Source organism: Helicobacter cinaedi PAGU611 (genome assembly GCF_000284635.1).
Taxonomy (GTDB): Bacteria; Campylobacterota; Campylobacteria; order Campylobacterales; family Helicobacteraceae; genus Helicobacter_C; species Helicobacter_C cinaedi.
The window spans coordinates 576,714-807,399 of record NC_017761.1; the positions used below are offsets into that span (position 1 = coordinate 576,714).

At 39.3% G+C, this 230,686-nt stretch carries 249 protein-coding genes, 7 tRNA genes and 4 pseudogenes (2 of these 260 only partly in view); 153 read left to right on the forward strand and 107 right to left on the reverse strand.

Translation table 11 applies throughout. The features are described from left to right. The 44 genes and pseudogenes from HCN_RS02820 to HCN_RS03040 form a co-directional block, all read left to right on the forward strand. Positions 1-2,831 carry the 3' portion of an acyl-[ACP]--phospholipid O-acyltransferase gene (locus HCN_RS02820; protein WP_014667528.1) on the forward strand. 658 nt of this gene lie to the left of the window's left edge, so the window shows 2,831 of its 3,489 coding nt (coding positions 659-3,489); its start codon lies off the left edge, out of view; its stop codon occupies positions 2,829-2,831. Between the two features lie 230 nt (positions 2,832-3,061). Further along, on the forward strand, positions 3,062-3,373 hold the full coding sequence (gene rpsJ / locus HCN_RS02825; RefSeq protein WP_002956243.1) for a 30S ribosomal protein S10: 312 nt from the start codon (positions 3,062-3,064) through the stop codon (positions 3,371-3,373). A 23-nt stretch (positions 3,374-3,396) separates the two neighbouring features. Continuing rightward, positions 3,397-3,975 (forward strand): 50S ribosomal protein L3, encoded by a 579-nt coding sequence (gene rplC, locus HCN_RS02830; protein ID WP_014666489.1) that lies wholly within the window; start codon positions 3,397-3,399, stop codon positions 3,973-3,975. A gap of 11 nt (positions 3,976-3,986) precedes the next feature. Then, a complete protein-coding gene (rplD, locus tag HCN_RS02835; protein WP_014666490.1) occupies positions 3,987-4,610 on the forward strand; it encodes a 50S ribosomal protein L4 in 624 nt (207 codons plus the stop codon). Beyond that, complete coding sequence (locus tag HCN_RS02840; RefSeq protein WP_014666491.1) at positions 4,611-4,892, forward strand: 50S ribosomal protein L23; 282 nt, start codon at positions 4,611-4,613, stop codon at positions 4,890-4,892. Positions 4,893-4,902: 10 nt separating this feature from the next. Beyond that, complete coding sequence (gene rplB, locus HCN_RS02845; RefSeq protein ID WP_002956247.1) at positions 4,903-5,730, forward strand: 50S ribosomal protein L2; 828 nt, start codon at positions 4,903-4,905, stop codon at positions 5,728-5,730. Between the two features lie 11 nt (positions 5,731-5,741). Continuing rightward, positions 5,742-6,023 (forward strand): 30S ribosomal protein S19, encoded by a 282-nt coding sequence (gene rpsS, locus HCN_RS02850; RefSeq protein ID WP_002956248.1) that lies wholly within the window; start codon positions 5,742-5,744, stop codon positions 6,021-6,023. Positions 6,024-6,032: 9 nt separating this feature from the next. Then, positions 6,033-6,473: pseudogene (gene rplV / locus HCN_RS02855) on the forward strand (50S ribosomal protein L22); the annotation flags it as partial. A gap of 116 nt (positions 6,474-6,589) precedes the next feature. Continuing rightward, the gene (gene rpsC, locus HCN_RS02860) at positions 6,590-7,297 is read left to right on the forward strand and encodes a 30S ribosomal protein S3 (RefSeq protein ID WP_002956250.1); all 708 of its coding nucleotides are present in this window, start codon (positions 6,590-6,592) and stop codon (positions 7,295-7,297) included. A 2-nt stretch (positions 7,298-7,299) separates the two neighbouring features. Continuing rightward, positions 7,300-7,725, forward strand: coding sequence for a 50S ribosomal protein L16 (gene rplP / locus HCN_RS02865; protein ID WP_002956251.1), 426 nt, complete (start codon positions 7,300-7,302; stop codon positions 7,723-7,725). After that, on the forward strand, positions 7,712-7,900 hold the full coding sequence (rpmC, locus tag HCN_RS02870; RefSeq protein ID WP_002956252.1) for a 50S ribosomal protein L29: 189 nt from the start codon (positions 7,712-7,714) through the stop codon (positions 7,898-7,900). The genes rplP and rpmC overlap by 14 nt, the downstream gene beginning before the upstream one ends. Positions 7,901-7,921: 21 nt before the next feature. Next, entirely contained in the window at positions 7,922-8,188 is a 267-nt protein-coding gene (gene rpsQ / locus HCN_RS02875) for a 30S ribosomal protein S17 (RefSeq protein ID WP_002956253.1), read from the forward strand. Continuing rightward, positions 8,185-8,553 (forward strand): 50S ribosomal protein L14, encoded by a 369-nt coding sequence (rplN, locus tag HCN_RS02880; RefSeq protein WP_002956254.1) that lies wholly within the window; start codon positions 8,185-8,187, stop codon positions 8,551-8,553. Before rpsQ ends, rplN begins: the two co-directional genes overlap by 4 nt. Beyond that, positions 8,553-8,789, forward strand: coding sequence for a 50S ribosomal protein L24 (gene rplX, locus HCN_RS02885; protein ID WP_002956255.1), 237 nt, complete (start codon positions 8,553-8,555; stop codon positions 8,787-8,789). The genes rplN and rplX overlap by 1 nt, the downstream gene beginning before the upstream one ends. Then, a complete protein-coding gene (gene rplE / locus HCN_RS02890; protein WP_014666494.1) occupies positions 8,789-9,334 on the forward strand; it encodes a 50S ribosomal protein L5 in 546 nt (181 codons plus the stop codon). The genes rplX and rplE overlap by 1 nt, the downstream gene beginning before the upstream one ends. A 1-nt stretch (position 9,335) precedes the next feature. Then, the gene (locus HCN_RS02895) at positions 9,336-9,521 is read left to right on the forward strand and encodes a type Z 30S ribosomal protein S14 (protein WP_002956257.1); all 186 of its coding nucleotides are present in this window, start codon (positions 9,336-9,338) and stop codon (positions 9,519-9,521) included. A 10-nt stretch (positions 9,522-9,531) separates the two neighbouring features. After that, on the forward strand, positions 9,532-9,927 hold the full coding sequence (gene rpsH / locus HCN_RS02900) for a 30S ribosomal protein S8 (protein ID WP_002956258.1): 396 nt from the start codon (positions 9,532-9,534) through the stop codon (positions 9,925-9,927). A gap of 9 nt (positions 9,928-9,936) precedes the next feature. Next, positions 9,937-10,473 carry a 50S ribosomal protein L6 gene (rplF, locus tag HCN_RS02905; protein WP_002956259.1) on the forward strand — a complete coding sequence of 179 codons (537 nt, stop codon included), beginning with the start codon at positions 9,937-9,939 and terminating at the stop codon, positions 10,471-10,473. A gap of 14 nt (positions 10,474-10,487) precedes the next feature. After that, on the forward strand, positions 10,488-10,844 hold the full coding sequence (gene rplR, locus HCN_RS02910; RefSeq protein WP_002956260.1) for a 50S ribosomal protein L18: 357 nt from the start codon (positions 10,488-10,490) through the stop codon (positions 10,842-10,844). A 10-nt stretch (positions 10,845-10,854) separates the two neighbouring features. Continuing rightward, the gene (gene rpsE / locus HCN_RS02915) at positions 10,855-11,295 is read left to right on the forward strand and encodes a 30S ribosomal protein S5 (RefSeq protein WP_002956261.1); all 441 of its coding nucleotides are present in this window, start codon (positions 10,855-10,857) and stop codon (positions 11,293-11,295) included. A gap of 10 nt (positions 11,296-11,305) precedes the next feature. Then, the gene (gene rplO, locus HCN_RS02920; RefSeq protein ID WP_002956262.1) at positions 11,306-11,704 is read left to right on the forward strand and encodes a 50S ribosomal protein L15; all 399 of its coding nucleotides are present in this window, start codon (positions 11,306-11,308) and stop codon (positions 11,702-11,704) included. Further along, complete coding sequence (gene secY, locus HCN_RS02925) at positions 11,704-12,954, forward strand: preprotein translocase subunit SecY (RefSeq protein WP_002956263.1); 1,251 nt, start codon at positions 11,704-11,706, stop codon at positions 12,952-12,954. Before rplO ends, secY begins: the two co-directional genes overlap by 1 nt. 3 nt (positions 12,955-12,957) lie before the next feature. Then, positions 12,958-13,716 (forward strand): type I methionyl aminopeptidase, encoded by a 759-nt coding sequence (gene map / locus HCN_RS02930; protein WP_014666495.1) that lies wholly within the window; start codon positions 12,958-12,960, stop codon positions 13,714-13,716. A gap of 1 nt (position 13,717) precedes the next feature. Next, positions 13,718-13,936 carry a translation initiation factor IF-1 gene (gene infA / locus HCN_RS02935; RefSeq protein ID WP_002956265.1) on the forward strand — a complete coding sequence of 73 codons (219 nt, stop codon included), beginning with the start codon at positions 13,718-13,720 and terminating at the stop codon, positions 13,934-13,936. Between the two features lie 83 nt (positions 13,937-14,019). Beyond that, on the forward strand, positions 14,020-14,133 hold the full coding sequence (rpmJ, locus tag HCN_RS02940) for a 50S ribosomal protein L36 (protein ID WP_002956266.1): 114 nt from the start codon (positions 14,020-14,022) through the stop codon (positions 14,131-14,133). 3 nt (positions 14,134-14,136) lie between these two features. Beyond that, on the forward strand, positions 14,137-14,499 hold the full coding sequence (rpsM, locus tag HCN_RS02945) for a 30S ribosomal protein S13 (protein ID WP_002956267.1): 363 nt from the start codon (positions 14,137-14,139) through the stop codon (positions 14,497-14,499). A gap of 11 nt (positions 14,500-14,510) precedes the next feature. Beyond that, on the forward strand, positions 14,511-14,903 hold the full coding sequence (gene rpsK / locus HCN_RS02950; RefSeq protein WP_014666496.1) for a 30S ribosomal protein S11: 393 nt from the start codon (positions 14,511-14,513) through the stop codon (positions 14,901-14,903). Positions 14,904-14,912: 9 nt separating this feature from the next. Then, complete coding sequence (rpsD, locus tag HCN_RS02955; RefSeq protein WP_014666497.1) at positions 14,913-15,539, forward strand: 30S ribosomal protein S4; 627 nt, start codon at positions 14,913-14,915, stop codon at positions 15,537-15,539. 22 nt (positions 15,540-15,561) lie between these two features. Further along, entirely contained in the window at positions 15,562-16,566 is a 1,005-nt protein-coding gene (locus tag HCN_RS02960; RefSeq protein WP_002956270.1) for a DNA-directed RNA polymerase subunit alpha, read from the forward strand. A gap of 11 nt (positions 16,567-16,577) precedes the next feature. After that, positions 16,578-16,928, forward strand: a complete 351-nt coding sequence (gene rplQ, locus HCN_RS02965; protein WP_002956271.1) for a 50S ribosomal protein L17 — start codon at positions 16,578-16,580, stop codon at positions 16,926-16,928. 216 nt (positions 16,929-17,144) lie between these two features. Next, on the forward strand, positions 17,145-19,019 hold the full coding sequence (locus HCN_RS02970) for a chorismate-binding protein (protein WP_014667529.1): 1,875 nt from the start codon (positions 17,145-17,147) through the stop codon (positions 19,017-19,019). Positions 19,020-19,047: 28 nt separating this feature from the next. Continuing rightward, positions 19,048-19,635 (forward strand): anthranilate synthase component II, encoded by a 588-nt coding sequence (locus HCN_RS02975; protein ID WP_002956273.1) that lies wholly within the window; start codon positions 19,048-19,050, stop codon positions 19,633-19,635. A 219-nt stretch (positions 19,636-19,854) separates the two neighbouring features. Further along, positions 19,855-21,375, forward strand: coding sequence for a 4Fe-4S dicluster domain-containing protein (locus tag HCN_RS02980; RefSeq protein ID WP_014667530.1), 1,521 nt, complete (start codon positions 19,855-19,857; stop codon positions 21,373-21,375). Between the two features lie 2 nt (positions 21,376-21,377). Then, on the forward strand, positions 21,378-22,058 hold the full coding sequence (locus tag HCN_RS02985; protein WP_002956275.1) for a molecular chaperone TorD family protein: 681 nt from the start codon (positions 21,378-21,380) through the stop codon (positions 22,056-22,058). 100 nt (positions 22,059-22,158) lie between these two features. Then, entirely contained in the window at positions 22,159-22,374 is a 216-nt protein-coding gene (locus HCN_RS02990; RefSeq protein ID WP_002956276.1) for a twin-arginine translocation signal domain-containing protein, read from the forward strand. Between the two features lie 16 nt (positions 22,375-22,390). After that, positions 22,391-25,210 carry a molybdopterin-dependent oxidoreductase gene (locus HCN_RS03000; protein WP_104717342.1) on the forward strand — a complete coding sequence of 940 codons (2,820 nt, stop codon included), beginning with the start codon at positions 22,391-22,393 and terminating at the stop codon, positions 25,208-25,210. An 11-nt stretch (positions 25,211-25,221) separates the two neighbouring features. Next, the gene (gene fdh3B, locus HCN_RS03005; RefSeq protein WP_014666500.1) at positions 25,222-25,857 is read left to right on the forward strand and encodes a formate dehydrogenase FDH3 subunit beta; all 636 of its coding nucleotides are present in this window, start codon (positions 25,222-25,224) and stop codon (positions 25,855-25,857) included. A 17-nt stretch (positions 25,858-25,874) separates the two neighbouring features. Beyond that, entirely contained in the window at positions 25,875-26,903 is a 1,029-nt protein-coding gene (locus HCN_RS03010; protein ID WP_014666501.1) for a formate dehydrogenase subunit gamma, read from the forward strand. Between the two features lie 44 nt (positions 26,904-26,947). Further along, on the forward strand, positions 26,948-27,727 hold the full coding sequence (fdhD, locus tag HCN_RS03015) for a formate dehydrogenase accessory sulfurtransferase FdhD (RefSeq protein WP_014666502.1): 780 nt from the start codon (positions 26,948-26,950) through the stop codon (positions 27,725-27,727). Positions 27,728-27,837: 110 nt separating this feature from the next. Continuing rightward, positions 27,838-29,256, forward strand: a complete 1,419-nt coding sequence (locus HCN_RS03020; RefSeq protein WP_014667531.1) for a TolC family protein — start codon at positions 27,838-27,840, stop codon at positions 29,254-29,256. Between the two features lie 36 nt (positions 29,257-29,292). Beyond that, the gene (locus HCN_RS03025) at positions 29,293-29,991 is read left to right on the forward strand and encodes an efflux RND transporter periplasmic adaptor subunit (protein ID WP_014667532.1); all 699 of its coding nucleotides are present in this window, start codon (positions 29,293-29,295) and stop codon (positions 29,989-29,991) included. Further along, positions 29,991-33,059, forward strand: coding sequence for an efflux RND transporter permease subunit (locus HCN_RS03030; RefSeq protein ID WP_002956283.1), 3,069 nt, complete (start codon positions 29,991-29,993; stop codon positions 33,057-33,059). The genes HCN_RS03025 and HCN_RS03030 overlap by 1 nt, the downstream gene beginning before the upstream one ends. Before the next feature lie 71 nt (positions 33,060-33,130). Continuing rightward, entirely contained in the window at positions 33,131-33,904 is a 774-nt protein-coding gene (locus tag HCN_RS03035) for a M15 family metallopeptidase (RefSeq protein WP_002956284.1), read from the forward strand. Positions 33,905-34,085: 181 nt separating this feature from the next. After that, the gene (locus HCN_RS03040; RefSeq protein WP_002956285.1) at positions 34,086-34,289 is read left to right on the forward strand and encodes a hypothetical protein; all 204 of its coding nucleotides are present in this window, start codon (positions 34,086-34,088) and stop codon (positions 34,287-34,289) included. 7 nt (positions 34,290-34,296) lie between these two features. On the opposite strand, the gene HCN_RS03045 is transcribed toward HCN_RS03040, so the two are convergent. The 4 genes from HCN_RS03045 to nrfH all read right to left on the reverse strand — a co-directional run bounded on the left by HCN_RS03045 (position 34,297) and on the right by nrfH (position 38,241). Next, positions 34,297-34,692 (reverse strand): diacylglycerol kinase, encoded by a 396-nt coding sequence (locus tag HCN_RS03045; protein WP_002956286.1) that lies wholly within the window; start codon positions 34,690-34,692, stop codon positions 34,297-34,299. 23 nt (positions 34,693-34,715) lie between these two features. Then, the gene (locus HCN_RS03050) at positions 34,716-35,720 is read right to left on the reverse strand and encodes a hypothetical protein (RefSeq protein WP_231998089.1); all 1,005 of its coding nucleotides are present in this window, start codon (positions 35,718-35,720) and stop codon (positions 34,716-34,718) included. Positions 35,721-35,853: 133 nt separating this feature from the next. Continuing rightward, positions 35,854-37,704, reverse strand: coding sequence for an ammonia-forming cytochrome c nitrite reductase subunit c552 (locus HCN_RS03055; RefSeq protein ID WP_014667533.1), 1,851 nt, complete (start codon positions 37,702-37,704; stop codon positions 35,854-35,856). A gap of 24 nt (positions 37,705-37,728) precedes the next feature. Continuing rightward, entirely contained in the window at positions 37,729-38,241 is a 513-nt protein-coding gene (gene nrfH / locus HCN_RS03060; protein WP_014667534.1) for a cytochrome c nitrite reductase small subunit, read from the reverse strand. 126 nt (positions 38,242-38,367) lie between these two features. Between nrfH and HCN_RS03065 the strand changes: the two genes are divergently transcribed. Then, a complete protein-coding gene (locus HCN_RS03065; protein WP_014666505.1) occupies positions 38,368-39,228 on the forward strand; it encodes a polyphenol oxidase family protein in 861 nt (286 codons plus the stop codon). On the opposite strand, the gene HCN_RS03070 is transcribed toward HCN_RS03065, so the two are convergent. The 7 genes from HCN_RS03070 to HCN_RS03105 form a co-directional block, all read right to left on the reverse strand. Further along, entirely contained in the window at positions 39,221-39,607 is a 387-nt protein-coding gene (locus HCN_RS03070) for a hypothetical protein (RefSeq protein WP_041309488.1), read from the reverse strand. The two genes, HCN_RS03065 and HCN_RS03070, sit on opposite strands and share 8 nt — an antisense overlap. Further along, on the reverse strand, positions 39,579-40,172 hold the full coding sequence (locus HCN_RS03075) for a class I SAM-dependent methyltransferase (RefSeq protein ID WP_014666506.1): 594 nt from the start codon (positions 40,170-40,172) through the stop codon (positions 39,579-39,581). The genes HCN_RS03070 and HCN_RS03075 overlap by 29 nt, the downstream gene beginning before the upstream one ends. Positions 40,173-40,217: 45 nt before the next feature. Further along, positions 40,218-41,099: a class I SAM-dependent methyltransferase gene (locus HCN_RS11855; protein WP_014666507.1), complete on the reverse strand. Its 882-nt coding sequence runs from the start codon at positions 41,097-41,099 to the stop codon at positions 40,218-40,220. A gap of 87 nt (positions 41,100-41,186) precedes the next feature. Continuing rightward, entirely contained in the window at positions 41,187-42,068 is an 882-nt protein-coding gene (locus HCN_RS03090) for a glycosyl transferase (protein WP_133246273.1), read from the reverse strand. Between the two features lie 110 nt (positions 42,069-42,178). Beyond that, positions 42,179-42,255, reverse strand: a tRNA-Arg gene (locus tag HCN_RS03095). A gap of 63 nt (positions 42,256-42,318) precedes the next feature. Further along, a tRNA-Met gene (locus HCN_RS03100) sits at positions 42,319-42,395 on the reverse strand. Positions 42,396-42,461: 66 nt separating this feature from the next. After that, a tRNA-Gln gene (locus HCN_RS03105) sits at positions 42,462-42,536 on the reverse strand. 242 nt (positions 42,537-42,778) lie between these two features. Here HCN_RS03105 and HCN_RS03110 point away from each other — a divergent pair. The 7 genes and pseudogenes from HCN_RS03110 to glf all read left to right on the forward strand — a co-directional run bounded on the left by HCN_RS03110 (position 42,779) and on the right by glf (position 49,362). Further along, a complete protein-coding gene (locus HCN_RS03110; protein WP_014666509.1) occupies positions 42,779-43,216 on the forward strand; it encodes a Dps family protein in 438 nt (145 codons plus the stop codon). 146 nt (positions 43,217-43,362) lie between these two features. Continuing rightward, positions 43,363-44,418 carry a bifunctional 3,4-dihydroxy-2-butanone 4-phosphate synthase/GTP cyclohydrolase II gene (locus tag HCN_RS03115; protein WP_014667535.1) on the forward strand — a complete coding sequence of 352 codons (1,056 nt, stop codon included), beginning with the start codon at positions 43,363-43,365 and terminating at the stop codon, positions 44,416-44,418. A gap of 360 nt (positions 44,419-44,778) precedes the next feature. Beyond that, positions 44,779-45,696 (forward strand): DUF4422 domain-containing protein, encoded by a 918-nt coding sequence (locus tag HCN_RS03125; protein ID WP_014666511.1) that lies wholly within the window; start codon positions 44,779-44,781, stop codon positions 45,694-45,696. 12 nt (positions 45,697-45,708) lie between these two features. After that, positions 45,709-46,518: a hypothetical protein gene (locus HCN_RS11860; protein ID WP_014666512.1), complete on the forward strand. Its 810-nt coding sequence runs from the start codon at positions 45,709-45,711 to the stop codon at positions 46,516-46,518. Between the two features lie 69 nt (positions 46,519-46,587). Further along, the gene (locus HCN_RS11865; RefSeq protein WP_014666513.1) at positions 46,588-47,151 is read left to right on the forward strand and encodes a hypothetical protein; all 564 of its coding nucleotides are present in this window, start codon (positions 46,588-46,590) and stop codon (positions 47,149-47,151) included. Then, complete coding sequence (locus tag HCN_RS03135) at positions 47,141-48,247, forward strand: glycosyltransferase family 2 protein (RefSeq protein ID WP_041309489.1); 1,107 nt, start codon at positions 47,141-47,143, stop codon at positions 48,245-48,247. The genes HCN_RS11865 and HCN_RS03135 overlap by 11 nt, the downstream gene beginning before the upstream one ends. A gap of 24 nt (positions 48,248-48,271) precedes the next feature. Continuing rightward, positions 48,272-49,362 (forward strand): annotated as a pseudogene (glf, locus tag HCN_RS03140) (UDP-galactopyranose mutase). An 89-nt stretch (positions 49,363-49,451) separates the two neighbouring features. Here glf and HCN_RS03145 read toward each other — a convergent pair. From HCN_RS03145 to HCN_RS03235, 19 genes and pseudogenes are all read right to left on the reverse strand, one after another. Beyond that, positions 49,452-50,252: a HesA/MoeB/ThiF family protein gene (locus HCN_RS03145; RefSeq protein WP_014666516.1), complete on the reverse strand. Its 801-nt coding sequence runs from the start codon at positions 50,250-50,252 to the stop codon at positions 49,452-49,454. Between the two features lie 3 nt (positions 50,253-50,255). Continuing rightward, entirely contained in the window at positions 50,256-52,616 is a 2,361-nt protein-coding gene (locus HCN_RS03150; protein WP_014666517.1) for a DUF7494 domain-containing protein, read from the reverse strand. A gap of 38 nt (positions 52,617-52,654) precedes the next feature. After that, the gene (gene nuoN / locus HCN_RS03155; RefSeq protein WP_014666518.1) at positions 52,655-54,118 is read right to left on the reverse strand and encodes an NADH-quinone oxidoreductase subunit NuoN; all 1,464 of its coding nucleotides are present in this window, start codon (positions 54,116-54,118) and stop codon (positions 52,655-52,657) included. Between the two features lies 1 nt (position 54,119). Further along, positions 54,120-55,706, reverse strand: coding sequence for an NADH-quinone oxidoreductase subunit M (locus HCN_RS03160; protein ID WP_014666519.1), 1,587 nt, complete (start codon positions 55,704-55,706; stop codon positions 54,120-54,122). A gap of 5 nt (positions 55,707-55,711) precedes the next feature. Then, positions 55,712-57,583: an NADH-quinone oxidoreductase subunit L gene (nuoL, locus tag HCN_RS03165; protein ID WP_014666520.1), complete on the reverse strand. Its 1,872-nt coding sequence runs from the start codon at positions 57,581-57,583 to the stop codon at positions 55,712-55,714. A gap of 3 nt (positions 57,584-57,586) precedes the next feature. Further along, positions 57,587-57,889, reverse strand: coding sequence for an NADH-quinone oxidoreductase subunit NuoK (nuoK, locus tag HCN_RS03170; protein ID WP_002956318.1), 303 nt, complete (start codon positions 57,887-57,889; stop codon positions 57,587-57,589). Continuing rightward, a complete protein-coding gene (locus tag HCN_RS03175; protein ID WP_002956319.1) occupies positions 57,886-58,407 on the reverse strand; it encodes an NADH-quinone oxidoreductase subunit J in 522 nt (173 codons plus the stop codon). Before HCN_RS03175 ends, nuoK begins: the two co-directional genes overlap by 4 nt. After that, a complete protein-coding gene (gene nuoI, locus HCN_RS03180) occupies positions 58,400-59,104 on the reverse strand; it encodes an NADH-quinone oxidoreductase subunit NuoI (protein ID WP_002956320.1) in 705 nt (234 codons plus the stop codon). Before nuoI ends, HCN_RS03175 begins: the two co-directional genes overlap by 8 nt. Positions 59,105-59,113: 9 nt before the next feature. Then, positions 59,114-60,103, reverse strand: coding sequence for an NADH-quinone oxidoreductase subunit NuoH (gene nuoH / locus HCN_RS03185; RefSeq protein WP_041309591.1), 990 nt, complete (start codon positions 60,101-60,103; stop codon positions 59,114-59,116). 5 nt (positions 60,104-60,108) lie between these two features. After that, positions 60,109-62,631: an NADH-quinone oxidoreductase subunit G gene (locus tag HCN_RS03190; protein WP_014666522.1), complete on the reverse strand. Its 2,523-nt coding sequence runs from the start codon at positions 62,629-62,631 to the stop codon at positions 60,109-60,111. Beyond that, a complete protein-coding gene (locus HCN_RS03195) occupies positions 62,628-63,464 on the reverse strand; it encodes a hypothetical protein (protein ID WP_002956323.1) in 837 nt (278 codons plus the stop codon). The genes HCN_RS03190 and HCN_RS03195 overlap by 4 nt, the downstream gene beginning before the upstream one ends. Continuing rightward, a complete protein-coding gene (locus HCN_RS03200; RefSeq protein WP_002956324.1) occupies positions 63,461-63,688 on the reverse strand; it encodes an NADH-ubiquinone oxidoreductase subunit E family protein in 228 nt (75 codons plus the stop codon). Before HCN_RS03200 ends, HCN_RS03195 begins: the two co-directional genes overlap by 4 nt. A 10-nt stretch (positions 63,689-63,698) precedes the next feature. Further along, positions 63,699-64,928: an NADH dehydrogenase (quinone) subunit D gene (gene nuoD, locus HCN_RS03205; RefSeq protein ID WP_014666523.1), complete on the reverse strand. Its 1,230-nt coding sequence runs from the start codon at positions 64,926-64,928 to the stop codon at positions 63,699-63,701. Further along, positions 64,925-65,668 carry an NADH-quinone oxidoreductase subunit C gene (locus HCN_RS03210; RefSeq protein ID WP_014666524.1) on the reverse strand — a complete coding sequence of 248 codons (744 nt, stop codon included), beginning with the start codon at positions 65,666-65,668 and terminating at the stop codon, positions 64,925-64,927. Before HCN_RS03210 ends, nuoD begins: the two co-directional genes overlap by 4 nt. Positions 65,669-65,693: 25 nt before the next feature. After that, on the reverse strand, positions 65,694-66,203 hold the full coding sequence (locus tag HCN_RS03215; RefSeq protein WP_014666525.1) for a NuoB/complex I 20 kDa subunit family protein: 510 nt from the start codon (positions 66,201-66,203) through the stop codon (positions 65,694-65,696). After that, positions 66,185-66,590 (reverse strand): annotated as a pseudogene (locus HCN_RS03220) (NAD(P)H-quinone oxidoreductase subunit 3). The gene HCN_RS03215 and the pseudogene HCN_RS03220 overlap by 19 nt, the downstream one beginning before the upstream one ends. 184 nt (positions 66,591-66,774) lie before the next feature. Continuing rightward, positions 66,775-67,572 carry a sulfite exporter TauE/SafE family protein gene (locus HCN_RS03225; protein WP_014666527.1) on the reverse strand — a complete coding sequence of 266 codons (798 nt, stop codon included), beginning with the start codon at positions 67,570-67,572 and terminating at the stop codon, positions 66,775-66,777. 35 nt (positions 67,573-67,607) lie between these two features. Further along, positions 67,608-68,537, reverse strand: coding sequence for a ribose-phosphate pyrophosphokinase (locus HCN_RS03230; RefSeq protein WP_014666528.1), 930 nt, complete (start codon positions 68,535-68,537; stop codon positions 67,608-67,610). 52 nt (positions 68,538-68,589) lie between these two features. Continuing rightward, positions 68,590-69,516 carry a hypothetical protein gene (locus HCN_RS03235; RefSeq protein ID WP_014666529.1) on the reverse strand — a complete coding sequence of 309 codons (927 nt, stop codon included), beginning with the start codon at positions 69,514-69,516 and terminating at the stop codon, positions 68,590-68,592. 90 nt (positions 69,517-69,606) lie between these two features. On the opposite strand from HCN_RS03235, the gene der reads away from it, so the two are divergent. Together der and HCN_RS03245 are read left to right on the forward strand one after the other, a co-directional pair. Next, positions 69,607-71,190, forward strand: coding sequence for a ribosome biogenesis GTPase Der (gene der, locus HCN_RS03240; RefSeq protein WP_014666530.1), 1,584 nt, complete (start codon positions 69,607-69,609; stop codon positions 71,188-71,190). Between the two features lie 141 nt (positions 71,191-71,331). Then, positions 71,332-72,237 carry a PDC sensor domain-containing protein gene (locus HCN_RS03245; protein ID WP_014666531.1) on the forward strand — a complete coding sequence of 302 codons (906 nt, stop codon included), beginning with the start codon at positions 71,332-71,334 and terminating at the stop codon, positions 72,235-72,237. Between the two features lie 38 nt (positions 72,238-72,275). Here HCN_RS03245 and HCN_RS03250 read toward each other — a convergent pair whose 3' ends face one another. From HCN_RS03250 to HCN_RS03275, 6 genes are all read right to left on the reverse strand, one after another. Next, positions 72,276-72,965, reverse strand: coding sequence for a DUF2393 domain-containing protein (locus HCN_RS03250; RefSeq protein WP_014666532.1), 690 nt, complete (start codon positions 72,963-72,965; stop codon positions 72,276-72,278). Between the two features lie 8 nt (positions 72,966-72,973). Beyond that, positions 72,974-73,717 (reverse strand): bifunctional phosphoribosyl-AMP cyclohydrolase/phosphoribosyl-ATP diphosphatase HisIE, encoded by a 744-nt coding sequence (hisIE, locus tag HCN_RS03255; RefSeq protein WP_014667536.1) that lies wholly within the window; start codon positions 73,715-73,717, stop codon positions 72,974-72,976. Positions 73,718-73,720: 3 nt separating this feature from the next. Continuing rightward, the gene (locus tag HCN_RS03260; RefSeq protein ID WP_002957469.1) at positions 73,721-74,851 is read right to left on the reverse strand and encodes an SPFH domain-containing protein; all 1,131 of its coding nucleotides are present in this window, start codon (positions 74,849-74,851) and stop codon (positions 73,721-73,723) included. Between the two features lie 9 nt (positions 74,852-74,860). After that, a complete protein-coding gene (locus HCN_RS03265) occupies positions 74,861-75,784 on the reverse strand; it encodes a branched-chain amino acid transaminase (RefSeq protein ID WP_014666533.1) in 924 nt (307 codons plus the stop codon). Positions 75,785-75,856: 72 nt separating this feature from the next. After that, positions 75,857-77,857, reverse strand: a complete 2,001-nt coding sequence (locus HCN_RS03270; protein WP_306301779.1) for an ABC-F family ATP-binding cassette domain-containing protein — start codon at positions 77,855-77,857, stop codon at positions 75,857-75,859. Then, positions 77,847-79,319 (reverse strand): hypothetical protein, encoded by a 1,473-nt coding sequence (locus HCN_RS03275; RefSeq protein WP_002957476.1) that lies wholly within the window; start codon positions 79,317-79,319, stop codon positions 77,847-77,849. The genes HCN_RS03270 and HCN_RS03275 overlap by 11 nt, the downstream gene beginning before the upstream one ends. 350 nt (positions 79,320-79,669) lie before the next feature. Here HCN_RS03275 and HCN_RS03280 point away from each other — a divergent pair, with 350 nt between their 5' ends. The 4 genes from HCN_RS03280 (at position 79,670) to HCN_RS03295 (ending at position 85,970) form a co-directional block, all read left to right on the forward strand. After that, positions 79,670-82,900 carry a DNA translocase FtsK gene (locus tag HCN_RS03280; protein ID WP_014666535.1) on the forward strand — a complete coding sequence of 1,077 codons (3,231 nt, stop codon included), beginning with the start codon at positions 79,670-79,672 and terminating at the stop codon, positions 82,898-82,900. Between the two features lie 77 nt (positions 82,901-82,977). Then, the gene (locus tag HCN_RS03285; RefSeq protein ID WP_014666536.1) at positions 82,978-84,423 is read left to right on the forward strand and encodes a Do family serine endopeptidase; all 1,446 of its coding nucleotides are present in this window, start codon (positions 82,978-82,980) and stop codon (positions 84,421-84,423) included. Between the two features lie 21 nt (positions 84,424-84,444). Continuing rightward, complete coding sequence (locus HCN_RS03290) at positions 84,445-85,275, forward strand: CheR family methyltransferase (RefSeq protein WP_230197953.1); 831 nt, start codon at positions 84,445-84,447, stop codon at positions 85,273-85,275. Positions 85,276-85,277: 2 nt separating this feature from the next. After that, positions 85,278-85,970: a CheB methylesterase domain-containing protein gene (locus HCN_RS03295; protein WP_014666537.1), complete on the forward strand. Its 693-nt coding sequence runs from the start codon at positions 85,278-85,280 to the stop codon at positions 85,968-85,970. A 103-nt stretch (positions 85,971-86,073) separates the two neighbouring features. Here the strand turns inward: HCN_RS03295 and HCN_RS03300 are convergent, their stop codons facing one another. Next, the gene (locus HCN_RS03300; RefSeq protein WP_014666538.1) at positions 86,074-87,312 is read right to left on the reverse strand and encodes a GNAT family N-acetyltransferase; all 1,239 of its coding nucleotides are present in this window, start codon (positions 87,310-87,312) and stop codon (positions 86,074-86,076) included. A gap of 167 nt (positions 87,313-87,479) precedes the next feature. Between HCN_RS03300 and HCN_RS03305 the strand changes: the two genes are divergently transcribed. Next, a tRNA-Asn gene (locus HCN_RS03305) sits at positions 87,480-87,554 on the forward strand. Positions 87,555-88,000: 446 nt separating this feature from the next. Here HCN_RS03305 and HCN_RS03310 read toward each other — a convergent pair. From HCN_RS03310 to tatB, 7 genes are all read right to left on the reverse strand, one after another. After that, positions 88,001-88,088: transfer RNA gene (locus HCN_RS03310), tRNA-Ser, on the reverse strand. Between the two features lie 27 nt (positions 88,089-88,115). After that, positions 88,116-88,517, reverse strand: a complete 402-nt coding sequence (locus HCN_RS03315) for a hypothetical protein (protein WP_014666539.1) — start codon at positions 88,515-88,517, stop codon at positions 88,116-88,118. Beyond that, positions 88,514-88,720, reverse strand: a complete 207-nt coding sequence (locus HCN_RS03320) for a PP0621 family protein (RefSeq protein ID WP_002957486.1) — start codon at positions 88,718-88,720, stop codon at positions 88,514-88,516. Before HCN_RS03320 ends, HCN_RS03315 begins: the two co-directional genes overlap by 4 nt. Positions 88,721-88,742: 22 nt before the next feature. Further along, a complete protein-coding gene (rsmG, locus tag HCN_RS03325; protein WP_014666540.1) occupies positions 88,743-89,339 on the reverse strand; it encodes a 16S rRNA (guanine(527)-N(7))-methyltransferase RsmG in 597 nt (198 codons plus the stop codon). Next, positions 89,336-90,457 (reverse strand): tRNA preQ1(34) S-adenosylmethionine ribosyltransferase-isomerase QueA, encoded by a 1,122-nt coding sequence (queA, locus tag HCN_RS03330; protein WP_002957489.1) that lies wholly within the window; start codon positions 90,455-90,457, stop codon positions 89,336-89,338. The genes rsmG and queA overlap by 4 nt, the downstream gene beginning before the upstream one ends. A gap of 2 nt (positions 90,458-90,459) precedes the next feature. Continuing rightward, positions 90,460-91,254: a twin-arginine translocase subunit TatC gene (tatC, locus tag HCN_RS03335; RefSeq protein ID WP_002957491.1), complete on the reverse strand. Its 795-nt coding sequence runs from the start codon at positions 91,252-91,254 to the stop codon at positions 90,460-90,462. 3 nt (positions 91,255-91,257) lie between these two features. Then, positions 91,258-91,824 (reverse strand): Sec-independent protein translocase protein TatB, encoded by a 567-nt coding sequence (gene tatB / locus HCN_RS03340; protein ID WP_014667537.1) that lies wholly within the window; start codon positions 91,822-91,824, stop codon positions 91,258-91,260. Between the two features lie 519 nt (positions 91,825-92,343). On the opposite strand from tatB, the gene serS reads away from it, so the two are divergent. Both serS and HCN_RS03350 read left to right on the forward strand, forming a co-directional pair. Further along, positions 92,344-93,621: a serine--tRNA ligase gene (serS, locus tag HCN_RS03345; protein ID WP_002957493.1), complete on the forward strand. Its 1,278-nt coding sequence runs from the start codon at positions 92,344-92,346 to the stop codon at positions 93,619-93,621. 32 nt (positions 93,622-93,653) lie between these two features. Further along, on the forward strand, positions 93,654-96,137 hold the full coding sequence (locus HCN_RS03350; RefSeq protein ID WP_014666541.1) for a tetratricopeptide repeat protein: 2,484 nt from the start codon (positions 93,654-93,656) through the stop codon (positions 96,135-96,137). A gap of 44 nt (positions 96,138-96,181) precedes the next feature. Here HCN_RS03350 and HCN_RS03355 read toward each other — a convergent pair whose 3' ends face one another. The 7 genes from HCN_RS03355 to secG all read right to left on the reverse strand — a co-directional run bounded on the left by HCN_RS03355 (position 96,182) and on the right by secG (position 101,518). After that, positions 96,182-97,339, reverse strand: a complete 1,158-nt coding sequence (locus HCN_RS03355) for a metallophosphoesterase (RefSeq protein WP_014667538.1) — start codon at positions 97,337-97,339, stop codon at positions 96,182-96,184. Between the two features lie 235 nt (positions 97,340-97,574). Further along, positions 97,575-97,928 (reverse strand): 50S ribosomal protein L20, encoded by a 354-nt coding sequence (rplT, locus tag HCN_RS03360; RefSeq protein ID WP_014666542.1) that lies wholly within the window; start codon positions 97,926-97,928, stop codon positions 97,575-97,577. Between the two features lie 82 nt (positions 97,929-98,010). After that, a complete protein-coding gene (rpmI, locus tag HCN_RS03365) occupies positions 98,011-98,205 on the reverse strand; it encodes a 50S ribosomal protein L35 (RefSeq protein WP_014666543.1) in 195 nt (64 codons plus the stop codon). A gap of 21 nt (positions 98,206-98,226) precedes the next feature. Beyond that, entirely contained in the window at positions 98,227-98,751 is a 525-nt protein-coding gene (gene infC, locus HCN_RS03370) for a translation initiation factor IF-3 (protein ID WP_002957499.1), read from the reverse strand. Then, entirely contained in the window at positions 98,748-100,559 is a 1,812-nt protein-coding gene (gene thrS, locus HCN_RS03375; protein WP_014666544.1) for a threonine--tRNA ligase, read from the reverse strand. The genes infC and thrS overlap by 4 nt, the downstream gene beginning before the upstream one ends. Positions 100,560-100,561: 2 nt before the next feature. Next, positions 100,562-101,119 (reverse strand): ribosome recycling factor, encoded by a 558-nt coding sequence (gene frr / locus HCN_RS03380; protein WP_002957501.1) that lies wholly within the window; start codon positions 101,117-101,119, stop codon positions 100,562-100,564. 3 nt (positions 101,120-101,122) lie between these two features. Further along, complete coding sequence (gene secG / locus HCN_RS03385) at positions 101,123-101,518, reverse strand: preprotein translocase subunit SecG (RefSeq protein ID WP_002957502.1); 396 nt, start codon at positions 101,516-101,518, stop codon at positions 101,123-101,125. A gap of 190 nt (positions 101,519-101,708) precedes the next feature. Between secG and HCN_RS11870 the strand changes: the two genes are divergently transcribed. Genes HCN_RS11870 through HCN_RS03405 form a run of 4 tightly spaced genes read left to right on the forward strand, consistent with a single transcriptional unit; the run spans position 101,709 to position 105,862 of the window. Next, a complete protein-coding gene (locus HCN_RS11870) occupies positions 101,709-101,975 on the forward strand; it encodes a hypothetical protein (RefSeq protein ID WP_014666545.1) in 267 nt (88 codons plus the stop codon). Further along, complete coding sequence (locus tag HCN_RS03395; protein WP_232501881.1) at positions 101,938-103,116, forward strand: glycosyltransferase; 1,179 nt, start codon at positions 101,938-101,940, stop codon at positions 103,114-103,116. Before HCN_RS11870 ends, HCN_RS03395 begins: the two co-directional genes overlap by 38 nt. 26 nt (positions 103,117-103,142) lie before the next feature. Next, a complete protein-coding gene (locus HCN_RS03400) occupies positions 103,143-103,769 on the forward strand; it encodes a GtrA family protein (RefSeq protein WP_230197950.1) in 627 nt (208 codons plus the stop codon). After that, positions 103,766-105,862 (forward strand): hypothetical protein, encoded by a 2,097-nt coding sequence (locus HCN_RS03405; RefSeq protein ID WP_014666548.1) that lies wholly within the window; start codon positions 103,766-103,768, stop codon positions 105,860-105,862. The genes HCN_RS03400 and HCN_RS03405 overlap by 4 nt, the downstream gene beginning before the upstream one ends. A 1-nt stretch (position 105,863) precedes the next feature. On the opposite strand, the gene HCN_RS03410 is transcribed toward HCN_RS03405, so the two are convergent. The 27 genes from HCN_RS03410 to HCN_RS12565 form a co-directional block, all read right to left on the reverse strand. Continuing rightward, a complete protein-coding gene (locus HCN_RS03410) occupies positions 105,864-106,655 on the reverse strand; it encodes a UDP-N-acetylmuramate dehydrogenase (protein WP_014666549.1) in 792 nt (263 codons plus the stop codon). Positions 106,656-106,668: 13 nt separating this feature from the next. Further along, positions 106,669-106,935, reverse strand: a complete 267-nt coding sequence (fliQ, locus tag HCN_RS03415) for a flagellar biosynthesis protein FliQ (protein WP_002957507.1) — start codon at positions 106,933-106,935, stop codon at positions 106,669-106,671. Positions 106,936-106,969: 34 nt separating this feature from the next. Further along, positions 106,970-107,068 (reverse strand) — tRNA-Sec (locus tag HCN_RS11195). Positions 107,069-107,104: 36 nt separating this feature from the next. Next, on the reverse strand, positions 107,105-107,665 hold the full coding sequence (locus HCN_RS03420) for an FKBP-type peptidyl-prolyl cis-trans isomerase (protein WP_002957508.1): 561 nt from the start codon (positions 107,663-107,665) through the stop codon (positions 107,105-107,107). Then, a complete protein-coding gene (locus HCN_RS03425; RefSeq protein WP_014666550.1) occupies positions 107,662-108,507 on the reverse strand; it encodes a tetratricopeptide repeat protein in 846 nt (281 codons plus the stop codon). Before HCN_RS03425 ends, HCN_RS03420 begins: the two co-directional genes overlap by 4 nt. 20 nt (positions 108,508-108,527) lie before the next feature. Beyond that, positions 108,528-109,001, reverse strand: coding sequence for an OmpA family protein (locus HCN_RS03430; RefSeq protein ID WP_014666551.1), 474 nt, complete (start codon positions 108,999-109,001; stop codon positions 108,528-108,530). Positions 109,002-109,062: 61 nt separating this feature from the next. Further along, positions 109,063-110,316 carry a Tol-Pal system protein TolB gene (gene tolB / locus HCN_RS03435; RefSeq protein ID WP_014666552.1) on the reverse strand — a complete coding sequence of 418 codons (1,254 nt, stop codon included), beginning with the start codon at positions 110,314-110,316 and terminating at the stop codon, positions 109,063-109,065. Between the two features lie 9 nt (positions 110,317-110,325). Beyond that, on the reverse strand, positions 110,326-111,018 hold the full coding sequence (locus HCN_RS03440) for an energy transducer TonB (protein WP_014666553.1): 693 nt from the start codon (positions 111,016-111,018) through the stop codon (positions 110,326-110,328). 1 nt (position 111,019) lies between these two features. Then, on the reverse strand, positions 111,020-111,421 hold the full coding sequence (locus tag HCN_RS03445; protein WP_002957513.1) for an ExbD/TolR family protein: 402 nt from the start codon (positions 111,419-111,421) through the stop codon (positions 111,020-111,022). A 5-nt stretch (positions 111,422-111,426) separates the two neighbouring features. Then, entirely contained in the window at positions 111,427-111,990 is a 564-nt protein-coding gene (locus tag HCN_RS03450; protein ID WP_002957514.1) for a MotA/TolQ/ExbB proton channel family protein, read from the reverse strand. A gap of 3 nt (positions 111,991-111,993) precedes the next feature. Then, on the reverse strand, positions 111,994-112,386 hold the full coding sequence (gene atpC / locus HCN_RS03455) for an ATP synthase F1 subunit epsilon (RefSeq protein WP_002957515.1): 393 nt from the start codon (positions 112,384-112,386) through the stop codon (positions 111,994-111,996). A 12-nt stretch (positions 112,387-112,398) separates the two neighbouring features. Further along, entirely contained in the window at positions 112,399-113,799 is a 1,401-nt protein-coding gene (gene atpD, locus HCN_RS03460; RefSeq protein WP_002957516.1) for a F0F1 ATP synthase subunit beta, read from the reverse strand. Positions 113,800-113,819: 20 nt separating this feature from the next. Further along, positions 113,820-114,713 carry an ATP synthase F1 subunit gamma gene (gene atpG, locus HCN_RS03465; protein ID WP_014666554.1) on the reverse strand — a complete coding sequence of 298 codons (894 nt, stop codon included), beginning with the start codon at positions 114,711-114,713 and terminating at the stop codon, positions 113,820-113,822. Between the two features lie 12 nt (positions 114,714-114,725). Continuing rightward, positions 114,726-116,240 (reverse strand): F0F1 ATP synthase subunit alpha, encoded by a 1,515-nt coding sequence (gene atpA / locus HCN_RS03470; RefSeq protein WP_014666555.1) that lies wholly within the window; start codon positions 116,238-116,240, stop codon positions 114,726-114,728. Positions 116,241-116,261: 21 nt separating this feature from the next. Next, a complete protein-coding gene (locus HCN_RS03475) occupies positions 116,262-116,786 on the reverse strand; it encodes a F0F1 ATP synthase subunit delta (RefSeq protein ID WP_002957519.1) in 525 nt (174 codons plus the stop codon). After that, on the reverse strand, positions 116,786-117,304 hold the full coding sequence (locus tag HCN_RS03480) for a F0F1 ATP synthase subunit B (RefSeq protein WP_231900540.1): 519 nt from the start codon (positions 117,302-117,304) through the stop codon (positions 116,786-116,788). The genes HCN_RS03475 and HCN_RS03480 overlap by 1 nt, the downstream gene beginning before the upstream one ends. A 7-nt stretch (positions 117,305-117,311) precedes the next feature. Then, on the reverse strand, positions 117,312-117,737 hold the full coding sequence (locus tag HCN_RS03485; RefSeq protein ID WP_002957521.1) for a FoF1 ATP synthase subunit B': 426 nt from the start codon (positions 117,735-117,737) through the stop codon (positions 117,312-117,314). Between the two features lie 81 nt (positions 117,738-117,818). Further along, complete coding sequence (locus HCN_RS03490) at positions 117,819-118,706, reverse strand: ParB/RepB/Spo0J family partition protein (RefSeq protein WP_002957522.1); 888 nt, start codon at positions 118,704-118,706, stop codon at positions 117,819-117,821. Between the two features lie 5 nt (positions 118,707-118,711). Further along, a complete protein-coding gene (locus HCN_RS03495) occupies positions 118,712-119,497 on the reverse strand; it encodes a ParA family protein (protein ID WP_014666557.1) in 786 nt (261 codons plus the stop codon). A gap of 10 nt (positions 119,498-119,507) precedes the next feature. Beyond that, positions 119,508-120,182: a biotin--[acetyl-CoA-carboxylase] ligase gene (locus HCN_RS03500; RefSeq protein ID WP_014666558.1), complete on the reverse strand. Its 675-nt coding sequence runs from the start codon at positions 120,180-120,182 to the stop codon at positions 119,508-119,510. Further along, positions 120,176-121,099 (reverse strand): methionyl-tRNA formyltransferase, encoded by a 924-nt coding sequence (locus tag HCN_RS03505; protein ID WP_014666559.1) that lies wholly within the window; start codon positions 121,097-121,099, stop codon positions 120,176-120,178. The genes HCN_RS03500 and HCN_RS03505 overlap by 7 nt, the downstream gene beginning before the upstream one ends. 1 nt (position 121,100) lies before the next feature. Next, a complete protein-coding gene (gene proB / locus HCN_RS03510; RefSeq protein WP_014666560.1) occupies positions 121,101-121,922 on the reverse strand; it encodes a glutamate 5-kinase in 822 nt (273 codons plus the stop codon). Positions 121,923-121,935: 13 nt separating this feature from the next. After that, positions 121,936-122,994 carry a GDP-L-fucose synthase family protein gene (locus HCN_RS03515; RefSeq protein WP_014666561.1) on the reverse strand — a complete coding sequence of 353 codons (1,059 nt, stop codon included), beginning with the start codon at positions 122,992-122,994 and terminating at the stop codon, positions 121,936-121,938. 125 nt (positions 122,995-123,119) lie between these two features. Continuing rightward, positions 123,120-124,283 carry a hypothetical protein gene (locus HCN_RS03520; RefSeq protein WP_014666562.1) on the reverse strand — a complete coding sequence of 388 codons (1,164 nt, stop codon included), beginning with the start codon at positions 124,281-124,283 and terminating at the stop codon, positions 123,120-123,122. A gap of 9 nt (positions 124,284-124,292) precedes the next feature. Then, a complete protein-coding gene (locus HCN_RS03525) occupies positions 124,293-125,804 on the reverse strand; it encodes an MBOAT family O-acyltransferase (protein WP_014666563.1) in 1,512 nt (503 codons plus the stop codon). Then, on the reverse strand, positions 125,798-126,166 hold the full coding sequence (locus HCN_RS11725; protein ID WP_041309494.1) for a hypothetical protein: 369 nt from the start codon (positions 126,164-126,166) through the stop codon (positions 125,798-125,800). Before HCN_RS11725 ends, HCN_RS03525 begins: the two co-directional genes overlap by 7 nt. Before the next feature lie 250 nt (positions 126,167-126,416). After that, complete coding sequence (locus tag HCN_RS12565) at positions 126,417-126,926, reverse strand: hypothetical protein (RefSeq protein WP_014666564.1); 510 nt, start codon at positions 126,924-126,926, stop codon at positions 126,417-126,419. Between the two features lie 203 nt (positions 126,927-127,129). On the opposite strand from HCN_RS12565, the gene nikA reads away from it, so the two are divergent. The 4 genes from nikA (at position 127,130) to HCN_RS03555 (ending at position 132,273) form a co-directional block, all read left to right on the forward strand. Continuing rightward, positions 127,130-128,716: a nickel ABC transporter substrate-binding protein gene (gene nikA, locus HCN_RS03540; RefSeq protein WP_014667539.1), complete on the forward strand. Its 1,587-nt coding sequence runs from the start codon at positions 127,130-127,132 to the stop codon at positions 128,714-128,716. A 67-nt stretch (positions 128,717-128,783) separates the two neighbouring features. Further along, a complete protein-coding gene (locus HCN_RS03545) occupies positions 128,784-129,740 on the forward strand; it encodes an ABC transporter permease subunit (protein ID WP_232086488.1) in 957 nt (318 codons plus the stop codon). Next, entirely contained in the window at positions 129,737-131,530 is a 1,794-nt protein-coding gene (gene nikC, locus HCN_RS03550) for a nickel ABC transporter permease subunit NikC (protein WP_014667634.1), read from the forward strand. Before HCN_RS03545 ends, nikC begins: the two co-directional genes overlap by 4 nt. After that, entirely contained in the window at positions 131,524-132,273 is a 750-nt protein-coding gene (locus tag HCN_RS03555; protein ID WP_014666566.1) for an ABC transporter ATP-binding protein, read from the forward strand. The genes nikC and HCN_RS03555 overlap by 7 nt, the downstream gene beginning before the upstream one ends. 54 nt (positions 132,274-132,327) lie before the next feature. Here HCN_RS03555 and gmd read toward each other — a convergent pair whose 3' ends face one another. The 3 genes from gmd to HCN_RS03570 all read right to left on the reverse strand — a co-directional run bounded on the left by gmd (position 132,328) and on the right by HCN_RS03570 (position 135,690). Beyond that, positions 132,328-133,437: a GDP-mannose 4,6-dehydratase gene (gene gmd / locus HCN_RS03560; RefSeq protein ID WP_002956956.1), complete on the reverse strand. Its 1,110-nt coding sequence runs from the start codon at positions 133,435-133,437 to the stop codon at positions 132,328-132,330. 76 nt (positions 133,438-133,513) lie between these two features. Continuing rightward, entirely contained in the window at positions 133,514-135,502 is a 1,989-nt protein-coding gene (locus HCN_RS03565; RefSeq protein ID WP_014666567.1) for an FUSC family protein, read from the reverse strand. Between the two features lie 2 nt (positions 135,503-135,504). Further along, the gene (locus tag HCN_RS03570) at positions 135,505-135,690 is read right to left on the reverse strand and encodes a hypothetical protein (RefSeq protein WP_014666568.1); all 186 of its coding nucleotides are present in this window, start codon (positions 135,688-135,690) and stop codon (positions 135,505-135,507) included. A 125-nt stretch (positions 135,691-135,815) separates the two neighbouring features. Here HCN_RS03570 and HCN_RS03575 point away from each other — a divergent pair, with 125 nt between their 5' ends. The 12 genes from HCN_RS03575 to HCN_RS03620 all read left to right on the forward strand — a co-directional run bounded on the left by HCN_RS03575 (position 135,816) and on the right by HCN_RS03620 (position 145,760). Further along, positions 135,816-137,024 (forward strand): HD domain-containing protein, encoded by a 1,209-nt coding sequence (locus HCN_RS03575; RefSeq protein ID WP_014666569.1) that lies wholly within the window; start codon positions 135,816-135,818, stop codon positions 137,022-137,024. A gap of 242 nt (positions 137,025-137,266) precedes the next feature. Further along, a complete protein-coding gene (locus HCN_RS03580) occupies positions 137,267-138,142 on the forward strand; it encodes a glycosyltransferase family 2 protein (protein ID WP_014666570.1) in 876 nt (291 codons plus the stop codon). Beyond that, positions 138,099-138,245, forward strand: coding sequence for a glycosyl transferase family 2 (locus HCN_RS11880; RefSeq protein ID WP_231997596.1), 147 nt, complete (start codon positions 138,099-138,101; stop codon positions 138,243-138,245). Before HCN_RS03580 ends, HCN_RS11880 begins: the two co-directional genes overlap by 44 nt. 474 nt (positions 138,246-138,719) lie before the next feature. After that, positions 138,720-139,277 carry a glycosyltransferase family 2 protein gene (locus HCN_RS03585; protein ID WP_014666572.1) on the forward strand — a complete coding sequence of 186 codons (558 nt, stop codon included), beginning with the start codon at positions 138,720-138,722 and terminating at the stop codon, positions 139,275-139,277. A gap of 604 nt (positions 139,278-139,881) precedes the next feature. Continuing rightward, positions 139,882-140,508, forward strand: a complete 627-nt coding sequence (locus HCN_RS12570) for a methyl-accepting chemotaxis protein (protein ID WP_372449645.1) — start codon at positions 139,882-139,884, stop codon at positions 140,506-140,508. Continuing rightward, positions 140,509-141,153, forward strand: a complete 645-nt coding sequence (locus HCN_RS03595) for a hypothetical protein (RefSeq protein WP_014666573.1) — start codon at positions 140,509-140,511, stop codon at positions 141,151-141,153. Beyond that, positions 141,146-141,364, forward strand: a complete 219-nt coding sequence (locus tag HCN_RS03600) for a hypothetical protein (protein WP_041309496.1) — start codon at positions 141,146-141,148, stop codon at positions 141,362-141,364. The genes HCN_RS03595 and HCN_RS03600 overlap by 8 nt, the downstream gene beginning before the upstream one ends. A 53-nt stretch (positions 141,365-141,417) precedes the next feature. Continuing rightward, on the forward strand, positions 141,418-141,813 hold the full coding sequence (locus tag HCN_RS11885) for a hypothetical protein (RefSeq protein ID WP_014666575.1): 396 nt from the start codon (positions 141,418-141,420) through the stop codon (positions 141,811-141,813). 76 nt (positions 141,814-141,889) lie between these two features. Beyond that, positions 141,890-143,080 carry a hypothetical protein gene (locus tag HCN_RS03605; RefSeq protein WP_014666576.1) on the forward strand — a complete coding sequence of 397 codons (1,191 nt, stop codon included), beginning with the start codon at positions 141,890-141,892 and terminating at the stop codon, positions 143,078-143,080. 99 nt (positions 143,081-143,179) lie between these two features. Further along, a complete protein-coding gene (locus HCN_RS03610; protein ID WP_014666577.1) occupies positions 143,180-143,581 on the forward strand; it encodes a GtrA family protein in 402 nt (133 codons plus the stop codon). A 1-nt stretch (position 143,582) separates the two neighbouring features. Next, positions 143,583-144,311, forward strand: a complete 729-nt coding sequence (gene kdsB / locus HCN_RS03615; protein ID WP_014666578.1) for a 3-deoxy-manno-octulosonate cytidylyltransferase — start codon at positions 143,583-143,585, stop codon at positions 144,309-144,311. A gap of 15 nt (positions 144,312-144,326) precedes the next feature. Next, complete coding sequence (locus HCN_RS03620; protein WP_014666579.1) at positions 144,327-145,760, forward strand: MATE family efflux transporter; 1,434 nt, start codon at positions 144,327-144,329, stop codon at positions 145,758-145,760. Between the two features lie 72 nt (positions 145,761-145,832). Here the strand turns inward: HCN_RS03620 and HCN_RS03625 are convergent, their stop codons facing one another. Further along, a complete protein-coding gene (locus tag HCN_RS03625; RefSeq protein ID WP_014666580.1) occupies positions 145,833-146,405 on the reverse strand; it encodes a Crp/Fnr family transcriptional regulator in 573 nt (190 codons plus the stop codon). A 107-nt stretch (positions 146,406-146,512) separates the two neighbouring features. Between HCN_RS03625 and HCN_RS03630 the strand changes: the two genes are divergently transcribed. Genes HCN_RS03630 through HCN_RS03640 form a run of 3 tightly spaced genes read left to right on the forward strand, consistent with a single transcriptional unit; the run spans position 146,513 to position 148,329 of the window. Further along, positions 146,513-146,950: a hypothetical protein gene (locus HCN_RS03630; protein ID WP_002956941.1), complete on the forward strand. Its 438-nt coding sequence runs from the start codon at positions 146,513-146,515 to the stop codon at positions 146,948-146,950. Positions 146,951-146,975: 25 nt separating this feature from the next. Then, positions 146,976-147,380, forward strand: a complete 405-nt coding sequence (locus HCN_RS03635) for a group III truncated hemoglobin (protein ID WP_002956940.1) — start codon at positions 146,976-146,978, stop codon at positions 147,378-147,380. Further along, positions 147,325-148,329 carry an alpha/beta hydrolase gene (locus tag HCN_RS03640; protein WP_230197923.1) on the forward strand — a complete coding sequence of 335 codons (1,005 nt, stop codon included), beginning with the start codon at positions 147,325-147,327 and terminating at the stop codon, positions 148,327-148,329. The genes HCN_RS03635 and HCN_RS03640 overlap by 56 nt, the downstream gene beginning before the upstream one ends. Here HCN_RS03640 and HCN_RS03645 read toward each other — a convergent pair. The 7 genes from HCN_RS03645 to napA all read right to left on the reverse strand — a co-directional run bounded on the left by HCN_RS03645 (position 148,326) and on the right by napA (position 155,577). Further along, positions 148,326-148,997, reverse strand: a complete 672-nt coding sequence (locus HCN_RS03645) for a YiiX/YebB-like N1pC/P60 family cysteine hydrolase (RefSeq protein WP_014666582.1) — start codon at positions 148,995-148,997, stop codon at positions 148,326-148,328. The two genes, HCN_RS03640 and HCN_RS03645, sit on opposite strands and share 4 nt — an antisense overlap. A 69-nt stretch (positions 148,998-149,066) precedes the next feature. Then, positions 149,067-149,426 carry a chaperone NapD gene (locus HCN_RS03650; RefSeq protein ID WP_014666583.1) on the reverse strand — a complete coding sequence of 120 codons (360 nt, stop codon included), beginning with the start codon at positions 149,424-149,426 and terminating at the stop codon, positions 149,067-149,069. A 1-nt stretch (position 149,427) separates the two neighbouring features. Further along, positions 149,428-150,453, reverse strand: a complete 1,026-nt coding sequence (locus HCN_RS03655) for a WD40 repeat domain-containing protein (protein WP_232501875.1) — start codon at positions 150,451-150,453, stop codon at positions 149,428-149,430. A 14-nt stretch (positions 150,454-150,467) separates the two neighbouring features. After that, complete coding sequence (locus tag HCN_RS03660) at positions 150,468-151,007, reverse strand: nitrate reductase cytochrome c-type subunit (protein WP_002956934.1); 540 nt, start codon at positions 151,005-151,007, stop codon at positions 150,468-150,470. Next, positions 151,004-151,933: a quinol dehydrogenase ferredoxin subunit NapH gene (gene napH, locus HCN_RS03665; RefSeq protein WP_002956933.1), complete on the reverse strand. Its 930-nt coding sequence runs from the start codon at positions 151,931-151,933 to the stop codon at positions 151,004-151,006. The genes HCN_RS03660 and napH overlap by 4 nt, the downstream gene beginning before the upstream one ends. Then, entirely contained in the window at positions 151,933-152,754 is an 822-nt protein-coding gene (gene napG / locus HCN_RS03670) for a ferredoxin-type protein NapG (protein WP_002956932.1), read from the reverse strand. The genes napH and napG overlap by 1 nt, the downstream gene beginning before the upstream one ends. A 9-nt stretch (positions 152,755-152,763) precedes the next feature. Next, positions 152,764-155,577 (reverse strand): nitrate reductase catalytic subunit NapA, encoded by a 2,814-nt coding sequence (gene napA, locus HCN_RS03675; protein ID WP_014667541.1) that lies wholly within the window; start codon positions 155,575-155,577, stop codon positions 152,764-152,766. Between the two features lie 254 nt (positions 155,578-155,831). Between napA and HCN_RS03680 the strand changes: the two genes are divergently transcribed. From HCN_RS03680 to HCN_RS03715, 8 genes are all read left to right on the forward strand, one after another. Beyond that, a complete protein-coding gene (locus HCN_RS03680) occupies positions 155,832-156,497 on the forward strand; it encodes an HAD family hydrolase (protein ID WP_014666584.1) in 666 nt (221 codons plus the stop codon). A 150-nt stretch (positions 156,498-156,647) separates the two neighbouring features. Beyond that, on the forward strand, positions 156,648-157,136 hold the full coding sequence (greA, locus tag HCN_RS03685; RefSeq protein ID WP_041309500.1) for a transcription elongation factor GreA: 489 nt from the start codon (positions 156,648-156,650) through the stop codon (positions 157,134-157,136). Positions 157,137-157,139: 3 nt separating this feature from the next. Beyond that, positions 157,140-157,583 carry a dUTP diphosphatase gene (dut, locus tag HCN_RS03690; protein ID WP_002956928.1) on the forward strand — a complete coding sequence of 148 codons (444 nt, stop codon included), beginning with the start codon at positions 157,140-157,142 and terminating at the stop codon, positions 157,581-157,583. A gap of 24 nt (positions 157,584-157,607) precedes the next feature. Next, entirely contained in the window at positions 157,608-158,321 is a 714-nt protein-coding gene (locus HCN_RS03695; RefSeq protein ID WP_014666586.1) for a tetratricopeptide repeat protein, read from the forward strand. An 8-nt stretch (positions 158,322-158,329) separates the two neighbouring features. Next, complete coding sequence (locus HCN_RS03700; RefSeq protein ID WP_014666587.1) at positions 158,330-159,331, forward strand: hypothetical protein; 1,002 nt, start codon at positions 158,330-158,332, stop codon at positions 159,329-159,331. Next, entirely contained in the window at positions 159,331-159,951 is a 621-nt protein-coding gene (locus tag HCN_RS03705) for a type III pantothenate kinase (RefSeq protein ID WP_002956925.1), read from the forward strand. Before HCN_RS03700 ends, HCN_RS03705 begins: the two co-directional genes overlap by 1 nt. Positions 159,952-159,981: 30 nt before the next feature. Beyond that, entirely contained in the window at positions 159,982-160,590 is a 609-nt protein-coding gene (gene hisG / locus HCN_RS03710; RefSeq protein WP_014666588.1) for an ATP phosphoribosyltransferase, read from the forward strand. Positions 160,591-160,608: 18 nt separating this feature from the next. After that, positions 160,609-160,944 (forward strand): hypothetical protein, encoded by a 336-nt coding sequence (locus HCN_RS03715; RefSeq protein ID WP_014666589.1) that lies wholly within the window; start codon positions 160,609-160,611, stop codon positions 160,942-160,944. Positions 160,945-161,052: 108 nt separating this feature from the next. Here HCN_RS03715 and HCN_RS03720 read toward each other — a convergent pair whose 3' ends face one another. The 3 genes from HCN_RS03720 to HCN_RS03730 form a co-directional block, all read right to left on the reverse strand. Then, positions 161,053-161,244: a hypothetical protein gene (locus tag HCN_RS03720; RefSeq protein WP_002956922.1), complete on the reverse strand. Its 192-nt coding sequence runs from the start codon at positions 161,242-161,244 to the stop codon at positions 161,053-161,055. A 105-nt stretch (positions 161,245-161,349) separates the two neighbouring features. Then, positions 161,350-161,958, reverse strand: a complete 609-nt coding sequence (locus HCN_RS03725) for a tetratricopeptide repeat protein (protein WP_002956921.1) — start codon at positions 161,956-161,958, stop codon at positions 161,350-161,352. Beyond that, the gene (locus HCN_RS03730) at positions 161,958-162,872 is read right to left on the reverse strand and encodes a tetratricopeptide repeat protein (RefSeq protein WP_231900542.1); all 915 of its coding nucleotides are present in this window, start codon (positions 162,870-162,872) and stop codon (positions 161,958-161,960) included. Before HCN_RS03730 ends, HCN_RS03725 begins: the two co-directional genes overlap by 1 nt. Before the next feature lie 158 nt (positions 162,873-163,030). On the opposite strand from HCN_RS03730, the gene traF reads away from it, so the two are divergent. Together traF and HCN_RS12355 are read left to right on the forward strand one after the other, a co-directional pair. Beyond that, on the forward strand, positions 163,031-164,800 hold the full coding sequence (gene traF, locus HCN_RS03735) for a conjugal transfer protein TraF (protein WP_232501876.1): 1,770 nt from the start codon (positions 163,031-163,033) through the stop codon (positions 164,798-164,800). Positions 164,801-164,837: 37 nt separating this feature from the next. After that, on the forward strand, positions 164,838-164,972 hold the full coding sequence (locus tag HCN_RS12355; RefSeq protein WP_002956916.1) for a hypothetical protein: 135 nt from the start codon (positions 164,838-164,840) through the stop codon (positions 164,970-164,972). Between the two features lie 149 nt (positions 164,973-165,121). Here the strand turns inward: HCN_RS12355 and HCN_RS03740 are convergent, their stop codons facing one another. From HCN_RS03740 to HCN_RS03790, 11 genes are all read right to left on the reverse strand, one after another. Continuing rightward, positions 165,122-165,844 (reverse strand): YebC/PmpR family DNA-binding transcriptional regulator, encoded by a 723-nt coding sequence (locus HCN_RS03740; protein ID WP_014666591.1) that lies wholly within the window; start codon positions 165,842-165,844, stop codon positions 165,122-165,124. 88 nt (positions 165,845-165,932) lie between these two features. After that, the gene (locus HCN_RS03745; protein ID WP_014666592.1) at positions 165,933-166,598 is read right to left on the reverse strand and encodes a hypothetical protein; all 666 of its coding nucleotides are present in this window, start codon (positions 166,596-166,598) and stop codon (positions 165,933-165,935) included. 17 nt (positions 166,599-166,615) lie between these two features. After that, the gene (gene hemB, locus HCN_RS03750; protein WP_014666593.1) at positions 166,616-167,581 is read right to left on the reverse strand and encodes a porphobilinogen synthase; all 966 of its coding nucleotides are present in this window, start codon (positions 167,579-167,581) and stop codon (positions 166,616-166,618) included. Then, entirely contained in the window at positions 167,582-168,844 is a 1,263-nt protein-coding gene (locus HCN_RS03755) for an ArsS family sensor histidine kinase (RefSeq protein ID WP_002956912.1), read from the reverse strand. 8 nt (positions 168,845-168,852) lie between these two features. Beyond that, positions 168,853-169,533 (reverse strand): acid response regulator transcription factor ArsR, encoded by a 681-nt coding sequence (gene arsR / locus HCN_RS03760; protein ID WP_034548291.1) that lies wholly within the window; start codon positions 169,531-169,533, stop codon positions 168,853-168,855. Between the two features lie 347 nt (positions 169,534-169,880). Beyond that, the gene (locus tag HCN_RS03765; RefSeq protein ID WP_014666594.1) at positions 169,881-170,243 is read right to left on the reverse strand and encodes a CiaD-like domain-containing protein; all 363 of its coding nucleotides are present in this window, start codon (positions 170,241-170,243) and stop codon (positions 169,881-169,883) included. Beyond that, positions 170,225-170,485: a hypothetical protein gene (locus HCN_RS03770; protein WP_002956909.1), complete on the reverse strand. Its 261-nt coding sequence runs from the start codon at positions 170,483-170,485 to the stop codon at positions 170,225-170,227. Before HCN_RS03770 ends, HCN_RS03765 begins: the two co-directional genes overlap by 19 nt. A gap of 57 nt (positions 170,486-170,542) precedes the next feature. Beyond that, the gene (locus tag HCN_RS03775; protein WP_014666595.1) at positions 170,543-171,454 is read right to left on the reverse strand and encodes a tRNA 2-thiocytidine biosynthesis TtcA family protein; all 912 of its coding nucleotides are present in this window, start codon (positions 171,452-171,454) and stop codon (positions 170,543-170,545) included. Position 171,455: 1 nt separating this feature from the next. Then, complete coding sequence (locus HCN_RS03780; RefSeq protein WP_014666596.1) at positions 171,456-171,776, reverse strand: hypothetical protein; 321 nt, start codon at positions 171,774-171,776, stop codon at positions 171,456-171,458. After that, positions 171,777-173,105 (reverse strand): MFS transporter, encoded by a 1,329-nt coding sequence (locus tag HCN_RS03785; RefSeq protein WP_002956906.1) that lies wholly within the window; start codon positions 173,103-173,105, stop codon positions 171,777-171,779. Between the two features lie 45 nt (positions 173,106-173,150). Beyond that, positions 173,151-173,669 (reverse strand): peptidylprolyl isomerase, encoded by a 519-nt coding sequence (locus HCN_RS03790; RefSeq protein WP_014666597.1) that lies wholly within the window; start codon positions 173,667-173,669, stop codon positions 173,151-173,153. Between the two features lie 139 nt (positions 173,670-173,808). Between HCN_RS03790 and HCN_RS03795 the strand changes: the two genes are divergently transcribed. The 37 genes and pseudogenes from HCN_RS03795 (at position 173,809) to HCN_RS03970 (ending at position 206,877) form a co-directional block, all read left to right on the forward strand. Next, positions 173,809-174,807, forward strand: coding sequence for a hypothetical protein (locus tag HCN_RS03795; protein WP_231900544.1), 999 nt, complete (start codon positions 173,809-173,811; stop codon positions 174,805-174,807). A 165-nt stretch (positions 174,808-174,972) separates the two neighbouring features. Then, a complete protein-coding gene (locus tag HCN_RS03800; protein WP_014666599.1) occupies positions 174,973-176,325 on the forward strand; it encodes a S41 family peptidase in 1,353 nt (450 codons plus the stop codon). Positions 176,326-176,350: 25 nt separating this feature from the next. Next, a complete protein-coding gene (gene purC / locus HCN_RS03805; protein WP_002956902.1) occupies positions 176,351-177,064 on the forward strand; it encodes a phosphoribosylaminoimidazolesuccinocarboxamide synthase in 714 nt (237 codons plus the stop codon). A gap of 18 nt (positions 177,065-177,082) precedes the next feature. Then, positions 177,083-177,325: a phosphoribosylformylglycinamidine synthase subunit PurS gene (gene purS / locus HCN_RS03810; protein WP_014666600.1), complete on the forward strand. Its 243-nt coding sequence runs from the start codon at positions 177,083-177,085 to the stop codon at positions 177,323-177,325. Beyond that, positions 177,322-177,981 (forward strand): phosphoribosylformylglycinamidine synthase subunit PurQ, encoded by a 660-nt coding sequence (purQ, locus tag HCN_RS03815; protein WP_014667543.1) that lies wholly within the window; start codon positions 177,322-177,324, stop codon positions 177,979-177,981. The genes purS and purQ overlap by 4 nt, the downstream gene beginning before the upstream one ends. 25 nt (positions 177,982-178,006) lie before the next feature. Then, positions 178,007-179,101: an SH3 domain-containing protein gene (locus tag HCN_RS03820; protein ID WP_014666601.1), complete on the forward strand. Its 1,095-nt coding sequence runs from the start codon at positions 178,007-178,009 to the stop codon at positions 179,099-179,101. Continuing rightward, complete coding sequence (locus HCN_RS03825) at positions 179,085-179,813, forward strand: 1-acylglycerol-3-phosphate O-acyltransferase (RefSeq protein ID WP_002956898.1); 729 nt, start codon at positions 179,085-179,087, stop codon at positions 179,811-179,813. Before HCN_RS03820 ends, HCN_RS03825 begins: the two co-directional genes overlap by 17 nt. Positions 179,814-179,896: 83 nt before the next feature. Beyond that, positions 179,897-179,972: transfer RNA gene (locus tag HCN_RS03830), tRNA-Ala, on the forward strand. Between the two features lie 95 nt (positions 179,973-180,067). Further along, positions 180,068-180,976 carry a radical SAM protein gene (locus tag HCN_RS03835; protein WP_014666602.1) on the forward strand — a complete coding sequence of 303 codons (909 nt, stop codon included), beginning with the start codon at positions 180,068-180,070 and terminating at the stop codon, positions 180,974-180,976. Then, positions 180,973-182,064 carry a radical SAM protein gene (locus tag HCN_RS03840; protein WP_002956896.1) on the forward strand — a complete coding sequence of 364 codons (1,092 nt, stop codon included), beginning with the start codon at positions 180,973-180,975 and terminating at the stop codon, positions 182,062-182,064. The genes HCN_RS03835 and HCN_RS03840 overlap by 4 nt, the downstream gene beginning before the upstream one ends. An 11-nt stretch (positions 182,065-182,075) precedes the next feature. After that, positions 182,076-182,558, forward strand: coding sequence for a radical SAM protein (locus tag HCN_RS03845; protein WP_110580756.1), 483 nt, complete (start codon positions 182,076-182,078; stop codon positions 182,556-182,558). Further along, positions 182,551-183,162: an SPASM domain-containing protein gene (locus HCN_RS03850; RefSeq protein WP_002956895.1), complete on the forward strand. Its 612-nt coding sequence runs from the start codon at positions 182,551-182,553 to the stop codon at positions 183,160-183,162. The genes HCN_RS03845 and HCN_RS03850 overlap by 8 nt, the downstream gene beginning before the upstream one ends. 10 nt (positions 183,163-183,172) lie before the next feature. Then, a complete protein-coding gene (locus HCN_RS03855; RefSeq protein ID WP_002956894.1) occupies positions 183,173-183,664 on the forward strand; it encodes a class I SAM-dependent methyltransferase in 492 nt (163 codons plus the stop codon). A gap of 89 nt (positions 183,665-183,753) precedes the next feature. Next, positions 183,754-183,885 (forward strand): hypothetical protein, encoded by a 132-nt coding sequence (locus HCN_RS12360; protein WP_268898872.1) that lies wholly within the window; start codon positions 183,754-183,756, stop codon positions 183,883-183,885. After that, positions 183,882-186,245: a 1-deoxy-D-xylulose-5-phosphate synthase N-terminal domain-containing protein gene (locus HCN_RS10940; protein WP_014666605.1), complete on the forward strand. Its 2,364-nt coding sequence runs from the start codon at positions 183,882-183,884 to the stop codon at positions 186,243-186,245. The genes HCN_RS12360 and HCN_RS10940 overlap by 4 nt, the downstream gene beginning before the upstream one ends. Continuing rightward, complete coding sequence (locus HCN_RS03875; RefSeq protein ID WP_002956891.1) at positions 186,242-187,153, forward strand: transketolase family protein; 912 nt, start codon at positions 186,242-186,244, stop codon at positions 187,151-187,153. Before HCN_RS10940 ends, HCN_RS03875 begins: the two co-directional genes overlap by 4 nt. Positions 187,154-187,170: 17 nt before the next feature. Beyond that, positions 187,171-188,025, forward strand: coding sequence for an SDR family oxidoreductase (locus HCN_RS03880; protein WP_015453546.1), 855 nt, complete (start codon positions 187,171-187,173; stop codon positions 188,023-188,025). A gap of 52 nt (positions 188,026-188,077) precedes the next feature. Beyond that, entirely contained in the window at positions 188,078-189,202 is a 1,125-nt protein-coding gene (locus HCN_RS03885; RefSeq protein ID WP_014666607.1) for a radical SAM protein, read from the forward strand. Between the two features lie 33 nt (positions 189,203-189,235). Next, on the forward strand, positions 189,236-189,895 hold the full coding sequence (locus tag HCN_RS03890) for a class I SAM-dependent methyltransferase (protein ID WP_002956888.1): 660 nt from the start codon (positions 189,236-189,238) through the stop codon (positions 189,893-189,895). A 191-nt stretch (positions 189,896-190,086) separates the two neighbouring features. Then, positions 190,087-190,992, forward strand: a complete 906-nt coding sequence (locus HCN_RS03895) for a radical SAM protein (RefSeq protein ID WP_014666609.1) — start codon at positions 190,087-190,089, stop codon at positions 190,990-190,992. Between the two features lie 12 nt (positions 190,993-191,004). After that, positions 191,005-191,946: a methyltransferase domain-containing protein gene (locus HCN_RS03900; protein ID WP_014666610.1), complete on the forward strand. Its 942-nt coding sequence runs from the start codon at positions 191,005-191,007 to the stop codon at positions 191,944-191,946. Next, positions 191,943-192,245, forward strand: coding sequence for a hypothetical protein (locus HCN_RS03905; RefSeq protein ID WP_014666611.1), 303 nt, complete (start codon positions 191,943-191,945; stop codon positions 192,243-192,245). The genes HCN_RS03900 and HCN_RS03905 overlap by 4 nt, the downstream gene beginning before the upstream one ends. Further along, positions 192,238-193,017, forward strand: a complete 780-nt coding sequence (locus tag HCN_RS11890; protein ID WP_014666612.1) for a class I SAM-dependent methyltransferase — start codon at positions 192,238-192,240, stop codon at positions 193,015-193,017. Before HCN_RS03905 ends, HCN_RS11890 begins: the two co-directional genes overlap by 8 nt. Continuing rightward, positions 192,959-193,459, forward strand: coding sequence for a hypothetical protein (locus tag HCN_RS11895; RefSeq protein ID WP_232086494.1), 501 nt, complete (start codon positions 192,959-192,961; stop codon positions 193,457-193,459). Before HCN_RS11890 ends, HCN_RS11895 begins: the two co-directional genes overlap by 59 nt. Further along, positions 193,456-194,529, forward strand: a complete 1,074-nt coding sequence (locus HCN_RS03915) for a class I SAM-dependent methyltransferase (protein WP_002956884.1) — start codon at positions 193,456-193,458, stop codon at positions 194,527-194,529. Before HCN_RS11895 ends, HCN_RS03915 begins: the two co-directional genes overlap by 4 nt. Continuing rightward, the gene (locus HCN_RS11540) at positions 194,529-194,642 is read left to right on the forward strand and encodes an SDR family oxidoreductase (RefSeq protein ID WP_148271589.1); all 114 of its coding nucleotides are present in this window, start codon (positions 194,529-194,531) and stop codon (positions 194,640-194,642) included. The genes HCN_RS03915 and HCN_RS11540 overlap by 1 nt, the downstream gene beginning before the upstream one ends. Then, on the forward strand, positions 194,614-195,264 hold the full coding sequence (locus HCN_RS03920; RefSeq protein WP_002956883.1) for an SDR family oxidoreductase: 651 nt from the start codon (positions 194,614-194,616) through the stop codon (positions 195,262-195,264). The genes HCN_RS11540 and HCN_RS03920 overlap by 29 nt, the downstream gene beginning before the upstream one ends. A 24-nt stretch (positions 195,265-195,288) precedes the next feature. Next, the gene (locus HCN_RS03925; protein ID WP_014666614.1) at positions 195,289-196,023 is read left to right on the forward strand and encodes an O-methyltransferase; all 735 of its coding nucleotides are present in this window, start codon (positions 195,289-195,291) and stop codon (positions 196,021-196,023) included. Between the two features lie 119 nt (positions 196,024-196,142). Continuing rightward, positions 196,143-197,453: a TIGR04372 family glycosyltransferase gene (locus HCN_RS03930; protein ID WP_231997607.1), complete on the forward strand. Its 1,311-nt coding sequence runs from the start codon at positions 196,143-196,145 to the stop codon at positions 197,451-197,453. Then, positions 197,450-198,376, forward strand: coding sequence for a glycosyltransferase family 9 protein (locus tag HCN_RS03935; RefSeq protein ID WP_014666616.1), 927 nt, complete (start codon positions 197,450-197,452; stop codon positions 198,374-198,376). The genes HCN_RS03930 and HCN_RS03935 overlap by 4 nt, the downstream gene beginning before the upstream one ends. Positions 198,377-198,438: 62 nt before the next feature. Continuing rightward, positions 198,439-199,494: pseudogene (locus HCN_RS03940) on the forward strand (quinone-dependent dihydroorotate dehydrogenase); the annotation flags it as partial. 408 nt (positions 199,495-199,902) lie between these two features. Next, the gene (locus HCN_RS03945; protein WP_014666618.1) at positions 199,903-201,198 is read left to right on the forward strand and encodes a M16 family metallopeptidase; all 1,296 of its coding nucleotides are present in this window, start codon (positions 199,903-199,905) and stop codon (positions 201,196-201,198) included. A 21-nt stretch (positions 201,199-201,219) separates the two neighbouring features. Next, complete coding sequence (gene dapA / locus HCN_RS03950) at positions 201,220-202,101, forward strand: 4-hydroxy-tetrahydrodipicolinate synthase (RefSeq protein ID WP_002956877.1); 882 nt, start codon at positions 201,220-201,222, stop codon at positions 202,099-202,101. 26 nt (positions 202,102-202,127) lie between these two features. Beyond that, positions 202,128-202,898 carry an enoyl-ACP reductase gene (locus HCN_RS03955; RefSeq protein ID WP_372449648.1) on the forward strand — a complete coding sequence of 257 codons (771 nt, stop codon included), beginning with the start codon at positions 202,128-202,130 and terminating at the stop codon, positions 202,896-202,898. Between the two features lie 96 nt (positions 202,899-202,994). After that, entirely contained in the window at positions 202,995-204,281 is a 1,287-nt protein-coding gene (locus HCN_RS03960) for an apolipoprotein N-acyltransferase (RefSeq protein WP_014666619.1), read from the forward strand. Positions 204,282-204,371: 90 nt separating this feature from the next. Then, complete coding sequence (locus HCN_RS03965; protein WP_014666620.1) at positions 204,372-205,130, forward strand: hypothetical protein; 759 nt, start codon at positions 204,372-204,374, stop codon at positions 205,128-205,130. Between the two features lie 112 nt (positions 205,131-205,242). Next, entirely contained in the window at positions 205,243-206,877 is a 1,635-nt protein-coding gene (locus tag HCN_RS03970) for a tetratricopeptide repeat protein (protein WP_014666621.1), read from the forward strand. Positions 206,878-206,913: 36 nt separating this feature from the next. Here the strand turns inward: HCN_RS03970 and HCN_RS03975 are convergent, their stop codons facing one another. Further along, positions 206,914-208,329, reverse strand: a complete 1,416-nt coding sequence (locus HCN_RS03975) for an alanine/glycine:cation symporter family protein (protein ID WP_014666622.1) — start codon at positions 208,327-208,329, stop codon at positions 206,914-206,916. A gap of 52 nt (positions 208,330-208,381) precedes the next feature. Between HCN_RS03975 and HCN_RS12365 the strand changes: the two genes are divergently transcribed. Further along, entirely contained in the window at positions 208,382-208,516 is a 135-nt protein-coding gene (locus HCN_RS12365) for a hypothetical protein (RefSeq protein ID WP_268257956.1), read from the forward strand. 1,561 nt (positions 208,517-210,077) lie between these two features. Here HCN_RS12365 and HCN_RS03980 read toward each other — a convergent pair. Continuing rightward, complete coding sequence (locus HCN_RS03980) at positions 210,078-210,587, reverse strand: PAS domain-containing protein (protein ID WP_002956867.1); 510 nt, start codon at positions 210,585-210,587, stop codon at positions 210,078-210,080. Between the two features lie 135 nt (positions 210,588-210,722). Here HCN_RS03980 and truB point away from each other — a divergent pair, with 135 nt between their 5' ends. The 15 genes from truB to HCN_RS04050 all read left to right on the forward strand — a co-directional run bounded on the left by truB (position 210,723) and on the right by HCN_RS04050 (position 222,737). After that, positions 210,723-211,553: a tRNA pseudouridine(55) synthase TruB gene (gene truB, locus HCN_RS03985; protein ID WP_014666624.1), complete on the forward strand. Its 831-nt coding sequence runs from the start codon at positions 210,723-210,725 to the stop codon at positions 211,551-211,553. After that, entirely contained in the window at positions 211,547-211,792 is a 246-nt protein-coding gene (locus tag HCN_RS03990; RefSeq protein WP_002956865.1) for a carbon storage regulator, read from the forward strand. Before truB ends, HCN_RS03990 begins: the two co-directional genes overlap by 7 nt. Before the next feature lie 10 nt (positions 211,793-211,802). Then, positions 211,803-212,594 (forward strand): 4-(cytidine 5'-diphospho)-2-C-methyl-D-erythritol kinase, encoded by a 792-nt coding sequence (locus HCN_RS03995; protein WP_014667544.1) that lies wholly within the window; start codon positions 211,803-211,805, stop codon positions 212,592-212,594. Then, positions 212,594-213,061, forward strand: coding sequence for an SsrA-binding protein SmpB (gene smpB / locus HCN_RS04000; RefSeq protein WP_014666625.1), 468 nt, complete (start codon positions 212,594-212,596; stop codon positions 213,059-213,061). Before HCN_RS03995 ends, smpB begins: the two co-directional genes overlap by 1 nt. A 41-nt stretch (positions 213,062-213,102) precedes the next feature. Continuing rightward, complete coding sequence (gene exbB / locus HCN_RS04005) at positions 213,103-213,567, forward strand: TonB-system energizer ExbB (RefSeq protein ID WP_002956862.1); 465 nt, start codon at positions 213,103-213,105, stop codon at positions 213,565-213,567. A gap of 54 nt (positions 213,568-213,621) precedes the next feature. Next, positions 213,622-214,002 (forward strand): ExbD/TolR family protein, encoded by a 381-nt coding sequence (locus HCN_RS04010; RefSeq protein WP_002956861.1) that lies wholly within the window; start codon positions 213,622-213,624, stop codon positions 214,000-214,002. 15 nt (positions 214,003-214,017) lie between these two features. Beyond that, positions 214,018-215,952, forward strand: coding sequence for a hypothetical protein (locus HCN_RS04015; protein WP_014666626.1), 1,935 nt, complete (start codon positions 214,018-214,020; stop codon positions 215,950-215,952). Between the two features lie 35 nt (positions 215,953-215,987). Then, on the forward strand, positions 215,988-216,704 hold the full coding sequence (locus tag HCN_RS04020) for an OmpA/MotB family protein (protein WP_002956859.1): 717 nt from the start codon (positions 215,988-215,990) through the stop codon (positions 216,702-216,704). A 62-nt stretch (positions 216,705-216,766) separates the two neighbouring features. After that, entirely contained in the window at positions 216,767-216,901 is a 135-nt protein-coding gene (gene rpmH / locus HCN_RS10945; RefSeq protein ID WP_002956858.1) for a 50S ribosomal protein L34, read from the forward strand. Between the two features lie 9 nt (positions 216,902-216,910). After that, a complete protein-coding gene (rnpA, locus tag HCN_RS04025) occupies positions 216,911-217,354 on the forward strand; it encodes a ribonuclease P protein component (protein WP_002956857.1) in 444 nt (147 codons plus the stop codon). Continuing rightward, entirely contained in the window at positions 217,355-217,753 is a 399-nt protein-coding gene (gene yidD / locus HCN_RS10825; protein ID WP_070097431.1) for a membrane protein insertion efficiency factor YidD, read from the forward strand. A gap of 13 nt (positions 217,754-217,766) precedes the next feature. Further along, complete coding sequence (gene yidC, locus HCN_RS04035; RefSeq protein ID WP_014667545.1) at positions 217,767-219,566, forward strand: membrane protein insertase YidC; 1,800 nt, start codon at positions 217,767-217,769, stop codon at positions 219,564-219,566. Next, positions 219,563-220,477, forward strand: a complete 915-nt coding sequence (locus HCN_RS04040; RefSeq protein WP_014666627.1) for a Jag N-terminal domain-containing protein — start codon at positions 219,563-219,565, stop codon at positions 220,475-220,477. Before yidC ends, HCN_RS04040 begins: the two co-directional genes overlap by 4 nt. Further along, entirely contained in the window at positions 220,440-221,837 is a 1,398-nt protein-coding gene (gene mnmE, locus HCN_RS04045; protein WP_014666628.1) for a tRNA uridine-5-carboxymethylaminomethyl(34) synthesis GTPase MnmE, read from the forward strand. The genes HCN_RS04040 and mnmE overlap by 38 nt, the downstream gene beginning before the upstream one ends. Positions 221,838-221,846: 9 nt before the next feature. Next, positions 221,847-222,737 (forward strand): pyridoxal-phosphate dependent enzyme, encoded by an 891-nt coding sequence (locus tag HCN_RS04050; RefSeq protein ID WP_014667546.1) that lies wholly within the window; start codon positions 221,847-221,849, stop codon positions 222,735-222,737. Between the two features lie 335 nt (positions 222,738-223,072). On the opposite strand, the gene metK is transcribed toward HCN_RS04050, so the two are convergent. Next, positions 223,073-224,233, reverse strand: coding sequence for a methionine adenosyltransferase (metK, locus tag HCN_RS04055; RefSeq protein WP_014666630.1), 1,161 nt, complete (start codon positions 224,231-224,233; stop codon positions 223,073-223,075). Between the two features lie 202 nt (positions 224,234-224,435). Between metK and flgB the strand changes: the two genes are divergently transcribed. From flgB to HCN_RS04080, 5 genes are all read left to right on the forward strand, one after another. Continuing rightward, entirely contained in the window at positions 224,436-224,870 is a 435-nt protein-coding gene (flgB, locus tag HCN_RS04060; RefSeq protein WP_002956849.1) for a flagellar basal body rod protein FlgB, read from the forward strand. An 18-nt stretch (positions 224,871-224,888) separates the two neighbouring features. Beyond that, positions 224,889-225,380 (forward strand): flagellar basal body rod protein FlgC, encoded by a 492-nt coding sequence (gene flgC / locus HCN_RS04065; RefSeq protein ID WP_014666631.1) that lies wholly within the window; start codon positions 224,889-224,891, stop codon positions 225,378-225,380. Positions 225,381-225,389: 9 nt separating this feature from the next. Then, positions 225,390-225,695 (forward strand): flagellar hook-basal body complex protein FliE, encoded by a 306-nt coding sequence (gene fliE / locus HCN_RS04070; RefSeq protein ID WP_002956847.1) that lies wholly within the window; start codon positions 225,390-225,392, stop codon positions 225,693-225,695. A gap of 8 nt (positions 225,696-225,703) precedes the next feature. Beyond that, positions 225,704-227,485: a peptidoglycan D,D-transpeptidase FtsI family protein gene (locus HCN_RS04075; RefSeq protein ID WP_014666632.1), complete on the forward strand. Its 1,782-nt coding sequence runs from the start codon at positions 225,704-225,706 to the stop codon at positions 227,483-227,485. A 61-nt stretch (positions 227,486-227,546) separates the two neighbouring features. Next, positions 227,547-228,242 carry a thioredoxin fold domain-containing protein gene (locus tag HCN_RS04080; RefSeq protein ID WP_014666633.1) on the forward strand — a complete coding sequence of 232 codons (696 nt, stop codon included), beginning with the start codon at positions 227,547-227,549 and terminating at the stop codon, positions 228,240-228,242. 168 nt (positions 228,243-228,410) lie between these two features. On the opposite strand, the gene HCN_RS12370 is transcribed toward HCN_RS04080, so the two are convergent. Then, positions 228,411-228,533, reverse strand: a complete 123-nt coding sequence (locus tag HCN_RS12370) for a hypothetical protein (RefSeq protein ID WP_269764004.1) — start codon at positions 228,531-228,533, stop codon at positions 228,411-228,413. Between the two features lie 93 nt (positions 228,534-228,626). On the opposite strand from HCN_RS12370, the gene feoB reads away from it, so the two are divergent. Continuing rightward, a protein-coding gene (gene feoB, locus HCN_RS04085) for a ferrous iron transport protein B (protein WP_014666634.1) crosses the window boundary here: on the forward strand, positions 228,627-230,686 show its 5' portion. Its footprint extends 223 nt past the window's final position; 2,060 of the gene's 2,283 nt are visible here — the first part of the coding sequence; its start codon is at positions 228,627-228,629; its stop codon lies beyond the right edge, outside the window.

The window sequence follows — 230,686 nt, forward strand, 5'->3', positions numbered from 1 at the left end:
CATATTTAAGCGGTAAATCGCTGAAGAGGAATCTTGCCCTTTTACAATCTCATCGCAATATTTGGCTTTCTGTCGTTGGCATAGCCGTATTTTGGTCAATCTCACAGCTTTTACTCGCCTCATTTCCAACCTATGTGAAAGCCGAGTTTAATGAACTCAATACTTTCAAGGTGCAAATGATTATAGGTTTTTCTGGGCTTGGGATTATTGTTGGCTCAATTATTGCGGGGCGATTTTCTAAGCAATATATTGAAACGGGTCTTATCCCCTTAGGAGCTTTGCTTGTGTGTCTAATGACACTTTTGCTTTTAAGTTTTTCTTCACTCACACCTTATGCGATTGTGTTTTTTCTTTTTGGTATGGGTGGGGCGTTGTTTGTGATACCGCTTAATGCACTCATTCAGTTTCACGCAAAAGAGGGGGAGCTAGGCAAGGTTTTAGCTGGGAATAACTTTATCCAAAATATTGGAATGCTAGGATTCTTAGCCATTGGCACAATCGCGTCATTAGCACAAATTGAAGTGAGCTATTTATTTTATCTTTGTATGGTTGTAGCCATTGGCGGAATGATTTATGTTGTGAGACTTCTGCCTTTTTCTTTGGTTAGAATGCTTGTTACTCTCGCTTTTTTTCAACGCTATCGCTTGAATGTTGAAGGCTTTGAGAATATACCCGAACAGGGCGGTGTGTTTTTGCTAGGTAATCATATTTCTTTTGTGGATTGGGCGATGGTGCAACTTGCCCTGCCTAGAAAAGTGTATTTTGTAATGGAGCGAAGCTATTATGATAGATGGTATATACGCATTTTCCTTGATCTTTTTGGGGTGATTCCTGTCTCAAATGCGGGGAGTAAAAGGGCATTAGAATCTATCGCACAAAAACTGCAAGAGGGGCATATGGTCTGCCTTTTCCCTGAAGGGTCAATTTCTCGGCACGGACATTTGAATGAGTTTAAAAGTGGCTTTGAGTTAGCAGCCAAACACCTAGAATCTCATCAAGCAGTGATTTTGCCCTTTTATATCCGCGGTTTGTGGGGGAGTGCGTTTTCGCGTAGCCACACAGGATTCCAAGAGAGACGCAAAAGCTTTGCTAAACGCAATATTACCATTGCCTTTGGAGAATCTTTAGATATTCACTCAAACGCCCAGCAGGTTAAGGCTAAGGTTTTTGAGCTTTCTTTTAGTGCGTGGAAGTCTCAATGTGAAACCCTGCCAACGCTTGGCAGGGCGTGGATAGATTCTGCAAAAAAATGGGGGAGTGAAGTGGCGATTGTAGATAGTATGAGTGGCTCTATGAGCTATACAAGAATGCTTGCCATTACGCTTATTCTCTCCAAGCTTTTTGCCAATCAAACTAAAGAACAGCAGAATGTAGGGATTATACTCCCTGCCTCACTTGCTAGCTCGTTATGTAATCTTTCACTCCTTATGGCGTCAAAAACTATTGTGAATCTTAACTTCACCGCGGGGCAAAAAGCCATTGATGCTGCTATTGCTTCAGCACAAATTAAGACTATTTATACTTCGCAAAAGTTTATGGATAAGCTTGAGGGTAAGGGGGTGGCTTTGAGCTTTCCACAAAATGTGAAAGTGCTGTATATGGAAGATTTAATCGGTATTGTTAAATCAAACAAGATTGATTTTGTTTGTAAGATGATTCAGGCAATTTTGCTTCCATCTTTTATATTGAAGTGGCTGTATGTAAAGGGTGTGAAAAATACCGATGTAGCGGCGATTTTATTTAGCAGTGGGAGTGAGGGGAAGCCAAAGGGTGTTATGCTTTCTCATCTTAATATCATGAGTAATATTTTGCAAATTTCTGATGTGATTCACGCAAGGAGTGAAGATTCTATGCTTTCATCTCTGCCACCTTTTCACGCCTTTGGGCTAACTGTTACAATGCTTATGCCTTTGCTTGAGGGAATGCTTTCAGTTACCCACGCAGACCCAACGGACGCGGTGGGTATTGCCAAAGCGGTAGCAAAGAACAAGGTAAGCGTAATGTGTGGGACATCTACATTTTTAGGGATTTATGCGAGAAATAGCAAGGTTGATAAGATGATGTTTGATTCCTTGCGACTTGTTGTGGCTGGGGCAGAGAAGCTTAAAAAAGATGTCAAAGAAGCCTTTGTGATGAAGTTTAATAAAGAGATTTATGAGGGCTATGGGGCGACAGAGACTACGCCCGTGGCGAGTGTGAATCTGCCTAGTGAGTTTGATGCGGATAATTGGGAGCTACATAAGGCAAGTAAAGATGGAAGTGTGGGTATGCCATTGCCCGGAAGTGCGATAAGAATTGTTGATCCAAATACTATGGAAGAGCTTCCTGTGGGGGAAGATGGTTTGATTCTCATCGGCGGACATCAAGTAATGGTGGGCTATCTCAATGATGAAGAGAAAACGCGTGAAGTGATTGTAGAGCTTGATGGGATTCGGTGGTATAAGAGCGGAGATAAGGGGCATTTGGATAGTAATGGCTTTATTCATATTGTGGATAGGTATTCGCGTTTTGCTAAGATTGGCGGGGAAATGGTGAGCCTTGGGGGGATTGAAGAGGAGATTGCTAAGATTATAAAGAAAGAAGAGATTGATGAGAGTGTGAAATATGTCGCTGTGGCACTTGAAGATAGCAAAAAGGGTGAGAGTGTAGTGCTGCTTGTGAGTGGGGAGCAAGAGCAATGTCAAAAATTAGAATCTGCGTTAAAAGATTCTGCCCTGCCTACACTCTTTAAGCCCTCAAAGATTTTGTATGTAGAGACAATTCCCGTGCTAGGCTCTGGTAAGGTCGATTTAAAGGGTGCTAAAGATTTGGCAGAAAAGCTTTTGGGGTGATTGTGGATAAATGGAATCTAAAATTTGTGGGATTTGAAGGTTGGCTTTGTGAAAAACTAAGCTTGAATGTATGTTTTAGATTCTAAAAATTATCCTTATAAAAAGGAAAATAAAAAATTGAAAAATGTCTAAAAATAGGCGAAGGGCTTGACTTTTTTTTTCAAAATTGATTATAATCACGAGCCAAAAACATCAAATTATTTGGTGAGTTCTTTAGATAAGGAAAGAATATGGAAAGAATACGACTTAGGCTCAAAGCTTATGATCATAGGGTTCTTGATAGATCAGTTGCATCTATCATAGAAGCAGTTAAGAGGACAGGTTCAGAGATAAGGGGTCCAGTGCCACTTCCTACCAAAAAGAAGCGATACACCGTTCTTCGTTCGCCACATATCAACAAAGATTCTCGTGAGCAGTTTGAAATTAGAGTGCATCATCGTATTATTGACATTATGTCGGCTACTCCTGATACCGTGGATAGTCTTATGAAGCTTGATTTGGCACCTGAAGTAGATGTTGAAGTTATGTCTATGAGTAAATAATACTAAGCATAAGGATTTTAAGAATGGAATTTATAGTTGAAAAAATCGGTATGAGCCGCACAATAGGCACAAAGAGCGAAGCGGTAACATTGCTTCGTGTGCTTGGTGCAAAGGTGTGTGAGGTATATGAAAATGGCAAGGGGCTTGTGGCATATTCACGAGGAAGGGCTATAAATAAGGCTGTTGCAGGGCAACAGAAGAAATATAGCCTAAGCAAAGAGTTCAATCGCTTTGCTACCTTGAAACTGAGCAATAAGGAAGTAGGTGAGCTTGACACAGGTGTCTTGGGTGAAGCAAAACACGTTCAAGTGAGATTCAAAACAAAAGGGCGTGGATTCAGCGGTGCGATGAAAAGATGGAATTTTCAAGGTGGTCCAGCCGCACACGGAAGCAGATTCCATAGACGCTTAGGCTCTATTGGTAATCGTGAGTGGCCCGGACGCGTTCAGCCGGGTAAAAAGATGGCTGGACATTATGGAAATGAGCTAGTGAGTGGAAAAAATGATGTAATGTCATTTGATAAAGAAAGTGCTATTTTGGTGCTAAAGGGTTCAGTGGCTGGATTCAATGGTGCATTTGGCAGAATACAAATTATAAAGTAAGGTAAGGCAGAATGAGTAAAGCAATTTTGTTAGACAACAAGCTTCAACGAAGCAGTGAGTTTGCATTGCCCGAGAGATACACGCAGATTAAAGAGCATAATCTTTATTTGTATGTGAAATCTTATCTTGCTTCGCTTAGGGCAAATAATGCTCGTGCGAAAAAACGCGGCGAAGTAAGTGGTGGTGGTAAAAAGCCTTGGAATCAAAAAGGCGGTGGTCGTGCTCGTGCGGGGAGTATCACTTCTCCAGTATTTGTTGGCGGTGGTGTATCTCACGGACCAAGCAATGATAGAAGTTATAATCTTAAGATTAATAAAAAGCAAAAGCGACTTGCCCTTGAGTGTGCGTTACACCAAAAAGCACAGGAAGGCAAACTTTTTGTGATAGATTCAGTAGCTATGCCAAGTGGAAAGACAAAAGATGCGTATGCAATGTTTAAGGCATTAAAGCAAAGAAGCACCTTGTTTGTAGCACAGATGAGCGATGAGCCAACTTTCTTAGCTTTTAGGAATTTGCAACAATGCTATTTGGCAGATGCAAATGAGCTGAATGCGTATTTGGTAGCGGCGTTCCGCTCGGTTGTGATTGAAAAAGCAGTGTTTGATGAAATCATTACGGATAACAAGGGGGAATAAATGGCAGACATTACAGATATTAAGTCAATCCTCTATACAGAAAAATCTCTTTCTCTTCAAGAAAGCGGTGTATTGGTGGTGCAAACAGCTGTCAATGTGAGTAAAAATCAGCTCAAAGAGATTTTTAAAGAATATTTTGGGATTACACCTGTAAGGATTAACTCTTTGCGACAGGAAGGTAAAGTCAAAAGATTTAGAGGCAAAATTGGTCAGTGTGCATCTTATAAGAAATTTTATGTAAAAGTTCCAGAGGGCGCAAAACTTGATGCGCTATCAGTGTAAGGAGTAGGATATGGCAGTAAAAACATATAAGCCCTATACCCCAAGCCGAAGGTTTATGAGCAATCTTAGCTCAAAGGACATTACCGGCAAGGCGAGTGTAAGAGGGTTGCTTATCAAGTTGCCTGTGAGTGCGGGAAGAAATAATAATGGTCGTATCACAAGTCGCCATAAAGAAGGTGGGGCAAAGAAGCTGTATAGAATCATTGATTTTAAACGTAACAAGTTTAATATTGAAGGTAGGGTCGCTGCGATTGAGTATGATCCATATAGAAATTGCCGTATTGCACTTATTCATTATGTTGATGGTGAGAAGCGATATATTATCCAACCAAGTGGTTTGAAAGTCGGCGATGTGGTGTTTGCAGCAGAATCTGGACTTGATATTAAAACAGGCTTTGCAATGAAGCTTAAAAGCATACCCATTGGGACAATCGTGCATAATATAGAAATGCACCCGGGTGCTGGTGGGCAGCTTGCAAGAAGTGCTGGAGCGAGTGCGCAGATTATGGGGCGTGAGGGAAAATACATTATCCTTAGAATGCCAAGTGGCGAGATGAGATATATCTTAGAAGAATGTATGGCGACTATCGGTGTTGTTGGCAATGAAGATTTTGCTAATATCTCTATTGGTAAGGCTGGACGCAATCGCCATCGTGGTATCCGCCCACAAACTCGCGGTAGTGCGATGAACCCTGTTGATCACCCACACGGCGGTGGTGAGGGCAAAACCGGCTCAAGCGGACATCCTGTTTCTCCTTGGGGAACTCCGGCTAAAGGCTTTAAAACTCGTAAGAAAAAAGCGAGTGATAGATTGATTATTTCAAGAAAGAAAAAATAAGGTAGGGAAGTATGGCAAGATCAATTAAGAAAGGTCCTTTTGTTGATGATTATCTCATCAAAAAAGTTGAGAAAGCAAAAGAGGGCAAGGATAATAAACCCATCAAGACTTGGTCAAGAAGAAGCACGATTTTACCTGATATGATAGGGCTAACTTTCAATGTCCATAATGGCAGAGCGTTTGTGCCTGTGTATATCACTGAAAACCACGTGGGCTATAAACTTGGCGAGTTTGCACCTACGCGGACTTTTAAAGGACACAAAGGCAGTGTCCAAAAGAAAATTGGCAAATAAGGGGAGAGAATGAGTAGAGCATTGTTAAGATATATTCGGTTGTCTCCAACAAAAGCACGTCTTATCGCAAGAGAAGTGCAGGGTATGAATGCTGAATTTGCGATTGCAAGTTTGGAATTTACTCCAAATAAGGCTGCTAAGCTTATTTCAAAAGTGATTGCTTCAGCGGTGGCAAATGGCGGCTATGATGCGCAAGATGTGATTGTAACTTCTTGCCGTGTTGATGCTGGTCCTGTGCTAAGGAGATTTATGCCACGCGCTAAAGGTAGGGCTACACCTATTAGGAAGCCAACAGCACATATTTTGGTCGAGGTAGGCACACAAAAGTCTCAAGCTAAGCAAGTAGAATCTAAGTCTAAAGATTCAAAACCCGAAGATTCTAAAAAGATAGAAACTAAAGAAGCTAGTGCCGCTAAGAAACCAGCTACAAAAGCAAAAGTAGTAGAGAAAGCCCCAAAAGCTGACAAGGTAGAAAGCAAAGAGGTTAAGCCAAAATCAACTCCAAAGGCTCCTATTACGAAAAAGACAACAGCGAAGAAAAAAACTGAAGGTGAGGAACAATAACAATGGGTCAAAAAGTTAATCCAATAGGTTTAAGATTAGGTATCAATCGCAACTGGTCTTCTCGATGGTTTTCTGTGTCCCAAGCGACACCTTCAAATATCTTAGAGGATCACAAGATTCGTAAGTTTTTAAAGCGTGAGATGTATTATGCGGGTGTGAGTGAGATTATCATTGAGCGTGCAGCAAATAAGATTCGCGTAACAGTGGTGGCTTCTCGTCCGGGCTTAATCATCGGTAAAAAAGGTGTAGATATTGATAAGCATAAAGAAGCTTTGAAAAAGATTCTTAATAAAGAAGTGTTTATTAATATCAAAGAAGCTAAACGCCCTCAAGCAAATGCGCAACTTGCAGCTGAAAATATCGCAACACAACTTGAAAAACGCGTAGCATTTAGACGCGCTATGAAAAAGGTAATGCAAGCAGCGATGAAAGCTGGTGCAAAGGGTATCAAGGTGAAAGTTTCTGGTCGTTTGGCTGGGGCTGAAATGGCAAGAACAGAGTGGTATATGGAAGGGCGTGTGCCTTTGCATACATTGCGTGCAAAAATTGATTATGGCTTTGCAGAAGCGATGACGACTTATGGAATCATTGGTGTTAAAGTATGGATTTTCAAGGGCGAAGTATTGCATAAGGGTATTATGCCTGAGAAAAGGGAAGAAAGTAAGGGCGGGGATAAAGAGCGTCCTAAATCAAGAAGAGGGAGGCAGTAATTATGTTAATGCCAAAACGGACTAAATATAGAAAACAGATGAAAGGTCGCAATCGCGGAAAATCTTTCCGTGGAGCGTCTTTGGCATTTGGCGATATTGGGATTAAGGCAGTGGAACACGGACGCATAGATTCAAGACAAATAGAATCTGCGCGTATCGCGATGACGCGTCATATCAAAAGGGCGGGAAAAGTGTGGATACGCGTTTTCCCTGATAAACCTTTAACAGCAAAACCATTGGAAACAAGAATGGGTAAAGGTAAAGGTGGTGTAGAAAAATGGGTTATGAATATTAAACCCGGTCGTATGATTTATGAGATGGCTGGGATTGATGAAGCTTTAGCGAGAGAGGCTTTGGCTTTAGCTCAAAGTAAGCTTCCTTTTAAAACCAAAATCATAACGAGCGAGAGTGAAAATGAAATTTACTGAGTTACAAGATAAGGATATTGCGGAATTGCAAAAAATGTTGAAAGAGAAAAAGTCGTTGCTTTTTGAAAAAAGATTGCAACTCAAAACTATGCAACTGACCAATCCAAGCGAGATTAAGACAATTCGCAAGGATATTGCTAGAATTAACACAGCCTTGAGTGCCAAAAAAAATTAATGGAAAGATTAAGGATTGACTATGAGTGAAAAGCAAGCACATAAGAGAGTGATTCAGGGTAGGGTTGTCAGCAAGGCTGGTAACAAAAGCGTGGTGATTTTGGTGGAACGCAAGGTTGTTCACGCGAAGTATCGTAAGATCGTTAAGCGTTTCAAAAAATACACCATTCACGATGAAAATCACGAAACAAAGATTGGTGATGTGGTGAGTGCAATTGAATGTAAGCCTATTTCAAAAACAAAAGCGTTTAGATTCAAAGAAATTATTACCGCAGGAGTAGAGCTATGATACAAAGTTTTACAAGATTAAGTGTCGCTGATAATAGCGGTGCAAAGGAAATTATGTGTATTAAGATTCTAGGCGGAAGTCATAGGCGGTATGCACGAGTGGGCGATGTAATCGTTGCTTCTGTGAAAAAGGCTATTCCAAATGGAAAAGTAAAAAAGGGACAGGTTGTTAAAGCGGTTGTTGTAAGAACAAAAAAAGAGATTCATCGTGAGAACGGATCTTTAGTGCGTTTTGATGATAATGCGGCGGTGATCCTTGATGCCAAGCGTGAGCCTATTGGCACGAGAATCTTTGGACCAGTAAGTAGAGAAGTGCGATACGCAAACTTTATGAAAATAGTATCGTTAGCTCCGGAGGTGTTGTAGTGGCAAAGTTTAAGATTAAAAAAGGCGATATGGTGCAAATTATCGCAGGAGATGATAAGGGCAAGAAAGCAAAGGTTTTGCAAGTTTTGCCCAAGAGTGCGGAAGTCATCGTGGAAGGCTGCAAACTTGCAAAAAAATCAATTAAGGCAAGTGAAAAGAATCCAAAAGGTGGTTTTGTGTCTAAGGAAATGCCAATGAGTATTTCAAATGTAAAAAAAGCGGAAGGAGATAATTAATGTTTGCTTTAAGAGACAAGTATAAAAATGAGATTATCCCCCAGCTTAAAAGTGAGCTTAATATAAGCAATCCTATGTTGCTTCCAAAGCTTGAAAAAATTGTTATTAGTGTGGGAGCAGGTGATCACGCAAAAGATTCTAAGATTATGCAAAATATCGCTGATACGATTTCACTCATAGCGGGGCAAAAGGCAGTTATTACCTTAGCTAAAAAGTCTGTTGCAGGATTCAAAATGCGTGAAGGTATGCCTATGGGTGTGAAAGTAACCTTGCGTGGTAAGATGATGTATAACTTCCTTGAAAAGCTCATTGTCATTGCATTGCCTCGTGTGAAAGACTTTAGAGGTGTAAAACGCAATGGCTTTGATGGGCGTGGAAATTATAGCTTTGGCTTGAATGAGCAGCTTATGTTCCCTGAAGTCGTATATGATGACATTATGGTAACACACGGAATGAATATCACACTTGTAACTTCTACTCAAAGCGATAAAGAGGCGTTTAAGTTGCTTGAGCTACTTGGTATGCCTTTTGCGAAAGGACGATAAAATGGCGAAAAAATCAATAATTGCAAAGGCAAAAAGGAAAGCAAAATTTAGTGCAAGGGCATATACAAGATGTCAAGTGTGCGGAAGACCTCATTCTGTATATAGAGATTTTGGACTATGTAGAGTGTGTTTGCGGAAAATGGGTAATGAGGGTTTGATACCCGGATTGCGTAAAGCAAGTTGGTAAGGAGTAGAGTATGGTAAATGATATTATTGCAGATTCTTTAACGAGAATTCGTAACGCTTCTATGAGACGATTGGAAGTGACGACTTTGTATTACGCAAAAATTGTTGTTTCAATCTTAGAAGTATTTAAGGCTAAGGGCTTTATTAAAGATTACAAGGTGAATGATAAAGATGGAAAACAATCTATTATGGTTCAGCTTGCTTATGATGAGCGAGGTAAAAGCGTTATTAATGAGATTAAGCGTATTAGTAAGCCCGGACGCCGTGTATATAAGGCAAGAAGTGAGCTGAAGCGTTTTAAAAATGGCTATGGCACAATCGTAGTTAGCACAAGCAAAGGTGTAATTGGCAATGACGAAGCATATAAAGCAAATGTCGGTGGCGAAGCACTTTGCAGTATATGGTAGGAGAGAGAGATGTCAAGAGTTGGAAAAAAACCTATTAGTATCCCAAAAGGTGTTGAGGTGTCTTTGCAAGGGAGCAAGATTCTATTCAAGGGTGCGAAAGGGCAAAAAGAGCTTGAAACTTATGGACGCGTTAAAATTGACTTGCAAGGCGATGCTTTGAGTTTTGCTTGTGTGGATTCTCAAGCACAATCTCGTGCGTATTGGGGAACCTATCGTGCGTTGGCAAATAATATTGTTGTGGGTTTGAGTCAAGGATTTAGCAAAGTGCTTGAAATTAATGGTGTTGGTTACAAGGCAAGTATTAATGGCAAGAATCTAGAGATGGCATTAGGCTTCTCTCACCCAGTTGTGTATCCTATCCCTGCGGGAATTGAGATGAGTGTAGATAAAAATACAATTACCATTAAGGGTACTGATAAACAGCAAGTGGGGCAGATTGCTGCCGAGATCCGCGAGTTTAGACCACCAGAGCCATACAAGGGCAAAGGGATTAAATATAGTGATGAGACAATTGTCCGCAAAGCGGGTAAAACTTCTAAAAAATAGTATAGGGGCGTGATATGACAGAAAAGGTGTTGAAACGAAAGCAACTTCTCAAGGTAAAGAGAAAGCTCCGCACAAGGGGTAGGATTTTTGGTGTAGCAGACAAACCGCGAATAAGTGTGTTTAAGTCTAACAGGTATCTTTATGCACAAGCCATTAATGATGAAGCAGGTGTAACATTGGCAAGTATAGATGGCAAAAAGCTTGGCTTAGGCAATAATAGGGAAAATGCAAAGCAGATTGCCATTGAATTTGCAGGATTATTAAAAAAAGCCAAGATTACAGAGGCGGTATTTGATAGAAATGGATACCTTTATCACGGCGTTGTAGCAGCATTTGCTGATACTTTGCGTGAAAATGGCATAAAGTTATAAAAGGAAGCTTATGGAAATCAATAGAGAAGAATTTAGTGAAGTTGTTGTGAATATCGGTAGGGTTACTAAGGTTGTAAAAGGTGGGCGTAGGTTCCGCTTTAATGCACTTGTTGTTGTAGGGAATAAAAATGGGCTTGTTGGCTTTGGGCTTGGTAAGGCAAAGGAAGTTCCCGATGCGATAAAAAAAGCTATTGATGATGCGTTTAAAAATATCATCAAAGTGAATATTAAAGGCACAACGATTGCTCACGATATTGAGCATAAATATAATGCAAGTAAGATTCTATTAAAACCAGCAAGTGAGGGAACAGGTGTTATCGCTGGTGGCTCTACGCGTCCGGTAATAGAACTTGCAGGTATTAAGGATATTTTGACAAAATCACTTGGATCAAATAATCCTTACAATGTGGTGCGTGCGACTATTGATGCACTTGCACGAATTAAAGCTTAAGGAGTAACTTATGCTAGAAAAAATTAAACCCGCACAAGGTAGCACAAAAGACATTAAGCGTGTAGGTAGAGGGCAAGGCAGTGGTATGGGAAAAACCTCCACTCGTGGTGGCAAAGGACAAACTGCTAGAAGCGGTTACAAGGCAAAAAGAGGATTTGAAGGTGGGCAACAGCCATTGCAAAGGCGTTTGCCTAAAGTGGGCTTTACTTCGCGTGTGCAAAAGCCTATTGTCATCAATGTAGATAAATCACAAATCTTTGATTCAATGGCACAAATTGATATGGAGACTTTACGCAAACATTTTAGTATTCCTAAAAATGCGGTAAATATTAAACTTATTGGCTCAAAAGCTAAGGGTTTGGTGTCTAAAATCAAAGATGAGTGTATTAAAACAAGTGGAAGTAAATAATGACAAAAGGCATTGTAAATAGGATTCTTATCACACTTGCTTTTTTATTTGCGTATAGAATCTTGGCGTATGTGCCAGTTCCGGGTGTTGATGTGTCCATCATTAAGTCATTTATTGATGATAATGCAAATAATGCCCTAGGCTTGTTTAATATGTTTAGCGGTAATGCGGTGGAGCGTTTTAGTATTATCTCCTTGGGTATTATGCCCTACATCACAGCTTCTATCATTATGGAGCTTCTCGCAGCGACTTTTCCTAATCTTGGCAAAATGAAAAAAGAACGCGATGGTATGCAAAAATATATGCAAATCGTGCGTTATGCAACTATTGGAATTACGATTATTCAAGCAGTGAGTGTAAGTATTGGACTAAATAGTATGAGCAATGGGGCTATTAAGATTGATTTGAATCTATTCATCGTTGTGGCTGTGTTTTCTATGCTTACGGGGACAATGTTGCTTATGTGGATTGGTGAGCAGATTACGCAACGCGGTGTGGGTAATGGGATAAGCCTTATTATCTTTGCTGGGATTGTTTCAGCAATTCCTTCAGATATTGGTAAGACTTTTAATCTTGTAAATACCGGACAACTCAATGTCTTTGTGCTTCTTATTCTTCTTGTGGTGATTTTGGCTACTGTTGGGGTGATTATTTTCATTGAGTTGGCTGAAAGACGCATACCTGTTTCATACGCACGCAAGGTTGTTATGCAAAATCAAAACAAACGCATTATGAATTACATTCCTGTGAAAATGAATCTAAGTGGCGTTATCCCCCCTATTTTTGCTTCCGCGTTGCTTGTGTTTCCTTCCACGATTTTACAAGCTTCTTCAAATAGCGTGATTCAAGCTGTGGCAGATATTTTGCGACCTGATGGGTATGTATATAATCTTTTAATGTTTATTTTTGTAATTTTCTTTGCATATTTTTATGCTTCTATTGTGTTTAATGCAAAGGACATTGCGGATAATCTTAAAAGACAGGGTGGTTTTATACCCGGTTTGCGTCCCGGTGAAGGAACAACGAATTTCCTTAATAATGTTGCAAGTAACCTTACATTTTGGGGTGCGTTGTATCTAGCTCTTGTTTCCACACTTCCTTGGGTGCTTGTTAAATTTACGGGTGTGCCTTTCTATTTTGGTGGGACGGCAGTGCTTATTGTCGTGCAGGTTGCTATTGATACGATGAGACGCATTGAAGCTCAAATCTATATGAGTAAATATCAAACGCTAAGTGCCGTAGGGCTCTAGAGTATGGCGATTAGTATCAAGAGTAAAAAAGATATAGAATCTTTGCGGATACCAAATAGGATTGTCGCTCAAACTTTGCAGCTTTTAGCGTCTCAAGCAAAAGAGGGGGTTTCTCTCCTTGAGCTTGATAGTATGGCAAAAGATTTTATCGCTTCACAAGGTGGGAGAGCTGCTTTTTATAAACTTTATGGATTCCCACAATCTATCTGCACATCACTCAACCAAGTTATTATTCACGGCATACCTAATGAGTATCGTTTGCAAAATGGCGATATTTTAGGGATTGATATTGGTGTGGAATATGGCGGCTGGTATGGCGATGCAGCAATTAGTGTGGGGATTGGTGAGATAAGCACGGAGAATGAGAATCTTATCGCGTGTGCAAAAGATGTGCTGTATGAGGCTATTTCACATATCAAGGTGGGTATGCGATTTAAAGAGCTTAGCTTTTTTTTACAAGATTCTATTATAAAGCGTGGTTTTGTGCCATTGCGTGGCTTTTGCGGACACGGAATAGGCAGGGCTCCACACGAAGAGCCAGAGATTCCAAACTATATAGAATCTCCTAATATTAAGCAGGGTCCAAAGATTAAAGAGGGTATGGTGTTTTGTATAGAACCAATGATTGCTCAAAAAGATGGTGAGCCTGTGATTTTGGGCGATAAGTGGTCTGTTGTGTCCAAAGATGGATTAAATGGAAGTCATTATGAACATACCATTGTTATTGTAGGTGGCAAGGCAGAGATTTTAACGGAGGTATAAAATGGCAAAAGATGATGTGATTGAAGTTGATGGAAAAGTGATTGAGGCATTGCCAAATGCTACTTTTCGCGTTCAGCTTGAAAATGGGCATATAGTGTTGTGTCATATTGCTGGAAAAATGCGTATGCACTACATTAAGATTTTACCCGGTGATGCGGTCAAAATTGAGCTTACACCTTATAGTTTGGATAAGGGTAGAATTACTTATAGATATAAATGATTCGTGTAAGTAGTTTTTAAATATTTTTTCTGTAAAATCCGCGGTTTTAACTCAAAAAAGTTAAAAAATCATAAGGAGTAGGTATGAAAGTTAGACCTTCAGTCAAAAAGATGTGCGACAAATGCAAGGTTATTAAGCGTAAGGGCGTGGTTAGAGTGATTTGCTCAACCCCAAAACATAAACAAAGACAAGGATAAACAATGGCTAGAATTGCTGGTGTAGATTTGCCAAAAAAGAAAAGAGTAGAATATGCTCTCACTTATATTTACGGCATTGGGCTTAAAAGTTCAAGAGATATTCTCAAGGCTGTAAATATTTCTTTTGATAAGCGAGTTTTTGATCTCAGCGAAGATGAAGTTTCATCAATTGCAAAAAAGATTCAAGAGAGTTATATGGTGGAGGGAGATCTCCGTAAAAAGGTAACAATGGATATCAAAGCCTTAATGGATTTGGGAAGCTATCGTGGTTTAAGACATAGAAAAGGCTTACCTGTTCGCGGACAGACAACTAAAAATAACGCCCGCACACGCAAAGGCAAGAAAAAAACAGTTGGTAGCAAGTAAGGAGTAGTCAAATGGCAAAAAAAAGTATAACAAAGAAAAAAGGTGCTAAGAAGAATATTGCACGAGGTGTTGTGTGTATTTCTGCGTCATTTAACAATACAAATGTAACTGTTACTGATGAAATGGGTAATGTGTTGTGCTGGGCTACCGCTGGTGGTTTGGGATTCAAAGGGAGTAAAAAATCCACTCCTTATGCAGCACAACAAGCAGTAGAATCTGCGATGGAAAAAGCAAAGGAATGCGGTATTAAAGAAGTTGGTATTAAAGTGCAAGGACCGGGAAGCGGACGCGAGACTGCGGTAAAAAGTGTTGGTGCGATTGAGGGCATTAAGGTATTGTGGCTTAAAGATGTTACGCCACTGCCACATAATGGATGCAGACCACCAAAAAGAAGAAGAGTGTAAGGGGTAGAGATGGCACGATATAGAGGACCAGTTGAAAAACTAGAAAGACGATTTGGCGTTTCTTTAGCGTTAAAAGGTGAGAGAAGATTGGCGGGAAAAAGTGCGCTTGATAAGCGTCCTTATGGACCCGGACAGCACGGACAAAAGCGAGGTAAAATTTCTGAATACGGCTTACAGCTTCGTGAGAAGCAAAAAGCTAAAATTATGTATGGTGTGAGTGAAAAGCAATTCCGTGCGTTGTTTAGAGAGGCTAACAGACAGGAAGGCAATACGGGTGAAAATCTTGTGCGTATCATAGAGCAACGGCTTGATAATGTTGTGTATCGTATGGGTTTTGCTACAACTCGCCGTTTTGCGCGTCAGTTCGTTACACACGGGCATATTCTTGTAAATGGTAAGCGCGTGGATATTCCATCATATATGGTTAAGCCCGGGCAAAAAATTGAAGTAAAAGAAAAGAGCAAGAATAATCCACAGGTTGCTCGAGCGATTGATTTGACAGCTCAAACAGGTATAGTGCCTTGGGTAGATGTGGATAAGGAAAAGAAGTTTGGTATTTTTACGCGTTTTCCACAGAGAGAAGAGGTAGTGATACCTATTGAAGAAAGATTGATTGTTGAGCTTTACTCTAAATAATAAATAATATTAAGGACGCAGAATGAATATGATTAAAATTGAGCCTTATATCCCTACGGATATAAGCATTGAAGAGGTTTCAAGCAATAGAATTAAAATCAGTGCTTATCCTTTTGAATCTGGCTATGCTATTACCTTAGCACATCCATTGCGTCGCTTGTTGCTTTTAAGTTCTGTGGGGTATGCTCCTACTGCGCTTAAGATTCAGGGTGTTACGCACGAGTTTGATTCTATTCGTGGGATTGTTGAAGATGTCTCTCATTTTATTAGCAATCTTAAAAACATTCGCTTTCTTATCAAAGATGAGACACTTGATAGTGTGCAGGTGCATTATGAGTTTAAGGGACCTATGGTGCTAAGTGCCAATGAGCTTGCCAATGAAAGTGTAGATGTGGTGAATCCTGAGGCGTATTTGGCTACAATTAATGAGAATGCTTCAATTAGTTTTTCACTCATCGTGCAAAAGGGTATAGGCTATGTGCCAAGCGAGAGTATCCGTGGCAAGATAGCAGAGGATTATATTCCTCTTGATGCGTATTTCACACCTGTGAAAAAGGCTATTTATGAGATTGAAAATGTGCTTGTTGAGGATAATCCAAACTATGAAAAGATTATTTTTGACATAGAGACAGATGGGCAGATTGAGCCACTTACTGCATTTAAAGAGGCTATATCGGTTATGCATAAGCAAATGAGTATCTTTGGTGTTGATTTAAGTGCTACGCCAAATGGCAGTAAGAGTATTGCTGAAGATTCTGGGGAGTTGAAGACATTGATGATTAAGATTGATACACTGAATCTTAGTGCAAGATGCTTTAACTGCCTTGATAGATCAGGCTTGAAGTATGTGGGAGAGCTTGTTATTATGAGTGAAAATGAGCTTAAAAACATTAAGAATATGGGTAAGAAATCCTACGATGAGATAACTGAAAAGTTAGAGGAGCTTGGATACCCTGTTGGTGGGGAAATTGCTGAAGACATTTTGCAGCTTCTTAATCGTAAATTAGCAAAAATTAGAAATAGTTAGGGAGTAGGGATATGAGACACGGACACGGATACAGAAAGCTAGGGCGAACTTCATCACATCGTAAGGCATTGTTGAAGAATCTTGCGGTTGCCCTTATCACACACGGCAAAATAGAAACGGGCGTATTTAAGGCAAAAGAATTGCAAAGCTATATTGAAAAGCTTATCACAGCTGGGAAGGCTAATGACTTAAACGCACATCGTTATGTGTTTGCGTATTTGCAAGATAAGGTAGCGACAAAAAAGCTTGTAACGGAGCTTTCGCCAAAATACACAGATAGAAATGGTGGCTATACGAGAATCCAACGCACGAGATTGCGAAAGGGTGATGCTTCGCAAATGGCTATCATTGAGTTTGTGTAATATGAGTAAAAAGCTAGAATTTCTAGCTTTTTACTTTACTTTCTAAATTTCTTCTTTTATTATTTTTTCAACACTTTTAATCCACTTTCAATCTTTTTTTTGAGACTTGTGTTTATCTGCTCAATTACTTTGCTTAATGATGAGTGTTATATTGCTGTGGCTTTTATATTTTAAGCTATACTTTTCCTTTTATTTGACTTAGGCAAAAGGACATAAATGAAAGCGATATGTGGGGATTATAGTTATACACATTGTGTGCGGAAAATCTATGCTTTTAACATAAATGGCTTACTCCAAGCCTTACAGATTCTAGATAACTTCCTACATTCAAAGCAAAAAGGCTACTTTATAGGTTATATGACTTATGAGGCTGGAATCTTACTCCAAACCCATTATGCGAACTTGCCTATAATGACATATAAACACAAAAAGCAGCCCCTATTATATTTTGCCCTTTATTATAAGCGAAAAAAAATAAAGCCACTCAAGCCCAAAGGTAAATTTTCCCTAAATATCGCTAAAAATTTAGATGACAAAGCCTACAAACAGCATTTTCTCACAATCAAAGAAAATATTAAGCAAGGACATACCTATCAGCTGAACTACACCCAAGAGATTTTGCTCCACTCTTCCCTGCCTTCAAAACAGCTTTTTCAACATCTCTCCATTAGGCAAAACACTCCATACAAGGCTTATTTAAGCAATGCTTTTCTTAAAATCCTATGCTTTTCGCCAGAATTATTTTTCAAAATAAAAAACAACACCATCACAACCCAGCCTATGAAAGGCACGATAAAAAGGGCATTGCACGATGAGAATCTCAATATAAAAAAACAAAAAGCAAAAGATAAAGCCTTGAAACTTGCCTTACAAAAAGACAGCAAAAATCGCAGTGAAAATTTAATGATTGTTGATTTACTCCGCAATGATTTAAGTAAGGTGATTGCACCAAACTCGCTGAAGGTTAAAGAGCTGTGTGCTATTCATTCTTACCCTTCTGTTCATCAAATGATTTCCACAATTAAAGGGCGTTTGAAAAATGACTTTTTACTCTCGCAGATTTTTCAAGCACTCTTTCCCTGTGGTTCTATCACAGGTGCGCCAAAGCTTAAGACTATGGATATTATCTCGCAGCTAGAATCTCGCCCAAGAGGCGTGTATTGCGGGGCTTTGGGTGTTGTTTCATATAAGGAAACTTGCTTTTGTGTGCCTATCCGCACTTTGAGTAAGATTCGCAATGAAAAGGTTTATCGCTATGGTGTGGGAAGTGGGGTAGTGTGGGATTCTGTGTGTGAAGATGAGTTTGCTGAATTAAAACTAAAAAGTAAGTTTTTAAACGCTCAAAATCAGCAGTATGACTTATTTGAAACAATGCTTTATAGGAATGGGCGTATTTTTCTGCTTGATAGGCATTTGAAGCGATTGCAAAGCAGTGCCTTAGCCTTGGGGTTTAATACAGAGCAGCTCTCACGCCTTGTCTCATCGCAACGCACAAATCAGTTAAACATCACTACTTTTGACGCATTTTATATGCAATGCGGAGATTTGTCTTGTATTGATAACACGATGTGGCAGGATTCAACGCAGTTTTGTGAGAATCTTGGTGCAAATAAGCTTAAAAATGTAAATGGCTTGAGTGATGAGTGTATTTTGCGACTGGTCTTGTCTCATAATGGCAATTTGCGTTTAGAATCCTTGCCCTTACTGCCACTTTCTACCAATAAAGTGATAATTTCTCCTAAGACGCTAGATTCTATTCATTTGCTTGTTTCGCATAAAACAACCCACCGCCCACATTTTGCCACAGCACAAAAGATGATAGGGCAGGGAAAAATTTTTGATATGATTTTTTATAATCAAAAAGGCGAGATTACAGAAGGCAGTAGAAGTAATATTGTGTGTGAGATGAAGGGGAGATTTTGCACCCCGCATTCACAAAGTGGGCTACTGCAAGGCACATTGCGGGGTATGCTTTTAGATTCTGGGCTTATTTTTGAAAAAAGGCTCACACTTAAGCATTTGCATAAGGCAGATAGAATCTTTTGCCTTAACTCCGTGCGGGGCGTGGTGCAAGTGGAGTTGCAAGTATAGAATCTTAAGAATTTAAAGGCGATAAGCGATGAAATACAATAAAAGTAATTTTTCACACAAGCAAGTATTGATTATTGATAATTATGATTCTTTTACTTACAATGTGGTGTATTTGCTTTCAGCCCTTGGTGTTAAACCACAAATTGTGCCAAATGACACGCCCCTATCTCGTATAAAAAAGCTTGATTTCTCTCATCTTATCATCTCGCCCGGTCCCAGTCACCCGCTAGATTCAGGCGTGTGTTTGGAAGCGATTGTAACCTTTGCTCCAACGCATAAGATTCTAGGAATCTGTCTAGGACATCAATGTATCGCTCAAGCTTTTGGTGGGGAAGTCATCTCTTTGCCAAATCCCACTCACGCAAAGAGTGTGAGATTATATTTTACGCCAAATGCTTTGTTTGAAGGTATCCCACAAGGCATACAAATAGCCCTTTATCATTCGCTCTATGTCAGTAAGCTTGGGGAGTGTGAGGCGTTGGGATATAGTGAAAATAATGTGCTTATGGTGCTTAAGGCTAAGGATTATGATTGTTATGGTGTGCAGTTTCACCCTGAATCTATTTTGCAACAAAAAGGCAAAAGGATTATGAAAAATTTTCTAACCCTGATTTGACATAAGCAGACAAAGTGTGTGATGTGAGAAGCAAAATATATAACGCTTTATTATTTTTTTTAAGCGACTGTTACAAAAAAGGATATGTTAAAAAATATACAAAGCTATAATGAGTAAATGGGTAAAATAATACTTTCATTTTTGCAAAGATAGTGTATCATTTCGCCTTAGAAAACAGCAAACAAACAACTTACAACAAATAAGCTCAGGATAAGGATAATGACACAACACACAGAAATGGCTTTGAACGCACAAGAAGTGGAGATTCTGCACGAGTGCGATGAGCTGACCCTTGATTTTACTTCGCTTAATAAAGATTCTATAAGTGTGATACCACCGCAATGCGTGGTTATAGGCTATGGGGATTTATGTGATGCGTTTTTGTCTCTTTGTGTGGAAAAAGAGCATTCCTATGTTTTGGAAGTCTCACAGCTTCTGCCACAGGACTTTGTAAGTTTAAAGGGGCATTTGGGAGCATTTAATCTGCGATTTAAAAATGCTCTTGGCGAGATAGAGAGTCTTCAAACCGCACAGGTTGTGTGCTTTGCCCCACTTGATTTGCCTGAATGTAAGGGTGTGCATAGGCCGAATATGTATGAGAGTGCTAATCAAATGCTTCAAGCCCTTTTGGGATTCTGTGGGGAGCAGAGCTATGAGAGAAATATTATTTTTGATCCCACGCATTGTCAATTTCAGCTAAGACGCCCTTTAGCAAATGGGGAAAGTGTGTGTCATAGCTGTGTGGATATATGCCCAACTATTGGTATTACAAGCGATAAAAATGCTAGAGTCTTGGAGCTTTCTGCGATTGATTGTATTGCGTGTGGGCGATGTGTGAGTGTCTGCCCCACAGGGAGTGTGCAGCGGCAGGGCGATGGATTAGAGGCTTTTACTTACAAGGTGAGATTGTATAAACACTATATTCCGCTTGTGGTGGGAAGAGAAGTCTTTGAAGACAGTGAGTTTATAGAGAATCTTAAGATTCTAAAAGAGCAAAATCCCCTTATCCTGCCTTTTGTATTGAGTGTGCCAGATATGCTAAATAGTGTGTATTTTTTGACATTGTTGCAAGAGAGTGGCTCTCCTATCATTCTATACACTCCACTTGGCAAACACACAAATGCCGATAAAGATTCTATAAATGAAATATATCAAAGATTTTTTTCTTCAATAGCCATTATGGAGCTTAGCGAGATAGATGATATATCTATATTAAAGCCCCTGCCACAAAGCCATTATGTCTATACCCCAAGGGAAAATGAGAGTAGCAAAGACATATTTGCAGAGAGAATGCGATTTTGGATAAAGCAAGAGAGCTATGGCAAGGTTAAGATTCAGGGCTTTGGGATTTTAGGTATTAATGCGGAGCAATGCACCTTGTGCCTTAGCTGTGTGGAGGCGTGTAATACAAAGGCATTAGTCAATAATCAAAGTCGTTTTGAGCTTTTGTATAAACCTGCCCTTTGCACGGATTGTGGATATTGTGTAGCAAGCTGTGCGGAGCAGGTGCTAAGTTTAGAATCTTCTAGTCTAGTATTAGAGGAGAAAAGTTTTGCTTACACACCTATTGCAAGTGATGAGCCTTTTAGATGTGTGGAGTGTGATAAGGTATTTGCCACACAAAAAAGTATCAATAAGATTAAGCAGATTCTACTGCCAAGCTTTGGCAGTGATAGCTTAAAGCTTAGGATTTTAGGATGCTGTGCTGATTGCAAAGTGAAAGTGATGTTTGAAGGATAGATATGCCACAGAATAATGTAGAATCTTTAGCAAAAGCAAGAGCTTTATATTATGACTTTTTTGCTGGGTTGTTTTTGTATGAGTTATTAAGTGAGCGTGGCAGTGTGCTTTTAGAACAGATTAGAATCTTAAGGGAAAATAGCTTAAGTGAAAGCGATAAAGTGCATTTTGAGCTTTTGGAAAGTGAGATTATGCATAAAGGTATAAAAGGAATACTTGATGAATATACACGAACTTTTATTTTGCCTTTTGATACTCCTTTGCCTAATACGCCAATGCCTCAAAGAAAAAGGCGAGATTCTAATGAAATGGAATCTAATATACACTCCCAGAGTGTGGGGCATATAATGCTCTATCTCTCACATTATACTGAGGGCTGTTTAAATGGTAAATCCCTGCTAAAGGCACGAGGACTAACTAAGCAAAGCACCTTTAGACTTAATAGCAAAGAGTGTAAAGAGAGCGAGGAGCATTTGGGATTTTTACTCTTGCTTATGCGACATCTCTTGCTTTCAAATGATGAGAATGACAAAAGCTTAAGCATAGAGGTGGCAAATGAGCTTGTTTTACCTTTGGGCGAGTATGTAAGCAAAGCATTACAACAAAGGGAGGATTTAAGCTATTATGCGAGTATAGGAGAGTTGCTCAAAAGCTTTTTACAGGTGGAATCTGCTTTGCTGTAGGGGTAATGCTGTAAGAGTAATGGCGGTAGGCTGATTTGAGCTTTTAGTCTTAAAAGTTCAAATGGGTTTATCCCAAAAGTCAAAAAGCAAAGGAGGCTCTATGAGTAAAACGCAAGAAGACAATCAATCAAGGCGTAAGTTTTTGAAAACTGCTGGGATTGGTGGGGTTGTGGTTGCGATAGGCTCCCTTAGTTTGAATGGGTGTTCTGGAGAACACAAACAAAAAGAAGTCATCAAGGGTAAAAGCAAAAAGCAAGAGATTTTGTATCGTAGCGATACGCAGTATTGGCAGACATATTTTTCTGTTGCCAAATGACATATAAGGAGTGAAAATGAGCGAAGTGAATGAAAGACGCAATGCGAGACGCTCATTCCTTAAGCTTTCCGCATTGGCTTCTGTGGCTGGTGTGAGTAGTGCTTTTGGGAATGAGGGTGAGCGTGTCATTAGAAAGGCAAGTGAGGCGGAGCTAAAGGAGCGTTATCCTAACGCAAAGCGTGTGAAAACGATATGTACACACTGCTCTGTGGGCTGTGGGATTATCGCTGAAGTGCAAGATGGCGTGTGGGTGCGTCAAGAAGTCGCCCAAGATCACCCCATTTCACTTGGCGGACATTGCTGTAAGGGTGCGGATTTGATTGATAGGGCAAGAAGTGAGACGCGTTTGCGTTATCCACTTGAAAAAGTCAATGGTAAATGGGAACGCACAAATTGGGATAGTGCGATGGATAAAATCGCTTCAAAACTAAGCAAGATTCGTGAAGAAAGCGGACCTGATGCGGTAATGTGGATAGGAAGTGCAAAGCTCTCAAATGAACAAGCTTATTATTTGCGTAAGTTTTCTGCATTTTTTGGGACAAATAATCTAGATCACTGCAATCGCGTTTGACACTCCCCAACAGTCGCCGGTGTGGCGAATACATTTGGATTTGGTGGAATGTCAAACCATATTGCCGATATGATGTTTTCAAAATATATTTTCATCATCGGTGCAAATCCTGCGGTGAATCACCCTGTATCTATGGTGCATATTTTACGCGCTAAAGAGGCTGGAGCGAAAATTGTCGTTGTAGATCCGCATTTTAGTAAGACTGCGGCAAAGGCTGATGAATATCATAGAATCCGCAGTGGGACTGATATTGCCCTTGTGTATGGTATGCTTCATCATATTATTAAAAATGACTTGCACGATAAGAAATTCTTGCAAGAGCGGATTTATGGCTATGAGGAAATCATCAAGGAAGCGATGAAAATGACGCCTGAAGAGGCAAGTAATATTACTGGGATTCCCGCTGATACAATCCGTCATATTGCTGAAGATATGGCAAAGGCAAAGCCTGCAAGTCTCATTTGGAATCAAGGGCTAACACAGCACACAGTTGGCACAAGCAACACGCGGATTATGCCGATTTTACAAATGTTCTTGGGTAATATGGGTAAAAATGGTGGCGGTGTCAATATCTTACGCGGACACGATAATGTGCAGGGAAGTTCAGATATGGCAGCAAACCCTGATATCTTGCCCGGATATTATGCGTTAAATGAAGCGTCTTGGCGACATTTTGCAAAGCATTGGTATGTTGAATATGAATGGCTACTCTCACGCTTTAAAGATAAAAAGATGATGGAATCTAGCGGTTATGCACATTCTACTTGGAAGTTTGGTGTGCTAGAACCTGAAAATGCGGCAAACAATGGCGATACGATGTTGCGTGCGTTAGTGGTTATTGGCACAGGTATGACTTCTGTATCTTTGCTTGACTTGCAAAAAAAAGCAATGGATAAGCTAGAGCTTGTGGTGTTTATTGACCCCTATGTCAATGACTTGGCTATTTATAGCGATAGGGATAATGACTTATTCTTACTTCCAGCAGCTAGTCAAATGGAAAGCTCTGGTTCAGTAGCAGCGACAAATAGAAGCTATCAATGGCGTTCTAAGGTTATGGAGCCACTGTTTGAATGCAAGGAAGATCAAGAGATTCTCTTTGAGTTTGCTAAGCGATTTGGATTCTTAGAAGAGTATCAACGAAGTCTTTATGAGATTGCTAAAAAAGATGGGCGAAGTGAATTCATATGGCCAGAAGATGCGACAACAGAGCTAACGCAAAGTATCCGCAGTATCGGCTTACAAGGTATGAGTCCTAAAAGGCTAAAAGCACATCAAGAAAATTGGCATATGTTTGATAAGGTAACGCTGGAGGGTAAAGGTCCATTTAAGGGCGAATATTATGGATTGCCTTGGCCTTGCTGGAGTGATAAACACCCCGGAACACCGGTATTTTACAATGATAGTATTCCTGTTATGCGTGGTGGTATGGGCTTTAGGGTGAATTGGGGCGATACTTCTCCAGATGGGAAAAGTATGTTTTCAGCGCGTTCATTGCCCAGCTCTAAAATCGCCGGACATCCGCCTGTGAGTGCAGCAAATGCTGAATCTTTAGGCTTAAAATTAAGTGCCGAAGAGAAAAAGGCGGTTGAAGGTAGCACTTATGCTCTTGGCTTTGGTAATAATATTTTAGCTGAAAAAGCACTTGAAGCAGGACTTTGTCCTTATGGTAATGGAAGAGCTAGGGCGGTTGTGTGGAATTGGTATGATAAGATTCCATTGCATCGTGAGCCTATCCACTCTGTGCGTGGGGATTTGGTGGATAAATATCCTAACTTCCCAGATAAGCCAAATCATTTTAGGGCAAATATCAAATACCGCTCACGACAGATTGAAAAAGATTGGGTAAAAGAATTCCCTATCAATATGCTAAGTGGGCGTTTGGTCTCACATATGGGGACAGGGACGGAAACACGAAGCGCGAAGTATTTAGCTGAAGTGCATAGCGAAATGTTTGTTGAGATTCACCCTGATAAAGCCTTTGAACTAGATATCAAAGATGGCGATATGGTGTGGGTGTATGGCACAATGGATACTCGTGCGTTGATTAAGGCTAAACTCTCGTATCGCGTTGATGTCAATAGCGTGTGGATACCTCAAAATTTCTCTGGGCTTGATCAAGGTAAGAATCTGCTTGATAAGTATCCTGAAGGCACGGCTGCTTATGCTATTGGTGAATCTGCAAATATGATTTCAAGCTATGGATTTGACTATAACACAGCTTGTCCGGAGACAAAATGCGGATTATGCCGCATTGAGAAAGCGTAGGGAGGTAGGCGATGAGTGATACTTTATTAAAAATGGGCTTAAATGATCCCGGACACGCAAGAATCAAGTTTTATTGCGATGATAATCGCTGTATTGACTGCCACGGCTGTGATGTAGCGTGTAAGGAAGCTCACCACTTGCCTGTGGGGATTAATAGAAGACGCGTTGTAACGCTCAATGATGGGATTCAAGGTGCGGAAAAATCTATATCTATTGCTTGTATGCATTGTGCTGATGCACCTTGTGCAAAAGTCTGCCCGGTGGATTGCTTTTATATCCGTGCAGATGGAATTGTCTTGCACAATAAGAAAACCTGCATTGGCTGTGGATATTGCTTGTATGCTTGTCCTTTTGGCGCACCGCAATTCCCCAAATCTGATGTATTTGGCTCACGCGGCTCAATGGATAAATGCACATTCTGTGCTGGTGGTCCTGAAGAGACAAATAGTGAGGAAGAATATCGCTTGTATGGGCAAAATCGCATTGCAGAAGGCAAAGTCCCTGCGTGTGCGGCGATGTGCTCTACAAAGGCACTTTTAGCAGGTGGAAGCGATGATGTAAGTGCGATTATCCGTGAGCGTGCTTTGAAAAAAGGGCTAGATCCTGCAAGGACACCGCATACTTGGCAAAAAGCCTATGGTGATTAATCTATAAGGAGTGATGAATGAAACATATCTTTATAGTGTTGCTTGGGTGTGTATTATGTGTGCTTAGTGCGTATGGTGCGGGAGATTCAGTGAGTGTGAGTGAGCCAAAGGGTGCGATTACATTTAAGACAAATACTGACATTTATGGGACTGCACAAATTGAAGCCATTAAAAATTGGGGCTTAGGCACAAATACGGCTGGGGTGATAGAATCTAGTGTTGTTGAAGGTAAAGGCGGGAGTATAGAGCCACTCACTCACGGCGAAGATATTAGTGGGATTCGTGGCTGGAATGGTTTAGGAGAGCTTTTTACAATTCTGCAAGAGCAGTATTTTGCTCTTATCTTTTTGCTGATTGTGATTTTTGTGCCAATGGCGTTTTATGGGCACTATAAGATTGTTGGGAAGCGACACTATTCACACGATAGTTTTTTGGTTGTTTTTACAAAATACAATATTATCGTGCATTGGTGTGCGGCAGTGCCTTTTGTAATGCTCTGTCTCACAGGGCTTATGATGGTTTTTGGTGATAAGCTTGGTGGTGGTGCGTTGATACGCTTTGCACGAGATGTGCATGGGTTTGCTACTTTATTTTTTGCTGTGTTTGGGACATTGATGTTTTTGATGTGGGCGAAAGATTGTCTGTTTAAATCCTATGATATTAAGTGGATGATGATTTTAGGCGGTTATTTAGATAAGATTAATCGCGAAGTCCCCGCACATAAATTTAATGCCGGGCAAAAGATGTGGTTTTGGGTGGCTACACTTGGTGGAGGCGTGATGGTTTTCACCGGAGCAGTTATGTTCTTTCAATGCACGGATATTAATACCTTGCGACTTATGGCGATTTTGCATAATGTGCTTGGTTTTGCTGTCATTGCCCTTTTGATAACGCATATTTATATGGCAGTCTTTGCCATTGAAGGTGCTATGGAATCTATCATCAATGGCAAAATGGGTGAGGAAGAACTCTCTATGCTTCATAGCCTTTATTACAAAGATTTAAAGGCTCAAGGTAAGCTAGATTCTATGCGGTTTAAACATTAAGGGTTTGTGCCACAAAAAGAGTGTATGTTGCAAAAGGGCTTGTGTTGAAAAAAGTCGTGCATAAAATGCGTATGTTAAGAATCCATAGAGATGGCAGGGCGGAGACATTACAAGATGATGTCATTGAGGAGCAACGCATAGCCTTTTATCTTAATGGCACAAAGCTTTTATCGGTGATGAGTTTGCCTTATCACCAAGACGCTCATTTGGTAGGATTCTTGCTTAATGAGGGCGTGTTAGAATCTGTAAATGATATTGTCTCGCTTGAGATTGCCAAAGATGGCTTAAGTGTGTATATGCAAGCTAAGATTGAAGAATCTAAACTCACTCATCTCCATAAGGAAAAAACTTTAACAACAGGTTGCTGTGTGGGGGTGAGTGCGAATTTTGATGGTGAGATTGCACAGAAGTTTATCGCTTCAACAATGCGAGTGAGTGCGGATAGAATCTTTGAGTTGATTGACGAGTTTAATGCCCCAAGTGAGCTTTTTTCACAGACAGGCTGTGTGCATAAGGCTATGCTTGTGTGTGAAAAAACGCTTATATGCGAAGATGTGGGGCGACATAATGCCATTGATAAAGTCATTGGTATGGCAAGACTAAGTCATTTAAGTTTGCAAGATTCTATTTTAATAGTGAGCGGGAGGCTCTCAATGGAGATGGTGATAAAAGCGGCGATGAGTGATATTCCTATGGTGATTTCTCGTGCAGCTACAACGCATCTTGGCATTAAATCTGCTCAACTTTTAGGTGTCAGTCTTGTAGGCTTTGCTCGTGGTGATACGCTGAATCTTTACACACATACTTCACGCATTGTATGTTAGAACCCTCGGCGTTTTTACCTATTTTGTAAATAGTTGTATATACAACTATTTACAAAATTTGGCTAAAATCTCACTCCAAATTTTTATAATCATCACTTAGGAGTTATTGTATGATGAGAAAAAGTATAGTATGTATAGCATTTGTATTCGCTTCGCAGATGTTTGCGGAGATTCAAAATGACAATTTTGAATCTGAAAAAGTATATCGGTTTGAAGAGATTGAATCTACAAAAGATGATCTACAAATCCAAGGGAATAGTCAAGCCCCAACAAATAAAGGCGAGGCGGATAAGACTTCAGGGCGGCTTTTTACTTTAGCTGAATTATTAGAGGGGGCAAAGAAAAACTACAATCTTGAGGCTAAAGAATTGGCAATTTTACAAGCCCAAGCGGTAAATCGTGCGGCTTATGGGGAGTTTTTACCCACACTTGATGGGGCATATCAATACCAAGATACAGATAATCCAAGTATGCGTCTAAAAGCTCATACAAGCAGTGCCAAGGCGAATTGGGAGGTTTTCAGCGGATTTAAGACTTATAATAAAGTTCGTGAGAAAGGCTCCTTGTATCGTGCAAGTATTGAAGATAAGGAGCATACAAAAGATCAATTATTTTTAAATATCATTGAGCAGTATTATGGGTATTTTACCAACCGCGCACAGCTTTTAAGCCTTGAGCAGAAACGCACACAACTTGAATCTAATATTAAACGCGTGGAGCGTTTGTATAATACAGGGCTTACGACTATTGATGATGTAGAATCTTTGCGCGCAGAAGTCCTTGCCACAGAACACGAACTTGCTAATATTAAAATGGAGATTGAAAAAAATAAATTTATGCTTTCACTTTTATCAAATACTGAAGTAGAGGCACTAGAGCGTAAGACTATCAAAACGCCACTTTTTAAGCTTGATGAGAATAGGCACGATTTGAATATGCTGAATTTCCAAGCCCAAAGTGCTGAATATCAAGCAAGACAGATTAATTATTTACCGATTGTAAGCGTGAGTGATACCTATGTGATTAATAGTGATATTACTAAAAATGGCTCTCTTGCATTCAAGGACTTGCCACCGGGTATGAGTGCAAATGATATGCTTCCTATGATTCAGCGTTCATTCCCACTCAATCAAAATCAAATTATGATAAGTGCAACCATTCGTCTTGATGCCCTAACAATCTATCATCAAAATGAAGCAGCACGACTTGGCTATATGAAATCACTTAAAGAGCTTGCCTATAAAAAAGAAGAGCAGAAAAAAGATGAAAGAATGTATCGTAAAAGCCTAGAGATTGCCGTAGCAAAGATTAAGGCAAGTGAGGCAGCACTGCGTTCAGCAAATATTGCTTTTGACAATGTGGCTAAAAAATATGACGCACAGATTCTAAACTTTACGGATTATTTGCAGTCTTTGACAAAAAAGGTAGAGGCGGAGGCGACTTATAATCAGGCGTTAAATAACTATGAAATGCAAAAAGCATATTATATTTATTACAGCGGACAAGATTTGGCTCAACACATTGAATAAAATTGAGTAGTAAGCAACAAAAAAAAAGGAGAAAAGATGAGAAAGATTCTATTGGTGGGATTAATGTTATTATCGCATATGTATGCGGGTGAAGATATATATGCGATTTTTAATGCTGAAGCGATAAAAGATGCGAATTTGAATCTCGCAACGAGCGGGATTGTATCAAATATTTTAGTTGATGTGGGGAGTGAAGTAAAAAAAGGAGATTTACTTCTCACACTTTTTAACCAAGATATAGAATCTCAAGTGCGTTCAACAGAGCAGCAATATATCTTTGCTAAAAAACAATATGAACGATATCAAAGAAGTGGTGGAGCTGTGGATAGAAACACACTTGATAGGTATAAATCAGAATATAAAAAGCTTGAGGCGGACTATTCTTACCAAATGGCGATGTTAAGCAAAACGCAGCTTAAAGCCCCTTTTGATGGTGTAATCGCTTCTAAAGAGATTGAGCTAGGCGATGGTGTGAGTGCTAATAGCACAAAGCTTTTTAGGCTGATAACTAAAGATGTAAAGCTTGTGCTTGAGTTTGATTTTAAATATATTAGCAAGGTTAAGGTTGGCGATAGATTTGATTTCCGCATTGATGGGAGAAAAGAGGATTTGCATACAACTATTAGCAAAATTTATCCAACTGCCAGCACAAGCACACGCAAAGTCAAAGCTGAAGCCATAGTCCAAGGTGTGATTCCCGGGACATTTGGTGATGGCTATATAAGGACAAAATAATGTATAAGTTTGCCATTACTCGTCCCATTACAACTTTAATGTTTGCTTTTGCGATTTTGTTTTTTGGGTTTTTGGGTGTAAAAAAAATGCCAACTTCACTTTTCCCGGATATTGATTTTCCTGTGGCTGTGGTGATTACAAGTTATCCGGGAGCAAGTGCGGAGATTGTAGAGACAAAGGTAACTGATAAGATTGAAGAAGCGGTTATGGGGATTGATGGGATAAAAAAAGTAACTTCAAGCTCTGCAAGAAATGTAAGTATGGTTATTGTGCAGTTTGAGTTAGAAAAGCCCCTTGATAGTGCAGTGAATGATGTGCGAGATAAGGTGGGGTCTTTGCAGCTAGATTCTGGAGTAAAGACACCAAGTATCAATAAATTTGATAGCTCTTCTATGCCGATAGTTTCAATTTTTCTTACAAGTGATAAGGTGAGTTCAGCCGAGCTTATGCGACACGCTAAGGATAATGTTAAGCCATTATTGCAAAAAATATCTGGCGTTGGTGGCGTGGAGATGAGAGGGCATAGGGAGCGACAGATTAGAATCTTTGTAAGCCCAAGTATGCTAAATAAATATGGGTTAACTTACACAGATATTTCAAATAAAATAGGGCTAGAGAATCTTGAGATAGACGGCGGTAGGCTTATTGGTACATTGCAAGAGTGGGTGATTACCACAGATGCACAAAGCACGGATTTAAGCGATGTGGGGAATATCCGCGTGGCTGAAGGCATTAGATTGGGGGATATTGCAACTATTGAAGATGGGATTGAAGAAGATAAGACTTTTGCGTCTTTAAATAAAACGCCCGGTGTGATTTTTGAGGTGCAAAAAATTTCTGGGGCAAATGATATTGCCATTGCTGATGCGGTGATGAAAGTGCTGCCACAGATTGAAGCTATCAGCCCTGATTATGAAGTAAGGGCATTCAAAGATACGACACAAAATGTTCGTTCAGCCATTGCTTCTGTTGAATTTGATGTGCTTTTAGGGGTATTTTTGGCGGTGTTTGTTGTGTTTATCTTCTTAAGAAGTGGGACGATTACGCTTGTATCGGCTATCAGTATTCCTATTTCTATTTTTGGGACTTTTGCTTTGATGAATTTTTTTGGATTTTCACTCAATATGCTGACACTTCTTGCGGTGGCTCTTGCTATTGGGATTATCATTGATGATGCGATTGTTGTGATTGAGAATATCCATAAAAAGCTAGAATCTGGTATGCGTAAGCGTGAGGCAGCCTATGAGGGTGTGCGTGAGATTGGCTTTGCACTCATTGCCATTTCAGCTATGTTGCTTTCAGTATTTATCCCTGTGGGAAGTATGAGCGGAATTGTGGGGAGATTTTTCCAAAGCTTTGGGATAACCGTAGCCGCAGCTATTGGAATCTCATATATTGTTGTTATTACCATTATCCCTATGGTTTCTTCAATTGTGGTAAATCCCAAGTATTCAAGATTCTATTATCGCACAGAACCATTTTTTAAAGCACTTGATGGCTATTATGTCAAAACCCTTGCTTTTGTGTTGCGAAATAAGATTAAGGTGATTGTGGGCGTTATTGGCGTATTTTTCTTATCTATTATGCTACTAGCTAAGATTGGTATGGAGTTTATTATCCCTGATGATAAGAGTGAGTTTCAAGTCTTTTTGGAGACAAAGCCCGGTATTAGTATGAGTGCGATGAAAGAAAAAACAGGAATCTTGCAAGATATTGTTATGGCAAATGAGAATGTGGAATTTACTTCATTGCAAATTGGCTATACAAATGAAAAAAATATCTTTAAGGCTCAAATTTATGCGCGTTTAAAGCCTATTAAAGATCGGAAACTTTCGCAATTTGAAATTATGGCAGAGGTGGGCGAAAAGCTTAAAAGTAGTGAGTTGGCTAATGAGTTTGTCATCTCACTATCAGAAGTCTCCGATATGGGTGGAGGGGATAACTCCCCTTATCAAGTAGCTATTCTCGCACCAAGTGATGAAGCATTGCATAAGTCAAAAGATAATCTCATTGCATTGCTTAAAAATGACCCTACTCTTGCAGGAAAGGTAGATAATATCCATATCAATGCTGCGGATAACTTGCCTGAATATCGTTTGCGGGTGCTAAAGCAGAATGCTAGTCGCTATGGTGTGAGTGCAAAAGAGATTGGTAATGTCGTGCGAGGGGCATTCTCTGGGGAAGCGGCGATTGGGTATTATAAAGAGCGTGGGAAAGAGTATGATATTACTATACGCGTGCCTGATACAGATAGAATCTCCATTAATGATATTAAAAAACTGCAAGTGAAAAATGGCAATGGTGAGTTGATGTTTGTAGAGGGGCTTGTGGAGATAGAATCTACAACCGCTCCTTCAGTTATTACGCGTCTTGATAGGCAAAGATCGCTAACCGTGTATGCTTATCCTGTAAAGTATTCTGGAATCTCTTTGGGCGATATGATGAAAATTACCGCTCAAAAGCAGGGTGAGTGGCTTGAATCTGGAGCGACTTTTAGACTTCAAGGTGAAGCAGAAAACGCACAAGAAATGATGATAGCTTTTCTTGTAGCGGTTTTAACGGCTATTGTGCTTATTTATCTTATCCTTGCGGCGTTGTATGAGAGCTTTTTGCAGCCCATTGTTATTATGATGACCTTGCCTTTTAGCTTTTCTGGTGCATTTATCGCACTCTTTGTTGTGGGACAGCCTTTCAGTATGTTCTCGCTTATGGGGCTTATGATACTTATGGGGCTTGTTGGAAAAAATGCGACTTTACTCATTGATGTGGCAAATGAGAAAAGAAAAGAGGGGTATAGCACTGATGAAGCACTTATCCTTGCTGGAGAATCTCGGCTACGACCCATTTTGATGACAACGATTGCTATGGTGTTTGGAATGATACCTTTGGCTATTTCTGTTGGCTCGGGTGCTGGTATGAAGTCGCCTATGGGGATTTGTATTATTGGAGGGCTACTTTTCTCTATGTTTTTGAGTTTGCTTATCGTTCCTGCGTTGTATCGATTGCTTGTGCCAATTGATGATTGGTTGCAGAGATTCTATAAGCCTAAGGCGGAAGATAAGTTTTAACAAAAGGGTGTGATACAATATACAAAAACAAGTTATAATTGCGATATAAGCGTAGATTCTAGGGTGGGGATATGAAGCGAATAGCGTGTTTATGTGTATGTATGTGTGTATGGCTTAAAGCTCAAGAGATAGATGACAATCTCGCACAAGAGTGTGTAAAAAGGCATTACCCGCAGGTGGTGAGGATTGCCGATAATGAGGTGGTGCTTGAATCTGGGGCAAGATTTGTATGGAATGATGGCAGGGAGAAGGACTATGATGAGAAGATTCTCTCCCCCGATATGAATGATGTTTTTACCTATCCCTACCCACTCCAAGGCAATGTGCTGGATCGTAATAAAGATACTTCTAGGGTAAGGCATTTGGGATTTTACAAAGAGATTTATGGGCATTCAGCAGATGAGGTAAAAACTCATCTTGTAAAGTTACCGTGGTTTCCACATCGTTTTGAAAAAGGTTTTGTTGTTGTTACAACGCTTAATGGTGTAAGTGAGGCTTTTGCTCGTGTAATGCAAAGGCTTGAGAATATACCGCAGGCGTATTATCAGTTTTTGAGTGATCAAGATGCTTTTTATTGGCGTAATATCGCAGATTCTCCAAATCTCTCCCCCCATAGCTTTGGGATTGCCCTAGATATTAATACGCAGTTTTCAAAATATTGGCTGTGGGATAGAAAAGAACGCGATGAGTATAAGTATGAAAATCAGATTCCCCTAGAGATTGTTGAGGCTTTTGAGGTGGAGGGCTTTGTATGGGGTGGGCGATGGTGGCACTATGATACAATGCACTTTGAGTATCGCCCAGAAATTATTTGTTATGCGAGAAATTTTAAGTCAGTGCGGTAGAATCTGTGGTGTAAAACAATCTTATCACTTTAAGATTCTTATTTTGCTTTGGATTTGTGGTTAGTCATTAACTCAAGCGTAAGTTCGCTATTTTTTTGGTTTTTGATAAATATTAACTTTTGATTGCTCCCCCCCCCCCCTGTTAGAATGACTCTTTATTTTATAAAAAAGGAGTTAAGAAATGGATATTGCTGTAAGGTTGTTTATTGTAATATCGCCGATGGTTATTGGGGCGTTATTTATTAAAATGGGTAACTTTCCACTTGTGGAAGAAATTGTGTATAGCTTGTTTTTGTTGTATGGCTGGGTAACTTTTGTCTATGTCCTTAATGTTTTATGTGAGATTCGCAGTCTTAAGGTTATCTGTGATAATACTAAAAAATAAATAGAATCTACAACACAAACCGCATAAGTAGGTAGCTGCCCCACACAAACGCTACAAATAAACACGCCATAAGCTGAATGGCACTGCCCATATCCTTTGCTTTTTTGGCTAGAGGATGGATTTCAAGGCTTGTAAAGTCAATGGCATTTTCAATCGCGGAGTTAATAAGCTCTACAATCACAGAAAGCACACAAGGCAAAATTAGCAAAATCAGCTCCTGCCAACTCTGTGCGAGAAAAAAGGCAGCAATGCTTAGCACAAGCCCAACGCTAAAAACTTGCCTAAAGCCCTCTTCTTCTTTCCAAGCTGCCTTAATTCCATCAAGTGAGAAAAAAAAGGCGTTATATAAACGCTTGAAACCTGTTTTACCCTTTTTATCATTGCGTTGATAGTTGTTTTCCATTTTGCACCTATTGCCTTTCTCGCTTATTGTGAGATAATCTCAAAAGTAAAGTTATCTGCAAGGTAAGACGCATAAGGATTCAGTAAAAACTCTTTGAGAGAGACAAACTCTTCTTGTGAATCTGTCTTGCGTTTAAATGAGAATCCAAACTCTTTGCTTTTGCCTAGCACTAAGCTTTCAAGGGCATTGCCAAGCTCTATGATTTCATTATGATAAGTCTCACCCATTATCAAACTTAGCCCGATTGTGGCTAACATATTTACATTTTTGGCATTTTGCTCAAATCCCTCTTGGCTGACAGGTAACCCTTGAGCATTGCTTTGCAGTTCATAATATTTATACAGATCTTTGCTTAAGCCATTGTCCTTGACTTTAAACATAACATTATCAAGGGCATATTTGTATTCTTCAAAATGCGTAGAACTCTCTTCATTCACAAATGCATCAAAATAGAAATCTTGCAGAATCTGAGCGATATTTTGTGTTTTAAAGCCCTCGTGCTGGTAGGTATCAACACCTTGTATTTGGTAGGTCGCATTCTTAGCTGTAATAGTGCATTGCAGGTTTTCAGAGAGCTTGTCATCATTTTGTTTGAGCGAGATATTACATTTCACATTGTTTGGAAAAAAAGACGAAAAAAGAGTAAGATTCTCTTGCAAATCCTTATATTCTTCATCAATATCTTTAACCCCAAGCGTTATATCTTTGATATTAAGTGATGCTTGGAGTGAAGCATTATCCATAGAATCAATATCAAATCCCATATTTTTAAGTGTCAAAATCCCCTCTCCATCTGTGGCAACAATCTTTGGGCTATAACAGCCTATATTTACAAGCCCACTACAGGAGAAAGGCTCCCATTCTGTGATGTAGCCACTCTCTTGGACAAAAGATTCAAATTTTTCATTGAGTGTTTTTTCTAAATGCGACTTGATATCCTTTGTTTTGATTGAGAGAAACACACCCAAACCTAACGCAATTAATGCACCTAACCCCAAAATAAGAGTAATAAGCTTTTTGTTCATCATTTTTTCCTTTTGCTATGAAATATGTGGAATTTGCGGATTATAGCATAATAATCGTAATAAAAAGAGAAAGGATTCCTAGCCTAAGCCTCCTTGTCTTTTATATCAAGGCTAGGCTAGGAATATGAGAGAAAGATTATTTTGTGCTTATGGCACTTGCAGAAGTTTTGTCAATTTCACTGAAATTATAAGGCTTTGTATTTTTATCAAGCTCTAAAAGTTCTTTTGGAGCTTCGCCATTAACTTCGTGATGTTTGTAGTATCGCTCACCTGCTGTGTGTCCATTAAGATCAATTTTATACACAATCTCACCCGGATTAAACTTTTGAATCTCCTCAAAGCCAAGGTTTGAAGTTCTGAAGTTTTTAATGCCATTTTGATTAGCGATTTCAACAAGCTTTGTTTGCCCCATACGCGCCATTTCTACCGCTTGAAGTAGCATACGACTAGCTTCCCTTGGATTATGGAATCCTGTGGAGTTTTCCGCCCCGACAAAATCGCCTCGCATTTGCCCTTTTCTATGAAGTTCAAGTGGCTCGGCTAGGGCTTTTGAGATTTTAGCATCATCTGGTTTGCCATCAGTTTGATATGCAGGAAGTTTGCCTAGCTCTTCACGCAATTTCTTAATATCAAAAATAAGGCTTACAGTCGCATACTCCGCACTTCTCAAATCAAAGGCGACAGATTTTTGAATATCTGCAATTTGCTTTTTGAGATATTCTTCGCTTTGCGTGTGGCAAGTCTTACACGCAGAGTTAATATCAAAAAGTGGTGAAGTGATGTTGTGTTGCGTGATCTTCTTGCCACCTGCACCCTTGACATAAGGCATATGACAATCCGCACAGCTTACGCCATTAGCTGCGTGCACCCCACCGCTAAACATCTCATACTCAGGGTGTTGAATCTTAATCATAGAGGCTTTAGTTTCTTTATGTGTCCAATCCTCTTTAAATATTGGTCGCACCGCATCATAGTGAGCATCAAACATTTCAATTCTAAAAGATTCGCCTTTTTTCCACGCACTCCATGGGAATGTAAGATTAATACCATCTACTTCTATTTCAGTAGCTTTATTCCCATTTCTCCAATGTTCATACTCATCATAAGTTTTTTGTGTGCCATTCCACCATTTTTGGCTTTCGTCACTTGCAATACTCTCTCCCATAACCTTAACTTTCTCACCTGTGGGCTTGAAGTAGTATTCCACGTGGCATTGCGCACAAACAAGCGTTCTCATCTCTTTTCTGTCCGCTTTGATACCTTGAATCGGGTCTTTTTGGTAGCCTCTATCCACAAGTGAATTAATAAGGGCTGGACGCACCACTCTTAGGCTCATATCATCAGGATTGTGGCAATCTGCACAAGTAACACCCATTCTTTTGCCTCCGTGTGGTCCGCCGTGCTCAGCAGAACCCTCTTCTATGCCATTACGCGTAGGGACATTTTTAATCATTGTCCAATATTTTGTGCTATTAAATGCGGTGAAATCGCCTTTGGCTACATTATTGATAAGCCAAGGTGTCCAACCGCTATGGCAGTTCATACACGCAGCGGGTTGTCCGCCAAATTTCGCAAATCCGTGTGCGTTTAGGAAGTCTTTATTGTTTCTTGCTGTATCCATTTGATCCACTTGAATCCAAAAATGCCCTCTCTCTTCGTTAGCATCAAGGCTAAATGGATACCCAGCCCACAAAATTGTTAGCTGTGGGTAGCGGATAAGCTTTGAATAGGCAAGATTCCCACCAAAATTTGTATATTTTGGTGCTTCTGTTTCCACTTTGAGATACATATCAAGGTATTCTGGGAAGTTTTTACCCCAAAAGTCAAAAGTTGGATTCTCATCAGTAAGCTCCACAAGCTGTTTAGAGATGACACCAGTATTTCCCGCTTGTTTTGATGAAATATCTTGATTGAGCCATAAAAGCCCAACAATCACAACAACAGCTACAACAACAAGTATAGGTAGCATTCCTTTCTTTTTCTGCATTTTTTCCTCCTTTAGTAAGTTTATTTAAAATCCGCGCTTATGCCCCACGCCTTCGTGGCAAGATACACAGCTTAAAACACTGCTATCGTGTCCGGGTATGGTTGTGGGATTGACCGCATTTTGGACATATTCAATATGACATCGCACGCAGTTGTCTTGCACCATTTGCTTACTTGCCTCGTTTGCACTAAGATTGGTTGGCAAAGATTCAAGTTCAAAAGTGAAAGCATAAGCGTGTCCTACACCACTTTTTGCCTTGGCAATCCATTTAGAAACAAATCCGTGTGGCAAGTGGCAGTCATTACAAGTAGCCCTTGGTTGCCCTGCAATCTTTTGTGAATGGGGCGCACTGAGATAGTCGCTATACACTTCATTCATAATATGGCAGTTATTGCACGCTTCTGAATCGTTGCTAAGATAAGACATTCCCTTTGCATTATAGAAAGTGTAACACGCTAGGATAAGTATTACAACGAGCAGAATGGCAAAAATGCTTGAGATGAGAGAGAAGGACTTTTTTTGTTGGCTTTGTTTCAATAGACCCTCCTTAAGTTGTTGCCTTATTTGTGTTACCGAGTGATAATTAAGAAAACACTCGTTAGAATTTTATTATTATCATATTGAAAATGATTTGATTTATATCAAAAACAAGGAATAGATGTTATGTTTTTTTATACAAGTTTAGAATCTCCACTTTTTAAGAATGAAAATGTATGTTTTGCCTTGAGCGATCGCTATGGTGGAGTGAGTGAAGGGGTATTTAATGGGCTAAATCTTGGCTATAGCGTGGGGGATTGTAAGCAAAGTGTAGATACAAATCATAGGCGTGTGAAAGAAGCGTTTGTAAAAACTTTTGGCAAGGCAGATTCTAGGGTTGGGCTTGGGGTTTGTGCAGCTGGTGAGAATGGAATGGATAGAGATTTTACTAAAAATGTCCCTATGTTTTATTGTCAGCAGATTCATAGCACAAAAAGTGTGGTTGTAGATGAGAATCTTGTTTCAAAATATGGGCGGTGTGATGGGAGGAGTATGTGTCTTGGGGAGGCAGATGCGATTATTACGCATTTGTCAAATGTGCTTGTTTTTGTTATGGTGGCAGATTGCAACCCTATTTTGCTTTATGATAGGAAAAATGGGGTTGTGAGTGTGATACACGCTGGGCGTAAGGGTGTGTTTGATGGGATTTTGCCCTTTGTTTTTAAGCGTATGAGTGAAGTGTATGGCACGAGGGTAGAGAATTGCCTGATGTATGTGGGAGCCTCTATCCGTTCGTGTTGTTATGAAGTGGGGGAGGAGATACGCACACAAGCGGAGATTCTGGGATTTAGTGATGTGTTTCAGGGGAAGAATCTTGACTTGATTGCTTGTCTTAAGCAGCAAAGTGAGAATCTAGGCTTGAAACCTAGTCAGATGGAGATAAGCCCATTTTGCTCAAGCTGTGAGGGTGGGCTATACTCGTATAGGAGGGATCATTCCACAGGGCGATTTGGACTTTTGGCAATGCTAAAAAAGGGCATTATTTAAGCGTGTATATTGCTATGGCAGTGTGTCCTTTTGCATTGGGTGGGATTTTGATAAAAGATCTGCCGATAAATCCTGCTTTGTTGATAAATTTTCTTATATACCCTCTATCTATGAGCGGAGTTGGCAAAAAGAGCTTCGTCCACATTGTGGCTTTGTAGAAGTCAATATGCTCGGGCTGGACTTGCTCGTGGTAAATTTCTAGCAATGTAAGATTGAAGATTCTAGCTATTTCTTGGAGAGTTTTATCACTAAAGCGGGAGATGTGATGAGGCGGCATATTAAGAATGCCATTGACACAATATTGCAGGAAGCTATCTTCGCTTGGCACAGCGATGATTAGATATGGAATCTTATCTCGATTTTTTTTGTAAAATATCACTTTTTAAGCATTCAATTTGAGCTTGTATGAAAGAGTTTGGATTGCTCGTATGCTCTAAAACTTGGAAGCTACACGCGACATCAAAAGCTTGTGCGTGTGATTTTGCGTATTCTTCAACAGATATATTTTCAATTACAATTCCATTTTTTGCCGCCATTTGCTTTGCTTGCGTACTGAACTCTAAGCCGACATAGTGGGGCTTTGCCTCTTGTGGTAGAAAGTTGGCAAAGGCTGCTTTGCCACAGCCTACTTCCAAGACTTTAGAATCTTTAGCAATGAATTTTTTAGCAAAGTGATACTCGTGCTTTTCACTAAAATAATACCAATCAAGCTGATTTAGGGTGTTGTAGAATGTATCATCACCGGTGGGGATAGAGCCATCTTCACAGATGAAAAATCGCAAATCACAAGCCTTGCAGTGATGATAGAGTAAATCACTTGTGATGAGTGATTGTGTATCAACGCTAAGATTCCTTTGATACAAAGCGATTATGTCATCTCTCTTTACTCTTTGTGTAATATGCGTATCGTTACTATGGCAGAGTATGCAAGGCTGTAGTGTCATTGAAATTCCTTGTTAGCTAAGTTGTGTGGATTATACCACTTCTTTTTAAATGTTTCTTGCCTCCATATATAAGCTTGAAATACCTTTATATACAGAACCATCAGCGTTTATATCAAGCAAATAGGTGTTAAAGTTTAGGATTTGAGAGTGGTTATAATGCATTGTTTGTATGTCACTAAATCCCGCTTGCCTAAGCAATCTATCAAGTGAAAATCTATCATACATCCATTTATGTCGCTCTCCAATACTTGTGCGAATAAAGACTTCATCGCGTATGCTACGCGGGGCTAGAAAATACAGGACTCTAAGATAAAGATTTAAGATTTTATTTGCGATTTTGTCAAGAGTGATTTTGGATTTCAAAGTAGCTACACTAGAATCTACAATGTGTGGAGTAAGTAAATCCTCTCCAACGCGTTCTTTAATAAAATCTGCTTTTGTTATATCTTGGCTTGTGGCTATTTTGCGGAAGCATTCCCCCATTTCTCCGCCACTTTGCATACGCACCATTTGATCAAGCATTTCAATAAGTAGCCAATCATATTCAAACTCAAGCCCTGTAAATTCTTGTCCAAAAGTTTTATTTGCCCCCCCCCCGTCAAAATTCTGCCTTGTAGAATCCACAAGGCGTGAGAGTGTAGAGAGATAGGTAGAGGCTAGGTTTTCTAAATCTGGCACAACAATTCGCACGATGCCATTTGGCTTTAAGATTCTTTTTATCTCTTTAAGAATTTGCAAGGCTTTTTGTGGAGTTAAATGCTCTAAAAAGTGGCTACTATATGCCACATCAAAGCTTTTATCAGTAAAGGGGAGTGTGCCAAGTAGATTTACTTTTTTTACTCTTTTATCAATAGGGCTAAAGTCAATATTTATCCAATCTGGGTGGATTCTACTGCCACAGGCAAAGTTGAGAAGTGAAAGAGACATACTTATCCTTTAAGTTTTTTGGGTGATTATATTCTTCAAATTTTAATAGCCAAGAATCTTTGAGAGATCGTAAAGAGAAATATTTGATCACACATTAAGTTGTTGTGTAAAATCGGTTAGATAGAATACATTGTAAGTGCCATAGAAATATCGTTTGAGTGTGCGAAGGATATGAAGCAAAGTTAGTTTTTGTTTTGATCTTAGGTCGTAATTATGCGGTAAGAATTTTATTCTCAATTCTATTAGATTTTTGATGTATGGCGTATATATTTGTATTTTTGCGCTTCTTGGGATTTTATATCCTCCTAAATCGACTTTATTTTCACCGATAAAATAAAGATTATGAAAATGATAAAATACACATTCAGCTTCTGCGTGTTCTATGATGTTCCATGGGGCAAGTGCGTATTTTGTGTTAGATGGGACATATACGCCTTCAAAACGTTCTGTCCAATCATCAAGATATTTTTGATCTCCAAATTTACCATCCTCAAAGCGTGCAAAACACCATTCCAAACACTTTTGTTTCCACCAAGCTAGAGCCTTTAATCCATTTTTATCTGCTTTAAAACACATAAATTGCACACAATATGTGCCACTTGTATTTTGAAAATATTGATATTGTTGAGCATAGTTATGCTTGGTTAGGAGAATGGAATTTGTTTGCATTTCATCAATGAGCAAATTTGGATTTTTGAAAAAAAATACATCAGCATCAATATAGGTGCAATGTGGGAGTGAAAAGGTGGAGATACAGTATTGAATAATTGCAGGAGTACAAGTCCAGCAGTACTCAGCTAATGTTCGAGCGGACTTAACCGTAAGTAACTCTTCATCTTCAAAATCACTTAATCGTATGGTGGTAATTGGATAGTTTTGAAGTGTTGAGAGATTCGTGAACGTTTCTTCGTCAAATGTAAGAATATAGAGATGAAAATCTTGTGCGTGATTGAAAAGTGATTTAATCATTGCTAATCCGCGTGTAAGATAGTTTTTGTTAAACAGAGTGCAGTAGTAATACATAGATCCTCACTATTCGAATTTGTGAAAAAATAGGACAAGCTGTCTTGTTGAGATTATGGTACGCCCAAGAGGATTCGAACCTCTGACCTACGGCTTAGAAGGCCGTTGCTCTATCCAGCTGAGCTATGAGCGCATATCTAAATTTGCCATCAAGATTCTATGTTGTAAAACACAAATTTAAAGACTTAAAACAAATTGGTTGCGGGAGAGGGATTTGAACCCCCGACCTTTGGGTTATGAGCCCAACGAGCTACCGGACTGCTCTATCCCGCGTCAAACTAACACTACATTTTACAAAAAGTGCTAGAAAATTGTAAAAAACCTGTGAGTTCAAAGAAGTGGCTGGGGTAAAAGGATTCGAACCTCTGAATGCCTGGACCAAAACCAGGTGCCTTACCGCTTGGCGATACCCCAATGAAAAACGAGACGCAATTCTAGCGAGTTTGCTACGATTTGTCAAGGGAATCAAGTCGCCAAAGCCAAAATTGTGGAGATATTTTATAAGACTCCAAGGCAAGATAGAAACTTAGTTTGATATTTACCATAAGTTACTCCATATATTTTACAATGGACACCATTCCTTTAAAAAATGTAGTAATGTATAGTGTGATAAAGCTACATCAAATAAAGGAAAATTCAATTTCAAAGGAAATAAGATGAGTAAAGTTGTAGAACTTTTAAAACAGATTCAGGCGGACGCATCAGTGTTTTATGTCAAGGTGCATAATTTTCACTGGAATGTGAAGGGTATGGACTTTCACCCTACGCACAAGGCAACACAGGAGATTTATGAGCAGTTTGCTGATGTTTTTGATGATGTGGCAGAGCGTGTGTTGCAGCTTGGCGAAATGCCTTATGTAACGCTTGCAGATATGCTAAAAGCAGCAAAAATTAAAGAAGAGAGTAAAACAAGCTTTTGCTCTAAAGAGATTGCTCAAGCGGTTTTAGCTGATTATGAGTATTTTCTCAAACTCTTTACCGAGCTTTCAGCCCAAGCAGACAGCCAAGGAGACAAGGTCAGTGCGGCGTATGCTGATGATAAGGTAGGAGAGCTACAAAAAGCGATTTGGATGCTAAAATCTCAACTCGCATAAGATTTTAATTCCCTAGAATCTACCTTTGTGGTTCTAGGGCAAATTAGCTTTTAAAGAATACAAACTCTAGCTTTCATTATATCCGGCAATTTATTTTATTTTTATACAATCACAGCATTTTAAGATTCAAAAACCAAGGATAGCCAATGTATCAAATGCGTATGAAAGACGCCATAGAGGCGATTAAAAAAGGTGAGATGATTATCATAATGGACGATGAAGACAGAGAAAATGAAGGTGATTTGGTAATGGCTGGAATCTTCTCAACCCCGGAGAAAATCAATTTTATGGCACAAGAAGCAAGGGGACTAATCTGCGTATCTATCACGCAAGAATTAGCCCATAAGCTAGACCTGCCCCCAATGGTAAAAAGAAATGATAGCAACCACGAAACCGCCTTTACCATATCCATTGACGCCAAGGAGACAAAGACGGGGATTTCTGCGTATGAGAGAGATTTAACAATCCGTCTTATGTGCGATAGTAACGCAAAGCCAAGCGATTTTGTGCGTCCGGGGCATATTTTCCCGCTCATTGCTAAGAGTGGCGGCACACTTATCCGCACAGGGCATACAGAGGCGAGTGTAGATATTTGCCGCCTAGCTGGGCTTGCTCCAATAAGCGTAATATGTGAGATTATGAAAAAAGATGGCACGATGGCAGGACGGGGGGATAAATTCCTGCTTGATTTTGCTAAGATTCACAACCTAAAGATTCTCTATGTCAGCGACATCATTCAATACCGCTTAAATTTTGAGAATCTCGTGCGTGAAACTTCGCGTGAAAAGGCGGTGTTTATGGCACAAGAGTGTGAGAAAATCACATTTTTAGATCATTTGCAAAATTGCCATATCGCCTTTAGCTTTAGCCCACAGGCTACAATGCCGCTCATTAGATTTCACAATACAAGTAGTGATATTGCTCTTTTGACAGATTCTAGTGAATGGCAAGCCCTGCAAAAAAGTATAGAGTTGCTATCCCAGCAAGGTGGTTATCTTGTATGCCTTAATAGTGAGAATATGGCAAATAGTGGAAATATTGCAAAAAATTGTGGCGATATTAAAGACTTTGGAATTGGCGCACAGATTCTAAAATCACTTGGTGTGAAGGATTTTGTATTGTTAAGCTCCAATTATGCAAATAAAAGCTATAATGCCTTAAGCGGTTTTGATTTGCATTTGCAAGCAACTATTGAAGTGTAGGAGAACGATATGTTGAAAAAAATGGGGGGGGGGGGGGGGCAACCTTATAGCTTAGAATCTAGTAGCTTCATTCAAACTTCGCTTTTTCACACTTATATTCAAAATATACAAACTCAATTCGTCAAGCAAGGCTCAAAAAATATAATATTTTCCCTCTTTTTCTACTTGCTAGAGCCCAGAACTTGCCAAGAACTTTCATTTATCAAAAAGTCATCAGTTTCTAAAAATTATGGACAAAAACATACATTCACTTTTGTTTTGTCTTCTCATTCTATTTATCTTCCCTTGTTTCTTTTTAGGTTGTTGTGGCTTTCATATATATATATATATATATGAAAAATGGTAGAAGGGAGAATGTGTATGAAGTGTCAAATACTTGTGTGTTACCACAAGCCAAGCATTATTGTTGCCAATGAATGTTTGCAGCCTATTTTGGTTGGGGCATCAAATGCAAAAGAAGAGAATGTGAGTGAGCTAGAAAATCTGTGTAGGCAGGCTGGGGTAAGTTTATGGCGTGATGATAGTGGAGAGCATATCTCTTGGCTTAACCCTCACTTTTGTGAGCTTACAGCGATGTATTGGGCTTGGAAGAATTTAGATTGTGATTATTATGGATTGTTTCATTATAGGAGGATTTTTGACTTCAAAGATTCTTTTGCTTTGGAAATGCCAAGAAAAGAGAGTATCAATCATAAAACAAATATTATGGACAAGTATCATCTAGATTCTCAAAACATTGTAGAGGCTTGCAGAGACTGTGATATTCTCCTGCCAAAAAAAGTTATTGATCACGGACAGAGAAAAAGAGCGGAGGATTTGTCGCTGTATGAGTTATATGATACTGTCCATCATATACAAGATTTGAATGTTTGTTTGGAGTATATTACCTTGAAGTATCCTCAAATGTATGCAACTGCCCTGCAAACAATCCACCACAAGCCTCTGTATTGGCATATTGCAAATATGTGTATTATGAAGAAGCAATTGTATTTTGAGTATTGCCAGTGGGTTTTTGATATTTTATTCGGGGTGCAAGATAGGATTCCTTATTACTCTTATGATAGCTATCAGGCAAGAGTTTTCGGCTTTTTGTCTGAGCGACTTTTGAATATATGGATAGAGCATAAGAAGCAAACACAATCAAGTCTAGTTATTAAAGAGTTGCCATTGGTATTATTTAGATTGAAGTCTAAGAAAAAATGGCTAGGCTGGGTGCAAGATGGCAATGTAAGGCGGTTTTTTGTTTGTAAGATTAGGATTTTGAAAAAGCGATTGTAAGAGAGGTTTGGTGTGGGTAGAAGATTAGAGAATCTTAGACAATTATATATGTATGACACGCATTCTTTCACAAAGGCTATAAGTTTTATCTGCTGTATGCTTGTAGCTATAGCTATCGCACTTCTGCCTTTTAGCTATGGTGTTGTTTCTATTAGGATTCCAATTAATCTTTTATACACTGCTCTTATACTGCTTGTTGTGCTGTGCCATAGGCAGTTTGAGTTTGTAGATATAAAAAATATGGCTTTTCCTTTGATTTGCTATGCTGTTGTAGTGTGTATGGCATTTATTTCACTCGTGTTTGCAGCTGATAGTAGCTCAACCTTTCGTGCCATACGGCAGTATTTGCTGGAGCCATTGCTTTTTATGTTTTTGGCATATTATGTGGTAAAAGGGCTTGGCAGAAAAGGACTTGTCTATTTCTTTTGTGCTGTTGTTTTGGCGTTGTGCTATCATCCTATCATAACCATCTATGACTTTTTGTCTCATAATGGAAGTTTTGGTTATTATCGTGCTATGCTGCCTACTTACTACGCTCCAGCTACGGTGTATGTATTTTATCTCATTGTATGTTTTAGTTTTGTGTTTGGTATCTTTTTGTTATCAAGAGATGTGTTAAAAATTGCATCTTTTATATTCGGCATAGTATGTATTTTTGCTTTTTTATGCAATGGCGGACGCTTTGCTCTTTTGGCGTGTATGGCTATATGTTTTACTCCTTTTGTGCTGTGTCAATATAGAAAAAAAGCAAGAGTTTTATTTGGTGTGAGTTTGTTTTGTGTAGTTGCTATATGTGGTGTATATGAGCTTAGTCAATCTTGACATCAAAGATTCAATTTCCATAATATAGCACAAAATTTTCATCAAGTATGGAGTAGTAATCCTGCTGAGATGGGTAAGTTTAGCAATGCTTGTAGCAACAAATGGCTTATGTGTTCTACGCATTCTATGGATACAAATTCATCTATTAAGATAGAGGAGTCAAGCCTTATTAGAATCTCTATGCTAAAATCCACACTTCTTGCCATAGCAGATAATCCTTGGCGTCCAAATGGGTATCATTTCCAGCAGTTTCCTTATAATATCCAAAATATATTTGCCATTGATTCTCCTAAACATCCCTTTTCACTCACAAAGATTGATGATAATAGACTTATATCAGCCCACGCACACAATCATAATTATATTGTTTCTATATGGTTTGAGCTTGGAGCGATTGGTTTTGGTGCGAGTATGCTCTTTTTTGCTTATTTTATTTGGAGTGGATATAGGGAAAAGATTAGATGTAGTATATATGGCAAAGGAGATATAAGAGATATATTTATGTTGAGCGTGAGTATTATGCTCGTAGCTTTATTTGTAAGTAATTTGTTTGATTGTATCCCTATACGAGATGGAACTCTTGTGCTGTTTATATTGCTTGGTGCATTTATGGGAGCAAGATATGCAAGATAGGGTGCTTGTATCTGTGATTGTTCCTTTTTACAATGCTGCTGCTTACTTGGAAGAGTGTTTAGATTCTATCTTGGGGCAGAGCTATGAGAGGCTTGAGATTATTCTTATTGATGATGGGAGCGAAGATACGAGCACAGAGATAGCTCAAAGATATGCTGCAAAAGACGATAGAGTTTGCCTTATCAGGCAGGAGAATATGGGAGCTGGTGCAGCTAGAAACAAGGGTTTGGAATCTGCTTCTGGCGAGTATGTTTTGTTTTTTGATTCTGATGACTATATGAGTGAGGAGGCAATATATAGTCTTGTGGATAGAGCCAAAGAGATAAACGCACAAATTGTCATTGGTAGAAGCAGGGAATATAGGCTAAAGGATAGTACTTTTGTGGATATGGATTGGGCGTTGCGATTTGATCTTTTGCCTACAAAGCCTGTATTTAATTATAAGGATATGGGGGATCATATTTTTGGGTTTTGCGTTGGCTGGGCGTGGGATAAACTCTATAAAAGAGATTTTATTATGAGCTGTGGATTGAGGTTTCAAGAGATTAGATCAAGCAATGACTTGTATTTTGTCTTTTCTTCGCTCGTAGAGGCAGATTCTATCAGTGTTGTGGATAGGGTGCTGTTTTGTCATCGTACACAAAATCCTTATTCTATTGAAAATAGCAGAGATAAAGTGCCACTTATATTTTTTGAGGCTTTGTATGCTTGGCGTTTGAGGCTTATTCACAATGGCACTTTTGAAAGGGTGGAAAGAAGTCTTGTGAATTGGAGCTTGAATTTTTGTTTGTGGCATTTGCAGACATTGGGCGATAAGGCTCATTTGCAGGTGTATAAAGCACTCAAAAAAGAGTTAAAAAACTTAGGGATTGCAAAAAAGCCAGAAACATACTTTTTGCAAATAGAAGATTACAATAAGATGCGTTATATTTTATCTATCCCGCTTATGCTTCACAAAAAATGCAATCCTTCTAGAATCTTAAGTTTTAAAAAGTTGCTATGTCATATTCGTCGTGCGCGCGCCCCCCCCCCCCTAAAAGTAGTCTTATTACATTATTTGGTTTTGTTGTGTATCGCAAAGATTAGGAGGGGGTAAGAATATGATAAAAAAGGAAAAAAAATGCTGTATCAAAATGTAATTGTAGGGGCAGGGTTAGCAGGGCTAACATTAGCAGAGAGATTGGCAAATATAAAGGGCGAACAAGTCTTGATTATTGATAGTAGGGAACATATAGGCGGAAATGTGTATGATTATGATGAAAATGGCATTTTGGTGCATAAATATGGCACACATATCTTTCATACAAATGATAAGGGAGTGTGGGATTATCTTAATCAGTTTAGTAGATTCTATCCTTATATACACAAGGTACAAGCTCTTGTAGATGGGGAGCTTGTGCCCGTGCCTTTTAATCTTAACTCCCTTTATATGCTATTCCCTATCTCTATGGCACAGGAGCTAGAATCTATACTTTTAAAACATTACACCTATGGGAGTAAAGTCTCAATGCTAGAGATTCAAAATACCCAAGAACTTAGCTTTTTAAGTCAATATATCTATGAAAAGATTTTTTTACACTATACGCTTAAGCAATGGCAGTGTAAGCCAAATGAGCTAGATTCTAGCGTGTTTGAGCGTGTGCCTATCAGTATCAGTAAGGACGATAGGTATTTTTATGATAAGTATCAAGGGATACCTATGCAGGGCTATACAAAAATGTGTGAAAATATGATTGATAATAAAAATATCAGTGTAAGGCTTAATACAAAATGGCAAAAAGTAAGGGAGGATATACAATATGAGCGTTTGTTTTTTTGTGGAGCAATTGATGAATTTTTTGACTATGAGCTTGGGGAGCTACCTTATAGAAGCCTAGAGTTTGAATTTATGCGTTTTGAGAAAGAGTATTTTCAAAGTAACGCTGTGGTAAATTACCCAAATAACTATGATTATACACGCATAGGTGAGTATAAATATTTTTTAGATACAAAAAGCAAACATAGCATTGTGAGTTTTGAGTATCCAATTCTCAAGGAGATGAGCGTTATTATCCTATACCTAATCAAGCAGCTCAAGTGTTGTATCAGTCTTATAAGGCAATGGCAGAGAAACTTAAAAATGTATATTTTGTAGGGCGACTTGGGGAATATCGCTACTATGATATGGATAAGGTTGTGTCTCGTGCACTCACACTTTTTGATGAGATATGAAGCTTCTAAAAGAGGCGAATAATGCAAGTCTATTTGCAAATGTTTTTCAGTATAATTTTCATTTTTTAGATTCTAATTGCCAAAAATATTTAGAGACTACATTCTTTTTGTGCATAGCTTTGGAGCTGTGTAATACCATTTTCCCCGCAAACGCGACATTGCGGATTTCTTTTTAACCCAACTTTGCGAAAAGCCATAGAGAGTGAATCAAAGCTTAAAAGCTGATTGTAAAGTGGTTCGCCTATGCCTGTGATGATTTTTAGCACTTCTGTGGCTTGAATACTCCCTAGAATCCCAGCTACCGAGCCAAATACCCCAGCTTCCGCACAGCTTGGCACACTGCCTTGCGGTGGTGGGCTATCAAAAATGCACGCATAGCACGCACTTTCTTTTGGCTTTATGCTCATACTCTGTCCGCTAAATCGCAAAATCCCCCCGTGCGAATAGGGTTTATTGAGTAGCACACACGCATCGTTTATGAGAAATTTACTCGCAAAGTTATCGCACCCATCAACAACAACATCAAATTGAGAGATAATCTCAAGGGCATTATGTGAATCTAGCATAGATAAAAATGGCGTGATAGTTACATCGGGATTCATAGCTTGCAACTTTTTTTGAGCGGATTCTACTTTGGGAGTGCCAAGATCTGCAGTGGAGTGCAATATCTGCCTTTGCAAATTGCTTAAATCTACATTATCAGCATCAATAATGCCTATTTCCCCAACCCCTGCTGCGGCTAGATAATATGCCACAGGGGAGCCTAGCCCCCCAGCCCCCACTATCAGCACTTTAGATTCTAAAATCTTTTCCTGTCCCTTGAATCCACACTCCCGCAGACTAAAATGCCTAGCATATCGCCTTAACTGCTCTTGGCTAAAGTTATACATTGACTAATTGCCTTTAAGAATATTTAGGGCTTGTGTGCATAGACTTTTCCACGCACCTTCATAGTTGATATTCACGCATTGTTCAAAGGCTGCTTGAGAATCCTGCCCACTTGTTTTTAGCACAGATCCTTTGAGGTAGAGAGCCTTTTGCTTATTGTCATCATTTATATCTTTTTGTAAAAGCTTATCTAGCACATTGATGGCTTCATCAAATCGTTGTGTGCGGATATAGCTTTGAGCTAGGGCAAAATCCACATAAGGAGAATCTGCTGTGTCATTTGTGAGATTCTGCAAACGCAGTATATCTTTAGCATAAATTTCAATGCCTAGCTCATCTTTTTGAGATTCTGCGTTTTTTAGTAGGGCGAGATTGACTTGAAGCATTTTTGGATTATCAGCTTGAGTTTCTTTTAAAAACGCATAAGTTTGGAGCATTCCCTCTTTGTCATCAAGGCTTGAAAGGGTATTAAAGAGTGTAAAGCCCACATCATAATATTGTGTCTTTTTAAGACTTTTAGCCAAAGTGAGTGTATCTCGTCCAGCACGAGCTGTGCTTTTCTCATCGCCAAGTTTGGCAAAATTAAGCGTATCTCTGTAAAGCCACGCAAGTTTTTGCTCTACATCTTTGCTTGATTGTGCCATATTTTGCGAGATTTGTGCGGCTTGTTTATTGAGTGCTAGGGCGTAAAGGCAGTCAAAAAGTGGCATTTTCTCACTCTCTTGCAATGAGGCGTTTGGATATTGTAAATAATAGTTTGAAGCCTGTTTGCAGTCATTGTCTTTTAGACTTTGGTGCAACAAGGCATTATAAGATTCACCAATGATAGGATCATTTTTAAGCATATCTTTTAATGCCAACACTTCTTGGTATTTGCCCTCACCAAAAAGCGTTTGGGCTTTGAGTGAGAGAGCTTTTTCTTGTTCGGGTGAATTGGCGTAATTCCCAATAATATAGTCATATTTTTCGATTTTAGAATCTGCACTTTCATCTTGGGCTAGAGCAAAAAGTAGCTTATCGTCCCTATCTTTAACTTCTTCAGCTTTTGGACGATGCTCAAATTCTTGCAAAAACATCTTATTAATCCTGTGTGCGTCCTGCGTGGCGTTTGCCCCTTGATACCAAAGACTAACATTGTTAAGTAAATCTTCCGCGGAGACATCGTCATTTGGGAGATTGTCATAGAGATATTCCCCAAGTTGTGCGGCAATGAGAAAAAGCTGCTCTTCAGCTAGGAATTTTAAAAATTCATAGGATTTTATTGGATATTTTGTAATATAGCTTGGATTGACTTTAAGCATAGTTTCTAGGAGCTTTTGGGCTTGTTCTTTATCGTGATTTTGCAGACGGAATTTACTCCATTCAATGGCTATGGCACTCGCACTATCAAGGTCTTTTGCTTCTTGGTAAGCTTGGGCAAAGAGCTTTGAGGCAACACTAGAATCAGAGCCTGTATTGAAATTTTTTGCTAAAGCCATTTTTGAGAGTGGCATATAGCGAGATTCTGGATATTCGCTTATGGTGCGTTCAAAATAGTATTTTGCCTCATTTGGAATCTTCATATCCGCATAGGCATTGCCAAGATAATATAAGACTTCTGGAACATTAGAATCTGTGGGGTATTTTTTAATCCATTTTATTCCCATATCCACAATCATATCGCTGTTTTCAACAGAATCAAAATGCTCTAATGCCCTTAGGCGATATAGCAGTAAATCTTTGGTAAAAATGGTTTGAGGATAGGCAATGAGCGTTTCATCTATGGCTTTGACTGCTTCAATATGGTTGTGATTGTTAATGAGTGTTTTAATGTGATTGTAGGCTTCAAAGTCCTCACCCTCATCATAATGCAAAGGACCCCTATCTATATCTAAATCTTTAAAAAAAAGCTCTTTGTTTTTTATGATTTTGATGGGGAAGTTTAGCCCTTTTGGCTTTGCCTGATTTGCGTAGTCATTCAAAAAAGGGATTATTTCTTTGTAGCCAATAACTTGCCACGAAGTGCTTAACTTTGGTTGTTCTTTTGTAATGGGGGTTTGTTTTTTTAAATCGCTTGGTGTAGCAAAGAGCTTGATTTTATGCTTTGGCTCCACATAGAGATAGAATCTCCCATCTACCACACGACTCCAAAAGCGGAAAAAAAGTGTCTCTGTCGGGGAAAAACTCGCAATAGGCATTCTATCAAGAGTGCAGACAATATGTGTTACTTCGCCTTGTGTGTCGTGATTTTCTTGGCACTCTAGCGGTTCTTTATGGGCAATATTAAGGACAGAAAAATGCTCTTTTAATTCCTTGCCGTAGTTTATGGTAACATCTAAAGCAAATAAAGGCACACAGCATAATAGCACCACCCATAATATCCGCACTTACACTCCTAAGGTGGCTAACTTTAAGCCACTAGATTCTAATATATTTTAAGATAGTATGAGATAATATCAAGCAAATTTTGGACCATAAACATACAGCCCACACTCATAATCGCACAAATGCCGATAGCAACCTTGCTTGAAAGCTCAAGTGGTGGCTGATAATCCCCAATGCCATTTGAATCTTTAGCAAAAACATATACTACAAGCTTAAGATAATAAAAGCCCGCTATGGTGCTATTTGCCACCATTACCAAAGCTAGGAATATATAATCCGCACTCAAGGCTTCTAAAATCAAATACATCTTACCCCAAAAGACAGAAAATGGCGGGATTCCAGCAAGGGCAAACATAAAGAGACTTAAGAAAATGGCTAGGGTTGGGTTTGTCTTTATCATTCCGCTAAAGCTTTTAAAGGAGTGATTGTATTTAGAATCTGCACTAAGCCATAAGATTCCAAACGCTCCAAGGTTAGCAAAAAGGAATAAAATCCAGTATAAAAAGACAATGCTAAAGGCTTCCTGCGTGCCAATGAGAATAGCAGCTAAAACAAAGCCAGAGTGTGAAATTGAGCTATATGCAAGCATTCTTTTGACATCTTTTTGGGCTAGGGCTATGAGATTTGGTAGGGTTATACTTAGCACCACTAGTGTGTATAGCGTGTATTCCACAAAGGGGCTATGGGATTTTAAGAATATGCTAAATACGCTTATAATTACACTAAAAGCGGCAATCTTTGGCACAATAGAAATAAATGCGGCTAAAAGTGAGTTTGAGCCTTCATATACATCAGGCACCCAAGTATGAAAAGGCACCATAGAGATTTTGAATCCAAAAGTAGCGATTAAAAATGTGAATCCTGCAAAAACAAGGATTGAAGATTCATAATTATGTTGGAGCAAAAACTTTGCGATACTCACAAGATTCACACTACCCGTTGTAGCATATAAAAGCATCGCACCAAAGGCGTAAAATGCCGTAGCTAAAGCTCCCATAACAAAATATTTGATTGAAGCTTCAAAGGCGACTTGCTTATTATGCAGGGCGATTAAAGCATAGATTGATAAAGAGGCGGTTTCTAAGCCAAGCAGGATAAGGATAAGATTCTGACTTGACACCATAAAGCTAAAGCCAACTAATGCAAATAATAAAAGTGCGTAAAACTCCGCATTTTGTGTCTCATCAAAGGCATTTTGACGCATAAAAAATAGCAGTAGTATAAGCGTGGTGATAAGCATAATAATTTGAGCAAGGAGCGAGATTCCATCTATAAGCAGCATACCAAAAAAGCCCGGGGCAAAAAGCGGATTTGCCTCAAGGATAAGGAAGCCAAGATTGACTATGACAAATAAAAGGGCGATTGTAATGTATAAATCGCGAGATTTGATTTTATTAAACACGCCAACGCCAAGCAGCACAATGCCGCCAAGCAGGGAAATACTCATAGGGATTAGGAGTGATATATTGAGTTGAGTGAGTGAAAAACTCATAGATTCTGGCATTTTATTCTCCTATTCGTGGGATAAATAGCACCCCATCATCATTGAAATCTTGCGGAATGTTACCAAGGGGATATTCTAGCTTTTCTTCGGCATTATCCATTGTATTGTCTGTGGCGGGATTAGTGAGCTGAATCTTTGCGGCAATAACTTGACTAAGTGTCTCTGCACTTGTGCTAATAGGCGTAAGCAGGGGCTTTGGATACACACCTAGCCATATAATTATCACAAGAATGGGGATAAAGACAATTTTTTCTCGTAAGTTTAAATCTTTTAATGTCGTGTATTTTGGCAGAGCAGAGCCAAAAAAGACTTTTCTAAACATTGTAAGCATATAGATTGCTCCCACAAAAAAGCTACTGCCTGCTAGAAAAGCAATGATTGGATTAACTTGAAAAAATCCATATAGGCTTAAAACTTCGCCTACAAAGCCCATTGTGAGTGGTAAAGCAAGAGAGCACATCATCACAATTCCAAATACGCTACTATATTTAGGCATACTATGGGCTAGTCCTTGCACATCTTGTAAATCCTGCGTTTGTGTGCGTGTTTGCAAGACTCCAACAAGCATAAACAACGCCCCCACAACCACGCCGTGAGCCACCATAAAAAACACCGCTCCACTTAAGCCCTCTGTATTAAGTGAGAAGATTCCAAGCACGATAATCCCCATGTGTGAGAGAGAGCTATACGCGAGAAAGGTTTTAAGATTTGTTTGAGCAAGGGCTATAAACGCACCATAAACTACCATAAACACGCAAACAAGCCCAATAAATAAGGAAATATTACTACTCGTAAAAGGAAAAAGTGGCAATACAAGTCGCAAAAGCCCATAAGTCCCCATTTTGCTTAATACCGCAGAGAGTAAAACCGAGCCAACAAGTGGAGCTTGAGTATAGGCGTGTGGTTGCCAAGAGTGAAGCGGAAAAATAGGAATCTTAACTGCCATACCAATAAAGAAAGCCACAAAGAGCCATTTTTGCGTGTCTATATCAAGTGAGATTTGATACCAATCAATAAGATTAAAGCTCCAAGCCCCCATAATAAGAAAATATTGATAAGCAAAATACAAGATTCCAACAAGCATAATTAAAGACGCCCCAAAAGTGTAGAGAAAATATTTGATTGAAGCATAGATTCTTCTCTCTCCGCCCCATACACCGATAATATACAGCACAGGCAAAAGTGAAAGCTCCCAAAAAATATAAAACATCATCACATCAAGTGCGCTAAATACGCCCATTACAATGCTTTCAAGGAATAAAATGGCGATAATAAGCGGTGTCCTTAAATATTTGAAAAAATAGAGTGTAAGGAGCGTGATAAAGGCATTAAGCGTAAGTAAGAAAAGCGAAATACCATCAATCCCCACAAAATAGCTGATATTATAAGAAGAGATAAGTTCATAATGCGTAGATAACTGAATCCCGCCATAATTAACATTAAATTCATTCCATAGCAACGCCACAAACAGCAACTCAAGTATGCCAACAAGAATGGCAAAAATACGACTATTTTCACCCTTTAGCACATAAAGCAAGAGTGCTGCAAAGGCTGGAAAAAATATAACAATATTTAAAAGATAATTCATCTATTTTACCTCCACATAAAGTAAATGCCACACGCAAAGAGCATAGCACAAAGCCCAAGGCACATAAGTAGAAGCATACGGGAAAGTGAGCCATTTTGTAGAAGTGAAAGTTTAAGACCCAGAACTCTTATAAGTAATGCTAGAGAATCTACAAATCTATCAATACCCCCAAATTCAACCTTTTGCCACAGAAAGTGAGCGCATTTGTAATAGGGCTTAATGAAAATTATCTCATACAGCTTTGGGATATAGTATTGATTGCTTAGAATCTTATATAAAAAGTTAGATTCCCAAAAGGCTGAAAATCCACCACGAGCATATTTGATAATAGCAAATAGCACACTTAAGCCCACGAGCCCCAAAGTCCCGCCAATCAGCAAGATATGTGTATCGTGTGAAATCTCAAGTGAAAAAGCAGGAAAGGCATTTTTAAGGAAAGATTCAAGCACCCCGCCAAACCCAGCGATAATGGCTAAAATCATCAAAGGCAACATCGCAAGAAGCATATAGGAATACGCCTCGTGGGGATGTTCGTGGTGATTTTGCTTAACAAAAAAGACAAGCATAAGCAACCTAAAGCTGTAAAATGCGGTAAAAATCGCACTTAAGAGTAAAACTATCCAAATAATATTGTTATGAGTGAAGGCAACTTCTAAGATTAAATCCTTTGAAAAGAATCCTGCAAAGGGGTAGATTCCAGCTAGGGCAAGAGAGGCAATAACCATCATAATCATCGTGTAACGCAGACTTTTATGCAGTCCGCCCATTTTTGTAATATCAAGCTTATCATTCATCGCGTGCATAACATTTCCAGCACCTAAGAATAAAAGAGCCTTGAAGAAGGCGTGTGTGATAAGATGAAAAAGTGCTATGGCATACGCTCCAAGCCCAGCAGCTACAAACATATAGCCAAGCTGCGATAGGGTAGAGTAGGCAATAATGCGTTTTAAGTCCTTATTGACAAGTGCCATACTCGCTCCAAAAAACGCCACAAACGCCCCAAGTGAAGCGATGAAAAAGCCAACATCAGCAATCATCTCATACAAAGGAAAGCACCGCACCACGAGATAAACCCCAGCGGTTACCATCGTAGCGGCGTGAATGAGCGCAGAAACCGGTGTGGGTCCCTCCATCGCATCGGCTAGCCAAGTGTGGAAAGGGAATTGTGCGGACTTACCCATAGCTCCTACAAAAAGCAAAGCCCCAATCCACATTAATGTGCTTGTATCAAAGTCATTTGATTTAAGTGCTAGGAATACTTCATCATATTTCAAGCTTTCACAAATATAAAAGATTAAAAATATTCCCATAATTAGGGCAAGATCGGCGATTCTATTCATCACAAAGGCTTCAATGGAGGCAAAATTTGCGCTTTTTCTTTCATACCAGAATCCAACGAGTAAGTATGAGCATAGCCCCACACCTTCCCAACCGGCAAAAAGCCCAAGGAAATTATCACTCATTACGAGCAATAGCATTGAAAACACAAAACCGCTTAAGTAGCTAAAATAGCGGTTAAATCCAGAATCTTGCTTCATATAGCCAATGGAATACACAAACACCATAGTAGACACAAGGCTCACAACCAGCATCATACTCGCACTCACACTATCAATCATAAAGCCAAATGAGCTGTAAAAATCCCCCGCTTCAATCCAATCTAAAAAATCAATATGAATCACAATGTTGTTATGATAAATTTCCCAAAAGATAAGAATGGAAGCACATAAAGAACAGAAAAGTAGCAAAGTAGGCGCAATCCCAACAAGCAAAATCTTTCTTCTATGCCCTAAAAACGCGGCAAAAACTGCCCCAGCTAGTGGAGCGAAAAGGGCTAGATAAGTAAGCCAAATGAGTGTTTGAGTGTCAAGTCTCATAATTTATCCTTTAAGGCTTTTAAGTGTGTTTATATCAAGTGTATGGTGCTTTTTATACCAAATGACGACAAGCCCAAGCCCCACGGCGATTTCAGCGGCGGCAATGGCAATAATAAAAAGCGCGAAAATCTCTCCATTCAAGTCGTGTAAATACGAGCCAATGGCAACAAAGCCGATATTGACAGCATTTAATAGAATCTCTGTTGAAAAAAACAGCATAAGGATATTTTTTCGCCTTAGGATTCCAAATAGCCCAATGCAAAACAGCAGAGCGGATAAAAGTAGATAGTGATTAAGGCTTATCATTTTTGCTCCTTTTTAACACTTAGAACTATGCCTGCAACCATCGCTACAAGCAACATAAGTGCGGCAAGTTCAAAGGGGATGAGGTATTGCGTGAAAAGCACATAGCCAATTTTTTGAATATTACTCATCTCAGCAAAATCAAGCAAATTTGCTGAATCTGCGATAGTCTCAAGCTGATTGCCAAGTAAAGGCAGCCCAAACATTATTACTAGCACCACGCATATCCCCACACACAGCACAGAGACTACCCATTCATTCTTGCGAGATTCTATAACATCTTTTGAAGTGTCAAAAAACATCATCGCAAACGCATAGAGTGCGATCACAGAGCCACCATACACGACAATTTGCACCGCCCCTATAAACTCCGCCCCAAGTGTAAAAAAGATTCCAGAGATGAAAATCATTCCACCTGCTAGGGCAGTCATCGCATAGATAATACGCGATGAACTCACCACAATAAGAAAGCTGACAATACATAATGTGCTAAAAAGATAAAATGAAATACTCTCAAACATTAGCACTCTCCTTTGGATTATTATCATTTGTTGCACTTTGTGTATCGCTAGGCTTTGTAGAATCTTGCAAGGCTTGTTGTGTATTTTGTGAATCTTGTGTGGATTCTTGTTTTGTAGAGTCTAGCACATAGCTTAAGGGAGTTTTTATCATACGCTCATCGGCATTGTAGGACACAGAGCCAAAGCCACCATATTCTATGAGTGAAGATTGAGATTCTAAAAGTTCAGGTTTGAAGCCAAAATGCGCTCTTTGCACACTTGCATTCTCAAAGCCCTTGCCGTGTATGATAGCAAGTTCGGGGCAGACTTCAGCACATAATCCACAATAAATACAACGCCCAAAGTTGATACTATAATCTAAGATTTTTTTACGCCCATCTTCGCCCCTATCGGTAATAATGCGTATGCAGTTGCTCGTGCAGATTTTTTCACATAGCCCACAGCCGATGCAGCGTTCATTTTCAGATTCTAAAAGTCTTTGTAATTTGTGAATGGCTCTGTATCGTGGGCTTAAGGGATTAGATTCTAATGGGTATTGCACCGTAACATTTGGGGAGAAAAACGCACCAAGTGCGGTTTTTAAGCCACTTAACAAATCAAGGCTAAAGCTTGTTTTGAAAGTGAGTGCAACGCGTGAGAGAAAAAGCTGTTTTTCACGCTTATTACGGGGCGGTAAGATTCTGTATTCTGTTTTCATAGCACACTCCTAGAGAAGTAAAATACAACCAGTGATAAGCACATTTAAAAGTGCAAGGGGAAGCATCACTTTCCAGCACATACGCATAAGCTGGTCAGGTCGCACATGCGGGAATGAAGCTCTCACCCACATAAACAAAAAGATAAAAAAGCATACTTTTAGCAAAATAGCAATGCCACCGGGGATAAAGCCTAAATCATTAAATCCACCGCAAAAAATAAGGCTTAGAATAAACGCAGTGGCGAACATATTCGCATACTCGCCGATGAAAAACATACCCCATTTTAGCCCACTATACTCACTTGCAAAGCCAGCTGTAAGCTCTGCTTCGTGTTCAAGCAAGTCAAAAGGTGTGCGGTTTAGCTCCACATACGCAGCAATAAGAAAAAGCACAAAGGCAAGAGGTTGTTTAAACAAAAGCCAATCAAATATGCCGCCTTGCTGATAGTTATTAATATCCACAAGCGATAAGGAAGCTACAATCATCAAAGGTGCTAGGAGAGATAGCATAGTAATCACTTCAAAGCTCAAAAACTGCAAAGCCGCCCTTGCTCCGCCAATAAGCGACCATTTATTCCCAGAGCTTAGTCCAGCAAGAAGTGGTGCGTAAATCCCACAAGAGCCAACCGCTAGGATAAATAAGATTCCAACATTAATATCAGCAATAATAGGGCGAATCGTGTAGCCAAAAAGCTCAAATTCAGGGAAAAAGGGTATAGGTGCCATAGCGACAAAAGCCGTTATAGCGGCAATTGATGGTGCTAAGATAAATATGGGTTTTATGGCATTTTGCGGGATAATATCCTCTTTTGTAAAAAGCTTAATCCCATCGGCAACAACCTGCAATAAGCCATAAGGTCCTACATAGTTTGGTCCAATGCGTTTTTGAAAAAAGCCCAAGACTTTGCGTTCTAAATAAGTGTCAAACCCAGCTAATGCTGAAAAAATAAGCAAAACAACTAGAATCTTAAGAATAGTTTCAATTATGCCACCAGTCAAATCACTCATAACGCACTCCTTGTAGGCTCGGATTCAGGCTTAGATTCAGCCATTTTGCCGCTTAGCTCGGCTTTCATTAACTCCACTTTAGCCCATTGATTTTGAGCAAAGATTCTATCCGCCCCTTCAAGCATAGGATTGATAAGAAAATATGGTTCGCTCAAGCGATGATCTATGTATAACACCCCGCTTACTTGCGTTGTAGAATCCCAAAGCGTGATTAAATCTCCCTCTTTCATACCTAGCTCTTCAAATAACGCATTGCTCACATAAATGCCTATTTTATTTTGTAAATGCACACTTGAAGCGGTGTAGGCGTTAAATTGCGAGGGCGAGTGGAGTTTGTAGGCATTATAAGTTTGATAATGCGGTAGCTCTAGCTTATTAGATTGAGATTCTGCTAGTGGTGTTAGGGTGATTGATTTGAAGCGATAGCCCCGCATATCAGTGCCATCATTGGCAAACTTATTTTCAAAGTCATCAAACTCACAGCCACAAATAAGGCTTGTGTAATCAATGAGATATTCCCCCTTCATACCAAAGGCTTTAGCAATATCGCTTAAATCATAGCCTTTAAATGTAAGGGCAGGTTTTAAAGGCAAGATTCTGCTATCAACGCTTGTATAAGTGCCCTCCATTTGATTGATAGCAGGCAAAATAAAATCAGGCGATTGTGTAGGGCATTTTTGGCTATCATCTATACTAACACAATCAGATTCGCATACAAAATCCCCGCTTGTGCGGTAGCCTATGCTGTATGTAGAATCTGCTCTTTTTGGGCTAAAATCACAAATCATCGCTAGTCCAAGGGCGTTGGCAAATGGTGGAATGAGTAATACTTTTAACGCCCCTTTATGCTCTAAGATTCCAAGAATGTGAGCTAGAATCTGTGCTTGTGGATTTTCATATATTTCTGCTCCAAGCACAAGCAGTGGGGTATTTTGAAGTATTTGCTTCAGTGTGTCAAACTCATTGATATTGGCTTCAAGCAAGGCTTGAAACTTCACCTCTTCTTTTGTCTCTTTTATTATTTCTGTAATCTCTTGCTCTATCTCCTCTCCTGCCTCATTTGTGCTTGTAATAGTCTTTTTCACTTCTCTTTCAATGGGCGTTGTAATGGTGGTTTTACTTTCAAGCAGGGGTGCTAGAATCTGCCGCAATGTGTGAGATTCTACATCTTCATTATTTTCTACATTTTCTAAATACGCAAGGGCAATCGCACCAACAGCAACGCCTAGGGCATCCTCACGATAGGCAATGTGCGTGAGTGATTTGCTTAGGCTTGTCATCAGCGTATCATTGAGCGGGTGCATATAGATAGCGTTAGAGCCTTTTTGGAGTTTAAGTTTATTATTTAGCATATAGCGTAAGGTCGGCACTTGGTAGTTTATCGCACTGCCTAGGATAATGACATTTTGTGCGTTTTTAAACTCATCTAAATGATTGAGATTTGTCTTTTGAGCGTGTGTCAAAAAGGCATTAATGAAGTTTTTAAAATCTAGGGCTTCTTGGTTGTGAAGTGTGAGATTCTGTATCTTAGCGATGTGATTTAGCACAAAGGCCTCTTCATTTGTTGTTTGATTGCCTACATTAATAGAATCTGCGTTCTTAAAGGCGTTAATAGCAGTTTGTAGATTCTGCTTAGGCTCCGGGCTTGAGCTGACATCATAGGCATAGCGTCCCGCCCCACAAATGGGATTAAAGTAGAAGTCATTTTTTACGCGGAAAATATGCGGTGTGCCAAGGCTATCATTATGACGGACATCATAGGTGATTTTACAGCCCATAGGGCAGTGCGGACAGGTGGAATCTATCTTTTTGAGTTCCCACGCATTGGCTTTGTATTTAAAGTCATTTGTGCTTAATGCCCCCACAGGACATACGCTAATGCACTCTCCGCAGTCAAAGCAAGGCGTTTCGCCCACAAATGCGATTAAAGCCTTTTGCTTTCTAGCCCACACGCTTAGGGCATCCTTTGGCATTTTCTCTTTCCATACTGCTGTGTCAAGCACCTCTAAATCCGCCTTTTGTGCTTTTAAGTTATTCTCCCCTAAGTTGTCCTTACAGGTTGTGGCACATCGCTCACACATAATGCAAAGATTAGGGTCATAGACGACTTTTGCCCAAGTTTTATGGGGCTTGTCATTTTCTCTAATGTGATAATTTTGCGAAGTAACATTCATTTTAAGCGTGTAGTTTTGCAGCTCACATTCCCCACTTTTATCGCACACACCGCATTGCAGTGGGTGATTGACATCATAGCTTTGCATAATAGCATTGCGTTCTTCCATAATCTCGGGCGTATGGGTAAGGATATTCATACCATCTTTTGCCTTTGTGTTGCAAGAATAGCTGCGTTTCCCATCAGCGTCTATCATACAGAGCTTACACGCCATAGTAGGAGAGCAACCAGAGAGATAGCAAATCGCTGGAATCTCAATGCCCTCTTTACGCGCGATATTAAGGATACTCTCTCCCTCAACGCAAGAGATAGCTTGATTATTGATTGTAATGGTAATTTTACTCATAATATCACCTCTACTTTTTTGTAAGGATAGCCTAGATTGACATTAGACACATCAGGGAGATATAAAAGGGCGATTGTGCCTTTGAGTGAGCTATCATATTGACATTGCGTTAGAATCTGCTGGGATTCAAAGCCTAGTGTAATGCTTGTTTTATCCTGCAATTTGAATGCTGGAGCAAAAAGCGGTGGTGCTTTAAGCAAGGGTGAATCTATTGTGCTAGCATAGTCGTGCTTAGGCATAACGTAGATAAAATTTCCATTAGATTCTGGGAGCTGCTCACAGGGTGAGAGATTAGCCTCCACACTTTGACTTGGGCTAATAGAATCTATGAGTTCAGGCATAATAATTTCTATATTTGTGAGTTTGCTTAAAAGCCCAAGTATATGGGCAATATCCTTGGCATTTGGGTGCTGGGCTAGTTCAGAGCCTAGCACAAGAGCAAAGCTTGAAGGGTTGAGAAAGATTTTAAGTTTTTCTAGCTCTTCTTCTGCGAGATTAGATTCCGAAGAGAGAAAGCCCACATCAAGCTTATCAAGCATACCATTAAGCTTTGATGTAAGGGCAGAATCTATCCCATTTGGTTGAAATACAGATAAAAGCGTGTGGGCTAAAAGCCACGCTACACCAAACTCCGTGCCAATCTCATACCTAGCAAAATGTGTAATTTGCTCATTGTTTTCAAGCAATGGAAGCGGATGCAGAATAAAAAGCTTAGAATCCGTATCTATCTTTTCCCATAAATAGCCAAAGCTAAGAAGTGTTTTGTGGCTTGTTGGGCTTGTTTGTATGGGCTTATTTGAAATATTGCTTAAGATTCTAGCAAAGGCTTTCATTTTGCCCTCCTTACAACAATACTCCAATCCACTTCATTAAATCGCAAACTATTCAGCAACTCATCACCACGATTAAGCACACAATCAATGGCTTTTTGAACATTATTAAAATCTCTCACTTCAAAGAGAAATATCGCCACTTCTCCTTGAGAAAGCTCATCGCACAACTCACTTAATCGCTTTTCAAAGTCATTTGCCAAATGTCGCAAATCATATCGTCTCATATCTCTCCTTTTACCTATCCACTTCGCCAAATACGATATTTGTTGAACCAATAATTGTTGGAATATCCGCGACATAATGTCCTACTAAAAGCTCTTGTAACGCTCCTGTGTGATAGAAGCTCGGTGTGCGGATTTTGAGCCTATGCGGAGAGGGCATTCCTTGAGAGTTGATAAAAAATCCTAGCTCCCCTTTTGGAGATTCAGTTGGGACATACACTTCCCCAACAGGCGGACGCATACCTTGTGTAACAAGCACAAAATGCTGCATTAAAGAATAATTTTGCGTCATAATATCTTCTTTTGGTGCAGAAATATAGCGGACATCTTTTGCCATTATCTCACTTGGTGTGCTTGGATACATAGTCATAAGCTGCTTAAGAATCTTAATAGATTCATAAATCTCTTCAATATAGAGTTGATAACGCGCATAGCAATCGCCCTCATTTGCCACAGGCACTTCAAAATCAAGCTCATTATAAAGCTCATAAGGATTATGTTTGCGAATATCCCACTTAATCCCACTGCCTCGTGCCATAATCCCACTTAAGCCCCACTGCTTAATAAAATCTTGTGAGACTACACCCACATCTTCAAGCCTTATACGCCAGATTCTATTTTTATCAAGCAATCCACGCACAAGATCAAGCGTTTTAGGCACGCTTTGGGTAAATCTTTCCACACTTTGTAAAAAATTATGTGGCAAATCAAGTGGCACACCGCCTATGCGGATAGCATTATGCGTAAGCCTAGCCCCGCAATAATCCTCCATCAAATCAAGTCCATATTCACGCTCAATAAAGCAATACAAAAAGATGGACAACGCCCCAACATCCATACCGTGAACGCCAAGGAAGAAAATATGCGAGATTATGCGATTAATCTCTAAAAGCATCGTGCGAATAACTTTAGCACGCAGTGGCACTTCCACGCCTATAAGCTTTTCAACCCCTAGAGCAAAGGCGTAGTTGTTACTTGTAGCAGCAATGTAGTCTAGCCTATCGGTTGTTGGCATAAACTCATTGTAAATCATATTTTCAGCCATTTTTTCAATACCACGATGAAGATAGCCAATATCGGGTGTAGCTTTGATGATTTTTTCATTTTCTAGCTCAAGGATAAGGCGGAGCTGTCCGTGAGCTGAAGGGTGCTGTGGTCCAAAATTGATCACCATTTTGTCATTTTCTTGTTCAAAAAAGATATTTTCAAAGTTTGGTTTAAGTTTGGTGTAGTTTTGCTTCATCGGCGTTCCTTCAATTCCTTGCTTGACTTAAAGGATTTCAGCAGGGCTGGAGCTTTAGATTCTTGATAGCGAGATTCAAAACTAATGGCAGAGAAGTTTTTATCATCATTTCTATCAATCCTTGCACTATCGCGTTGCTCTGCTCCAATAATTTCTCGGTATTCCTTGCCAAAGATTTTATCCACTTCATACCACGCAGCATATTCATCACCTTGCAAAGGGTAACTTTTAAGCAAGGGGTGTCCTACCCAATCTTTTGGCATAAGTAGCCTTTGTAAATAGGGGTGTCCATCAAAGATAATCCCAAACATATCAAAGCACTCTCTCTCGCCCCAATTCGCACTTTTAAAGAGTGGTGTGAGCGAAGTGATATGTTCCCCTTTTTTGATTTTTGTTTTTATTTTAAGACGCTTAGAGCTTGTATCCTCAAGCTTAAGAAGCAGGTAAAAAAGCTCAAATTCATTATTTTCCTCTAGCTTATCAATCGCACTCATCTCTGTTAAAAAATCATAGCCCAAAGCGTATAGCTCTTTAATGAGTGGTAGAATCTGTGTGGATTCTACCCAAAGTGTGATGAGATCATTTTGGATATAGCTTTGTGTGATAGGTGTATGCAGGGCTTGAAGAAAAGATTCAAACTCACCTAAAGGGAGCATTGGCGAAGTCGGCATTACATCAAAGCGGTTTGTGTAATATATGCTTTTTTGTGCGTTAGCCTTAGGGGGATTTTGTCGTATCATTTTGCACCTCTTGTGTATTTGACTTTTATACAAGTCGCTTTGGTTTGATTTGCGGGATAGCTTTTTGTTTGCGGATTTTTTGCTGAAGCACCATAACTGCGTATTGCAAAGTCTCTGGTCTAGGCGCACAGCCGGGCAGGTAAATATCAACGGGGATAATCCTATCCACCCCTTGAACGGTTGAATAAGTATTAAACATTCCGCCCGTATTGGCACAGCTCCCCATAGAGATGACCCACTTTGGCTCGGGCATTTGGTCGTAAAGTCGGCGGACAAACTCGGCGTGTTTTTTTGTTACCGTCCCTGATACAATCATCAAATCCGCCTGTCTAGGCGAAGCACGAAAGATTGTCCCAAATCTATCTAAATCAAAGCGGCTGCCACCTGTCGCCATCATCTCAATCGCACAGCACGCCAAGCCATAAGTAAGCCCCCAAAGTGAATTGCTTCTCCCCCAATTCAGTAGCTTATCCACACTGCTAAGGGCGATGGGAAGTCCCGCACTTTGTGTATAATTTACTTGATGCTCTGCCACGATAACGCTCCTTTCTTCCACGCGTAGATAAATCCTACAACCAAAAAGGCAATAAAGCTTAACATTTCAAAAAACACAAAATTCCCAAGCCCAATGTATGTGAAATATTTAAAATCTATCGCCCAAGGAATCATAAAAATCACTTCAATATCAAAAAGGATAAAAAGCAGGGCAAGGATAAAAAAAGTGCGTGGAGATTCTATTTTGCTGCTTATTTGGGGTAGGACCGCACTCGTAGGTTGAGAGTTTGAGCTTTTCCCTATCCTTTTTTGCCATTTTTCTTGAGATAATGCGTTGCAGTCTTAGTGTGAGTGTAAAAGCAACACTTGTCAGCACAAACAGCACAAAAACGCCAAAATATGGATGTTCAAAGACGGAATGACTCATCTTGTTCCTTTTTGTTGTTGTAATTTGTATGCGATTGTAGTGTATAGATTCTAAAAATCAGTATGTTTGGTTAAAAAATACTTTACAAATATCAAAAAAGAGTTACTTTTTTACTCCCAAAACTATGTGCGATTATTGATTTAGGTAGATTCTACACAGATATAAAAGTTGTGTAAATTAAGGCTTATATTAAATACCCAAGTGATTTATAGACTTCATAACAACCAAAGATTATCATACCAAACGCACCGAGGCGTAAAAAGAGAAGGCGTTTGTTTTGCAGGGCTGCACTTAAGATTCCAAGTGTGAATAGTGGCGGAATGGTTGTAGCTCCAAAAAGAATCATTACAATCGCTCCATTTAGCCCATTCCCAGCGATTGTAGCTGTAAGTAAAAAATAATACACAATGCCACAAGGCAGTAAGCCATTGAGCAAACCGAGTATGTATATACGCCAAAGTGAAGGCTTAAGTAAAAAAGGACGAGTGAGAGCAATGAGCTTTTGCAGGGGCTTTGGCGTGAGAGAGCTAAAAAGGGCATTAAGCCTAGTAAAATTAAAGCTAGAAAGTCCAAAAAGCACAAGCAAGATTCCCACTATAAGTAAGATAATAGCCTTAATCTGCTCGTTTAAGCTAAGAAAATGTCCTAAACTTCCAGCGATAAAACCAAGTGTGGCGTAAGTAGTGATTTTGCCAATGTGATAGCTTAGGTGCAGGGGGATTTGAGTGAAAAATTGCGTGAATAGTGATGAGAATTTAGAATCTTGTAAATTTTGCCCTTGTGTCTGTATAGTGGCATTTAAGGAATCTTTGCTAGATTCTAAAGAGTGAGTTTTAGCGTTCTTATGGGTTTTATGGGGGGTTCTATGGGCTTGATACAAGCTTGTATAAGCTACCACAATGCCCCCACACATTCCCACGCAATGCCCTAAAGAAGCAAAAAAAGCAATGCTTAAAAGCGTGGCAATTTCTATATGCTCCATTGATAGAATCCTGCACTTGAGCTTAGAATCTAGCCTTAGATAAAGAGTGAATTGACACTTTCATTGTGATAGATTCTGCGTATGACTTCGGCAAAAAGCGGTGCTACGCTTAAGACTTTGATTTTGGGGTGGGCTAGTCGCAAGGGGATAGAGTTTGTTACCACAACTTCATCAAGTGAGCTTTTAGCAATGCGTTCAATGGCTGGTCCGCTTAGCACGGGGTGTGTGCCTAGAGCCATTACACTATTTGCCCCACGCGATTTTAGCACATCAGCAGCCTTACACATAGTCCCCGCAGTATCAATCATATCATCTACTAAAATCACATCTTTCCCGCTCACATCGCCGATGATATTCATCACTTCACTTTCATTTGCCCTTTCACGCTTTTTATCCACAATCACTAAGTCCATTCCCATTCTATCGGCAAAATACCTAGCCCTTGCCACACCACCAATATCAGGTGAAGCGATAATGGGATTTTTAAACGGCTTTTGTCGCAAGTAATCAGCAAATACGATTGAGCCATAAAGATTATCCACAGGTATATCAAAAAAGCCCTGAATCTGCCCGGCGTGCAAGTCCATCGTAATCATCCTATCAATACCGCTTTGCTCAATGAGATTTGCCACAAGCTTGGCACTTATTGGCACACGAGGGGCAGCCTTCCTATCCTGCCTTGCATAGCCAAAGTAGGGAATGACGGCATTAATGCTATTTGCCCCACTGCGTTTTAACGCATCTGTCATAATAAGAAGCTCCATAAGATTATCATTTGTTGGAGTGCAAGTGGGCTGAATGATAAAAATATCCTTGCCACGCACAGACTCGCCGATTTGGATATTGATTTCGCCATCACTAAAACGATTGATTGTTGCTTTTGAGAGAGATATATCAAGATATTCGGCAAGTTCATTGCTAAAAAGTGTGTGGGCTGACCCACTAAAAATTTTAAAACCACGCATAAAAATAGCCTTTGGAATGAGATTTTTGCATTATAACAAACTCCTTTTACATTTAGCTAAAAATGTCTTCATTTTCAGTGATACTACATTCTAAAAATAGCTCTAGTTTCCCTTCGCTTAGCAATCGCGGATTGATTTTTCTATCAAGGTTGATTAGCATTTCACTTTTATTTCTATCACGGATAAACTGCCGTGTTTGCACGATATGACAGGGCGAGTTTAGAATATTCTCATCAAATTGCGTAATAGCATAAACTTGCTTAATCTCTTTTGGCTCTTTATTTGGCTCACTTAGCTCTTCAAGTATGAGTTTGAAGCGTTTTGGGGCGATTTTGTCATAAAGGCTTGAGCCTTTCTTGCTTGAGTAGTAAAAGAGTATATCTTTGCCTTGATTATAGATTTGTGTCGTGCTAGAGCTTGATTTGAGTGTGCGGACATTGAGCTTAGAATCTTGCTGATTAAGGAATGAAAGCAGGGCTTTAGATTGTGGCACAAGCACATAGGTGTTGCCATAGAGTAAAATCTCCGCATCTTTATCCTGCAAAGGGAAGATTCCACCCTCATTCACAAATATTTCATTTTCCAAAGAAGCAGAATCCGCTTGTGTTTGGGGTTTTGAATCTTGCTGGGATTCTAAACTCACACTTTGTAAAGAATCTGCCAATACAGAATCAAGGGTGGAATCTACAAAAAGTGCTGGGGATTGCTCTTGTGAATTAGATTCTAAACTTATAGATTCTGGATTTTGAGCTTCTGTATTTTCTGTTATATTTTGTGAATCTTGCAGGGCTTCATCACTTGTATGAACTTGATTTGCGTGAGTTTGAGATTCTGTATCTTTTTGAGAATCTAGCTTTGTTTCTACTTCATTAAAATCAGCGATGATAGAAAATGTGCTGTTTGGCGATGTGGTGTCTAAATCTTTTGCAATCCCAAAAGAAAGCCAACATATCCCAACACATATAAAAAACTTCCGCATTTTTAGAATCCTTTTATGAAGTTTTATTAAGAAAAAACACAACTTTAGCTAACATATCGTTAGAAAAAGATTTTATTTAAGAGTAGTGTAATGAAAACAATAGCGATTTTAGGCAAACCAAATGTCGGCAAAAGCTCCCTTTTTAATCGCCTTATCAAGCAACATTTGGCTATTACTTCAAATGTGAGTGGCACAACGCGTGATGTGAAAAAGGCGTGTTTTGAGATTAGCGGGGTTGATGTGGAGCTTATTGACACAGGTGGGCTTGACAAAGCTCAAGGGCTATTTGCTAAAGTGAGTGAAAACTCACTCAAAGCTGGGGCAGAGGCGGATTTAGTGCTGTATATGGTAGATGGAAGCCTTTTGCCACAAGATGATGATATAGCTTATTTTCGTAAGATTCAGCGTTTGCAAAAGCCCTTGATACTTGTAGTAAATAAAGTGGATAATGATAAGATAAAGCAAAGGGCGTGGGATTTTAGCTCCTTTGGTGCCAAAGATATGAGCTTTATCTCCGTGCAGCATAATCGTGGCTTAAGCCTTTTGCTGGAGATGATGTTTGAGCTCTTGGATTTAGCAAAGGAGCAGAATCTTAATGCTATACTGAAGTCTCAATTTGAAAATGATACAGAATCTAACGATGAGAGCTTGGAGGAGTTTTTAGATACGCTAGATTCTAAGGAGCAGGATAAAGATAGTGAAGAGTGCATTGCCGTTGGGATTATTGGGCGTGTGAATGTCGGCAAAAGCTCACTACTGAATGCCTTGCTTGGCAAGGAAAGAAGTGTGGTGAGTGAAGTGGCGGGGACGACTATTGATCCTGTTGATGAAACGGGGGAGATTTTAGGACAAAAGGTGCGTTTTGTAGATACGGCTGGAATCCGCCGCTCTAGCAAGATTCTAGGGATTGAAAAGTTTGCCCTTGATCGCACAAATAAGGCTTTGGCTCAAAGTCATATTGCCATTTTAGTCCTTGATGCGAGTGAGCCTTTTGTAGAGCTTGATGAAAAGATTAGCTCTCTTATCCCCAAACACGCACTAGGCGTGATTGTGGTGCTAAATAAATGGGATAAACGGCATAAGGAATTTAAGGAGATTATGGCGGAGTTCAAACGTAGATTTGGCTTTTTATCCTTTGTGCCGGTGATGACTTTATCTGCGTTAAATGGGCGGAATATTGAGAAGCTAAAAAGCGAGATTCTAAAGGTATATGAGCGATTTTCATATAGAATCCCAACGAGTGTATTAAATGAATGTGTAGAAAAGGCGACACAAGCTCATCATATCCCAAGTGATCACGGCAAGATTGTGAAAATCTACTATGCTACGCAATATGCCACACACCCGCCACAAATTACCCTTGTGAGTAATCGCCCACAGAGTTTGCACTTTAGCTACAAGCGATATATCATTAATGTATTAAGAGAGCATTTTGACTTTCAAGGTGTGCCTTTGCTGCTTAGTGTGCGGGGGAAAAACAATAAGGCTGAAGTGGAAAATGAAAATACAGAATCTCAAAAAATAGAGCCAACAAAACAAAAAGACGCAAAATTTGCTAAGAAGCGAGATGTGAAACAGACTAAGAATGTTAAAGGTGCTAAAAAGGATTCTAAAGATTCTAAAAAAGACAAAGAAGCAAAAACAACAAAAAGTAAAAATACGCGTTTTGTGTGAGTATGCTTATGTATTGAAACACAGGGGCAAAATAAAAGAATTTGCCAAAGTTTTACACAAGGACATACAAGGCTGTAAGGAATACATTATAAAATCAAGCTAGAATCTGCCCTAAGATTCTCAAATCAAAAAGGAGTGAAAATGCTATCAAAAGATATTGTTACCTATGCGAAGATGCGTTATGAATTACGTGCGTATCTTACCTTTCTTTTTACGCAGAATATTAAAAATTTTATGCCGGAGCCTAGCTTTGAAGTCGTGCTAAGTGGGCTAAAACGCATAAAAGATGAGATTAAAGTTTTTGATGCGATGTATATTTTGGATAAGAATGGAATGCAGATTAGCGATGTGTTTCAAAGCAATGGGATTATTGAAAATGCGGGGGCGAACTTCTCAAATCGTGCGTATTACTATGAGGCATTGGACGAGCAGCGGTGTATTATCACAAATCCTTATCCTTCAAAGATTGATGGGAATCTTGTCGTAACGGCTGCCTATCCTGTGTATAATCAAAATCACGAGTTGCTATTTGTGGTGTGTATTGACATTCATCTGCGCGATGCGTTAAAAATCAGCTCGCCTAATCGCTTTTTTCATATTTTTTCAATGTTAAGTGTGGGAATGTATTGCGTGCTTTCACTCGCCTTAAGTTTTATCGCAGTTTTGCTTATGGTGGAAGGGGTAGTGCGGTTTTGGTCAGAGGATATTTTGCGTTTTCAAAGCTTTGATATTAAAGATATTTTTGAATCTACGATTTTGCTAACCCTTGCTCTAGCGATTTTTGATTTAGTCAAAGCGATTTTTGAAGAAGAGGTTTTAGGCAAAAATGTCGGCAGAAGCTACACGGTGCATAAGACGATGATACGCTTTCTTGGCTCCATCATCATAGCCCTTGCCATTGAAGCTTTGATGCTTGTATTTAAATTCACCTTTTCAGCCCCGGAGCAGCTTTTATATGCGGTGTATCTCATCGGCGGCGTGGCATTTTTGCTCATCGCTTTGGCTATATATGTGAAGTTTGCCTATGGGGTGGGTAAGAAGGTGTAGAAATAAGCAATTTATGCCGACTTGGCATTTTGAGTGGCTTACTGATAGTTTGTGTCTTTTGCCTGTTCGCCAACATTTCCTTGAGTTTCTGTTTCTATGGAATCTTGAATTGTGATTTGTAGGCTTGGCTCTTTGGGAGTGATAATATCTTTGCTAGGTGCTTTTTTCTTCTGCATTTTTTGGGCAAATTTATTTGATAGATAGCAATCCACATATACCCTAAACAACAAAGGCTCTTGTGCTTCAAAATTTGGCACAATCACAGAAAAATCAGCATTATTATCAGGCTCAATATCAATGTCAATACTCGTGCTTAGGGAACTTTTTGGAAAAATACTATTAAAATATCTCATAAATTTGCTATCTTTTTCATCACGCACAGAATCTACGCTAATCAAACATTCATTGATGGGTGCTCTGCCTTTATTTGTAATATTTCCTGCGACAAAGAAACCTTTTGTATATTGCATAGGATACGCACTCATCAAAGTAACATCTATCTTATACAGCACATTTTTCATCACAAAATGCAAAACAAAAGGTGCGGCAAGAATGGTGATAATAGACAAGAAAAAGAAAAACCTTGCAATGAATCTCCGCCCACGCAAAAGCAGCCCTAAAGTAAAAAGCATAATAAAAATAAAAAAACCAATAAGGATTAAGCCAATCTCATAAACGGATAAATAAGACACCATTTGGATAAGCAAAATCTTTAGCCTTTCAAACATCATATATCCTAATGCGTTTGACGCGAAGCTTTCTCTTCTATGCCACTTTGCCCTTTGCGTCTTTGAAGCTCCTGCAACACACGCTCAGGGTTGATATGCTCTAAGGCTAAGCCCACCAAAATATGATAGAGCAAATCCGCACATTCATAGATAATTTCAGATTCCTGCCTATCTTTAATCGCAAAGCACAGCTCCCCCGCTTCTTCAACAATCTTTTTACAAATGCCATTTGCTCCTTTTGCAAACAAAGACGCACTATAAGAAGTTTTGGGATTTTCGTGTTTTTTTTGCTCTATGATATGATATAGCTCATCAAGGATATGATAGATTCCACAAGGGCTTTGAATTTTTGTGCTTACCTGACTTGCACCCTTGGATTCAGCAGTTTCACTTTTACATTCATCTTTATATTCACTTTTCATTTCGCTTGGGATAATGCGTTGAAAAAAGCAACTTTTTTCTCCCGTATGACAAGCCACACCCTTTTGCTCCACGAGAAAAATCAAACTATCATTATCACAATCAAGTCGCACTTCTTTGATTTTTTGTGTATTGCCACTTTGCTCACCTTTTTGCCAGATTCTCTGCTTTGAGCGAGAAAAATAATGTGCCAACCCACTTTGTAAAGAAAGCTCTAAAGATTGTTTAGAAGAATACGCAAACATTAAAATTTCATTGCTCCCCCACTCTTGAGTCATCGTAGGGATTAGCTCATATCGCTCCCAATCAATCTTTTCTAGCACATCACGCATATATCACTGCCCTACGACACTGCTTTTTTGCTTATTTTTAGAATCTACCCAAATATTTGGCACAGCCCCACCGGGAGTTAGGAATATTTGTGCGTTTGTGTTTTCTTTTAACGCCTCATTAAACTTGCCCTGCGTTTCAATTTGCCGTAATTCAAGCAATCGTTGAGAGAGGCTTTCATTCACAAGGCGGTTTGCTTCACTCTGTCCCTTTGCTTCAATCTCTAGTGCATCTGCCTTACCCTTTGCCCTTTCACGCAAGGCATTTGCCTCTTCTTTTGCCTTTTGTGCATCTCTCTTGGCAAGTTCCACACCTTCAATTCTCGTTTTCACTTGCTCTGGCAGCACAATCTCACGCAACTGGATAGATACAAGCTTTACAGGCTGATTTGGCGTTGTATCAAGTTTGCCTTTAAAACCATTATAGATAAGATTTGCTACTTCATCGCGTTTTGTCGGTAGCTCCTCTGTGGGGTAATTCCCAACCGCACTTCTTACCACATCACGAATGACGGGATTGATGATTTTTTGCTCCCACGCCATACCATACTCTGCAATAGTCGCAGGGACTTTTTCACGCTCAAGCTGATACTGCACGGTAAGTTCAATTGAGATTGTCATACCGCTTGTATCCATAACATTAATCGCATCATTACGCAAAATGCTTGATTCTCGCCCTACATTTCCCATATCCTCACTACGAGAGAAGTTAATAGTCCTTACCTTTGTATCCACTAAAATCACATCTTGGATAATAGGCATAAAAAAGTGAAGTCCGGGATCAAGCGGCTTAGGATCATACTGCCCCGTAGTTACTTTAATGCCAACCTCTCCCGCATTGACAATCACAAAAGGACGCGCAACGATAAAAATCACAATCAATAAAACAACGATAATAATCACGCCAAGCGACTTGCCACTAGGCATTGAGGGCATAGGCATATCAAGGTTAAATCCACCGCCACCGCGATTGCTATTATTATTTGGGCGATTATTTCCACCATTATTACCACCACCATTATTACGATTGCCACCACCACTATTTTGGTTTCTTGGTTGCTGATTATCACTAGAGCCTTTTTTTTCATCAAGCTCGGCTCGTTTTTTCTTCAAATGCTCGTTTAAATCAATAGGCATTGCTACTCCTTAGTCTATATAAGTTAAATAATGAGAATATTTTGGATTTTCACTATTGACAACATCAAAATACGCTTGTTGCAATTTCTTTGTCAAATCCCCAGCCTTGCCATTACCGATAATCCTTGCATCAAGCTCACGCACAGGCGTAATCTCCGCTGCGGTTCCCGTAAAAAAAGCTTCATCAGCGATATATACTTCATCTCGTGTAATGCGTCTTTGCTCTACGCTTAAGCCCATATCTTTAGCTATCTCAATGGTTGTGGCTTGTGTGATAGATTCTAGTGTGTTATCATAAGGGGGCGTGATGAGTTTGCCATTCCTTACGATAAAAAAGCACTCGCCACTACCTTCTGCCACAAAGCCATTATCATCAAGTAATAATGCCTCATCGCACCCACAAGCCAATGCTTCGTGCTTTGCCATTTGTGAGTTAAGATAATTTGCTGCCGCCTTTGCCTTACCCATAAATGACTTTGTAGGATTCCGCACAAAGGAGCTTGTTTTGACTTTGATTCCATTATTTAAGCCATCTTCACCAAGATACGCTCCCCACTCCCACGCAGCAATAGCAACATTTACCGGTGCGTTAATGTGATTTAGCCCCATAACACCATAGCCAAGATAAATAATAGGGCGGATATACACATTGCCCTTATATTCATCTTTATTTGCCCTCAAAACCTCTATATGAGCCTTTTCTAGCTCATCTTGCGTAAAGGGCGATTTAATACAAACGATCTTAGCTGAATCTAAAAGCCTTTTTGTATGCTCTTTTAGACGAAAAATCGCCAAACCCTTTTTTGTCATATACGCCCTTGTGCCTTCAAAAACAGCATTTCCATAATGCAAAGTATGGCTTAAAATATGCGTGGTCGCATCTGCCCACGGGATAAGCTTGCCATCTTTCCAAATATATTTTGCTTCTTTCATTGTGGATACTCTCCTTATTTTTGAATCTAAAACAATGTCGTGGATTGTAGCAAAAGTTTTATAATATTTTAACTATGCTAAATTGCTATTTTTCTGCTCTAATTCCAAATATTGCGTGATTTTAGAATCTAGCTCCTTTTCCACTTCTGCTAACTCTGCTGCTAAGACACTAATGCCTTGCTGCTGATAGGTTTGTGGGTTGCTAAGGGCAGTTTGCAGGGCTTTTTGCCTAGATTCTAGCACTTCAATCTCTTGGGGCAGAATCTGCAATGCCCTTTGCTCGTTGTAGCTTAATTTTTTTGCTTTTTTCACAGGGGCAGATTCTATGGGAGCAGATTCTGTATGCTGTGATTGAATCTTGGGCTTAGAATCTGCACTCAAAGATTCTAATCTCTTAAGTTCCAGCAAATTTTCATTCATCTCCAAATACTCACTATAAAGCATATGCGTTTGCACCACTTTGCCGCCCCCTTCAAAGACAAGCAGTTTTTGGGCGAGTTTATCCACAAAATACCTATCGTGGCTCACAAATACAACCGCACAATTCAAGCTCAAAAGATATTCCTCCACAATATTAATCGTTTGTATATCTAAATCATTTGTTGGCTCATCAAGGATAAATACATCAACTTCCTTGGTAAAAAGCAAGGCTAGGGCTACGCGGTTTTTCTCCCCACCGCTTAGAGAGCTAATTTTTTGCGTTAAAAACTCTTTTGGAAATAAAAAGTTTTTCAAATACCCATATATATGCAAATGCTTTCCACGCACTTCAATATATTCCCCACCATTTGGACAAAAAGTCTCTAGCAAATCCTTATCATCTTCAAGCAAAGCCGTGTGCTGGTCAAAATAGCCTATGCGTATATCACCCACCTTTACTACACCAGAATCTGCCCTGTCTTGCCCGAGTAAAATTTTTAAAAAGCTTGACTTGCCCGAGCCATTTTTACCAACAATGGCGATTTTATCATTCCGCAAGATTCTTAAATTTAAATCTTTTATTAGAATCTTGCCGCCTATATTTTTACACAAATGCTCTATCTCAAAAAGGCATTTTTGATTATTTACATTTTCAGTTTTATTAAAGCTTTTCTGCTCTCTTTCAAGCTCAAGCCGCATTTTGCGTATCACAGATGGATTATGCTTTGCCTCTTCACGCATAGCTAAGATTCTATTTTTTCGCCCCTCATTGCGTTTGAGCCTTGCTTTTACACCTTGCCGTAGCCATTGCTCTTCACTTTTTAGAATCTTAAGAAGTTTTTGATGAGCTTGACTTAAATGCCTTAAAATCTCCTCCTTTTTAGCCAAATAATCCAAATATCCGCCTTCAAAGCTTGTAAGATGAGCAGAATCAATCTCAATAATGCGTGTAGCTACCCTATCAATAAAATATCTATCGTGGCTAATGAATACAAGTGTAAAACGGGACTTTAAAATAAAATCCTCCAAAAATGCCACCATTTGCGTATCAAGGTGGTTTGTAGGCTCATCAAGCAATAAAATATCACAAGGTTGCAATAAAATACTTGCCAATGCGATTTTTTTCTGCTCCCCTCCACTTAGGGAATTTGCAAGTCTATCTCTAAAAGCCTGTAAGCCAAAATGCTCTAAAATCTCTTCTGCCCTTTTCTGTAAATCCCAGCCATTATTGTCATCTAAAAAGGCACTAAGCCTTGCGTATTCATTTAACATCTCTTTATGCGTTAGGGAATCTTTAATAGAATCTTGTATCATTGAAAGCTTGTTGTTTATCTCTTGCAGGGCGTTATGAGCTTTTGTTATCTCACTCATAGATTCTATAAGCACATCTTGCACACTTGCATTTGCCTTAAAGATAGGCTTTTGCTCTAAGGATAGAATCTTAAGATTTTTGATACCTATCCTTTCACCGCCATCTATCTCTAGTCCTCCGGCAATAATCTGCAATAAGCTTGACTTGCCCGAGCCATTTTGACCAATAACCGCAATGCGTTCATATTGAGAGATATTAAGATTTGCCTGTTTGAGAATGATCTTATGATCGTATTGCTTATGTATGTCTTGGAGCGATAAAAGATTCATCTCAAAATTCAAAAGTTTTGATTTGTGCGAGTGATAAAAGGGCGAAATTTGTTTGCTTATTTTTCTTAGATTCTTTACCAATTTTTATGATAGAGGCTGGTTTTTGGAGTTTCAGTTCAGAATCTATGTAGATAAGCTCAAAAGTCTGGCGATTTACCGCACTAAAATATTCAATCTCTTTGTGGTAAATCACAACATTATGAAACTTACTCGCTGACATAATCTTAATTTTCAAATCCAAGCTAAAAGCGGGATTATCCGAAAAAATCAAAAAATTCTTAGCATTTTTTGCCATATACTTGTTGTAATATTGATAAACTTGATATTCATTATCGCGTAATTTACCCTTATCAAGCATTTTAGTGTGATTGCCCAAAAATGTCATTGCACAAAATGGGCTATTGATATTATGCTTAAAAAAGACATTTTTAATCGCTAAAGATGACATACCTAGCTTCCATAGCTTATTGTCAATATGTGTGGCACAAATATCCATTGCATCTTTTGTTTTATTGATAAGTATCTCATACATCTTATTAAACACGCCCTCAAACTTTGTGAGATTTTCTTTCTTAAAATTCTCCGCAAGAGCTTTTAGTCTATCAATAGTCGCACTGATAATTTTAATATCAGATTCGGCTTTTGTAATCACCGCTCTTGTTCTCACCTTACGCTCTTCTAGCGCCTTTGGATCGCCCCTTTTAGCATCAAGCTTGGCTTGGATTGAACGCAATTCCATTGAGCCTACACGAATCTTATTTTGCACAGAGAGCTTTTTTTCATTAAATGTTTCAATCGCCCTTATCACACCCTTATAATGATACTGCACATCAAGGAAGCATTCTTGGTAAATTTTATCAGGCGTCAAGTTAGTGTTTGTTTGAAACTGCCTATAAGAATACTCTAATTTTTTAAGCACCTGCATATCATCAGCAAAATTATCAATCGTAATATGTCTATCATTAAACACAAGATAATCAATCGCCTTTGAAAGATAGGGCTTAACAATGATATAATTTATCTTCGTCTGCGGGTCCTGCCCCTCTTCTTCCATACCAGAAATAGCGGTAAGTGCGTGAAACTCTTCTTGAAAATAGTCTTTTATCGTTTCAGGGATTGGTGTGCTTAGCTGAATGCTATTGAGTTTAAGGTAATTTGTCTCGGCAAAAATCTGCTTAGCAATGGCAGCCTTTGCATCTGCCTCTTTACTTTTTAGCTCATCATCAGTATTTGTCCGCCAAAAATCAATCTCGCGTATCAGCCCATTCTCCGGGAAACTTTGATACCTAGAAGCCTTGCAATCCGTAATGACATATCCATTATCATCAAGGCGAAATTCCACAAGCATTCCCGCACTTGGCATCATTCTTTGATCGTGCCAACTTGTATTGCGTAGCTCAAAAATCTTCTTAGAAGCATTCACAACAACGCCATTTTTGGTTTGATTAGAATATCTCAATATCTTGCCGTGCATATATATTCCTTAACAAAACGAATCTTTAAAACTTTATCCCACAAAAAAAACACAAAGCCCATATTCTAGCCAAATAAAAATAAAAAACTCATTAGTAAAAATCTCAAATTCTTTATGATATAATGCCAAATTTTTTAGCCCAATGCGTGAAACTCCGTGAATCTCATAGAGCAATCTTAAGAAATATAAGAAGAACTTAAATGAATTTTAAATTTTTCTTATATTTCTTTAAGGAGTCTCAAAGATTCCAAGGCTCATTCAAAGCATTCTTGTAGGCTAATTAACCAGCATTATTGAATACTAAAGGATAACTCATCAAAAAACTATACTTATATATCGCATTAAATATTGTGCTTATTTTTCTCTCCACCGCCACGCTTATTGGCGATTTTGGGCTTGTTGGCGATTTTGGAATGCGTTTTGCCACCCTAAACATAGGCATTTTTGGATATGTGGCATATATCTTTTTACCTTTTTTGCTCTATCCGCTTTTTTGTTTGTATAAAAATCATCATCTTACTTTTAGGCGATTAGAGCTTATTATCTCTTTTTCTCTCTTTTTTATCGCACTTTTGATTTTTCAATCTCTAAGCCTTGAAAAAGGCTCATTTGGCAACTCTCTTGTGTTTTTTCTTAAAGATTACATCGGCTATTTTGGATTATGGGTGCTTGATATTTTTCTTTTTATTTTTTCTTGGCTTATCTCCACAAAACGCAATATTGATCTGCTTTTAAAACAGCTTAAGCACAAACTTCTTGTAGCTTATGATTTTATAAAACTTATTTTATCTATCCTTTATGTTCATATCAAGGCATTTGTCAAACGCTTGATTGAAGCGATAAAGTCAAAGATTCAAAATCTTTTTGCCAAAAAAACACAAGATATTCTTGATTTGCAAAATGCCAAGCAGGAGACAACCACACAGGCACATTATGATTTTAAAGATGTTTTTATAGACAAAGCCTTTGATGAAATGCCACAGAGACCCACCACAGAGCAGAATCTACCACAAAATTCGCAACCAATTTTACACAAAGATTCATATCCAGCACAGAATCTACAAGCCCAAGTCCAAGAAAGTCAAGATGAAAATCAAGATTCTCCCATTTCCATTTCAACACCACATTTGACACCACAAGAGCCAAATACACCCAAACAGCCCCATTTAGAAGTCGTGCCAAGATCGCAAGATGATTTAAAGCTTGAAGAGTTTTTAAGAATCCAAGCTGAAAAATACCGCAACGCATTTGCAAAAAATGTCCAACACACAGCCTTAAGTGATCCAGCCATTAAGCCAAGACAAGATTCTATCCAGCTTGTAAATCAGCCAAGCACTCCCCAATCAGCCAAGCACCCGCAATCTCCAGCAGATTCTATCCAGCAAACAACATCACAACCCACAGCACCATCACAAACCAGTCCAGAATCTTTGCTAGATTCACAATCTCACACAAGCCTATCAAAAGAGATTCCTACACCTCCATCGCGTCCAATTAACCCCAATGTCTTTTTAAAGCCAAAGGAAACAAAAAAGCCTTTAGACACACAAAATCCACATCAAGAAATAAAAATAGATTCTATCTCTACACAAAACACGCATTTACCTTTGCAGGAGACATATTCACAGCACCTAGCACAAACACAAGAAGCTTTTATACAAGAATCCACACAACAAAGCCTAGCACAAACCCACGCACTACAGCATACACCAACACCCAAAAAAATTACGCAAGATGAAATTACACAAGATTCTATCCATACACACACGCCACAAGCCCAGCAAAGCCAAATGCTACAAACACCAAACTTCCCACAGCAAGAATCTACACTTCCCCAAACACCTATAAACACCACTTCACACGCCACATCACAAAATACACAAGCCCCACTTACACCACAAATGCTAGATCTTGAGATTAAAGAGATTACGCCTAATCACACTAGAGAACAAGCCCCACAAAATGCAAATTGGGCAGATTCTATCGTGCAAGAGATTATCCCAGAATCTCCACTGCCAAGCACAGCCATACAGCCAACGCATACGCCACAAGCACAGCCATACAGCCAAAATTTTCATAGCATTCAAGATTCAAAGCCCATTTACACACGCGTAACCGAGCTTGATGAGAATAAAGCCCTGCTGAATAATTTAGATTATGGCGATGTGGCTAAGCCTCTGCATTTTAAGCTCCCTACAACAAGTTTGCTTAATCAGCCACTAACAGAAAAAACTGAAATTGATGAAAGCGAGATAGATCGCAAGATTGAAGATTTATTAGCTAAACTTAGGACATTCCGCGTTGAAGGCGATATTGCGCGCACTTATTCAGGTCCCATTGTTACAACCTTTGAGTTCCGCCCAGCCCCGGGCATTAAAGTAAGTAAGATTCTTACATTAGAAGATGACTTAGCAATGGCTTTGCGTGCAAGATCTATCCGCATTCAAGCGCCAATCCCGGGTAAAGATGTTGTAGGGATTGAGATTCCAAATAACACTACACAGACGATTTATCTGCGTGAAGTGCTAGAATCTGATTTGTTTAAAACTTCCACTTCGCCACTCACCTTAGCCCTTGGTAAAGACATCGTGGGCAATCCTTTCATCACGGATTTAAAGCGACTTCCGCATTTACTTATCGCTGGGACAACAGGTAGCGGTAAAAGTGTGGGGCTAAATGCGATGATTCTCTCACTCCTTTACAAAAACTCACCGGATAATTTAAAGCTTTTGATGATTGATCCCAAAAAGGTGGAATTTAGTATTTATGCAGATATTCCCCATCTCATTACGCCCATTATCACACAACCTAAAAAGGCGATTGTAGGGCTAAATAGTGCGGTAGCGGAAATGGATAGGCGGTATGATTTAATGAGTGAGCTACGCACAAAAGACATTGATAGCTATAATCGCAAAGCGGGGGCTGAAGGAATGGAGAAATTCCCATATCTTGTGATTATTATTGATGAACTAGCAGATTTAATGATGACAGGGGGTAAGGAAGTGGAATTTGCCCTAGCGAGAATTGCTCAAATGGGTCGTGCCTCTGGGATTCACATTATCGTGGCTACACAGCGACCAAGTGTAGATGTCGTTACAGGACTGATTAAGACAAATCTCCCCTCACGCATTAGCTACAAGGTAGGAAGCAAAATAGATTCTAAAGTGATCCTTGATACCTTTGGGGCAGAATCTTTGCTTGGCAAAGGCGATATGCTTTTCACACCGCCGGGTGTTGGGGGCGTTACACGGCTTCACGCTCCGTGGAACACTGAAGAAGAGATTGAAAGAGTGGCAGAGTTTATCAAATCCCAACAAGCAGTGGTGTATGATAAAAACTTTATGCTTGATGAGAGAGACAATCTTGTGAGCGAGAATCTAAGTGAGAGTGGAGAAAATAGTGACCTTATCAGCGAGGCAAAAAAAATCATTCTCCAAGATAAAAAAACTTCAGCAAGTTACCTGCAAAGGCGTTTAAACATAGGCTACAACAAGGCAGCAAATCTCGTTGAGCAATTAGAGAGAGATGGCTTTTTATCCGCACCCAATGTGAAGGGTGTGAGAGAAATTTTAGGGAGCTAAACTCGCTTTGCCTAGCATTTAATTTAAGCTAATAGAATCTCCTACTTAAAACAAACACTATTTTTAAGGAGTATTCTATGAAATACACACAATATGTTTTCAGCAGTATCATTTTTTTTATTTTGACTTTAAGCAGTGCGTTTGCCATAGATTTTAAAGAAGCACCAAAGATTCAAAAACGCATTAATCCACAAGAAGGCAATAATGCCGTATATTCTTTTAATTCCTCCATTGAACAGGCAAAAAAATCTGTCGTTAATATCTCTACACAAAAAAATGTAAGCAATCAATTTGCTAATCACCCTATGTTTAATGACCCATTCTTTCAGCAGTTTTTTGGCGATATTTATGGGCAAGTGCCAAAAGAACGCGTGGAGCGAAGCCTTGGCAGTGGCGTTATCATCTCAAGTGATGGCTACATTATCACAAATAATCACGTGATTGAAGATGCCTCTAAGGTGCTTGTCTCGCTCTCTGATAGCTCAAAAGAATATGTCGCAAAAGTCATCGGCACAGATTCTAGAAGCGATTTAGCAGTCATTAAAATAGAGAAAAATAATCTCCCTCCCATCAGCTTTGCTCAAAGCTCAAATGTGCTTATTGGCGATGTTGTCTTTGCCATTGGGAATCCTTTTGGTGTGGGAGAGACAATCACACAAGGCATTGTTTCAGCACTTAATAAAAGTGGTATTGGCATTAATGATTATGAAAACTTTATCCAAACTGACGCGTCAATCAATCCGGGCAATTCCGGTGGGGCGTTGGTAGATTCACGCGGGGCGTTGATAGGTATTAATACTGCCATTTTATCTCGCACGGGTGGGAATCACGGCGTAGGCTTTGCCATTCCCTCAGATATGGTCAAAAAAATCGCTAAAGAGCTTATTGAAAAAGGCAGTATTAAACGCGGATTTTTGGGCGTTGGGATTCAGGATATTAATGAAGATTTGAAAGAAAGTTATGGCGATAATAGCGGTGCAGTTGTCATTAGCCTTGAGCCACAATCTCCAGCCGCAAAAGCAGGACTTATGGTGTGGGATCTTATCACGCATATTAATGGCAAAAGAGTTTCAAACGCAGCGGAGCTAAAAAATCTCGTTGGTATGCTTTCGCCAAATGAAAAGGTAATTGTAAAATTTATCCGCGATAAGCAGGAGCGTGTCGCACAAATCACTCTAGCAGAATTGCCCGATTCTAATAAAGATACAAAAGCAAATCCTTCTTCAAATGCTCAAGGTTCAAGTGCGACCATTGAAGGCTTAAGCGTTGAAGAGCTTAGCTCAAATATACGCCAACGCTATGGGATTCCAAACAATATTAATGGCGTTGTAGTAACGCGTGTCAATGCAAACTCAAAAGCCGCTCAAGCGGGATTTGAAGTGGGCGATATTATCGCACAGGTTGAAAATATCGCTATTGAAACTCCTGCGGATTTAAACAATGCCTTTACAAGATTCAAAGGCAAAAATAAAAGAGTGCTTGTGTATAGCTCAAGTGGTACAAAAACAATACTTATCAAATAAAGGGGGAAACCATAAGTGGTAATGCTAGACAACAAACAGCTTTCGCTTATACAAGAGCGTTTGTATAAGTATTGCGGTATTTTTTTGAGCGATTCAAAGCTTACAATGATAAAAAATAGAATCTACCGCCTTATGCGTGATACACATATTGATAACATAGACACGCTGCTTGCAAGTATTGAAAGTAACCCTAAGATTCAACAACAATTTATCAATAGCTTTACAACAAACAAAACAGATTTTTTTCGTGAAGACTTTCACTTCCAAGATATGATTGATCGTGCGTTGCCCTTACTTTTCAAACGCAATAAGCCTATTAAAATTTACTGCTGTGCGAGTTCCACGGGGCAAGAGCCTTATTCTATCGCAATGAGTGTGCTGTATGCTAAAAAGCTCTATGGTGCAAGCACACCGGTGAGTATTATTGCCACAGATATTGATACTGGTGTCCTACAAGAAGCAAAAGAGGGTATTTATACGATTGATTTTAAGATAGAGAAATTCCCAAATTGGTTTGAAATGGAGGAATATTTTACCCCACTTGATGATGGTAAAAACCCAAATGTGCGACTACTCAAAGCCAAAGACAAGCTTAAATCAATGATCACTTTTAAGCAAATGAATCTCTTTGATAAACGCTATCCATTTATGCGTGAAGAGTTTGATATGCTCTTTTGCCGTAATGTGCTGATTTATTTTAAGCAAGAAGATCAACAGGAGATTCTATCCTGTCTCATTGACACACTAAGAATTGATGGCACTTTTTACTTAGGGCATAGTGAAAGTCTCTACCACTTAACTGAAAAATTTGAAAAGCTCGGTAACAAAACTTTTGTTAAGATAAAGGCGTAATTATGTTAATGGAAACGACAAAACACCACCCAGATACCATTCTCAAAAGTAACCCTTGCAAAATCACGCGAAGCAAGCTTGTTGTTATCGGTGCTTCCACAGGGGGTGTTGATGCACTCTCTTATATCTTTTCACGCCTACCTGCACAGCTCCCACCCATTGCCGTTGTGCAACATATCCCACCGACTTTTGGCTCATCTTTTATTAAACGCTTAAACACACTCTCTGAACTAACGATCTGTGAGGTTACAGACAAAACTCCTCTTAAAGACAATCATGTCTATGTAGCAGGGGGTGATAAACATATGATTATTGATTTTGCTATGGGTTCATATTATGCCAACTCTTTAAATGAAGAGAGACGCATTTCAAGGCATAAACCAAGTGTTGATATTTTATTCCGCAGTGCCAATAATGCCGCTGGACGCTCCGCTCTTGGGGCGATTCTTACAGGAATGGGCGATGATGGTTGCATAGGACTAAAAGAAATGCACGATAATGGAGCGCACACTTTGGCTGAAAATGAAGAGGATTGCGTGGTGTTTGGTATGCCTAAAAAAGCCATTGAAATGGGTGCGGTGAGTGAGATTTTAAGCCTTGATATGATAATCCATAGAATCATAGACTACGCCAAAAAGCCAATCAAAGCCCTAGCAAAAGATAGCAACGACCCAGCCATTTTTCCTGATGAGTAGGATAGACTAGAATCTAAGTGAGATTCTAGCATTTGCTTAGATTTTCAACTCTCTTAGATTCTAGCACTCTGTTCTGTTTTTATATCTCACACCACAAACTAAATCAAAAATAATCACTAAAATACGCCTTGCCCTCTGGCAGAATCTCTTCTAGCTTATCAATACTCTCATCGTTTGCTTTCAGGCGATTAATACTGCGTAAATATAGCGGACGCTTATAGCCTAAAAGCATTGTTGTAAGCGTTTGTATATCAAGCTTGATGTAATATTCCCCCAGTTTCTGCTTTTTTTCACTCGCCACAACTTGCAAAGCCAACTCTCCATCTTTAAAATGTAAAATAAAATCCCTATTATTCCATTCCAAAAGTGGATCGCTCACACTGAATCTTAAGCACATATTTGACTTAACAAACTCAAAAGGATATTGTGTCAAAAACTGCTCCACATCAACGATACGCGCCATAATATAAGGCTGAATGCTTTCTTTGATATGCCCATCTTCAAGCAAAAAAGCAAGATTATGATTACTAAAATTTGCCCCTTCAATACTATCAAACATTGACTGATGGGCGTTTATGTAGCCCCACAGCCCATATCGTGCCTCTTCATTCAAATAAATCATCTCTTTAATCTTAAAAATATCATTTTCCAAAAGATAGACAATATAGCCCGTTGGCTTATCGCATTCATCATAATAAATCGCTACAATCGTATCCTCCACATCCCAACGCCAATACTCATTCCACGCTAGAATATCACGCACCAAGCAGCCGTGCGTCTTTGCTGCAAACTCATTATGCAGGGCTTTTAAATCGGGGTGATCTTCTGTAACCCTTTGCATCATACCGCCAACTTGAGGGGGCTTTGGAAATTGATTATCCTTAATGACAAAACTCATCTTATCACTCACTATCTCCCACCCACGCGAACGATAATAAGGAATAGAATACGGATAGAGACAAGAAATGCTCTGCCCCTTTTCTCGCATCATTTTTAGAATCTCACGCATTAAATCCGCCATAAGCCCAATGCCAGAATACTCCGGGTAAGTCGCCACCCCTGTAATCCCACCCATAGCATAGATTCTATTATAAATATTCATCTGCATAGGATAGAGTGCGATTTGTGAGATAAGCTTTTGTCTATCAAACCAGCCTAGCACGATTGCATTTTGTAAAATGGGGTATTTGGAGCGTTTAATCTCTTCATTATTCCAACCAAACTCTAGCAAATCACTATCAGTTACTTGAAAGGCATAACGCAAAAGCTCATTAAACTGCTCAATATGGCTAATATCAAGCTGTTGCATAGTAAGCCGTTCTCGTATTTGTGTTTTTTTCATCTTTTGCCCCTTTGTGTGGAATCTTTAAGAAATCTTGCTTTGCGGAGTTGCGGAGTATAGCAAAAAGTGGCAATATCAGGCAAATATAGGCATTTGTGTTTAGGCTAAAAGGGGTAAAACCCTTGACAATAGGAATAATTTTATATATAATCTCGCTCTTTGTTTATTCCGGATTAGCTCAGCGGTAGAGTAGGTGGCTGTTAACCACTTGGTCGCAGGTTCGAATCCTGCATCCGGAGCCACTCCTTAGCAGAAGATCATAGATTTTAAACCATAAAGCAAGTGGGCATTTTGCTCTTAAGGACTTTTGATTCAATTAATTTTTGTGGCTTTTGTTTATTCTTTGGGATTTTTATGTGCAGAAAGAACCCTGAAAGTTTATAGGGGGCTTGTTACCACACTCTTTCCATATCATTAGTCTCTATCTTTGTAGGTGTTTCAGTGGTGTTGTAACCTTGAGTGTTTGTTATGTCTTTCATTTGATTTGTATTGCCATCTCCTGTCAGTAATGATTGAGCTGTATAGAGTTTTGTAACATTTATTTAGATTATCAAATAAAGCAGTTTAAAAAGTATGGGTCATTATTATGGGTGTAGGGTAAAATAGGTTCATCTTGTGGGTAAAAAGTTTAAGGTTTTTTTTGAGATAGGACTATTGAGTCTTGTTCAAATTGACTCTTAAGAATAAATGGCAGAGGGGAAGGGATTCGAACCCTCGAAAGCTTGTACTTTACACGCGTTCCAGGCGTGCTCCTTCAACCACTCGGACACCCCTCTTTAAAAATAACAAGGGCGAAATCTTACCTAAACTCTTTCTAAAACTTGCTTAAAAATCACGCCATCAATGCCAAGTTGTGCGATTTTTGCGATTTGCTTTTGGGATTTAATGACGCAAAGCAGTTTGCAATCAAGCAAATAATGTTCAACAATCTTTTGAAAAGCCTTTGCCTTATCAAGCTGATCAAGCAGTAAAAATTGCGGCATAAGACTAGCAAACAGCACAAGCTCTTCTAAAGAATATATTTTCACAGCATATCTAACCTGAAAGTTATAGCAATGCTTGGCAATCTCAAAAGTATTCTCTTGTTTCAAAGCAGATGTGTCAAACCACACGACAGATTCAGCTCCAACCTTGGCAATATCTTCAATGCTTTTCACTTCCACAAATGGAGCAAAGTCAATGGCATAATGCCCGATAATAATCATCTCGCCCCCTTTTGCAGACATTCTTTAGAGCAAAAACACTTTCCATTTGAGAGAAAAGATTCATTGACAGAGACATACACGCCGCAACACGCACATTCCTGCATTTCTTCAATGCCATTGGGGGTTTTGTTTGTCTTAAGCAATGGGCGTAAGATAAGATAAGCTAACGCTAAAAGTGCGAGTAAAATAACAAAAAACTTCATATATTTCCTTTAAGACTAAGATTTATAAATCACGACTATGTTTGTAATAGTAGATTCTATTTTCCCGCACGAAGCACTCTTCCACACTCATACTTGGCATTTCCTGTCTAAAATTTGTGCCTTTGTAAAAGAGAAAATACCCATCGCTTTGCAAAAATTTCCTTGAAAGAGCGATAAGATTCCTAGCGTCCATTAACGCACGAGAAGTAATAAGGGCGATATTATTGACTTCACTGATTGGCACTTCTTCAATCCGCATTGAATGCACCTTTACATTTTTTAGCCCAAGTTGTACGCTGATATTTTGTAAAAATGAAGCCCTTTTAGCACGCGGCTCTATAAGAAAAAATTGCGATTGCGGTTTAGCAATAGCAAGGGGCAGGGCAGGGAATCCCCCACCAGAGCCTATATCCATACAAGATTCAAACTCATCAATAAACTTCAGCGGATACAAAGAATCAAAGATATTTTCAAGCACAGATTCCATACAGCTAGCCCCTGTAAGATTGTGAATCTTATTCCACTCTAAAAGCTCTTTGCCAAAGGTTTGAAACTGCTTAAAACACTCATCTCCTAGCATAATGCGGTGTTGTTGTAATTTATCTTGTAAATCTATCATAGTATCAATATCCCATCTCCATAAGAGTAAAATTTATAGCCTTTTTCCAAGGCAATATTATAGAGTTCAAGGCATTTTTCTCTCCCCACCATCGCACTTACTAGCATAATCAATGTGCTTTTTGGGAGATGAAAATTTGTCAGCAGATAATCTACCCGCTTAAACTCAACGCCCGGATATAAGAAAATATCGCACTCTCCGCATAAAACTTTATATCTCATCATATATTCCACGCAACGTGCACTTGTCGTGCCGACACATAGCACCTTTTTAGCGTGAGTGATAGCCTTAGCACTTGAGCTTGAGATTGAAAAATATTCTTTATGTATAGCGTGATTGCGGATATCTTCACTCTCCACATTTATAAATGTCCCAGCCCCGATATGCAGGGTAACAAAGCAGGTTTGAAAAGATTTTTGCAAGGATTCTAAACTTTGTTTGCTAAAATGCAAAGACGCCGTAGGAGCTGCCACAGAGCCTAGCTCCTTTGCAAACACACTTTGATAAAACACGCTATCTTCTTGTAGATTTTGATTAGCTTCATCGCGTTTGATATAGGGCGGTAACGGGATATAGCCGTGATTATTAAAAAGCTCAAACACTTCTTTGTCATTTAAGATTCTATTTTCTTGCGAACTATGAGTTTTTGTAGATTCCATAAACTCCACAATCCGCATACCATCCTCACAGCATTCAAGCACTTGGGCGATAATGGGGCGTGTGAAAGCCTTGTGAGATTCTAAAATCAGCCTATCACCGCTTTTAACCCTGCCTTTAATTTGGACTAAAAATCTAAAAGAATCTAGCGCTTTGTGGAAAAATATCTCCATACGCTTTGGGTTAGGTTTGGCTTGTGAGTTGAGCTTATGAGCGTAGATTCTAGCATTTATGACTTTGGTATTATTGAAAACAAGCAATGTGTCTTTGGGGATAAAATCGCTAAAATGATAAAAATCACTATGCGTAATTTTGTCGCTTTTTCTTTCATACACAAGCAGTTTTGCACTCTCTCTAGGAATGCTTGGGCTTTGTGCTATGGCACTTTGTGGCAGAGCATAATCATAGCTTGAAAGCAAAAAATCTTCAGAATCTTTAGAATGGGCGTTGTGGTGGGGCATTGCTATTCTTTATTAGAATCTTGCGTTGTAGGTGTGGTAGGCGAGGTTTCATCGCTATCATCTATCTCAAAATCAGCAAGTTTTGAAGCGGGATTCACAAATTTTAAAATCACAATAGAAATCCCATAGAGCATAACAAGCGGAATAGCCAAAAGCACTTGTGAAATCACATCAGGCGGGGCGATAATAGCAGCGATGATAAAGATAATCACCACAGCGTATTTAAAAAATCCTTTTAAACTCTCATCAGTGATAAGCCCCACTTTGCCAAGGAAAAAGCATAGCACAGGCAGTTCAAAGGCTATGCCAAAGCCGATAATCAAGCGGATAAAAAAGGCAAAATAATTCTCTGCTGTAATGTAGGCTTCAAACTGATCATTACCAAAAAGCAAAACATTTTTAATAATAAAAGGCAAAACGCCAAAGTAAGAAAATGCAACGCCAAGGGCGAACATAAATGTGCCAAAAAACACAAAAGGAATGACGATTTTTTTCTCGTGTTTATATAAGCCCGGAGCGACAAAAATCCAAATCTGCCAAAAAATCACAGGCATAGCGATAATGAGTGCAGCAAAAAGAGCGGATTTCATCGCGATAAACACGCCCTCTATCATACCCGAAGCGATGAATTTCCCCCTAATCTCACTGCCTAGCACATCTACAAGGGGTAGCTTAATGTAGTGAAATATTTGCTCCCAAAAGCCCAAACACACGCCAAAAGCCCCCAAAAGCACAAGAATACTGATAATAAGGCGTTCGCGTAAGTCTTGGATATGGGGTTTTAAATCTTCTAGCATTGTTTATCCTATGTGTTGGGGGGTGGAATCTTGCGACTTTGAGCTTGTAGCATTTTTGTATGTAAGGGTAGAATCTTGCGTAGCAATAGAAGTTTGAGCAGATTCTGCAGATTCTAGGTTTTGAGCTGTGGCGTGTGGCATATTAGACTCTGCATTTTTAGAATCTAGGCTTTCATAGCTAAGCTCTGTATTAAGGCTTTTAAGTGTGCTGTGCAAGGCATTGGCTTCTTTGTCAAGCTCCTTTTTTGTGTCTGTCAGGCTCTCTTGCAGGGGTTTAAGGCTATCGCTTAAATCATTGATGTTAAGCTCTCTCAACTCATCAAGCTTCATATCTTGGGTGAGTTTATCCACTTCATTTGAAATGGCATTTTTGTATTTGAGTGCTTCCTGTTTGATTTCACTAAGCTCTATCTCTTTGTCAAAGCTCTCTTTTGCTTCCGCCATAGTTTTTCTTACCGCACGGAAAAACTTGACAATATCAATGATAGTTTGGGGGAGTTTGTTAGGACCAAGGGCGATAATCGCCACAATAAAAATTACAAGCAACTCAAAAATACCAATGCCAAACATACCCTGCCTTTTTGCCTTATCTTAGAATTAAAAAAAGCGTATTTTATACTAAGTTTAGTAATTTTATTTCATTCCTAGATAAAAAACATTTTTGTTTTTCATATTGAAGCCAATTTGATGAAACAAAGCTAAAAGTTAAGTAGCTAAGCGTTAAGTAAGAGAGTAGAGTAAGACTAGCCTACCCCCTTAACGACCAAAGGCTTTATAAGGTAGGCTATGGATTATCTTAGTAGCACTTGACTATTATTATACATAGCAGTATAATGCCGACTAAGATTCTTGTGCAAATCTTACTCATCGTAACCTCCTTTTTATGAAGTAGGCTACGCCAAGAGAGGCTCCACTCTCTTGGGCAACCTCTAATCACAATTCTACCACATTAACTACAAACTTTCCAACTCGTTTCTTAAGACTTAAATCACTCTTTGACTTTGGGCTTTTTAGGGAATAAAAAATGCTTTTTTAGGCTAAAATACGGCTGAAATTGTTTGCAAATTTAAGAAAACTAAGGATAGGGATATGATTGACACAAAGGCTTTGATAAATGATTTTGATAGGGTGAGTGAGCTACTTTGTATAAAAAAAGTGAGTGAAGATACACTCAAAGCACTAAAAGATCTTGCCATTGCGTATAAAAGCACAAAGCAGGAGCTTGAATCTCTCCAAGCCTTTCAAAATAAAGGCTCTCAAAAGCTTGGGCTATGGTTTAGAAGTGATGGGTGTCAAGATTTGATTGATGATTTAAAGTCGCAACTTGATGAAAATAAGAAAAAAATGAATAATGTAGAATCTAGGCTTAAGACTATTGAAGCAGAGCTTGAAAACCTTGCCTATACTATTCCAAACTTGCCCGATTCTGCTACGCCAAAGGGCGAAGATGAGAGTGATAATATTGAGCTAAAAAAGGTGCTAGAGCCTAGAATCTTTGACTTTACCCCAAAGGAGCATTGGGAGCTAGGTGTGGATAATGGCTGGATTGACTTTGAATCTGGGGTGAAGCTTGCTAAAAGTCGCTTTTCTGTCCTGCGTGGAATGGGGGCAAAACTCAATCGTGCGTTAATTAACTTTATGCTTGATTATAATGAAAGGCAGGGCTTTGAATCCGTGGTAACGCCTGTGATTGCTAATGCTAGGACGCTTTTTGGCACCGGGCAGTTGCCGAAGTTTGAAAATGATATGTTTAAGGTGGATTCTCATTTTGATGAAGAGGGGAGCGAACACGATTTATACCTTATCTCTACTTCGGAAATCACACTTACAAATCTCTATCAAGACAGCATTATCCCAAGTGAGAACTTGCCTATAATGCTGACTTCTCACACACCTTGTTTTCGCAAAGAGGCTGGTAGTGCGGGGCGAGATACACGCGGTATGATACGCCAACATCAATTTGACAAAGTGGAGCTTGTGGCGATTACTCATCCAAGCCAAAGTGAAGCTATGCAGGAAAAAATGCTAAAAACAGCAAGCGGGATTCTAAGTGAGCTAGGACTCCCGCACCGCTTTATGCGGCTTTGTGGGGGGGATTTGGGCTTTAGTGCGAGTAATACTATTGATATTGAAGTGTGGCTACCCGGGCAGAACTGCTACCGCGAGATAAGCTCTATTTCAAATACGCGGGACTTTCAAGCACGAAGGGCAAAAATCCGCTATAAAGAAAATGGTAAAAACGCGTTAGTGCATACGCTCAATGGCTCATCATTAGCAGTAGGCAGGACACTCATTGCCATTATGGAAAATTACCAAAGGGCTGATGGGAGCATAGAAATCCCAAAAGTGCTAGAAAAATATCTATAAAGAAAATATCGCAAAAAGGCTAAGGGGAGAGTATGGCAGAAGAAGTAATAAATCTTGATGAAAATCTAGAGATTGAAGATTCTGCAACACCACCACAAGAGGGTGCAAAAGAAAGCGATGAGCAAAAGCCAAGTGAAGCTACCGAATCTAAAGAGAGTAAGCTGCAAAAGATTCTAGCTCCCTTGAAAGCAAGAATTAACGCTTTTCTAGCAGCTTTAAAGGAAAATAAGATTCTAATGATTAGCACGATTGCCATTGCGGTGCTTGTGCTTGTTTTTTTAGTGCTGATTGTGATTTTAATCTTTAGTGGTGGCAAGGAAGAGCAAAAAACAGAATCTGCCCCCATTTCACGAAAGATTATCCAGCCAGCTCCTATTTTAAGTAGCTCAAAGCGTCCTGAAGTAGATGATACAGAGCTTGGTAACATGATACGCAAGGCAAATATTCTTTACACACAGGGCGATAAAATGGAGGCTTTGGATTTGTTTAATAATATTGCTGCATATTCTCAATCCCTTGCTGCGTATAATTTGGGCGTGATTAAGATAAATGAGAGTGAGTATAAAAAAGCTATCAGCTCCTTTGATAGTGCCATTTATTCTGGGGAAGATATAAGTGTGAGTGCATTTAATGCCGCATATAGTGCGTATATGCTGGGTGATATGAATCTGTATGAGTATTATTTAGGCATTAGCTCAAGCTATTTGTATTATACGGCAAATCAGCCGTTGTATTCTTATCTATATGGGTTGTTGCAATATTATAAAGGTTTTTATTTTGAATCGCTCTCTCCCTTTCTTAATCCCTCTTCGCCAGATTATACCAAAGAGAGTAAAAAATTTGCTGCGGAAGTGTTTTTGATTTTTAACGATGAGTATAATGCGTTAGCTCAACTCAAGCAAGTAGCAGATAAAGAGGATAATCTCTCCATTGGCTTACTGCACGCAAGGCTTGGGGAATACACACAAGCAAAACAATATTTGTATGAATATCTTGGGAGCAATGTGGGCGATCCACAGGCTTTAATGGCATTGCAACTGATTGAGACAAAAAGTGGGAATTTTAAAGAAAGTGCTTTGATTCTTGAGCGATTAAATGCTGCAGAAGAGACACAAAAGGTCTTTGATGAATATCCTATCAAGGCAAAATTGCGTGATGATTTGTTTGATGTGAATCTCGCACAGGAAAATTTCTGGAATCGCCGATTTGAGCATAATAAAATACTGGGCTATAAGATTCTTTTCTATTACGCGCCTTTTTTGGTTTTTGATGCAAAAAATGCTTTGGCGATTATTGATGATGGAAATTTAAATGCTCATATAAATAACATTGAGAGTGCGAAAAACACGCTGCAAGAGGGGCAGAAAGTTTCACAAGTCGATCGCTCAATCGCACAGAATCTGCGTTACTTGATAGCAAATCAAGATATACGCGAAGCGGTTAAATCTATGGAGCAGTCCCTTGCGACTTACCCAAATCACTCTGTTTTGCATTATAATGTCGGGCTTTTGTATGCGCAAATGAATGACTTTGATAATGGATATTTGCATTTTATCCGTGCTTATCATTTGGATAATAACAACACAATGGCTGGAATCTTCGCCCTTATGTGTGCAGAGCTGACTTATCGCGACACTTCTCGCTTGAGTAATACTATCTCTACTGATTTGGCAGAGATGAATTTTACTAATAAGCTAGAGCACGATTTTTTACTTTCTTTATTCCGCTACACAAGCGATTCGCCCACAGATTCTCTTTCTTGGTTTGATACGCTAAAACAGCGATCATCTTATGAGCGGAAGCCCATTTATTATGCGTTAAGTGCGGTGTATGGAATCTATGTGGCTAATGGAGTGCAAATAGCAAATGCTTTTGAATCTTTAAAGGGCTTTTATCCAAAAGATGCGGTTACGCATACGATGTTTGAGCTTGGCAAGAGATTTGGGAGTAATTTGAAGGATTTTGCCTTACAGATGAATATTATTTATAAAGAAAAGAATCTTGATATGCGTTCAATCTACTATGGACCCTCTTTGGCAAGGGAATTATATGTGTATGTGGGTTTTGTAACAGGCTCGTTGCGATCAGTCCAAGAAGAGTTAGAGGCAAAGCTTGTTGTTGAGACGCACACAAGCAATGGAATCTTGCAGGCTTTGGCACTTTCAAATATATACAGCAATGATTTTGAAGAGGCTTTTGCGATATATAACTCTCTGCTTGATGATTTAGGGGAAGGGGATTCACAAACGCGATTTTTGGCGGCTATTGCGGCTATGGGAGCTAATCGCCACGAGAATGCCGTAGCTCTTTTGCAACTTGCCAAGATAGAATCTGCTACAAACTTTGAGGCTAAATATGCCCTTGGGCTACTCTACCAAGAGGGTAAAAATATAAAAGCTGCTATCCAACATTATGATCAAATCTCACACACAGGCTTTGAATCTGAATTTTTTGACTTTGAGATTGACACGAGTGAGCTACTCAACCCACAAAAAGATGACAAAAAAGAGAGATAGAGTCTAAAGCCACATAGTGATGTGGCATATATTCTCTTGCTTGATTATTTTGGAGGTAGGAGTTCAAGGAGAGTGATCTCTCGCTCACTGCCTATCCGCATAGGTGGTCCCCAGAATCCTGCACCTTGGGAAACATACACTTGTGTTTTACTTAAATTTTCAAGTGTGTGGAGTCCGGAGATATAGGGCTGTTGCAAGAGCATTGCTAGGGAAAATGGGAAAATCTGCCCCCCGTGTGTGTGTCCGCTCACAACAAGGCTGACTTTATCATAAGGTGGAGTGAGATAATGTATCACTTTTGGTTGATGAGAAAGTAAGATAATAGGCAAGGCAGAATCTACACTTTCAAAAGTCTGCTTGATGTTAGGCTCAAGATAGCCTACACGCCACCCCATAAAATCCGCTATTCCAGCAATATTAATGGTATTATCAAGCACATAATTTTGATTAATAAGAATATGGAATCCTAGAGTTTCTAGTTTTTTAAGGATATTTTCAACATCGTGAAAATACTCGTGATTGCCTAGCACATAAAACACACCTTGATTTGCCTGAAGATTTTTAAGCTCATCTACGCTATTTTCAACATCTTCTAATTTAGCATCTACAATATCTCCTACGAGAAAAATCACATCGGCATTAAGGGCATTTGTCATTTCCACAATCTGCTTTGTTTTGCTCTGCTCCATAAGCCCACCGATATGAATATCACTGAGCAGCACTGCCCTAAGAGGTGTGCTAAGCCCTTCAATCTCAAGGCTAAGCTGGATAATATCTGGCTTTTTTGTGCCATTGTAAGTGGCAAATACAAGCATTACAAGGCTAAGGCAAAAGATTCCAACTTTTACTCTATGTCGCCACCTACTGCGCGCAGATTTTGTGCGGAGTGTCATAATAAAAAGTGAGCAGATTTGATACATCAAAGCCGCCATAACAAAGAAAAAAGTAATACCAAGACAAAGTGAAAGTAAAAAGTAATACACCTGTGGCACATTAGCATTATCACGCAAGAAGAGATATGCTACACAATGCAAGGCATTAATGATGGTAAAAATTTTCCACACTAGACGAATAAAAGGCTTGGTGCTAAGGGATTTTAACAATGCTTTGTAGATATAAATATGGAGAATAATAAAAAGCAAAGAACCCATAAAGGGAAAAATGGCACTTTGCATTTGGGCAAATTCAGGCACATCTTGCATAAAAATCCTTGTTGAAGTGGTTTGAAAGCTTTAATAAATCCTTGTTGCGTGGTAATTTACAAAGCTTATGGGTTGATTTCTAGGGGAGTATTGTAAGATAGTAATACTCAAAAGTCCATTAAGGCTATCATTTTTTTGTGGAAAAACACTTTGTTTAAAGAGATTGTTGAAAATTGATTGAAGTTAAGTAGATTCTACAATGTGGCATAAGCCCTAAATGTAGAATCTAAAATCCTTATTTAATCTTATCCTTGACACTTGCGACAATAGTATTAAATGTCTGTATGTCATTCATCGCCATATCAGCAAGAATCTTCCTATCAAGGTCAATATTGGCAAGTTTTAAAGCGTGAATAAAGCGAGAATAGCTTATCCCATTCATCTTACAAGCCGCATTGATACGCGTAATCCATAGCTTTCTAAAATCACGCTTTTTTTGCTTCCTATCGCGGAAAGCATAGCACATACTGCGTTCTAATTGCTCTTTTGCCTTTCTAAAATGTTTGCGGCGTCCGCTATAAAAGCCTCGCGCAAGTTTTAGAATCTTTTTATGTCTTCTTCTTCGGACAACGCCTGTTTTTACTCTCATTTTTTTCTCCTTTACCTTTTTAGGTGTAAGCTTTTTTGCTTCTCTTTCCCATAATGCTTGGCATAGTGGGGAGTTTAGATTCTTAAGCCATACAAAGCAGACTTTTTACAGAATCAACATTTGTGCTGTGAACATATTTTGGCGCATTTAAATTTGCCTTACGCTTATGCGATTTTTTTGTTAAGATATGGCTTTTAAACGCACTTCCGCGTTTAATGGCGTTTTTCTTTAGCTTAAAGCGTTTGGCTGCACCGCGATTTGTTTTCATCTTTGGCATTATCTCTCTCCTTTCATAAGATTAATGTTTGTCTTTTTTCTTTGGCACATAAAGCACATTCAAATATTTGCCCTCAAGCTTTGGCTCTTTGTCGGCAACAGCAATATCTTCAAGCATTGCTGCAACTTTGTGAAGTGTATCCATACCCGCTTGTGGGATACTTAGCTCTCGTTGTTTGAGAAACACCTTAAACTTCACGTGCTTACCAGATTCTAAAAATTCAATGGCGTGTTTGACTTTGTAGTTAATATCGTTTTGTGCAATTTGCGTTGAAAGCTTTATCTCTTTAATTTCAATTTGCTTTTGCTTTTTGCGTGCTTCTTTTTGCTTTTTTTCAGCCTGATAGCGAAACTTGCCATAGTCCATAATCTTACACACCGGCGGCTTGGCATTGGGCGAAATCAGCACAAGATCAAGTCCGGCTTGATTGGCTAGATTCAAAGCTTCTTTGGAGGAGATAATCCCATACACCTCTCCATTATCGCCTACACAACGCACTTCTTTAAAGTTTATCTCTTCATTGAGTAATGTTTCTTCTCTGCTCAAAAGCGAATCTCTCCTATTTTTGTTTTTAGTGTCGTAATAAATTCAGCTTGAGAAAGCCCATATTGAGCCTTCTCTCGCCTATCGCGGATTGCTAAAATCTTGCTTTCCACTTCCTTTGCTCCAATCACCACAATCAGAGGGACTTTTTGTTTTTCTGCAAGTCTAATTTTTTTATTAAGACTTTCATTTTTGTCCATAATCTCCGCATATCCACCTATTTTAATAATCTCATCACGCAACTCCCTTGCATAGCCTAGCTGTGCATCCCCTATAGGGACAAGTATCACTTGTGTAGGGGCTATAAATAATGGAAACTCACCGGCAAAATGCTCTGTCAAAATCGCCACAAAGCGTTCAAACGAGCCAAGAATCGCACGATGTATCATAACAGGCTGCACTTGGGCGTTATTCTCATCTGTGTAGCTAAGAGCAAAGCGTTCTGGGAGATTCATATCTACTTGAATCGTCCCACACTGCCATTTGCGTTTGAGTGCGTCTGTAATTTTAATATCAATCTTTGGTCCATAAAATGCCCCACCGCCCTCATCAATTTGATAGGCGATTTTATTTTCTTCCAAAGCATTTTTAAGTGCATTTGTAGCCGATTCCCATACTTCATCATTACCGATAGATTTATCCGGTCGTGTGGATAGCTCCATTTTATACGCAAAATTAAAGGCATCTAAAATGCTTTTGGTAAAGCTTATGATGTGATTGACTTCATCTTTAATTTGGTTTGTTTGGCAGAAAATATGTGCATCATCTTGGGTAAATTCTCTCACACGCAAAAGTCCGTGTAAAACTCCGCTTTTCTCGTGTCTATGGACGATTCCATATTCATAAAAACGCAATGGTAACTCTCTATAACTTCGTGGCGAACTTTGATAGACTTTAATATGCCCTACGCAATTCATAGGTTTAATGCCATATTCCTGCTCATCAATGGTTGTAAAATACATATTTTCTTTATAGTTATCATAATGTCCGCTTTTTTTCCACACATCACTTTTGAGAATCTCAGGTCCCCTAACAGGCTCGTAGCCTCTTTCATTTAAGGCAATAGTGAGCAGTCGCTCAAGATTCTGTCGTAGTCTCGCACCTTTGGGCAACCAAATGGGTAGTCCCGCTCCAATTTCTTCATCGAAGGTAAAAAGTCCCATTTCCTGCCCAAGTTTGCGATGGTCTCGCTTTTTGGCTTCTTCAATGGCAAAAAGATAATCTTTGAGTGATTGTTTATCAGCAAAGGCAATGCCATAAATGCGGATAAGCATTTGAGCCTTTTCATCTCCACTAAGGTAAGCTCCGGCGATTTTAGTGAGCTTAAAATGCTGTAAAAGCTTTGTATTTGGCAAATGTGGTCCACGACACAAATCTTCAAAATCTCCTTGTATATAAACACTTAGCTTGTCATGAGGGATTTTACTCATCACAGCTTGTTTGAGCTCATCATTAGCAAACTTTGCTTCCGCATCTTTGCGTAAAAGTGTGGATTTGACAATAGGGTAGGCTTTTTTAGCAATCTCTAGCATTTTAGATTCAATGCTTGGCAGATCTTCTTCACTGATTTTAGAATCTACTTTAAAATCATAGTAAAAGCCCTCATTTACTACAGGTCCCACAAAAAACTTCGCCTCTGGATAGAGTGATTTAATCGCTTGAGCCATAAGGTGTGCACAAGAGTGGCGGATAATCTCTAAAGATTCAGGAGAGTTATCAAAATGTATATTTTCCCCATTGATATGTAGCTCATCTGCGGTGCAGAGATCATAAATTTGTTGATTATGTTTAATGCCTATAACTTCACTCATTTTTATACTTTCATTACCTCTTCTTCTTTGTGTCTTACCATATCATCGCATTTTTTGACAAACTCATCAGTGTATTTTTGAATCTCATCAAGCCCCTTTTTGCCCTCATCTTCGGTAATGTCTTTATCTTTTTCAAGCTTTTTAATGCCATTGTTAGAATCTTGGCGGATATTGCGGATAGCTACCTTTGCCTTTTCTCCCATTGATTTGGCTTGTTTGGCAATTTCCTTGCGTTGCTCCTGTGTCATTGGGGGAAAAAAGAGTTTCACACATTCGCTATCGCTGTTTGGATTTACACCGATGTTTGCCTCTTGAATAGCCTTTTCAATATCTTTGAGTAAAGGTTTTTCCCAAGGTGTGATAATGATAGTTGTAGCATCTTGAGCAATGACGGAGCCTACTTGATTAAGCGGTGTGGGTGTGCCATAGTAATCTATGCGGATATTATCTAAAATGCTAATGCTCACTTTCCCACTACGCAATGTGCTAAAGTCCCTGCGGAGAGATTCTATGGTCTTTTCCATATGGGATTTGGCGTTGTTATAAATATCATTTAACATAACTTATTCCTTTGGTTGATTGTTTTGGCTTGAATCTAAAGGTGCTACAAGTGGTGCGGTTGGAGCGGCATTTTCATCTACGATAAAGGCATTTGGATTTGTAGCTGTATCCGCTGTTTGTGGTGTAGTAGGTGCTTGTGTGCTAGGCAATGAATCAAGGATGCTTTTTTCCGTTTGCTTGTTGTATGAGTAGCTAAGAGCAATCGTGTTAAGAACAAAAAGCAGTCCCAAAAACATTGTAAATTTCGCCAAAAATCCAGCAGGACCTTTGGCGCCAAATACAGATTCATTACTTCCGCTATATGCCCCAAGTCCTATGCTTGAGCTTTTTTGCAAAAGCACCATAATGGTGATAAATATAGCCAATACAATTTGCACGACAAAGAGGGTGGTTGTCATCTAAAACTCCAAAGATTTAAAAATTAAGTCAAAATTAAGTTAAAACAAATATTTGAAAACAAATGGCGGATTATAGCAAAAAATCCTTAAACGAAGTCAAAGGCTTAATGAAAATGTAATGAATTTTGAGCTACAATCCCAACTCTTTAACATTTGGCAAACTTTTTTGTAAAAGGCGGTTGTAACAAAAATGATGAAAAATACTGATGTAGAATCATATACTTCGCATATAGATATTGGAAATAGACAATTATTAGATTCGTCTCGGGGGGGGGGGGTATCTCCTAAACAGAATCAATTAAATTCCATTAATCAAACTCCCAAATCCAAATCGGATAATTACCAAAGCAACACACAAGCAAGGGTGGCTGTGATACTTCCCTGCTACAATGAGGAAAAGACTATCGCTCAAGTTATTGATGAAGTCTTTGCTGTCCTGCCAAACGCACATATTTAATATTTATGTGTTTGATAATAATTCAAGTGATAATTCAAGAAATATTATTAAAGCAAAAATTGATGAGATAAAATCTTTAGATTGTCATATTGAGCGTAGCGAAATATCCAATATGGAATCTAAAAAAGATTTTTCGTGCTTATACACTCAAAATAACAAGACTGCAGAATCTTACAATTTTGCACCCCTACGCCCTGCACCCACACATTTGGATAAGAATCTAGATCCTAAAAATTACGCCCTAAACCCCGTAGCCCACCCAAATTTAGCACAGAATCTAGATTCTATAAAAATGCACCCCAAACCCTGCACCCACACCGAATTGGTAGAGAATCTAGACTCTAAAACCCCCGCAAAATCCCTCACACTCCATAGTGTTAGCACGCAAGGTAAGGGGGCGGTTATGCGTGAGGCATTTGCCTTGATTGAGGCAGATTTCTACATAATGATTGATGCAGATACTGAACACGATGCTTCTATCTTACCACAAGCACTAGCGTATTTTAGCACTCACAAACTTGATATGCTAAATATTGCAAGAGAGGCAGACTCTAGCACATATCGCAAGGGGCATAGCTTTGGCAATAAGCTGTTTTCAAAAAGCACACAAATGCTTTTTGGCACAAAAATTAACGATATGCTAAGTGGTTATAGAATCTTTTCTCGCCCTTTTGTGAAGAGCTTCCCAGCCCATAGCAATGGCTTTGAGATAGAGACTGAACTTACCATTTATGCCCTAGAGCAAAGGCTTCGCACCGATGAGATAAAAGCCCCTTATAAATCCCGTCCAGAAGGCAGCTTCTCTAAACTTTCAACCTTTAAAGATGGCTTTAAAATATCGCTTATGATTCTAAATCTCTTGTTTAGTGAGCGTCCTTTGCTTGTCTTTAGTGTGCTAAGCTCTATATGCTTTTTACTCTCTCTATTCTTTGGTGTGCCTGTCTTTTTGGAGTTTTTGGAGACTTCTAAGGTGGCGAGATTTCCTACACTTTTTGTGTGCGTTGGGCTTATGGTGATTGCTGTGGTGCTTTTTATCGCAGGGCTTTTAGCCCATCTTATTACAAAAAGCATTAAAGAATCTCGCTATTTAGCCTATTTGCAAAGCAAAAGGGAAAGCTATAAGGGCATATATGGCGAGTGATATTGTATCTTGTAGAAAAGATTCTAATGAGATGGAATCTAGTGCGGATTATAAGGAAGGCTTGTTGTGTTAAGCGAAGTGAAATATATTGTCATACTGAAGCCTTTGAGGGCGAAGTATCCAATGTAGAATCTAAACAAGATTTTTCGCCTATGGCTCAAAATGACAAGACTCTAGATTCTAAAACACATAAAAGCTTAAAACAACTCATAGTATTTTTTTGTATCGGTGGGGGTATTACTCTTCTAGAGCTTTTAGGATTCTATATCCTATATAAAATTTTTGGGGTGCATTATATTCTTGCTTCGCTTATTATGTTTGTGCTAGCTAGTGGGATTGGTGTGTGGCTGTATCGGCGGTTTGTATTTGGTGGGACGCATTTGCATAGAGGCTTAGAAGTTGGGCTAACCTATCTTATCAACACCATAGGCATAGGACTAAATACGCTTATTTTGTGGCTATGTGTGGAGTTTTTGGGATTTGAAGCGATTGTGGCAAAGATTCTAGCTTCTTTGCTTGTGGCATTTTATGGCTTTTATGCGAGAAAGCTTGTCATTTATAGAAAAGAACCTAAATTCTATTTTTACACAAAAAGCCCTGCACCAGCCCATAAAGGTGTAGATTCTAAATTTATCAAAAAGGAGTGTCAATGATTGAAATTCTAAAATCTGTGCGATTAAGCAAAGGGAGTAAAATCGCCATTAGCGTGTGGTTTATTCTGCTTATGCTTGTGGTGATTATCTTTCTAGCTTTGCGTTTTATGAGTAAGGATAGGATAGATTATGCGGATATGATTGTGGAGAGTGAAGCTTCCCCACAAGTGATAGCGTGCAAGGAAAAATGTAAGGAAATTGGCAATATTGATAGAAATAACCTTGCGGAGTTTAATGCTTGTGAAAAGGCGTGTGAAGCTATTGTCCCTACGATATTTTCCTATAATGTGCGATTGAAATTTGAAAATCCTATTTTTCGGGCACAGAAGCATTTTGTGGAAATCACACCTCTTGGTGTAGAGTGGAGTGATGTGGCAAAGAGTCTAAATCTTGGTGGGATAGAGCGGGTAGTCCAAGATTCTAAAGATAGTCATTTTGTTGTCATTACACTAGATTCACCGCTTGATATTGGGCAAAATCTCGGCGTGTTAAGTTATAAAAGCAAGATTTTAAGCAATACTTTGAAGTATTCTATTAAACAGCTTATTCTTATTTTGGTTATAGGCATTGGGCTTTGGGTGCTGCCTGTGTCTTGCAGGGCGTATTTTGCTACATTTGATAGAAAATATCCCAAAATCACACAAGATTCTATGCTTTTTAGCTTTTCTTTCAAAGATAAGACTTTTCTTAGCTTGAGTGCTGTTGTAATTCTTGGGCTTTTTGTGTTTCATTTTTGGCTTGGATACCCGGGCTTTCACATTAGTGGCGATACTTATAATTCCATTGGTTTGGCTAAAAATAACGCCCATCCTGTGTTTATTGCTTATGTGATGCAGTTTTTGTATTTTATCTTTGGGAAGCATTTGTATTATTTATTTTTGTTTAATCTCGTGCCTTTTTATGCTGGGCTGTTGTTTTTGGTATGGGGCTTTTATATTCGCTTTAGAAGTGTTTTTGCAATTTTGTTGCTATTTCCTATTTTTATAGGCAATATTTATTTTCAAAATTTTATACAATACCATAGTTTTGCCCTACCTATGCTGCTGTTTTGCGGTTATGCTATGGTGCTTTTTATGCTGCTTGTGCCTTTGTCTGCAAGAAAAACTAAGATAATGTGGTGGCTTATTGGTATAGTATTCTTCTGTGCGATTTTATGGCGGCATAATGCGATTTTTAGCGTATTTCCTGTGAGTTTTGTGTTTGTGTATATGTGGCTTTGCAATCGCGGTATAAATACTAAAGAATTTGTAAAAAAATATATAAATGGTGTCATAGCCTGTGCGATACTCTGTCTTTGCGTGGTAATTATTGTGCCTAGGGCATTGACTGTTGGCGGATCATATCCTGCTAATCACCCATTTTTACATCAAATTGCTGGGGCTTGTGTGCCTGCCGATGATAGCAGTTGTTTTAAAGATGAGTGGTATTATCCACATAAGGGGTGGGAGGATATTAAGGCGTTGTATGAAAAATATCCGCTCAATGCTGATCCTTTTAATGTCGGCTGGGGATATGATGAATATCGTCCTATCCCACCCGGTAAAATTGATAAGCTTTATAGTCAATGGTTGAAAGCTATTTTAAAGTATCCTATAAATTTTGCACAGCACGAGTGGAGATTTTTACAAGCTATGTGGATTCAAAATCCGGGCTGGATATTTGATGGCAAGGCTTTGCAGGGCAAGGCGTGGCATCCGTGGCATATTTCACTGCTGAGTGGTTTTCCGGAATCTGAACGAAGTGTCATATTTACGCCCGCACAAGAAAAGATTTATGACTTTTTATATGAGCATCGTTTGCTTTTAAATCATTTCTGGGGTGTGGTGTTAAGCTTTGGAGTGATGATACTCTCTCTTATTTTATGGCTAGTTAAGAGAGATTTACGCAATGGTTTGCTTATGTTTAGCTTTGGTGTGGGCTTTGCAGGATTTTTTAGTGCATTATTTATTGTGCTTTTTACCCCTGTAACAGAATCTCGCTATATGTCGCCAATACTTCCTTTAGGACTTTTAGCGATCATTGGTTTTGTAGCATTTATGCTTGATTGTAAGGCAAGGCATAGGGCGGATTCTGTGGTTGATGTGGGAGACTGACTTAATACAGAATCTGCACTTCGCATTCTAGCTGAATGCCGCTTTGCTCAAACACACGCTTTTTGGCAAGCTCTATAAGGGTAATAGCATCTTCAAAGCTTGCTTTGCCTTTATTGACGAGAAAATTGGCGTGTTGCTCACTAAAAGCAATGTCATTTATCCTATATCCTTTGAGTTCCGCAGATTCTAAAAGGCGTCCTGCATAATCGCCCTTTGGGTTTTTAAAGCAGCTTCCACAGCTTGGCTCCTTTGGGTGGTGTCTGCGCAAGGCATTGCATTGTTGATGAAGAGCTATGTCAAAGCCCTCTTTTTTATAGAATCTTGCCGCTAAAATGATGCCTGTAATGCCACTATCGCGGTAATTCATAGGGAATACGCTAACATCGTGCCACTCTCCATTGACATTGATAGAATGCAGGATTGATTTTATCTCATATTGTTTCATACCTGCATTCATTTTGACTAAGCCCCCAAGGCTTCCGGGCAGGGCTTGGAGAAACTCTAAGCCACCCAGATTGTGAGATTTAAAATAGCTAAAGATTCTCCCAGAGGGGTATGCCCCGCCAACTTCAATATATTCCCCACAATCAGTGATATATGAAAATGTTTTATCAAGTAGAGCGAGATTTGTAGCCTTTGGAGAGACAAGCAGGTTGTTCGCTTTGCCGATAATTTGCATATTTTGAGAGAGTGCGAGTTTAGAATCTTGTGGCGTTTGGATAAGATTGACTTCAAGGGGCGTACCGATTTTTAGGCTAGAATAGGTAGAAAAGTCAATAGTTCTTGTTTGCATTAGCTCAAATTACTTAAAAATTAATGCTAGAAATCATCGTAAAGAGCATACGCGTATAATCAGTAATCATATTAATCATCCACGGCATTGCAAAGATAATCACAGCCACAACGGCAAGAATCTTTGGCACGAAAGTGAGTGTCATTTCATTGATTTGTGTTGTTGCCTGAAAAATACTGATAAGTAGCCCCACAATAAGCCCAGCTAAAAGCATAGGGAGCGATAGAATCAAGGTGAGCTTGTAGGTTTGAATAGCTAGAGCCATAAGTTGAGCTTCCATAGAAATCCTTTACCTAGTGATTAAAAGTTAAATTTGGCAGGAAGGCGAGAGAATCGAACTCCCCAAGGATTAGACACCTAACCCTTCAATGGGTTTGAAGCCCACGACGCCCACCAGAGACGCTTGCCCTCCATTTAGAATCTAAGACTTTGCCTTAGATTCTAAAACTTTAGTGGCTACAGCCACAACCTCCACCGCCGTGGCTATGTCCGCCACCACCACAGCAACCTCCACCGCCGTGTCCGCCACCACTTCCACAGCCACAACCTCCACCAACACCACCTTGGAGAATTTCCGCCTCCGTTGCTTCACGCACATCAAGGATTGTTACATCAAAGCTAAGCGTTTTACCCGCAAGTGGGTGATTATAATCCACCATAACAGCCTTGTCATTAAAATCTTTTACAATCACTTGCACGGTTTGCCCATCTTCGCTTTGTCCAAAAAGTGTCATTCCAGCTTTTAGGTCAATGCCCTCAAATTGTTCGCGTGGAACTTCGTGGATAAAATCACTATTGTAGATTCCATAAGCATCTTCTGGCTTGATTGTGGCTTTAATGTTTTCGCCAACTTTTGCACCCATAAGGGCATCTTCAAGTCCGCTTATCACCTGTCCGGAACCAACGAGAAACTCTAATGGAGAACCTCTCTTGTTTGAATCAAGCAGGGTATTATCCTCTTGATTGAATACTTCGTATTCTATGCTAACAACTTTATTTTGTGCAATCATTTTTTATCCTTTTTTTCTTTAAGTTTTTTTGCATTTTGGGCTTCCTTGCTCATAGGGTAGTTACTTATCAAGGAATCCAAAAACTTATTATAGTTTTTTGTATCTTTGATAGCGTTGAAAGATTGAGCAGTATGGAGTAAAAGTGTAGGCATATATTTCGCCTTGTCATTTGCCAACGCACTCTGCTTGTAGTTGTAGATAGCATCATTGTAGGCTTTGCTGGTAAAGGCAATTTCGCCAAGATAGAAATGACACTCTGCTTTTTTGTATTCAAGGCTAAGTAACCACTCAAACCGAGCTTTTGCAGAATCGTATTCTGTTTTTGTGAATAAGTCTTTGGCTTGAGTAAATATCTCTGCCTTTTTAGTTTTATCCTTTGTGAAAGAAGTTGATGTTTTAGAATCTGCATTGGCGTTATTTGTTTGGTTTGGCTGGTTGCTAAGTTTTTTAAGTTCATCTAGGATTGTTTGATTTAGGGTTTTTAGGCTTGTGTTAAACTCTTCAATTTGTGTTTTAAGTAAGGTAATATTTTGGGTGTTTGTATCAACTTGTTGTTGGAGTTTTTTATACAATTCAGCTTGTGTTTTTAACTCTTCAATATCTTTTGATTGTTGGGTTGTTTGAATAAGCTGTTGTTGAATCTTTGAGTTTTGAGATTCGTGGAGACTTGAGATTCCTTCTTGGGCTTGTTGGATAGTCTCTACTTTTTGTTGAAGTTTTGTAACGACACTTTGTAGAGCCTTTAGATCATTTTTTGTCGCACCGCTTTGCTTTTCAAAAGCGGAAGGCTCACCGAGACAAAAAAGGGGAAAAAGAAGCAAAAAAGAATAAAGCTTTTTCAATTTCTAGTCCCTAAGTTGCGTTATTTAGCGAGTTTGAACTCAACGCGTCTATTTTCTTGGTTACACTCCGGTGTATCTCCACTTGTGCAAGCTGGCTTGCTTTCACCATAGCTTACAGTTTTGATTTGAGAAGCACTAACACCACGAGTTGTGAGGGCATTTTTTACCGCATTTGCTCTTTTTGTGCCAAGGGCGTAGTTGTAAGCATCTGATCCATAAGAATCTGTATGTCCTTCAAGCACGACTTTAGCACCTGTAGATTTAAGCGCAGCCGCACTCTTTTCTAATCCATCTTCCATATCTTGGCGGATATCGTATTTGTCAAAATCAAACAGAACTTTCGCATATCCAGCAGCTGTATCTGCTGCCAAATCCACAAAGTTATCCTGACCAGAACTTGCAACTGTGCCTGATCCAGTATCTGCAGCTTCAGGCTCTGAACAACCAACTGACATAAGAGCAGCTAGAACACCTATTGCAATGTATTTTTTCATTTTGTCTCCTTTGAAAATGGTATCACCTGATTGTATTTTGTAAAAGTAAATACATAATATTTTACCAGTCAAAAGCTTGAATCTTTATCTTACTAAGTGGAAAAAAGTAATTTGCATTATAATCTACACGGATAATTCCTAACGCACTTTGATTTTTATAATGCTTAAGATACATAATGCTTCCTCCATCGCTTGAGTATTTTGGCATTTGATTTTTGCCATTTGCTGTCAAGCGGCGGATATAGTTTGATCCCGGAGCTAGAGAGATCAGGTAGAGATTAAAGGTATTTCCGCCAAACTCATTGTTTGTCTCACGGCTTGTATAGACGGCATATTTGCCATTTGAGGTGATCGCACTATTGTTTCTTCCGTGTAGCACGACTTGTTCTGTGCCACCGCCATCAAGTCGCATCATAAAGATATTTGGATAACCAAGTCTATCAGACACAAAGATAATTTCCTTTTCATCATTAACAAATTTTCCATCAACATCAATACCCGAATAGTTTGTCAGCCTACGCAAATTTTTGCTTTTGGTATTAAAAATATATAAATCAGAAAGTGCGGTAGGAGAAAGGCTAAGGATAAGATTCTCTCCATTTTTGCTAACATCAGATACGATGGCGACACCCTCACTGCCTACGAGCTGTTCAATCTGCCCTGTGGCAAGGTTGTGTTTAACAATAGTTGGCACTTCAAGATATTTTGTATAATAAATGCTTTCCTGCTTTGAATCTGCCCATTTTGGGAAAATATTTAGCCCACCTTTGACAACGACTTTTTGATAAGTCAAAGTATAATCACAAATGAGAATCTCACTACTACCAGAACCAACATAGCGGGATAGAACAACTAAGCGTTGCATCCACTGAATGCTAGGGGCTTTGATATATGAGTTTATATCAATTGTCATATTGTGAGCCAAAAAAGGAAAGCGTTTTATGTCATTTTCAGTATAGGTTTTAGTGAATATATGCTTTGAAGTGTTGATGTCATAAAGAGAGAGAGTAGCTGTTAGTGTGGAGGATTTAGCGACTTTAATTTGTGCAAGTAAATCCATCTTTTTCTCTGCATAGTCTGCGTAATTTATGTCATTAGACTTATTGACACCGCCATCATCAGCTTGAAAATGTCCGCTTACTTTAAGGTCTGCCACAAGCATTTTTAGCACTTTGGTTCCAAAATCTGCATTTTCAGAATCTAGCCTTTCTACCATAATGTAGGGAATCTTATTGCCATTTTTGACTATCTCCAATGTTGCATCAATGGCAAAAAGTTTTAAGCTAAGTAATAATATTAAACCAATAAATCTCATAGGACTCCTTTAATTTTTAAAAGTAGTAGCGATCTCTTTTGAACCTTTTGGGTGTGGAGGGAAACGCATTTGTTTGCATTCCTCTAGCATTACTTTTAGAGAATCATCAAAGGCTACATTGCCTGAGTATTTTACAATGTTATAGCTAAAATCTCCATTGTTTGCTATGCGAATATAGACTAATGCCTGCATTTTTTCTTCAATGGAAAAAGTTTTTTGCCATTGCCGGAGCATAATTTTTTCAATCTGGGCATACCACTCATCATATTCCCCATCATTTTGGCTTGTGTCTGTGCTAATAGTGAGATTGCTTAGGCTGTTTAATTTGTTTTGCAACTCTTGGGCGGAGGATTGCAATTCTTTGAGCTTATCTTTGGTATTTTGCTCTAGTTTCTCTCTATCATCGCCAATGGGCGAGTTTTGGCTGGGTATATCACTATCTATTTTGCTAAACATATCTTTTATGCCAGAGCCAGTAAGCGGGTTATTTGTGCTTGAATCTTGTTTATTTGGAGCGGGTGTTGGCTTATCATCAATGATGGCTTCAATGCTAATGGCATTGAGTGCTAGGGTAGATTCTAGCAAAGATGAATAATGTGTGGGCTTTTGGTAAAAAAAAGTAAAAACTAAGGCGATAAGAAGCAGACAATAGATACAAAATGAGATAATACCGCTTGTGATAAATAAAAGGGCGTTGTTCATTTTAGCTACTAGTTACAAGAGATACTTTTAAGAAGCCAGATTCTTTTGCAACTTTTAGGATATAGATAATGTCTTCATATTTGAGATTTTTATCAGCACGGATAAAAATGCTCGTGTCTTTATCAAAGTTTTTGCTAAAAAGCACAAAGCTATCAGCAAAGTTTTTAAATTCATAGGTTTTATCGCGGATATGGATTTTTCTATCCGAGCTTACACGGATTTCAATCATAGAATCTTTGGCAATTTTTTTTGATTTTGAACCTTTAGGAAGTGTAATGTCTTCTTGATAGGTGATAGTAGGAGTGCTTACCATAAGGATTGCCAAAAGCACAAGCATAATATCAACAAGGGGTGTGATGTTGAGTTCAGGTTTTTCTTCCCAATCAAATTCACTAAGATTCATTTGGCTTACTTATTTGCAAGGATAAGGTCTATTTGCATTTGAATGCAAGTGATGATGTGATATGCTTTGCGTTTGAGAAGCAAATGAAAAGAGTAGGCAGGAATGGCAACAAGAATCCCGGCCGCAGTAGCCACAAGTGCCTTTGAAATAACAGGTGCGATAACATCGAAAGACACATTGCCTCCACCCAACACACTAAAAGTTTCAAGAATCTCAACTACCGTGCCAAATAGTCCTATAAATGGTGCGGTTGAAGCGATAATGCTTAAAAATACCAACGAAGCAGTCGCCCTTTGCGTGGCTTTAAGCTTCCACACTTGTAAAATCTCTTTTGAGATACGCCCTTCACTTTTTTCAAGCAATGCTGTAATAAAGCTGTTTTTTGGAATCAAAATGCTTTTGGCTATCAGCATATCAAGATGATATTTTTCAGTTGAAAGCCAATCGCCTAGCGTAAAATTCTTATAAAAATATATCCAAAGTGTTAAAAGAAAATATATTGAGAGCCACAAAAGCACAATAATCGTCGTTATCGTGCTTTCTGCGAAGAAGGTTTTGAGAAAATCCATAGGTTAGATTCTGCTCCTTGTTGCATTTTCTATGCGAGAGACTACCGCTCCAATAAGTGCATTATCTGTCGTAGCTTCAGCGAGAAGAGTTCTAGCATTATCAAGTGCTGAAGCGATTTCGGATTCAGCACTTCCACCGATAGCAACTGCGCCATCAGCTATGATTTTAACATCAGTAGAAGACACTTCAGCATATCCCCAATTAATAGCGACAAGCTCCCTATTACCCTGTGTATTTTCAAACTCAATCACACCAACTTTAAGAAGGGAAAGAATGTTGCAATGCCCCGGATAAACACCGAATTCCCCTTCGCTCCCGGGCATAATGACATACTTCACTTCGCCATTATAAATACTTCCATAAGGAGTAACAATACTTAATGTAAGATGCTCCATATTCTCTCCTAACTATGCACTTTTAAGTTTTTGTGCTTTTTCCAATGCTTCTTGAATGTTACCCACCATATAAAACGCATTTTCAGGAATATCATCATATTTTCCTTCAAGTATTCCCTTGAAGCCCTCTAGCGTCTCTTCAAGTGTTACATATTTGCCCGGACTGCCTGTGAAGATTTCAGCAACAAAGAAAGGTTGAGAAAGGAATTTTTCAATTTTTCTCGCCCTATCAACAATCTGCTTATCTTCTTCTGAAAGCTCGTCCATACCCAAGATGGCAATAATATCTTGCAAGTCTTTATATTTTTGTAGCACTTGCTGAATCCCAGTAGCTACCTTGTAATGTTCCTCTCCAACAACTTGTGGGTCAAGGATTCTAGAGGTAGAATCAAGTGGATCAACAGCCGGATAAATGCCCTTTTCAGAAATTTTTCTATTAAGCACCGTTGTAGCATCAAGGTGAGAGAAAACAGACGCAGGAGCTGGGTCAGTCAAGTCATCTGCAGGAACATACACGGCTTGAACCGATGTAATAGAACCTTTTTTGGTTGATGTGATTCTTTCTTGCAATTTACCCATTTCTCCTGCAAGTGTTGGTTGATAACCAACCGCAGATGGAATCCGTCCAAGCAACGCAGACATTTCAGATCCAGATTGTGCGTAGCGGAAGATGTTATCAATAAACATCAGCACATCAAGTCCTTTTTCATCACGGAAATATTCCGCCATAGTCAAACCTGTAAAGGCAATACGATTTCTCGCACCAGGTGGCTCATTCATTTGTCCATAGCAGAGTGCGACTTTATCTAAAACACCACCTTCTTTCATTTCGTTATAAAGGTCGTTTCCTTCTCTTGTTCGCTCACCAACACCCGCAAACACAGAATAGCCACTATGTTTGTAAGCAACATTATGGATAAGCTCCATAATAACAACGGTCTTGCCAACTCCAGCACCACCAAATAATCCAACTTTTCCACCTTTAGAGTAAGGAGCAAGTAAATCAACAACTTTGATACCTGTTTCAAACATTTCTGTTCTTGTGCTTTGGTTTTCAAAGCTTGGTGCTTCTCGGTGAATCGCCCATTTAAGATCGGTAGCAAGTAGCTCACCACCATCAATCACATCGCCTGTAACATTAAAGATTCTCCCTAGCACTGCTTCACCAACAGGCACTTCAATCATTTTGCCACGAGCTTTTACTTCCTGCCCACGCGTCAAACCTTCTGTCATATCCATAGCAATTGTGCGGACACGATTATCGCCAAGATGTGCGGCAACCTCTAGCACAAGTCTGTTTTCTCTGCCTTCAACATCAAATATAACATCAATGGCTTCATTAATCATCGGTAGATAAGATTCAAATTCCACATCTACCACGGGACCCATTACTTGCGTAATTTTACCTTGCATTTGTTCTCCTTTTTATAAGTTTATTTTATTGCTTCTGCACCAGCATTAATCTCAACAAGCTCTGTTGTGATTGCTTCTTGCCGTGCTTTGTTGAGTGAAATGGTAAGACTTTTTACCAAATCCCCAGCATTGTTTGTCGCCGCGTCCATAGCTTGGATTCTCGCACTATGCTCTGCTGCTAATGAATCTACTAAAGCATAATACATATTGTATTGAATGTATTTTTTAGCAAGTTCATCAAGGATAGCATCTTCTTCATCTTCTGGTTCAATATTGAGAATAGAATCTTGCGAATCTTGCTCTACATTGATTGTAAGTGGAAGGATAGCACGAGTTTCTAGCTCTTGGGAAATCATATTTTTAAACCCATTATGGACGATGATAACTTCATCTGTCGCACCATTGAGAAAATCTTCCACAACACTATCAATAAATTTCGCTGCTTTTTCAAAGGTGGGCATAGCACTTAGCCCAACAACCTTATCAAGCACCTCAATATCATTGAAAGCAAAAAATGATATGCCCTTTTTACCGATGCCTCTTAGGCGGACCTTGATATTTTTTTGCTTGTAGCTTTCCATAAGACGAACAACTTCCTTAATAGTTGTCGTGTTAAAGCCACCGCACAAACCCTTATCGGCTGTGATGAAAACAATATCAAGCTTTTTAATCTCTCTATCTTTGGATTTGACAAAAAAGCGACTATTAATGCTATCAAGCCCCCTTAAACGGATTTTTTTCACAACATCATCAAACATTGCGTTAAGCTGATTGGCATATACCTTTGAGCGTCTTGCTAACTCTTCGGCTTTTTTGAGCTTGGAGCTAGAGACAAGCTTCATTGCTTTTGTTGTCTTTTGTGTGTTCTTGACACTCGTTATCTGTTTTCGTATCTCTTTAAGGTTGCCACCCATAATAGCTCCTTATTACGCCCCAAAGCTCATTTTGAATTCTTCAAGGGCTTTGCTTAGCTCGGCTTCAATGTCTTTGTCTAACGCCTTTTTCACACTGATTTCTTCAAATATTTTTGGATATTTCGCTTCAAGGAATGGATAAAGCTCAGATTCAAATGCTACAACTCTATTAGCAGAAATACTGTCTAAGAAGCCATTAGCCCCGGCATAAATAATAATCACCTGCTTTTCAATAGCTAAAGGAGAATATGGAGGTTGTTTTAGAATCTCAACCATTCTTTGTCCTCTTTCAAGTTGTTTGCGACTTGATTCATCAAGGTCTGAAGCAAATTGCGAAAATGCTTGAAGCTCTCTATATTGTGCCAAATCAAGACGCAATGTCCCGGCTACTTGTTTGGTTGCCTTAATCTGTGCTGCTCCACCAACACGCGATACGGATAAGCCCACATTAATAGCTGGACGAATACCGGAGTTAAACAAATCTGTCTCAAGGAATATTTGCCCATCTGTGATTGATATAACATTAGTTGGAATGTAAGCGGCTACATCTCCCGCTTGTGTTTCAATGATTGGCAATGCTGTAAGTGAGCCTGCACCCAAATCATCATTAAGCTTTGCAGCTCGTTCAAGCAAACGAGAGTGGAGATAGAATACATCACCCGGGAATGCTTCACGCCCCGGAGGTCTTCTCAAAATAAGAGACATTTCTCGGTATGCCACAGCATGCTTACTCAAATCATCGTAAATGATAAGTGCGTGTCGTGCATTATCTCTAAAATATTCGCCAATAGTTACGCCTGTATAAGGTGCTAAGAACTGCATTGCTGCAGAAAAAGATGCTGGAGCATTAACAACGATTGTATATTCCATAGCCCCGTGTTCTTCAAGCTTTCTTACAACTTGCGCAACCGTAGATTCTTTTTGCCCCACAGCGACATAGATACATACAACATCTTGACCTTTTTGATTGATAATCGTATCCACAGCAACGGTTGTTTTACCTGTTTGCCTATCGCCGATAATAAGCTCTCTTTGCCCTCTACCGATTGGCACGAGTGCGTCAATGGCTTTGATACCGGTTTGAAGCGGTTGATGAACTGATTTTCTAGACATAATGCCCGGTGCTTTTTCTTCCACAAAGCGATATTCACTCGCCTCAATCGCACCTTTACCATCAATAGGTTCTCCAAGTGTATTAATAACGCGTCCAACCACAGCATCGCCAACAGGCACTTTCATAAGTTTCTTTAGTCTTTTGACAGAAGTCCCTTCTTTGATTGTGCGTCCAGAGCCAAGCACAACCACACCCACGCTACTTTCTTCAAGATTGAAAGCAATTCCAGTGTCGCCTGTGTCAAACTCTACCATTTCATAATACATTACATTATTTAGCCCATATACCTTTGCCACACCATCGGCATAGGCTATAACTTTACCTGTCTCGCTAATATCAATATTAATATTGAAGTTCTCAATTCTTTCTTTGATGATTGAGCTGATTTCTTCTGACTTAATTTTTGTTGCCACTTTGTCTCTCCTTATGTTAATTTAAAGTGCTTTGAGAATATGATTTTTCAAATCACTACTAAAGCGATCTTTGGAAAAAGATACCTCAATACCTAAATCCTCAACGCTTAGTTTAATGCCATCTGTTCCACTTAGCTCCTGCTTGATACTAAGCTTGACACCAAGTTTTTTGGCTAGAGAATCCTGAATCCTTTCAAGCGTTTTGTTATCAAGCTCATCTTTGCTGACAAGCACCGCTGCGTATTCCTTTTTGCGTGCAAGCAGACGCTTTTCAAGTTCATTGCTGATATAGGGGATAAGTAAGATTCTATCTGTTTGAGCGATGAGACGGAAGAAGTTTTGAATCTTCGTATCAACATTTTTAAGAGAATCTAACAAAAACTCCTCTTTTTGTGTTTTGCTCAAAAATGGGGAAGCGATAATGTCAGCAACTCTTTTGCTTTTTAGGACACTTGAAAAAGCTTTGAGAATGCTAAGAGACTCATCTAAATCACAACCAGAATCCATAAGAGCTTGAGTATATTTCTTGGAAATAATATTGAGCATTACGAAATCCTTTTTGTAATAATATTCACATAATCTTCTTTGTTGAGCTGTAGATTCTGACTTTTAGTCAGCTCATTAAGGAGATTCTCAACACTTTGTTGCACAGCTTTTCTGTGTTCAAATTCAATATTTGCCTCAAGTGAATGCTTTAATATTTCAATGTCTCTCTTGATTTGTTCATCATATTTTTGACGAATGAGATATTCCTCCTGTTTAGCAGAACTAACAATTTCCTTAGCCCTTTCTTTACTCTCTTCTAAGCGTTTTTGTGCGTTTTCTCTTTCTTGCTTGGCTTTATGAAGATTGTCTTGGACTTCTTGCAAACGCGTGGCAATCGTATTTTTCCTTGTTGTAAAAATACCTTTAATAGAGTCAAAAGCGAAATACCACAAAATTGCCAAAAAGATAACAAAGTTAATAACACGCGGGATAAAATCACTCTCTTCAATACTCGCAGAAGCTAGGAGAAAAGAGGGAAAAGCTACAAGCAACGCACAACACAAAATTTTTCTCATCATAATCCTCCTAAATTTGCTTAAGCTTTGAATCTAAAGCGAGTTTAAACACTGGGAGCTGTTCTAGCAATTCCGCGTAAAGCTGTGCCTGTTGATCCTGCAATGCTTGTTTAGATTCAGCTAATTTCTTTTCATTCTCTGCTTTTTTGGCATTAATCTTTTCTTCATAAGTAGCCTTTGCTTCTTTTGTGGCTACTTCTAGGATTTGAGCAGCTTCTTTTCTCGCATTTGATAGGATTTGCGTAATCTCTTCATCAATGCGTTGGATATCGCCTTTATGACTTTGTGTGCTTGATAAGTCTCGTTCAATAGACGCATCACGATTGCCTATAAAGGTCATCATTGGTTTAAAAAGCCATTGATTAAGTAGGTAAATAAGAAGGATAAAAGTAACAAAAACGAGCAACATTAAATATGGATTAAGAGTAATGCTCATCTAAACTCCTTGTGGTAAAAATTACATCAAAAACTTCAAGCATTCTAACAAGTTAAAATATATTAAACCTTAAAGAATGTATTATTTTGCTATTTTTTTTAACAATGTGGTAATTTCTGCATCACTTTTGAAATCTATGCTTAGTTTTGTTGCATTGATACTGCTTTGAATCCCAAGTGATGATAGCTCCATTCTAAGCTCTTCTAGCAAGGATATATCAAGGCTTTTAGCCTGTCCTTTTGGCTTTGCTTTGCTGATAGAATCTTTGGCTGTGGAATCCTGCCCATTTTTAAGCTTTTTAATCAGTGTTTCGGTATCACGCACACTTAGTCTTTGCCCTATGATAGAATCTGCCACAAGTTTTTGTTCAGATTCACTCAGTGTAACAAGCATTTTAGCGTGTCCTTGCGTGATTTTCTCTTCACCTAGCATAGTTTTAACTTCATCGCAGAGCTGCAATAAACGCAGGGTATTTGTGATTTGCGTCCTTGATTTGTTAATGCGTTTTGAAAGCTCTTCGTGTGTAATATCATACTCTTCAAGCAGCTCTTGATAGGATAGTGCCAATTCAATGGCGTTAAGCTCTTCGCGTTGGATATTTTCAATGATAGCAAGCTCACGCATTTTCTTTTGCTCAATTTCAGCTACAATTGCTCTTATATTGCTTAGCCCAGCGAGTTTTGATGCACGCAGTCTCCGCTCTCCAGCGATAAGGACATAATCACCATCGCCATTATCATACACGACTATGGGCTGCAACAAGCCGTGTTCTTTTATAGATTCTGAAAGCTCTTGAAGAGCCTCTTGGTTGAATGTTTTTCTAGGCTGGTAGGGATTTGGCTTAATAATATCAATATCAAGATCTAAGACGAGCGATGAGTTATCGCTAAGATTCTGCTCGTAGGCTTCAGCCGTTTCGGCAAGTATCGCCCCTAAGCCCCTGCCTATTGCTAACTTTTTTTTAGCCATTGTTCTTATGCTCCTTGCAAGATGGCGCGTGCAAGATTTTCGTATGCCATACTTCCATTAGATCGTGCATCATAAAGCATAATAGGCTGGGCAAAGCTAGGCGACTCGGCGAGTTTAACGCTACGAGGGATAATGACAAACTCATCATTATTTTTGAAAAGCTCTTTGCTGAAATGCTCTTTTAGCTCATCAAAAACCTGCCTTGAAAGATTATGCTGCCCTGAATACATTGTGGGTAAAAAGCCCTTAATAGTGAGCTTTGGATTAATCGTGTCTTTTAAAAGCTTAATCGTGCTAAGTAGCTGTGATAAGCCCTCAAGTGCGAAAAACTCGCATTGAATTGGCACGATTACAGAATCTGCTGCTGCTAAGGCATTCACGGTGAGTGAGCCAAGAGCAGGTGGAGAATCTATAACGATAAAATCATATTGATCTTTGACTTCTTCAATTTTTTTGCTTAAAAGTAGCTCACGACCTTTTATGCTATTTTTGCTATAAAATTCCTTTTCAATCCCCGCTAACCCGATGTTTGAAGGGGCAATATCAAGATTTGGAATCTCTGTCTTAAGAATGATTTTAGAAAGCTTCTTAGATCCGGTAAGAACGTGATAAATATCAGATTCTATCTTGTTGCGTCTAAAGCCAAAGCTTGTTGTAGCATTTGCTTGTGGATCATAGTCAATCACAAGCACCTTTCTTCCAGCATTTGCGAGAAAAGTAGCAAGATTTACAGCCGTTGTCGTTTTGCCAACCCCGCCTTTTTGATTTGCTATAGTAAGGACTTCACACATAGTATCTCCTTTATCGTAAGCTATAAATTCTTTCTCCATTCACACTCAAAGAGCCATCATTATTTAATATGGCATCTTTCAAACAAAGGCGTTGGTTGCGAAAATGAAAAGAGAAAGAATTATTTTTGTGAAATTCTAGCTTATAAATACTAAAAATCTGCTTCCACGATGTAAAATTTACAAAGCTTTCAAAAAAATCATTCAAAAGGTCCTGTGGCTTGAGCTTTTGGCTTATATGAGATTCTAAATTGGCGTAGTCTTGGGAGATGAGATTTATTCCCATACCACACACAATATTATCCCGCACTTTTTGGGTAAGAATCCCGCCAATTTTTTGCCTATCTATATACAAATCATTTGGGTATTTGAGCCATACCTGTGAGCCTAGGGAGCGTAAGAATTGCTGCATAATCACGCCAAAAAAAATGGAGCTAGATTCTATTTTTAAATCATTTGGAAGCATTTTAGTCTCTAAAGCAAAGGAAAACATTAAGCTAGATTCTACATTGCTCCATTGATTGCCCCTGCTGCCAATGCCCTGTGTTTGCGTTGTTGCGTGGATACAAAAGGGGCTATGCAAAGTGCCATTTTTGATAGAATCTAGTGCGTATTGTTGCGTTGAAGGCAGTGTATCAAAATGATACATTTGAGCTTTGAGCTTTTGGAGTGTGTGAGAATCTAGCATAATATATCGCCGATTTTAAGCCGTTTGCCATTGATATAAAGTGGGGCTGGGATTTTAGCCTTGCCCTCCTGCTGTAAAAAGCCAATACGCAAACTCCCCATTAAGCAGCCAACTATAATAGATTGAGAATCTATGCTTAGAATCTCGCCTTGTTTGTGTGATTGCGTGGATTCCACCAAATGTAAATCAAAAAGCTTCAGTGTGTAGCCACTCTCGCTTTGGATAAAGATATGGGGCCACTCGCAATAGGCTAAATATGCATAATACACACTTTTAGCATTTTCTAGCTCTACTTTGCCACAAGATTTTACAATCTTCCCACAATAGCTTGAATCTAAGTCATATTGCTTAAGGGGTTTAATCTCATTAAAATGCTTGAGCGTATGTATGGCGAGTTTTGCCCCAAGGTGGGAAAGCTGCTCGCATAAAAGAGTGAAGTTTTGCTCTGTGTTAGCAAGGTAAGAAAAGCCTAGAATTTCCCCACTATCAAGCTGCAGATTCATTTTCATAGCCGTTATACCAAAAAAATTAGGCTGACTTAAAAGCATTTGCTGAATTGGGCTAGCCCCCCGCCATTGCGGCAGAAGCGAGGCGTGGATATTCACACAAGGGGCAATGTCTAAAAACGCCTGTGGCAGAATCTTCCCATACGCCACGACCAAAATCATATCGGGCTTTAAATCACGGATAGATTCTATAAAGGCAGAATCTATACTGCTAGGTTGTAGGATTTGTATATGTTGTAAATTTTTTTGGATAAGCATTTCTTTGGTATGTGGGGCTTTTAGCTCCCCTTTGCGTCCAAAGGGCTTATCGGGCTGACAGATAAGGGCTAGGATTTCAAAACTAGAATCCTCAAGCATGGGTGTAAAAATCGCACTCGCAAAGCTTGGTGTCCCAGCAAGGATAACTCTCATTTTACGCCTTTTGCTTGAGTGATTTGGGGGTGTCTAATTCTTGTAGTCCTTTAGAATCTATAGGACAAAAGAGTGTGCCAGAATCTTGGGTGTTATGTAAAAGGAAGTTTTTTAGCACATCAAGCTTTCTTCCGTGGCTTAGGAACATCATACAATGGCGTTGCAGTAAAAAGTCCGCTGCCATAAGCTTAGTAACAATCCCGCCGGTGGCAAAGCTACTATGTGGCGTATGGGATTGATTTAACGCATTTTGGGGGATTGTATGTACTTGAGAGAGAAGCTTGGCGGTAGAATCTGTATGTGGATTCTTATCAAAATAGCCATCAATATCACTTAGAATGGCTAAAAGCTTCGCTCCAAAATAATACGCCGCGTGTGCGCTTAGCCTGTCGTTATCGCCAAAGATAATCTCGCTTGTGGCAATGGCGTCATTTTCATTAATGATAGGCAGAGCGTTGTTAGCTAAAAGTGCGTCAATGGTATTTCTCGCAAAGGCGGTGTTTTTACGAGAATCAAAGTCGTGTCCGGCTAAGAGAATTTGAGCTGTTGGAATGTCAAATTGAGCAAAAGCTTTGCGGTAAGATTCCATAAGCAAGGGCTGCCCGATACTTGCAAGGGCTTGTTTATTTTGCAATGTGCTTTTATCAATCTGCACTCGTGTATAGCCACTTGCCACCGCCCCAGAGCTTACTAAAATCACATCAAAATGGGTTTTAATATCGCTTATTACCTTTGCTAAGGCATTAATCTGTCCTTCATCAATCATCTCGCCATTGCAGAGATTTGAGCTACCTATTTTTATAACAATTCTTGGTTTATGCATAAGGCTAAAACTCCTAGTTTCTTGAAAGATAGTGTTGATACACGCTTTGGATTCCTTCCTTTAAATGGATTTTTGGCTTCCAGCCTATAGCGTTGAGCTTACTTGAATCCATAAGCTTTTGATAAGTACCATCAGGCTTACTCTTATCAAACACAAGCTCCCCTTCAAAGCCTACAATCTCTTTAATAAGATTTACAAGTTCAGCGATACTCACATCACTGCCATAGCCGACATTAAGATGTGTATTGCGGATTTCATTTGGACAAATCTCATTGTGATGTGTAATACAATCTTTAAAGCTAAGATTGTTCATTACAAACACACAGGCCTCAGCCATATCATTTACATGTAGTAGCTCTCTGCGTGGATTCCCACTGCCCCATATTGCCACACTTTTTTCAGTGATACCATAGGTTTGCAAAAAGGCTTGTAGTTCCGCCCCTTGTAGCCCTGTATCTTTCTCTACTTGCTCTAGCTTCCCAAGGGATAGGAGTTTGGCTAGATGAATCTTGCGAAGCAAAGCGGGTAAGACATGTGAAGTCTGTAAGTTAAAATTATCATTATTGCCATAAAGATTAGTTGGCATAACTGAAACAAAATCGCAGCCATACTGCAATGCAAAGCTCTCGCACATCTTTATTCCAGCGATTTTAGCAATGGCATAAGGCTCGTTGGTGTATTCTAGCTCACTAGTAAGCAGGGAATCTTCATTCATCGGTTGCTTGGCATTTTTGGGGTAAATGCACGAACTGCCCAGAAATAGAAGCTTTTTGACCTCGTATTTGTAGGCGTTAAAGATAATGTGATTTTGAATGGCTAGATTTTCATAGATAAAATCCGCACGATAGGTGTTATTTGCCACAATCCCGCCTACCTTTGCCGCAGCTAAAAACACATATTCCGGGCGTGTGTGAGCAAAAAACTTTTCAACACTGACACTATCAAGCAAATTAAGCTCTTCTTTTGTTTTTGTGATGAGATTGTGATAGCCTTGTGATTGAAGCAAAGCAAGTATGCTTGAGCCTACAAGCCCCCTATGCCCAGCAATAAAGATTCTAGAATCCTTTGTCATAATGTCCCTTGTGAAAGTTAAAAATGGATTAAGAGATGGCATTATAGCTACAAGTTGTAATAAGAATGCTTAAGGATTTTAGAGAATGGTTTATGCTTGGTATCTAAAAGATTGTATTGGTTTTTTCACTTCCCACACCCTAAATTCAAAAAATCTTGCTCTTTTAAATCGCTGATAGAATCTTTAGAAAATACTCTGCCTTTATGTGTGCGTATCAGCTCTGTGAGATAGGGCATATTGACATAGGGTTGTAATATCTCACTTTTTTGTGCCATATCTACAAGGATTCTCACATAAAACACATCTCCTCCGTGAAAGCCATCTAAAAATTCGCAATCATCATCTTTTAGCACTGCTGGATTATAATAATTAAAAAAAGTTATGTAATTTTTTTCTAGGCTTGTAAAAAGCTCATCAATATACGCATATTTCTCTTGCTTCTCCTGCATAGCTTTATATATGCTTGGAGCAAGAGGAGGGATAAAAATAACAACTTGTATGTTGTGTTTTTTCAAAATATTAAGTATGTCAAATAAATCCTGCATACGCTTTACATCTATGTGAGAAGCATAAGCAAATTGTGAATTACTATTTTCTATCCTCCACAATGTGTCAGCAAAATTAGCATCCTTTGTCTTTTCATCTTTGAAAATTTCTCCATATACATATGAGCCATCTTTGAAAAAGCCCCTGCCATTATACATAGCATTTAGTCCTAAAGAATCAAGATGGCTATAAGGATTTGCAATAAAATGATTATCTAAGAGATATTGAGATTGAAAGAATTGCTGGTTGTAAATATGTTTTGCTATATCAAGTATCTTTGTTGTGCTAATATTTGTCCCTGTTATATTAAAATACACTCCCTTCTCATAGTTTGGATATAAAGCATTAAACCACCAAATATCAAGCCCTAAGATGACTATTTCAGGTTTGTAAAACTTTAATACTTCTTCTAAAAACAACCTCCCTTCTTTGAGTGTATTCATCGCATTACCCGCACTCACAAAAGAATCTATAAAAAACTCCTCCCTAAATTGCAATACCCTAGAGCCACCAAGTGCTATAATCTTTGGCTTTATCTGCTTCACTAGCTCAAGCTTGTAGGCAAAGACATTTTCATTTAATGCTGTGCCATAAATGGAGTTCTGCTCCAGTTGTCTTTTCACAATGCTTTCAAAGCTATTATGTTCAAAGATTCTAGAGAGATAATAAAATATGCCTACAAGCAGTAGTCCAAATATAAGCAAAATCATAAAATAAGATAAAACAAACTTTTTATATTTCATCTTTGCTCCTTAAAAATTAAAATATAAAAATTGTTGTGCTTTATCAATGGAAAGAAAAGCTATAAGCGAAAAAAGAGCGGTTGTAAAAAGATTGAATCTTGTAGGCTTGAAATGTGCTGTTTGTTCCACACTATTTTTGAAACACAAACACACAATAAAAGCCCCTAGAATCCACAATGGCGTTATAAAGCTCCCCTCTATCTGCTCTAACCACCAATGGAATTGAATCCCATATTCACTTAAGAATCTAAGCCTAGATTCTAAAAAGCTAGGTAAGACTATGTCCCCACCAAACATTCCCTTTAACAGATTCACCGCCCCTTGCAGATTTTCAGCACGAAAAAATACCCAAGCAATATTGACAAAATTAAAGGTAATAAACCAGCACAGCACCGCATAGATTCTAGTTTTCATAAAGCGTGTATATACATTCTTAGAATCCAAACGCCCTGCTTTATCACTACAAGCACAATCTTTTACTTTAGAATCTAATCTCTTGTATAAGAGCATATAGATTCTATGCACCACCATTGCCAACCCGTGCAAACTCCCCCATATCACAAAGCCCCAGCCAGATCCGTGCCAGATTCCGCTTAAAAATGCCACGATAAAAAGATTTCTAAGTGTAAGGAGATTGTTTATAGTGGTATAGAATCTGCTTTGTTTATGAGCTAGATTTTGATTACCCCCTAATGGAATATATAAATACTCTTTTAAGAATCTCCCCAAAGTGATATGCCACTTTCTCCAAAATGTAGCGATATTTAATGCCTTATAGGGCGAATTAAAATTGATAGGTAACACAATGCCAAAAAGCAACCCCAAGCCTATCGCCATATCACAATAGCCACTAAAATCAAAATAGAGCTGAAAGGTATAGCTTAAGCTTGTAGCCCAAGATTCAAAAAGATTGAGAATGCTCCCACTCTCCACTGCACTAAATCCAGCATTCGCCCACTTTGCAAAGCTATCTGCAATGACTACTTTTTTAAATAAGCCAATGGAAAAGATGAAGAGTCCTTTAGCGATGTATTCCCAATTTATTATGCTAGGCGTTGTCTTTGTGCGAAAAAGCAGGGAGTTTGTGGTTTGCTGCGTCAATAGACTCCTAGTCTTATCTCCTTGCCAACCACTGCACAACCCTGCTTTTTCATCGCAAATACTTCCGCCTGTAAGTTGTTTAGATTCTAGACTTTGTGGAATCTTAGAATCTACTTTTCGCACTTGTTTTTCTTCTTCAAGGATTCTAGGAATTGCGGTGGGGCTGTGGGAGCTTTGCGGATTTTTGCAAAGGTTAGCGAACTTGGCGTTCGTGCCTTTGCGAAAATCCGCAACACTGTCGCATTGCCCACCCAAGACCGAATCCCCTCTATTCATCGCATAAAATTGTGGCATCATTTCTTTATGATGCACAATAGGTCCAGCGATGAGTTGTGGAAAAAATGTGATAAATAGGCAATAGTCTAAAAAATTGATATGTGGAATTTCTTTAAAAGATTCAGCTTTACTAGAATCTAGCATTGTCTTTTGATATTTGCATTAGCAAAATCCATACAATCAATGTTGCACACTTTGCGTGTATTCCTGCTCTCGTCCGCTTCGTGGTGCATAAAATCGGATTCAAAGGGGGCAGTAGTGTCCCCCGCCGATTTTATGCTAGAAGCGGAAATGGCGAGGCTCTCCCCTTGATTGCAAAAAAGAAAAGCGGTCGCTTTGCTTTTTTGGGCTAAGGGGAGCGGAGAGGGGATAAACCTTTTTTCTTTTGCGGTGGTTGTAGATAAAGTAGTTTGCGTTAGAGAATGCTGAGATTCTCTATTGTTTTTTACATTAGATTCTAAGTCTTTAAATTCTTCCCTCTCTTTACTTTGCTTATAACAATCCACTAAAAACGCAATTTGTTGAAAGGTTACAAATGATAAGGCTAAAGGCAAAAGAATATGAGGCAATGGAATAGCAAAGTCTAAATGTAAAAGTTGCGTAAAAAGATTAAAATTTTCTAAGAAAAAGTCAGTATATTTAAATATACCAAGTAAGCAAAGATTAAAGATAATGCCAAGGTTAAAATGTTTAGGAGAAAAGGTGACAAAAGAAAATAAACCAAAGAAAGTAAAGTTGTGAGAAAGAGAATTTAACTTATCCCCCCCCCCCGTTAAAATCTACACTTATTTGCTCTCTCACATATAAACTTTTTAAAATACCTTTGGCTAAAAAATAATTCACAAGTATTGAGCCAAGTAATATGGGGAGATAAATAAGCTTCCAATACGCATAGAAAAATAAACTTGCTACAACCAAAAAGCCTTTAGCAAGATTCATATAGTGTGTGGAAGCTAATCTTTTAGAGGCTTGTGTGCTAGAATCTATGGCTTTAAACTTTATCTCTTTAGATTCTAATGTTTTGGATTTTAATTCTTTAGATTCTAGCTTTTTAGATTTGCAATGAGAATCTTGCCCTTTAGATTCTAAACTCTTAGAATCTAAGTAATGAGATTGTGTTTGCTTAAGCATTTGCCTAGAATCTACTTGTTTAGATTCTATATATTCTTGTTCTGCTTGTCTTATGCTTAATGCCTTTAGGATATGAAACACAACCCAAACAATAGGCAAAAAGCAAAAGATAAAAAGATAGGAGTTGAAGAGCATTTAGATGAGCCTTTGTAGCTAAAATTTCCAGCAATTTTAGCTACAAAAGAATAATAAAAGGTTTTTTTGTAAGTGTCGGCTTGTAAGCTGCTGATGAAGTGTTCTATATTAATTTAATTAATTTAGTATTACTTCCTTCATTTTTTTATGCGTTAAATATGATACAATAGAATTTCTTATGAATTTCAATCTATGGAGTGTGTATGCGGGGTTATATGGTAAAGATTCTATTTTTGATGAGTTTCACATTTGGGACATTGTATGGCAAAAATACCTTGATTATGGCGGTTTCAAGTAATATTGGCGTGATGAATCCACAAGGCTATCAGGGCAATGCGATGTTTGCTCAAAATAGCATTTATGAAGGTTTAGTGAGTGCGGATAAAAATGGCAGGATTATCCCGCATTTAGCCACTTCTTGGCAGATAAGCAAAGATGGGTTATCTTATACTTTCATCTTGCGTAAGGGGGTGAAATTTTCAAATGGAGAGGTGTTTAATGCCGATGCAGTGCTTATCAATTTTAATTCTGTCCTTAAAAATAAAGTGCGTCATTCTTGGAGTGGTTTGGTTGGGCATATTGAATCTGTAAAAAAGCTTGATGATTACAGCATAAAACTTACCCTAAAAGCCCCATATAGTCCAACGCTTAATGAACTAGCCGTGGTGCGTCCATTTAGATTCCTAGCCCCAAGTGCTTTTCCAAAAGATTTAGATTTAATTAAATATAATCCAAAGCCCATCGGCACAGGTGCGTATATGCCAGTAGATTCAAAGCTTGGCATTAGCGATACCTTGCAGAAAAATCCGCATTATTGGGACGCAGAGCGATATAATGGAATCTACTATGATGAGATAGTTTTAAAGGTTATTTTTGATCCAAATGCCAAACTTGCCGCCCTTAAAAGTGGGCAGATTGACTTGATTTATGGTAATGATCAAATTCCGCTTGAAATATTTAAAAGCATGCAAAATGACAAAAAGTTTGCCACTTATATGAGTTTGCCCCTATCTACTACAAGCCTTGTATTTAACTCTAGCTCACATAATCTCAGGCTTGGGGATTTTACGCTGAATCAAAAATTACGCAAAGGCTTAGGCTCTATGATTGATAAGCAAAAGCTTGTTTTAGCGGTGTATGGGGGGCTGCAAGAAGTGGCGGAGTGTTTTATGAGCTGTGAGTATCAGGCTAACAAGACAGGGCAGGGTAATGGGGCGGATTCTAAAGCCTTTGTGCTTTCACTTTTGAATAAAGAAAATATACCAAGTGGCGTGAATCCTGCCGTGCTAGAAAATCTCACTCAAAAAGGGATTGAGATTCTATTTAGTGGGGATAATCCAGCCCATAAAATGATGGCTGAAATAGTCCAAAGTGATTTACAAAAAGCAGGAATAAAAGTGCGGCTTAAGGCAAGTGAGTCAAGTATGTATCAAAATCGTTTGCTCAAAGGGCAGTTTGATTTAGCCTTTAGCGAGACTTGGGGCGCACCCTATGAGCCTTTGAGTGTGTTGTATTCTATGCTTATGCCCGGGCATATTGATTTTTCCGCACAATCGGGGCTAGAGAATAAGCCTTTGCTTGAAAAGGCTTTGCGTGATGTGATTGCTACAAATACAGAATCTAAAGATTTTAAAAGTAAGCTAAGCAAAGTATTAAATATACTTGAAGAGAGTGGCGTGTATCTCCCGCTTACATTACAAAAAAATAAAGCCATCGTGCATAAAAAGATTAAAGGCATACAAATGGGTGTGGTGGGCTATGAAGTGCCATTTTGGGAAATGTATGAGTAAGATTCAGGGTAAAACAAGCTGTGCGTGGCTGTATAAAAAGGCTCTGTAAAAAAAGTGAGAAAAAAGCGTGAAGTCAATATTTATTTCTAGAATTTTGTGGATTATCCCCACTGTGCTTATAAGCTCATTTATTGCATTTTGCTTGTTGCGTTTGGGCGGGAGCGATCCAGTGATGAGCTATATTTTACAATCAAATCTCCCCGCTACGCCCGAGCTAGTAAATGAGCTAAGGGCGGAGTTTGGCTTAGATAAATCGCTTTTGACACAATATGCCTTGTGGCTTAAAGATGCTATAAGGCTTGATTTTGGCACTTCATATATGACAGGTAGAAGTGTGAGTGAAGATTTTTTACATTTTTTGCCTACGACTTTAATGCTTGTGTGTTGTGGGTTTGTGTTAAGCTTTGTTTGTTCCTTGCTGCTTGGGATTTTAAGTGCGTATTATCATAATAGGTTATTAGATTCTGTGATAAGGATTTTTTGCTTTGTGGGTGTGAGTATGCCAAACTTTTGGCTTGCCTTTTTGCTTGTGCTGTTTTTTAGCGTTTATCTTGGGTGGCTTCCAGCTGTGGGAATGGAGGGGGGCAAAAGCTTTATTTTGCCTAGCATGAGTATAGCCTTGATGTCTATGTGTATTAATGCTAGGTTCATCCGTGCAAATATGCTAGAAGTGCAGAAAGAGCGGTATATCGTGTATGCTAAAATGCGGAATATTCGCGGTGTGAGATTGCATATCGTGCATATTTTTTACAATGCGTTTTTACCTATTCTTACGGCAATGGGTATGCACATAGGGGAGCTGATTGGCGGGGCAATTGTGATTGAGTGCGTGTTTGCGTTGCCCGGCATTGGGTTGTATAGCATTCAGGGCATTGCTAATCACGATTATCCGGTGATTGAGTGCTTTATCGTGGTGATGTGTGTGTGCTTTGTGCTGTGTAATGCGATAGTGGATATTCTCTATGGAGTGCTTGACCCACGCGTTAGGGCGACTATGCAGAAGCAAAAGGGCAAGATTCTATGAGAGTAGATTCTCTAAGGGGGCTAAGCCTTGTTGGCAAAATGGATTTGTATGGAAAAATAGCTTTGTGTGGAGTGATGATTTTATGTACTGTGGCAGTTTTTGCCCCATTTATCGCCCCCTATCCGCCTGATATGCAAAATCTTGATGCAAGACTTCTTGCAAGTAGTGTGGAGCATATTTTAGGCACGGATTATTTGGGCAGAGATATATGCTCTAGGCTATTGTATGGCGCTAGAATCTCACTTGGCAGCACCTTTGTGATTTTAGCTTGGATTATGGCTTTGGGGATTTGCATAGGGGGATTATGCGGCTTTTTAGGTGGGTGGATTGATAGTGTGTGTATGCGGATTTGTGATATTTTTATGAGTGTGCCCACAATCGCCCTTTCTCTGTTTATGGTGGGAATCTTAGGAGCTGGGCTAGAAAATGTAATCCTTGCCATTGTTTTGACACATTGGGCGTGGTATGCAAGAATCGTGCGTGGAATTGTCTTTAGCCTTAAAAATAAGGAATATATCCTTTTATCTTATACATTTGGAGCAAGTGGATTTCAACGCTTTAAGCGGCATCTTTTTACGCCTATTATGAGTCAATGCCTTGTGTTAGTAAGTATGGATGTGGGGCATATTATGCTACATATTGCGGGGCTATCATTTCTGGGGCTTGGGGTGCAACCACCAAATGCGGAATGGGGTGTGATGATAAGTGAAGCAAAGGAATATATGTGGGATTATCCGCATTTGATTATGTATCCGGGATTGGCGTTGTTTATAAGCGTGGCGTTGTGTAATCTTTTGGGGGAGAGTTTGAGAGATGGGCTTGGAGTGAAGGTTGGGCTTGATGACATAAAAGGCGTAGGTAAAGATTTGGAGAATCTAGCTATAAGCGATATACAGAGTTTGAGTGTTGTGAATTTGAGTATTGCCAAAAACAATTATAAGGGGGATTTGAATCTTAAGCGAGATTCTAAAACGCAGGATTCTATAATGCTAGATTCTAGCACTCCGCTTTTATCCTCCATAGACTTGGAGCTAAAGCGTGGGGAATGTGTAGCACTGCTTGGCAGAAGTGGCAGTGGCAAGTCGCTTATTGCCTATGCGTTGCAGGGCTTTATGGCTAATAATCTCACGCAAATAAGCGGCGAAGTGTGTCTTAATAATGCAGCGATAAATCCCGTGGCGTATCGGGGCAGGGCGTTTATAAGCATTATGCAAAATCCTAGGACTTGCTTTAATCCGCTTCTAACGCTCCACGCCCATTGCAAAGAGAGCTTAAAAGCCTTAAAAAAGCCTTATAATAAGGCATTTATCCTAGAGTGTTTTACACAAGCTGGGCTAGATGTAGCCTATTTAGAATCTTATCCCTTTGAGCTAAGTGGGGGAATGCTACAAAGGGCGATGATAGCCCTTGCTTTGCTGACACAAGCACCTTTTATCATCGCTGATGAGCCTAGCAGTGATTTAGATAAAGGAAAAGCAAATGAGATTCTAAGCACCTTAAAAAGTTTGCAAAAGCAAAAGTCTTTAGGGATTTTGCTTATCACGCACGATTTGGAAGTGGTAGCAGAGTATGCGGAGCGTGTGAGTGTCATCTCTCAAGGCAGAATCATTGAAAGAGGCAAGATTCAAAGAGATGAGACTAAAGGGCATAGCAAAGTGAGTGTAGCAAATGCTAAGGGGGATTTTATAAATCCGCCGCAAAGCCCGACATTACAACGCTTGAATAGAATCTTAACTCAAGGCATATCGCATAAAAATCGCAAAGATTTGCCACAAGGGGAGCTATGCTAGAGCTAGAAAATATATCCTTTTATCATCGCACTTATCGTGTGTTTTATAAGAGTGAAAAGCGGATTTTGTCGCATATTTCTTTGAAAATTGAGAGTGGGAAAACTTATGCGATTATGGGGAGTAGCGGCTGTGGGAAAAGCACATTGACACAAATAATGTGTGGAATCTTATCTCCTAGCCTTGATGAGTTAGGGCAGGTGGGGCAGGTGCGTTTGAATGGCAAAGCTCTTAAGCTTAATGAGCTTAGTCAAAGGCGGAGTTTTTACTCACAAGTGCAAATGCTTTTTCAAGATTCTATCTCTAGTTTGAATCCACGATTTAGTTGCTATGAGAATATATTAGAGCCGCTTTTGTATCTAAGAGCGGGACAGAGAAAAGAGCAGATAGATAAGCGGATAATTGAGCTATGCCAAAAGTTAGGTTTGCCTAAAGATATTTTAAGCAAAAGCGTAGCGATGATTTCTGGTGGGGAGGCACAGAGAATCTGCCTTATCCGTGCTTTGTTACTCAATCCTAGAATCTTAATTTTAGATGAGAGTTTATCAGGGCTTGATTATGAGCTATGCGATGAGGTATTGGCGTTTTTGCGTGAGTGGCAGGGGGAGAGTAGGGCTTCTGTGGTGCTTATTACCCACGATGAAAACATTGCCCTGCGATTTTGTGAAAAGGTGTATTTGCTAGAGCAAGGCAAACTTAGAAATTGCTCATTGCCACGCCTTGCCCTGCGGCAAGTCTCGCAATGACGGAGAGTGGGTATAGTCGCTATTATTTAGATTCTAGCCATCTCTGCGTATGTGTTACTCAAAATAGCTTAGAATCTTATAACCGCCATCTTTTAGGTATTTATCCTTTTGCATAAGCTTCAAATCACTCTGCACCATATCTTTCACAAGGGCGTTTAAGTCATATTCTGGAATCCACCCTAGCTTTTCTCTCGCCTTACTCGCATCACCGATGAGTAAATCCACTTCAGTTGGGCGGAAGTAGCGTTCATCTACACACACTACTTCTTTGCCAAGCTCTAGCTTAAACTCCCCATTACAAGCCTTGATATAGCCCTTTTCATTCACACCTTCGCCCCTAAACTCTATCTCAATGCCTAGCTCATTAAATGCCATTTTGACAAAGTCCCGCACTTCAGTGGTAACGCCTGTGGCGATAACCCAATCTTCAGCCTTACTCGCTTGTAAAATAAGCCACATCATACGCACATAATCTTTAGCGTGTCCCCAATCGCGTTTGGCAGAGAGATTCCCTAAATAGAGCTTATCTTGCAGTCCTAGGGCGATTTTTGCTACCGCACGAGTGATTTTTCGCGTTACAAAAGTCTCCCCTCGTATGGGGCTTTCGTGGTTAAATAAGATTCCATTACTCGCAAAAATATTATATGCCTCTCTGTAATTCACCGTTATCCAATACGCATAGAGCTTCGCACACGCATAAGGGGAGCGGGGGTAAAAGGGCGTTTTCTCACTTTGTGGAATCTCCTGCACTAGCCCATAAAGCTCACTTGTAGAAGCCTGATAGATTTTGCTTTTTTCTGCTAGTCCAAGTAGTCTCACCGCCTCTAAGATTCTAAGTGTGCCTATGCCATCGGCGTTGGCGGTGTATTCTGGCGTTTCAAAGCTTACGGCTACATGGCTCATTGCCGCGAGATTATAAATCTCATCAGGTTTTGTGTCAGCAATAATGCGTGTAAGATTCATAGAATCTGTCAAATCCCCATAGTGTAAGAAAAAGTTACGATTATCAATGTGTGGGTCTTGGTAAAGGTGATCTATCCTATCAGTGTTAAAAAGTGAGCTTCGGCGTTTGATGCCGTGCACCTCATAGCCCTTTTTGAGTAAAAACTCTGCTAAGTATGCTCCATCTTGCCCTGTAATCCCTGTGATTAATGCTCTTTTCATAACAATCCTTTTGTGTAAGTATCGCAAATGTTGCGTCAAAAATGTCGCATATTGTAGGGAAGTTTGGCTTAAATCATTATTTTTTTACCACGATATGCAAAAACTCATAGATGTGATTTTGGGATTCAAAAATGGCTAAAATTGTAGGATAAACCTGTGTATCTTTTAGTAAAAATCGCTCATCTTCATCAGTGCTAAAATAATATGGCTTAGAATCTAGCAAGGCACAAAGCATTTCATACCGCACACGCAGGGCTTTTAAGTCATTTTTTAGAAGTAGGGTGTTTTCCTGCGGTGTAGCCTGAATCTTCTCGCACAAAATAATACTAAGATTTTTAAGGTTTAAAAAATGCTCTTGTAAGCTATCAAATTGCTGTAAAATGGTGGCAGGATAGCGTTTGTTATTATCTTTATTTTTATGAATAAGGAGTGAAAGATCATCAAAACTGCGTATAAGCTGATTTTGTTCCTGCAAAATGTGCTGCTTATCCTGCTCTAAATCAAGTGTGAGTGTGGCTAGGATTTGTAGGGTGCTTTTGAGCTTAGGGATAAACTCATCAGCGCTATATCGCGGATAGATAATTTTAGCAGTCAAAAAGGCGATAAGAAATCCAAATAAAATATCGCCAAACCGATACAAAATAAGCTCAATAAAATTATCATCTACAAAAGCAAACATCAGCACAAGCTCAAGCATAAGCACCAAAGACCAAAGCATAAAAGGATAGGATTTAAAATAAATCACCAAAAAAAGATTGAGTATAAAAATCACATAGAGCCAAGTATGCCCAAACCCAAAAAGCACTAGAATTACCCCCAGCACAAGCCCCATAAAACTCCCAAGGATAGAATCTTTGCCTAGAGTTTTAATCGTATCTATATTTTGATTCATCATAGTCATCACCCCAAGGGCAATCCAAGCCCCGTGATTGATATGAAAAAATTGTGCGATAAACATCGCAATACTCATCGCACTTGCATAAGTAATGCCATAGAAAAATGGCAGTGGATTTGCCTTAAGCTCTTTATACATACTTTTTAGCGTTTTTGCTTTGGGATTTTCTACAAAGGCTTGAGATTGCAGCGATGAAAGGCGTGTGAAAGATTCTATCTTTGAGTAAAAAATCTTTAGTGCGTTAAGAAAATGAGAATCTTGTATCACCTTGTGGGCTTCAAGGAATGAAGTTTTGTTGATATTTGGCTTTTTCCCAAAAAAGATAAGCTTAAGCTCCCCTAGATTCTGTGTAATCTCATCACGCAAAGATTGAAGCAGGACAGAATTGTGAATCTTAAAATAATCGTGTAGTATATCAAGCGTGTAGCAGATAGATTCAAGCTTGTAGAGATAAAATAGGGCGCGTTTGTGATTTTTGATAGAATGGGTGTCTTTGATTTTGGCTGATTGTGAGGTGAGCTTACTTTTCAGCAGGGGGAAGTGATGAGTAAAAGTGGATTGAAACAACGCATAGTCCTTGCTCCCAAGCGACTTACTCATACTTGATAAGTAGATAAGGATAAGGGCAAACTGCACTTGAATAAAGCGTCCATACTCCCCAAAAGACACAAAAAGTCTCACAAATATACTCACGCTTCCGCCGATGAAAGCCGCTAAAATGCTGTGCCACAAAGGCACATTTGGGTGTGAGCTTACATAGATAACCGCCACTAACGCACTGACTAAAACAAGATTCAGCACTTTTGGCAAGTCGCTATCATAGACTTCACTTACTCCTATGCTAAAGGCAAGAAAGGAAGAAAGCAGAATCAGCCACAAGCTCTCATCTAGTATGCCAAAAATGGGTATAAGCCCACACACAAAGCTCACAAAAAGCACAAGATATTTCCAATCCATATCCTTATTGCTTTTAAAGCCATTCAAAAAAAATACATACATTGCCATCATCACAGCCCAGATAAGCACATCTGCACCGAGTGAAACATAGCAAATCGCCCCGCTAATGCTTAGGGCAATCATTGCCTTTATAGAATAAATAAGTCCAAAATATCCCGCATCATAGACATAAATAAAGCGTCTAAAAATGAGATTATGCAAGGTTTTTAGCATAATTATTTTGCGTAATAATCCCCACTAGCACCAACACATTGCTGTGTGCAAACTCCATTCGTGCAGATCGTGCGGCATTCCATACTTTGAAAGTTCCCTACCGGCTGCTTTTTGCTACTACATGCACTCAAAGCTAGGCTCATCATCAATACACAAATTACCACTTTGATATTGTTTTTAAGACTCATACAAGACTCCTTAATTTTTTGGGTTTATCAAGCATTTTTAATGCCATTTTGTGTGGGATTTACAGAAAATAGTATAGAATCTAGTGATTCTAAATAGGCTAGATTCTAAAAATTAAGGAGCGTTTATGTCTTGTGATATGCCAAAGCCCCCAAGATTAAGCCCGGAGCTATTAAAAAAGATTTTTGTCGCAGCAAGTATCCGCCGATGGAATGACCACGCCACGCCTGTGGAGTTTGTAGAGCTTGATAAACAAGCCCATAAAATCGTTATTGCTTATCTTTTGGCAAAGTATGAAGAGTATGTGCGTGGGGTGCGTATAGATTGGGAAGCGTTGATTTTGCAGTTTTGCTTTGAGTTTTTTGAACGCATTGTGCTAACGGACATTAAACCCCCTGTGTTTCATAAGCTCCAAGCCCATCACAATAAGGAGCTTGTGAATTTTGTCTGCAATCAGCTAGAATCTGAACTGGGTATGTATGAGTTTTTCCCACAAATGAGAGAATATCTCACAAGTAATAAAAGCAATATTGAAGGGCAGATTCTAAAAGCTTCTCACTACTATGCGTCTAAATGGGAGTTTGATATTATTTATCATTTTAATCCCTATATGTATGATGTCCAAAATATCCGCAATATCATTAACAAGCAAGTAGAGGAGCATTATCATCTAGCGGGTATGCAGCAGATTATGCTTTATGAAAATGTAAGAGAGCTTGTAACGATGTTTGGACAGTTAAGATTCCAAAAGCGATGGAGTCAAACGCCTAGAATCCCAGCGACTTCTGTGCTAGGGCATACGCTTATTGTGGCGTTGAGTGCGTATTTGGTAAGCTTTGATATAGGCTGTTGCAAGCAAATGCGGATTAATCACTTTTTGTGCGGATTATTCCACGATTTGCCAGAGATTCTAACGCGTGATATTATCTCGCCTATTAAGCGAAGTGTGAAGGGGCTTGATGAGTTTATCAAAAAGATAGAAGAAGAGGCGGTGAATGAGAAGATTCTAGCCATTGTGCCGCCAAATATACAAGAAGATATAAGCTATTTTACGCAAAATGAGTTTAGCAATCGCTATAAGATAGAGCATTTTTGCTATACCGCTGATAGTGAAAGCCTAATGCAGACTTATAATAGAGATGAGTTTAATGGCGTGTATGGCGAGTTTCTAAAGATTTTTGATAACTTAAGCGCATATTTAGAAGCAAAGATTTCCATAAGCCACGGCATTTCAAGCGATGATTTGGTAAATGGTGCAAAGGGGATTTATGATAGATGTGCGGATAAAGTGATATGTGGCGTTGATGTGGGCAAACTCTTTAGGGATTTTGCGTAGGGTTTGTGGTGAGTTTGGTTTATTATGTGTGGCTTGTGTAAGTGGAATCTAAGAAATATGTAAGTCAAAATGTTCTAAAATCTTGGGCTTTAACAAAGAATATCAATTTTAACAAAAGGCTTAAAATGCGAGGATATGAGAATAAGCTGTTGAGTTTATATTGCCCCCCCCCCCCCCGTTAAAAGTATAATTAATACCTTACTTGCAAAGAAGACGACGCAGATTTTCCACAAGGCAGAGCGATGAAGCTTTGCATTGTAATCCCCGCTCACAATGAAGAGGCGGTGCTAGAGCATACGCACAAAGAATTATGTAAGGTGCTTCACGCCCTTATGGATAAAGGCGAGATTTCACGCAATAGCTTTTTGTGCTTTGTTGATGATGGGAGTAGGGATAGGACTTGGGATATTTTATGCTCTTTAAGTATAGATTCTAAAAACACAGAATCCAAAAGCACGGATTCTAAGCAGAGAATTACTACTAAAGCCTTAAAACTCTCACGCAACTGCGGACATCAAAACGCCCTTTTAGCAGGGCTAGAATATGTGGCGGATAAATGCGATTGTGCTATCAGTATAGATTGTGATTTGCAAGATGATATTAGTGTATTTGATGAGTTTGTAGCAAAGGCGAAAATGGGGGCTGAAGTCATTTTAGGCGTAAGAAAATCGCGGCAGAAAGATAGCTTTTTTAAAAAGCATACCGCAATTGGTTTTTATAGACTTATGGAGATTATGGGCGTAAAAATCACTTATAATCACGCTGATTATAGATTACTCTCAAATAGGGCTATTCAAGCACTTTTGAGATTTAGTGAAGTAAATCTATTTTTGCGTGGCATTGTGCCTTTGCTAGGCTTTCAAACGGCAGTAGTAGAGTATGATAGGCTAGAGCGTTTTGCTGGGGAGTCAAAGTATCCTTTAGGCAAAATGCTATCTTTCGCGTGGAATGGCATAACAAGCTTTAGTGTCGTGCCTTTAAGGCTTGTGAGTGTGCTAGGCATTGTGTTTTTTATACTTTCCATTACGCTTGGTTGTTACGCTCTTTTTGTGAAGCTTTTTACCGAATGGTGTGGTGTATGGCTGGGCTTCTACGATTATTCCCTTATGCTTTTTTAGTGGGATTCAGCTTTTAAGTCTTGGGATTATTGGCGAGTATGTCGGCAAGATTTATGCAGAATCTAAGCGGCGACCGCGATATTTTGTTGAAGAGATTGTGTAAGTTCTAGATTCTGCGTTGTCTCTTTTGCAGGTTTGGACTAGTGCTTTGCACGAGTGGCTAAAATCGCGGATTCTGCATTCGCCAACTGCAGCACTTACTTCTAGTAAGCTTCTTGTTGGCTCATTTGGTGCAGACGAAGTCAAACCCGGCTAACGCAAAAACCACGATTTTATCTCAAAGATACTTCCGCAGGGCGTTTTGAAATGTGCTAAATTCTCAATCATTTGGGTGGGGGTGCGGAGTTTAGGGTGTAATTTTAGGGCGTTTTGGAGTTTTTAGAATCTAGAATCTTGTCATTTTGAGCCTTTGAAAAAAAGGCGAAAAATCTTGTTTAGATTCTACATTAGATACTTCGCCTAAAGGCTCAGTATGACAAGGATTAGATTTTAGATTCCATAAAAAGCAATAAACTTTCCTTAAAGGTATTTAAAGTATAATCCCGCCTTAATGATTTTTTAAGATTAAAGGGTGTGAATGGCAAAGCTTTCAGTTGTCGTGCCTTGCTACAATGAGGCTAAAAATATTATGGCATTTTATACAAGTATGCTAGAAGTATTTACCGCCATAGTTTGCCATCACGCCCATACAAATTTTGAACTCGTCTTTGTCAATGATGGAAGCAAAGATGAAACACTTTTGACACTGCGAAATTTAGAAAATCAAATCTTATCATCATTTGCCCCCCCCCCCCCAGTTAAAATTTCAATCTCTATTGTTGATTTTTCGCGTAATTTTGGTAAGGAAGCGGCGATGTATGCGGGGCTACAAACAAGCAGTGGGGATTGTGTAGTGATTATTGATGCGGATTTACAAGATCCGCCTTTGATGATTGTTGAGATGTTTGATAAATGGTGTAATGATGAAGCGGATATAGTGTATGCAAGGAGGGTTTCGCGTAAAGGGGAAGGATTCTTGCGTGCGAGACTAAGCGAGGGTTTTTATGTCTTAAGCAATTTTATTTCTGATGTGCGTTTGGAATCTGGTGTATTAATAATCCTACTTGGTTTCTCTATCACAATATTCCCTGTCTAAAGAGTAAAAAGAAAAACCATTAGATTTTATGCACTTACATTAAGATTCTAACGCTAGAATTACGCACTTTTTTAAAAAGGATATTATCATGTTTAAATCACTCTATTTTCGTATGCGAATTATTCACATTCTAGGTATCATCATACTCGCAACCAATGCCTTGCTCTTTACTGAGAATCTCATAGGGCAAATTGTGCAATTTGTCATCGTGGTCGCACTTATCATACACGATATCGATGAAAAGACTTGGGGTGTGAATATGACAAAAATCATTGCTAAGGAATTAAAATCTATCACACTAGCTTCAAAAATCAAGGTCAATACTTCATATAGCACAGAAAATGGTAAGATTCTCGCACTTATCGATGATTTTAAGGCGCGTATACAAGCCGTAGTAAAAACTATACATGAAAAAGTCAAAAGTGGTCAAACAGATATCAACGGACTTGGCAATATCGTAGATTCTCTTGAAAGCCTCTCACAAGATATGAATGCTATCGTAGAATCCACAAACACAAAAGCAGTTTCTACAAGTACGCTTTTGCAAACTTTTAACGAAGAAATTTTGCAAACCAAATCCGAGCAAGAATCGATGTTTGCTGCTATGCAAGAAATTAGAGCACTCCTTAAAGATGTATATAATTTGGTAGAAAATATCTTTAGCCAAAATGCCAATCTCATCTCGCACTTTGAATCTCTAGAAAACAATACCAATACAATTATCAATATCGTTGAAACCGTGCGCTCTATTGCTGATCAAACAAATCTTTTAGCACTTAATGCCGCTATTGAGGCTGCAAGAGCGGGAGAGCATGGAAGAGGCTTTGCTGTGGTAGCTGATGAAGTAAGAAAACTAGCAGAAAATACCCAACATAGCCTTGGTGAAATCGATAGTAATGTCAAAGCAATGACTCAAGATGTCAATGAAAGCAAACAAATCATCATAGAAAATAAAGAAAATGTAGAAAGTCTGCTTTCACGCACCAACGATGTAAACACCAAGATTGATACTTTTGAGGATATCTTTAATGAAAGCTTTGAAACTACCCAAAAGCTTATCGATCATAGCGATGTGATGAGCAAAGATCTCACAATCATCAACGAAGATATGAAAAAAATCCTAGATTTTGCCAAACATAATCTCACAACCTCTCAAAATGTGCATGGCATATCTTTATCTATCCAAAATAGCTTTGGGGAGCTCAAAAAAAGCGTAGAAAATCTCGCATAAATGAGCTTAAGTTTATGTGTGCTACTTAGTCCCGGACACGCAAAAAGGGCAGCATTGTTTAAATCTTGGGGTGGATTCTATACCTTAAGCGATATTTGGGCTATGAGCTTGGAAGAGAAGTTGCGACTTGTAAATGATAGATATACAGGGTTTACAACCGCTTCTTTGCTTTTCTTTATTATTCCATCATTATTGTTTGTTTTGAATTGTAGCTATTTTAAGAGTAAGAAACTATGGGGTATAGGTGTATTGCTGTGTGTCATTGCTATAAGTGTTGTTGTTAAGAATCATAAAAGATTTTTATCCGATTTTAAAGAGAATTATGGTGGGTTGTTGTATTTTTCTGTGCTTTTTGTTTTATTGTTAGCGGCGGTGTGGTTTTATCGTAGAGAACATAATGAATCTATGAAGAGGCTGTTTATAAAAATCTTATTGCTTTTTGTGTTGTTTTGTGTGTTTGTTGGCACAACGATACAGGTGGGGATTCCCGATAGGGCAGGGCTTATGTTTATTTTAATCACTGCAATAATGGTGGCATTTGTATATCAGCATTGGAGTGCGATGAATGAGAGTGGAGCTAAGAAATGTAATAAGTGGATTTTTGCCCTTTTATATGGATATGGCTTGTTTGTGTTGAGTGCATAATATTGATGGGCGGCTAAAGTGGGAGAGAATGCTAGATTCTATACAGGAGCAAAAAATGCAGGGCAAGGAAGAGATTGTGGTGAGTGCTAAAACATTTCAGTCTTTTTATCGTAAATATGGTGATTGGGGAAATCCGGGAGAAGATCCAAGCGTATGTCCAAACACAACTTACGCTCATTATTATGGAGTTAAATCTTTTGTAGCAAAATAAGCTCCCCCAAACGAATAGCTTAAAAGAATTAAATCTCAAATAAAGGAGTAAAAATGAGTAAAATTTTGACACAAAAAAGTGTGAGTGTGCTATTTTGGGGCTTTGTATGTGTGTATGCTTTTTTGGTGGCGTATAATGCTGATTTTAGCGTGATTGATGATCACACATTGCTATCAACACTTTTTGTTGGGAAAGATATTCCTTTGTTTATTATTCCAGATATTGGGAGATTTTTCCCACTTGATGGGCAGGAGTTAAATATTTTATCAGCAGTTTTTGGCGTTAAGGCAAGTGTGTTTTATATGTTTAATGCGTTGTGTGTGTTTGTGGTTGTTTTGTGTTTGCAATATGCTTTAAGGGTATTTTTACAAGAGATTGCTTATAGCGAATCTCTTGCTTCATCAGTTTCTACCCCCCCCCCCCCCGTTAAATCATTCTCTATCCGTTAAAATAAATCTCATCTACTTTGTTTTATTCCTTTTGCTAGTATCTCCAGCCTTTAGCACTTCGTGGCTTAGGCTATTTGTGCCAGAGCGTATGGAGTTTGTATTTTTGAGTATATTTTTGATGTGCTATGCGTATGTTTTGAAGCATAAACAAGCAATTTTTGCCCTTATATGTGGCATTATAAGTGCTAATATTGCGTTGTATTATAAAGAGACTGCGTTTGCTATGATAGGAGCTTTTGCCTTTGTGATGTTGGTATGTGGGTATAGAAATTTTAGCGTTCAAATTAGAATCTTTAACCTAGTTTTGCTTTTAAGCTCCATAGTGTGGCTTGTGGTGTATTATTATGTGGTTTTGCTCAATAAGCAAGGCGATGGATTCTATGGGGAAACGCCCTATAATGCCCTATTGATGATTGGAAAAACGCTTTTTTCAGGCTTTTTGAATGAGCCTTTTTTGTATGGCGTGGTGTTTGTGGGATTGCTGCATAGAAACTATATGGTATTTGTGAAAAAATCAGCATTTAATCCCCTGCTAGATAGTAGTGTAGTCGCAAGTGCCATTTTGTTACTTGAATATATTGTGCTAAGGCTAGGCAGTTTGCATTATCCACTGCTAGCATATATTTTTGCTCTTGTTGTCATTGGCTATTTTCTTGGAAAGTGGCGATGGCATAGAGTTGGGAAAGTGTTTTTGTGGTTTATTAGCATTATTTTTATAAGCAACACTCTTTTTATGTTTATATATTATTTTGCTCACTATAAGTTTGTGCCAGTGAATTTTCAATCAACACTTGGTTTTGTTAGTCAATACACACAGGAAAATCCACACACAAGAATCTACCTTGAAGGAGTGGATAGGGCAAGTAATGTGGAGGTGTACCATAGCTTTGGTGCGTGGCTTTTGCACTATAAGGCAGAGGATTTTGACTTAATGAGTGATAGGGCGGTAGATGAGCGATTCTACCGAGAGGAAAATACAAAGGCTCAATGGAGTGTATTTAAAAACAATGAGATTGTGCCAAAAAGAAGTGGAGATATTGTCATTATCACACCTTTTTCTGCTGAGATTCTAAATATAGATAGTTTAACCCAGCAATATGAGCTATTGTTTGTCGCAGACTATGGCTATAATGTGCCACTTCTAGGGCTTAAATCCTTTTTGAAAAACGCATTTGTTTGGTTTGGAATCACAAAAGATAACGATATGATTCTAGGGCAAAATATATATGGTCTGCCTTTGCATTTTTATGTAATGCGTGTGCGTTAGTTTCTCATAGTGTGCTGTTAAATCCATTGTGGCACAATTCGCCCATTATATGTGCTTAAAATTACACGATTAGAACTACACAATGGGCGGAATAGTGGAATGGATACAATCAAAGACATATATCAAAAAAGCATAAAATATCTTGCTGTGGGGGTGGTAAATACCCTTGTGGGCTATGGTGTGATATTTGCTCTTATGTGGGGTGGGCTAATGCCTGAACTAGCAAATATTGTGGGTTATGGTGTTGGCTTTATTGTCTCTTACTTATTAAATAAACGCTATACTTTTGCTTCCCCTGCTTCGCATAAAAAGGATTTGCCCCGCTTTGGGTTTGCTATGGGGTTAGCTTATATCGCCCAGCTTGGCAGTATGAGTGCTTTGCATCGCGCGTTAGAGATGAATCCTTATCTTGCGACTATTATAGGTAGTGGCGTGTATGTTATGGTGGGGTTTTTTGTAAGTAGAAATTGGGCGTTTGTGAGCCATAAAAAAGGAGAATAGAATGATTGTCATTCCGGCACGATTAGAATCTACGCGTTTTCCGCAAAAGGTGCTTTGTGATTTGGGTGGGCTGCCTATGGTGGTGCGGACAGCATTAAACGCGGGGGCGGTTGATGAAGTGGTTGTAGCTTGTGATGATGAGCAAATAGAATCTGCGTGTAAAAAGCATAATATCCCTTGTGTGCTAACAAGCAAAGAGCATACTAGTGGCACAGATAGATGTGCAGAAGCGGTAAAAAAGCTAGGCATAGCAAAAGATGAGATAGTGATAAATGTTCAGGCAGATGAGCCATTTTTAGAACACAGCGTGATTAGGACATTGCAGAATCTAATAAAAGAACAACAGCCCTTTATGGCAAGTCTTGCTAAGGTGATTGATGAAAAGCAAATCACAGATTCAAATCTTGTCAAAGTCGTGTGTAATGTTAAAGATGAGGCGATTTACTTCTCTCGCTCTGCTATTCCATTTTGTAGAGATGGGGCATGTGAAGCGTTGCAAAATACGCCATATTTAGGGCATTTAGGGCTTTATGGGTTTTTTGCTAAAACTTTAGAGGAGTTTTGCTCCATGCCAAAAAGTCCGCTAGAAGAGATAGAAAAGCTAGAGCAACTTCGTGCGATATATCATAAAAAAAGCATTGCAATGGCGGTTGTGCAGACACAAAGCGTGGGGATTGACACGCTTGAAGACTATAAAAAAGCATTGCAATATTTGGCACATAATGAGTGATAGCTAAGGGCAAAAATGAGCGTAGCAAGTGTGGATTCAAACCAAAATAATGTAAAGCACAATGATTTAAATTCAAAGGATTCAAGCACAAATGAAAAAGTAGATATGCGTAATGATTCTATTTACAAGCTTTTTTTCTACTTTTTTATCCCAAATCTTTGTGCGATGTTGGCTCTCTCTACATATTCTACTATTGATGGAATCTTTGTGGGTAAAAAGCTGGGTGAAGATGCTTTGGCGGCTATTGGGCTATGTTGGCCTGTGTTTCCTGTGCTTATCGCATTTGAGTTGCTTTTTGGTATGGGGGCGGCGGCTATTGCGGCGTATTTTTTAGGCAAGGGGCAGGATCATCGTGCTAGGCTAATGTTTAGCTCTGTTTTTTATTTTGCGTTAATCAGTTCTGTGTGTATTGGAATCTTGCTCTTTGTGTATGCAAGGGAGGTAGGCATTGCTCTTGGGGCGAGTGGAGATGTGCTAGATTATGTTGTGGAATATTTGCAGGTTATTTTTCTAGGTGCGGCAATTATTATCCTGCACCCATTGCTTGATGTATTTGTGATTAATGATAAACGACCTATCCTTGCGATGATGGCGATGATTATCGGCTCGGTTTCAAATATCATTTTAAATTATATTTTTCTTTTTGTGTGGGAATGGGGTATGTTTGGTTCAGCTCTGGCGACAGCTTTGGGACACGGGCTTGGTATGGGCATACTCTTAACGCATTTTGTGAGAAAAAAGGGGCGAATCTATCTTGTAAAACGCTTTAGCTTTAATGCTGTGTTAGCTTCAGCAAAAAATGGAATCCCACAAAGTATATCCGAACTAAGCGTAGCGGTGGTTATTGTGATGTTTAATCATACGCTTGTATCCCTTGCGGTGAATGAAAGTGTAAAAGTAAGCTATTTGGCTATTTATAGCATTGTGATGTATGTGGGCGTGGTGTGCTTTACGATTTTACTTTCCTGTGCGCAAGGGGTGCAGCCTGTGGTGAGCTATAACTATGGGGCAAAGCAAATGGGGCGTGTCAAGCAAGTCTATGCCTTTGGCGTGGGCTTTGCTACATTGATTGGAATCTTGGTGTATGTGGTGTTTTTATTAATAGATTCTTATCTTGTGAAGTTATTTTTGAAAAGCGGACAGGAGGGGATTTTAGAGCCTACTCTTGAAGCGATGAAGGTGTATTATGTGGGATATATTTTCCTTGGGCTAAATATTGTGAGTTCTATATTTTTTCAGTCTATTCAACGCCCTAGAAACTCATTTGTCATCACACTTTCTTATAATCTCATTTTTATTATTCCTTTGCTTTTTGTATTATCGCATTTGTATGGGGTGGCTGGTGTGTGGGCGTCTTATCCGCTTTCGCTGATTTGCTCAAGCGTTGTGGTGGTGGGCGTGGTGCTGTATGAGTATCGCTATGGGGTGTTTAAGGATTCTAAAACTTAAAACTTTCTATTTTTTCATAGAATCTAAAACCTTGATTTAGCTTTGCATTTTAAAATAAAGAATAAAAGTAGCCTAGAGTAGTGTAACCTTACCCTTATGCGTAGTGAGTATGCCCTGTGCCTTTAGGGTTTTTAGGGTGCGGGATAGGGATTCTGGTGCGATATTTAGGGCGTTTGCAATGTGTCGTTGGGTGAGTGTGTGGAGGCTGTCTTTGTTGTGTGAGAGATAGCCTAGGACTTTTTCTTGCAAGCTTTGATTTTGCAGGGTAATGTGAGATTCTAGAATCTCTATCTTTTTGCATAGTGAAGTGATAAAAAGTAGGCAAATCTCGCTATTCCCCAAACAATGCGTATGGAAACTCTCTTGGCTTATAGTGATAATCTCACATATTGAAGCACATTCTGCATTTGCTGGGCAGGGGCTTTGCATAAAAAAGGGCATTTCAGCGATAAACTGCGGCGATGAAAGCGTATGTAATGTCAGCTGATTACTTGAGATATGCTCTTTTGTCTTATAAAGTCTCACCTTGCCGCTAAGAAGCAGGTATAAATGCGTAGGCATAGCACCTTGCAGGAATAAAATCTCGCCATTTTGATATGTGCGTTTATTGCCCATTTGTGTCATAATATGAAAAAGCTCTTGCATATATAATCCTTTAAAAATAGAGAATCTTAACATATATCAATGTTTTCTTGTGTAATTTTGTCTAGCATTGCATCGAGATTCTATTATCATTGATGAAAGGATACATAATGGAAGCAATTTATCCGTATATGCTTACACTGCATTTGCTTTGTGCGATTATATTTTTGGGATTTATTTTTACTGATGTGGTGCTACTTAGTCCGCTGAAAAAGGTACTTGGCGAAGAGTTGGCAGATAAGATATTTAGTATTATCTCAAAGCGGGGTGTGAAGATAATGCCCCTTTGTCTGCTTTTGTTGCTGCTTAGTGGTGGGGCGATGATAAGCCGCTATGTAGGCACAACACAAGGATTTTTTGACTCGCCCTTGCAGATGCTATTGATGATAAAAGTTGTGTTGGCGTTGTGTATCATGTGTATGGTGATTGTGTCTTTGTCGTGTAAGTTTTTGGGACTAAAAAATCCATTGGCAAAGAGCATTCATAAGGTGGCTTTGGTGCTTGGCTTTTTCATCGTGGTGTTAGCAAAAATGGCATTTTATATGTGAAGTTAATTTTTAAAAAGGAGCGAATATGCAGGAAAAATTTGATGTGATAAGTGAAGATTCTATTATGAGGCTTATGGAGATTTTTTATAATAAGGTGCGTTTTGATAAGCGTGGGCTAGGCGATGTGTTTAATGCGAAGATTGGCAGTGATGATATGGCGTGGGAGAAGCATAAGGCAAAGATTGCGACATTTTGGCAGGGTATGCTTTTAAATAGTGGTGATTATAGCGGGCACCCTTTGAAAGCTCATCTTGACTTGCCCCCTTTTCCTAGGGAGCTTTTTGCTGTGTGGTTGGAGCTTTTTAAGCAAAGTTTAGAATCTGTGTATGCAAAAGATGAGCATATTGTAATGATTATGGAAAGGGCAGAGATGATTGCTAAGCGATTTATGTTTATGCTGTATGAGAGTGGGTATATGGAGCGTGGATAGGATTGTGTATAGAATCTTATCTTTTATCATATTATTTTATATAAGTATGTGGGCAAAGCCTAGTGGAGTGATTGAGCCATTAAATACAGAAGTGGCAGAGCTTTTTGAGATTAAGACTTTTTGCGTGAGTGGTAATGGAAGGAAAAAAGCTAAAGAGTTTATGTCAAATTCTTTGTGTGGGGAAGTGGAGCAACTAGATTCTATAAAAGAACTTCAACATCGGTGGTTTCAAATCCACATTGCTCTGCCGAAAATAAAAAGCGATACACAAAGCGTATTTTATACTCTTGATGGCAATGTATTTTTTCCTATGATTCTCAATTTTGTAAGTGCTGATATTGATATGTATGATAAGCTTCCTCTTATTGTAGCTATTGGACACGATAGTCCTTTGGCATTTGATAGGGTGTTGCGAAGCTATGATTATTTGCCTTCTATGCCAAGAGATTCTGCTCTTATGCAAAGGGTTGATGAAACCGGTGGGGCAGATCAGTTTTTGGACTTTATAACAAGTCAGGTTTTGCCTTTTATAGCGGAACAATATGGGACTCCTAAGAAACAATTACTTTTTGGCCATTCTTTTGGGGGTGTGTTTGTTTTAAATACATTATTTAATCAAAAAGGTGGTTTTACTCATTATGCGAGTGCTTCTCCTTCATTATGGATTGATAAAGGACAGCTTGTTAAGAATAATGTGAGAAATTCCACAGAATACTTGAATGCAAAATTGTTTTTAACATACGGAAGCTTAGAGAGACATACTCAAAAAACTACACAAACTAATCAAGTGTTTCAAGCTCAAGATTTGGATATTGATGAGATTGTGGAGATGTTAAAGATTCAAATTCCCAACAGGGTAAATTATCAAGAATTTGCTAATCAAACCCACGGTAGCTCAATTCCTTACGCACTGAAATGGAGTTTATACGAATTTATGAAACAAGATTAGGACTTATTTACCCGCATAAGCACCTTGTCTCGTGCCATATCGTTTGGGTTTGTGCCTAGCTCACCTTGCGGAATAGGCTTTTGCAATTTCTTAAAAAGTTCTTTCCAATATTGTGGCAGACTGCCATCGGGTGCGTAAAAATTCATAGGCTTTGCACTGAAAATATGCTGCCCCTTGGTATCTAAAAACGCCTCATACACAAGCTCACTGCAATACATTGCACCATTATTTGCTGTGTAGGTAAAGTCATAAGGCTCCCCTAAGTGTTTTTCTGCGCGTTTGATACTTGCTTGTATATCCACATTTTTAGCCACTTTTGGAGTGAGACGCATAATATCAAAAAGCGGATTCTCTTTTAAAAATATTTCAAGCTTTTTGCGAACTACTCCTTGCTTTGGCTCTGCCTCTAGCACCGAATCTGAGTATAAATCAAAGATTCCTATATGTGTATAGCTCACTTCATCTTTTTGCGTAGCTTGGCTAATGGCTTTGTCAAAGGCAGACTCTGAAGTTTTGATAAAGATTAAATCTCCGTGCTGTAAGTCTAGCTTTTTTGCTAAAGGAGAGGGGGCAGGGCTACTCACGCTAATATTGCCATTAGAGTTTGCTAGGCAGGTAAGGGAGAGTAGCATAAGACTTACAATAATTTTTAGCAGAAAACAATTCATTATATTCCTTTGTATTTGGGATAAAATCTAGGATAGAAAGGGTAGATTCTAGCATATTTGGCATTAGCTTTATTTTTTACTTTTCCCCATAAGATGTGCGATTGAACCTGAATAGGCTATATTTTCAGCCGAAATTGAATCATCATTTAAAAACTCAACCACACCATCTTGCTGGGATACAAGCTGTGCGTTTAGCTCATCTTCTTGGTAGGTGTAGTGCATATTAGCATTAATCACGCCGGGCAAAGATTCTAAATGCTTGTTGATAGCCACTTCTTCTTGTGTGCTTGTAGCTTCAAGCACGACTATGATTTGAGATGAAGTCTCATCTTCTAGGTAGATTTCACAGCCTTGCACTTCTAAAATCGCTTCTTTCACAGAGCTAAAGGCGGGTTGTGTTGTTTTAATCACAATGCTTGAAATATTCATTTTACACTCCTAAATGCCAAATCATAAAATGCTTATCATCACTGCCAACAATCAATGTCTGCTCATCATAGAAAATAAGCGTATTAATGAGCGAGGTTGCACCTTTGAGTGTGAAAAGCTCCTGTTTTGTGACAAGATTTATAATCGCAATGTCGTTTTGCTCATTTTTGCTATATGCTCCAAGTGTTCCATTTGGGGAGATTCCAACCGAATAGATAAGAAAATCACTCTCAATCTTTGTGGCATTTTGTAAGGTAAAGGGGGTATGCGTATCTGTCTTAAAAGTGTAAATTGCCATTCTCCTATCCACACTTGCTGTAAGGATTGTATTTTTTGCGGATACGATTTGGTAGTTATTGTCCTTATTAATCATATCAAGGCGTTTTAGAATCTTGCCACTAGCAATGTCAATGACATTCACAATGCCAGATTCATCAGTGCTAAAAACAAAAGGCACATTCACGCATAAATCCGAAAAACCTGCAAGGCTAGGGTGAGCCTTATAAATAAAAGTTTTGCTTTTTAAATCAAAAAGTCCAATTTCATTACTCAAAAACCCAATAACTAATTTATCTTTATCAAAAGCCACGATGCGTTTGGGTGAAGTGCTTGTTTGTAATATAGTCGTTATTTTCTGCGGAGATTGCAAGGATAACTCTAGAATCTGCTTTGTGCCTTTGCTACCTTCTGCTAGGATAAAAAGTGTTTTGCCATCAAAAGTCGTTATATCATATACACGCGGTGCGTGGGAGTTACCAAAATAATCTTGTATGGGCGGCAGAGTGAGATTCTGAATCTTGTGAGCTTTTTTAGATTGAAGTGCAAAAATATCAATCTTACCCCCAGCATTCCCCACAAAAATCATATTCCCAAATGTGCTGATATGGGTAAGAATCTCATCTATTTGTATAATTTGAGCATTTTTATTTGTAAGCTTAGTAGGCTCTGCTTGTAAGGCTTGAGTAAAAAAAACAAGCCCCACAGATAAGCCAAATCGCAGAAAAATATGCCAATATGAAGCAAACATACAAAGACACATTGTTACTTGACGCCCTCATTTAGCACATCAAGCAGATTTGATGAATTTTTGCTTTCAATATTGCGAAAATCAGGTGTAAAGGTGTTTGCAACTGCGGGATTGATATTTGCCTGTGGTGTGTGGCAAAGTACGCAGTTAAAACGAGCGTGAGAGACCTGCCCCAAATCTTTATTTGTGCGTAAGTCGTGTGTGTGTGAAGTGGGGACTGCCACAGCACCTACATCAGCGGCTATGGCTGGATCGTGGCAGGCTAAACATTGATTATTATCCTGCGTGATAGGCAACATATCCTCAACATTATGCGGAATCATAGGCGGTGCATTCTCATAAGAGCGTTCAATCTTTGTGCTTTCCCCCGCCTCTAGTTTAGAATACTCATATTCTGGCAACTTCACATCTTTTTCATCTTGTAAATCCACCTTACGCAAACCAATCTCTGTGTCTGTAAGAGCTTCACCTTTTTGTGTCTCTTGTGAATCTGAACACGCAAAGAACGCCAATCCAAGCAATCCTACCATTAAACCTTGAAGCCATTTTTTCATTTTTTCTCCTTTTGTGTGAAATGTAAAATACTAAAATGCAACGCATTATCATCGCACGCCTCAATACATCTTCCGCAACGCAAACAAGTCATTGTTTTTAAGTTTCCATCTTGTTTGCCAATGGGCTTTAGCACCTCTGGTTCAGGGCAAACTCGCACACATTCCATACACTTTGTGCAGTTTGAAAGTGTGTGTTTGACACGCAAAAGTGCGAATTTACCAAGCAAAGAATACATCGCCCCAAGCGGACAGATATGTCCACAAAAACCATTTTTTAGCACAAATAAGTCAAAGCAAAACACAGCCAACACAGCAAAAATGCCAAATCCCATACCAAAAACCACACCACGATGTAGCATAGAAATCGGGCTAATAAGCTCAAAAGCAGCCACGCCAAATAAGGCACTTAGTAATAATCCTAGCCCCAAAATCACAAAACGCGTTGAGCGTGAGATAAAAAGTTTGCGTTGAGCGGTGTTAAACCCAAGCTTATCACGCAGGAAGTTTGCAAAATCGGTTACAAGATTAATCGGGCAGACAAATGCACAATACACCCTGCCTAAAAATATCCCATAAATAGCTGCCACAAGCAATGCCCCAAGCAACACATCAAGGGCTAATCCACCACCAGCTAGAAAAATTTGCATAACGCTTAAAGGATCGGTTAGACTAAAGATTCCACCAAACCAGCTAGAATGGCTAAGATTACCCTGCACGATATGGCTAAAGATACTTGGCTCTTTAGCAAGGACAGAGCTAGAATTACCCATTAGAGATTCTATATTGCCTCCAAAAATACCCACTTCCTGCTTGTATTGCACATTTTTAAGCGTGGCAATAGAGTAGTTTCCTAAGATAAAAAGCACGAGAATGCTCACTTGGCAAATGCGTCTTAGTAGCAGATATTTGATTTTTGCAAACTTCATTATATGTCTCCATCATTGAGATAATCTAGGCTACCACTTGCTTTTTGCTTTTTGTCTTTTTGCTCTTTGATTTCAAAAAGACGATTTTCATCAGCTTTATCCCAGCCTTTTATGTAGTTTGTCCCCATTTTGCCTAGAGCCACACTGCGAGGCAAGACAATAATAGTTGGAAGCTCTGTTACACAAGCTTTTTCACACATTCCACAGCCTGTGCAGTAATCACTATCCACCACAGGAAGTAAGAATCCGTGTTTGCCTGTGCGTTCATTGCGTTTGTATTCAAGATTAATTGCTTTATCAAGCAAGGGACACGCACGATAGCACGCATCACATTGAATCCCAGCATACGCCACGCAATGTTTAGAATCTACAATCGCCACGCCCATTGTCGCATTATTAATATCAGGCTCTTTGTATTCTAAAGCGTTTGCTTCTTGTTTTTTTGGCTGATATAAACGCTTTAAGTCCAAAGCATCAGTGGGACAAGCCTCCGTGCAAGGAATATCTCTACACATATAGCAAGGCACTTTTCGTGGTTGAAAAAAAGGTGTGCCAAGCGTGGTATCATCATTTGGTGTAGCAAGTCTAAGCGTATAAAATGGACAAGCTTCTACACAAAGCCCACATTTAATACAGCTTGCGATAAACTCCGCATCATTTTTACTTGCCCCCGGAGGACGCAAAATATTCCCATTACCAGCTTTTGCGACATTCACATACGCACCCCATACAAACGCACCAAATAGGGCAAAACCTGCATTTTGTCCTATTTTAATTAAGGCTTGTCTCCTTTTGGGATTGCTTGGTTGCTGTGTATTCACTTAGAATCCTTATGCCTTATAGATTTTTACCGCACATTTTTTAAAGTCTGTCTGCTTTGAAATGGGGCAAGTCGCGTCAAGACATACCTTATTGATGAATACATTTTCATCAAACCAAGGCACATAGATAAGCCCCTTTGGAGGACGATTCCTACCGCGTAAGTCAAGTTTTGCCTTGACTTTACCACGGCGAGATTCTACCCATACGATTTGATTTTGTGCGAGATTTTGCTTAGCCGCATCATCTGGGTGCATATAGCAAAGTGCTTCAGGCACAGCACGATAGAGTTCAGGCACACGCATAGTCATCGTGCCAGAATGCCAATGCTCTAGCACACGCCCAGTGCAAAGCCAAAGTGGATAATCTTTATCAGGCATTTCGCAAGGATCCATATAAGGGCGAAGGAAAATCTTTGCCTTATTATCAATACTTACTTTTGCATCGCTTGGGGCATTGAGTGAGCCAGATGGCATACTCTTATCTTTATTACCATAGAATGCAAATGCCTTGCCATTACCGAGTTTTTGAGCGTAGAAGTCGTATTTAGCGTTAAATCTCCATTGTGTTTCTTTGCCATTAACAACAGGCCAACGCAATCCTCTCACACGATGATAAGTGTCAAAATCAGCTAAATCGTGAGCGTGTCCTAAGCCAAATTGGCGATACTCTTCCCAAAGGTATTTGTGGATAAAAAATCCATAGCCCTTAAAGTCTTCATCATTACCATCTTTAATAGCACGATTATCCCCAAACACTTCAGTGTTTAGCCCATTTTTAAGCAAAGGATCATTGATGCTAAAGCCCTTTGCATTTTTATTTGCAAAAAGCACATCATAGAGCGTATCACTCTCTTTATGCCCCATAGCTTTAGCAGATTCTAAAACAGGCTTAAGCTCAAGGTTAGCATACTCTTTGCCCCATACTTCAGCAAGTGTGAATCGTTTAGCAAATTCCGTCATTTGCCAAATATCAGGCATAGCCTCACCCGGAGCTATAACTTGCTGTTTCCAGTGCTGTGTGCGTCTCTCTGCATTCCCATAAGAACCCCATTTTTCATAAATCATTGCCGTTGGCAAAATAAGATCGGCTACCTTTGCACTCACGCCTGGATAGCATTCACTCACAACAATAAAGTTATCAAGCTCTCTAGCTGCGGCAATCCAGTGATTAGCATTGGCTGTGTTTTGCCAAGGATTATTCACTTGCACCCACGCCCATTTAATCTTGCCATCTTCTAAATCCCGCATAATTTTAAGATAAGGTGAACCTACCTTGCCATTAAGCGTTCCGCTTGGGAGATTCCAAATTTTTTCAGTGATTTCACGATGTTTTGGATTAGCAACAACCATATCCGCAGGTAGCCTATGAGTAAATGTCCCAACTTCACGAGCCGTGCCACACGCACTTGGCTGTCCTGTGAGTGAGAAAGCACCACTACCGGGTTTGGCTTGTTTGCCTAAAAGCATATGCACCATATAGCTTTGTTCATTGACCCAAGTGCCTCTTTGGTGTTGATTCATACCCATTGTCCAAAAGCTCACAATCTTGCGATTTTTATCAATGTAATAATCCGCTAAGGTTTGAAGTTTTTTCTTATAAGATTCTATATCTTCATCAGGATTGCCTTTTGAGAGTTTTGCTACAAAATCAAGGCTATAAGGCTCTAAGCCTTTTTTGAAGTCTTCAAAGCTAATACCCCAGTGGTTTCCAGCCGCATCCGCCTTATCCATTTTCATAGTATCTCCGGCTTTGATTCCAAGATATTGTAAGGTAACACCTTCTTCTTCGCTCACCACTTTTGATACTTCTTTAGCGACAATGTCTTTTTCTTCAGCTTTAAACCTAGCGTGATTTGGGTTATTTCTCATACCATAGCCGATATTGACAAAGCCGGTGCTAAAGACGCAGTTTTCTTTGACAAATGTAGAATCTACGGCGTTGCGATTAATAATCTCGCGTGCGATGTAGTTCCAAATCGCTAAATCTGTATGTGGCTTAAAGATGATTTCCATATCTGCTAAATCCGAAGTTCTATTCGCAAAAGTTGAGAGATTAATCACCTTGACATTGCTATTGCTTAGCTTTCTATCGCTCACACGACTCCAAAGCACAGGGTGCATTTCTGCCATATTTGCCCCCCAAGTAACGATAGTATCGGTTAGTTCAATATCATCATAACAGCCAGCAGGCTCATCAATCCCAAAAGTTTCTATAAAGCCCACAACCGCACTTGCCATACAATGTCGTGCATTTGGGTCAATATTATTACTTCTAAAGCCGCCTTTGACAAGTTTTACCGCAGCATAACCTTCTTGAATCGTATATTGCCCAGAGCCAAAGACTGCCACACCCGTTGGTCCAAGCTCGTTGTAAGCTTTTTTAAACTGCTTTTCCATTTCATCAAAAGCACGCTTCCAGCTCACCGGTGCAAACTTACCTTTTTTATCAAACTCACCATTGCTATTCACACGCAAAAGAGGTTTTGTAAGTCTATCTGCTCCATACATAATCTTGGCACAGAAATAGCCCTTAATGCAGTTTAGCCCTCTATTTACAGGAGCTTCTGGGTCGCCTTTGACAGCCACGATTTTGGCTTGTCCGCTACTATCTTTTTGGGTAGCGACCATAATGCCACAGCCTGTTCCACAGAATCTACATACCGCTTTATCCCATTTCCAAAGTTTTTGTGCATTTTGTGCCTCTGCACTCATTGCACTAGGGATACTTAGCCCCACACTTGCTGCTGCTGAAGCTGCTGCCGCACTTTTGATAAACTCTCGGCGTGAAAGTGTGGGCTTATGCTCTTGCATTTTCTTTGTCATAAAACCTCCTTAAACAATGTTGTTTGACATTTGGGGAATCCAAATGTTTGAGGCAAGATTCTAAACTTAGATTCTCATTTTACTACTTGATGAAAGTCAATGTGAGTTAATAAAAATTTTACTTTTAATCACTCTATCTTTATACTTATAAATATATTTCTATTTAGCAATGTGTGCAGAATCTTTGACATAATAGATAAGCTTGATTTGTAAAATCCCTTACAATACATATTTTCGCTGTTTAAGGAATAAAGATGAAAAAAGAATATATCGTGCTTTTTGATTTAGATGGGACGCTTGTAGATTCTACACAGGCTATTTATGCGAGTTTCTCTCAAGCCTATCTAGCGATGAATGACACGCCTCCAAGCCTAGAGCAAGTCAAATTGGGCATAGGACATACTTTAGAATCTATGTTTTTACAAAATGGTGTCAAAAAGCAAAGTGTAGATGAGTATGTGAAGCATTATAGAGTGGCGTATCGTGGGCTAATGGAGCAAGGCACTCATCTACTGCCTAACGCAAAAGAAGCCATAATCTTAGCCCATAGTTTTGCGACACTTGGCGTGGTAACGACAAAGCGGGGGGATTTTTCCCAAATTCTGCTTGATAAGCTTGGCGTGTGGGAGTATTTTAGCGGTATTGTTGGTATAGAATCTGTGAGTAGCCCAAAGCCCCACGCAGAGCCGATACTTAAAGTTTTGGAAATGTTGGATAAGGATAAGGAGATTCAAAGAGATAGAATCTATATGATAGGTGATACAATCCTTGATATACAAGCGGCAAAAAATGCTAAGATTCAGGCTGTTGGGGTGCTGTGTGGCTTTGGCAAAAAGGAAGCAATGCAAGAATCTCAAGCACCTTTATGTGAAAACACACTTGAAGCAGTAGAGTGGATTAGGCAAAAGGCTTTATCTTAAGTTGTAGGGTTTAATTTATATTTATTTAACGAAGTTTGGCTATGATTTTGCTTTTTTAAATATTTTCAAAACATTTTCAAAAGGGCGTTATAGCCAAAATGTAAAATAAAAAATACAAAGAAAATAGAATCTTAAATTGTGGGGAAAATAATGGCAGAACCAATGACAAACTATGGCTATGAAAAGCTCTGTGCGGAGCTAAAGAATCTCAAAGAAGTGGAGCGTCCAAAGATTGTGGTAGAAATAGATGTAGCACGCTCTCACGGAGACTTGAAAGAAAACGCAGAATACCACGCCGCAAGGGAGAAACAAGCCTTTATTGAAGCTAGGATTAATGAGCTAGGGCTTATGCTCTCACAAGCGCAAGTGATTGATCCTGCGAGTTTAAAGCACGATAAGGTGAGCTTTGGCTCAAGTGTGAAGATTCTAAACCTTGATACCGATAAGGAGTTTGTCTATACGCTTGTAGGCTCAATGGAGAGCAACCCATCTAAAGGGCTAATTTCGGTTTCTTCGCCTATTGCCAAGGCGTTAATGGGAAAAAAGCAGGGCGATGAGGTGAGCATTATGCTACCTAGTGGAGAAAATGAATTTGAGATTTTAGAAGTGTTTTATAAAGAGATTGTGTTTGGGGATTAGGCTATGAAACAGGCTCGTATTAAGATTAAAAAACTCCATAAGGACGCGGAGATTCCAAAGTATCAAAGTGTAGAGGCGGCTGGATTTGATTTGCATTCCATTGATGAGATTGTGTTGAAAGCTGGGGATAGGGCGGTAGTCAGCACAGGCTTAGCCTTTGAGATAGAATCTGGCTTTGAAGTGCAGGTGCGTCCTAGAAGTGGCTTGGCGTTAAAAAATGGCATAAGTGTGCTAAATACGCCCGGCACGATTGATAGCGATTATCGCGGGGAGATTAAAGTGATTTTAGTCAATCACTCGCAGGAGGATTTTATCATACGCAAGGGCGATAGAATCGCACAAGGTGTGATCAATGAGATAACTCAAGCAGTCTTTGCTGAAGTGGAAAAGCTAAGTGAAAGTCAAAGGGGAGAATCTGGCTTTGGCTCTTCAGGTGTTAGCAAATAAATTGATAGAAATAAAAGGAGTTTTATGAGTTTGCAGTCTAATTTAAAGGGCGTAAAAGAAGAATTTAAAAGTGATGAGAAGCTACTAGAAAATGCGTTTCGCTTGGAGATTTTATGGAGGCGGTATCGCAAGTATGTGTATGTGGCTGTGGTTTGCGGAGCTGTGGGACTAGGCTGGTTTGGTATAAGCTCGTATATACAGGCTCAAAAAGCACAAGAAGCAAGTGCGGCGTATGCGGTGCTTATGCAGGATTCAGAAAATAAAGAGGCTTTAGAATCTTTACAAAAAGCAAGTCCAAATCTCTATGATATGTATATGTATTTTAACGCTAATGGCGATAAGGCAAACTATGAGAAGTTGGCAAACTCACAAAATAAGCTTATTAAAAATCTTGCTAAATACGAAATGGCTACTTTGAATCTAAGTGAAAAAATCCAAGATAAAGACACCATAAAAAATACGGATTTTACAGGGGAGTTTAAGTCTTTAGAAAATGTGGAATACAAGGCATTAAGGGATTTAGCGATTTTGCAAGAAGCTTATGTGTTATTTCAACAAGATAAGATTGCTGAAGCTCATCAAAAGCTAATGCTTATTGCTGAAAATTCGCCTTTTGCCGCAGAAGCGATGATATTGAAGCATTATGGGCTTGAAGATTCGGCTAAAAATGCCCTAGATTCACAATCTCAAGTCGCAAATACAGAATCTCAAGCCACAGATTCACAGCCTAAGCCCTAAGGATTTGTATGAAAAAGTTTTTTTTGTTGGTGTGTGTTTGTAGCCTTGCTATCTTTGCTGGGTGTAGCTCTAAAAAGCATTTTGAGCCAAAGCTCATAAGTGGCAAAATGGAGTTTAAAGACAAGCTAAGTTTGCCCATACAAAGCGTTTCAAGGCAGGGAGCTATTTTAAAGGATAATACGCTTATTACTTTGGAAAATGGTATAACGCCCATTGTGCTAGAAAAGGGTTATAGGTTTTTGGCACAAGATGGGGATAGTTATGCGATACAAAAGCAATGCGATGAGATTCTTATTGTGCGGAATGGAAATGAGAATCTCCATAAAGTGCCTTTTAGCTCCTGTGTGCTAACTGCGAGTTTAAAGGGCGATAAGTTGGCTATGGTGCTTATTGACAACACGCTTGTGTATTATGACATAGCCAAGCAAAAAGAGATTTTTTCGCAAAAATACCCAAATGTCAGTGCGATAAACTCTTACCTTGCTTCACCTTTAATGAACGATTCGTATGTGATTTATCCGGATTTGGAGGGTAAGATTCTTATTTATAGTATCGCTCAAAATAAGATTGTTAAGGATATTTTAGTCAGTAGCGATAAGTTTTTTAATAATGTCATTTATCTTCACGCAAAGGGTGAATACCTGCTTGGGGCGACAGCAAAGCGTGTGAGTGCGATTATCAATGATAAGAGCTTTAAGTATGATGTGGATTTGCGTGATGTGAAGTTTTATAATGATAAAGTGTATGTGCTAGGCATTGATGGGGAGATTTTGGAGCTTGATCATACTTTGAAGCTGTTGCGTAAGGTGCGATTGCCTTTTGCTGTGCTAAGTGGGATTGTCATACAAAATGACACGCTTTATACGCTTGAAAAGGGTGGCTATGTGATAGCTTTAAGTCTCAAAGACTTTGCACCATTAGTGTATAAAAGCAATCTTTCCAAGAAAAAAAGCCTTTTTTACACCAAGGATAGTATATTCTACGATAAGGTTTATAAAAGGTTTGAGTAATGCTATTGTGCGATGTGGGGAATACTTTTTTACATTTCTATCATAATGGTAAGATTTGGAAAGAAAAGCCCTATGCCCTAAGCAAGAAAAAAGAGAATCTGCCTATATATTATATCAGTGTCAATGAACGCTTTGAGCGATGTTTGCTTGCTTCGCACCCATATTGTGTGAATATTGGCGAGTATATTGAGATAGAGAGCGAGTATAAGGGGCTAGGCGTAGATAGGCGTGCAGCGTGTAAGGCAGTGCAAGATGGCGTGATAATTGATGCGGGAAGTGCCATTACTGCGGATATTATGCAAAATGGAATCCACCTTGGCGGCTACATTATGCCCGGACTTGGTGCGTATAGAAAAATGTGTGCTGATATCTCCCCTGTGCTTGATATAAAAATAGAGCCAAGTGTGAATCTCTCCGCCCTACCGCAAAATACAAGTGATGCGTTAAGCTTTGGGGCGATAAAAAGTGTGATTTTAATGATAAAAAACACCACTCGCACAAAAAAGATATTTTTCACAGGGGGCGATGGCAAGTTTTTTGCACGATTTTTTGAAAATGCCATTTATGATAATACGCTTGTGTTTAAGGGTATGCAAAAAGCCCTGCAAAAGCATATCTAGCAGAATCTAAGGAAATCTAAGGGGGCCAAAATGATAAAAGTCGCTTTGCCAAAAGGTCGCATTGCTAAGGAAAGCTTAGCATTGTTTGAGCGGTTGTATGGGGCGGGATTTGCCTTTGATGATAGGAAGCTGATTTTAGAGCATACGGACTTTACCTTTATGCTTGTAAGAAGCCAAGATGTGCCTACTTATGTGGCTCATAGGGCGGCAGATGTGGGGATTGTAGGGCTTGATGTGATAGAAGAGCAACAGCTTGAAGTCATAAAGCTTTTGAATCTGCAAATTGGGCGGTGCAAGGTTGTCGTAGGCTCTCCTTGTGGAAAAAGCCTTGATCTTCAAAAGCCACAGCTAAAAATCGCTACAAAAATGCCAAATATCACGCGTAAATATTTTGCTAATAAAGCCTTATCTATTGAGACACTTAAGCTCTATGGCTCCATTGAGTTAGCCCCGCTTGTTGGGCTAAGTGATGCTATTGTGGATATTGTGGAGACAGGTAGCACGATGAAGCAAAATAATCTTAAAATTGATGAAGTGATTATGGAATCTAGCGCGTATTTGATCGCCAATACAAATAGCTTTTATGAGAAAAAAGAGCAGATTCTAGCGTTGTATGATAATCTTAAAAGCACACTATAAGGGGGCAAAGAGAGCAAAATGAAAAAGATTCTGTTTTTATGTTTAAGCGTAGGTGTATGGGCTGGGGAATGGGAGATGTTTTTCGATGGCAAGGATACTTATATCTATTCCACAAATACAGGTGAGATTTATATCCGTCATCAAATGGGGAAGAAAAACTATGAAGATGTGTTTGTCAAAATGCCCCGTGGTATGCAACCAAATGAAGTGAGAAACCCTCGCCAAAGCTCCATATCTCAATCCCCACAAACGCCCCAAACCCCTAAAGATTCAAGTGAAGCAGAGAGACTCAAAGATATGCAGTTAAACGCGTTGAAAAAATCCCAAGATATGCTTAATGCTGCTATTGAGTAGGGCTTAGATTCTGCTATTTTGTGCTTGTGCTTTACTAAAATCTTGCTTTGCTAGAATCTTGTCATACTGAGCTGTAGGCGAAGTATCTACATTCTTTAAAATTCTTTTTTAGCTAAGGGGGAGAGGCTTGAATTGTGAAGTCGCTCTCTCCCCCTTAGCAATCCCCCACTCCGACGACACTTTCAAGGTAGGCGATTCACGCAGTGAAACGCCACCATTGATTTTATGCGTGGCAAGGGCGTGCCTTGCCACTGCGGTGGTTGCTGAATTGGCTTGAGATTCTACGGCTTTCTCCGTCATTGCGAGACTTCCGCAGGAAGTCGTGACAAAGCGTAGCTTCTTTAGCAATCCATATAAAAACACAAACCCCAAAGCTAGAACCCACTCACAGAATCTGCCCAAAGCCTAATTCATCTCTCTATATAAATCACAGCCTTGCTGATAGCCTAAATAACAAGCTTGTCCGTAGAAGCTTAAAGCCGCCTGTCTGCTTTTTGCCACGCCTATGCCCTTAGCATACATATCGCCTAGATTCACACACCCTGCCACGCTCCCACCAGCACAAGCCCTTTCATAAAGATTCAGCGCGTCCGCATAGTTTTTACTTACAAAAATCCCCTCTTGTGAAAGCACCCCTAGATTATTACACCCATCAGGCTCAAAGCGTGAGCAGGAGAATTTATAGAGTTGCAACGCCACGCCATAGTTTTGCTTCACACCTAGCCCATTTTGATATAAGATTCCAAGGTTGCTACACGCTTTTAGCACCCCACCATCACAAGCTTTTTTATAAAAATAAGCAGCCTTGCTATACCACTGCAGCCCATTTTCACCCTTCATATATTCGTGTGCGACAAAGTAGCAATCACTAGAGCTGCCTTCATTGCAGTTTTGTAGATACTCCGCCACTTTCTTTTTCATATCTGCACTTTCATAGTTATTCATATTTTCATCAGCTAAATACGCCCCAAACGCAACAGCACACATCACACCTAGTGTCAGCAAGATTCTCATTATTTCTCCTTTAGCTTAAGGGCTTTGTATTCTTCGCACCCCTCTTGGAATCCCAAATCACAAGATAGCCCATAATACTCCATCGCTTTTTTCTTATCTTTTTTTAGCCCCTTACCCGTAAAAAGCATTTCCGCGATATTAAAACACGCCCTATCATCTCGTGCCAAACACGCATCGCTATAATACAACCCCGCTTGTTTATAATCTCGCTTTATCCCAAGCCCTTCTTCAAACATCACGCCTAGATTATTACAGCCCCTAGGGTATCCGGCTTGGCAGGATTTGTGATAGAGATTGAGCGCGACTTCATAGTCCTGCCGCACACCTAGCCCATAATGATACAAGATTCCAAGTGAGCTACAACTCTGCCCAAAGCCCCCATCACACGCTTTGTAATAATAACTCGCACTCATTGCATAGTTTTGTGCTACACCGCTCCCTTGAAAGTAAAGCGTCCCAATAGCGTGGCACGCTCCCAAATCCCCATCATAGCACGCATTTTCATAGAGCCTTATAGCAGTGCTAAACTCCCCATTAAGCCACGCATTATATGCTTCTTGTAATTCACGCGAGGGCTGTGCATTAGCATTATACGAGGCTTGTGCTTGTGGTGTTAAGGCTTTAGGGGGCGTGATTTCTTCAGGCTGTGGAGTAGTTTGCATAGATTCAAGTGGAAGTTCTAGTATCGGCAGTTGAGCTTTATTTAGCGTAGAATCTGGTGTAGAATCTGCAGGTGTAGAATCCACAAGTGCGGAGCTTTTCTCAATCTGTGGAGCGATATACTCGCTATTTGGCGTTGGGCTAAGTGAGCTAGGACTCACCATATCGCCCTCACCGCCAATAAGGCTTGTCGCCACGCCCAAGCCCATAACCAAACCTATGACATACAATCTCGCCTTCTGTGGTGTCATCATTATTCCCTTCTGCGAATAGAATTCTATATTAAAAATAGCTAAAAGTGTTCCTTTTTTTAAGATTCTAGCAAAAATTTTAAAAACTTTTATGCGAAAGTCTGTAAAATGGCACGATTTTTTTTACTTGAAGATTCTAATAAATGTTTATAGAGGTGCGTATGCGACCAAAACACAAGAAAATGGGACATAGGACAATGAGACATAAAGTAATGGCACTAGCGATGTGTGCGGGAGTAAGTGGCTTTGGCTTGGAGTTTGGATCACAGGGGCAGGTCTCTGCTGGTATGGGCGGGGCAGGTGTGGCTGTGCGTGATTCTGCGTGGGGGCTATACTATAACCCTGCATTGCTAGGAGCAGATAGACGCACGAAAATGGGTTATAGCTTTGGGATTGCTTTTAAAGAGCAAAATCTCTTGCAGCTTGCCACCATTGATGTGGATAATCTCAAAAATCTCCCACAAACGCTTACAAATCAGCTCACCGGTCCAAGTAGTGGCGGCACAAGTGTTAAGATCAGCGGCAAACCTGTAAGTGGTGCATTGGGCGGAATGCTTAATGCTCTTTTTCCAAATAGTGGTGGCAATATTAATAATGACGCTGTGCAAACACTTGTGCAGGAAGTAACAGGACAACAAGCAACAACTTGCACCGATGTAAGCGATTGTTGGGATAAAATTACTGACCAAACGGCGTTGGAAAAATTGAAAGACAAACTTGCAGGGGCAGCCACAGGGGGAGGCTCTCCGCTTGTGGGAAGCATTATTGATGGTGTTGATGTGGCTAAGCTACCTGAAATTATGAAAGAAGTTTCAAGTGGAACTTTTGATGCTAGTAAGATGTTAGAGAAAGTAGGAAAAATAACGATTGCAAAAGGGGCAGATTCTGTTATTGATAAGCTTTTAAATGACTTTGGCGTGATAGATGGAGCATTAAAGGGCAATGATGTGAATCTTGCCACACAAAATGGCTTTGTCTTTCAGTTTGCTGGGGATAAAGGCTCAAGGCGAGTGGAGAGCGATAGCTTAGGCACAATCAATGTCCAAGAGATAGATTCAGGGCGTGGAGCAGTGGGGATAGGGCTATTTGCTTCAGCATTTTCTAATGCCTCGGCACAGATTGATCCAAATAATAATAAGCTCATTTTTGATTTAGGCGGGAAGTATTATCAGGCAAGTATCAATGGCGATAGTGTAACGCTTGAGTATTTGACAGGGACAAATAATCTCAATGGCTCAATTATGAATCCACAGGCACAGCATACTTTGTATGCCAACGCCTTAGCCCTTGTGGAGATTCCAATAGGCTATGGGCATACGATTTTTACACCTATGGGTGATGTGAATCTAGGCTTGGCGGTGAAATTTATCCAAGGGATTGGCTATGGTGATAAGGTTAATTTTGCTGTGGGGAATATGCCAAGCGTGAGTGTGGATAAAAATAAAATGGATATGGCTCAAACCTTTGGACTTGACTTTGGACTGCTCTATTCGCCAAGATTTGTGAAGAATCTTCATCTTGGGCTTGTGGCTAAGAATGTCAATTCCCCCACCATTAACCGCACTGGTGTGGCAGATACGACACTTCACCCGCAGGTGCGTGCAGGGGTGAGCTATGAGATGATGGACTTTCTCACTTTTGCCTTTGATGCAGATGTGCTGCCAAATGAGACACTCTCACTCTCAAGCCCCAAAAGTCAGTTTTTTGGCGGTGGGGTGATGGCGAACTTTAAAAAGGTGGATTTCCGCCTTGGGGCTATGCAGGATATCCGCTCAAATGCGGGAGAGGGGCTAATCCTAACCGGTGGGCTAAATCTCTTTGGATTCTTAGATGTGGCTATGCAGTATGGGCTAGGGCAGAATATCACTATACAAGGCATAAATGTGTCAAACTATATGAGCTTACGCGTAGGCGGTCAGTTTAGCTTCTAGGGGGCTTTTGTCAATTTGTGAGTCTAAGGCGTAATCCTTGCAGATAGCAGGAGATATAAGGCGAAAAATCTCTGTAAATCTAGCCTTTGTTATACTAAATCTAACCCTTGTCATACTGAGCTTGAGCGAAGTATCTAGCTTCAACAAAAGTATGGCAAGGGAGATTCTGTAGATACTTCGCCCTCAAAGGCTTCAGTATGACAAAAAAGTGTCTGTTAATGAAAGAAAAATAGGGGATAAAGCAGGTTAGGATTCTAAGAGGGATTTGCTAGATTTAGGGCAGATTCTAAGCTAGGCTAGAATCTGCTTGTTATTTGGGAGTTATTCAATATTTGTATAAACGGCTTGGACATCATCATCTTCTTCAATTTTATCAAGGAGCTTTTCAATCTCTTGGAGTTGTGTTTCATCAAGTGTGATTGGGGAGGTTGGGATTCTCTGTAATGTAGCCTTTGAGATTGGAATCTGTAAGCTTTCAAAGCCTTCATTCAATCGTCCAAAGTCCGTATAATCCCCATAAGCGATGTAATACTCTCCCTCTTCATCGCTTAGCTTTTCTAGCTCTTCTAGTCCATAGTCAATAAGGGCGAGTTCTAGCTCTTCTATATCGTGGCTATCTTGTGTGCGGAACTCAAAGACACTTTTGCGTGAAAACATAAAATCAATAGAGCCATTGGTAAGAATACTTGCATTTGGCGTTTTGTTAAAGTAGCTTTTGATATTGGCGATAGTGCGGGTTGGGTTATCTGTGGTGCATTCTATAAAGATAAGCACACCATAGGCTGCCTTGCCCTCATAGGTGATTTCACTAAAGATTCCATCTTTGCCACTGGCTCGTTTGATTGCCGCATCAATATTATCTTTTGGCATATTTTGTGCCTTGGCGTTGGCAATGGCGGTGCGGAGCTTGGCATTCATCGCTGGGTCAGATCCGCCCTCTTTGGCAGCAACGGTGATGGCTTTAGCAAGTTTAGGGAAGACTTTACTCATCTTATCCCATCGTTTTTCTTTGGCGGCTCGGCGATATTCAAATGCTCGTCCCATAATATATCCTTTGGATTTAGAATCTAAAAGGTGGCATTATAGCTAAAGCTTGGCGGATTATTCAATATTTAGGGAAATTTAAAGGCTTTTACATTGGGTCAAACTGATAATACTCTAAAAGCTTATAAATGGTTTGTTTATTTGGTGTGGGCTTTGCCTGAAAGATTCCAAGGTTATTAGCGGAATCTATACATTCTAAAAAATCAAGCAAGATATGATAATGAGGGCGGTTAAAAAAGTCGTGGATAATAATGATACTTTGCGGACAATATAAAATCGCATTCAAAGCACACGCCACGCGAAACCGCCCATCAATAAAGATCGTATCAATCTGTGAGCGGAGTGTAGAATCTAGACTGACAAAGATACTTTGGGAATAGAGTGGAAAGCTATGTCTTTGGCTCTCATCTTTTGGGAAGCCCCACTTTTGCACTTCGCCGATGTTAATGGGATAGAATCTCAAGCGATTGTGGGCAAGGGCGTTTTGGATAAGGCTATTTTGGGATAGCTCATTGATAAAAGCAGGGTTAGATTCCACGCTAAAGATTTGTGCTTGTGTAAGATAACAGAGTAAAAATGTGCTACCGCCACAGCCAAATTCTATATAGGCTTTGGATTTGAGTGCGTATTGTGTGAAAAGGGTAATTTCTGCGGGTAGGGCATACATTGGCACAAAAGTATCGGGTATAAAAGTTTGAGATGTGGCTGGGGAAGTAGAAACTGCTAGGCATTGATTAGGGCTAGAATCTAGCAAGGTAAGCCCTTAAGATTCTAAAGAAGTTTAGCTATCTCTTTAGTGTGATAGCTAATGATAATATCCGCTCCCGCACGCTTAAAGCCTGTGAGTGTTTCAAATAAAACGCGTTCATAGTCAATAAGATTGGCTTTTTGCGCGTGTTTTAGCATAGCATACTCCCCGCTAACATTATACACAGCTAAAGGCAGCAAAGTGCGGTCGCGAATATCACGCACAATGTCTAAATAGGCTAGGGCTGGTTTTACCATTAAAATATCCGCTCCTTCAGCTTCATCGGTTAGGCTCTCTAAAATAGCTTCCCTGCGATTAGCACTATCTTGCTGATAAGAGTTTCTATCGCCAAAGCTTGGAGCGGAGTTTGCCACATCGCGGAATGGTCCATAATAGCCACTTGCAAATTTAGTAGAGTAGCTCATAATGGGGATATGAGAGAATCCGCCTTTATCTAAATAGGTGCGTATTGTGCTTACCATTCCGTCCATCATCGCACTTGGGGCTATCATATCCCCACCGCAACTTGCAAGGACTAAGGCTTGTTGCCCTAGAATCTCAAGTGTGGCGTCATTATCTACACTATTAAGATTCTTATCTAAGATTCCACAATGTCCGTGGTCTGTGTATTCACAAAAGCATAAATCAAGTGTGATAATCATCTGCGGAAAATGTTTTTTTATGGCTTTTATGGCTTGTGGGATAATGCTTTTATCACTCAAAGCCTCGCTTCCACAAGAATCTTTGTGGCTTGGCAAACCAAAAAGGAGAATATGGTATATGCCAATATTGAGTAATTCCTCGCATTCTTTAAGGATATTATCAACGCTTAGTTGAAACACATCTGGCATAGAGGGGATTTCATTTTTGACATTTTGCCCTTCAATCACAAAAAGCGGATAGATAAAATCCTGCTTATGTAATCTAGTTTCTCTTACAAGCTCTCGCATAGGGGCTTTTAGGCGTGTGCGTTTTAGTCGTCTAAACATTTAATCTCCTTTTTTGGGTTTAATGGGGCAGTAGTTTTCCACCACACAATGATGAATGATGAAAACATTACAACCATCTTCGTATTTGTAGCTAAAGTCAAAGCCTTGATTATCAAGGGTATTTTTGATGATATACATTCCTAAGCCAAAGCCTTGCGATTGTGGGGACTTTTCATTTTTGAAATAGGGCTTGAAGTAGTCTTCTAGCGGATATTGCAAGGCTTCACCCTTAGAGCTAGTGTAGAGCTTGTCATTTTTAGTATAGACACGCACTTTGCCATCTGCACTGTATTTTATGGCATTATCAAGGAGATTTTTTAATGCAATAGCAAAAAGGTCAAAATCCGCTTTGATAAGGGCATTTTCGCTCTCTAGCGTAATGGGGCTAGAATCGTGGATAAGGAGCATTTCTTCAGTGTGATGAATAAGATCGTATAAGAGAAACTCTTGCTTGTTGATATGGTAGCTTTTGGAGTTGATTTTCTCAATCTTTGCAAATTCGTTGATTAGGTCATTAAGACGCATAAAGGCGGAGCAAAGCTGCTGTTTTTGGCTGTCATTTTCCACCATTTCAGCCACAATTCGCCCTTTTGTGATGGGCGTTTTTAGTTCGTGCATAATGGAGCGTAAAAGTAAGGAGCGAGATTCATTTAAGCTTTTAATTTTATTTGACGCTTTGTGAAACTCACAATATAGCTCACCAATCTCATCTTTTGTATTTTGCCTATATTGCGGGGTAAAAGCACCATCGGCAAATTGCTTAATCTGCCCTTTTAGAATCTTAAGGGGCATTAGGCTTTTTAGGACGATGAAAAACACAAAGGTTAAAAGGATAATACCAATAAGCGTGATAATGTAAAAATCCTCATAAGATTTGCGGGAGTTGTCTTTATAGAGTGTAGTTTCATTGTGCGTTTCAAGCAGGATATAAATGCCATTTTGGGTGTTGATTGCCTTTGCAAATACGCCTTCAAAGTCTGTGGGGAGCTTGTTAATCTCTTGCAAAACGCGTTTAATCTCTTCTTCTTCCACCGGCACAAATTGCATTGTTTGAAGATATTGCTTGATGATTTGGATATTGCCACCATATTGCATTATTTCGTTGATTGTTGTGGTGAATTGTGAGTATCGCAGCTCGGATAAAAGATTCTCATTTTCTATATGATCTTGGATAAAGTAGTAAGAGATAGCAAAAAAACTTAGCAACGCACAAAGAAACAAAATGATGATTTTAAAAAAGATAGAGTGCCGAAAGGAAAGCATAGAATACCCTATGCTTCAAGCTTGTAGCCAACACCACGCACGGAGATGATGTATTGGGGTTGCTTTGGGTTTTCCTCTATTTTGGAGCGGAGGCGTCCTATGATGACATCAATGCTTTTATTTGAGCTTTCAGGGTTAATAGATTCAGATTCAATAGCGATGGCTTCGCGTGAAAATACATGCCCTTTTTTGCTGATAAGTAGAGTGAGAATCTCATATTCCGCACGGGTAAGCTCTAGCTTTTTGTCTTTGAAAAATACTTGGCGGCTGTATTTGTCAATCTTAAATACGCTATCTTTTTCCTTATCTTGCTCTTTAATACTCTTTTTATTGTAGCGTCTAAGGAGCGATTGGATTCTAGCCACTAGCTCCTTTGGGTCATAGGGCTTTGAGATATAGTCATCTGCACCGCTTTTAAGGGCTTCAACCTTATCATCAACATCGCTTCGTGCGGAGGATACGATAATAGGAATGCTATTTTGCTTTGCTACGCGTTTGCACACTTCTAAGCCATCAAGATTAGGCAAAGTCAAATCAAGGAGCAAAACATCAAAATGTTTCGCATTAACCGCACTCATTCCGGTGTATGGCTCATCATAATTAGTAACATTCATATCATATTGTTTCAAAAAGCCTGTGATAATTTCTGCTAATTCTACATCATCTTCAATCATTAAAACTTCTAGCATTGTGTAACCTTTAATTGTGGTAAAAAAGTTAGGGATTGTATAACAAAACACTTTTTAGATAGCTTAAGTATTGTTTTGGGATTGTCAAAGGAGAGAAAGAAACCGCTCAAGTGGGGGCTTGAGCAGCTCAATAAAGGTTTAGTTGTCATCGGTGTGAGCATCTAGGGAAACAAGGAGGAAGTTGGAGGGGGATAATCTCCTTTGAGATGATGCTCACAATGGTTAATCCATCACCTCGCCCTATCTCATTCAGGCTAAAGGCTGGGAGAATTCTAAAGGGCATTGTTAAACAATAATTTAATGATGATTAACAATCTTGTAAAAACAATATACAAATTAAAATATAATTATTTTTTTAGGAGTTCTAAACGCTCTTGAATCACATTCAGCTGATGTTCAAGGAAGTGGGTTGTGATACGCAGAGCAGATTCTATATTTTGATTATGCTCTGCCTTTAGTCCTTCAAAAAGCACCAAAAGTCGCTCCTGCAAACCTTCTAAAAACTCGCATTCTTCTTTTAAGGATTCAGCACTTTTATGCGTGGAGTGGGGCATTTCAGTAATAGGATTTTCAGCAAGGGGTGGAGTGAATGGGCTATCAAAGGTATGAAAAGTTTCTGCTAATTCTATGGGTTTAGCTTGTGAATCTTGCGTGAAAGATAGATGTGAGAGTTCATTAATCGTTTCAAGTATTAAATCTTTGAGTTCCATTGGAAAAGCCACCTTTGAAATTGGATTGTTTCATCTTGGGATTGTGGGTTAAGGAATTGCTCTTTACGCATTTCATTAACTTGCGGGAAGTTATTTTGTGTAAGCATAAGGTATTTTATGGCTTGTTGTGCGTCTTTGTTATTCGGCTCTTGGAGTAGAATCTCGCGATAGATTTTTAACGCGTCTTCTTTCAGTCCGTGCATTTCATAGATTCTAGCAAGTGTAATTGATTTGATACTCAAAGCCTTTGCTCCTACTTCAAAAGATGAAACGCCACATTGTATAATGATTTTGCTAATTTAAATATTAAGATAGTTTGTGTCGCAGAAACTTCCGGCGTGAATGTTGCTAAAGGCATTTTTTAGAGATTTGAAAAAGTTTGGATTTTCACTTTCCATATTTTTTAAAAACTGCTTTGTGGCTTCCCTTGCATAAGGCTTTTTATCAGAATCTAGCCAGTTAATGGGGCAATTGCAATCAGGTGCAATGTAGATGCCATTACTTGCGATAAAATCAATAATCTGCCGCTCACGCATAAAAATCAAAGGGCGTATCACTTCTAGCCCATTCTCCGCACGATAAATAGGCGGCATAGACCGCATAGCTCCATTATAAGTGAGATTCATAAAAAAGCTCTCCGCCGCATCATCTAAATGATGTGCTAAAGCGAGTTTGTTATAGCCATACTCTAAGGCTTTGCTGTATAACGCCCCACGCCGCATACGAGAGCAAAAGCTACAATAAATCGTCCCCTCTCTTTTATTCTGCTCTAAAATCTCATAAATATCCGTGCGGTATAGCTCATAGGGAATGCCTAGCTTTTCACAATATTCAAAAATATATTCATATTCTCCACCCCTACCATAATCCACGGTTAAAGCCTTAAACTCAAACTTAAAGGGTGCGTGTCTTTGCATATAGGCTAAAATCGTGGCTAAAAGGATAGAATCTTTCCCACCGCTTAAGCCTAAAAGCACCTTATCGCCCTCTTTGATGAGATTGTATTGTGCATTTGTCTTGCCTACAAGGCTTAGGATTTTTTTGCTGATTTTTGGTGCTTCTTTCGTCTTAGAGCTTTTTTTGCAATCCCCACTAGAATCCGCACTGGAATCTGCAGATTTCACAAAATCCCCTTGAGATTCTGCTCTAAAACTAGAATCTACACTCCATTTTTGGATTTTAGCATTAGTGATATGCGTAGCGTTATACATTTTATTCCTTTGTGTTTGGGGGAGTTTTCAACCTATGCTCTTTGTGAATATCCCCCCACTTTTCCACAAACTCATCATAAGACATTGTGTGTGTTTCAAATCTCTTTTCTTCATCTCTCCAATACCGCAGGAACACCTTATGTGAATCCTTAGGCAATGTTATTTCTATATAATCTTTACTACCATCTTCTGCTTTTATATAGATAGGCTCATCATCGGTTTTAGACTTTTTCTTTGTGAAATAATCTCTATTTTGATAGATAAGAAAGCAAAGGTATGTCCCCATCACTAAAGCGATAATGATTTTTTCATAAAATTCCATTTACGGTTGCTCCACATTAAGAGTTTTTAAAATCTGTGCTTCATTTGTAAGTGTAGCGTCATATTTAATGATAGCAAGATTCTCATTTTCATTAATGTAAAATTCAATCACGCCTTGAATCTGCTCTAGCTTAGGCAGTGCTTGAGTGATAGAATCTTTTAATGGGAGATAGATATTTTGATGATTTGCAGGATTTGTAAGAAATATTGCCAAAATAACAGCCCATACCACACATACCGCAGCAATGATAAGTGAAAGATGAAACAATCCTATCTCTTCATACAGCCACCCACCGCACATTCCGCCAAGGGCTGAACCCACATAGCCAAGTGTGGTAAAAACACCAAGGGCTGCACCTTTTTGATGAGCTTTAGGATAGCGACTAGCAAGGGATTGCATAATAGGCTCGTGGATAGCAAAGCCGATAAAAAAGACTAAAACCCCCGCAGCAAAAAGCAAAAGGTTTTCTTGTGGTGTGGCAAATGCCATAAGGAAGTAAGACAACACAAAAGCAAAGATTCCAAAAAGCATAACGGCTTTAAACTGCCCCTTTTTTTGTGCAAAGATTGATGAAGGACCCATCGCAAAAACGCCTACAAGTGCCGCAGGAGCATAGACTTTCCATAAATCCCCTTCTGTTAAATTAAAATGATGTGTTAAAGCAAGGCTTATACATACAAAGGCAAAAATCATTAAAAACTTCTGCAAAAATGCACTGAGATTCATAATCAGCAGATTCTTATCCTTTAGCACATTGCTTGTATCCGTGTCATTGAAGTGATATTTTACACTTGGTGTATCAGGGACTTTCCAATATAAAATAAGCAAGGACAGCACACAAAAGGCACTTGTGATGAGAAATAGGGCATTCAGCCCAAAGGTGCTTGCCACAATGGGGCTTAGAAGCATAGCTAAAACAAAGCTTATGAAAATCCCAGCTCCCATAATCGCCATTGCTTTGTTGCGTTCTTCTTCTTTGACTAAATCGGCAATTTGCGCACTCACCACACCGCCAACAGCCCCCGCTCCCTGCAAGAATCGTCCAATAATAAGCATAGTGATATTTTCCGCAAACGCACAAACCAAAGAGCCAAATAAAAAGATAAAAAACCCAATACCTACGATATGTTTGCGGTTGTATTTATCACTCCAGATTCCAAAGGGTGTTTGAAAAATGATTTGCGTTAAGGCATAGCCACCAGCGGCAAGTCCAGCCAAAAACGCCGTGGTGTGAAACTCATCAGTATAAAGCCCAATGATAGGCAAAACAATAAAAAGTCCAAAAAACCGCAGACTAGAAATTAAAGCAAGAGGAAAAACAGCTTTCATTTGATTCCTTATGATGTCTTAAAATGTGCCGCTAGAGATGAAAATCTAGCGTGATGAAGCAATGCTAATAGATTCTATAATATCCCCTTGCTTAATGCTATCAAGCACCTTAAAAGATTCTAAATCTCCCGTTTCAATTCCACCAAAAACGGTATGCTCTCCATCAAGGTGAGGTTGCTGGGCAAAGCAGATAAAAAACTGGCTACCGCCGGTGTCTCTACCAGCGTGTGCCATTGATAGCACACCTTTTTTGTGCTTGTGTGGATTGTTATCTAGCTCACATTTGATTCTATATCCCGGTCCGCCTGTGCCATTACCGATAGGACAACCGCCCTGTGCGACAAAGCCTTGTATCACACGATGAAAGGTTAAACCATTGTAGAATCCACTTTGGGCTAGAGTGGCGAAATTTGTAACACTCTGTGGTGCATCGGTATTAAAGAGTTTTAAGGTCATTGTGCCTTTGCCCTCTCCATTTGGTGATTTTACCGCTATGAAAGCATATTGTAGCTTTTCTAGCTCATCTTGATTTACATCAAATACTTTGAGTTCCTCTCTAAACATTGTTTGCTCCTTAAGGTTATTTAAGATTTATAGAATGAAAGCCGATATTGGCTTTGATACAGATTCTACATTGTAATGTAGAAAGTGTGGGGATTTTACCGATATTAGTTTAATAATATTTCAATGAAAGGTGTTGGCGGTGTTTAGGCAGGGTGTTGTTTTTACCATATTTGTGGCTTTAATGTATATGGTGAATCCTGCCTTGCTTTATGGCTCCGAAGATTCTCTGCAAGAAGTTATGGAGGGGTATGAAAGCCCACAAAAGCTTTTTATGCCACAAGATACAAAAAATCATAGTGGCAAAGATTCTCATTCTAACACACTTTCCACATCTCATAATCCACAATCTCAAGGCATTTCCCCACGAGATATGAAGCTCCCAAAATTGCCCGATTGGATTTACAGCACAGCCATTATTGAATCTTCTTTTAATGATGGGTCGTTTAAAAAGGGTTTGGGGACATTGCTGAAAAACGGCTTTTATATTACATCTTCGGAAGTCATCTACGATGGCACAATTACCCCCACAAAGATTTATGCAAAGATGCAAGATGATTTTAATGCAAATATAATGTGCGTGGCACAGCTTAGCATTAAGGCAATAGACTTAGATTCGGGACTTGCACTTCTAAAGGTGGCAAAATATGTGGATAGCTATTGTCAAATGCGTCCCATAAAGAGCTATTATCAAGATAGAATCTACAAACATTTTGGGGTAAATGTTTTTGCTTCAAGTGTTAGGATTAAGCTACAGACAGAGGTATATTATCCTTATCTTGATGATGAATTTGTGTTTATTCAGCAGAGTTTGAAGCTCACCAAATTTGCAACATATTATGACTTTGATAGAAGGGTTGAGCAGGTGTATGGCTTTGAGATGGGGCGGGATTCTTATGAGGAATTTACCTATGGCAGGGCATTTTATGATAAAAATGGCGTGTTTTTGGGCATTATGAGTAGAGCAGGGGTTGGGTATTTGCCGGTGTTTATTAATCGCAATGTGATTCAGGATTTTTTATGTGATGTGCAGGATAAGGAGATTATCAATGAAGAGTTTGTGCGTAATGCGTGTAAGAAACTAGGGAACAAAAGAGAGCGATTTTTTACTGATATGAAAGGACGCACAATCTTTTATTAGGCTTAGCTTAGATTCTGTTTAAGTCAGTCTTTAACATCTTAATCAACGATAGCATTTTGGAGAGGATCTTGCTTAAAGTAGAATCTGTTAGGAATATATATATTTTTTTGGGTAGAATACAGCTTTTGTAAAATCCAAAAACAATCAATCACTAAAGGCATAATTATGATGAGTAAATCGCGTGTTGTTTTGGCGGGTATCATTGCATCATTGCTAATAAGTTCGGCTTTATTTGTTGGGCTATCAGCCGATGAGGCTCAAAAGTCAAAGCCAAAAGTGCAAGAAGTCAATAAGGTAGAATCTTTTAAAAAACTCCGCCGTATTATGGGGATTGTGGAGGAATATTATGTTGATGAGTTGAGTTTTGATGAGATTGTAGATAAGGCTATTGATGGGCTTTTAAGCAATTTGGACGCACATTCAAACTATTTAAACAAAAAGAAATTTGATGATTTGCGTGCAAATACCGATGGCGAGTTTGGCGGGATTGGTATCACCGTTGGGTTAAAAGATGGTGCATTGACCGTTATTGCACCTGTTGATGATACACCCGGCGATAAGGCTGGGCTAAAAAGCGGCGATGTGATTATCAAAGTAAATGATCAAAGCACCATTGATATGAGTATTGATGATGCGGTGAATCTTATGCGTGGTGCGCCTAAGTCAAAGGTAGAGCTTACAATTGTTCGTAAGGGAGAATCTAAGCCTTTGGTGTTTAATATCGTGCGTGATATTATCAAAATAGATTCTGTCAAAGTGCGTAAAATTGAGGAGAGTAACTTTGCGTATGTGCGTGTGGCGTCATTTGATAAAAATGTAACGCGTAATGTAACAAGCGGATTAAAGCAATTGGGGAAAGTTGATGGAATTGTGCTTGATTTGCGTAATAATCCCGGTGGTGTGCTTGATCAAGCGGTGGATTTAAGCCGATTGTTTATTAAAAGTGGTGTGATTGTCTCACAAAAAGGACGCACAAAGCAAGAAAATATTGAATATAAGGCAAAAGGTGCATCGTATGGAGATGTGCCTGTGGTTGTGCTGATAAATGGCGGAAGTGCAAGTGCAAGTGAGATTGTCGCAGGGGCGTTGCAAGATCATAAAAGAGCGGTGCTAATAGGGGAGCAGACATTTGGAAAAGGTAGTGTGCAAACGGTAATGCAGTTGGATCAAAATGAGGGGTTAAAGCTCACAACTGCCAAATACTATCTCCCTAGTGGCAGGACGATTCAGGCGGTGGGCGTTACCCCAGATATTGTCGTATATCCGGGTGTGGCACCAGAGAATGAAAATAGCTTTAGTATTAAAGAATCTGATTTGAAGCGACACTTGCAAGGGGAGCTAGATAAGGCAAATGCGGATAAGACAAATCAGCAAACAAACAAAGCTGAAGCTCCAAAAGATGATAAAAAGCTTGTTACACAGAGTATGATATACCAAGATATTCAGCTTAAAACTGCCATTGATGTATTAAAGGCGTGGGGTGTTATAGGCACTTTCGGCACGAATAAAGCAAAATAAAAATCAAGTCAAACAAAGGAGAACTATGCAAAAAGAAGCAATGTTGTATGAAGGAAAGGGTAAGAAACTTTTTGCCACGAGTGATGAAAATGTGGTGATTGCGGAATTTAAAGATGATTTAACAGCTTTTAATGCCGAGAAAAAAGGTGTTGAATCTGGCAAAGGTGCTTTAAATTGTCAAATTAGCTCTTTGCTTTTTGAGCTTTTATCAAAAAATGGCGTGGAGAGCCACTATATCAAACGCTTAAATGACATTGATATGCTTTGTAAAAAAGTGAGTATTATTCCCATTGAAGTGGTTGTGCGAAATATTGCCACAGGCTCACTCACAAAGCGTTTAGGCATAAGTGAAGGGAGTGTGTTGCCTTTTGCTTTGGTGGAGTTTTATTACAAAGATGACGCATTAGGCGATCCTATTATCAATGATGAGCATTGTAAGATTCTAGGTTTAGTCAAAGAGCAAGGTGAGCTAGAAGTGCTTAAGGCTGAAGCAAGAAAGATAAATGAGATTTTGAGAGATTTTTTTGATAAAAGGGGCTTAAAGCTTGTTGATTTTAAGCTTGAATTTGGGTGGGATAAAGATTCTAAAATTATTTTGGCTGATGAGATTAGCCCAGATAGCTGTCGTTTTTGGGATAAGCAGACAAATCAAAAGCTAGATAAAGATAGATTTAGACAGAATCTAGGCAGTGTCAAAGTGGCGTATGAAGAAGTGCTAAAACGCATTTTAGAATCTTAAGAGTAAGAAAGGGAGTATATGCAGGTTAGAGTTCTTGTTTCACTTAAAAATGGGGTGCTTGACCCACAGGCAAAGGCTATTTTTCACGCTTTGAATGCACACGGATTTGAATCTTTAAAGGGTGTTAAGCTTTCAAAAGGGATTTTGCTAGATTTGCAAGAAGATAATGCGGATAAAGCCTATGAAATTGCAAAAAATATGTGTGAAGAGTTGCTTACCAATATTGTGATTGAAGATTATAATATTGAGATTGTTCAATGAAAGTAGCTGTGGTTAGATTCCCGGGGACAAATTGCGAGTTTGATACGCAGTATGCCTTTGAAAAGCTTGGGGCGGAAGTATGTATTCTTTGGCACAAACAGAGTGAGATTCCAGCAGATACACAGCTTGTGGTTGTGCCCGGTGGCTTTAGCTATGGGGATTATTTGCGTTGTGGGGCGATTGCACAATTTTCGCCGATTATGAAAGCGATTAAGGAGTATGCTTTGCAAGGTGGCAGGGTGCTTGGAATCTGCAATGGCTTTCAGATTCTGTGCGAAGCGGGATTGCTACCCGGAGCCTTAAAACGCAATGAGAATCTGCACTTTATTTCAAAAATACAAACATTGCGTGTGGTGAATAAAAATAATATTTTTCTGCGTTCTTATGCTAAAAATCAAGAGATAGCCCTGCCTATTGCACACGCCGATGGCAATTATTTTATTGATGAGAGTGGTTTAGAGGCATTGAAGGCAAATGAGCAGATTCTGCTTGAGTATGTGGATAATCCTAATGGTTCGGTTGGCGGAATTGCTGGGGTGTGTGATGAAGCTAAAAATGTCTTTGGGCTTATGCCCCACCCGGAGAGAGCGATTGAAATGGTGCTTGGTGGCTGTGATGGGGTGGCGATGCTTGATAACCTTTTGCAAAAAGTTTAAGCAAAGAAGTTTAAGGAGTTAGAGAATGGGTAGGCTTCAAAATCTTTTATGGGTGTTGTTGTTTATTTTTGGACTAAATTTTGCCTATGCTGATACGCCTTCAAAAATTGCTTATCTCAATGTGGAATTTCCAAGTAATGATACAAGCTTGTATGTGGGGCAGGATATTGCTGTAAAGTATAGCCTAACCCTGCTTTCTCAAGCTAAACTTGTGGGTGTTGAGTTTCTAAATTTTAGTCAAAAAAATAATGTGGAGCTAAAAAATAAATCCGCGAGTTGGCAAGAGGGTAGCAATGGAATCTTGCAAAATACTTATGTGTATAAGATTAAAGGTAAAAATGTCATCTTGCCCCCTTTGCGTGTGAAAGTAGCTTCAGCTGATGGGAGCTATGAAGAAGAGGTGGTCGCTAATGGAGCGAAGTTTCAGGCTGTGGAGCTAAATAATAATCCAAACTATGCAAATGTCATTGCAGATTCAATGGAAGTTGTGGATTATCGTGTGAAAGAATATGATGAGCAAAATAATGTAGTTATTTTTCAAATTGAAAGCAGAGGCGGCACACTTCAAAGTATGAAAATAGGGCAGTATGCCAAGCAGGGCTTGGAAGATAGCAAGGTGGTTGATGGTGTAACTTATGGAATCTATTATGTTGTGCTAGATAAGGCTTTGCGTTCTTTGTCGTTTGATTATTTTAGTTTGAGTAAAAAGCAGTTTGTGAATATCACTCTGCCTATTAATCTCACGCGTAACAGCATTGATGAGGGCGGGGATATTAAACCACGCAATACTTTTTTGATGTTTAAGAATCTATTGCTTGGTGGGCTTATCGTTTTTGTGGTTTTAGTGTGGGTTGTGTTTAAAAAAATCCGTAAGATAAGTCTCGTTGTGCTTGTTGCGCTTCTTTTATTGTTGGTATACAATATCTTTTTTAGTGCGACTTCAGGTGTGGTGCAAACTGGGGCGAATATTAGCATTATCCCATCGCATAATTCTACGATTATGGAAGTGGTCAAAACACCCACAAAAGTGGATATTATAGGCGAGTATGAGGAGTATTATAAGATTATTATAGATTCTAAAGTTGGCTGGATAAGGAAAGAATATGTGGGCAAAAACTAGAGCGATTTTTGCGACACTCTCCATTGCGTTGTATCTGCCTATTATTATCGCACAGATTTATTTGACGCGTTTTAAGGAAAATGGTAGGTGGGCTAGACGGCAGTGTCGTTGGTTTTTTAGCTTAAATGGTTTATCGGTTGAGCGTGTGGGGGACTACGATAAGGATGCACAGCTTTTGGCGATGAATCATCAAAGTGTTACGGATATCATTTACTTTGAAGGCTTCCATCCGGCTAATTTGTGCTGGGTAGCTAAAAAACAGCTTGGCGAGATTCCACTTTATGGACACGCACTCAAAGCTCCTGATATGATTTTGATTGATAGGGAAGATAAGAATGGGATTGTATTTTTGCTAAAAGAAGCTAAGAAGGCACTAGCACAAAATCGCCCTATTGCTATTTTTCCAGAAGGCACGAGAAGTAAGGGGGGAGAGAAGTTTTTGCCTTTTAAGCCCGGGGCTAGGATTCTAGCTTCTAAGTTGAAGCTTAGAATCCAGCCTGTGGTGCTTATTAACACGCGTAAGTTGTATAATACTTCGCCTTTGTCTATTGAAACAAATAAGGCTAGAGTGGTGCTTATGGAGGCTTTTACACCAGACTTTGATGATGAAAATTGGTATAAAAAGCTTGAAGTGAGTATGCAGGAAGTGTATCTTAAACACTACCACGAGCTAAATAAGATGGATTTAAGCAACAATTTGGCACAATGTTAGTCTCTTTTTGGTTGCGAGATTCTGCTTGTTTGGTAAATTTGTCCTTTTTTGCGATGTTTTTTTGAAAGTTTCTTTATTTTTTTGGGGTGTTAGCTCAGTTGGGAGAGTGCAACGCTGGCAGCGTTGAGGTCAGGGGTTCGACCCCCCTACACTCCACCATTAGGTTATTTTTTAGTTTAAAAGGTGTTTGTTATGATACAACTTGAGAATAAAAGTATTATTACCCCCCCCCCCCCACATACAATTATGTAGCTTTGTTTCTCACGCTTCATTGTAATCTTTCTTGCCCATATTGTATTAATCTCAACGAAGCGAATTCTAGTAGAAAAAGTGTTATCCGCAATCATATTGAGCCGGAGAAGTGGCTGGATTTTATTGCACGATTAGAGCTTTATGATAAAAATGGAGTGTGGCGTGAGGATATGCCACTAACCTTGCAAGGTGGAGAGCCTACCACCTATAAAGGTTTTTATACGCTTGTAAATGGGATTCCAAATAAGTTTAAGCTTGATTTACTTACAAATTTTATGTTTAATGTCGATGAATTTATAGACAAGATTCCAGCTTCAAAATTTACCCGTGATGCAAAATATGCCGCCATTCGTGTGAGTTATCACCCCGGGCAAAATAAGATAGAAGATTTGATACAAAAGCATCATAAAATGCGTGACGCTGGGTTTTATGTAGGAATCTACTCTGTTGCTACACCGCAGAATCTTGCACATATCAAGGAAGTTCAAGATATTTGTTTAAAAGAAGGTATTGATTTTCGGTTGAAAGAATACCTTGGATTTGATGGTAAGGAGTGGCACGGGACATACAAATATCCAGAGGCAATTTCTCAAAATGTCAATCGTTTTTGCGAGTGCAAAACAAGTGAGTTGCTTATCGCCCCAAATGGTGGAGTGTATAGATGTCATTCAGATTTATATGAATCTCGCACACCTATTGGCAGCATTTTGGATCCAAAGTTTCAGATTCAAGACATATACCGCCCTTGCTTTGTATATGGACACTGCAATCCTTGCGATATAAAGGTAAAAACAAATCGTTTTCAAGAGTTTGGTCATACTTCAGTTGATATTAAGCATATAAGGGATTTAACACCTTTAGAATCTAATGCCCTTGCAAATGGTGATTATGGCTTGGGGATAGAAAAATGAGCGATAAATTTCGTATAGATTCTCATAAATTGCTTTTTCATCCTAAGCGTGTAAGCCAGTGGCAAGAGGCGTATGGAGATTGGGAAAAAGAAAAGCTTATCTATCCCATTTATGTGGAGGTCTCACCCTATGGGGGCTGTAATCATCGCTGCACTTTTTGCGGGGTTGATTATATGGGCTATAAGAGTATTAAGATTGATGTAGATGTGTATGCTAGGGCAATAGCAGATATGGGGAGACTTGGTGTTAAAAGTGTAATGTTTGCTGGGGAGGGAGAGCCATTTTTGCATAAAGATTTACCGCAAATGGTGGCATTAAGTAAAGATTCTGGCGTTGATGTAGGCATCACTACAAATTTTGTAATGGCAAATGAAAAGAATTTACCCACTATACTTAAATATGCAAGTTGGATAAAAGTCAGCCTTAATGCTGGGGACAAAGAAAGCTATGCCAGAATTCATCGCACTAAAGAGGCGGATTTTGAAAAAGTGCTTGAGAATCTGAGCTTGGCTGTGCGTTTGAGGCAGGAGCAAGGCTCTTCTTGCACAATTGGAGCACAAATGCTACTCTTACCACAAAACTATCATACCACTTTTATACTTGCTTCTCGCCTTAAGGCAATAGGCGTTGATTATCTTGTGATTAAGCCTTATTCACAGCATTTATTTAGCAAGACAAGAGAATATGAAAGGCTTGATTATACCGCTTATCTTGCTTTGGAGCAGCAGCTTGATACGCTTAATGATGGGCAATTTCAAGTGGTGTTTAGGGCACAAACAATGAAAAAACTCCAAACAAAACAAACTTATGAGAAATGCTACTCTACACCATATTTTTGGGGATATATTTCTTCAAATGGCGATGTGTATGGGTGTAGTTGTTATTTAGGACAGGAAAAGTTTGCTTATGGAAATATCAATAGTGGAAGTTTTGAATCTATTTGGCAGGGCGATAGACGGGCTGAAAATGCAAAATTTATACGAGAAAAGCTGAATATATCACAATGTAGGGTGAATTGCCGTATGGATTCCGTCAATCGTTATTTGTGGGAGCTTTCTCACCCAAATTCTCATATTAATTTTATCTAAAAGGCAGAATGATGAATAAGAAGTTTGTTTTAGATTCACACAAGTTGCATTATCATTTTGAACGCGTTGCGGAGTATGCAAAAAATGGGGATTGTTACCCCATATATATGGAAGTATCTCCTGTTGGCTTATGTAATCATAGGTGTGTGTTTTGTGCATATGATTATATTAACTATCCAAATCGCAAGTTGGATAAAGAGAGATTTTTAAGCTTTCTTGATGAGGCACTTGGACTAGGTATTAAAAGTATATTATACGCAGGAGAGGGAGAGCCACTCTTGCACCCGCATATTGGGGAGTTTGTGCAAAGAACAAATGAGCTTGGTATAGATGCAGGTATGTTTAGTAATGGTGAAATGCTAAGTGAAAAGAAAGCCCGTGGTGTGTTGCCATATTTAAAGTTTTTGCGTTTTAGCTTTAATGGTGGGAATGCTGAAACTTATGCCAAGATTCACAAACCAAATGCGGGGGGGGGGGGGCAACCTTATGAGTAAAGTTATTCAAAATATCGCCTATGCAGCAAAATTACGCAAAGAAGAGAATCTAGAGCTTGATTTAGGTTCGCAGTTTGTGTTGCTTGAAGAAAATAAAGATTCCTTGCTTGAAGGGGTGCAGACACTTAGGGAATGCGGTGTGGATTTTATCTCTATTAAGCCTTTTGTATTTCAAAATGAGCAACAAAAATATCGCTCCAAGCAAGACTTAGATTCTGAAGAGATTGCTTCTCTTGTTGCAAGGGCAAAGGTATATGAGACGGATAATTTTAAGGTTATTTTTAGAGAGAATGCTTTTGAAAATACCCATCAAGAGCGTCAATACAAGCATTGTCGTGGGTGCAGTTTTATTACCACATTAAATTCCGCTGGAGATATGGCGACTTGTCTGCCTTATTGGGATAAGCAGGAATTTGTCTATGGCAATATTTATAAGCAGAATTTTTATGAAATATGGAATGGTGAGAAAAGAGCCAAAATTAAAACTTTTTTAGAAACAAAGCTTGATGTTGGGACTTGTCCTAAGAATTGTCGTCCTAATGCGATTAATGAATTTTTGGAAGACATTTTAGAAGCAAAAGTCAAGCATATTAATTTTATCTAAAGGAGTGAAAATGCAAAACGCTAAATCCAAAACAAAAACATTCAACGAATGCGTAGAATCCTATAATGATGGCAAAAAAGGCGATATGGGCTATATCTCATCGTATGTGTATTGGCACGATCCTGTGCGTGTAGCAATAAGTGCTTCTCGTTATAAGTTTGTTTCAAAGATGATGAGTGGGCTTGATAAGGTGCTAGAGCTTGGCTGTGCTGATGCCTTTTACTCACAAATCGTAGCTGATAGGGTTGGCACACTTGTAGCGAGTGATTTTGATGAATTGTTTATTGGACAGGCAAAGGAACTAGGTAGGGCTAAGAATATGGAGCTTAGAGTGCTTGACTTGACCAAAGAGCCTTGTGAGAATGAGTTTGATGGGGTATATGCTCTTGATGTGCTTGAGCATATCCACCCAAAAGATGAAGATGCCTTTATGCGTAATATTACACGCGCATTGAAAAAGAATGGTGCGGATTCTGTTTCTGGTGGTGGGGGGGGGGTATAGCCATATTTGGCATACCTAGTCTTGAAAGTCAAGTCTATGCAAGTAGAATGAGCAAACTTGAACATATTAATTGTAAAAATGGAGATGAGTTGAAAAAGTTTTGTCAAAAGTATTTTCATCATTGTTTTGTCTTTAGTATGAATGATGAAGTGGTGCATACAGGTTTTTATCCTATGGCACATTATTTATTAGCTTTATGTGTGGGAGCAAAAGAGTTATGATTAAAAAAGAGAAACTTACTTCGCAATTTGTGCGTGAAGAGAGTATAGCATTTTCTTGTAGGCATAATGCTGGACATTTAGCCCCATCATTATCCAGTGTGGAAATTTTAACGACACTTTTTAGGGAATTTTTGCATTTTAATGTGGAAAATCCACAAGATTCATCGCGTGATAGACTTGTGTTTTCAAAAGGACACGGCTGTTATGCGTATTATGTGATCTTAAATGCTTTGGGATTTATACCTGATGATGTGTTTCATTCTTTTAGTGCAGAATCTAGTGTGTTAAAGGGCTGCGTAAGCTATACGCCCGAGTTTATGCTTGAAGCTTCAACGGGTTCTTTGGGACACGGATTGCCTATTGCTGTGGGTATGGCTCAAAGCCTTAAAATGCAGGGAAAAAATAATAAAGTCGTGTGTATCATAGGCGATGGCGAAATGCAGGAGGGAAGTAACTTTGAAGCCTTGGCATCTGCATATCGCTTTAAGCTTGATAATTTACTTATCATCATTGATGCAAATGATTTGAGTGCGATGGATAGGCTTGAGCATATTGGGCTTCCAAATGATACGCTTTCACGCGTCTTAAGGGCGTATGTAGATGAAGAGTGTTTTTATGATATTGATGGGCATAATGAAAATGCTTTGAGAGAGGCTTATAGACATTTTTTTGACGATGCTAAAGGCTTAAGTATTATCGTTGCACGCACGATTAAGGGCAAGGGTGTAGCAATGATAGAATCTAATGCGAAATATCACTATCGCTGCCCTTTGCAAGATGGCTTTGTATGGCAAGATAAGGCAATGGATATAAGTAGGGCAAGTATCGCTCAGCAGGAGAAAAGCCACACTACACAGACTTCCACTCCCACTTGGATTGAGGCTCACACTCCCACAAATGCTAAACAAAATGCCACAATCAGTAGCCCCCAAACTCTAGCAAATAAAAAGCAGATTATGGACGCCTTGTATCCGTATTTTGCTAATGATGAAAAAATGGTCTTGCTTGTTGGTGATATGGGCTTTGCTGTGCTTGATTCTTATTTTGAGCATTTTTCATATCGCGTGTTTAATGTCGGCATTGCCGAGCAAGCTATGGTGGGAATGGCAGCGGGTATGTATCTTAGCGGATTAAAGCCTGTTGTGTATGCGCAGATTCCATTTTTGAGTATGAGGGCTTATGAGCAGATACGATATGATGTGTGTGAGCATTACTTGGGCGTGATTATAATAGGTGTGGGTGCGGATAATTATTTTAAAGCATTGGGAAGGAGTCATTGTATGGATAGTGATGATATAAAATTAATGGAGATACTGCCACAACTTCAAATTGTATCTTTAGATGAAAATGGCGTAAAAATGGCGTTAGAGCGGTATTTTTCTGCTAAAAATCTTTCATCCGGGGGGGGGGGGGGCTGTATATCAGGAGCATATAATGCTAGGGTATGTAACAACGCAAAAAATCCGCAGCACTTCGTGCTGCAAATGAGTTTGCCTACATTAATTCATTTGCGGATTTATCTGTGGGTTTGTCTGTGGAGGTGGCGTATGCGTAATGCGGCACTTGAGATAAGAAAGCAGATTCTTGGTATTGCTAATCGTGCAAAAAGTCCGCATATCGGCTCTGCACTTTCTTGCGCGGATATATTAAGTTTGATTTATGGAGAGATACTTTATCTGCCTTATGCAAATGAAGTGGACTTTAAAAACAGAGATATTTTTCTTTTATCTAAAGCACATTCTGCTATGGCTTTATATGCGAGTTTATATCATTATGGCTATATGAGTAAGGAGCAGATAGAGGGCTATTATAGCAATGGAGGCACACTCCCAGCACATACGGATAAAACAAGTAGTCCATATATTGAAATGTCAGCAGGTAGCCTAGGACACGGGTTGCCTATTGCTGTGGGTATGGCTATGAGTATAAGGGGGCAAAAAAACGCGCAAGGTAAGCAACGCAAGGTTGTGGTGCTTATGGGAGATGGCGAGGTGCAAGAGGGGAGCGTGTGGGAAGCGGCAATGTTTGCCCCAAAACAGAATCTTAGTCATCTTATGGTGCTTATTGATAGGAATGATTTACAAGGCTATGGTAGAGCAAGTGAGCTGCTTTCCTATGAGCCATTGGAACAAAAATGGAGTGCATTTGGCTGGGAATGCAAAAGGGTAGATGGACATAATATGGAGATGATGAAAGAAAGCATAATGACACATTGCCTAAGCCAAACACACAAGCCCCTTGTGTTGATTTGTGATACGACAAAAGGTAAGGGTGTGGGATTTATGGAGAATAAATTAGAGTGGCATTATTACCTTGTGAGTGATGAAGTGTATCATAATGCCCTAAAGGAGCTGCAATGAGAAATGCTATTGCCGAATCTATCACACAAAAAGCGAGTGTGGATAAAGATTTTTTCCTTATCACAGGCGATGCGGGGCTTGGCGTATGGGATACTTATCAACAAGAGTATCCACATCAATATGTGAATCCGGGCATTAATGAAGCTTTATGTGTGGGAATGGCAGCGGGTATGGCGATGTGTGGCAAAAAGGTGGTGTATTACAATATCGCTCCATTTGTCATTATGCGTCCTTATGAGCAGGTGCGAAATGATATTTGCTATCAAGGATTGCCTGTTATACTTATCGGCACGGGTAGTGGGCTTACCTATATGCCAAGTGGTATGACGCACTATGCGGTAGAAGATATACTTTTAGCTTCAAGTTTGCCTCATCTTAATATTTTTTCTCCTTGTGATGCCTTAGAGGCAAAGGCGTGTTTTGAGTATGCTTATACTTCTTTAAATCCAAGCTACATAAGGATTCCAAAAGCGGGAGAGCCTATTTTTCATACAAAACCTTTAGATGATGTAACACAAGCACAGATTCTAAGAAAATCTCATAGCGATATGGTGCTTGTTACATATAGCAGTATCATAAGTGAAGTGCTAAAAGTAGCAGATGAGCTGAACGCAAGTGTTGTAAGTATGCCTTTTATTAATTCTATGAATTCACAGATTATAGAGCTGCTTGGTAGCTATAAACGCATTGTTGTGATAGAGGAGCATTATAGCTATGGAGGGCTAGGAACATTACTCAAAGAGAGATTGGCAAAAGAGAGAGTAAATAGGGAAGTGCAGGTGATTGGTTTAGAAAATGACTATATCCATCTCATTGGGAATCAAGAATATGGAAGAGCACATTTTGGGCTTTCCTGTGAGGGAATTAGAGATAAGATTCTATCTTCACCCCCCCCCCGCAGTAAATAAAAAGAGAAAGAGAAGAAATGAAGATTCACAAGATGAACTTTTATCTTTTTATGCTCTTTTGGCATTATCTAATGTGGCAAGGGCAGATTCTGTGGTATTTGGCGTTGCGTATGCGAGAAGAAAGTATGTCTAAGATAGCACTTATAACCGGTGCAAGTAAGGGTATAGGCAGGGCTATCGCTTATAGATTCTTACAAAAGGGGATAGTGTGTGTGCTTGTAGCAAGAAGTGAATCTAAGCTTAAAGAGATAGGTTTGCAATATCCAAAGTCTTGTTTTGTATATGCGTGTGATTTGCTTGAAAATGGGAGTTTAAAAGCATTTACTCACTTTTTGCAGATACACAAACTTGTGCCAAATGTCATTATCCACTCTCTTGGCGGACACGCATATAATGATAGACAGCCCCTATCGCAAGAAGCCCTTATAGAATCTATTCAGCTTAATCTTGGCGTAAGTGTGGCGTTAAATGAAGCCTATATCCCTTATATGCAGACTGAGCGTGATGGACATATCATTCATATTTCATCAGATTGTGTGCTTGATGGCTACTCTCCGCCGGGCTATGTTGCCGCAAAAGCGGCTATCAATGCCTATGTCAAAAGTAGTGCTAGATTCTACGCTAGAGATGGGATTGTCTTTCAAAGTGTAATGCCCGGCATTATTAATTTTAAAGGGAGTGCTTGGGAAAAAAAGTCTCATACACAAGCCTATCATATACGCAAAGCTCATTTGGCTAGAGGTGAGTTTGGCACGCCAGAAGAGGTGGCATCTTTTGTAGTTTCACTTTGTGAATCTAAAAATATGCTTACAAGTGGAGCGGAGTTTTTGCTTAATGGTGGTGGCTATATCCGTGCAGGAGATAGTTTTTAGTAGGAACATTTGGATTTTTAAATACATTTAATCTTAAATCAAAGGAGTAAAAATGGCTGAAATTATTTTAGACGCATCAAAGGTGCTGTGGCACAAGGATAGAGTAGCAAAGTGGTTTAATGGAGGAAGGGTAGCACCTATTACCATAGATATGGCTTTAACTCAAGCTTGCCAGTATAGCTGTAAGTTTTGCTATGCACAGCTTCAACGCAATAAACCGCATAGAATCACGATGCAGGTGATGAAAGACTTTGTTGATGATTGTGCGGAAATGGGTGTAAAGGCAATCTCTTTGGTAAGCGATGGAGAAAGCACAGCAAATCCCATCTACAAGGAAGTTATTGCCTATATTAAGCAAAATGGCATTGATGTGGCTATGGCGAGCAATGGTTATGTGCTAGATTCTAAACCGCTCTATGAGATTTTACCTCATTTGACATATTTGCGATTTAATTTTTCTGGTGGCGAAGCACAGAGATATGCGGAGATTATGGGCGTTACTCCCGCACATTTTGAAAAGGTATGTGAAAATATCAAAGAAGCTGTGAGAATCAAAAAAGAGCGAAATCTTTCAGTAACGCTTGGTATGCAAATGGTGCTTATGCCTCAGGATTCTGATCAAATTGTGCCTTTGGCAAAGCTTGGTAAAGAGCTAGGCGTAGATTATGTTGTGATTAAACATTGTAGCGATGATGAATCTGGGGCTTTGGGCGTGGATTATGACGCGTATAAGGAGTGCTTTGATTTGTTAAGAGAGGCGGAGAGTTATAGCACGAAAGACTATCTTGTGAAAGCAAAATGGAGCAAAATCACTTCTGGAAGTGGGGCAAATCGCAGCTATTCTAAATGCTATGGACCACCTTTGCATTTGCAGATTTCCGGCACTGGGCTTGTTGCACCTTGTGGAATGCTCTTTAATGAGAAATATTCTAAATTTCATATTGGCAATATCACGCAAACGCGTTTTAAGGATATTGTGGCAAGTGAGAGATATTGGGAAGTTATGGGGACTTTGGGTAGCTCTGCATTTGACGCAAGAAGTATGTGCGGGAGCTTATGTCTTCAGCATAAGAGCAATGAGATTTTAGATAAACTCAAAAAAGGCGAGATGAGCTTGGAATCTGCTCCAAATTCTACTATCACCCCCCCCCCCCCGCAGCATATCAACTTTATTTGAGAACGCCGCTTAAGGTTGCGTAGGGAGAAAAATATGGGAAAGATGAGAGATATTTTTACTTCATTACATAAAGCCACGCAAAGAGATTGCTTGGGGCGAATGATGGATTCTAAAGTGGAGTGTATGGAGATTGCCAAAAAGTTTGATAAAGACTTTTGGGACGGAGATAGGCGGTATGGCTATGGGGGCTATGCCTATGATGGACGGCAAAAAGCCATAGCAGATGCGTTAATCTCTACATATAATCTTAAAGAGAATGCTTCAATCCTTGATATAGGCTGTGGAAAAGGATTTTTACTCTATGAGTTAAAAAAGCTTTTGCCTAAAGCAAGAGTGGTGGGACTAGATATATCTTCTTATGCCATTGCTAATGCGAAAGAGGAGATTAAAGATAGTCTTTTTGTCTATGATGCAAAGGATATTTTGCCTTTTGGTGATAATGAATTTGATCTTATTTTATCGCTTGGCACTTTGCATAATCTGCCTATTTTTCATCTCAAAACCGCTTTGCAAGAAATGCAACGCGTGGGAAAAGAAAAGTTTGTAATGGTAGAGGGGTATCGTAATAATCAAGAATTGTTTAATTTGGAATGTTGGGCTTTGACTTGTGAGAGTTTTTTCCGTCCTGATGAATGGATTTGGCTTTTTGGCGAGTTTGGGTATAGCGGGGATTATGAATTTATTTATTTTTAAAAAAAAGTGATAAAAAAGGAGAAAAATAATGGGATTGCTTTATACACAATACAAAATGTTTCATTTTAAGGATAAGATAGATTCTCTCCCACGAGAATTAGTTACTGCCCCCCCCCCCGCTACATGTGCGAATCAAACCCACAAATGTCTGCAATCACGACTGCTGGTTTTGTGCGTATAAGGATTCTAATATGCAGTTAGGCAAAGATATGGTGGAGCGTGATTTTATCCCTGAATCTAAAATGCTTGAGATTATTGATGATTGTGCGGAAATGGGTGTAAAGGCGATTACTTTTAGTGGTGGGGGCGAACCGCTTGTGTATAAATATATGCCTCAAACGCTGCGTAAGCTCGTGGAGACGCCCATTGCCTTTGCGACTTTGACAAATGGTGCTAGGCTCAAAGGGGAAGTGGCAGAGCTTTTTGCAAAATACGGCACTTGGGTTAGAGTGAGTATGGATGGATATGATAATGAAAGTTATCAAAAATTCCGCTCAACAGGTAAGGGCGAGTTTGATAAGATTATTACTAATATGGAGGCGTTTAAGAAAATTGGCGGGAAATGCTATCTTGGGGTGAGCTTTATTGTAGGGCAGGAAAATTATCACGCTATCTATGCGATGAGTAAGATTCTAAGTGAAATTGGTGTGGATTCTCTTAAAATCTCGCCTACGATTACAAGTAATGAGAGTGAGGCGACAAACGCCTATCACGCGAAAATTTATAATGAGGTAAAAGAGCAGGTGGCTCGTGCTCAGGCGGATTTTGGCTCTAGGCTAGAGATCTATGATTCTTATCATTATCAGCTTGAGAGTTTTGAAAAGTCATATACTTGGTGTCCTTATTCTCAAATGCTTATGGTTATAGGGGCGGATTTGGGGATTTATCCTTGTCAGGATAAGGCGTATAACATTGAAGAGGCGTTGCTTGGGAGTTTAAAGGATATTAGCTTTAAACAATGGTGGGCAGAGAATAAGGAGGCGTTTTTTAAGATTAATCCTAGTAAGGTATGTAATCATCACTGCGTGAGTGATAATAAAAATAAGGTTATTTTAGAATATTTGAATGCAGATAAAGAGCATTTGGGATTTGTGTAGGGAGCTATGGATATGAAATGTAGAGTGTGCGAAGGGCAGAATCTAAAATGCGTGTGGGAGATGCTAGGGCATACGCCAAGTAAGCAGCTTTTTAAACAAAAGCAAGAGCAATATTACCAGTGGGATATGCGTTTAAATGTGTGCGAGCAATGTGGATTCTTACAAATCAGTGAGCCTTTGAGTGCTAAGGTGCTTTATGCAAATTATCTTTTTCCCACTTCGTGGAAGCTCCACCCACACGCAAAAAGCCTTCTAGCACGGCTATGTGAGTTAGCTCCAAGTGGTAGTAAGATATGTGAGCTAGGCTGTAATGATGGAGCGTTTTTGTATGAGTTACAAAGTGCGTTGGCAAGTGAGGTGGCAGTGGGCATTGAGCCTTCAAAAGATGTCTATACTCTCGCAAAAGATAGGGGGCTTAATGTTATAAATGATTTTTTCAATCTCTCTTTAGCAGATTCTCTTTGCTCTCAATATGGAAGCTTTGATGTGATTTATTCTCGCCACGTTTTTGAGCATATAGAGGATTTGGCTTCATTTTTAGAGGGGATAAAGAAGCTTTGCCATAAGCAAAGTGTTGTGATGATTGAAGTGCCAAATTGTCAAAACGCCATAGAATCTGGCGATATAAGCATTTTTTGGGAAGAGCATTTAAACTACTTTACTCCCGCACATTTGATATATACACTTGAAAAATATGGATTTTCTATTATGGAAAGTAGAGAATATGAGTTTAGTGGGGAGAGCTTGGTGTGCTTTGCTAGGGTGCGTGAAAGTGGAGATTCTAAAAATATAGAATCTATGGACTTTACTTCTCATTTTGCCCCTTATACACAAGCGGCTCTGGGCTTTTCACACATAGCCACAAAAAGACTAGATTCTCTTCTATCAATTATGCAAAGTATCAAGGCACAAAATAGAAGCATTTTAGCTTATGGGGGGGGGGGCATAGTATGATAGATTTTATTAATCTCTATGCTAAAAAGTATGTGGATTATGTTATTGATGATGAGAGGCAAAAGCAGGGCTATATTTTGCCAGATTGTGGCAAGGAGATTATAGGCTTTGATATGCTCTCACAAGTAGAAGCTAAAAGCGTGGGGCTTGTGCTACTTGGGACTTATAAGGAAAATGAGGAGAATATTTTAGGTAAATGTAGGAATGTTTTGCCAAAAGATGTGATGTATATTCCACTTTATACTCCATCATCTCTTCAATCTATATCAAATCTACATAAAGGAGCAAACAATGAATGAATTTTTGAAGTTTTATGGCGAGCATCATATCTCGCCTGTGAGTCAGGATATTAGCGATTTTGAAAGGCATTTAGCAAGACGCAAACGATTGTATGAACTTGTGAATATCCACCCTTTTGCTTTTAGAGGGGCTAGAATGCTTGAAGTGGGAGCGGGGAGTGGATACAACACGCTTTTGTTTTTAAAGCTTGGAGCGATTGTTGATATTGTAGAGCCTAATGCTGCGGGAAGAGAGCAGATGATAAAGCTTTTTACGGAGTATAAGATTCCACAAGAGCAGTATAAGATTCACCCTTGCACCATAGAATCTTATGATAGTGCGGAAAGATATGACTTTATTATTGCAGAGGGCTTTTTACCTTGGGTGGATAAAAAGCAAAGAAAGGGCATTATCACACAGCTTTGGCGTTATGCGAAAAAGGACGCTGGGATTGTTGTAACAACGCAATGTGAGTTTTCATTTTTCTTAGAAGATTTGCGTAGGATTTTAGGGCTTGTGCTTGTGCGTAGGGTGAGTGAGTTTAAACAAAAAGTAGAAATGTTAAGCAAGGCTTTTGTCTCACATCTGCAGACTTTGGGCTTTGCTTCGCGTCCTATTGCGGATTGGGTAATTGATAATATTTTAAATCCTGCTGCTGATGTTAAGCCTTTGAGTATTCAAGGTTGTGTAGAAGAGTTTGCCTCTGTTGCGGGGGGGGGGGTCTTCTCCTTCTGTGCAAGAAAAAATCTCTATCAATCCTGCCACTTTGGAAGTGCTAGGAAGTTCGCCTAATATGATTGGGAATTTGAGCTGGTATAAGGATATGAGCTACTCTTATGGGGAGGTTATTTTAGAATCTTTTGAGCGGTTTAGACATATTTTGCTTTGCACGGAGTTTGGATTCTTCTGGCGTGAGGATAGGAAGAATACTTTGCTTTTAGAGCGATTAAGTGCTTTGAGAGAGCTTATTAAGGCTTATAGGGAGAGTGAGAGTGTGGAGAGTGTAAAAAAGATATGTGATATTTTAGATTCTATTATTGCTGAAAATGAAGATTTGGGTGAGTTTTTTACACAAAGTGTGAATGAATGTGTGGGGCTTTTGCGAGATTATGCTGATGGTGTGGCAGAACTCAATGCAGAATCTATTGCGTCTATGCCTACTTTTAAAAATGCGTGGGGTAGGGGACAGCAATATGTGAGCTTTGTAAAAAGGATAGAGGAGAATAGGATATGAGTGTGGAATCTCAAAAATGTTTGCTTTGTGGTGGCGAGATAATAAGTGTATATCACTCAAGCTATGGGTTCAGTGTGAGTAGTGAAAATGCGATTGTTAATGAAGATATTGAAGTATATGTTTGTAAAGACTGCACACATATACAGAAATTCCCAAAAGAATCTGTGCTATCTCATATTTATAAAAACTATCAAATAGATTCTATTCTGCCTTATGTGGAGCAGGTAAAATTTGGCGATGATGGTGCAAAAAGCATTAGCAGGAGAGTGATAGAAAACTGCTCTTGTTTTTTATCACAGGAGATGAAAGTGCTTGATTATGGTGCGGGGGGGGGGGCAATGCTAAATAGCTTATCCCAAGCCTATCCAAAAAGCTCGTTATATGCATATGATGTGAGTAGCCATAATAAGCATATTTTTGAGAATCTTCCGCAGTTTGTGGCGTTTTATGATGAGCTAGATTCTATTAATGAGCGTTTTGATTGCATTAGCCTTATTCATTGTTTGGAGCATATTATAAATGTGAGGGAGATTTTGCTGCGATTAAAGACATTGCTTAGTGAAAATGGTGTGCTACTCATTCAAGTGCCTGATGTGAGCCAAGATAAGTGGGATATTTTTACTTATGATCATTGCCATCACTTTTCGCCATTTACGCTAAGGGCGTTGCTGGAGAGCTGTGGATTTGATGTATATATTCCACAAATGCAGATTGATAGGCAGATTACCATAGTGGGTAAAAAGGCTCAATGCAAACTTTCAATCCCTAGCTTACTTTCTCATATTCAAGTTTTAGAGAATCTCAAAAGTGAAGATTCTGCTTTGAGTGTCTTTGGCACAACAAACCGCAGCACTTTGATAGGGGGGATTTTGGGCGATAGGCTAGAGTGTTTTATTGATGAAGATGAACGCAAGGTTGGCAAAACGCATTTGGATAAGCCTATTATGACACCACAAGAGAGATTTAAAAATGCTTATAAAGATGTGAAATGCATCATTCCTTTGGGTGATACACTTACCCAACGAATGCAGAATAGCTATCCTTATGTGGAATGTGTGGGATTGTCATAATGCAGATAAATCTCAAAATGCTAAAGGTGCTTATACTTGGTGGAAGCAGAGGGATTGGCTTAGAGATAGCTAAGGCTTTACATAGTGGGGGGGGGGGGGGTGAATGCGTGTGATATTACGCTTGTGGCTCGTTGTGAAAAAACACTTAAGGTTTTGCAAGAAAAGTATGGATTTAAGATTTTAGCCCTTGATGTGATGAGTGAGTTTGAAAAATTAAAAGAGTATTTACTAAAGGATACTCCTAATGTTATTGTGCATAACATTGGAGGGAGATTAGCCTGTGATAATCAAGCCTTAAGCTATGAGAGCTGGAGAAAAAGTATGGAATTTAATATGGGGATAAGTGTGCGTGTGAATGAAATATTACTCCCCATATTTGCAGAGGCTAAAGGCGGTATTATCTGTCATATCAGTTCAAATGCAGCTATTGATGGCAGTGGAGCACCCGGCTATGTTGCCGCAAAGGCGGCGATAAATGCCTATGTCAAAAGCAGTGCAAGATTTTATGCAAAGGATAATGTGCGTATTTTTGCCGTGATGCCCGGTATCATTGAAAGTGAAGTGTGGCAGGATAAAGCAAAACTAAATCCGCAATATGTAGAGCAAAGAAAGGCAGAGCAACCGCTTGGGAGATTTGCCTATCCTATTGAGATAGGAGAGTTTGTCGCTTCATTGATTGTAATGAATAATCCCCTCTGCAATGGGGCTATCTATACACTTACAGGTGGTGTATAGGAGTAAAAAACAAAGGAGAACACAATGTTAAACAAAATTGAAATGCACGATAGAATGGTGTCACATCATATTTTGGATTATTATGAGGCGAGTGAAGATGAGACAAACAAGAGAATCTTTGAGCGATGTCATAAGTATTCTAGATGTGATGAGATTGAAGAGTTTTCTTTGGAATTTCCAGAGGAGTTTCCCGGACAGCAGTATATGGGAGCAGATCCTATCGTAAGGAGATTTCAGCAACTTATGTTGCAGAGTATTAAAGCTAAAAATGTGCTAGAGATTGGCACTTTTGTGGGGGCTTCTACGATGAGTATGGCTAGCTCTATTGGTGAAGATGGGCGTGTGTGGAGTATTGAGAAGTATGACAGGTTTGCCAAGATTGCTAGGAAAAATTTTGAGAAAAATGGTGTGAAAAATATCACATTGCTTGAGGGTGATGCATTTGAGATATTGCAAACTTCGCTCCATAGTGCGGGGGGGGGGGTAGCTTTACCTGCTTCCTTTGATTTTATTTTCTTAGATGGGAATAAGGAGCATTATGCGGATTATTTTGAGATTTTATGGGATTTCTTGCGTGTGGGTGGAATCTTAATGGTAGATGATGGGCTGTTTCAAGGCGATATTTTAAACGATGTGCCTACCACACAAAAGGGACAGGGTGTGTTAAGGTTTTTAGAATCTGTGCGTGTTAAGGATAAGGCTTTTCCTGTGCTTTTACCTTTGGGCGTGGGAATTGGCTTTGTGTTGAAGCAGGGCTAGATAAGTGAAATATAAAAATAATAAGGAGTAAGAAAATGTTTAAAAAGTGTAAGGATTTAGTAAAGGCGATACTACCAACTTCGGTGTATAGGTTATTGCATGAAGGGATTTCGAGATGTATGGGTTATGCAACATTTATAGTTAAGCTTATACTATTTCCGTTTGCGGGGCTGTATATGTGGGTTTTGAATCTTAAGCAGCCCACGAGAGTAACAACACTTATCTCTTGTAGGATTGGGCATTTGGCACTTAATACGGATTTATTTACTAGAGTACATAAGCACAAAAAGGAAAAGATCATTTTTATTGTGCCTTATCCTATCTCAAATGATTTTTTGCTTGAGCGATGGGGAGATATAATTGAGATTATCACTTATGACAAACAGCCATTTCTAGCAAGATTTTTAGATACCTTGCCTTTATTTTTACATGCAGATGCATTTTATGGACACAGCGTATTCTATGCAAAATTTTTAGATGTTTTACCATTTAAAATAACGACACGCCTTGCTTTTGAGTTGCCATATGAGGGCAATGAATATGACATATATCTCAACACAAAGAGCAGTTTTTATTTTACAGATTCTGAGAAACAAGATGGCGATAGAATCTTGGAGGAAATGGGTATAGGCAAAAATGATTGGTTTGTCTGCGTTTTTGCAAGAGATAGTGCATATTTGGATAAGCACTATGGTGGCTACGATGAAAATGGCGACAGAACAAATACTTGGTTACATAATGACTATCGAGATAGCGATATAGATAGTCTGAATCTAGCCATTGATGAGATTTTAGCTCGTGGTGGATTTGTAGTGCGACTTGGTAAGGTTGTGGCTAAGGCGATGAGCTATAAACACGACAAAGTGATTGACTATCCTCTAAGTAAATGGCGAAGTGATTTTATGGATATTTATTTGCAGTATAGGGCAAAATTTGTCCTATCATCTTCTACTTCTGGGGCTACCGATGTGTGTTCGCTTTTTGATACGCCATATTGTGGGGTAAATACACCTGCTTATTGGAATATACCCTACAAAAATGCCATTCAAATTCCAAAAATATATCGTCATAAACATAATGGAAAAATGGTAGGCTTACAAGAGTGGATCAAGCTTGTTGAGACACAAAAAGCAGATCGCCATTATGGCTGTGATTATGAAGATCCTACACAACTTAGTATTTGGCACTCTGGTTTTTATGCAAAAAATGAGCTTGAAATCATCAATAACACGCCTGAAGAGATTTTGGAACTTACAAAAGAGATGTTTGAGCGACTTGATGGAAGCTTTACGCAAAGCGATGAGGATAAAAAAAGACAGGAAAAATACCTTGCTATTAATGCGACTTATCTTCCGGTAAAAGAATGTAAGAATCCTTACGGCAGGGACTTTTTAGCAAAAAATCCTTGGTTTTTGGAGGAATACAAGTGAAGATTTTAATCTTAAAGCTTGGCTATTCTGAGACACTTGATCCTGAGATTAGTAAAATTGTAAGTTTGGGTGATGTGGTGCGTTGCTCAGTGGTGCTAGAGGCACTTAAAGAGAAATATCCACACTCTCATATCACTTGGCTTGTAGCTCAAGAAGCACTGCCACTAGTGGCACAGAATAAGTATATTGATAGGGTGCTTGTGTGGGATGAGTTTGTGCCATTTGTGTTGATGAAAGAGCAATACGATATGGTAGTCAATCTTGAGAAACTTCACGGAATCTGTGCATTAGCTGATATGATACAGGCTTGGGAGAAAGTTGGCTTTCGGTTTAACACACAGAGTGGAGAATATGATACTTATATGCAGGGTTTTGTTGCCAAAAACTACATACGCGATAAAGAAAGTGGCAACAAAGCACACGATATTTGGCAGAAAATCATTGTGGAAATGGTAGGCTGCACTTGGCGTAATCAAGAATATTCTCTAGGCTATGTGCCAAAGCCAAAAGAGCATTTTGTCGTGGGGCTCAATCATTTTGTGGGAAGTAAATGGCCTACTAAAGCTATGGGAAAGAATAAATGGGAGCAGTTAGCTCAAAGGCTAGATACGCTTAAGCTTACATATAGTTGGCAGCAAGGAATGAATAATCTTTATGATTATATGGATTGGATTGCTGGGTGTGATGTGCTGGTAAGTAATGATAGCTTGGGTGTGCATTTGGCATTGGCTATGAAAAAGAGAGTGGTGGTGCTATTTGGTCCAACAAGTGGGGAAGAGATATATCTCTATGATAGAGGCATAGCCTTATATCCTAATGCTAAACTAGCCTGTATGCCTTGCTATAAGCCTTATTGTGAAATGGATTCTCATTGTATGGATTTTATAGAGATTGATAAGATAGTGGAGTATATTTTAAAATAGATTTATTTTTTTTGCTACAATACACAACTTAACTTTCTAATTTAATTTCTCGGGGTGTTTTTATGTCTTTGTATCAAATGCTTTCTCCTTATCTTTTCAAACTTGATGCTGAAAAAGCTCACAATCTAGCTGAATCTTTTATTAAGCGTGTCTTACCTTTGCCTTTGGTGCAGGACTATGTGGCAGGGAAAAATTGTGTGGTGGATAAGGCATTAGGCGTTGAAGTTGCAGGTATGAGATTCTATAATCCTGTGGGCTTGGCGGCTGGATTTGATAAAAATGCTACGATGATAAAGGGGCTTACCACTCTTGGATTTGGGTTTTTGGAGATTGGCACAATCACTCAAGCCCCACAAGAAGGCAATTCAAAACCGCGTCTCTTTCGCCACACACAAGAGCAAAGTCTCCAAAATGCTATGGGTTTTAATAATCAAGGCTCACTTGCTATTTCAAAAAGATTAAAAGCATTTTACCCCTATACTATCCCGCTTGGCGTAAATATTGGCAAGAATAAAATCATCGCTCAAAGCGATTCTTTGAAAAACTATGAAAATGTTTTACTTGATTGCTTGGAGGTTGGGGATTACTTCACTTTCAATCTTTCATCGCCAAATACGCCGAACTTGCGTGATTTGCAAAATGTTTCATTCGTGCAGGAGCTTTTTGCTATGGCACACACGCATACGCAAAAGCCACTTTTTTTGAAAATCTCGCCAGATATGGATAAAGATGAGATGCTAAAAGTTGTAGAGATAAGTATCAAAAACGGTGCAAGTGGGATTATCGCAACAAATACGACTATTGATCACACGCTCGTGCAGAATCCACAAGATAGTGGCGGCATTAGCGGAGTGGCGTTAAAGCAAAAATCAAAAGAGATTCTAAGAATCTTAAGTGAAAGCTTTTTTGGCAAGATAGCTCTCATCTCTGTTGGCGGGATTGATAACGCACAGGAGGCTTATGAGCGTATTAAGCTAGGGGCGAGTTTGGTGCAGGTGTATAGTGGGCTTGTGTTTCAAGGACCAAGCTTGTGTAGGAGCATTAATGAAGGCTTGTTACAATGCCTCCAAGCAGATGGATTCACACATTTATATGAAGCATTAGGGAAGGATATTAAAACAAAGCCAAAAACACGCAAAAAGTCAAATGCAGATAAAACGCAGGATAAGCAGGATTCTAAAATTGTCATTAAGACAAAGCCAACACAAACAAGAAAGAAAAAGCTAGATTCTAGTAAGGACACAGAATCTACCCAAAAAACACCAAGCCCCAAAAAGACAGAATCTAAAAAAACAGAATCTAAGCCTAAAAAAACAAGGGCAAAAAAGGCGGATTCTACAAATGGAACAAAGGGTAAAGCTTCTCGCACAAAAGCAATAGAATCTAAGCTAGATTCTACACAAAATCTAGCGGATAAAGATTTGCCAACATCGCAAATAGAGGCATCACAAGCACAGCAAGATTCTAAAGCAAATTCACCCAAAGAGTGAGCATAGCAAGTGAAGATTCTAATTTTAGGAGTTTTGATGAGTGTTGTAACGAGCATAAATTCAGCATTTTCAACACAAAGTGTGTTGCCTAAGCATTACACAAAAACGCTTGAAAATGGGTTAGAAATTGTGGTTGTCCCCCTGCATAATCAAAGTGGCGTGATTGAGACAAATGTGTTTTACAAAGTCGGCAGTCGCAATGAGAGTATGGGAAAAAGTGGCATAGCCCATATGCTGGAACATCTAAGCTTTAAATCTACTAAGAATCTTAGGGCTGGGGAGTTTGATGAGATTGTGAAAGGCTTTGGCGGGGTGAATAATGCTTCTACGAGCTTTGATTACACGCGGTATTTTATTAAATCAAGTGCGGAGAATCTGGATAAGTCTTTAGAGCTATTTGCCGAGCTTATGAGCAATCTTGCGTTGGAAGATAGTGAGTTTCAGCCTGAAAGGAATGTTGTGGCTGAAGAGCGATTATGGCGGACGGATAATTCGCCTATGGGCTATTTGTATTTTCGCTTTTTTAATACGGCTTATGTATATCACCCCTATCATTGGACGCCCATTGGCTTTATGGAGGATATTAAAGCGTGGAAAATTGAGGATATTAGGGCATTTTATGAGACTTATTATCAGCCACAAAATGCCATAGTGCTTGTGAGTGGGGATATTGAACCAAATGTAGTGTTTGAGAGTGCTACAAAACATTTTGGGGCATTGAAAAATAGGACAGATTCTATTCCGCAAGTTGTTGCAAAAGAGCCAAAGCAAGATGGAGAACGACGCGTGATTGTGAAAAAAGATTCGCAAGTTGAGTATCTCACAATGGGCTATAAGATTCCAAATTATTTAAGCAAGGATCAAGTGGCATTAAGTGCCATAGGGGAGATTCTAAGCAGCGGGAAGTCAAGTATCTTTCAAACCGAGCTTATAGACAGACAACAAATCGCTACGAGTGCGTATGCGTATAATATGGATTTAAAAGATGAGGGCGTGTTTTTAATCGTTGCCGCAGCAAGGCAGGGTGTGAGTGCAGAATCTGTGGAAAAAGAGATTTATACGATATTAGATATGTTGAAAAAAGGCGAGATTTCACAAGAAGAGCTAGAAAAGGTTAAAATCAATACTCGTGCGAGTTTTATATATAGCTTGGAGAGTGCAGGAGATGTAGCAGGACTATTTGGAAGCTATCTTGTGCGTGGGGATATTAGCCCACTTTTGCGGTATGAAAGGGAAATCAATACTTTAAGTATTGAAAAAATCAAAGAAGTGGCAAATACATATTTTACACAAGATTCACTGAGTGTGGTAATCTTAAAAGATACTAAGTAGGCAGAGATAAAGGAGTAGGCAATGGTGCAAGGAGCGATGAGTGCGTTAATCACGCCTTTTAAGCAGGGGAGAGTAGATTTTGAAACTTATGAATCTTTGATTAGGCGGCAAATCGCTTATGGAATGGACGCTTGTGTGCCTGTTGGCACTACTGGAGAATCTGCCACGCTTTCACATAAGGAACATATGGAATGTATTGAAGTTGCGGTGGAAGTTTGCAAAGGGAGTGGGGTGAAGGTGCTTGCTGGGGCAGGGAGCAACTCTACAAGTGAAGCCATTGAGCTTTCACAATTTGCACAAAAATGTGGAGCGGACGCATCGTTATGCGTTACGCCTTATTATAATAAACCCACACAAGAGGGTTTATTTCAGCATTATAAAGCTGTGGCAAATGCGGTGGAGATTCCTGTTATGCTTTATAATGTGCCTTCTCGCACGGGCGTGAATCTTGAGATAGAGACAGCAAAGAGATTACATAAAGAGTGTAGCAATATTTATGCGATTAAAGAAGCTGCTGGACTTATGGATAGGGTAGTGGCATTTGGTGCGGAAGTGCCAGAGCTTATGCTTTTGAGTGGTGAAGATGCGATTAATTATCCCATTCTTGCCAATAATGGTAGGGGTGTGATTTCAGTTACAGGCAACCTTTTGCCACAAGAAATTGCCGATTTGACACATTACGCATTGCAAGGGGATATGAAAAAAAGCTATGAGATAAACACAAAACTTTATGAAATAAATAAGGTTTTGTTTTGTGAGAGTAATCCTATACCCATAAAAGCGGCGATGTTTTTGGCAGGATTATTAAAAAATTTGGAATATCGTCTGCCATTAGTAGCACCTTCTAAGGAAAATATGGATAAAATACACAAAATCTTACAAAAATACGAGGTGAAACAATGAATAATCAAAATTGCACTACAAGTTTTATGAAGGGCAAAACGCTTGTGATTAGCGGTGCTACGCGTGGGATTGGTAAAGCGATTTTGTATAAATTTGCACAAAATGGCGTGAATATCGCATTTACCTATAATAAAAATGAGGAAGAGGCGGTAAAAATCGCACAAGATGTTGAATCCAAGTTTAGTATCAAGGCAAGATTCTATCCTTTAAATGTGCTTGAGCCAGAGCAGTATGTTGAGTTATTTAAAAAGATTGATGAAGATTTTTCACGCATTGACTTTTTTGTGTCAAATGCGATCATTTATGGTAAGAGCGTGGCAGGTGGCTTTGCACCATTTATGCGTTTAAAACCTAGGGGGCTAAATAATATTTATACTGCAACGGTTTTGGCATTTGTCGTTGGTGCACAAGAAGCGGCAAAAAGAATGAAAGAAGTGGGTGGAGGGGCGATTGTCTCTCTTAGTTCAACGGGAAATCTTGTATATATGCCAAATTATGCTGGACACGGGAATTCTAAAAATGCGGTAGAGACAATGGTAAAGTATGCGGCAACGGAGCTTGGCGAATGGGGCATACGCGTCAATGCTGTAAGTGGCGGTCCTATTGATACTGATGCACTTAAAGCTTTCCCTGATTATGCGGAAGTTAAGGCAAAGGTAGAGGAGCAATCCCCACTTAATCGTATGGGGACGCCTGAAGACTTGGCGGGTGCAGCGTTTTTCCTATGTGATGAGACACAGAGTGCTTGGCTGACTGGGCAGACTATTGTTATTGATGGTGGAACGACTTTTAAATAAGTCAAATCCAACGGGTATGGTGTTTTCAAGTCTTCAAAACTAAAATTTTAAATGCTGAATATTCAAGTTTCAAATCTTTTTAGGCGTATAAAAGCTATGCTTGATACGCCTTACACTCCTTTTTCTTGGCGTGATAGACAAAGCTACAAAAAAGTTTTTATGTGGCTTTTTATCTCTTTTATTTTCGCAAGTTTTTGTGTAGCTCCATTTTATATCCAGTGGATTTTTGAGCTTTGTGATGTGGAATCTCCTAAGATTCTGCTTTCTATTTTTGGGTTGCTAAGTATCGCAAGTGTGCTTTTCACACCTAAAAATCACCGCTTTAGTGTGGGATTTTTCGTTGGGGTGCTGTGGTTTTATTGGATAAGTTTGGGGTTACGATATTTTGATATGAGTGTGCTTATCCCGCTTGTGGTGGTGGCTGAAGCCTTGCTTATAGCGTGTGTATTTTATGTTGGATTATGGTGTGAATGTCTGCTGTGGCGGTTTGGCTTTATAATGCTTTTAAGCTTTTTTACACCCCTTGGGTTTGATTGGATTATGCTTGAGAGTGCATTTGCTTTTAGCTATTTTGGAGTGGATAAATTAAGCTTAGGGCTTATTGTGCTTGGGCTGTGGGTTGCTATCAAATATGAGCGTTGGTGGAAGATTGTAGGGATTTTATGTCTTGTTTTTGCTCTAGATTCTAAAACTTTTAGTGAAAATCCGCCACATATTCCGCTAAAAATTAAGCTTATACAAAGTGAAGTCAGTCAGGATATTACTTGGCGTATGGAGCAAATGGAGAGTATTTTTCAAAACTATATAGAGCAAATAGAGATAGCAAAAAATAAAGGCTATGAAGCTGTTGTTTTAGCTGAAAGTGCCTTTTATGTGCCTTTGGATTCTAAATATTTTTCCCACTTTGATAAGATTCTGCAGATGAGTAAGGATATTGTCATCATTGTTGGGGCGTTGCGTGTAGAGCAAAATGAAAATGGTGAAGTGTTGTATTTTAATAGCACTTATAAGTTTGAAAATGGTGAGATGACATTCCTTGATAAAGTGCTACTTGTGCCTTTTGGGGAGCGTCTGCCACAATTTTTACTGCCCATTGTGAATGTATTTTTTGAAGGCATTGGGGGATTTAGCCCGGGGCGTGAGTTTGGGTATTTTGACATTAAGGGTGTTAGGTTTAAAAATGCGATTTGTTATGAAGGGACAAATAGTGATTTTTATGCGGATAATCCTAGACTAGTAATTGTAACAAGCAATAATGCGTGGTTTGTGCCAAGTATTGAACCCATTTTGCAAAAAAATCTTATGAAATATTATGCGAGATTACATAATAGTACGATTTTGCACGCTACAAATCTTTCTAAAGCCGCCATTATCACACCTTGAAATTAAGTGTTTAAAGTTTTGCGTTTTTAAGCCGATATCAACTTATTATGCTATTATACGCATTTTAGAATCAAACATAAGGAGTTAAAAATGATTCGTGTAAAAAGAATTTTCTTGTTACTTGCTTTGGCTGGGGGTGTGGTGTTTGCTGCTCCAGCTAAAAACAATAATGACATCAAAAAGCAGTTGTTGGGGAATTTTGCAAGTGGGTCAATTCTCAATGGTTCAAATAAGGCTGGGAATGTTCAACGCTGGTATCTTTTTAGCGAGGGGCATTTGGGCTATTCTTATTCAATGCTTGGCGATTTGAATCTGCATTCAGCTGATGTGGGTTATTCTATGTATATCACATCTATTAAGTCTGCAAGTGGGTTGCGTCCGTATGTTGGGACTGAAATCACCGCTCCAATTTATGTTAAATCCGTTGGGAATTCAAATGCTTTTTGGCCCGGACAAAATACAGGTTTACCCGGTGGGACAAAGGTAATGACGGATTTAGGTTTTAATGGTTGGGGTGTGCAAGTGCCTGTGATTGTGGGGGTGCAAGCAAGATATTTTTATATCCAAGGTATGGTGGGCTATGCCTATCATAGTATAAAGGATAATTTCTATATCAGCGATACACAAAATGACACTTCGCTCGATAATGTCTATCACGGCTTGACTTATGGTATCGGTATGGGTGTGAAAGTGTCAAATGTATTTAGCGTAGGGCTACGCTATGTGATGGGGCAGATGACAAGCTCTTCACGCACACCGGGTCCATCAATCAACACAGATTCTATGCGGTCCAAAGACTTTAAAAATGACTATCAGCGTATGTCTATTATCTTTGGTGTAGTGTTCTAAGATTCTATTTTTGTAGAGAAGCTCTACAAGACAATCGCTTTTGGTAGCCACTCTCGCTAGAGGGTGGCATTTTTTTTGCTTCATATCTTTGGAAAATTTCTAAAGGTAGCCTATGTCTCAACAAAGTTTTAATATCGCTTCAGCCGTGCATTCAGCCTTTAGGCTTTATGAGGAAAGCCAATATCACGAGTGTATGGATATTTGCATTCAGATTTTAGGTATAGATTGCACGCGTGCAGACATTTGGAGTTTGGCAGGTATTGTTATGCTAAAGCTTGAAATGTATGAAAAAGCGGTGGAATACTTTACCCAAGCCTCAAATTTTGCCCCAAATGACTTTAGCCATAGGATAAATCTCGCAGAAGCCTACCGCCGCGGTGGGAATCCACAGGCGAGTATTGCTGAACTTAGCTTACTTTTAACGCAAGAAAAGGTAATGGAAAATAATCCAACCTTGCATTTTAACCTTGCAAAAGCCTATTCTGATATTGAAGATTCACAAAACTCCATTAAACACTACACTATCGCTATTAAGCTTGATCCCAACGATTTGGGAGCGATGTTTAATCTCGCCAACGCACAAGTGAGCTTGAAGCATTTTGGGGAGGCAATTGAGCTGTATTTGAACGCTTTAAGCAAAGGCTATCTTGATGCGGGTGTGAATCTGGCTAATACTTATGTGCAAATTGGGCTTTTTAGCGAGGCATTGGAGGTGTATCGTGGCATTTATCAATACTACAAAGATGATAGTGATTTTTTGTTTAACTATGCTAATGCGTTAAATTACGCAAATGCTCTGCCCCAAGATACGCAAACACTCTATCAACAAGCCATAGGGCTTAATCCACAAAAAAGCGAGTATTGCATTAACTACGCACATTTTTTATTAAAGCATTTAGATTTAGTAAATGGATTTAGAATCTATGAAGAGCGTAAAAAGCTCCCAAATATGCTTCCACAGGGCATTACAAAGCTTTGGGAAAAGGGCGAGTGTTTGAGTGATAAAAATGTGCTTATCTATCACGAGCAGGGGCTTGGAGATTCTATTATGTTTAGTCGCTTTGTGCCACTATTGCAAAAGGTTGCTAAAAATGTGCTTGTGCTGATACAAGAGCCGCTTTTGCCACTTTTTAAAAAGTTTCATATGCCTTGTGTTTGTGGCATTGCACAGGACTTAGAATATGATGTGGCAATCTCCCTTCTATCTTTGCCCTATGCGTTAGGTGTGTCCCATAAGCAAGAGCTAGAATCTTTGTCTTTTTGCGATACGCCTAGAATGGAAACTCACAAGATCAAAACCTATGGGGTCAAAAAAATCGGCATTTGCTTTAGCACAGATTCTGCTTTTCCTGAATCTGCGAATAAGAATATTCCCCTTGAAGTGCTGATGAGTGCGTTGCGAGATGCTCAAAGGCTGGGTGTTGAGATTTACTCCATTAATAAGGCACATTGTGAGAATCTAGATAAATTTGGGATTATCCAAAAGCCAATGAATGATTTTTTACAAACTTATGAGATTATCAAAGAGCTAGATTTAGTCATTAGTATTGATACTGCTGTGGCACATTTAAGTGGGAGTATGGGGAAACATACGCTTGTTTTACTCAATAAACGCTATGATTGGCGGTGGGGTAATGGTATAAGTACGCCGTGGTATGAGAATGTGCTGTGTATGACACAAAGCAAAATGGGGCAGTGGAGCGATGTAACGCAGAATCTTAAATCATATTTGGGAAGCTATATTTAGCTTTAGCTAGATTCTAGGTGAATCTAGCATACAATGTTATTTCCAAAACTCTGTATCGTGGATACCAACATCTGCAGCTTTAAACACAGGATTCTTACCTTCTTTGCGTTGTTTTTCATAGTCTTTTAGCACTTTTATAGCGATATTGCTAAGTAGCAAAATTACCACAATATTGATACTCGCCATAAAGCCCATAAACACATCTGCCAAGTCCCAAGCGAGCTGGAGATTGAGCTGTGTGCCTACAAAGACCATTGCCACTGCTGAAAAGCGAAAGATTTGTAATGCGGTTTTATTGTGCGTGATGAATTTAAAATTTGCTTCAGCATAAAAATAATTCCCAATCAATGAAGTAAAGGCAAAAAGCACGATAGCCACACTCACAAAAAGCAAACCAAAAGAGCCAAAATAGCCCTGCATTACATTTTGCATTAGTGCCATACCTTTTGCGTCTGCATAGGTGCTTAAATCCGCACATAGCACCATAAACGCACTTGCCGAGCAAATAATAAGCGTATCAATAAAGACGGAGAGTGTTTGCACCATACCTTGTTTGGCGGGGTGGCTTGTGTGTGCGGCAGCTGCGGCATTTGGGGCAGAACCCATACCGGCTTCATTTGAGAAAAGCCCCCTTTTTACGCCAATGACAATGGCACTTCCTGCGAAACCACTAAAGATAGCTTGGAAGTTGAACGCCTCTTGTAAAACATTGCCAAAGATAGCAGGAAGCCTATCAAGATTCATACCGATGACAATAAGAGCCACCACAAGATAGCCAAATGCCATTACAGGCACAAGCACGGTGGAGATGGTTGCTGAGCTTTTCCCACCGCCAAAAAAGAAGAAGCTCACAAGTGCGGCAAGGATAAAGCCTACAAAAAATGTAAAATAGCCTTTATTAAAGCTTTCGCTACCTACAAAAATTTCAAATGCGGAAGTGAGTGTATAGGACTGCAATCCGTTGAATCCATAAGTAAAGCACAAAATAAGTGAGATAGCAAAGATAACGCCAAGTGCGCGGGACTTGAGAGCTGTTTCTATATAATAAGCTGGACCGCCTTTGTAGCGATGCTCTCCATCACTTCGTTTATATACTTGAGCGAGAGTAGATTCTACAAATGCACTTGCCCCACCCACTAAGGCAGTGAGCCACATCCAAAATAAAGCTCCCACGCCACCGCTGACGATAGCCACAGAAACACCCACAATATTGCCAATCCCCACGCGTGAAGCAGTAGAAATCATCAACGCTCCAAATGGCGAGATATGCTTTTCGTGGCTTTTTTCTTTTAGCACCATAAAGGCGTCCTTAAGAAAGCGAAGCTGAATGAATCTTGTGCGGATAGTTAAGTATAAACCACATAAAATCAGTGCAAATACAAGCCAATAAGTGTATAGAAAGCCACTTGTGCTATCAACAATGCTATGAAAAATGTCAATAAAACTTTCCATTCTAATCCTTTGAAAATAAATGTAAAAGCGTATTTTTTCATAAAAGAGTAGTTTGCGTATGTGGCATAGCGGTAGAATGACAAAAAAAGAATCTTATATGCTACGATTTGTATCATTTTTAGAATCTAAACATATCAATAAGATACAAAATGTAACATATAACAATCAAAGCAAGGCAAAAGGATAGAAAGAAGCAATATTCGTTTTTAGCGTTAGGTGAAGTGTCTTTGCTTGAAATATTTGACTTTTAGATTTTTTATTTATTTTTTCTGTCATACTGAGCCACAGCGAAGTATCTATATTTTTTTTTGTGATTCTAAGTTTTTGTTTTTTTTATAAGGGGGAGAGATTTAAATTTGCAAGTGTGGATTAGTGCTTACGCACGAATGAGAAGTCGGCTCATCTTGCCACTCATTCCCCTTTTTTATAAAAATTCTAAGTGTGGATTAAAACAATAGAATCTACTTATCAAGATTCACAAATATAAAAAATATTCTCTATCACTTCCGCAAAAAGAAAAAAGGTTTATCCTCTCCCGTTTACAGATATACCGCTCACCCCTTAGCCCCGAAAAAGTCTCCGCTTTTTACCCTTATGGGATTTGCGAGACTACATCGGCAATCAAGGGGCGAGCCTCGCTATTCTGCTTCTAGCATAAAATCGGCAGAGGGACACTTCTGCCCGCCTTGAATCCGATTTTATACACCACAAAGCAGGCGAGAGTAATGGTTGCACACTTTGTGTGCAACCATTAATTCTATGGATTCTGTTAGCGCAGAATCTCAAGTAGATTCTAAAACTATAGCAGTGGCAAGGCACGACTTTGCCACATAAAATTAAATCGCGTGAAATGCAAACCTATAAAAGCGTTGTAGGGGTGAGCGACACGATTGCGAACGATATATAAGGGGGAGCGAGTGGCACGACTACGAGCCGACTTCGCATTCGTGCGTAAGCACTAATCCACACTTGCAAATTTAAATCTCTCCCCCTTATAAAAAAAACAAAAACTTAGAATCTAAAAAAAACATAAATACTTCGCTCACGCTCAATATGACAAAGAGAGAAAACAACAAACAAGACTAAGAAAGAAAAAACAGATTCTAGAATCTAACATAGTGATTTTTGGTAGTTTTTTGTAGTTTTTGTATTGAATAAAAGAGCTACTTTGGCAAAGTCCTAGTAATGACATAAGATAGACATTTTGATACAACAAGTAAAAACATTAGAGTGATACAAATCCCCTTAAATCTGGTCCCACTAGAATAGACTTTTCCAAGCCACCTCTAGTGGGTGCTTTGAGCGTTTTCAAAGCTTGAAATATCCTAAAACACGCAACTCTATCTAAACAAGTCATACCAAAATGTCAAAAAACGCCTAACTAGGGAATGCCACAAGGGCTTTTAATGCCTTAATGATAGGTAAAAGGTGTTAAAATAGAGTAAATCATCTTGGTATTTTATAGAGAATCTTATTTTAGGCTTTATTCTTTTACACATTTTTATAATATCTAATAAAAATTATAAATGAGAGTTTTTGGGTTTGGTGGATTCGTATATGAGGGATTTGTAAGAATCTTAAAAGCTTAGAATATTTAGAGATTTGCTGGGTGGGAGAGTAAAGGTAGTGGGGAAGTAAGATATATATATGGGGGGGGGGGGGGTAAAAGCTCAAAGGTAGAATCTATGGAGCAGAATCTAAGATTTAGCGATGTCTTTCACGCTAAAGATTCTAGCACGCTAAAGATTCTAGTGGTAGCCTTGTGTTTTAGCGGTGTTTTGGAGATTGATAACAAGCTCATCATAGCTGACATTTGCATTTTTAAGCGTTGAGCTAAGCTGCTCTAGGGAAGCATTCATACCGCCTTTAGATTCTATCTCACAGAGTTTGGCATATAAATCGCTCATAAATTTCACGCCCTCTTTGCTTGGGCGGCGGCGGACAGAGTAATAGCCGATGATGTTGTGATTTTCATCAAATGAGGGTGTGATATTGGCAAATACCCAATATATATTTTTTTCACGCGAAAGATTTTTGACAAAGCCGAAAAATTCCTTGCCATTTTGCACATTATCCCATAAGAGTTTAAAGGCGATTCTAGGCATATCCTTGTGGCGAATGATGTTGTGAGGCTTGTTTAAAAACTCCACTTCTTTATAACCGCTAAATCGCACAAAATCAGCATTGCCATAAGTGATATGCCCTTTTAAATCTGTCTTTGAGGTGATAAGTGTGTTGTTTTCAAGGTAAATTTCCACAGCTGCCCTTTGTCAAATAGTATCAAATGGAATATTTAAGATTCTGCCATAGCCACATAAGCATTCTTAAAAAATATTAAAGTTAAGTTATAATAATGTTTTTATTAAATTTAGCTTAAAAATGGAGAATAAGATTTGGAATCTTTGCTTGTGGCGGCATATAAACCACCTTTTATCAGCTCAAATGCGTATCTTGGGCGATTAAAAAGGCATTTTGGTATAAAAAAAGGTGGCTATTTAGGCACACTTGATCCATTTGCTCAAGGTGTGCTTGTGGTGGGTTTTGGGAGCTATACGCGGCTTTTTCCACATTTGCAAAAAACGCCTAAAGTGTATAGGGCGACTTTGTGGCTTGGGGCAAAATCATTAAGCCTAGATATTGAACATATCACTTTGGTTGAATGTGTAAAAGAGCAGAGCAAGGCTCATATCAGCGAGATTCTAGAATCACTGCGGGGCACTTTGAGCTACACTCCGCCAAAATTTAGCGCAAGGCATATTAATGGTAAAAGGGCTTATGAGCTTGCAAGGAGGGGCGAAGAGTTTGAACTCTCACAAACACAAATGACAATTTATGATATAAAGCTACTGCATTATAATCACCCATTTTTGCATTTTGAAGTGAGTGTGAGTGAGGGGGCGTATGTGCGGAGTATTGGAGCGATGATAACAGAAAATCTTGGGGTGAATGGGGTATTATCACATCTAGAGCGTGCGAGTGAGGGGGAAATGAGTGTGAGCCAAACTCAAGGATTAAAGATTCTAAATCCCATTGAGTTTTTGCCCTATAAGAGACTAGAAAATATGCAAAAATTTTATGATGATATGTGTTGTGGTAAAAAGATTTTGCTAAAAAATACAGAAAAAGGCAAATATATAGTGTGTTTTGATGATTTTTTCTCTATAATTCAAGTTTTGAGTGATGGTAGCGTAGAATATATTGTGAATAGGATTGAGTTATGTTAATACTTTCAAGAAAGCAAGATGATAGTGTGATGATAGGCGATGAGATTGAAATAAAGGTGATTTCTATTGATAAAGGCAGTGTGCGACTGGGCTTTTCCGCTCCTGAATCTTGTGTGATTTTACGCGGGGAGCTCAAAGAGGCGATTACAACGCAAAATAAACAAGCCTCTCAAGTTATGGATAAAAACGCCATAACGCAAATCAAATCCCTTCTTAAAACAAAACACAAAATGCAATAATGGGCTTTAAATGACTTTCCGTGTATATCCAAAAGTGAATATTTTTTTAAAAATCGTGGGCTTTGAGGCGGGATTCCATATGTTAAACTCACGCTTTGTCTTAGCCCAAGGTAGCTTGTATGATGAGATGTGTATCACGCAAAAAGATAGCTTTTGCATAAAGGGTGATTTTGGCTGCGAGATACAGGAAAATCTTATTTTCAAAGCAAAATGCGTTTTGAGTGAGTATCTAAGCCAACAAGGCAGGGAGACATTAGGCTTAGAATCTTTACATATAGAGGTGCAAAAAAGGATTCCACAAGGTGCGGGACTAGGTGGGGGCAGTGCAAATGCGGGGACATTTCTTAGGGGGGCAAATGAGTTTCTATCTTTGGGACTTAGAGAAGATGAGCTAGTAGGCATTGCTAAACATATCGGGGCTGATGTGAGCTTTTTTGCAAGTGGATTAATGAGTGCAAATGTCAGCGGTAAGGGGGACAGAATAGAATCTATGCAGGAATCTGTGCTAGAGTGCGAGATTTACACGCCGAGCTTGTTTTGCGATACAAAGAGCGTGTATAAGGCATTTGCAGATTCTATCCGCGATAAGTCTAGGCAGTATTCTTTGCCAACTACGCGGTGGTTTTGTATGGAAAGCAAAGAGATTTTAGAATCTCAACCTGATGTAGCGGAGCTGAATGATTTATTTGAAAGTGCGTGTGTGTGCTATCCATATTTAAAAGAAGTGGCAGATGAGCTAGGGCAAGGGTGGTATTTTAGCGGCAGTGGCAGCAGCTTTTTTAAGCTTAAGGGAGAGGGGTAATGCAGGAAAAAATCATTGCCAAGAATAAAAAGGCGTTTTTTGATTATGAGATTTTGCAGACTTTAGAATCTGGCATTGCTTTGCTTGGTAGCGAGGTGAAAAGTATCCGTGCTGGGCGGGTTAATCTCAAAGATAGCTTTGTGAGAATCGTGCGTGGGGAGGCGTTTTTGTTTAACGCACATATTTCATTTTTGGAAACGACTTTTACGCATTTTAAGCCAAATGAGCGGCGAGAAAGGAAGCTCTTGCTTCATAGAAGTGAGATTGATAAGCTTTTTGGCAGTGTGAGTAAGGAAGGGCTATCCATCGTGCCTTTAAGTATGTATTTAAACAAAAGAAATAGAATCAAGCTGTCAATCGCCCTTGTGCGTGGGAAAAAGCTCTATGATAAGCGTGAGAGTATAAAGAAAAAAACGCTTGAAAGAGAGGCTAGGGCAAATATGAAAGACTATGGGAAAAAGATTTAGTATGTGTGAGAATCTCCACAACATCACACAAAGGAGTTAATGTGAAAGAAATTGTTGATTATGGGGTGCTTGGAATCTTGCTGTTTTTAAGTATTGTGGTGCTTGGCGTGGCATTAGAGCGGTGGTGGCTGTATCGCAAGATTAACCTTGCGGAGTTTAAGGACAAGCGAGTATTGGAATTACTCTTACATAAGCGTTTGACATTGATTGCTACGATTGGCTCAAACGCACCATATGTGGGGCTTTTGGGAACGGTTATTGGCATTATGGTAACTTTTGTTGAGATTGGCTCAAACTCGCTTGTGGATACACAAAGCATTATGGCAGGACTTGCCCTTGCGTTAAAAGCCACGGCTGCGGGGTTAGTCGTTGCAATACCGAGCATTGTATTTTATAATCTTTTGTTGCGCAAAGCTGAGGTGTTGCTTTCACTTTGGGATATTACGCATAATCCTTTAAACTCATCACACAACGCACCAAAGGTGGTAAGCAAATATGATGTGTAACAGACTAGATTCTATGGCGTGTATGGTATTTGTAGTGTTATTTTGGGGGAGAAAATGAAAAAGATAGATTCACTTAACCTTATTCCCTTTATTGATATTATGCTTGTGTTGCTAGTGATTGTGCTGACAAGTGCTTCTTTTGTCGTGCAGAGCAGGATTCAAGTAGATGTCCCGCAGATTGAAGATACACAGGGAAATAATGCTGATAAAAAGGATACGCATAGTATCACAATCAATAAAGAAGGGCAGTTTTACCTTGATGATAGGGCGTTGGATTTAGAGGAGTTAAGGACACATTTAAGTGAATTTGATAAAAATACGCAGATTATTATTCGTGGGGATAGACAGAGTGATTTGGAGTTTTTTCTTAAAATTACAACAATGCTGCGTGATATGGGGATAAATGATGTCTATGTCATCACAGAGCAAAAATAAAGGCAAGGAGCGTGTATGCAAGAGATAAATTGGCTGATTAATATTTGTTTTACTATCATTATGGTGGGGCTTTTTGTGTGGGATTTTAGGACTTTTGGTGAGCCTACACATAAGGATTTTAAGGCAATTATTATGAGTGCTGGGGTGCTTGGGACTTTTGTGGGGATTTTTGTGGGGCTTATGGGCTTTGATACTTTGGCATTGCAAGATTCTGTGCCTTTATTACTTGATGGATTAAAGACGGCGTTTTACACCTCTATTGCGGGTATGGGACTTGCCATTACGCTTTCAATCATTCAAAGATCAAAGGACATTAAAAGCACACAAGATATGAATATTGATTATATCCTTAATCAAGCACAGAATCTAAGCTACCTTAAAGGCATAGAAAAGGGTATGGAGGGGCTAAATAGCAAAACAATAGAGCTTCCTACAAAAAGTGATATGCTTCAAATCAACACCACAACAAACGCCCTTTTAGAATCTAGCTTAAAAAAGATTGACACCTCCTTGCAAGAGGCGATTAAGCAACTTGCTTCAGGGGCTTCAAAAGAGCTTATTGCCGCATTGGAGCTTGTGATTAGAGACTTTAATCAAAACTTACAAAATCAGTTTGGAGAGAATTTTAAAGAGCTTAATAGCGCTGTTGGCAAACTGCTTGAATGGCAGAATAATTACAGGGATAATGTAGAGCAAAGCCAAGCGTTATTGTCTCAAACACAAAATGCCCTACAAGATAGCACAAAGGCTATGGGGCAAACTCAAGCGACTTTAGAATCTATCACAGCACAGAATAAAAGTGCAATGGAATTTTATGCCAAAACGCTTAGGGTGATTGAAGAGATGAAAAATAAGGGCGAGATTTTAGAATCTCAACTTCAGCAAATCTCCACATTGGGGGAAAATGCCAAAGTGTGCCTTGCTGATATGGAGAAGTTTTTTGCGGGTGCGACACAGGGCTTTGCTACACTTGAAACCCAAGCCAAAGAGCAGTGTATTAAACTTGAAGAGGGCATTAAAGAGTATTTTAGCAAGTTTGATGAACACGCAAGTGAGAGTATGGAAAATCTTAGACGATTTATGGAATCTAGCTCAAAAGAAGCAACCACCTCTCTTACAGAGATTTTGGATAATCACACCTTGCTTTTCCGCACACAATGCAGTAGCTTTGCTAATGAGAGTGGAGAACTACTCAAAGGGCTTTTAGATTCAGCAAATACACAGCTACAAACACTGAGCAAAGAGCTAGAGAAAAATATAGAACAAAATAGAGAATCTAGCACACATAATGTCGCGGAGTTTGCTAGACTGCGAGAGCATATTGCCACAAATCATAGTGCCATTGTAGAGAGTTTGGAATCTAGCCTGTCGCGTTTAAATAGCCATAATGAAAGCATTATGCAAGATATGTCAAAGGGTATGAAAAATATGCAGGAGATGTATCTTTCAACTTTGAGTGCGAGTATGGATTCTGTAATGACAAAAGAGCAGGAGATTATCAAAGCAAGGGTAGAAGCCTTAAGCGAACTCGCACAAAGGACAGATTCTAATCTTAATACGCAATATGAGCAGGTGAATAATTTCTTAAAAAAACTTGCGACAGAGTATTTGAAGATTCTGCAAAAGCTGACAAAAGATTCTGTGGCAATTCCCAAAGATATGGGTGTGCAAGTGGTAAAAGACTTTGGCGACTTGCAGCATAATCTTCTTTCACATCTAGGCAATCTTAACGCCCAGATTCAGCATAATAGTATGCAGCTTGTTGAGCTTTACCGCAATGTGGAGAATCTTTTGAAAGAAAATGTGGAAGGGAATAAGTCCTTGCAAAATGAGATTAGAGAGACTTTTACTAGCCTTGATGATTCAATGCAGGGCAGTATGGAGAATTTCAAGGAGAATTATGAGTGGTTTTTGCGGCGTGTGCGTGAGCTTATCGGCTCAAGGCAGTAGGGGAGTAGCAAGGGCAAATAGGCAAAGGATAAATAATGAAGCATAATCAGTGGATAAGCATTTCAGATATGATGGCGGGGATTATGATGATATTTTTGCTGATTATGGTCTCTTTTATGCTGATTACGCAAAAAACGCAAGAGGATTTGAAAATCCAAAATCAAAAACTTTTAGAGTTGAATGAAGCAATGAGTGAAATCGCACAAAATTATTCTAATCTACAACAAGAGCTGTATGAGGCGTTGCTTAAAGAGTTTGAAAAAGATTTAAAAAAGTGGGACGCACACATTGATGAGGATAATACCATTCGCTTTAATGAGCCAGAAGTGTTGTTTGATACAGGGGCAAAGCAGGTTAAGAAGCGGTTTCAGGACATTTTAGATGATTTTTTCCCGCGATATGTGAAGATTCTTTCCCTGCCAAAATTCCAAGATAGTATTGAAGAAATTCGCATAGAGGGGCATACTTCGCAGAGTTGGTTTTCAGCTCAAACGCTAGAAGAGCGATATTTGGGTAATGCTGAACTCTCACAAGCTAGGGCATTAGAAGTGCTAAAGTATTGTTTTAATCTTAAAAAGATAGATTCGCACAAAGAGTGGCTGATTAAGGTGTTTCGTGCCAATGGGCTGTCTTTTGCCAAGCCCTTAGAAGATGATGACAAATCAAGACGGGTGGAGTTTCGCGTCATCACAAAGGCAAATAAGGACTTGCTAAGAATCCTTGAGATCAGCAAAGATTTTGAGCCAAAATAACCTTTTTTTAAGTAAAAACTCGGCATAATCGCCGACTTTGATTTTAACTTTAAGGCAACAATATGAAAAGAACTTATCAACCACACACTACGCCAAGAAAGAGAACTCACGGCTTTCGTGCAAGAATGAAAACAAAAAATGGAAGACGCGTTATTAACGCAAGAAGGGCAAAAGGTCGCAAAAGACTTTCAGTATAAGCTTTGTAGATGAGGTTAGATTCTCTTAAAAATAAGACAGAATTTGACTTTATCTATAAAAATGCACAGCGTTTCTTTCATAAAAACTTCGTGCTTTACGCACTTCAAATCTCAAGCATCAAGCCTAATAATTTCCGCACTCAAAAGTTTGTAGATTCACTCTCTTCGCATAATGCAGAAGTCTATGTGGGCTTAAGCATTTCACGCAAGGTTGGCAAGGCGTGTGTGAGAAACTTACTGAAGCGGCGGCTTAAGGCGATTATGTATGAAAATCGCACCAAATTGCAGGATTATATTTTTGTCATCGTGGCAAGAGAGAGCATTATCCTAGCGGATTTTGCCACATTACAAAGGGATATACTATTTGCTTGTTCTAAAGTCATTCATTCTAAAATTATTCAAAGTGGGGCAAAATCGCAAAAATTTCCCCCAAATAACACAAAGAGAATCTAAATGTGCGTGATATATAGGATTTATATTTGTGCGTTTGTTGAGATTCCACGATGGATTTTGATTTTTTTAGTGAGGGTGTATAAAAGGTTTGTCTCACCTTTGAGCGTTGGGGCTTGTCGCTATTATCCAAGCTGTTCGGAATATGCAATGTGGCTTTTAAAGTTTGATAATCCCTTTTTAGCCGCATTCAAATCCCTTGCTAGAATCCTAACCTGCAATCAGCTTTTTAGCGGAGGCATAGCCTATCCACAAGCTACTTTATCTTTTCAAAACATCATCTTCACGCCAAAAAATGTGAAATATTGGTTTGTCCCTAGCACAAATAAAGCTTTTTTAGGTATAATGAGCGTTTTCAAAAAAACTTACACTATGCGAGTTTATATCATTAAATCACTCTAATAAAGGTAATATAATGTATCGTCCAAATGAACAAGATAGCGGTATGTCGCTTACGCGTGTGCTTATAGCCGTTGGCTTATCCATAGCATTTTTTGCTGTGTATGCGTATTTTGTCCCGCAAAAGCCAAAGACACACACTTCACAAGCCCAAAATACACAAAAGACAACAGAATCTCAAGCACAAACCGCTCCGCAAACCTCCCAACCCACACTAGAAAATTTACAAGATTCTAGCCCCGCAATAGAATCTGCAGATTCTATCTCTCCTGTTACTACACCACAATCCCTTAAACAACGCATTATCGCCCATATAGAATCTGATGAATTTGAGATTGAGATTGACGCATTAGGGCGGATTAAGCAAGTGTATCTTAAAGATGAGAAATTCACACGCCACGAGCAGCAAAGCCTTTTTGGTATGATAGGCGAGGTTTTAGGCTTTAAGTCTCAAGCTAAAGCAGAGCGAGATAAGCTCTCACTTTTTGGGGATTCACAGCTTCATACAATGGAGGTGCGTTTTACCGATACAGAGCTTAATAAAAAGGCATTTGAAACGCCTTATGTAGCGAGTGTTTCACACTTTAAGCTAGGCAATACTCCTTATGAGCTGACTTTAACGCAGAATCTCGGCGATGTGGTGCTAAAAAAGATTCTCACCATTCACCCAAATTTGCGTTATGATGTGCGAGTAGAACTCAATAAACCGGATATAGAATATTTTGTAAGCAATGGTATGCGTCCCACGGCCGATCCTGATACTTATGCGTTTAGGGGTGTGGTTACACGCAATGTCAATGATGGCGTTTTAACAAAGATAGAAGATAGTGATGCTACAGCTGACTACTTGGCAAAACAAGCTATGGATATGCGAGAATCTAGCTTTGTAGCGAGTGTGGATAGGTATTATACAAGCTTATTTTTCACACAAGCACAAAAAGGCTTGTATGTCGTAGTGAGTGGTGATAATGCACATAATCCTATGCCCTATGTGCGATTTGTGGGGAATGCGGAGTTTTCCGGCTACATAGGGGCGAAATTCTATAAAGTTTTGCAGGGTATTGATGAAAATCTCACTGGTGTGGTGGAGTATGGGCGTATTACATTCTTTGCTAAACCGCTTTTCTTGCTTTTAGAGTATTTGTATGATTTATGCGGAAATTGGGGCTGGGCGATTGTGCTTTTGACACTGATTGTGCGTGTGGTGCTGTATCCTTTGACATATCGTGGTATGGTGTCTATGCAAAAGCTTAAAGATTTAGCCCCAAAGATGAAAGAGTTGCAAGTGCGTTACAAAGATGATCCACAAAAACTACAAATACATATGATGGATTTATATAAAAAACACGGGGCAAATCCCATAGGTGGCTGTCTGCCGCTTATATTGCAGATTCCTGTATTTTTTGCTATTTATCGGGTGTTGCATAATGCTGTGGAGCTGAAAAGCTCGGCTTGGATTTTGTGGATTGATGATTTATCGGCTATTGATCCATATTTTGTGCTACCTGTGCTTATGGGGCTAAGTATGTATGTCTCTCAAAGACTTACTCCATCAAACTTCACGGATCCAATGCAAGAGAAAATCTTTAAGATGTTGCCGTGGGTTTTTACGATTTTCTTTATTATATTCCCATTCCCTGCGGGGCTTGTGCTGTATTGGACGGTGAATAATATATTCTCAATCATTCAACAAATGTTGATTAATAAGGTTATGGAATCTAAAAAGGCTAAAGAGATCGCCCTGCACCACGAGAAACACGAGCATAACAAAGAATCTCATAAAGAGACACACAAAAAACAAAAGGGGAGAAAATGAAAAAGATTGTAGAAAAAACATTAGAAGCTGCCCTTATCAAAGCATCAACGGAGTTAAATTGCTCTGTGGCAGATTTAGAATATGAGATTATCCAAAATCCAAGCAGTGGTTTTTTGGGCTTAGGCAAAAAGGAAGCTATTATTGTTGTTGAGACAAAGGGTAACAACTCTCATTCTAAATCAGCACAAACACATTTTGCTCAAACAAGCAATACAGATAATCCTAGAGCTACAAAGCAGTCAAATAAAAATTCATACCCACAAGATAGTTTTATAGAATCTGCAAGTGATTTAGATGAAAATACTGCTCCAAAGGAAAAATCTCAATCTCGTGGAGATGATTATAGCTTAGATTCACAATCAGTTTGGGGTGCACAAAGCTATGAAATATCAAGAGAGCATGAAACGCAAAAGTTCTACGAAGCACCAAAGCCTATGTATTCTAAGCAGGATAATGCAGCAAATATAGCTGAAATCCGCAAGGAGCTTGAAGCGTTATTTGCGTTCCTGCCCTTTGAGATTCATCAGTTTGAAGTGAAAATGTATGATGACAACACACTTTATATCTACATTGATGGGCGTGATTGTGCCTTGCTGATAGGGGAGAGAGGTTATCGCTACAAAGCCCTTTCATACTTGCTTTTTAATTGGATTAACCCAAAGTATGGCTACGCACTTCGCCTTGAAATTGCGGAGTTTTTGAAAAATCAAGAAGAGATGATTGATGTGTATCTCAAAGATATTGTGCGACTTGTAGAGCTTAATGGTAGGGCGCAAACAAAAACACTTGATGGAATCTTGGTGTATATTGCTTTAAGTAAATTGCGGGATTTATTCCCCGATAAGTATGTCTCTGTGCGACAAAATGAGGCAGATGAAAAATACATCATCATCAACAATTTTAGACGATAGCACCATTGTTGCTATTGCCACACCTGTAGGGGTTGGGGCGATTAGCATTGTGCGATTAAGTGGGGAGTTTGCCTATAATATCGCCTTAAAACTCACACATAGAGATTCCCTTAAGCCACGCTATGCTCATTTATGCCAAATCTATGATGAAAATACTGCTATTGATGAAGCCATTGTGCTATTTTTCCCAAAGCCACATAGCTACACGACACAAGATGTTTGCGAGGTGCAGTGCCACGGCGGAATAAGCAGTGCCAAAAGTATAGTAGAGCTTTGCTTAAGGCTTGGAGCGAGACTTGCAAATGCGGGTGAATTTACCAAACGCGCCTTTTTGGGCGGACGCCTAGATTTAGCTCAAACTCACGCCATTGCTGGAATCATACAATCCCAAAGCCTTGAAGCAAACAAGATTCTAATGCGACAGCTTAAGGGGGAGCTAAGTGAATTTGTGAAGACAAATCGCGAAAAGCTCTTAACCCTTCTAGCCTTTAGTGAAGTGAATATTGATTATAGCGAGGAAGTGGAGCAGGATTATATTACACAAATGCAAGATTCTTTGCAGGAGCTAGAATCTTGCTTTAAGCACATATATGAAGTCTCCATTATGCGACTTGGTGTGATTGAAGGCTATACGCTTAGCATTGTAGGCAAACCAAATGTCGGTAAAAGCTCATTGCTTAATGCCCTGCTTATGTATGAACGAGCCATTGTGAGTGATGTGGAGGGGACTACGCGTGATACGATTGAAGAGAGTTTGCAGATAGAAGGTGTAATCGTGCGGATTGTGGATACCGCTGGGATACGCCAAAGCCCCGATGCAATAGAACAAATCGGTATTGCCAAAACAAAAGAGGCTTTAGATAGAAGCGATGTGATTATCGCACTTTTTGATAGCTCAAGGGCGTTTGATGAAAAGGATAGAGAGATTTTAGATTTACTTGCCGCACATACAGATAAGCATATTTTGCTTGTTTTGACAAAGAGCGATTTGCCCTTAGCCTTTGATACTAAGTATTTAAGCGAGTTTGTGGCACAAAATCCTAATGTTTTGCAGGAAAGCCCTTTATATATCAGTATAGAATCTGGCGGGGCAAAGGCAGTCATAGAATCTTTAAAAACTATCATAAACACGCATAGTGGGGGAGATAGCCTTATCCTTACTTCACATTACCAGCTAGGGAGTTTAAAAAATGTGCTAGATTCTATCACTAAAGCTTATGATGTGCTAAATCTTGGTGAGCTAGAGCTATTCTCATATCATATACGCGACTGCATTACCGCCCTTTCAAATATCACTCACCCCTATGAAGATTCGCAACTCCTTGATAAGCTTTTTGGGACATTCTGCCTAGGCAAATAAGCTTAAAGAATGAAAAAAGTGAATCTTGATTTTTCACGCTCTTTTGTGGAGCAAAGAGAGATTTTTAATCGTAGATTTTGGATTAAACGCGATGATTGTATCCACACATATTGCAATGGCAACAAGGCACGGAAATTCTTTTCACTGCTAGATTCTACACATAAGGTTTGGATAAGCTATGGGGGCAATCAGTCTAATGCGATGTTTGCTCTTGCCTACCTTGCTTCAATCAAGGGTGTGGCATTTCACTATGTGATGCCCTCTTTTTATGGTGAGCCTATCGGGAATCTTCAAATGGCTTTAAGCTTTGGTATGACGCCTCATACACTGCCTTTTGGCTCAAGTGTGGCTAAGCTAGAATCTTATGCTAAAACTCTAAGCTACGACAATGCCCTTTTTATTTCACAAGGTGGAAGTGTGAATCTGGCACAAAAAGGTATGAATGCCTTAGCTAAAGAGCTATCTCATAGCATTGTAAGCATTAAAAATATTGAAAATATTAATGGTAGCCCTATTATTTTTTATACAAGCGGGAGTGGTGTTGGCGTAATGGCGTTAAAAAAGGCATTAGATTCTTATTTTCCTAATGCGTCTTTGGTGGTATTAGCTTGTGCTAAGGGGGATTTGGAGCAAAAATTTTTAGCTCATAGTCTTACGCCCCCGCTTATTTTACAAGCCCCATTTGCCTTTGCCAAGCCAAAAAAAGAGATTTGGCAGATGAGGGAATACCTTAAAAGCAGGGGGCTAGTGTGCGATTTAATCTATGATAGCGTGGGCTTTTGCGTGATAGAGAAGCATTTGGAGAGGTTTCAGGGGCGGGAGCTTGTATTTATCCACTCTGGCGGATTGCTAGGGGATATTTCACAAGAGCAACGCTATAAACCCCGCCATAGAATTTAAAATCTTTTTCACAACCCCCCCCCCTCATTCTTGTAAGATTATCAAGTATTGCTGGTTGCAAAAGTTTGAGATATTTACTCATATTTTTAAAATGACTTTGTCGAGAAGTAAGGATAATATCTCTTTCTGCTTGCAATACCATATCAGCTATATCTTCATGCTCTTGACAAATAAATATATCTTTTAGCTTATGATTAGGCGTATTGTATTTGTATAAATGCTTAACATCGCAAATGATTGCTTTGAATTTATGCTCAATAGATTTGAAATTTATTTTTATTAAATCCTTTTTAATGTCTTGTTGTAAGGTAGAGTAAGGCTTAGCACCCTACATACTACTTCACTCCGCAAAAATCTCTAATCGCCTCAACCTTATCTGTTTTCTCCCAAGAAAATTCCGGCAATTCTCGTCCAAAGTGTCCATACACTGCCGTTTTGCGATAAATGGGACGAAGCAAATCAAGTGATTCTATAATGCCCTTTGGGGTTAGTCTAAAGACTTTTTTCACGCATTCTGTCAGCACAGAATCTTCCACCTTGCCCGTGCCTTGCGCATCTACAAGGATTGACACAGGCTCTACCACGCCAATCGCATAGGCTACCTGCACCACCGCTTTATCACACACACCACTTGCTACAAGATTTTTAGCAACATATCGTGCCGCATACGCCGCACTTCTATCCACTTTGCTAGGGTCTTTCCCGCTAAATGCCCCGCCTCCGTGCGGACAGCTCCCACCATAAGTATCCACGATGATTTTACGCCCAGTTAGCCCAGCATCGCCTTGTGGTCCGCCAATGACAAAATTGCCCGTAGGATTGACAAAATAGCGGATATTATCGTTGAGATATTCTTGCGGGATTACCTTTTGCACGATTTCTTCAATAACTGAATCTTTCAAATGGCTTTGCTGTGTTTCTGGGCTGTGCTGCGTTGAGATAACGATTGTATCAATGCTTACAGGTTTGCCATCTTCATAACGCACGGTAACTTGGGACTTGCCATCTGGGCGTAAAAAGGGCAGTGTGCCATCTTTGCGTTTTGCTGCTAAGCCCTCTGCAATACGGTGAGAGAGCCAAATAGGTAGTGGCATAAGAGAGGGCGTCTCACGACAAGCATAGCCAAACATAAGCCCTTGATCGCCTGCACCTATCTCGCCATCGGCTCTATCTACACCTTGATTAATATCTGGGCTTTGCTCACCGATACCATTTAGCACCGCTGCGCTGCGATAGTCAAAGCCATAGAGTGCGTCTGTGTATCCGATTTCTTTCACGACTTTTCTAGCGATTTCTTGCATAGGGGCATATACGCTTGTCTTTAGCTCACCTGCGATGACACAAAAGCCATTGCTTACAAGCGTCTCACACGCTACACGCGCATTTTTATCCCGCTCAATGATGTAGTCAAGCACCGCATCACTGATTTGGTCTGCCATTTTGTCTGGATGTCCTTCGGTTACAGATTCTGAAGTGAAAAGAAATGATTTTTTCATAAACTCACCTTGTAATTTGAGATTTTTGTAAAGCAGAATGCTAACACAAAAAGTTAAACTACATATTGTAATTTTGATTTTTTAGTTAAATTCTTTCATCTTAGATTTGTTAAGTTATTCAAAATAAGGTAAAAATGGAATATATTTTGCTTTGTTTCTTGGAGTTATAAAGCTAGAATCTATATGATGAAAAGGGGCTAAAATGGCTATTGCAGATATTTCTAAAGCTTATTCTGTCGTGTATAAGGCACTTGATTACCGCTCAATCAGGCAAGATATGATTGCTTCAAATATTGCTAATGTGGATACGCCTTTCTATCGTCCAAAAGATGTGAATTTTGAGCAGTATTTAGCGCGTGAAAATAAGCGGATTTTTGGCACGGGGGAGCGAAGCTACAAGCTTGATATTGCTAAAACTGCCAAAGGACATCTTGATAGCAGACGCAATGTGAAAGATAGTGCGACTATGTTTTGGCGTGATGGACATTTGGCAAAAAATGATGGCAATAGCGTGGATTTAGATGTAGAAACAAGTGAAATGGGTAAAAATAGCACAATGTATCAAGCACTTACAAGTGCGTTGCGACGGCATAAGGGGATTTTTTCCTATGCTATGGATTCTGGAAGAAATATTTAATGAAGCTAAGGAGTGAAGATGTTTTTATCAAGTTTTGATATAAGCGGATATGGGCTTTCAGCTCAAAGGGTGCGTGTCAATACAATCTCATCAAATATTGCAAATGCTAACACTACACGCACTGATGAGGGCGGACCTTATCGTAGGAGAGAAGTGGTGTTTCGTGCGTTTGATTTTAATAAAATCTTAAATGAAAAATTGGGAAAAAATAATCAACAACTTAAATATGAAGATCCATTAAATGAGGGCGATTTGGGAAAAGAGCCAAAACCTGCTATAATGAGCGTTTATATTCAAAAGATTGCGCGTGATGATAGGGAGCCACTTATGAAATACGATCCAAGCCACCCAGATGCGAACTCTGAAGGTTATGTTGCGTATCCTAATGTTAATCCTGTTGTGGAAATGGCCGATTTAATAGAGGCAACTCGTGCGTATCAAGCGAATGTCGCAGCATTTCAAAGTGCGAAAAATATGGCAAGCAATGCCATTACGATGTTTCAAGCATAGGAGAAGTAAATGGCTAATCAATTTGGTGTGATTACAAACAACATTCAGCCTATTGGTAATCAAAAAGTAGAAAACACACAAAATAGGCAAGATGGGCTTGATTTTATTAATACGCTTAAAAGCTCTATCCAAGAGGTGAATACTGAGCAACAAATTTCAGAAAAGGCGTTAGCAGATATGGCAAGTGGGCAGGTAAAAGACTTGCATCAGGCGGCTATTGCGATTAATCGTGCGGAAAATAGTATGAAAGTAATGCTTGAAGTGAGAAACAAAGCCATTAATGCCTATAAAGAAATCCTAAGAACTCAAATCTAAGGGCATTTGTGGCGTATTATCCCAAAAAAACAGGTGTTGTTATATCTGTTTTTTTCTTACTCATCTTGTGCATCGTTGTGTTTTTAAGCATTGCGTATGTTAAGATAGTAACCCCTAGAAAACTTCCAAATCTTAGTGCTACAAAGAGTGATACTTCAGTCCGTGGCAGTCTCTATACAAGCGATGGATTTGAAATCGCATATAGCGATAAGCTCTACAAAGCAAGTGTGAATACCCAAAGTATTGATCCGGATAAAAAAGAGCTTTTTATTACGCTTTTTTCCATATATAGCGGGATTCCAAAAGATGAAGTAGCCAAAAAGATAAATCAAAAAGGCTATGTGGTTTTATCCTATACGCTTAATTCCACAATCGCTACTCACCTTAAGAATCTTAATCTCATTCTTATCCGCTACGATGTGTTTAGAGAGTATGAAGACAAAAAGGGCAGAGTGATTCAAAAAATGGGCTTAAGCATTGAAGTGAGTGGTAATAATAGAATCTACACTTATAAAAATATCTTAGAGCCACTTATTGGCTATACACGCAAGGTTGAAAGTCAAAATATCACGCGTGTTGATGGCGTGAAGGGAGTGGAGAAATATTATAATGATATTCTCTCCGCTAAGCAAGATGGCAGGATTATAGGCAAACGAGATGTGGGCTTTAATGTTATTGCCAACAAGGGAGCGAGTATCCAAAGTCGTCAAGATGGTTTTGATATTACACTAAGCATACCCTTAAGTTTGCAAAGAAAGATTGAGCTGACACTTGATGAGGCAAAAAAGCGTTATAAAGTGCGTGAGATTATCGCTGGAGTTATGGATTCTAAAACGGGTAAGATTCTAGCCCTTGCGACTTCTAATCGCTTTGATCCCAAAAGCATTCAGCAAAAAGACTATCCAAATTTGAATCTCAATGCTATTGAGTATTCCTATGAGCCCGGCAGCACGATTAAGCCAATTATCTATGCGATTTTGTTGCAAAAGGGTATGGTAAAGCCAAGTGATGTCATTGATCTTAATGATGGTTACTATAAGCTTAAAAGCTACACTATCCGCGATACACACCCGCTAAAGAGTGCAAGTGTGGAAGATATTATCGTGCGTTCAAGCAATATAGGAATGGTGAAAATTTCTCAAAATCTCAATCCAAAGGAATACCACACTGCCCTGCACGCCTTTGGTTTTGGTGAGCTAAGCGGCATTGATTTGCCCTATGAAAAAACAGGCTTAGTGCCAAGCCCAAGGACTTTTAATAATGAAGTGTATCGTGCGAGTGTGAGCTATGGCTATGGTATGAGAGCGACTTTTATGCAGCTTTTGCGTTCTTATGCGATTTTTAACAATGGAGGCTACCTTGTAACGCCTAGAGTGAGTGAGTATGTAACCTCTCCAAGCGGGGAAAAATATATTCCAAAGCAGCTTGAGCCAATAGCGATTTTATCGCCAGATGTTGTGCAGCAAGTGTATGATACGCTTATCCGCGTTGTGCAAAAGGTGATTAAAGTAGCCCAAGTTGATGGGGTGATTACCGGGGGTAAAACAGGCACGGCAAGAATTGCAAGTGGTGGCAAGTATGATACAAAATATAATGGCTCGTTTTTTGGATTTGCTCAAGATGAGACAAACTCTTACACAATCGGCGTTGTGGCATTTGAATCTGATATAAAAGATGATTATTATGGCGGTAAAACAGCCGCTCCAATCTTTAAGCATATCGTGGAGCTTTTGCTTGAAAATGGCTATCTTAAGCCCATTGAATCTCCACAAGAGACGCCAGAGACTTAAAGATTCTAAATCATTACAATATCATCGTTATAATGTGTCTTAAAAAAATAAAAGGAGCAGTATGAAAACAAAAATTGCTATAAGTATGCTGTGTGCTTTGAGTGTGGCGTATAGTGCGGCGGATAAGGCGGAGCTGCAAAAGACTTTACAGGCTAATTCCGTGCAGGGGAGCATTATCTCAAGCAGTGATTTGGCAAGTGGGCTAAGTATGATAATCATTGATGTGAATAATCAGCAAGTGCCATTTCTAGCGACAAATGATGGGAAGTTTATCTTTGAGCCTAATGCGTTGCTTATACAGGATAAGGCGGTGCAGACTAAGATTCAGGGATTCTATAAAGATTTTTATGAGAAAGAAAAGGCAAAGATTAATATTAAGTTGCAAGAGGTGTTTAAAAAGCAAAGTGCCAATGTTTTCCACTTTAAATCTCAAAAAAATGGGGTAAAGACGATTTATGTCGTCTCTGATGCGAATTGCCCTTACTGCCAAAAGGAGTTTGCAAATTTGAATAAACGGCTAGAAGATGCCAATGTAGAGCTTTTAGTCGTTGGCTTTTTGGGCGAAGATTCTATGCTGAAGGCTGCTAATGCGTTGAAAAACAAAAGTGGCAATCAAGCTAAAGATATTGCGATGTTAGCCAAACTCTATGAGCCAAAAAGAAAAGCTACAAGTATGGATACGAAACTAGCCCAAGAGCTCACACAAGCTGTGGCTGATACGGGTGTGCGCTCCGTGCCTTATATTATCGAAGATTAGGCTAATTGAAGCCTAGACCCACCATTTCTTTTTGTATCAAAAAATGGAATCTTACATTTTATTGAAGTCAAAAGTGCGAGTGTTGGGGCTAAAAGTGGCTTTGAGCCTATTTATAACATCACGCCAAGCAAGATTGAAAAGCTTATATCCACAATAGGATTCTATCTTTCAACGCAGAATCTCACGCAAGAGTATTGCCTTGATGCACTTATCATCAAAGGTGGGCATATTGAGTTTATAGAAAACATCACTTTGTGCTAAGGGCTGATGTATAGGTTGTTTTCTTGGCACACGATATTTCAGTATAAGTAAGAATAAATATTAATTTTATTGACAGTATATTTGAATCTAGTTACAATCACGCAAAATCATCAAGGAATTATAATGAAACAAATTACCATAGTATGCGTTGGGCAACCAAATGTTGGCAAAAGCTCACTTGTGAATAAGATTTGCGGTGTGCATTTAAAGGTGGGGAATTTCACAGGTGTTACGATTGAAAAAGCAGAAGCAAGAATTGAGTATAAGGGCTATATTTTGCGGATTATTGACTTGCCCGGGACTTATGCTTTAAATGAATATTCTTTTGAGGAGCAGATAACAAAGCAGTTTTTGGAAACGCAAGAATATGATGTGATTTTAAATGTGCTAGATTCTACAAATTTGGAGCGTTGCTTGTTGCTAACTACGCAACTTATGGAATTACAAAGCAAAATGTGCCTAGCTCTCAATATGAGCGATGAGGCAAAAAAGGAGGGCATTGAGATTAATAGTGCGTTGCTTGGCGAGATTCTAGGTGTGGAATGTGTGAGTGTATCGGCGTTTTATGGGGAGAATCTAGAGACTTTGCTTGATAGGCTCATTCACATTGCTAATGAGCCTTTAGAGCCAAATAAGCGAGTGTATGCTGACTTTTTAGAAAATGAAATAGGCAAGATTGAAGATTTTTTGGAGCAAAAGCATTATGAGGATATAGAGCGACTTTTGGCACTTAATCATAGGGGAGTGAGAAGTCTAAGGGATATTGCTATTAAGCTGCTTATGCAGGATAATTTTATTGCTAAAAGTTTGCACGATAAGGGTTGCTGGGTGGAGCTTAGTGAATTTGTTAATAAATGCACACAGCAGCTTTACAAGCAGTTTCAAAGTCAAAATGTGCAGGATATTTTTAATGATGATAGCATTAGCTTTGCAAAGGGTGCAAGTATGGAATCTAGCCGCACGAACGCTAAAAAACAGCTCTCTATCACACAAAGACTTGATGCGATTTTGCTGAATACTTATCTTGGGATTCCTATTTTTTTGTTTTTGATGTGGCTTTTGTTTCAGGTTACTTTTTATTTAGGCGAGTTTCCAAAGGTGTGGATTGAAGAGAGTATGGCGTCTTTTGGCGATTTGATTCAAGGGTATATTGCTAATGAGTTTGTAGCGTCTTTGCTATCTGGAGGGATTATTGCTGGGGTTGGGGCAGTGCTTAGCTTTCTGCCTCATATTTTGATACTTTTTTGTGGGATTGTGCTACTTGAGGGTACGGGATATATGGCGAGAGTGGCGTTCTTGCTTGATGGCTTTTTTCACAAGTTTGGGCTACACGGCAAGAGTTTTATCCCACTCGTTACGGGATTTGGCTGCTCTGTCCCAGCATATATGAGCACAAGAATGCTCAAAAATCGCAATGATAGAATGCTGACACTTTTTATTATTAATTTTATGAGTTGTGGGGCAAGGCTGCCTGTTTATACATTATTTATCGGGGCGTTTTTCACTCCAAGCGTGGCGGGGAATGTGCTGTATGGAATCTATATTTTTGGGGCATTAGTAGGATTATGTATGGCTAAGATTCTAAAATTGACAGCTTTTAGGGGAGATGATGAGCCATTTGTAATGGAGATGCCAAAATATCGTTTGCCAAGTCTGCGACTGATTGCCTTTAGTGTGTGGCAAAAGGCGGTAAGCTATGTCAAAAAGGCGGGGAGCTTTATACTTCTTGCTTCTGTGATTATTTGGGTGGGGACGCAGTTTCCCCATAATGAGACCTTAGAGCAGCAGACAGATGAGACAGTGAGCGCACTAGAATCTAAGATTGCGGAATTGGAGCAGCAAAGGGGTAAAGAAGGGTGTGTGCAGGAGTGGGAGCATAGGAATGCTGATGGTAGTGCGGAATGGGGTGCTTCTGTTGTGATGTGTGAAGATGGGTATATAGATAGAAGCATAGAGTCTATACAAGATGAGATAGAAAATATTCAACATACTTATCAATCAAACAAGGTGGAACAGAGTTATTTAGGACGGATAGGGAAGTTTATAGAGCCGATTTTCACACCTATGGACTTTGACTGGAAAATCTCTGTCTCACTTGTGAATGGGCTGTTGGCAAAGGAGACGATTATCTCAAGTATGGGTGTACTGTATGTGTTAGGTGAAGATATTGATGAAAATAATGA

Coding starts and splice junctions, on each gene's coding strand:
- rpsJ (WP_002956243.1), top strand. CDS start 3,062: ATGGAAAGAATACGACTTAGGCTCAAAGCTTATGATCATAGGGTTCTT.
- rplC (WP_014666489.1), top strand. CDS start 3,397: ATGGAATTTATAGTTGAAAAAATCGGTATGAGCCGCACAATAGGCACA.
- rplD (WP_014666490.1), top strand. CDS start 3,987: ATGAGTAAAGCAATTTTGTTAGACAACAAGCTTCAACGAAGCAGTGAG.
- HCN_RS02840 (WP_014666491.1), top strand. CDS start 4,611: ATGGCAGACATTACAGATATTAAGTCAATCCTCTATACAGAAAAATCT.
- rplB (WP_002956247.1), top strand. CDS start 4,903: ATGGCAGTAAAAACATATAAGCCCTATACCCCAAGCCGAAGGTTTATG.
- rpsS (WP_002956248.1), top strand. CDS start 5,742: ATGGCAAGATCAATTAAGAAAGGTCCTTTTGTTGATGATTATCTCATC.
- rpsC (WP_002956250.1), top strand. CDS start 6,590: ATGGGTCAAAAAGTTAATCCAATAGGTTTAAGATTAGGTATCAATCGC.
- rplP (WP_002956251.1), top strand. CDS start 7,300: ATGTTAATGCCAAAACGGACTAAATATAGAAAACAGATGAAAGGTCGC.
- rpmC (WP_002956252.1), top strand. CDS start 7,712: ATGAAATTTACTGAGTTACAAGATAAGGATATTGCGGAATTGCAAAAA.
- rpsQ (WP_002956253.1), top strand. CDS start 7,922: ATGAGTGAAAAGCAAGCACATAAGAGAGTGATTCAGGGTAGGGTTGTC.
- rplN (WP_002956254.1), top strand. CDS start 8,185: ATGATACAAAGTTTTACAAGATTAAGTGTCGCTGATAATAGCGGTGCA.
- rplE (WP_014666494.1), top strand. CDS start 8,789: ATGTTTGCTTTAAGAGACAAGTATAAAAATGAGATTATCCCCCAGCTT.
- HCN_RS02895 (WP_002956257.1), top strand. CDS start 9,336: ATGGCGAAAAAATCAATAATTGCAAAGGCAAAAAGGAAAGCAAAATTT.
- rpsH (WP_002956258.1), top strand. CDS start 9,532: ATGGTAAATGATATTATTGCAGATTCTTTAACGAGAATTCGTAACGCT.
- rplF (WP_002956259.1), top strand. CDS start 9,937: ATGTCAAGAGTTGGAAAAAAACCTATTAGTATCCCAAAAGGTGTTGAG.
- rplR (WP_002956260.1), top strand. CDS start 10,488: ATGACAGAAAAGGTGTTGAAACGAAAGCAACTTCTCAAGGTAAAGAGA.
- rpsE (WP_002956261.1), top strand. CDS start 10,855: ATGGAAATCAATAGAGAAGAATTTAGTGAAGTTGTTGTGAATATCGGT.
- rplO (WP_002956262.1), top strand. CDS start 11,306: ATGCTAGAAAAAATTAAACCCGCACAAGGTAGCACAAAAGACATTAAG.
- secY (WP_002956263.1), top strand. CDS start 11,704: ATGACAAAAGGCATTGTAAATAGGATTCTTATCACACTTGCTTTTTTA.
- map (WP_014666495.1), top strand. CDS start 12,958: ATGGCGATTAGTATCAAGAGTAAAAAAGATATAGAATCTTTGCGGATA.
- infA (WP_002956265.1), top strand. CDS start 13,718: ATGGCAAAAGATGATGTGATTGAAGTTGATGGAAAAGTGATTGAGGCA.
- rpmJ (WP_002956266.1), top strand. CDS start 14,020: ATGAAAGTTAGACCTTCAGTCAAAAAGATGTGCGACAAATGCAAGGTT.
- rpsM (WP_002956267.1), top strand. CDS start 14,137: ATGGCTAGAATTGCTGGTGTAGATTTGCCAAAAAAGAAAAGAGTAGAA.
- rpsK (WP_014666496.1), top strand. CDS start 14,511: ATGGCAAAAAAAAGTATAACAAAGAAAAAAGGTGCTAAGAAGAATATT.
- rpsD (WP_014666497.1), top strand. CDS start 14,913: ATGGCACGATATAGAGGACCAGTTGAAAAACTAGAAAGACGATTTGGC.
- HCN_RS02960 (WP_002956270.1), top strand. CDS start 15,562: ATGAATATGATTAAAATTGAGCCTTATATCCCTACGGATATAAGCATT.
- rplQ (WP_002956271.1), top strand. CDS start 16,578: ATGAGACACGGACACGGATACAGAAAGCTAGGGCGAACTTCATCACAT.
- HCN_RS02970 (WP_014667529.1), top strand. CDS start 17,145: ATGAAAGCGATATGTGGGGATTATAGTTATACACATTGTGTGCGGAAA.
- HCN_RS02975 (WP_002956273.1), top strand. CDS start 19,048: ATGAAATACAATAAAAGTAATTTTTCACACAAGCAAGTATTGATTATT.
- HCN_RS02980 (WP_014667530.1), top strand. CDS start 19,855: ATGACACAACACACAGAAATGGCTTTGAACGCACAAGAAGTGGAGATT.
- HCN_RS02985 (WP_002956275.1), top strand. CDS start 21,378: ATGCCACAGAATAATGTAGAATCTTTAGCAAAAGCAAGAGCTTTATAT.
- HCN_RS02990 (WP_002956276.1), top strand. CDS start 22,159: ATGAGTAAAACGCAAGAAGACAATCAATCAAGGCGTAAGTTTTTGAAA.
- fdh3B (WP_014666500.1), top strand. CDS start 25,222: ATGAGTGATACTTTATTAAAAATGGGCTTAAATGATCCCGGACACGCA.
- HCN_RS03010 (WP_014666501.1), top strand. CDS start 25,875: ATGAAACATATCTTTATAGTGTTGCTTGGGTGTGTATTATGTGTGCTT.
- HCN_RS03020 (WP_014667531.1), top strand. CDS start 27,838: ATGATGAGAAAAAGTATAGTATGTATAGCATTTGTATTCGCTTCGCAG.
- HCN_RS03025 (WP_014667532.1), top strand. CDS start 29,293: ATGAGAAAGATTCTATTGGTGGGATTAATGTTATTATCGCATATGTAT.
- HCN_RS03030 (WP_002956283.1), top strand. CDS start 29,991: ATGTATAAGTTTGCCATTACTCGTCCCATTACAACTTTAATGTTTGCT.
- HCN_RS03035 (WP_002956284.1), top strand. CDS start 33,131: ATGAAGCGAATAGCGTGTTTATGTGTATGTATGTGTGTATGGCTTAAA.
- HCN_RS03040 (WP_002956285.1), top strand. CDS start 34,086: ATGGATATTGCTGTAAGGTTGTTTATTGTAATATCGCCGATGGTTATT.
- HCN_RS03045 (WP_002956286.1), bottom strand. CDS start 34,692: ATGGAAAACAACTATCAACGCAATGATAAAAAGGGTAAAACAGGTTTC.
- HCN_RS03050 (WP_231998089.1), bottom strand. CDS start 35,720: ATGATGAACAAAAAGCTTATTACTCTTATTTTGGGGTTAGGTGCATTA.
- HCN_RS03055 (WP_014667533.1), bottom strand. CDS start 37,704: ATGCAGAAAAAGAAAGGAATGCTACCTATACTTGTTGTTGTAGCTGTT.
- HCN_RS03065 (WP_014666505.1), top strand. CDS start 38,368: ATGTTTTTTTATACAAGTTTAGAATCTCCACTTTTTAAGAATGAAAAT.
- HCN_RS03075 (WP_014666506.1), bottom strand. CDS start 40,172: ATGACACTACAGCCTTGCATACTCTGCCATAGTAACGATACGCATATT.
- HCN_RS11855 (WP_014666507.1), bottom strand. CDS start 41,099: ATGTCTCTTTCACTTCTCAACTTTGCCTGTGGCAGTAGAATCCACCCA.
- HCN_RS03090 (WP_133246273.1), bottom strand. CDS start 42,068: ATGATTAAATCACTTTTCAATCACGCACAAGATTTTCATCTCTATATT.
- HCN_RS03110 (WP_014666509.1), top strand. CDS start 42,779: ATGAGTAAAGTTGTAGAACTTTTAAAACAGATTCAGGCGGACGCATCA.
- HCN_RS03115 (WP_014667535.1), top strand. CDS start 43,363: ATGTATCAAATGCGTATGAAAGACGCCATAGAGGCGATTAAAAAAGGT.
- HCN_RS03125 (WP_014666511.1), top strand. CDS start 44,779: ATGAAGTGTCAAATACTTGTGTGTTACCACAAGCCAAGCATTATTGTT.
- HCN_RS11865 (WP_014666513.1), top strand. CDS start 46,588: ATGGGTAAGTTTAGCAATGCTTGTAGCAACAAATGGCTTATGTGTTCT.
- HCN_RS03135 (WP_041309489.1), top strand. CDS start 47,141: ATGCAAGATAGGGTGCTTGTATCTGTGATTGTTCCTTTTTACAATGCT.
- HCN_RS03145 (WP_014666516.1), bottom strand. CDS start 50,252: ATGTATAACTTTAGCCAAGAGCAGTTAAGGCGATATGCTAGGCATTTT.
- nuoN (WP_014666518.1), bottom strand. CDS start 54,118: ATGCCAGAATCTATGAGTTTTTCACTCACTCAACTCAATATATCACTC.
- HCN_RS03160 (WP_014666519.1), bottom strand. CDS start 55,706: ATGAATTATCTTTTAAATATTGTTATATTTTTTCCAGCCTTTGCAGCA.
- nuoL (WP_014666520.1), bottom strand. CDS start 57,583: ATGAGACTTGACACTCAAACACTCATTTGGCTTACTTATCTAGCCCTT.
- nuoK (WP_002956318.1), bottom strand. CDS start 57,889: ATGATAAGCCTTAATCACTATCTACTTTTATCCGCTCTGCTGTTTTGC.
- HCN_RS03175 (WP_002956319.1), bottom strand. CDS start 58,407: ATGTTTGAGAGTATTTCATTTTATCTTTTTAGCACATTATGTATTGTC.
- nuoI (WP_002956320.1), bottom strand. CDS start 59,104: ATGAAAACAGAATACAGAATCTTACCGCCCCGTAATAAGCGTGAAAAA.
- HCN_RS03190 (WP_014666522.1), bottom strand. CDS start 62,631: ATGAGTAAAATTACCATTACAATCAATAATCAAGCTATCTCTTGCGTT.
- HCN_RS03195 (WP_002956323.1), bottom strand. CDS start 63,464: ATGAAAGCCTTTGCTAGAATCTTAAGCAATATTTCAAATAAGCCCATA.
- HCN_RS03200 (WP_002956324.1), bottom strand. CDS start 63,688: ATGAGACGATATGATTTGCGACATTTGGCAAATGACTTTGAAAAGCGA.
- nuoD (WP_014666523.1), bottom strand. CDS start 64,928: ATGAAGCAAAACTACACCAAACTTAAACCAAACTTTGAAAATATCTTT.
- HCN_RS03210 (WP_014666524.1), bottom strand. CDS start 65,668: ATGATACGACAAAATCCCCCTAAGGCTAACGCACAAAAAAGCATATAT.
- HCN_RS03225 (WP_014666527.1), bottom strand. CDS start 67,572: ATGGAGCATATAGAAATTGCCACGCTTTTAAGCATTGCTTTTTTTGCT.
- HCN_RS03230 (WP_014666528.1), bottom strand. CDS start 68,537: ATGCGTGGTTTTAAAATTTTTAGTGGGTCAGCCCACACACTTTTTAGC.
- HCN_RS03235 (WP_014666529.1), bottom strand. CDS start 69,516: ATGCGGAAGTTTTTTATATGTGTTGGGATATGTTGGCTTTCTTTTGGG.
- der (WP_014666530.1), top strand. CDS start 69,607: ATGAAAACAATAGCGATTTTAGGCAAACCAAATGTCGGCAAAAGCTCC.
- HCN_RS03245 (WP_014666531.1), top strand. CDS start 71,332: ATGCTATCAAAAGATATTGTTACCTATGCGAAGATGCGTTATGAATTA.
- HCN_RS03250 (WP_014666532.1), bottom strand. CDS start 72,965: ATGTTTGAAAGGCTAAAGATTTTGCTTATCCAAATGGTGTCTTATTTA.
- hisIE (WP_014667536.1), bottom strand. CDS start 73,717: ATGCGTGATGTGCTAGAAAAGATTGATTGGGAGCGATATGAGCTAATC.
- HCN_RS03260 (WP_002957469.1), bottom strand. CDS start 74,851: ATGCCTATTGATTTAAACGAGCATTTGAAGAAAAAACGAGCCGAGCTT.
- HCN_RS03265 (WP_014666533.1), bottom strand. CDS start 75,784: ATGAAAGAAGCAAAATATATTTGGAAAGATGGCAAGCTTATCCCGTGG.
- HCN_RS03275 (WP_002957476.1), bottom strand. CDS start 79,319: ATGCACGGCAAGATATTGAGATATTCTAATCAAACCAAAAATGGCGTT.
- HCN_RS03285 (WP_014666536.1), top strand. CDS start 82,978: ATGAAATACACACAATATGTTTTCAGCAGTATCATTTTTTTTATTTTG.
- HCN_RS03290 (WP_230197953.1), top strand. CDS start 84,445: ATGCTAGACAACAAACAGCTTTCGCTTATACAAGAGCGTTTGTATAAG.
- HCN_RS03295 (WP_014666537.1), top strand. CDS start 85,278: ATGTTAATGGAAACGACAAAACACCACCCAGATACCATTCTCAAAAGT.
- HCN_RS03300 (WP_014666538.1), bottom strand. CDS start 87,312: ATGAAAAAAACACAAATACGAGAACGGCTTACTATGCAACAGCTTGAT.
- HCN_RS03315 (WP_014666539.1), bottom strand. CDS start 88,517: ATGATTATTATCGGGCATTATGCCATTGACTTTGCTCCATTTGTGGAA.
- HCN_RS03320 (WP_002957486.1), bottom strand. CDS start 88,720: ATGAAGTTTTTTGTTATTTTACTCGCACTTTTAGCGTTAGCTTATCTT.
- rsmG (WP_014666540.1), bottom strand. CDS start 89,339: ATGATAGATTTACAAGATAAATTACAACAACACCGCATTATGCTAGGA.
- queA (WP_002957489.1), bottom strand. CDS start 90,457: ATGCCCCACCACAACGCCCATTCTAAAGATTCTGAAGATTTTTTGCTT.
- tatC (WP_002957491.1), bottom strand. CDS start 91,254: ATGCTAGAAGATTTAAAACCCCATATCCAAGACTTACGCGAACGCCTT.
- tatB (WP_014667537.1), bottom strand. CDS start 91,824: ATGTTTGGCATTGGTATTTTTGAGTTGCTTGTAATTTTTATTGTGGCG.
- serS (WP_002957493.1), top strand. CDS start 92,344: ATGATTGACACAAAGGCTTTGATAAATGATTTTGATAGGGTGAGTGAG.
- HCN_RS03350 (WP_014666541.1), top strand. CDS start 93,654: ATGGCAGAAGAAGTAATAAATCTTGATGAAAATCTAGAGATTGAAGAT.
- HCN_RS03355 (WP_014667538.1), bottom strand. CDS start 97,339: ATGCAAGATGTGCCTGAATTTGCCCAAATGCAAAGTGCCATTTTTCCC.
- rplT (WP_014666542.1), bottom strand. CDS start 97,928: ATGAGAGTAAAAACAGGCGTTGTCCGAAGAAGAAGACATAAAAAGATT.
- rpmI (WP_014666543.1), bottom strand. CDS start 98,205: ATGCCAAAGATGAAAACAAATCGCGGTGCAGCCAAACGCTTTAAGCTA.
- thrS (WP_014666544.1), bottom strand. CDS start 100,559: ATGAGTGAAGTTATAGGCATTAAACATAATCAACAAATTTATGATCTC.
- frr (WP_002957501.1), bottom strand. CDS start 101,119: ATGTTAAATGATATTTATAACAACGCCAAATCCCATATGGAAAAGACC.
- secG (WP_002957502.1), bottom strand. CDS start 101,518: ATGACAACCACCCTCTTTGTCGTGCAAATTGTATTGGCTATATTTATC.
- HCN_RS11870 (WP_014666545.1), top strand. CDS start 101,709: ATGATGAAAAATACTGATGTAGAATCATATACTTCGCATATAGATATT.
- HCN_RS03395 (WP_232501881.1), top strand. CDS start 101,938: ATGAAGTCTTTGCTGTCCTGCCAAACGCACATATTTAATATTTATGTG.
- HCN_RS03400 (WP_230197950.1), top strand. CDS start 103,143: ATGAGATGGAATCTAGTGCGGATTATAAGGAAGGCTTGTTGTGTTAAG.
- HCN_RS03405 (WP_014666548.1), top strand. CDS start 103,766: ATGATTGAAATTCTAAAATCTGTGCGATTAAGCAAAGGGAGTAAAATC.
- HCN_RS03410 (WP_014666549.1), bottom strand. CDS start 106,655: ATGCAAACAAGAACTATTGACTTTTCTACCTATTCTAGCCTAAAAATC.
- fliQ (WP_002957507.1), bottom strand. CDS start 106,935: ATGGAAGCTCAACTTATGGCTCTAGCTATTCAAACCTACAAGCTCACC.
- HCN_RS03420 (WP_002957508.1), bottom strand. CDS start 107,665: ATGATTGCACAAAATAAAGTTGTTAGCATAGAATACGAAGTATTCAAT.
- HCN_RS03430 (WP_014666551.1), bottom strand. CDS start 109,001: ATGAAAAAATACATTGCAATAGGTGTTCTAGCTGCTCTTATGTCAGTT.
- tolB (WP_014666552.1), bottom strand. CDS start 110,316: ATGAGATTTATTGGTTTAATATTATTACTTAGCTTAAAACTTTTTGCC.
- HCN_RS03440 (WP_014666553.1), bottom strand. CDS start 111,018: ATGAACAACGCCCTTTTATTTATCACAAGCGGTATTATCTCATTTTGT.
- HCN_RS03445 (WP_002957513.1), bottom strand. CDS start 111,421: ATGAATCTTAGTGAATTTGATTGGGAAGAAAAACCTGAACTCAACATC.
- HCN_RS03450 (WP_002957514.1), bottom strand. CDS start 111,990: ATGGATTTTCTCAAAACCTTCTTCGCAGAAAGCACGATAACGACGATT.
- atpC (WP_002957515.1), bottom strand. CDS start 112,386: ATGGAGCATCTTACATTAAGTATTGTTACTCCTTATGGAAGTATTTAT.
- atpD (WP_002957516.1), bottom strand. CDS start 113,799: ATGCAAGGTAAAATTACGCAAGTAATGGGTCCCGTGGTAGATGTGGAA.
- atpG (WP_014666554.1), bottom strand. CDS start 114,713: ATGGGTGGCAACCTTAAAGAGATACGAAAACAGATAACGAGTGTCAAG.
- HCN_RS03475 (WP_002957519.1), bottom strand. CDS start 116,786: ATGCTCAATATTATTTCCAAGAAATATACTCAAGCTCTTATGGATTCT.
- HCN_RS03480 (WP_231900540.1), bottom strand. CDS start 117,304: ATGATGAGAAAAATTTTGTGTTGTGCGTTGCTTGTAGCTTTTCCCTCT.
- HCN_RS03485 (WP_002957521.1), bottom strand. CDS start 117,737: ATGAGCATTACTCTTAATCCATATTTAATGTTGCTCGTTTTTGTTACT.
- HCN_RS03490 (WP_002957522.1), bottom strand. CDS start 118,706: ATGGCTAAAAAAAAGTTAGCAATAGGCAGGGGCTTAGGGGCGATACTT.
- HCN_RS03495 (WP_014666557.1), bottom strand. CDS start 119,497: ATGTGTGAAGTCCTTACTATAGCAAATCAAAAAGGCGGGGTTGGCAAA.
- HCN_RS03500 (WP_014666558.1), bottom strand. CDS start 120,182: ATGCTAGATTCTCACACACTCCAAAAGCTCAAAGCTCAAATGTATCAT.
- HCN_RS03505 (WP_014666559.1), bottom strand. CDS start 121,099: ATGAGAGTTATCCTTGCTGGGACACCAAGCTTTGCGAGTGCGATTTTT.
- proB (WP_014666560.1), bottom strand. CDS start 121,922: ATGCATAAACCAAGAATTGTTATAAAAATAGGTAGCTCAAATCTCTGC.
- HCN_RS03515 (WP_014666561.1), bottom strand. CDS start 122,994: ATGACAAAGGATTCTAGAATCTTTATTGCTGGGCATAGGGGGCTTGTA.
- HCN_RS03520 (WP_014666562.1), bottom strand. CDS start 124,283: ATGAAATATAAAAAGTTTGTTTTATCTTATTTTATGATTTTGCTTATA.
- HCN_RS03525 (WP_014666563.1), bottom strand. CDS start 125,804: ATGCTAGATTCTAGTAAAGCTGAATCTTTTAAAGAAATTCCACATATC.
- HCN_RS12565 (WP_014666564.1), bottom strand. CDS start 126,926: ATGCTCTTCAACTCCTATCTTTTTATCTTTTGCTTTTTGCCTATTGTT.
- nikA (WP_014667539.1), top strand. CDS start 127,130: ATGCGGGGTTATATGGTAAAGATTCTATTTTTGATGAGTTTCACATTT.
- nikC (WP_014667634.1), top strand. CDS start 129,737: ATGAGAGTAGATTCTCTAAGGGGGCTAAGCCTTGTTGGCAAAATGGAT.
- HCN_RS03555 (WP_014666566.1), top strand. CDS start 131,524: ATGCTAGAGCTAGAAAATATATCCTTTTATCATCGCACTTATCGTGTG.
- gmd (WP_002956956.1), bottom strand. CDS start 133,437: ATGAAAAGAGCATTAATCACAGGGATTACAGGGCAAGATGGAGCATAC.
- HCN_RS03565 (WP_014666567.1), bottom strand. CDS start 135,502: ATGCTAAAAACCTTGCATAATCTCATTTTTAGACGCTTTATTTATGTC.
- HCN_RS03570 (WP_014666568.1), bottom strand. CDS start 135,690: ATGAGTCTTAAAAACAATATCAAAGTGGTAATTTGTGTATTGATGATG.
- HCN_RS03575 (WP_014666569.1), top strand. CDS start 135,816: ATGTCTTGTGATATGCCAAAGCCCCCAAGATTAAGCCCGGAGCTATTA.
- HCN_RS03580 (WP_014666570.1), top strand. CDS start 137,267: ATGAAGCTTTGCATTGTAATCCCCGCTCACAATGAAGAGGCGGTGCTA.
- HCN_RS03585 (WP_014666572.1), top strand. CDS start 138,720: ATGGCAAAGCTTTCAGTTGTCGTGCCTTGCTACAATGAGGCTAAAAAT.
- HCN_RS12570 (WP_372449645.1), top strand. CDS start 139,882: ATGCAAGAAATTAGAGCACTCCTTAAAGATGTATATAATTTGGTAGAA.
- HCN_RS03595 (WP_014666573.1), top strand. CDS start 140,509: ATGAGCTTAAGTTTATGTGTGCTACTTAGTCCCGGACACGCAAAAAGG.
- HCN_RS11885 (WP_014666575.1), top strand. CDS start 141,418: ATGAGTAAAATTTTGACACAAAAAAGTGTGAGTGTGCTATTTTGGGGC.
- HCN_RS03610 (WP_014666577.1), top strand. CDS start 143,180: ATGGATACAATCAAAGACATATATCAAAAAAGCATAAAATATCTTGCT.
- kdsB (WP_014666578.1), top strand. CDS start 143,583: ATGATTGTCATTCCGGCACGATTAGAATCTACGCGTTTTCCGCAAAAG.
- HCN_RS03620 (WP_014666579.1), top strand. CDS start 144,327: ATGAGCGTAGCAAGTGTGGATTCAAACCAAAATAATGTAAAGCACAAT.
- HCN_RS03625 (WP_014666580.1), bottom strand. CDS start 146,405: ATGCAAGAGCTTTTTCATATTATGACACAAATGGGCAATAAACGCACA.
- HCN_RS03630 (WP_002956941.1), top strand. CDS start 146,513: ATGGAAGCAATTTATCCGTATATGCTTACACTGCATTTGCTTTGTGCG.
- HCN_RS03635 (WP_002956940.1), top strand. CDS start 146,976: ATGCAGGAAAAATTTGATGTGATAAGTGAAGATTCTATTATGAGGCTT.
- HCN_RS03645 (WP_014666582.1), bottom strand. CDS start 148,997: ATGAATTGTTTTCTGCTAAAAATTATTGTAAGTCTTATGCTACTCTCC.
- HCN_RS03650 (WP_014666583.1), bottom strand. CDS start 149,426: ATGAATATTTCAAGCATTGTGATTAAAACAACACAACCCGCCTTTAGC.
- HCN_RS03655 (WP_232501875.1), bottom strand. CDS start 150,453: ATGTTTGCTTCATATTGGCATATTTTTCTGCGATTTGGCTTATCTGTG.
- HCN_RS03660 (WP_002956934.1), bottom strand. CDS start 151,007: ATGAAAAAATGGCTTCAAGGTTTAATGGTAGGATTGCTTGGATTGGCG.
- napH (WP_002956933.1), bottom strand. CDS start 151,933: ATGAAGTTTGCAAAAATCAAATATCTGCTACTAAGACGCATTTGCCAA.
- napA (WP_014667541.1), bottom strand. CDS start 155,577: ATGACAAAGAAAATGCAAGAGCATAAGCCCACACTTTCACGCCGAGAG.
- HCN_RS03680 (WP_014666584.1), top strand. CDS start 155,832: ATGAAAAAAGAATATATCGTGCTTTTTGATTTAGATGGGACGCTTGTA.
- greA (WP_041309500.1), top strand. CDS start 156,648: ATGGCAGAACCAATGACAAACTATGGCTATGAAAAGCTCTGTGCGGAG.
- dut (WP_002956928.1), top strand. CDS start 157,140: ATGAAACAGGCTCGTATTAAGATTAAAAAACTCCATAAGGACGCGGAG.
- HCN_RS03695 (WP_014666586.1), top strand. CDS start 157,608: ATGAGTTTGCAGTCTAATTTAAAGGGCGTAAAAGAAGAATTTAAAAGT.
- HCN_RS03700 (WP_014666587.1), top strand. CDS start 158,330: ATGAAAAAGTTTTTTTTGTTGGTGTGTGTTTGTAGCCTTGCTATCTTT.
- HCN_RS03705 (WP_002956925.1), top strand. CDS start 159,331: ATGCTATTGTGCGATGTGGGGAATACTTTTTTACATTTCTATCATAAT.
- hisG (WP_014666588.1), top strand. CDS start 159,982: ATGATAAAAGTCGCTTTGCCAAAAGGTCGCATTGCTAAGGAAAGCTTA.
- HCN_RS03715 (WP_014666589.1), top strand. CDS start 160,609: ATGAAAAAGATTCTGTTTTTATGTTTAAGCGTAGGTGTATGGGCTGGG.
- HCN_RS03720 (WP_002956922.1), bottom strand. CDS start 161,244: ATGACGGAGAAAGCCGTAGAATCTCAAGCCAATTCAGCAACCACCGCA.
- HCN_RS03725 (WP_002956921.1), bottom strand. CDS start 161,958: ATGAGAATCTTGCTGACACTAGGTGTGATGTGTGCTGTTGCGTTTGGG.
- HCN_RS03730 (WP_231900542.1), bottom strand. CDS start 162,872: ATGATGACACCACAGAAGGCGAGATTGTATGTCATAGGTTTGGTTATG.
- traF (WP_232501876.1), top strand. CDS start 163,031: ATGCGACCAAAACACAAGAAAATGGGACATAGGACAATGAGACATAAA.
- HCN_RS03740 (WP_014666591.1), bottom strand. CDS start 165,844: ATGGGACGAGCATTTGAATATCGCCGAGCCGCCAAAGAAAAACGATGG.
- hemB (WP_014666593.1), bottom strand. CDS start 167,581: ATGTTTAGACGACTAAAACGCACACGCCTAAAAGCCCCTATGCGAGAG.
- HCN_RS03755 (WP_002956912.1), bottom strand. CDS start 168,844: ATGCTTTCCTTTCGGCACTCTATCTTTTTTAAAATCATCATTTTGTTT.
- arsR (WP_034548291.1), bottom strand. CDS start 169,533: ATGCTAGAAGTTTTAATGATTGAAGATGATGTAGAATTAGCAGAAATT.
- HCN_RS03765 (WP_014666594.1), bottom strand. CDS start 170,243: ATGGAACTCAAAGATTTAATACTTGAAACGATTAATGAACTCTCACAT.
- HCN_RS03775 (WP_014666595.1), bottom strand. CDS start 171,454: ATGTATAACGCTACGCATATCACTAATGCTAAAATCCAAAAATGGAGT.
- HCN_RS03780 (WP_014666596.1), bottom strand. CDS start 171,776: ATGGAATTTTATGAAAAAATCATTATCGCTTTAGTGATGGGGACATAC.
- HCN_RS03785 (WP_002956906.1), bottom strand. CDS start 173,105: ATGAAAGCTGTTTTTCCTCTTGCTTTAATTTCTAGTCTGCGGTTTTTT.
- HCN_RS03790 (WP_014666597.1), bottom strand. CDS start 173,669: ATGTTTAGAGAGGAACTCAAAGTATTTGATGTAAATCAAGATGAGCTA.
- HCN_RS03800 (WP_014666599.1), top strand. CDS start 174,973: ATGATGAGTAAATCGCGTGTTGTTTTGGCGGGTATCATTGCATCATTG.
- purC (WP_002956902.1), top strand. CDS start 176,351: ATGCAAAAAGAAGCAATGTTGTATGAAGGAAAGGGTAAGAAACTTTTT.
- purS (WP_014666600.1), top strand. CDS start 177,083: ATGCAGGTTAGAGTTCTTGTTTCACTTAAAAATGGGGTGCTTGACCCA.
- purQ (WP_014667543.1), top strand. CDS start 177,322: ATGAAAGTAGCTGTGGTTAGATTCCCGGGGACAAATTGCGAGTTTGAT.
- HCN_RS03820 (WP_014666601.1), top strand. CDS start 178,007: ATGGGTAGGCTTCAAAATCTTTTATGGGTGTTGTTGTTTATTTTTGGA.
- HCN_RS03825 (WP_002956898.1), top strand. CDS start 179,085: ATGTGGGCAAAAACTAGAGCGATTTTTGCGACACTCTCCATTGCGTTG.
- HCN_RS03840 (WP_002956896.1), top strand. CDS start 180,973: ATGAGCGATAAATTTCGTATAGATTCTCATAAATTGCTTTTTCATCCT.
- HCN_RS03845 (WP_110580756.1), top strand. CDS start 182,076: ATGAATAAGAAGTTTGTTTTAGATTCACACAAGTTGCATTATCATTTT.
- HCN_RS03850 (WP_002956895.1), top strand. CDS start 182,551: ATGAGTAAAGTTATTCAAAATATCGCCTATGCAGCAAAATTACGCAAA.
- HCN_RS03855 (WP_002956894.1), top strand. CDS start 183,173: ATGCAAAACGCTAAATCCAAAACAAAAACATTCAACGAATGCGTAGAA.
- HCN_RS10940 (WP_014666605.1), top strand. CDS start 183,882: ATGATTAAAAAAGAGAAACTTACTTCGCAATTTGTGCGTGAAGAGAGT.
- HCN_RS03875 (WP_002956891.1), top strand. CDS start 186,242: ATGAGAAATGCTATTGCCGAATCTATCACACAAAAAGCGAGTGTGGAT.
- HCN_RS03880 (WP_015453546.1), top strand. CDS start 187,171: ATGAAGATTCACAAGATGAACTTTTATCTTTTTATGCTCTTTTGGCAT.
- HCN_RS03885 (WP_014666607.1), top strand. CDS start 188,078: ATGGCTGAAATTATTTTAGACGCATCAAAGGTGCTGTGGCACAAGGAT.
- HCN_RS03890 (WP_002956888.1), top strand. CDS start 189,236: ATGGGAAAGATGAGAGATATTTTTACTTCATTACATAAAGCCACGCAA.
- HCN_RS03895 (WP_014666609.1), top strand. CDS start 190,087: ATGCAGTTAGGCAAAGATATGGTGGAGCGTGATTTTATCCCTGAATCT.
- HCN_RS03900 (WP_014666610.1), top strand. CDS start 191,005: ATGAAATGTAGAGTGTGCGAAGGGCAGAATCTAAAATGCGTGTGGGAG.
- HCN_RS03905 (WP_014666611.1), top strand. CDS start 191,943: ATGATAGATTTTATTAATCTCTATGCTAAAAAGTATGTGGATTATGTT.
- HCN_RS11890 (WP_014666612.1), top strand. CDS start 192,238: ATGAATGAATTTTTGAAGTTTTATGGCGAGCATCATATCTCGCCTGTG.
- HCN_RS03915 (WP_002956884.1), top strand. CDS start 193,456: ATGAGTGTGGAATCTCAAAAATGTTTGCTTTGTGGTGGCGAGATAATA.
- HCN_RS11540 (WP_148271589.1), top strand. CDS start 194,529: ATGCAGATAAATCTCAAAATGCTAAAGGTGCTTATACTTGGTGGAAGC.
- HCN_RS03925 (WP_014666614.1), top strand. CDS start 195,289: ATGTTAAACAAAATTGAAATGCACGATAGAATGGTGTCACATCATATT.
- HCN_RS03930 (WP_231997607.1), top strand. CDS start 196,143: ATGGGTTATGCAACATTTATAGTTAAGCTTATACTATTTCCGTTTGCG.
- HCN_RS03945 (WP_014666618.1), top strand. CDS start 199,903: ATGAGTGTTGTAACGAGCATAAATTCAGCATTTTCAACACAAAGTGTG.
- dapA (WP_002956877.1), top strand. CDS start 201,220: ATGGTGCAAGGAGCGATGAGTGCGTTAATCACGCCTTTTAAGCAGGGG.
- HCN_RS03955 (WP_372449648.1), top strand. CDS start 202,128: ATGAAGGGCAAAACGCTTGTGATTAGCGGTGCTACGCGTGGGATTGGT.
- HCN_RS03960 (WP_014666619.1), top strand. CDS start 202,995: ATGCTTGATACGCCTTACACTCCTTTTTCTTGGCGTGATAGACAAAGC.
- HCN_RS03965 (WP_014666620.1), top strand. CDS start 204,372: ATGATTCGTGTAAAAAGAATTTTCTTGTTACTTGCTTTGGCTGGGGGT.
- HCN_RS03970 (WP_014666621.1), top strand. CDS start 205,243: ATGTCTCAACAAAGTTTTAATATCGCTTCAGCCGTGCATTCAGCCTTT.
- HCN_RS03975 (WP_014666622.1), bottom strand. CDS start 208,329: ATGGAAAGTTTTATTGACATTTTTCATAGCATTGTTGATAGCACAAGT.
- HCN_RS03990 (WP_002956865.1), top strand. CDS start 211,547: ATGTTAATACTTTCAAGAAAGCAAGATGATAGTGTGATGATAGGCGAT.
- HCN_RS03995 (WP_014667544.1), top strand. CDS start 211,803: ATGACTTTCCGTGTATATCCAAAAGTGAATATTTTTTTAAAAATCGTG.
- smpB (WP_014666625.1), top strand. CDS start 212,594: ATGCAGGAAAAAATCATTGCCAAGAATAAAAAGGCGTTTTTTGATTAT.
- HCN_RS04010 (WP_002956861.1), top strand. CDS start 213,622: ATGAAAAAGATAGATTCACTTAACCTTATTCCCTTTATTGATATTATG.
- HCN_RS04015 (WP_014666626.1), top strand. CDS start 214,018: ATGCAAGAGATAAATTGGCTGATTAATATTTGTTTTACTATCATTATG.
- HCN_RS04020 (WP_002956859.1), top strand. CDS start 215,988: ATGAAGCATAATCAGTGGATAAGCATTTCAGATATGATGGCGGGGATT.
- rpmH (WP_002956858.1), top strand. CDS start 216,767: ATGAAAAGAACTTATCAACCACACACTACGCCAAGAAAGAGAACTCAC.
- rnpA (WP_002956857.1), top strand. CDS start 216,911: ATGAGGTTAGATTCTCTTAAAAATAAGACAGAATTTGACTTTATCTAT.
- yidD (WP_070097431.1), top strand. CDS start 217,355: ATGTGCGTGATATATAGGATTTATATTTGTGCGTTTGTTGAGATTCCA.
- yidC (WP_014667545.1), top strand. CDS start 217,767: ATGTATCGTCCAAATGAACAAGATAGCGGTATGTCGCTTACGCGTGTG.
- HCN_RS04040 (WP_014666627.1), top strand. CDS start 219,563: ATGAAAAAGATTGTAGAAAAAACATTAGAAGCTGCCCTTATCAAAGCA.
- mnmE (WP_014666628.1), top strand. CDS start 220,440: ATGAAAAATACATCATCATCAACAATTTTAGACGATAGCACCATTGTT.
- HCN_RS04050 (WP_014667546.1), top strand. CDS start 221,847: ATGAAAAAAGTGAATCTTGATTTTTCACGCTCTTTTGTGGAGCAAAGA.
- metK (WP_014666630.1), bottom strand. CDS start 224,233: ATGAAAAAATCATTTCTTTTCACTTCAGAATCTGTAACCGAAGGACAT.
- flgB (WP_002956849.1), top strand. CDS start 224,436: ATGGCTATTGCAGATATTTCTAAAGCTTATTCTGTCGTGTATAAGGCA.
- flgC (WP_014666631.1), top strand. CDS start 224,889: ATGTTTTTATCAAGTTTTGATATAAGCGGATATGGGCTTTCAGCTCAA.
- fliE (WP_002956847.1), top strand. CDS start 225,390: ATGGCTAATCAATTTGGTGTGATTACAAACAACATTCAGCCTATTGGT.
- HCN_RS04080 (WP_014666633.1), top strand. CDS start 227,547: ATGAAAACAAAAATTGCTATAAGTATGCTGTGTGCTTTGAGTGTGGCG.